At 43.9% G+C, this 230,686-nt stretch carries 214 protein-coding genes and 4 tRNA genes (2 of these 218 only partly in view); 145 read left to right on the top strand and 73 right to left on the bottom strand.

Annotated features, from left to right (window positions below; translation table 11 throughout):
• From QEP08_RS20580 to ygiD, 3 genes are all read left to right on the top strand, one after another.
• On the top strand, nt 1–274 hold the 3' end of the coding sequence (locus QEP08_RS20580; protein WP_285060643.1) for a hypothetical protein. The gene continues 533 nt to the left of window position 1, outside the view; 274 of the gene's 807 nt are visible here — the last part of the coding sequence; its start codon lies off the left edge, out of view; it ends in the stop codon at nt 272–274.
• An 80-nt stretch (nt 275–354) separates the two neighbouring features.
• Nucleotides 355–924 (top strand): YceI family protein, encoded by a 570-nt coding sequence (locus QEP08_RS20575; RefSeq protein ID WP_285060642.1) that lies wholly within the window; start codon nt 355–357, stop codon nt 922–924.
• A gap of 60 nt (nt 925–984) precedes the next feature.
• A complete protein-coding gene (gene ygiD, locus QEP08_RS20570) occupies nt 985–1,812 on the top strand; it encodes a 4,5-DOPA-extradiol-dioxygenase (protein WP_285060641.1) in 828 nt (275 codons plus the stop codon).
• Here the strand turns inward: ygiD and QEP08_RS20565 are convergent, their stop codons facing one another.
• On the bottom strand, nt 1,813–3,213 hold the full coding sequence (locus tag QEP08_RS20565) for an aldehyde dehydrogenase family protein (protein ID WP_285060639.1): 1,401 nt from the start codon (nt 3,211–3,213) through the stop codon (nt 1,813–1,815).
• Nucleotides 3,214–3,328: 115 nt separating this feature from the next.
• Between QEP08_RS20565 and QEP08_RS20560 the strand changes: the two genes are divergently transcribed.
• The 4 genes from QEP08_RS20560 to QEP08_RS20545 all read left to right on the top strand — a co-directional run bounded on the left by QEP08_RS20560 (nt 3,329) and on the right by QEP08_RS20545 (nt 5,863).
• Nucleotides 3,329–4,510 (top strand): FAD-dependent oxidoreductase, encoded by a 1,182-nt coding sequence (locus QEP08_RS20560; RefSeq protein WP_285060638.1) that lies wholly within the window; start codon nt 3,329–3,331, stop codon nt 4,508–4,510.
• Nucleotides 4,511–4,660: 150 nt separating this feature from the next.
• Nucleotides 4,661–5,293, top strand: a complete 633-nt coding sequence (locus QEP08_RS20555; protein WP_285060637.1) for a peroxiredoxin — start codon at nt 4,661–4,663, stop codon at nt 5,291–5,293.
• Between the two features lie 13 nt (nt 5,294–5,306).
• Nucleotides 5,307–5,618 carry a thioredoxin family protein gene (locus QEP08_RS20550; protein WP_285060636.1) on the top strand — a complete coding sequence of 104 codons (312 nt, stop codon included), beginning with the start codon at nt 5,307–5,309 and terminating at the stop codon, nt 5,616–5,618.
• Complete coding sequence (locus QEP08_RS20545) at nt 5,615–5,863, top strand: DUF6952 family protein (protein ID WP_285060635.1); 249 nt, start codon at nt 5,615–5,617, stop codon at nt 5,861–5,863. The genes QEP08_RS20550 and QEP08_RS20545 overlap by 4 nt, the downstream gene beginning before the upstream one ends.
• Before the next feature lie 92 nt (nt 5,864–5,955).
• Here QEP08_RS20545 and QEP08_RS20540 read toward each other — a convergent pair whose 3' ends face one another.
• From QEP08_RS20540 to QEP08_RS20520, 5 genes are all read right to left on the bottom strand, one after another.
• Nucleotides 5,956–8,544 (bottom strand): phosphoenolpyruvate carboxylase, encoded by a 2,589-nt coding sequence (locus tag QEP08_RS20540; protein ID WP_285060634.1) that lies wholly within the window; start codon nt 8,542–8,544, stop codon nt 5,956–5,958.
• A 242-nt stretch (nt 8,545–8,786) separates the two neighbouring features.
• On the bottom strand, nt 8,787–10,334 hold the full coding sequence (locus tag QEP08_RS20535) for a DHA2 family efflux MFS transporter permease subunit (RefSeq protein ID WP_285060632.1): 1,548 nt from the start codon (nt 10,332–10,334) through the stop codon (nt 8,787–8,789).
• 2 nt (nt 10,335–10,336) lie between these two features.
• Nucleotides 10,337–11,380 (bottom strand): HlyD family secretion protein, encoded by a 1,044-nt coding sequence (locus QEP08_RS20530; RefSeq protein ID WP_285060631.1) that lies wholly within the window; start codon nt 11,378–11,380, stop codon nt 10,337–10,339.
• Between the two features lie 22 nt (nt 11,381–11,402).
• Nucleotides 11,403–12,719, bottom strand: coding sequence for a TolC family protein (locus QEP08_RS20525; protein ID WP_285060629.1), 1,317 nt, complete (start codon nt 12,717–12,719; stop codon nt 11,403–11,405).
• Nucleotides 12,700–13,335, bottom strand: coding sequence for a TetR/AcrR family transcriptional regulator (locus QEP08_RS20520; RefSeq protein WP_285060626.1), 636 nt, complete (start codon nt 13,333–13,335; stop codon nt 12,700–12,702). Before QEP08_RS20520 ends, QEP08_RS20525 begins: the two co-directional genes overlap by 20 nt.
• Before the next feature lie 321 nt (nt 13,336–13,656).
• Here QEP08_RS20520 and QEP08_RS20515 point away from each other — a divergent pair, with 321 nt between their 5' ends.
• Nucleotides 13,657–13,980 carry a DMT family transporter gene (locus QEP08_RS20515; RefSeq protein WP_285060625.1) on the top strand — a complete coding sequence of 108 codons (324 nt, stop codon included), beginning with the start codon at nt 13,657–13,659 and terminating at the stop codon, nt 13,978–13,980.
• A gap of 79 nt (nt 13,981–14,059) precedes the next feature.
• Here the strand turns inward: QEP08_RS20515 and QEP08_RS20510 are convergent, their stop codons facing one another.
• From QEP08_RS20510 to QEP08_RS20500, 3 genes are all read right to left on the bottom strand, one after another.
• A complete protein-coding gene (locus QEP08_RS20510; RefSeq protein WP_285060623.1) occupies nt 14,060–14,614 on the bottom strand; it encodes a DUF2911 domain-containing protein in 555 nt (184 codons plus the stop codon).
• Between the two features lie 37 nt (nt 14,615–14,651).
• Nucleotides 14,652–14,834: a hypothetical protein gene (locus QEP08_RS20505; RefSeq protein ID WP_285060621.1), complete on the bottom strand. Its 183-nt coding sequence runs from the start codon at nt 14,832–14,834 to the stop codon at nt 14,652–14,654.
• Nucleotides 14,835–15,029: 195 nt separating this feature from the next.
• The gene (locus QEP08_RS20500) at nt 15,030–15,212 is read right to left on the bottom strand and encodes a hypothetical protein (protein WP_285060620.1); all 183 of its coding nucleotides are present in this window, start codon (nt 15,210–15,212) and stop codon (nt 15,030–15,032) included.
• A 71-nt stretch (nt 15,213–15,283) separates the two neighbouring features.
• On the opposite strand from QEP08_RS20500, the gene QEP08_RS20495 reads away from it, so the two are divergent.
• The 3 genes from QEP08_RS20495 (at nt 15,284) to QEP08_RS20485 (ending at nt 18,323) form a co-directional block, all read left to right on the top strand.
• Entirely contained in the window at nt 15,284–15,754 is a 471-nt protein-coding gene (locus QEP08_RS20495; RefSeq protein ID WP_285060619.1) for an NUDIX hydrolase, read from the top strand.
• 102 nt (nt 15,755–15,856) lie between these two features.
• A complete protein-coding gene (locus QEP08_RS20490; RefSeq protein ID WP_285060618.1) occupies nt 15,857–16,057 on the top strand; it encodes a hypothetical protein in 201 nt (66 codons plus the stop codon).
• A gap of 58 nt (nt 16,058–16,115) precedes the next feature.
• Nucleotides 16,116–18,323, top strand: coding sequence for a hypothetical protein (locus QEP08_RS20485; protein WP_285060616.1), 2,208 nt, complete (start codon nt 16,116–16,118; stop codon nt 18,321–18,323).
• A gap of 46 nt (nt 18,324–18,369) precedes the next feature.
• Here the strand turns inward: QEP08_RS20485 and QEP08_RS20480 are convergent, their stop codons facing one another.
• The gene (locus QEP08_RS20480; RefSeq protein ID WP_285060615.1) at nt 18,370–19,218 is read right to left on the bottom strand and encodes a prephenate dehydrogenase; all 849 of its coding nucleotides are present in this window, start codon (nt 19,216–19,218) and stop codon (nt 18,370–18,372) included.
• A 29-nt stretch (nt 19,219–19,247) separates the two neighbouring features.
• Entirely contained in the window at nt 19,248–20,411 is a 1,164-nt protein-coding gene (locus tag QEP08_RS20475) for a pyridoxal phosphate-dependent aminotransferase (protein WP_285060614.1), read from the bottom strand.
• A gap of 174 nt (nt 20,412–20,585) precedes the next feature.
• Here QEP08_RS20475 and QEP08_RS20470 point away from each other — a divergent pair, with 174 nt between their 5' ends.
• Nucleotides 20,586–23,114, top strand: coding sequence for a bifunctional glycoside hydrolase family 9 protein/polysaccharide deacetylase (locus tag QEP08_RS20470; protein WP_285060613.1), 2,529 nt, complete (start codon nt 20,586–20,588; stop codon nt 23,112–23,114).
• Here the strand turns inward: QEP08_RS20470 and QEP08_RS20465 are convergent.
• Together QEP08_RS20465 and QEP08_RS20460 are read right to left on the bottom strand one after the other, a co-directional pair.
• On the bottom strand, nt 23,109–23,612 hold the full coding sequence (locus QEP08_RS20465; protein WP_285060612.1) for a DinB family protein: 504 nt from the start codon (nt 23,610–23,612) through the stop codon (nt 23,109–23,111). The genes QEP08_RS20470 and QEP08_RS20465 overlap by 6 nt on opposite strands.
• On the bottom strand, nt 23,590–24,813 hold the full coding sequence (locus tag QEP08_RS20460; RefSeq protein WP_285060611.1) for a sensor histidine kinase: 1,224 nt from the start codon (nt 24,811–24,813) through the stop codon (nt 23,590–23,592). The genes QEP08_RS20465 and QEP08_RS20460 overlap by 23 nt, the downstream gene beginning before the upstream one ends.
• Before the next feature lie 46 nt (nt 24,814–24,859).
• Here QEP08_RS20460 and gltX point away from each other — a divergent pair, with 46 nt between their 5' ends.
• The 8 genes from gltX to QEP08_RS20420 all read left to right on the top strand — a co-directional run bounded on the left by gltX (nt 24,860) and on the right by QEP08_RS20420 (nt 34,224).
• Nucleotides 24,860–26,371, top strand: a complete 1,512-nt coding sequence (gltX, locus tag QEP08_RS20455) for a glutamate--tRNA ligase (RefSeq protein ID WP_285060610.1) — start codon at nt 24,860–24,862, stop codon at nt 26,369–26,371.
• Between the two features lie 109 nt (nt 26,372–26,480).
• On the top strand, nt 26,481–27,317 hold the full coding sequence (gene ypfJ, locus QEP08_RS20450) for a KPN_02809 family neutral zinc metallopeptidase (protein WP_285060609.1): 837 nt from the start codon (nt 26,481–26,483) through the stop codon (nt 27,315–27,317).
• A 49-nt stretch (nt 27,318–27,366) separates the two neighbouring features.
• Entirely contained in the window at nt 27,367–28,491 is a 1,125-nt protein-coding gene (locus QEP08_RS20445; protein ID WP_285060607.1) for a hybrid sensor histidine kinase/response regulator, read from the top strand.
• Between the two features lie 7 nt (nt 28,492–28,498).
• The gene (locus tag QEP08_RS20440; protein ID WP_285060606.1) at nt 28,499–32,083 is read left to right on the top strand and encodes a response regulator; all 3,585 of its coding nucleotides are present in this window, start codon (nt 28,499–28,501) and stop codon (nt 32,081–32,083) included.
• Between the two features lie 3 nt (nt 32,084–32,086).
• Nucleotides 32,087–32,452, top strand: coding sequence for a response regulator (locus QEP08_RS20435; RefSeq protein ID WP_285060604.1), 366 nt, complete (start codon nt 32,087–32,089; stop codon nt 32,450–32,452).
• Nucleotides 32,452–33,279 carry a CheR family methyltransferase gene (locus tag QEP08_RS20430; protein WP_285060602.1) on the top strand — a complete coding sequence of 276 codons (828 nt, stop codon included), beginning with the start codon at nt 32,452–32,454 and terminating at the stop codon, nt 33,277–33,279. The genes QEP08_RS20435 and QEP08_RS20430 overlap by 1 nt, the downstream gene beginning before the upstream one ends.
• On the top strand, nt 33,279–33,863 hold the full coding sequence (locus QEP08_RS20425; protein WP_285060600.1) for a chemotaxis protein CheB: 585 nt from the start codon (nt 33,279–33,281) through the stop codon (nt 33,861–33,863). The genes QEP08_RS20430 and QEP08_RS20425 overlap by 1 nt, the downstream gene beginning before the upstream one ends.
• On the top strand, nt 33,856–34,224 hold the full coding sequence (locus QEP08_RS20420) for a response regulator (RefSeq protein WP_285060598.1): 369 nt from the start codon (nt 33,856–33,858) through the stop codon (nt 34,222–34,224). The genes QEP08_RS20425 and QEP08_RS20420 overlap by 8 nt, the downstream gene beginning before the upstream one ends.
• 2 nt (nt 34,225–34,226) lie before the next feature.
• Here QEP08_RS20420 and QEP08_RS20415 read toward each other — a convergent pair whose 3' ends face one another.
• A complete protein-coding gene (locus QEP08_RS20415; RefSeq protein ID WP_285060597.1) occupies nt 34,227–35,903 on the bottom strand; it encodes a DUF8614 domain-containing protein in 1,677 nt (558 codons plus the stop codon).
• A 117-nt stretch (nt 35,904–36,020) separates the two neighbouring features.
• On the opposite strand from QEP08_RS20415, the gene QEP08_RS20410 reads away from it, so the two are divergent.
• On the top strand, nt 36,021–36,854 hold the full coding sequence (locus QEP08_RS20410; protein ID WP_285060596.1) for an N-acetylmuramoyl-L-alanine amidase: 834 nt from the start codon (nt 36,021–36,023) through the stop codon (nt 36,852–36,854).
• A 1-nt stretch (nt 36,855) separates the two neighbouring features.
• Here QEP08_RS20410 and QEP08_RS20405 read toward each other — a convergent pair whose 3' ends face one another.
• Complete coding sequence (locus QEP08_RS20405) at nt 36,856–38,517, bottom strand: glutamine--tRNA ligase/YqeY domain fusion protein (RefSeq protein ID WP_285060594.1); 1,662 nt, start codon at nt 38,515–38,517, stop codon at nt 36,856–36,858.
• A 78-nt stretch (nt 38,518–38,595) separates the two neighbouring features.
• On the opposite strand from QEP08_RS20405, the gene QEP08_RS20400 reads away from it, so the two are divergent.
• From QEP08_RS20400 to QEP08_RS20360, 9 genes are all read left to right on the top strand, one after another.
• Nucleotides 38,596–39,015 carry a cobalamin B12-binding domain-containing protein gene (locus QEP08_RS20400; RefSeq protein WP_285060593.1) on the top strand — a complete coding sequence of 140 codons (420 nt, stop codon included), beginning with the start codon at nt 38,596–38,598 and terminating at the stop codon, nt 39,013–39,015.
• A gap of 3 nt (nt 39,016–39,018) precedes the next feature.
• Entirely contained in the window at nt 39,019–39,801 is a 783-nt protein-coding gene (locus QEP08_RS20395) for an enoyl-CoA hydratase/isomerase family protein (protein ID WP_285060591.1), read from the top strand.
• Nucleotides 39,802–39,944: 143 nt separating this feature from the next.
• Nucleotides 39,945–41,345: a sigma-54-dependent transcriptional regulator gene (locus QEP08_RS20390; RefSeq protein WP_285060590.1), complete on the top strand. Its 1,401-nt coding sequence runs from the start codon at nt 39,945–39,947 to the stop codon at nt 41,343–41,345.
• Nucleotide 41,346: 1 nt separating this feature from the next.
• Nucleotides 41,347–42,978, top strand: coding sequence for a sensor histidine kinase (locus QEP08_RS20385; protein WP_285060588.1), 1,632 nt, complete (start codon nt 41,347–41,349; stop codon nt 42,976–42,978).
• 12 nt (nt 42,979–42,990) lie between these two features.
• On the top strand, nt 42,991–44,448 hold the full coding sequence (locus QEP08_RS20380) for a hybrid sensor histidine kinase/response regulator (protein WP_285060587.1): 1,458 nt from the start codon (nt 42,991–42,993) through the stop codon (nt 44,446–44,448).
• An 11-nt stretch (nt 44,449–44,459) separates the two neighbouring features.
• Entirely contained in the window at nt 44,460–45,512 is a 1,053-nt protein-coding gene (locus QEP08_RS20375) for an AI-2E family transporter (protein ID WP_285060585.1), read from the top strand.
• Between the two features lie 48 nt (nt 45,513–45,560).
• The gene (locus QEP08_RS20370) at nt 45,561–45,830 is read left to right on the top strand and encodes a YtxH domain-containing protein (RefSeq protein ID WP_285060584.1); all 270 of its coding nucleotides are present in this window, start codon (nt 45,561–45,563) and stop codon (nt 45,828–45,830) included.
• A 20-nt stretch (nt 45,831–45,850) separates the two neighbouring features.
• Nucleotides 45,851–46,228 carry a phage holin family protein gene (locus tag QEP08_RS20365; RefSeq protein WP_285060583.1) on the top strand — a complete coding sequence of 126 codons (378 nt, stop codon included), beginning with the start codon at nt 45,851–45,853 and terminating at the stop codon, nt 46,226–46,228.
• Nucleotides 46,206–46,658 carry a hypothetical protein gene (locus QEP08_RS20360; protein ID WP_285060581.1) on the top strand — a complete coding sequence of 151 codons (453 nt, stop codon included), beginning with the start codon at nt 46,206–46,208 and terminating at the stop codon, nt 46,656–46,658. The genes QEP08_RS20365 and QEP08_RS20360 overlap by 23 nt, the downstream gene beginning before the upstream one ends.
• A 51-nt stretch (nt 46,659–46,709) precedes the next feature.
• Here QEP08_RS20360 and aspS read toward each other — a convergent pair whose 3' ends face one another.
• Nucleotides 46,710–48,455: an aspartate--tRNA ligase gene (gene aspS, locus QEP08_RS20355; protein WP_285060580.1), complete on the bottom strand. Its 1,746-nt coding sequence runs from the start codon at nt 48,453–48,455 to the stop codon at nt 46,710–46,712.
• 143 nt (nt 48,456–48,598) lie between these two features.
• Between aspS and QEP08_RS20350 the strand changes: the two genes are divergently transcribed.
• The 7 genes from QEP08_RS20350 to QEP08_RS20320 all read left to right on the top strand — a co-directional run bounded on the left by QEP08_RS20350 (nt 48,599) and on the right by QEP08_RS20320 (nt 54,690).
• The gene (locus tag QEP08_RS20350; RefSeq protein ID WP_285060579.1) at nt 48,599–49,150 is read left to right on the top strand and encodes an RNA polymerase sigma factor; all 552 of its coding nucleotides are present in this window, start codon (nt 48,599–48,601) and stop codon (nt 49,148–49,150) included.
• On the top strand, nt 49,147–49,674 hold the full coding sequence (locus QEP08_RS20345; protein ID WP_285060578.1) for a hypothetical protein: 528 nt from the start codon (nt 49,147–49,149) through the stop codon (nt 49,672–49,674). The genes QEP08_RS20350 and QEP08_RS20345 overlap by 4 nt, the downstream gene beginning before the upstream one ends.
• A complete protein-coding gene (locus tag QEP08_RS20340; RefSeq protein ID WP_285060577.1) occupies nt 49,671–50,900 on the top strand; it encodes a hypothetical protein in 1,230 nt (409 codons plus the stop codon). Before QEP08_RS20345 ends, QEP08_RS20340 begins: the two co-directional genes overlap by 4 nt.
• Nucleotides 50,901–50,985: 85 nt before the next feature.
• A complete protein-coding gene (locus QEP08_RS20335; protein WP_285060575.1) occupies nt 50,986–51,774 on the top strand; it encodes a TerC family protein in 789 nt (262 codons plus the stop codon).
• Between the two features lie 5 nt (nt 51,775–51,779).
• The gene (locus tag QEP08_RS20330) at nt 51,780–52,835 is read left to right on the top strand and encodes a nucleoid-associated protein (RefSeq protein ID WP_285060573.1); all 1,056 of its coding nucleotides are present in this window, start codon (nt 51,780–51,782) and stop codon (nt 52,833–52,835) included.
• Nucleotides 52,836–52,910: 75 nt separating this feature from the next.
• The gene (locus QEP08_RS20325) at nt 52,911–54,440 is read left to right on the top strand and encodes an MFS transporter (RefSeq protein WP_285060572.1); all 1,530 of its coding nucleotides are present in this window, start codon (nt 52,911–52,913) and stop codon (nt 54,438–54,440) included.
• Nucleotides 54,441–54,450: 10 nt separating this feature from the next.
• Nucleotides 54,451–54,690: a DUF6814 family protein gene (locus tag QEP08_RS20320; RefSeq protein ID WP_285060571.1), complete on the top strand. Its 240-nt coding sequence runs from the start codon at nt 54,451–54,453 to the stop codon at nt 54,688–54,690.
• 59 nt (nt 54,691–54,749) lie between these two features.
• On the opposite strand, the gene QEP08_RS20315 is transcribed toward QEP08_RS20320, so the two are convergent.
• Nucleotides 54,750–55,934 (bottom strand): class I SAM-dependent rRNA methyltransferase, encoded by a 1,185-nt coding sequence (locus QEP08_RS20315; protein WP_285060570.1) that lies wholly within the window; start codon nt 55,932–55,934, stop codon nt 54,750–54,752.
• Nucleotides 55,935–56,257: 323 nt separating this feature from the next.
• Between QEP08_RS20315 and QEP08_RS20310 the strand changes: the two genes are divergently transcribed.
• The 3 genes from QEP08_RS20310 to QEP08_RS20300 all read left to right on the top strand — a co-directional run bounded on the left by QEP08_RS20310 (nt 56,258) and on the right by QEP08_RS20300 (nt 57,827).
• Complete coding sequence (locus QEP08_RS20310) at nt 56,258–56,593, top strand: tRNA-binding protein (protein ID WP_285060569.1); 336 nt, start codon at nt 56,258–56,260, stop codon at nt 56,591–56,593.
• A gap of 16 nt (nt 56,594–56,609) precedes the next feature.
• The gene (locus QEP08_RS20305) at nt 56,610–57,083 is read left to right on the top strand and encodes a nucleoside deaminase (protein ID WP_285060568.1); all 474 of its coding nucleotides are present in this window, start codon (nt 56,610–56,612) and stop codon (nt 57,081–57,083) included.
• A gap of 138 nt (nt 57,084–57,221) precedes the next feature.
• On the top strand, nt 57,222–57,827 hold the full coding sequence (locus QEP08_RS20300; RefSeq protein ID WP_285060567.1) for a superoxide dismutase: 606 nt from the start codon (nt 57,222–57,224) through the stop codon (nt 57,825–57,827).
• 71 nt (nt 57,828–57,898) lie between these two features.
• Here the strand turns inward: QEP08_RS20300 and QEP08_RS20295 are convergent, their stop codons facing one another.
• Nucleotides 57,899–58,618 (bottom strand): NIPSNAP family protein, encoded by a 720-nt coding sequence (locus tag QEP08_RS20295; protein ID WP_285060566.1) that lies wholly within the window; start codon nt 58,616–58,618, stop codon nt 57,899–57,901.
• A 199-nt stretch (nt 58,619–58,817) separates the two neighbouring features.
• Between QEP08_RS20295 and QEP08_RS20290 the strand changes: the two genes are divergently transcribed.
• A complete protein-coding gene (locus tag QEP08_RS20290; RefSeq protein WP_285060564.1) occupies nt 58,818–60,278 on the top strand; it encodes a gluconokinase in 1,461 nt (486 codons plus the stop codon).
• A gap of 297 nt (nt 60,279–60,575) precedes the next feature.
• Nucleotides 60,576–61,109, top strand: coding sequence for an OmpA family protein (locus QEP08_RS20285; protein WP_285060563.1), 534 nt, complete (start codon nt 60,576–60,578; stop codon nt 61,107–61,109).
• 209 nt (nt 61,110–61,318) lie between these two features.
• Here the strand turns inward: QEP08_RS20285 and QEP08_RS20280 are convergent, their stop codons facing one another.
• Nucleotides 61,319–62,251: a hydrogen peroxide-inducible genes activator gene (locus QEP08_RS20280; RefSeq protein ID WP_285060562.1), complete on the bottom strand. Its 933-nt coding sequence runs from the start codon at nt 62,249–62,251 to the stop codon at nt 61,319–61,321.
• 76 nt (nt 62,252–62,327) lie between these two features.
• A complete protein-coding gene (locus QEP08_RS20275) occupies nt 62,328–63,257 on the bottom strand; it encodes a GDP-L-fucose synthase family protein (protein ID WP_285060561.1) in 930 nt (309 codons plus the stop codon).
• A gap of 206 nt (nt 63,258–63,463) precedes the next feature.
• Between QEP08_RS20275 and trmB the strand changes: the two genes are divergently transcribed.
• The 3 genes from trmB to QEP08_RS20260 are packed head-to-tail and all read left to right on the top strand — an operon-like array spanning nt 63,464 to nt 65,024.
• Nucleotides 63,464–64,114: a tRNA (guanosine(46)-N7)-methyltransferase TrmB gene (gene trmB, locus QEP08_RS20270; protein ID WP_285060560.1), complete on the top strand. Its 651-nt coding sequence runs from the start codon at nt 63,464–63,466 to the stop codon at nt 64,112–64,114.
• A complete protein-coding gene (locus QEP08_RS20265) occupies nt 64,114–64,440 on the top strand; it encodes an MGMT family protein (RefSeq protein ID WP_285060559.1) in 327 nt (108 codons plus the stop codon). The genes trmB and QEP08_RS20265 overlap by 1 nt, the downstream gene beginning before the upstream one ends.
• 23 nt (nt 64,441–64,463) lie before the next feature.
• Nucleotides 64,464–65,024: a DNA-3-methyladenine glycosylase I gene (locus QEP08_RS20260; RefSeq protein ID WP_285060557.1), complete on the top strand. Its 561-nt coding sequence runs from the start codon at nt 64,464–64,466 to the stop codon at nt 65,022–65,024.
• 3 nt (nt 65,025–65,027) lie between these two features.
• On the opposite strand, the gene QEP08_RS20255 is transcribed toward QEP08_RS20260, so the two are convergent.
• Nucleotides 65,028–65,705, bottom strand: coding sequence for a hypothetical protein (locus QEP08_RS20255; protein ID WP_285060554.1), 678 nt, complete (start codon nt 65,703–65,705; stop codon nt 65,028–65,030).
• 146 nt (nt 65,706–65,851) lie between these two features.
• Here QEP08_RS20255 and polA point away from each other — a divergent pair, with 146 nt between their 5' ends.
• Nucleotides 65,852–68,662 carry a DNA polymerase I gene (polA, locus tag QEP08_RS20250; protein WP_285060552.1) on the top strand — a complete coding sequence of 937 codons (2,811 nt, stop codon included), beginning with the start codon at nt 65,852–65,854 and terminating at the stop codon, nt 68,660–68,662.
• A gap of 279 nt (nt 68,663–68,941) precedes the next feature.
• Here polA and QEP08_RS20245 read toward each other — a convergent pair whose 3' ends face one another.
• The 3 genes from QEP08_RS20245 to QEP08_RS20235 form a co-directional block, all read right to left on the bottom strand.
• On the bottom strand, nt 68,942–69,619 hold the full coding sequence (locus tag QEP08_RS20245; protein WP_285060550.1) for a metal-dependent hydrolase: 678 nt from the start codon (nt 69,617–69,619) through the stop codon (nt 68,942–68,944).
• 36 nt (nt 69,620–69,655) lie between these two features.
• Nucleotides 69,656–69,961: a YbaB/EbfC family nucleoid-associated protein gene (locus QEP08_RS20240; protein WP_285060548.1), complete on the bottom strand. Its 306-nt coding sequence runs from the start codon at nt 69,959–69,961 to the stop codon at nt 69,656–69,658.
• Nucleotides 69,962–70,155: 194 nt separating this feature from the next.
• Nucleotides 70,156–71,301, bottom strand: coding sequence for a M28 family metallopeptidase (locus QEP08_RS20235; RefSeq protein ID WP_285060546.1), 1,146 nt, complete (start codon nt 71,299–71,301; stop codon nt 70,156–70,158).
• A gap of 106 nt (nt 71,302–71,407) precedes the next feature.
• Here QEP08_RS20235 and QEP08_RS20230 point away from each other — a divergent pair, with 106 nt between their 5' ends.
• From QEP08_RS20230 to argH, 11 genes are all read left to right on the top strand, one after another.
• Complete coding sequence (locus QEP08_RS20230) at nt 71,408–72,610, top strand: NAD(P)/FAD-dependent oxidoreductase (protein ID WP_285060544.1); 1,203 nt, start codon at nt 71,408–71,410, stop codon at nt 72,608–72,610.
• 346 nt (nt 72,611–72,956) lie between these two features.
• Entirely contained in the window at nt 72,957–73,661 is a 705-nt protein-coding gene (locus tag QEP08_RS20225; RefSeq protein WP_285060543.1) for a GNAT family N-acetyltransferase, read from the top strand.
• An 11-nt stretch (nt 73,662–73,672) separates the two neighbouring features.
• Entirely contained in the window at nt 73,673–74,866 is a 1,194-nt protein-coding gene (gene argG, locus QEP08_RS20220; protein WP_285060540.1) for an argininosuccinate synthase, read from the top strand.
• Nucleotides 74,856–75,827, top strand: a complete 972-nt coding sequence (gene argC / locus QEP08_RS20215) for an N-acetyl-gamma-glutamyl-phosphate reductase (protein ID WP_285060537.1) — start codon at nt 74,856–74,858, stop codon at nt 75,825–75,827. Before argG ends, argC begins: the two co-directional genes overlap by 11 nt.
• A gap of 81 nt (nt 75,828–75,908) precedes the next feature.
• The gene (locus QEP08_RS20210) at nt 75,909–77,042 is read left to right on the top strand and encodes an aspartate aminotransferase family protein (RefSeq protein WP_285060535.1); all 1,134 of its coding nucleotides are present in this window, start codon (nt 75,909–75,911) and stop codon (nt 77,040–77,042) included.
• Nucleotides 77,039–78,004, top strand: coding sequence for a Rossmann-fold NAD(P)-binding domain-containing protein (locus tag QEP08_RS20205; protein ID WP_285060532.1), 966 nt, complete (start codon nt 77,039–77,041; stop codon nt 78,002–78,004). The genes QEP08_RS20210 and QEP08_RS20205 overlap by 4 nt, the downstream gene beginning before the upstream one ends.
• Nucleotides 78,005–78,117: 113 nt before the next feature.
• A complete protein-coding gene (gene argB, locus QEP08_RS20200) occupies nt 78,118–78,906 on the top strand; it encodes an acetylglutamate kinase (protein WP_285060531.1) in 789 nt (262 codons plus the stop codon).
• A gap of 2 nt (nt 78,907–78,908) precedes the next feature.
• A complete protein-coding gene (proC, locus tag QEP08_RS20195; RefSeq protein ID WP_285060530.1) occupies nt 78,909–79,727 on the top strand; it encodes a pyrroline-5-carboxylate reductase in 819 nt (272 codons plus the stop codon).
• A gap of 4 nt (nt 79,728–79,731) precedes the next feature.
• Nucleotides 79,732–80,796 carry a M20 family metallo-hydrolase gene (locus QEP08_RS20190; RefSeq protein ID WP_285060529.1) on the top strand — a complete coding sequence of 355 codons (1,065 nt, stop codon included), beginning with the start codon at nt 79,732–79,734 and terminating at the stop codon, nt 80,794–80,796.
• A 66-nt stretch (nt 80,797–80,862) separates the two neighbouring features.
• On the top strand, nt 80,863–82,266 hold the full coding sequence (locus tag QEP08_RS20185) for a hypothetical protein (protein WP_285060527.1): 1,404 nt from the start codon (nt 80,863–80,865) through the stop codon (nt 82,264–82,266).
• A gap of 41 nt (nt 82,267–82,307) precedes the next feature.
• On the top strand, nt 82,308–83,639 hold the full coding sequence (gene argH / locus QEP08_RS20180) for an argininosuccinate lyase (protein ID WP_285060525.1): 1,332 nt from the start codon (nt 82,308–82,310) through the stop codon (nt 83,637–83,639).
• Here the strand turns inward: argH and QEP08_RS20175 are convergent, their stop codons facing one another.
• Both QEP08_RS20175 and QEP08_RS20170 read right to left on the bottom strand, forming a co-directional pair.
• Nucleotides 83,640–85,220, bottom strand: coding sequence for a peptide chain release factor 3 (locus tag QEP08_RS20175; protein ID WP_285060524.1), 1,581 nt, complete (start codon nt 85,218–85,220; stop codon nt 83,640–83,642). It abuts the gene before it with no gap.
• Nucleotides 85,221–85,293: 73 nt separating this feature from the next.
• Entirely contained in the window at nt 85,294–86,589 is a 1,296-nt protein-coding gene (locus QEP08_RS20170; protein ID WP_285060523.1) for a DUF6600 domain-containing protein, read from the bottom strand.
• A gap of 295 nt (nt 86,590–86,884) precedes the next feature.
• Between QEP08_RS20170 and QEP08_RS20165 the strand changes: the two genes are divergently transcribed.
• The gene (locus QEP08_RS20165) at nt 86,885–87,598 is read left to right on the top strand and encodes an SAM-dependent methyltransferase (protein WP_285060522.1); all 714 of its coding nucleotides are present in this window, start codon (nt 86,885–86,887) and stop codon (nt 87,596–87,598) included.
• Here the strand turns inward: QEP08_RS20165 and nadD are convergent.
• From nadD to QEP08_RS20150, 3 genes are read right to left on the bottom strand one after another with little or no spacing between them, the layout of a single operon-like run.
• On the bottom strand, nt 87,595–88,167 hold the full coding sequence (gene nadD / locus QEP08_RS20160) for a nicotinate (nicotinamide) nucleotide adenylyltransferase (protein ID WP_285060520.1): 573 nt from the start codon (nt 88,165–88,167) through the stop codon (nt 87,595–87,597). The genes QEP08_RS20165 and nadD overlap by 4 nt on opposite strands.
• 12 nt (nt 88,168–88,179) lie before the next feature.
• Entirely contained in the window at nt 88,180–88,749 is a 570-nt protein-coding gene (gmk, locus tag QEP08_RS20155; protein WP_285060519.1) for a guanylate kinase, read from the bottom strand.
• Between the two features lie 29 nt (nt 88,750–88,778).
• Nucleotides 88,779–89,642 (bottom strand): YicC/YloC family endoribonuclease, encoded by an 864-nt coding sequence (locus tag QEP08_RS20150; protein WP_285060723.1) that lies wholly within the window; start codon nt 89,640–89,642, stop codon nt 88,779–88,781.
• 112 nt (nt 89,643–89,754) lie between these two features.
• Here QEP08_RS20150 and QEP08_RS20145 point away from each other — a divergent pair, with 112 nt between their 5' ends.
• Entirely contained in the window at nt 89,755–90,471 is a 717-nt protein-coding gene (locus QEP08_RS20145; protein ID WP_285060518.1) for a hypothetical protein, read from the top strand.
• A gap of 6 nt (nt 90,472–90,477) precedes the next feature.
• Here QEP08_RS20145 and rnc read toward each other — a convergent pair whose 3' ends face one another.
• From rnc to QEP08_RS20130, 3 genes are read right to left on the bottom strand one after another with little or no spacing between them, the layout of a single operon-like run.
• The gene (gene rnc / locus QEP08_RS20140) at nt 90,478–91,206 is read right to left on the bottom strand and encodes a ribonuclease III (protein ID WP_285060517.1); all 729 of its coding nucleotides are present in this window, start codon (nt 91,204–91,206) and stop codon (nt 90,478–90,480) included.
• Between the two features lie 8 nt (nt 91,207–91,214).
• Nucleotides 91,215–92,468 (bottom strand): beta-ketoacyl-ACP synthase II, encoded by a 1,254-nt coding sequence (gene fabF, locus QEP08_RS20135; protein ID WP_285060516.1) that lies wholly within the window; start codon nt 92,466–92,468, stop codon nt 91,215–91,217.
• Nucleotides 92,469–92,495: 27 nt separating this feature from the next.
• Nucleotides 92,496–92,732, bottom strand: coding sequence for an acyl carrier protein (locus tag QEP08_RS20130; protein WP_008508386.1), 237 nt, complete (start codon nt 92,730–92,732; stop codon nt 92,496–92,498).
• 157 nt (nt 92,733–92,889) lie between these two features.
• On the opposite strand from QEP08_RS20130, the gene QEP08_RS20125 reads away from it, so the two are divergent.
• The 9 genes from QEP08_RS20125 to QEP08_RS20085 all read left to right on the top strand — a co-directional run bounded on the left by QEP08_RS20125 (nt 92,890) and on the right by QEP08_RS20085 (nt 100,609).
• Nucleotides 92,890–93,309, top strand: coding sequence for an IPExxxVDY family protein (locus QEP08_RS20125; RefSeq protein ID WP_285060515.1), 420 nt, complete (start codon nt 92,890–92,892; stop codon nt 93,307–93,309).
• Nucleotides 93,310–93,445: 136 nt separating this feature from the next.
• Nucleotides 93,446–94,876 carry a pyruvate kinase gene (pyk, locus tag QEP08_RS20120; protein ID WP_285060514.1) on the top strand — a complete coding sequence of 477 codons (1,431 nt, stop codon included), beginning with the start codon at nt 93,446–93,448 and terminating at the stop codon, nt 94,874–94,876.
• A 48-nt stretch (nt 94,877–94,924) separates the two neighbouring features.
• Nucleotides 94,925–95,012, top strand: a tRNA-Ser gene (locus QEP08_RS20115).
• A 198-nt stretch (nt 95,013–95,210) separates the two neighbouring features.
• Complete coding sequence (locus QEP08_RS20110; RefSeq protein ID WP_285060513.1) at nt 95,211–96,119, top strand: class I SAM-dependent methyltransferase; 909 nt, start codon at nt 95,211–95,213, stop codon at nt 96,117–96,119.
• A gap of 90 nt (nt 96,120–96,209) precedes the next feature.
• Nucleotides 96,210–96,725 (top strand): anthrone oxygenase family protein, encoded by a 516-nt coding sequence (locus QEP08_RS20105; RefSeq protein ID WP_285060512.1) that lies wholly within the window; start codon nt 96,210–96,212, stop codon nt 96,723–96,725.
• A gap of 227 nt (nt 96,726–96,952) precedes the next feature.
• Nucleotides 96,953–97,567 carry a porin family protein gene (locus tag QEP08_RS20100; protein ID WP_285060510.1) on the top strand — a complete coding sequence of 205 codons (615 nt, stop codon included), beginning with the start codon at nt 96,953–96,955 and terminating at the stop codon, nt 97,565–97,567.
• A gap of 237 nt (nt 97,568–97,804) precedes the next feature.
• Entirely contained in the window at nt 97,805–98,449 is a 645-nt protein-coding gene (locus tag QEP08_RS20095; protein ID WP_285060509.1) for a porin family protein, read from the top strand.
• Nucleotides 98,450–98,578: 129 nt separating this feature from the next.
• The gene (locus tag QEP08_RS20090) at nt 98,579–98,755 is read left to right on the top strand and encodes a hypothetical protein (RefSeq protein WP_285060508.1); all 177 of its coding nucleotides are present in this window, start codon (nt 98,579–98,581) and stop codon (nt 98,753–98,755) included.
• A gap of 129 nt (nt 98,756–98,884) precedes the next feature.
• Nucleotides 98,885–100,609: a glycoside hydrolase family 3 protein gene (locus QEP08_RS20085; protein ID WP_285060507.1), complete on the top strand. Its 1,725-nt coding sequence runs from the start codon at nt 98,885–98,887 to the stop codon at nt 100,607–100,609.
• Here QEP08_RS20085 and QEP08_RS20080 read toward each other — a convergent pair.
• Complete coding sequence (locus QEP08_RS20080) at nt 100,596–101,144, bottom strand: thioredoxin family protein (protein WP_285060506.1); 549 nt, start codon at nt 101,142–101,144, stop codon at nt 100,596–100,598. The genes QEP08_RS20085 and QEP08_RS20080 overlap by 14 nt on opposite strands.
• Before the next feature lie 53 nt (nt 101,145–101,197).
• On the opposite strand from QEP08_RS20080, the gene QEP08_RS20075 reads away from it, so the two are divergent.
• The 4 genes from QEP08_RS20075 to QEP08_RS20060 all read left to right on the top strand — a co-directional run bounded on the left by QEP08_RS20075 (nt 101,198) and on the right by QEP08_RS20060 (nt 110,930).
• Entirely contained in the window at nt 101,198–104,428 is a 3,231-nt protein-coding gene (locus QEP08_RS20075) for a UvrD-helicase domain-containing protein (protein WP_285060505.1), read from the top strand.
• Complete coding sequence (locus QEP08_RS20070; RefSeq protein ID WP_285060504.1) at nt 104,425–107,283, top strand: PD-(D/E)XK nuclease family protein; 2,859 nt, start codon at nt 104,425–104,427, stop codon at nt 107,281–107,283. The genes QEP08_RS20075 and QEP08_RS20070 overlap by 4 nt, the downstream gene beginning before the upstream one ends.
• Nucleotides 107,284–107,495: 212 nt before the next feature.
• Nucleotides 107,496–108,482, top strand: coding sequence for a pyruvate dehydrogenase complex E1 component subunit beta (locus QEP08_RS20065; protein WP_285060503.1), 987 nt, complete (start codon nt 107,496–107,498; stop codon nt 108,480–108,482).
• A 105-nt stretch (nt 108,483–108,587) separates the two neighbouring features.
• Nucleotides 108,588–110,930 carry a Tex family protein gene (locus tag QEP08_RS20060; protein WP_285060502.1) on the top strand — a complete coding sequence of 781 codons (2,343 nt, stop codon included), beginning with the start codon at nt 108,588–108,590 and terminating at the stop codon, nt 110,928–110,930.
• Nucleotides 110,931–110,949: 19 nt separating this feature from the next.
• Here QEP08_RS20060 and QEP08_RS20055 read toward each other — a convergent pair whose 3' ends face one another.
• Nucleotides 110,950–111,423, bottom strand: a complete 474-nt coding sequence (locus QEP08_RS20055; RefSeq protein ID WP_285060501.1) for an Lrp/AsnC ligand binding domain-containing protein — start codon at nt 111,421–111,423, stop codon at nt 110,950–110,952.
• Between the two features lie 153 nt (nt 111,424–111,576).
• On the opposite strand from QEP08_RS20055, the gene QEP08_RS20050 reads away from it, so the two are divergent.
• A tRNA-Asp gene (locus QEP08_RS20050) sits at nt 111,577–111,683 on the top strand.
• A 58-nt stretch (nt 111,684–111,741) separates the two neighbouring features.
• Nucleotides 111,742–111,886 (top strand) — tRNA-Asp (locus QEP08_RS20045).
• Between the two features lie 252 nt (nt 111,887–112,138).
• Here the strand turns inward: QEP08_RS20045 and QEP08_RS20040 are convergent.
• The 4 genes from QEP08_RS20040 to QEP08_RS20025 all read right to left on the bottom strand — a co-directional run bounded on the left by QEP08_RS20040 (nt 112,139) and on the right by QEP08_RS20025 (nt 120,397).
• Nucleotides 112,139–115,339, bottom strand: coding sequence for a TonB-dependent receptor (locus QEP08_RS20040; protein WP_285060500.1), 3,201 nt, complete (start codon nt 115,337–115,339; stop codon nt 112,139–112,141).
• A 98-nt stretch (nt 115,340–115,437) separates the two neighbouring features.
• On the bottom strand, nt 115,438–116,739 hold the full coding sequence (locus QEP08_RS20035; protein ID WP_285060499.1) for an amidohydrolase family protein: 1,302 nt from the start codon (nt 116,737–116,739) through the stop codon (nt 115,438–115,440).
• On the bottom strand, nt 116,732–119,455 hold the full coding sequence (locus QEP08_RS20030; protein ID WP_285060497.1) for an amidohydrolase family protein: 2,724 nt from the start codon (nt 119,453–119,455) through the stop codon (nt 116,732–116,734). Before QEP08_RS20030 ends, QEP08_RS20035 begins: the two co-directional genes overlap by 8 nt.
• A 90-nt stretch (nt 119,456–119,545) precedes the next feature.
• The gene (locus QEP08_RS20025; RefSeq protein WP_285060496.1) at nt 119,546–120,397 is read right to left on the bottom strand and encodes a hypothetical protein; all 852 of its coding nucleotides are present in this window, start codon (nt 120,395–120,397) and stop codon (nt 119,546–119,548) included.
• A gap of 418 nt (nt 120,398–120,815) precedes the next feature.
• Here QEP08_RS20025 and QEP08_RS20020 point away from each other — a divergent pair, with 418 nt between their 5' ends.
• The gene (locus tag QEP08_RS20020; RefSeq protein ID WP_285060494.1) at nt 120,816–121,460 is read left to right on the top strand and encodes a 3-keto-alpha-glucoside-1,2-lyase-like domain-containing protein; all 645 of its coding nucleotides are present in this window, start codon (nt 120,816–120,818) and stop codon (nt 121,458–121,460) included.
• Between the two features lie 27 nt (nt 121,461–121,487).
• Here the strand turns inward: QEP08_RS20020 and QEP08_RS20015 are convergent, their stop codons facing one another.
• Complete coding sequence (locus QEP08_RS20015; RefSeq protein WP_285060493.1) at nt 121,488–123,956, bottom strand: glutaminase family protein; 2,469 nt, start codon at nt 123,954–123,956, stop codon at nt 121,488–121,490.
• Nucleotides 123,957–124,121: 165 nt separating this feature from the next.
• Here QEP08_RS20015 and QEP08_RS20010 point away from each other — a divergent pair, with 165 nt between their 5' ends.
• From QEP08_RS20010 to QEP08_RS19975, 8 genes are all read left to right on the top strand, one after another.
• Nucleotides 124,122–124,532 (top strand): Dabb family protein, encoded by a 411-nt coding sequence (locus QEP08_RS20010; RefSeq protein WP_285060492.1) that lies wholly within the window; start codon nt 124,122–124,124, stop codon nt 124,530–124,532.
• A 13-nt stretch (nt 124,533–124,545) separates the two neighbouring features.
• Nucleotides 124,546–124,989 carry a cytochrome B gene (locus QEP08_RS20005; RefSeq protein ID WP_285060490.1) on the top strand — a complete coding sequence of 148 codons (444 nt, stop codon included), beginning with the start codon at nt 124,546–124,548 and terminating at the stop codon, nt 124,987–124,989.
• A 207-nt stretch (nt 124,990–125,196) separates the two neighbouring features.
• Nucleotides 125,197–126,600 (top strand): anthranilate synthase component I family protein, encoded by a 1,404-nt coding sequence (locus QEP08_RS20000; protein WP_285060488.1) that lies wholly within the window; start codon nt 125,197–125,199, stop codon nt 126,598–126,600.
• 1 nt (nt 126,601) lies between these two features.
• Complete coding sequence (locus QEP08_RS19995) at nt 126,602–127,192, top strand: anthranilate synthase component II (RefSeq protein WP_285060486.1); 591 nt, start codon at nt 126,602–126,604, stop codon at nt 127,190–127,192.
• A 2-nt stretch (nt 127,193–127,194) separates the two neighbouring features.
• Nucleotides 127,195–127,986: an indole-3-glycerol phosphate synthase TrpC gene (trpC, locus tag QEP08_RS19990; protein WP_285060484.1), complete on the top strand. Its 792-nt coding sequence runs from the start codon at nt 127,195–127,197 to the stop codon at nt 127,984–127,986.
• 22 nt (nt 127,987–128,008) lie between these two features.
• On the top strand, nt 128,009–129,199 hold the full coding sequence (gene hflX / locus QEP08_RS19985; RefSeq protein WP_285060482.1) for a GTPase HflX: 1,191 nt from the start codon (nt 128,009–128,011) through the stop codon (nt 129,197–129,199).
• A 12-nt stretch (nt 129,200–129,211) separates the two neighbouring features.
• Nucleotides 129,212–129,604 carry a 30S ribosome-binding factor RbfA gene (gene rbfA, locus QEP08_RS19980; RefSeq protein ID WP_285060481.1) on the top strand — a complete coding sequence of 131 codons (393 nt, stop codon included), beginning with the start codon at nt 129,212–129,214 and terminating at the stop codon, nt 129,602–129,604.
• Between the two features lie 41 nt (nt 129,605–129,645).
• Nucleotides 129,646–130,296: an energy transducer TonB gene (locus tag QEP08_RS19975; RefSeq protein WP_285060480.1), complete on the top strand. Its 651-nt coding sequence runs from the start codon at nt 129,646–129,648 to the stop codon at nt 130,294–130,296.
• Here QEP08_RS19975 and QEP08_RS19970 read toward each other — a convergent pair.
• The gene (locus QEP08_RS19970) at nt 130,293–131,147 is read right to left on the bottom strand and encodes a diacylglycerol/lipid kinase family protein (RefSeq protein ID WP_285060479.1); all 855 of its coding nucleotides are present in this window, start codon (nt 131,145–131,147) and stop codon (nt 130,293–130,295) included. The genes QEP08_RS19975 and QEP08_RS19970 overlap by 4 nt on opposite strands.
• A gap of 65 nt (nt 131,148–131,212) precedes the next feature.
• Between QEP08_RS19970 and QEP08_RS19965 the strand changes: the two genes are divergently transcribed.
• Complete coding sequence (locus QEP08_RS19965; protein WP_285060478.1) at nt 131,213–132,193, top strand: App1 family protein phosphatidate phosphatase; 981 nt, start codon at nt 131,213–131,215, stop codon at nt 132,191–132,193.
• Between the two features lies 1 nt (nt 132,194).
• Here the strand turns inward: QEP08_RS19965 and QEP08_RS19960 are convergent, their stop codons facing one another.
• Complete coding sequence (locus QEP08_RS19960) at nt 132,195–132,563, bottom strand: YccF domain-containing protein (protein ID WP_285060477.1); 369 nt, start codon at nt 132,561–132,563, stop codon at nt 132,195–132,197.
• 69 nt (nt 132,564–132,632) lie between these two features.
• Here QEP08_RS19960 and aat point away from each other — a divergent pair, with 69 nt between their 5' ends.
• Entirely contained in the window at nt 132,633–133,265 is a 633-nt protein-coding gene (gene aat, locus QEP08_RS19955) for a leucyl/phenylalanyl-tRNA--protein transferase (RefSeq protein ID WP_285060475.1), read from the top strand.
• Here aat and QEP08_RS19950 read toward each other — a convergent pair.
• Nucleotides 133,262–136,156 carry a DEAD/DEAH box helicase gene (locus QEP08_RS19950; protein WP_285060473.1) on the bottom strand — a complete coding sequence of 965 codons (2,895 nt, stop codon included), beginning with the start codon at nt 136,154–136,156 and terminating at the stop codon, nt 133,262–133,264. The genes aat and QEP08_RS19950 overlap by 4 nt on opposite strands.
• Before the next feature lie 243 nt (nt 136,157–136,399).
• On the opposite strand from QEP08_RS19950, the gene QEP08_RS19945 reads away from it, so the two are divergent.
• Complete coding sequence (locus QEP08_RS19945) at nt 136,400–137,011, top strand: GIN domain-containing protein (protein WP_285060471.1); 612 nt, start codon at nt 136,400–136,402, stop codon at nt 137,009–137,011.
• 7 nt (nt 137,012–137,018) lie between these two features.
• Here QEP08_RS19945 and amaB read toward each other — a convergent pair whose 3' ends face one another.
• Nucleotides 137,019–138,557: an L-piperidine-6-carboxylate dehydrogenase gene (gene amaB, locus QEP08_RS19940; protein ID WP_285060469.1), complete on the bottom strand. Its 1,539-nt coding sequence runs from the start codon at nt 138,555–138,557 to the stop codon at nt 137,019–137,021.
• Between the two features lie 292 nt (nt 138,558–138,849).
• Between amaB and QEP08_RS19935 the strand changes: the two genes are divergently transcribed.
• The 7 genes from QEP08_RS19935 to QEP08_RS19905 all read left to right on the top strand — a co-directional run bounded on the left by QEP08_RS19935 (nt 138,850) and on the right by QEP08_RS19905 (nt 144,706).
• Entirely contained in the window at nt 138,850–140,253 is a 1,404-nt protein-coding gene (locus QEP08_RS19935; RefSeq protein ID WP_285060467.1) for a tetratricopeptide repeat protein, read from the top strand.
• Nucleotides 140,254–140,321: 68 nt separating this feature from the next.
• The gene (locus QEP08_RS19930; RefSeq protein WP_285060465.1) at nt 140,322–141,092 is read left to right on the top strand and encodes a phosphosulfolactate synthase; all 771 of its coding nucleotides are present in this window, start codon (nt 140,322–140,324) and stop codon (nt 141,090–141,092) included.
• A complete protein-coding gene (locus QEP08_RS19925; RefSeq protein ID WP_285060463.1) occupies nt 141,092–141,835 on the top strand; it encodes a shikimate dehydrogenase family protein in 744 nt (247 codons plus the stop codon). Before QEP08_RS19930 ends, QEP08_RS19925 begins: the two co-directional genes overlap by 1 nt.
• Complete coding sequence (gldD, locus tag QEP08_RS19920; protein WP_285060462.1) at nt 141,836–142,420, top strand: gliding motility lipoprotein GldD; 585 nt, start codon at nt 141,836–141,838, stop codon at nt 142,418–142,420.
• 12 nt (nt 142,421–142,432) lie between these two features.
• Nucleotides 142,433–143,071, top strand: a complete 639-nt coding sequence (locus QEP08_RS19915; RefSeq protein WP_285060461.1) for an MBL fold metallo-hydrolase — start codon at nt 142,433–142,435, stop codon at nt 143,069–143,071.
• Nucleotides 143,072–143,091: 20 nt separating this feature from the next.
• Nucleotides 143,092–144,324 (top strand): ABC transporter permease, encoded by a 1,233-nt coding sequence (locus tag QEP08_RS19910; protein WP_285060460.1) that lies wholly within the window; start codon nt 143,092–143,094, stop codon nt 144,322–144,324.
• A gap of 4 nt (nt 144,325–144,328) precedes the next feature.
• On the top strand, nt 144,329–144,706 hold the full coding sequence (locus QEP08_RS19905) for a hypothetical protein (RefSeq protein WP_285060459.1): 378 nt from the start codon (nt 144,329–144,331) through the stop codon (nt 144,704–144,706).
• Between the two features lie 8 nt (nt 144,707–144,714).
• Here QEP08_RS19905 and QEP08_RS19900 read toward each other — a convergent pair whose 3' ends face one another.
• On the bottom strand, nt 144,715–145,560 hold the full coding sequence (locus QEP08_RS19900) for a menaquinone biosynthesis family protein (RefSeq protein ID WP_285060457.1): 846 nt from the start codon (nt 145,558–145,560) through the stop codon (nt 144,715–144,717).
• 34 nt (nt 145,561–145,594) lie between these two features.
• On the bottom strand, nt 145,595–146,227 hold the full coding sequence (gene mqnB / locus QEP08_RS19895) for a futalosine hydrolase (RefSeq protein ID WP_285060455.1): 633 nt from the start codon (nt 146,225–146,227) through the stop codon (nt 145,595–145,597).
• Between the two features lie 92 nt (nt 146,228–146,319).
• Here mqnB and QEP08_RS19890 point away from each other — a divergent pair, with 92 nt between their 5' ends.
• From QEP08_RS19890 to QEP08_RS19875, 4 genes are read left to right on the top strand one after another with little or no spacing between them, the layout of a single operon-like run.
• On the top strand, nt 146,320–146,730 hold the full coding sequence (locus QEP08_RS19890) for a 6-pyruvoyl trahydropterin synthase family protein (protein WP_285060453.1): 411 nt from the start codon (nt 146,320–146,322) through the stop codon (nt 146,728–146,730).
• An 11-nt stretch (nt 146,731–146,741) separates the two neighbouring features.
• Nucleotides 146,742–147,371, top strand: coding sequence for a GTP cyclohydrolase I FolE (gene folE, locus QEP08_RS19885; protein WP_285060452.1), 630 nt, complete (start codon nt 146,742–146,744; stop codon nt 147,369–147,371).
• 32 nt (nt 147,372–147,403) lie between these two features.
• The gene (gene fabD, locus QEP08_RS19880; protein ID WP_285060450.1) at nt 147,404–148,285 is read left to right on the top strand and encodes an ACP S-malonyltransferase; all 882 of its coding nucleotides are present in this window, start codon (nt 147,404–147,406) and stop codon (nt 148,283–148,285) included.
• Between the two features lie 30 nt (nt 148,286–148,315).
• Nucleotides 148,316–152,035: an ATP-binding protein gene (locus QEP08_RS19875; RefSeq protein WP_285060448.1), complete on the top strand. Its 3,720-nt coding sequence runs from the start codon at nt 148,316–148,318 to the stop codon at nt 152,033–152,035.
• Here the strand turns inward: QEP08_RS19875 and QEP08_RS19870 are convergent.
• Nucleotides 152,027–152,935: a DUF8428 domain-containing protein gene (locus QEP08_RS19870; protein ID WP_285060446.1), complete on the bottom strand. Its 909-nt coding sequence runs from the start codon at nt 152,933–152,935 to the stop codon at nt 152,027–152,029. The two genes, QEP08_RS19875 and QEP08_RS19870, sit on opposite strands and share 9 nt — an antisense overlap.
• Before the next feature lie 187 nt (nt 152,936–153,122).
• Between QEP08_RS19870 and QEP08_RS19865 the strand changes: the two genes are divergently transcribed.
• Nucleotides 153,123–154,673: a glycoside hydrolase family 10-like protein gene (locus tag QEP08_RS19865; RefSeq protein WP_285060444.1), complete on the top strand. Its 1,551-nt coding sequence runs from the start codon at nt 153,123–153,125 to the stop codon at nt 154,671–154,673.
• On the opposite strand, the gene QEP08_RS19860 is transcribed toward QEP08_RS19865, so the two are convergent.
• Together QEP08_RS19860 and nagB are read right to left on the bottom strand one after the other, a co-directional pair.
• On the bottom strand, nt 154,670–155,824 hold the full coding sequence (locus QEP08_RS19860; RefSeq protein WP_285060443.1) for an acyltransferase family protein: 1,155 nt from the start codon (nt 155,822–155,824) through the stop codon (nt 154,670–154,672). The two genes, QEP08_RS19865 and QEP08_RS19860, sit on opposite strands and share 4 nt — an antisense overlap.
• Nucleotides 155,825–155,849: 25 nt before the next feature.
• Complete coding sequence (gene nagB, locus QEP08_RS19855) at nt 155,850–157,769, bottom strand: glucosamine-6-phosphate deaminase (protein ID WP_285060442.1); 1,920 nt, start codon at nt 157,767–157,769, stop codon at nt 155,850–155,852.
• Between the two features lie 241 nt (nt 157,770–158,010).
• On the opposite strand from nagB, the gene QEP08_RS19850 reads away from it, so the two are divergent.
• The 3 genes from QEP08_RS19850 (at nt 158,011) to QEP08_RS19840 (ending at nt 164,074) form a co-directional block, all read left to right on the top strand.
• Nucleotides 158,011–159,228, top strand: coding sequence for an anhydro-N-acetylmuramic acid kinase (locus QEP08_RS19850; protein WP_285060440.1), 1,218 nt, complete (start codon nt 158,011–158,013; stop codon nt 159,226–159,228).
• Between the two features lie 359 nt (nt 159,229–159,587).
• Entirely contained in the window at nt 159,588–162,758 is a 3,171-nt protein-coding gene (locus QEP08_RS19845) for a SusC/RagA family TonB-linked outer membrane protein (protein WP_285060439.1), read from the top strand.
• Between the two features lie 17 nt (nt 162,759–162,775).
• Nucleotides 162,776–164,074, top strand: coding sequence for a RagB/SusD family nutrient uptake outer membrane protein (locus QEP08_RS19840; protein WP_285060438.1), 1,299 nt, complete (start codon nt 162,776–162,778; stop codon nt 164,072–164,074).
• 74 nt (nt 164,075–164,148) lie between these two features.
• On the opposite strand, the gene QEP08_RS19835 is transcribed toward QEP08_RS19840, so the two are convergent.
• On the bottom strand, nt 164,149–164,895 hold the full coding sequence (locus QEP08_RS19835) for a DeoR/GlpR family DNA-binding transcription regulator (protein WP_285060437.1): 747 nt from the start codon (nt 164,893–164,895) through the stop codon (nt 164,149–164,151).
• Between the two features lie 236 nt (nt 164,896–165,131).
• Between QEP08_RS19835 and QEP08_RS19830 the strand changes: the two genes are divergently transcribed.
• The 6 genes from QEP08_RS19830 (at nt 165,132) to QEP08_RS19805 (ending at nt 175,133) form a co-directional block, all read left to right on the top strand.
• A complete protein-coding gene (locus tag QEP08_RS19830) occupies nt 165,132–168,218 on the top strand; it encodes a SusC/RagA family TonB-linked outer membrane protein (protein WP_285060436.1) in 3,087 nt (1,028 codons plus the stop codon).
• Between the two features lie 8 nt (nt 168,219–168,226).
• Nucleotides 168,227–169,777 carry a SusD/RagB family nutrient-binding outer membrane lipoprotein gene (locus tag QEP08_RS19825; RefSeq protein WP_285060434.1) on the top strand — a complete coding sequence of 517 codons (1,551 nt, stop codon included), beginning with the start codon at nt 168,227–168,229 and terminating at the stop codon, nt 169,775–169,777.
• Between the two features lie 20 nt (nt 169,778–169,797).
• A complete protein-coding gene (locus tag QEP08_RS19820) occupies nt 169,798–170,592 on the top strand; it encodes a DUF4397 domain-containing protein (protein WP_285060433.1) in 795 nt (264 codons plus the stop codon).
• A gap of 74 nt (nt 170,593–170,666) precedes the next feature.
• On the top strand, nt 170,667–173,066 hold the full coding sequence (locus QEP08_RS19815; protein ID WP_285060432.1) for a T9SS type B sorting domain-containing protein: 2,400 nt from the start codon (nt 170,667–170,669) through the stop codon (nt 173,064–173,066).
• Nucleotides 173,067–173,117: 51 nt separating this feature from the next.
• Nucleotides 173,118–173,333, top strand: coding sequence for a hypothetical protein (locus QEP08_RS19810; RefSeq protein ID WP_285060431.1), 216 nt, complete (start codon nt 173,118–173,120; stop codon nt 173,331–173,333).
• Nucleotides 173,334–173,429: 96 nt separating this feature from the next.
• Nucleotides 173,430–175,133: a S41 family peptidase gene (locus QEP08_RS19805; protein ID WP_285060430.1), complete on the top strand. Its 1,704-nt coding sequence runs from the start codon at nt 173,430–173,432 to the stop codon at nt 175,131–175,133.
• Between the two features lie 11 nt (nt 175,134–175,144).
• Here QEP08_RS19805 and QEP08_RS19800 read toward each other — a convergent pair whose 3' ends face one another.
• Complete coding sequence (locus QEP08_RS19800) at nt 175,145–175,474, bottom strand: 2Fe-2S iron-sulfur cluster-binding protein (protein WP_285060429.1); 330 nt, start codon at nt 175,472–175,474, stop codon at nt 175,145–175,147.
• A 2-nt stretch (nt 175,475–175,476) separates the two neighbouring features.
• A complete protein-coding gene (locus QEP08_RS19795; RefSeq protein WP_285060428.1) occupies nt 175,477–176,487 on the bottom strand; it encodes an NAD(P)/FAD-dependent oxidoreductase in 1,011 nt (336 codons plus the stop codon).
• A gap of 130 nt (nt 176,488–176,617) precedes the next feature.
• Here QEP08_RS19795 and QEP08_RS19790 point away from each other — a divergent pair, with 130 nt between their 5' ends.
• The 3 genes from QEP08_RS19790 (at nt 176,618) to QEP08_RS19780 (ending at nt 178,719) form a co-directional block, all read left to right on the top strand.
• Nucleotides 176,618–177,367 carry a UDP-2,3-diacylglucosamine diphosphatase gene (locus QEP08_RS19790; protein ID WP_285060427.1) on the top strand — a complete coding sequence of 250 codons (750 nt, stop codon included), beginning with the start codon at nt 176,618–176,620 and terminating at the stop codon, nt 177,365–177,367.
• Between the two features lie 118 nt (nt 177,368–177,485).
• Nucleotides 177,486–178,559, top strand: a complete 1,074-nt coding sequence (prfA, locus tag QEP08_RS19785; protein ID WP_285060426.1) for a peptide chain release factor 1 — start codon at nt 177,486–177,488, stop codon at nt 178,557–178,559.
• Nucleotides 178,560–178,645: 86 nt separating this feature from the next.
• Nucleotides 178,646–178,719: transfer RNA gene (locus QEP08_RS19780), tRNA-Asp, on the top strand.
• A 129-nt stretch (nt 178,720–178,848) separates the two neighbouring features.
• On the opposite strand, the gene QEP08_RS19775 is transcribed toward QEP08_RS19780, so the two are convergent.
• The 9 genes from QEP08_RS19775 to metK form a co-directional block, all read right to left on the bottom strand.
• Nucleotides 178,849–179,001 (bottom strand): hypothetical protein, encoded by a 153-nt coding sequence (locus QEP08_RS19775; protein WP_285060424.1) that lies wholly within the window; start codon nt 178,999–179,001, stop codon nt 178,849–178,851.
• A gap of 147 nt (nt 179,002–179,148) precedes the next feature.
• Complete coding sequence (locus tag QEP08_RS19770; protein ID WP_285060422.1) at nt 179,149–179,697, bottom strand: carboxymuconolactone decarboxylase family protein; 549 nt, start codon at nt 179,695–179,697, stop codon at nt 179,149–179,151.
• 314 nt (nt 179,698–180,011) lie between these two features.
• Nucleotides 180,012–180,875: a helix-turn-helix domain-containing protein gene (locus QEP08_RS19765; RefSeq protein WP_285060421.1), complete on the bottom strand. Its 864-nt coding sequence runs from the start codon at nt 180,873–180,875 to the stop codon at nt 180,012–180,014.
• Between the two features lie 460 nt (nt 180,876–181,335).
• The gene (locus QEP08_RS19755; protein ID WP_285060420.1) at nt 181,336–181,545 is read right to left on the bottom strand and encodes a helix-turn-helix domain-containing protein; all 210 of its coding nucleotides are present in this window, start codon (nt 181,543–181,545) and stop codon (nt 181,336–181,338) included.
• Nucleotides 181,546–181,547: 2 nt separating this feature from the next.
• Nucleotides 181,548–182,084 carry a DUF2975 domain-containing protein gene (locus QEP08_RS19750; protein ID WP_285060418.1) on the bottom strand — a complete coding sequence of 179 codons (537 nt, stop codon included), beginning with the start codon at nt 182,082–182,084 and terminating at the stop codon, nt 181,548–181,550.
• A 346-nt stretch (nt 182,085–182,430) separates the two neighbouring features.
• Nucleotides 182,431–183,387, bottom strand: a complete 957-nt coding sequence (locus QEP08_RS19745; RefSeq protein WP_285060417.1) for an SPFH domain-containing protein — start codon at nt 183,385–183,387, stop codon at nt 182,431–182,433.
• On the bottom strand, nt 183,384–183,833 hold the full coding sequence (locus tag QEP08_RS19740) for an NfeD family protein (protein ID WP_285060416.1): 450 nt from the start codon (nt 183,831–183,833) through the stop codon (nt 183,384–183,386). Before QEP08_RS19740 ends, QEP08_RS19745 begins: the two co-directional genes overlap by 4 nt.
• Nucleotides 183,834–183,935: 102 nt before the next feature.
• Nucleotides 183,936–184,283 carry a hypothetical protein gene (locus QEP08_RS19735; protein ID WP_285060415.1) on the bottom strand — a complete coding sequence of 116 codons (348 nt, stop codon included), beginning with the start codon at nt 184,281–184,283 and terminating at the stop codon, nt 183,936–183,938.
• Nucleotides 184,284–184,400: 117 nt separating this feature from the next.
• Nucleotides 184,401–185,651 (bottom strand): methionine adenosyltransferase, encoded by a 1,251-nt coding sequence (gene metK, locus QEP08_RS19730; protein ID WP_285060414.1) that lies wholly within the window; start codon nt 185,649–185,651, stop codon nt 184,401–184,403.
• Between the two features lie 232 nt (nt 185,652–185,883).
• Between metK and QEP08_RS19725 the strand changes: the two genes are divergently transcribed.
• The 30 genes from QEP08_RS19725 to QEP08_RS19580 all read left to right on the top strand — a co-directional run bounded on the left by QEP08_RS19725 (nt 185,884) and on the right by QEP08_RS19580 (nt 212,537).
• Nucleotides 185,884–186,768, top strand: a complete 885-nt coding sequence (locus QEP08_RS19725) for a diacylglycerol/lipid kinase family protein (RefSeq protein WP_285060413.1) — start codon at nt 185,884–185,886, stop codon at nt 186,766–186,768.
• Nucleotides 186,765–187,118: a translation initiation factor gene (locus QEP08_RS19720; RefSeq protein WP_285060412.1), complete on the top strand. Its 354-nt coding sequence runs from the start codon at nt 186,765–186,767 to the stop codon at nt 187,116–187,118. Before QEP08_RS19725 ends, QEP08_RS19720 begins: the two co-directional genes overlap by 4 nt.
• Before the next feature lie 134 nt (nt 187,119–187,252).
• Nucleotides 187,253–188,857, top strand: a complete 1,605-nt coding sequence (gene pckA / locus QEP08_RS19715) for a phosphoenolpyruvate carboxykinase (ATP) (RefSeq protein WP_285060411.1) — start codon at nt 187,253–187,255, stop codon at nt 188,855–188,857.
• Nucleotides 188,858–189,139: 282 nt separating this feature from the next.
• Entirely contained in the window at nt 189,140–189,982 is an 843-nt protein-coding gene (locus QEP08_RS19710) for a MotA/TolQ/ExbB proton channel family protein (RefSeq protein WP_285060410.1), read from the top strand.
• Nucleotides 189,983–190,065: 83 nt separating this feature from the next.
• Nucleotides 190,066–190,683, top strand: coding sequence for an ExbD/TolR family protein (locus QEP08_RS19705; RefSeq protein ID WP_285060409.1), 618 nt, complete (start codon nt 190,066–190,068; stop codon nt 190,681–190,683).
• 9 nt (nt 190,684–190,692) lie between these two features.
• Nucleotides 190,693–191,232 carry an ExbD/TolR family protein gene (locus QEP08_RS19700; RefSeq protein WP_285060408.1) on the top strand — a complete coding sequence of 180 codons (540 nt, stop codon included), beginning with the start codon at nt 190,693–190,695 and terminating at the stop codon, nt 191,230–191,232.
• A gap of 27 nt (nt 191,233–191,259) precedes the next feature.
• Nucleotides 191,260–192,081: an energy transducer TonB gene (locus tag QEP08_RS19695; RefSeq protein ID WP_285060407.1), complete on the top strand. Its 822-nt coding sequence runs from the start codon at nt 191,260–191,262 to the stop codon at nt 192,079–192,081.
• Between the two features lie 78 nt (nt 192,082–192,159).
• A complete protein-coding gene (locus QEP08_RS19690) occupies nt 192,160–192,315 on the top strand; it encodes a hypothetical protein (protein ID WP_285060405.1) in 156 nt (51 codons plus the stop codon).
• A gap of 1 nt (nt 192,316) precedes the next feature.
• On the top strand, nt 192,317–193,222 hold the full coding sequence (locus QEP08_RS19685) for a PstS family phosphate ABC transporter substrate-binding protein (RefSeq protein ID WP_285060404.1): 906 nt from the start codon (nt 192,317–192,319) through the stop codon (nt 193,220–193,222).
• Between the two features lie 133 nt (nt 193,223–193,355).
• Nucleotides 193,356–195,086: a tetratricopeptide repeat protein gene (locus tag QEP08_RS19680; protein WP_285060403.1), complete on the top strand. Its 1,731-nt coding sequence runs from the start codon at nt 193,356–193,358 to the stop codon at nt 195,084–195,086.
• A 77-nt stretch (nt 195,087–195,163) separates the two neighbouring features.
• The gene (locus tag QEP08_RS19675; RefSeq protein WP_285060402.1) at nt 195,164–195,535 is read left to right on the top strand and encodes an NADH-quinone oxidoreductase subunit A; all 372 of its coding nucleotides are present in this window, start codon (nt 195,164–195,166) and stop codon (nt 195,533–195,535) included.
• A gap of 107 nt (nt 195,536–195,642) precedes the next feature.
• Entirely contained in the window at nt 195,643–196,185 is a 543-nt protein-coding gene (locus QEP08_RS19670; RefSeq protein WP_285060721.1) for an NADH-quinone oxidoreductase subunit B, read from the top strand.
• On the top strand, nt 196,185–196,688 hold the full coding sequence (locus QEP08_RS19665; protein ID WP_285060401.1) for an NADH-quinone oxidoreductase subunit C: 504 nt from the start codon (nt 196,185–196,187) through the stop codon (nt 196,686–196,688). The genes QEP08_RS19670 and QEP08_RS19665 overlap by 1 nt, the downstream gene beginning before the upstream one ends.
• A gap of 6 nt (nt 196,689–196,694) precedes the next feature.
• Nucleotides 196,695–197,909, top strand: a complete 1,215-nt coding sequence (locus QEP08_RS19660) for an NADH-quinone oxidoreductase subunit D (protein WP_285060400.1) — start codon at nt 196,695–196,697, stop codon at nt 197,907–197,909.
• Nucleotides 197,902–198,414: an NADH-quinone oxidoreductase subunit NuoE family protein gene (locus QEP08_RS19655; protein ID WP_285060399.1), complete on the top strand. Its 513-nt coding sequence runs from the start codon at nt 197,902–197,904 to the stop codon at nt 198,412–198,414. Before QEP08_RS19660 ends, QEP08_RS19655 begins: the two co-directional genes overlap by 8 nt.
• Nucleotides 198,414–199,781 (top strand): NADH-quinone oxidoreductase subunit NuoF, encoded by a 1,368-nt coding sequence (gene nuoF, locus QEP08_RS19650; RefSeq protein WP_285060397.1) that lies wholly within the window; start codon nt 198,414–198,416, stop codon nt 199,779–199,781. Before QEP08_RS19655 ends, nuoF begins: the two co-directional genes overlap by 1 nt.
• A gap of 5 nt (nt 199,782–199,786) precedes the next feature.
• The gene (locus QEP08_RS19645; RefSeq protein WP_285060396.1) at nt 199,787–200,791 is read left to right on the top strand and encodes an NADH-quinone oxidoreductase subunit G; all 1,005 of its coding nucleotides are present in this window, start codon (nt 199,787–199,789) and stop codon (nt 200,789–200,791) included.
• On the top strand, nt 200,791–201,828 hold the full coding sequence (nuoH, locus tag QEP08_RS19640; protein ID WP_285060395.1) for an NADH-quinone oxidoreductase subunit NuoH: 1,038 nt from the start codon (nt 200,791–200,793) through the stop codon (nt 201,826–201,828). The genes QEP08_RS19645 and nuoH overlap by 1 nt, the downstream gene beginning before the upstream one ends.
• A 32-nt stretch (nt 201,829–201,860) precedes the next feature.
• The gene (locus QEP08_RS19635; RefSeq protein ID WP_285060394.1) at nt 201,861–202,364 is read left to right on the top strand and encodes a NuoI/complex I 23 kDa subunit family protein; all 504 of its coding nucleotides are present in this window, start codon (nt 201,861–201,863) and stop codon (nt 202,362–202,364) included.
• Between the two features lie 116 nt (nt 202,365–202,480).
• Nucleotides 202,481–202,978 (top strand): NADH-quinone oxidoreductase subunit J family protein, encoded by a 498-nt coding sequence (locus QEP08_RS19630; RefSeq protein WP_285060393.1) that lies wholly within the window; start codon nt 202,481–202,483, stop codon nt 202,976–202,978.
• Nucleotides 202,979–202,986: 8 nt separating this feature from the next.
• On the top strand, nt 202,987–203,307 hold the full coding sequence (nuoK, locus tag QEP08_RS19625; protein ID WP_431844621.1) for an NADH-quinone oxidoreductase subunit NuoK: 321 nt from the start codon (nt 202,987–202,989) through the stop codon (nt 203,305–203,307).
• A 21-nt stretch (nt 203,308–203,328) separates the two neighbouring features.
• Nucleotides 203,329–205,221, top strand: coding sequence for an NADH-quinone oxidoreductase subunit L (gene nuoL / locus QEP08_RS19620; protein ID WP_285060720.1), 1,893 nt, complete (start codon nt 203,329–203,331; stop codon nt 205,219–205,221).
• A gap of 20 nt (nt 205,222–205,241) precedes the next feature.
• On the top strand, nt 205,242–206,708 hold the full coding sequence (locus QEP08_RS19615; protein WP_285060391.1) for a complex I subunit 4 family protein: 1,467 nt from the start codon (nt 205,242–205,244) through the stop codon (nt 206,706–206,708).
• 4 nt (nt 206,709–206,712) lie between these two features.
• Nucleotides 206,713–208,086, top strand: a complete 1,374-nt coding sequence (locus QEP08_RS19610; protein WP_285060390.1) for an NADH-quinone oxidoreductase subunit N — start codon at nt 206,713–206,715, stop codon at nt 208,084–208,086.
• A 45-nt stretch (nt 208,087–208,131) separates the two neighbouring features.
• Nucleotides 208,132–208,794, top strand: coding sequence for a DedA family protein (locus tag QEP08_RS19605; RefSeq protein WP_285060389.1), 663 nt, complete (start codon nt 208,132–208,134; stop codon nt 208,792–208,794).
• Between the two features lie 2 nt (nt 208,795–208,796).
• Nucleotides 208,797–209,351 carry an inorganic diphosphatase gene (locus QEP08_RS19600; protein WP_285060388.1) on the top strand — a complete coding sequence of 185 codons (555 nt, stop codon included), beginning with the start codon at nt 208,797–208,799 and terminating at the stop codon, nt 209,349–209,351.
• Complete coding sequence (locus tag QEP08_RS19595) at nt 209,351–210,667, top strand: hemolysin family protein (RefSeq protein WP_285060387.1); 1,317 nt, start codon at nt 209,351–209,353, stop codon at nt 210,665–210,667. Before QEP08_RS19600 ends, QEP08_RS19595 begins: the two co-directional genes overlap by 1 nt.
• Before the next feature lie 12 nt (nt 210,668–210,679).
• Complete coding sequence (locus tag QEP08_RS19590) at nt 210,680–211,384, top strand: 16S rRNA (uracil(1498)-N(3))-methyltransferase (protein ID WP_285060386.1); 705 nt, start codon at nt 210,680–210,682, stop codon at nt 211,382–211,384.
• On the top strand, nt 211,381–212,037 hold the full coding sequence (locus QEP08_RS19585; RefSeq protein WP_285060385.1) for a DUF4159 domain-containing protein: 657 nt from the start codon (nt 211,381–211,383) through the stop codon (nt 212,035–212,037). Before QEP08_RS19590 ends, QEP08_RS19585 begins: the two co-directional genes overlap by 4 nt.
• 2 nt (nt 212,038–212,039) lie before the next feature.
• On the top strand, nt 212,040–212,537 hold the full coding sequence (locus QEP08_RS19580; RefSeq protein WP_285060383.1) for an acetyl-CoA carboxylase biotin carboxyl carrier protein subunit: 498 nt from the start codon (nt 212,040–212,042) through the stop codon (nt 212,535–212,537).
• A 12-nt stretch (nt 212,538–212,549) separates the two neighbouring features.
• Here QEP08_RS19580 and QEP08_RS19575 read toward each other — a convergent pair whose 3' ends face one another.
• Nucleotides 212,550–214,148 (bottom strand): SUMF1/EgtB/PvdO family nonheme iron enzyme, encoded by a 1,599-nt coding sequence (locus QEP08_RS19575; RefSeq protein ID WP_285060382.1) that lies wholly within the window; start codon nt 214,146–214,148, stop codon nt 212,550–212,552.
• 202 nt (nt 214,149–214,350) lie between these two features.
• Here QEP08_RS19575 and porV point away from each other — a divergent pair, with 202 nt between their 5' ends.
• Entirely contained in the window at nt 214,351–215,529 is a 1,179-nt protein-coding gene (gene porV / locus QEP08_RS19570; RefSeq protein WP_285060381.1) for a type IX secretion system outer membrane channel protein PorV, read from the top strand.
• A 23-nt stretch (nt 215,530–215,552) separates the two neighbouring features.
• Nucleotides 215,553–216,032: a 2-C-methyl-D-erythritol 2,4-cyclodiphosphate synthase gene (gene ispF / locus QEP08_RS19565; RefSeq protein WP_285060380.1), complete on the top strand. Its 480-nt coding sequence runs from the start codon at nt 215,553–215,555 to the stop codon at nt 216,030–216,032.
• Between the two features lie 441 nt (nt 216,033–216,473).
• Here the strand turns inward: ispF and QEP08_RS19560 are convergent, their stop codons facing one another.
• The 9 genes from QEP08_RS19560 to QEP08_RS19520 all read right to left on the bottom strand — a co-directional run bounded on the left by QEP08_RS19560 (nt 216,474) and on the right by QEP08_RS19520 (nt 223,730).
• A complete protein-coding gene (locus tag QEP08_RS19560; protein WP_285060378.1) occupies nt 216,474–217,349 on the bottom strand; it encodes a pirin family protein in 876 nt (291 codons plus the stop codon).
• Between the two features lie 44 nt (nt 217,350–217,393).
• On the bottom strand, nt 217,394–217,927 hold the full coding sequence (locus QEP08_RS19555) for a YceI family protein (protein WP_285060377.1): 534 nt from the start codon (nt 217,925–217,927) through the stop codon (nt 217,394–217,396).
• Between the two features lie 99 nt (nt 217,928–218,026).
• On the bottom strand, nt 218,027–218,617 hold the full coding sequence (locus QEP08_RS19550; RefSeq protein WP_285060376.1) for a Crp/Fnr family transcriptional regulator: 591 nt from the start codon (nt 218,615–218,617) through the stop codon (nt 218,027–218,029).
• A gap of 11 nt (nt 218,618–218,628) precedes the next feature.
• Nucleotides 218,629–218,787: a FeoB-associated Cys-rich membrane protein gene (locus tag QEP08_RS19545; protein WP_285060375.1), complete on the bottom strand. Its 159-nt coding sequence runs from the start codon at nt 218,785–218,787 to the stop codon at nt 218,629–218,631.
• Between the two features lie 51 nt (nt 218,788–218,838).
• Complete coding sequence (locus tag QEP08_RS19540) at nt 218,839–220,029, bottom strand: hypothetical protein (protein ID WP_285060373.1); 1,191 nt, start codon at nt 220,027–220,029, stop codon at nt 218,839–218,841.
• Nucleotide 220,030: 1 nt separating this feature from the next.
• Nucleotides 220,031–220,864, bottom strand: a complete 834-nt coding sequence (locus QEP08_RS19535) for a type 1 glutamine amidotransferase (protein WP_285060372.1) — start codon at nt 220,862–220,864, stop codon at nt 220,031–220,033.
• The gene (locus QEP08_RS19530) at nt 220,864–221,964 is read right to left on the bottom strand and encodes a carboxylate-amine ligase (protein ID WP_285060371.1); all 1,101 of its coding nucleotides are present in this window, start codon (nt 221,962–221,964) and stop codon (nt 220,864–220,866) included. The genes QEP08_RS19535 and QEP08_RS19530 overlap by 1 nt, the downstream gene beginning before the upstream one ends.
• A gap of 9 nt (nt 221,965–221,973) precedes the next feature.
• Complete coding sequence (locus QEP08_RS19525; protein ID WP_285060370.1) at nt 221,974–222,930, bottom strand: ATP-grasp domain-containing protein; 957 nt, start codon at nt 222,928–222,930, stop codon at nt 221,974–221,976.
• Nucleotides 222,931–223,025: 95 nt separating this feature from the next.
• A complete protein-coding gene (locus QEP08_RS19520) occupies nt 223,026–223,730 on the bottom strand; it encodes an esterase family protein (protein ID WP_285060369.1) in 705 nt (234 codons plus the stop codon).
• 118 nt (nt 223,731–223,848) lie between these two features.
• On the opposite strand from QEP08_RS19520, the gene QEP08_RS19515 reads away from it, so the two are divergent.
• Both QEP08_RS19515 and typA read left to right on the top strand, forming a co-directional pair.
• Nucleotides 223,849–224,667, top strand: coding sequence for an alpha/beta hydrolase (locus QEP08_RS19515; RefSeq protein ID WP_285060367.1), 819 nt, complete (start codon nt 223,849–223,851; stop codon nt 224,665–224,667).
• Between the two features lie 379 nt (nt 224,668–225,046).
• Nucleotides 225,047–226,855 carry a translational GTPase TypA gene (typA, locus tag QEP08_RS19510; protein WP_285060366.1) on the top strand — a complete coding sequence of 603 codons (1,809 nt, stop codon included), beginning with the start codon at nt 225,047–225,049 and terminating at the stop codon, nt 226,853–226,855.
• A 108-nt stretch (nt 226,856–226,963) separates the two neighbouring features.
• On the opposite strand, the gene QEP08_RS19505 is transcribed toward typA, so the two are convergent.
• The 3 genes from QEP08_RS19505 to QEP08_RS19495 form a co-directional block, all read right to left on the bottom strand.
• Nucleotides 226,964–227,527, bottom strand: coding sequence for a type 1 glutamine amidotransferase domain-containing protein (locus QEP08_RS19505; RefSeq protein WP_285060365.1), 564 nt, complete (start codon nt 227,525–227,527; stop codon nt 226,964–226,966).
• A 110-nt stretch (nt 227,528–227,637) separates the two neighbouring features.
• A complete protein-coding gene (locus QEP08_RS19500; protein ID WP_285060364.1) occupies nt 227,638–228,387 on the bottom strand; it encodes a glycosyltransferase family 2 protein in 750 nt (249 codons plus the stop codon).
• A 32-nt stretch (nt 228,388–228,419) separates the two neighbouring features.
• Nucleotides 228,420–229,700, bottom strand: coding sequence for a glycosyltransferase (locus tag QEP08_RS19495; protein ID WP_285060363.1), 1,281 nt, complete (start codon nt 229,698–229,700; stop codon nt 228,420–228,422).
• A 220-nt stretch (nt 229,701–229,920) separates the two neighbouring features.
• On the opposite strand from QEP08_RS19495, the gene QEP08_RS19490 reads away from it, so the two are divergent.
• Nucleotides 229,921–230,686 carry the 5' portion of a S41 family peptidase gene (locus QEP08_RS19490; RefSeq protein ID WP_285060362.1) on the top strand. 2,471 nt of this gene lie beyond the right edge of the window, so only the first 766 of its 3,237 coding nucleotides appear in the window; its start codon is at nt 229,921–229,923; its stop codon lies beyond the right edge, outside the window.

Below are 230,686 nucleotides of genomic sequence, written 5' to 3'. Positions count from 1 at the left end.
TAGCCTGTCGTCAGGGTATCTGCTGTTTCCCGTAATTTATAAAGATTACAACCAGCCCAATTTAAACCTATACGTTGAACTGCTCGGCAAAACCAATCCGTCAAACGGCAGGTCCTATCTTGACCTTGCTCCCGCAGTTCAGGTGGTTTTAAACAGCCGGACCAGGATTGACCTTGGTTACAGGTTTCAGGCAGTCGGAAATATCGGGAACCGCTATACTAAAAACATGTACCTGGCAAGAGTGGAATTCAATTTTTTTAATGTATTTAATTGAGCCGGCACAATTTCTTATCATACATCAACAACGGCTAATCAATAAAGGTCATATCTTTATAAATCATTAACTTAAAAAATATGAAAAAGGTTTTATTATTACTGGTTGCCCTAACAATCAGCGCTGCGTCATTCGCACAAACAAAATGGACAGTAGATCCCATGCACTCCTTCGTCACATTCTCTGTGAAGCACATGGGTATTTCATTTGTCGATGGGTCTTTTAAAAAATTTGACGGCACAGTGGTTGCTTCCAATGCAGACCTTACCGATGCCAGTATCAATTTTACAGTGGATGTTGCCAGCATCTCTACCGACGTAGAGCAGCGTAATAACCATTTAAAGAGCGATGATTTTTTTAACGCGGAAAAATATCCTAAAATGACTTTTGAAAGCACAGGGTTCAAAAAAGTGAGCGGAAGCAATTACGAGCTGAGCGGCAAATTAACCATCCGCGACGTAACTAAAGACGTTAAGTTTGATGTGGTATATGGCGGCACAGCCCAGCAGCAAGGTAAAACTAAAGCGGGTTTCTCGGCAACAACTACAATCAACAGGCTGGATTATAACATAAAGTTTGATCCTAGCGGAGCTGGAGTAGCTAAAGATGTCAAGATCAATCTTAACCTCGAGTTTTTCAAGGCTCAGTAAAACAATAAAAATTATCAGGCTTGCGATGACCATTCGCAAGCCTGTAAAAACAGCTATAATATGTCCTCCCTGTCCCAGTTCAAAACATTTACAGGCAGTCTTCCTTTACTGGAAAACATTATGCCCGTGCTTTTTATTGGTCACGGATCTCCGATGAACGGGATTGAGGACAATGAATTTAGTTTGAAATGGGCCGAACTGGCCCGAGACATCCCCAGTCCCACAGCCGTATTGGTAGTGTCTGCACACTGGTTTACCAGGGGGACACACATTACCGCTATGGATTTTCCGCAGACCATTTATGATTTTGGAGGATTTCCACAGGCACTGTTTGATGTTATTTATCCCGCGCCAGGGCTTCCGGCGCTCGCTATAGAAACCGCAGGACTGATCAAGACCACAAGTGTTGGCCTGGATCACGACTGGGGTCTGGACCATGGTGCGTGGACAGTGGTCAGAAGAATGTATCCTGAAGCCAATATACCTGTATTACAACTCAGTATCGATTATACAAAAGATGCCAGCTATCATTATGAGCTGGCGAAAGAACTTTCCTTCCTTCGCAGAAAAGGTGTTTTAATATTGGGAAGCGGAAATATGGTCCATAACCTGAGGATGATGAGCTGGGAAATGATCAATGGCGGTGGTTACGACTGGGCACTGCAGATCAGTGATAAATTCAAAAACCTGATTTTGAATAACGACCATTTGCCGCTGCAGGCTTACCACAACCTGGGCAAAGAAGCTTTACTGGCCATTCCCACACCGGAGCATTACCTCCCGCTGATGTACACTCTCGGATTAAAAACGGAACAGGATGCAGTTTCCCTTTTCAATGACAAGGCAATTGGCGGCTCGCTGACCATGACCTCGGTTCGTATCGGCTGATCAGAATAGCTTCTTCAGCAATTTCAGCACCCATTGTTTAGTACGGTATGGTGGATAAATCAGGCGCGTCAGGTTTGGTCCGGACTGAAACACAACTGATCGTTCATGTGAAAAAGCCTTGAAACCATAGTGCCCATGACAACTGCCCATTCCGCTTGTACCAACTCCTCCAAAAGGAAGTTTTGGATTGGAAATGTGTACCAGCACGTCATTGACACAAATGCCGCCTGAACTGGTATCACGAATAATTTGCTTGGTCACAGCGGCATCTTTACTAAAAATATAGAGCGCAAGCGGCTTGCTTTTCGCATTGATGAGGGCAACAGCTTCGGTAAGATTTTTATAGGGGACTACAGGAAGGAGCGGGCCGAATATTTCTTCCTGCATCAGCGCTGAATCCAAAGAGGGGTTTAATAAAATTGCAGGACTGATCGTCAAAGTTTCTGCCTGTGCGAGCCCGCCGTAGACAAGCTCTGCACCTTTAGCTGTTGCGTCTGTGATCAGTTCGCATAGGCGCTTAAAATGCCTTTCATTTATAATTTTCGCATAGACATCCAGGTCGGGTGCGGCGGAGCCGGAACAAAATAAAGCCTCTGCAGCCGAAATGTAATGCCCGGCGAATATTTCCATCATATGTTCCGGAATGAGTACATAATCCGGCGCAATGCAAGTCTGTCCCGCGTTGATGAGCTTTCCCCATGCAATTTTTTCCGCGGTCTTTTTGAGGTCTGCAGAGGTGTGGATCACAACAGGCGATTTTCCACCCAGCTCCAGTGTTACGGAAGCCAGGCTTTTCGCTGCAGCTTCCATGACGATTTTTCCAATTGCAGTACTGCCGGTAAAAAAGATATGATCGAAGGGCAGCTGCAGCAATTCGGAGGCGACTTCCGCACCCCCTTCGAAACAGCAGACTTCTTGCTGGTCAAAACAATCTTCAATCAGACTTGCCATGACAGTACTTGTAGCAGGGCTTAATTCAGAGGGTTTGAGTATGACACAGTTGCCCGCAGCAATGGCCGAAACCAGCGGGCTCATGAGCAGTTGAAAGGGATAGTTCCAGGGTGAAATGATCAGACATACCCCCTTAGGCTGATAATAAATCCTGTTTTTCGCAAAAATATTGGTTATTGCCTTTCCTGCCCTTCGGGGTTTCATCCATCCTGTTAAATGGCGGATTGCATGATTAATCTCCCCATAAATGAAAATCACTTCACTTACAGCGGCCTCAAATTCATTTTTGCGCAGGTCTTTCTTTAGAGCTTCATACAACCGCTGTTCATAGCTTTCAATAGTCGACCTTAACCGCCGGAGCTTTGCTATCCTTTCTCTAGCAGTACTGGTAGAAAGAAGAAATTTGTGGCCTTGCTGGGCGGTAAAAACAAAAGCAGAGTTATTGGGCATAATGATTTGTTAACACCTGAAATGTTAAAATAGGTTAAATTAAATACCCTTTACTACATTTATATCGTAAATCAATTCAATTGAAGGATATTGCATGTAAAATTAAATATACAAAATGAAAAGGGTATTTTTTGTTGTTTTTTCTGCAATGGTCTTTGTCTGCAGTTCAATTGCACAGACTACCAAAACAGGGGTGCTGGTGATTGGAAATGGAAATAACGTCATAGGAGCGGGGATTCAGGCTGCGGTATCGGGTGTTAAAACGGTAATCTTATTGCCCGGACCGGGATTTGAATTGTCGCCTGTCGGAAAAGACCAGAATTCAGGTATTGCAGCAGAATTTTTAAAGCGTCTAAAAGCAGATAATTTTGATGACAATACAGCAAATGTCGTTTTGAAAGTTTGGACGGACAGTCTCAAAAATCTCACTGTGATGAGAAATGCAACCTGGTTAAAGATCAAAAGATCAGGGAGCGGATGGGTTATGGAGCTCAAAGACGGGAAAAAAATAAAGGCCGGAGTTTTGGTCAATGCTGACAAATCAGAGAAAGCTGGCCGGGAGTTGGGGATACCCGACGAAAAAGCCGCGGTATTGTGGCAACCGTTCAATTATGAAAACAACACCTACCGAACCAGTATTGCTGCAGGTTATTTTACCAATAACAACACTGCAAATGTCCTGTCGCTTTATCGGTTTTTAAACCCGCTTCAGGAGAATCTGGTCACCCTTGATCCGGCACAGGAAAGTTTCGCCGCCGGACAGGCTGCCGGAGCTACAGCAGCTTACGCTTCTTTTTATAAACGAAAAACTTCAGAATCCAATTTAAAGATCATTCAGGGGGAACTGATCAACTATAAGCAAAGTCTCGTTCCTTTCAAAGATATAGACCCGGCTGACAGCAACTGGAAGGCCATACAGTTTATTGGGGTCACAGGTGTGCTGAAGGCAGGTATTTCCGGAGCCGATGCCTACTTCCGGCCAGATCAGACGGTCACAACGGAAGAGATCAGGCCAGTTATCAAAGAATACTATTACAAAGCTCAGATCTGGTTTGATGACCACAAAGAACAACAAATGAGTATAGCCAGCGTACTGGACCTGGTGTCTGTTGTTGGCAATAAATCGTTAAAGAACACGACCGAAGAAGTGAAGAAAAAATGGAAGACAACGTACCACTTCAAGACGGAGTTTGATCCCGGGAGGATCGTTACGCGCCGGGAATTTGCTGTTCTGGTCAGCGAATACCTAAAGCCCTTTGATGTCAATATTGACAAGAACGGGAGGGTGGTCCGTTAACATAGCTAAAATTAATAAATCAGATAATGATTATAGGATTTGTCTATAAGAGTATCAATATTAAGTATGCCGGATTAGTCCGGCTTCTTTGTTTTTGAAGTTCAGTTGGCGTACCTTTGCGCCAGAAAAAACATCAAAATAAGTATAATTATGGCAATAGTAGGTAAAAAATTCCCAAGTGTAAGCATCGATGCAATGTCCGAAATGGGCGATGATTTGAAAATTAATGTATTTGAAGAAGCTGTCAGTAAACAAAGCAAAGTTTTATTATTCTGGTATCCAAAAGATTTCACTTTTGTGTGCCCGACAGAACTGCACGCTTTCCAGGCCGCGCTGCCTGATTTTGAAAAAAGAAATACCATTGTAATCGGTGCTTCATGCGATACCAACGAAGTTCACTTTGCATGGTTGAACACGCCCAAAGATAATGGCGGTATCGAAGGTGTAACTTACCCTATTCTGGCAGATACACACAGACAACTGTCTAACATCTTAGGCATTGTTGAACAGGAAGTTGAATATGATGAAGAAGGCAATGAGATCTTTTCTGGTTCAAACGTTACTTTCAGAGCGACTTATCTGATCGATGAAACCGGTAAAGTTTTCCATGAAAGTGTTAACGATATGCCTCTGGGCAGAAATGTAAAAGAATATTTAAGATTAATCGATGCTTACGCGCACGTTCAGAAACATGGTGAAGTTTGCCCGGCAAACTGGGAAGAAGGTAAAGAAGCGATGAGCGCCAGCAGAACGGGCGTTGCTGAATATTTGAGCGCTAACTAATCAATCGAAAATTATGTTTTTAGAATTAACAGAAGATAATCTTCAACAATATGTTGCTGAAAACAACAAAGTAATGGTCCAGTATGCCGCGTCCTGGTGCGGAAACTGCAGAATCATGAAACCAAAATTCAAAAAGCTGGCGGCAGAAAACGAAGATGTCACCTTCCTGATCGTGGATGCAGAAAAACTTCCGGGCTCACGCAAATTAGCGAATGTGGACAACTTGCCAACTTTTGCAGCCTTTGAAGGGGGTGCTTTGGTACATCAGGTCCAAACCAACAAGGCTGAATTGTTAAATGAATTATTTGATAGAATAAAATCATGAAGATACCGGTTATAAGACAGTTGTTCCAAAATAATACTCCGGAGGATCTCCAGGCCACTCTAAATGTTTTAGAGGCCTTTTGTGAATTCAGAGGGGTCAGTGAAGAGGAAATAGACGTTGCGGGAGAGATGATCACGAATATCTGCGGAGCGCTTGAAGTGCACGAAAGCGTAAAGTCAGGGGTAGCCGAAAGGGATGCCTTAAACGCATTTGGCCAAAAAGTAATGGGGTCAATTGACAGGTAATCCCGTCGCTTTCCTGTCATACCGGGGCGGCTAAGCAAAAAAGAGGGCATCCATAAAGGTGCCCTCTTTTTTTTGCCGGTCAGCAGGGATACCTACGCCAGGTTTCTTCCCGCATTAACAATACCATATACCGTCCTGATCGCCAGCTTTTCATAGGACTGTTGCTGTTCTTCAGGAAGCTCACCCTGAAGTTTTTCCAGGGCATAGTGCTGGATCAATACCAACGGCAGAACAATTTTCTCTCTGACGGCGATAGAGCGCTTCTCAGCCGGATAATTCTCCATTAAGGCTGCTTGTCCGGAAAGCTTCAAAAGCATCTCCTTAGAAAGCTCAAATTCTTCATGCAGGACTTTCCAGAACTCACCATATTGTTTGTCATTTGCAAAATGCGCCGTAATTGCAAAGTCGGATTTGCTCATCGACATCATGCAGTTCTCCACAATCGTTTTAAAGTAACCGGACTCGTTATAAGTTTCTACTACTTTATCCCAGTTGCCTTGCTTTTCCTGATTCTTTAATGCCGTCCCAACGCCATAAAAACCCGGGATATTTTGTTTAAGCTGGCTCCAGGCAGTCACAAAACTAATGGCCCTCAGGTCTTCCAGTTTCAGAGCCCCGCCGGAATTTCTTTTTACCGGCCGGCTGCTGATCGTGATCTTCGATAATAAGGTCAGCGGAGAGAATTTCTCCAGGTAACTCAGGAACAGCGGATGTTTACGCAAAGCAACGAAAGCCTCAAAACTATCTTCCGCCATCTCATCCAGCAGATGTTTGTTTACCGGGTCCAGCAGAATGTTGTGTTTTTCTCTGATCCCTGCGGATATCCCAGCATTGATCAGCTGTTCAATGTTAAATTCGGCGCTGTCTATAGAGCCATACTGTGAGCTGATGGTCTGTCCCTGTACGGTCAGCTGTATGTTTTTATTCGCGATTTCCTTGCCCATCGAAGCATAAAAACGGTGGGTCTTGCCCCCGCCTCTTGACGGAGGACCACCCCGGCCGTCAAAAAATGCAAGCTGAATGTTGTGTTTATTTGCAGTAGCAGTCAGCGATACTTTGGCATTAAAGATCGACCAGTTGGCCATCAGGTATCCGCCGTCTTTTGTTGAGTCGCTAAAGCCCAGCATGATGTCCTGTTTATTGCCCCTGTTTTTCAGGTGGCTTTTATAAAAAGGATGTGAGTACAAGGTCTCCATGATCTCCGCTGCGCCGGCAAGGTCATGAACGGTTTCAAACAAAGGAACAAAATCTATTGACAAGTTGTCTTCTCTCCAGCCATTCCACAGGAACAGCTCTATCAGCTGCAAAATATCGCTTGCCTGCTGGCAATTGCTGATGATGAAGCGGTGGCAGGCGAGTTCACCGTTACTTTCCTGGATCTGTCTGATCTCTGCAATGGTCTGCAACGTGTCTTCTGTTAATGCATCTCCTTTTTCATTGTAGATCACCCTGGCGCTTTTGAAAGACAGGGTCTTGATCTTTTCTGCTTCAGGCAGATCATTATAATTGTCAGGGAACAATGATATGATTGGCTTGCTCTGCCTGCAGTAAGTATGAACATCTCTGAGCACCCTGCTGTCCTGCCTGATGTCCAGGGAGGCGAAGTGGCAGCCGTAGAGCTCCACTTTGCGGATCAGATCAGATACCAGATCGGCAAATAGACCGTCATGATCCTGGTTAAGGGTGTTTTTAATATCATTCAGGTGCGTGATCACATCTGAACAAATGTTTTTCAGTTCTATGTTCGGATCAAAGGCATTTTGATAAAGAATATCATGCACAATGGCGATAGAATCCTCGACTCCTCTGAAGGTAATACGCCTTTTCAGGTTCCTGAAATCCCGGTAATAGCAGCGGAAAAGAATCTGGCGCAGCATTTTAGACACCTGTATGGTAGAATCAGTATGCACATTAGGATTTCCATCACGGTCTCCTCCCGGCCAAAAACCAAGTTCAACGATCTTCTTAGGCTCCAGGCTATACTCATTTAAGGTTTTGTCAATGCCCGACTGGATATTGGCCGCGGCGAAATAGAATACATTTTCCAGGTACCAGGCAAGACTCAGGGCCTCATCAACCGGTGTTGGAGACTTTTTATTGAAGAAAGGCGTTTTTCCCAATTGCTGCAACAGCAGATGTATGTTAGAGATCTCATTGGTCTTGATTGCAGTTGTGAGGTCGGTAATGATGGACAAAACACTGCCTGGATAGAACTGAGTGGGGTGTGCCGTTAAGACGAGACGTAATGAAAAGTCCTCGATCAGTTTTTCGATCTTATCGCTTAGCGGGTTGTTGTCCACCCCTTTCTTCAGGTAAGACAACAGCGCATTTTCTTCATCATCCGCATTCAGCTTGTTGAAAGAAGCGTCCTCAACCGCATCAAACAGGACCACCTGTCTTTCTATGTACTGGATGAAACGGAAAAGGAGGTCTATGACGTCCCTGGTAGCGGTAGTCTGGGTATATTTTTTAAAGAAAGAATCTATAATTTCTGCGGGTGTCTTATGGTCATTTATACCATCTTCGCAGTACTTAATAAACAGGGGCAGCAAGGTACCGGTATCTTTGATCTTGTAAAACGGAAGGGTAAGGAAAAGGCTGTTATAGAGTTCAAATCTGGATACTACTTCATTGTTAAATACGGATTCTCGCTGTCCTTTTGCACGTTGTTTCTGCATCATATTTAAAGGATATTTTTCGGGGCTTAAGCTACCAAAAATCCCCTAAAAAAACGACCCCGGCATGGCCATTATTTTAATTTTGATATTTTTTCAAAAATCTGTAACTTAGCGTCATAGGGATTAAACAAATTATTTTAAACTTATGTGCTGATTCTGTAGCGGAGACGCAATAAATGAGGCAGTAATTGTTAATTTTTTTTGAGTAGAACAGCCGTTAAGAGAATCTTAACGGCTGTTCTGTTTTAATGCAGATCGGCCGGAACCGCAACATTCTTTTTAAATTTCTGAAGATAAAGCAGTGGAATTGAGCACAAAAGTATCAGTCCGGCTACCCAATAAGCATCGCTATAGGTCAGCAGCAAAGACTGCTTTGTCAGTGTTCCTTCGATGGCTTTGGCAGCCAATGTTTTAGCGTCCAGATAAGTATACCCTTTAGCCATAAAATTTTTAATGAAACCATTGAAACGATCTGTAAAGGCCGGGTTGTATTCATTGATGTTGACCAGCAAGCTGCTGCGGTGGAATCCCTGGCGAACATGGATCAGGGTGGTCAAAGCGGCAATACCAAATGATCCTCCCAATTGCCTCATCATATTGTTCAATCCTGAGCCCTGTCCGATCTCCGCACCTTTAAGATCCTGTATAGCCAGCGTAGTCAACGGTACAAACAACAGCGCCATCCCTACTCCGCGGATCATCAGCGGCAGAAAGAAATCACCGGTACCCGATTGCAGTGTTGAGTTGCTGAGCATCGAACAAAAAACAAAGAAGAGGAACATTCCTATGGTCGCCATAAATTGGGCCGGTATATTTTTCTTCAGCATAATACCCACAAAGGGCATCATCACGATGGTACACAGTCCTCCCGGAAACAACAGCTCACCGGTTTGCAGAGGCGAAAAGCCCAATAAGTTCTGACAAAATACAGGAAACACAAAGACGGATCCGTACAGACCAAAACCAAGGATAAAGGAAGTGAACATACCTACGGAGAAACTTCTGTGACGCATGATCTTAAAGTTGACAATGGGATGGTCAGTACTCATTTCCCGCCAGATGAACAGCAGCAAGCCCAGGACAGAGGCAACGGCAAGCGCAGTAATGTACGGAGTAGCAAACCAGTCTTCGCTTTCCCCTTTTTCCAGAACAGTTTGCAGGCTTCCGACAGCAATGGCCAGCAAAGCAATGCCCCACCAATCTACCGGCTGTCCCTGTCCGTCTTTAGGGGTCTCCCTCACAAACATATAGGTACAATATGCCGCGAGAATCCCGACGGGAATATTTACATAGAATATCAAAGGCCATGAACTGATCTCGAGGAGGTAACCGCCGATAGTCGGACCTACAGTAGGGCCTACAACTGCACCCAGCCCAAACAAGGCCGTGGCAATACCAACATCTTCACGCGGCCAGGTCTCTATTAAAATGGCCTGGGCAGTAGAGATCAATCCTCCGCCGGCAAGTCCCTGCAAGATGCGGAATGCGATCAGCTCCTCCAGGTTGGTTGCGTTTCCGCACAGGAAAGAAGCGACGGTAAACAGAATGATGGAAAAAAGAAAATAATTCTTTCTGCCAAACCTGCTGCCCAGCCAGCCGGACATAGGCAGTACAATTACATTGGCTACAGCATAGCCCGTGGATAGCCAGGCCACATCCTCCAGCGTGGCACCCAGATTGCCCTGAATCTGTGGTATCGCTACATTGACAATGGTGGTATCGATCAGCTCCAGTAAGGAAGCTGTGATGACTGTAAAAGTGATGACCCACTTTTTTAAACCTTTTTCGGCCATTGTTAATCTTTTATAGAAACAGAGACTTTAACACTCATACCCGGACGCAGCCTGGACATGATTTCTTTAGGAGCATTGGAGATCTTAATTTTTACAGGCACACGCTGTACGACTTTCACAAAATTACCAGTGGCATTGTCCGGGGGCAATAAAGATCCTTTAGCGCCTGTAACCGGTGCAAAGTTGTACACCACTCCGGAAACATCTGCGTCAGGAAAAGCATCCACTTCAATCTTTACTTTCGATCCCGGTTTGATGTCTTCCAGTTGCGTTTCCTTGAAGTTTGCTGTGATATAAATACTGCTGTCATTAACAATAGAGAACAATGACTGCCCCGCCTGTACCAGCTGGCCTTTTTGTACATTCTTTTTAGACACGATCCCGCTCGAAGGCGCTTTGATCTCGGTATAAGTCAGCTGCAATTTCGCAAAATCAACATCCGCCTGATGCTGCGTTACGCCCGAATTGCTTACTGCCAGCTGGGACTGCGTGGTACCAACTTGTTTTACGGCAGCGACATACTGGTCTTTCGCGGCAGTAAAAGCAGCCTGTGCCGATTCCTTTTCAGCCTTGGCCTGATCAAATGCCTGCTGGGTAATAGAGCCATCCTTTACCAGGTTGGCATAGCGGTCATAATCCTTTTGTGCAAGCAGCAATTTTACCCTTGCAGCTTCAATATTTGCTTTGGCGGTACTTGTATTTGCGGCAGTGGCTGCAATCTGTGACTGAGAAACTCCCACACCTGCACTTGCCCCTTTTTGTCCCGCTTCAGCCTGTTCCAGCTTTACTTTAAAGTCACTGTCGTCGAGTTTAACCAGTACATCACCTTCGTTTACACGGGTGTTTTCTTCAAACTTTATTTCCTGAACATAGCCGCCTACGCGTGCGACTACCGGACTGATGTCGCCATCGATCTGCGCATCATCAGTATCTACATGTTTGCTGTAGTAGATATATTCCCTGGTGCCAAAAATGGCGCCCAGAACGAGGAGCACTCCTAATATGACCGGGATTACCTTGTTTTTCTTTTTCTTTTCAGTTGTCATTGCTGTAATTTGTTATGGTATTTTATTGGGCGATTTTTCCAGTTGATTTTAATAAAGTATAATAAGCCAGTCCGGCATCCGCTTTCGCAATTTCCAGGTTGATCTTTGCCTGGTAGAGCAAAGTTTCCGCGTCTATCCTGTCAATGGCAGAAGCCACATTGTTCTTGTATTTGGAAGCCAGTAACTTGTCATTTTCGGTAGCCTGAGCGATAGAAGTTTCTAACACTTTGATCTTGTTGGTCGCTAGCTGATAGTCCTGATAATTCTTGTTGATCTCTTTTTTGACCTCATCTGCGACCATGTCTTTTTGAAGCGTCACATTCTTTTGCTGAACCCGGGCTTCGCTCACTTTGTTTTTATTGGTCCAGAGGCTGCCAATGTTCCACGAAATGTTGGCCCCCACTGTTACCGGCATAATGAACTGATCCGTTGGCGGAATAAATTTGCCGCTGGGATTGATGTAATACAAGTTCGCACCCACACCTATAGTTGGCCGTGTATTGGCTTTTATAGATTTGATGTTGACGTCAGCCACGCGGTTTTGCAGGTCCAGCTGTCTCAGTTCCTGACGGTTGCTGAAAGCCATATCCAGGTAAGCACTCAGTCCATCGGCAGGTTTAAACACATTCTCAGGTTCTGAGATCTCTATCTCCGTGTTTTCATCCAGCCCAAGTAATATATCGAGATTATAATTGATCACCTTCCGGTTATTTTCAATTTCCATTTCGGTGAGCGAGACATTGGCCTGCTGCAATTGAAACCGCAGCACATCGTTTTTGGTAACAATTCCCTGTTCAAAAAAGCGCTGTGCCTGTTTCAGCTGACTGGCAATGGATTCGAGGTTTTGGGCCACTACCTTCTTGCTTTGCAGGACTTTAAACAAGGAATAATAAGTATTGATCACTGCATAGCTGATTTCCTCTTTATCTTTGTCGGCATCCAGCTTAGCAACCTCAGTGAGCAAACGGGTTGACTCCTCCGCGTACTTCAGCTTTCCGCCGCTGTAGATCAGTTCTTCTACCGCCGCCGTCCCCACAAAAGCATCTGCACGTTTCGGTAAATGAATGGGGTCAGCACCGCCGATACTCAATGTATTCGTAGGTATTTCGGCATGGTTATATAAGAAAGAAGCATTTGCAGAAGGCAAAGCGTTGTCTTTAACCGTTGCCAGCTTAGCCACAGCCTCTTCTACTTTATTTTGCGAGAGCTTCAGGTTTTTGCTATTGCTGACACCCAGAGCTATTGCTTCTGGCAGGTCAAGTTTTTTTACCTGCTGCGCGTAAAGCATTCCCGGAAACAGCAAAGCAGATAAGATTAGTTTATTGGTATTGCGTATCATTTTGCGGAGTTAAGTATATCGTAATGAGGTCTTTCAAGTGCGCGATCAGCCTATCGGTAATCACTTTGCGGTCTTTATGGTTGTTGATGTCCAGCCCCGTTCCTGAAGTGATCTTTGCGGGGGATATGGCTACTTTACTGATGGTACCCATCAGGGTCAGAATGAGCATACGTACGTCTATTTGCCTGAAACTGCCATTAGCGATTCCATCATTGACAATAGTTTCTATGACCAGCTGGTTTTCAGCCATGGCGTTTTCTATGTTGCTAAACATTTCAGGTCTTTGCGGCAATGAAAGCTCACGGTGCATCATTTTATGAAAAGTGTGGTTGCGAAGAATGCGTTTGGCATATTCTTCAACAACCTTCAGCAGCTTTTCCATGCAGGTGCCGTCGCTGTGACTGATGTTGTTCAAATGTTCCTTAAAATCTGCTATTCTTTTGCTCATGATTTCCATAAACACCCCTTCCTTTGATCCGAAGTAGTAATTGATCATGGCCATGTTTGCACCAGACTCTTTTGCGATCTGCCGGGTTGAAGTCCCTTCATATCCCAGTTCAGAAAACAGCTTTTCTGCTGCTTCAATAATCCGGGTTCTCTTGTCTATTCTTTCCATGTCGTCATTTGACGACGCAAAATTAATCAATCGATTGATTAATTTGCAATAATTGTAACGAGGTGCCGTTTATTGACTAACTATTGACAAAAGTCAGTTGTGAAACATTGCAGAGGTAACTCAATTGAATTCCTTTTATGATATGGGCTGCATTAATTACGTCATTGCGAGGCACGGAGCAATCCCCTGTTTATGAGATTGTTCTGTACGGTGTTATGAAGCTATGACTACATCAAAAATCATCAGGTTATGGCCATAATTGAAAAATATACAATAATCTCCTGTTCATTGTTCTACTTTTACAGTTTAAAACAACTTTCTATGAGCTGGATCATCTTGATAATTGCCGGATTATTTGAAGTAGGATTTACTACTTGTTTGAAACTGTCCAATAACTTTACGAACCTCAAATGGTCAATTGCTTTCGCATTGTGCATTAGTCTGAGCTTCTATTTTTTAAACAAAGCAACCCAAACCCTGCCTATGGGCACGGCCTATGCAGTTTGGACGGGTATTGGTGCAGTAGGAACAGTACTTGTGGGCATCATCTATTTTCAGGAACCTGCCAATTTCTGGCGAATATTTTTCATCGTCACCCTGATCGGATCTATACTCGGTTTAAAGTTCTTTGCCGGAAGTCATTAATTGTCATAAGAACACTGGCCTGCCCTGCATATCCGCGTCATACCAGATATATGCAGCTTAAGCCAACTGAGCTTAAGTCTTATTTAATTGTAATTGGCAGCTCAACCGTAGAATGGTCCCAGCCGATCACCATGTTTGTTCCGGTAGCCTGAGTGGTAAAGGTAATTGACAAGACCTCCAGGGGTGTTTCCAAGGATTTCACATTCACATCCGTCCTCACCACATCTTTGGTCTGGTCATACGTAAATGCACCCCATTTGTCCACCTGTTTATTGATGATCATGGTCCACTTGTCTTTATTGGGGATTGCAAATAAGCTGTAGGTTCCCGGTTTTATTTTTTTTCCGCCAATAGTTGCAGGTTTGTAGAAACGGATTTCTGTAGATTCATTTGCTCCGACACGCCAAACCTTTCCAAATTGCTCCAGGACACCAAAAATCTCGCGGCCTTTTTTTGAAGGTCTGGAATACAAGACTTTGATCAGAGGAGTAGAACCGTCTTTTGCCTTGACGACGTTTAAAGGATAATACACGATATCTGCCGGACTGGTATCCAGGCCAGGAAACTTTACGTCCTGTGAACGGGCACTAATGGCCAAAACAGCGAAGAGCGAGAAAAATACAAGTTTCTTCATGCGGATAGATGTTTTCTGTTAAAAACAGGATGAAGTCTTAATGTACACGGCCTTTAACGATGCCATTTAAGAAGACAGCAGCGAAAATAAAGCCCAAAATACCACCCAAAAGAGCCCAAAAGAAATTAGTGGTGATTGCCAGGGTAGTTACAATACCGCAAACCAGCCCTAATACATAATAAACCCAGTCAAAACTGTTGTTGTTTCCTTGTTCAGTCATTATAAAATATTCTTGTCCGGCAAAGATATTGATTTATTTTTTCCAAGTATAATTTATCTGGAATTGACAGGATAAAGTCTGCGGCTGCAACGCGCTTCCAGTGTAATTTCTCCATAACTTCTGCGCTTAACAGGTAATTTAATCGCAGGACTACCACAGCAGTGCCGCAGAAAATGCGCAGTAGTGCAGAACCAACTAGATCCGGACAGTAATGATTCTTCCGGTCACGAGGTTAAACTCGAAGATCTTGTACAGCGGATCTTCCTTGATATTGATGGATTCCACCAGGCCTGTTTTGCTGAAAGTATCTGTTACCAGATCTCCGGTCTTCACTTCATTTAATATATCTGCAGGGGTATCCTGATTTAATCTGATCATGGCATAAAGATAAGAAAGGATTCATTGCCCATGCAAAAACATATTCCTTTATTCCGCTGTTAGCTAATGAAATGAAAAAAAGTTTTGGAATACTGATGTACAGGACCAGGGCGGGACAGCCGGAGTTTTTGCTGGTACATCCCGGCGGACCGTTTTTTAGGAACAAGGATACCGGAGTTTGGTCCATTCCTAAAGGGGAAGGAGATACTGAAGAAGAACCTTTGTTAACTGCCATACGGGAATTTGAGGAGGAAACCGGTTTTCGTCCGGAAGGCAATTTCGTAGAAATGGACCCTGTAATACAAAAAGGCGGCAAGCAAGTTCACTGTTGGGCTGTGGAGGGCGATTTTGATGTTCAAACCTTAGCCAGTAATACTTTCCCGCTGGAATGGCCCCCGAAGTCCGGCAAGATGATCGATGTTCCTGAAGTAGACCGCGCTGGTTGGTTTGCACTGGAGGAGGCGAAAATGAAAATCAATGAACGGCAGGTGTCTTTGCTGGAACAGCTCGCCGGGTTCATCCGCAAATTCTCCGGCTTGTGATCGGTTACGGGGCCTGAAACTGCATGTACGTTCTCTATCACATTTTGAAAACAATACGCAAGGCCACCTGTTGCTTTTAAAGCTAACATAAAGAAAACGCTTATGAAAACAATAGCATTAAATCGTATAAAAGACACCAGGAATAAAAATCCAAAGCAAGCGGTTGCCCATTCTTCTGTTGATTTTCAGGATATGAAACGCAGCCTGATTGACAAGGCTAAGGCCCGGGGAAGTGATTTTTTTCAGGAACTTAAAGAACTGATCAGTTCCGGGGACGATTCCGTGTGGCGGATATGGCGCTGAATTTTGTACGCGGGAGAGAGTTGATGATTAGACAATTAGATTTTAAATTAAGCTTGTTATGAATGCGTTATCGCCATGGGCAATTTCCGCCAGCGCTGAACTGGCTGGTGATATCCCGGCTGTCTTTGAACATACTGCGGGTCAATTTCACTTTAAGGTAACCGCGACCTCCGATTCCATATGGATACAAACAGAATTGCCTGGTGGCGGACACGTAGCTTTTCGCGCAGCGTATAGCCCCGGATCTGATCTGGAGATTACAAAAATCAATAACAATAAACAACAAGAGGTTGACCTGGACTTGTCATCAGCTATTGGCAGCCAGAAAGTTCGCATTACCGTAGATGAAACCCAGCAATCACCGGTACTGCGCTATACCAACAGCCTGACCCCAGTAAAAGATATGTTGATCTCCGGCTGGCCAAAGGACATTTTGTTTAATGGAAAGAATAACAACCCCGAGCAAACAGCAGGGAAAATCCATGCCGGTCAGTTTGGTATCAGGACTGGATTCATGTACCTGACCCAAACCAGGCCAAAGTCGGCCACTTTGCTTTACCTGCAAAATTTGACCGCATTGTCGGATTACTGTGAGCAGACTGAAACTTCCCTGGGGGATACCGTAGCAGGAGAATGGCCGGAGCTCGGTTTTTCCCTCCCTGCCTCTAAAAAGCCATTAAAGGCGGACAAAGCAGTTATCCTGAATGATGCTTTTATTGCTTTCGATCAGGAAATACCAAATGATGAGCCGGCAGTGATGCGTTTATACCTGGATCTGCTGGCCAGGATTTACTTGTTGCTACCCCTGCCGGCTACCAAATATCAGCAGTGGCCTGACATTTTGAAAAAAGGCCTTAAGGATCTTATAAGTAGCCCTGGCTGCTGGTCTCAGGTGAACGGACATCACTATTTTAATGCCTACGTATGTGATTACAAAACGCCGCCTGAGATCATGGTGCAACTGGCCGTACTCCTTCCCTTGCTCGATTATGTGGAATGGAGCGGCGAAGACATGGAAGTAATGAAAGTAATCAAGAATGGACTCTCCTCATTTTACAACAAAGAAATCGGTTCAATTGTACGCTGGTTGCCCGCCGCTGAACACGAGCTGGAAGGCGAAGAGGAACAGAAGCTGCCTATGGTCATGGACTCATGGTATCTGCATCATCCGTTATTGAACTTATCCCGTTTGGCACTGAAAGGTGACAAGACTGCCCGGCAGCTATTCTTGGATTCTTTGGAATTTACCATTAAAGTTGCCCATCATTTTAAATATAAATGGCCGGTATTTTATAAAATGGATACGCTCGAAGTGATTAAGGCTGAAACCGCGCCGGGTAAAGGTGGAGAAAAGGACGTAGCCGGCATTTATGCCCACGTAATGCTCCAGGCCTGGGAACTGACCAAAGAAAAACGCTACCTGAACGAAGCAGAAAAGGCGGCAAAAACACTGAGTGGCTTCGGATTTGACGTTTTTTACCAGGCCAACAATACTGCATTTTCATCCGGAGCGCTGCTTCGGCTTTACAAAATCACCAATAATAAATTATATCTGGACTTGAGTTACATGTGCCTAGCGGCAATTTTCAGGAACGCGCAGCTATGGGACTGCAATTATGGTTACGGCAAGTATTTCCAGACTTTTTTCAGTGTATTTCCTTTAAACGATGCGCCTTATACTGCTGTATATGAAGAACAGGAGGTATTTTGTGCTTTCCATGACTATTTAAAGCATGCGGAGGACATAGATTTACTGCCTTCGGCAAGGCTACTAATGGCAGAATATATCAGATGTCTTATCGCCAGGGCAGCATATTACTATCCAACAATGCTTCCGAAAGAAATGCTGGAAGAACAGCCAAAAGTTGGAGAACTGGACCCAAATCTATGGATTGCACTCGAGGATCTGCACGATGGCTGGGAAAAATCTGGCGCTGTAGGCCAGGAAGTGTATGGTGCAGGAAATGCTTTCGGGATACTTCCGCGGCATTACATCCGGGTGGCGGCAAAAGACCTTCTTGTCTATTTAGATTATCCGACGAAACTGATCTCAGGCCGTAAAGACAAATCTCTAAGCTTTAAAATTCTGGGTGATGGCAGGCTTAACTGTGAAATGAGAATCGGTAAAACTACCGGTGACAAATTACCTCATGTTTTGGTCAGGGCAAAAGGCGTTAAAAATCCAATCGAAGGAAAGCTGACAGATAATGGCCAGCTGAAATATATTTTATCAGGGGATCAGCAAATTTCCATTTCGTGGGACTGACCTTATTTAGCAGATGAAATTTCGCAAAATACTCTGCAGGGCATGACTATTCCTCCCGGTCAAGGACATCTTTGATCCTGTTCGCATTTTCCATCAGCTCAGTAAGATACGCCCAGTTCTCTTTTTCAATACAGGACTTGAATTTCCTGAGCTGGGTAATGTGTTCATTTAATACATCGAGCACGTTTTCCTTATTCTGCTTAAATATGGGCATCCACATGGCAGGGCTGCTTTTGGCCAGTCTCACTGTACTTTCAAAACCGGCACTCGCCAGTTCAAATATGGCGTTTTCTTCCCGCTCTTTTTCCAGTACTGTGTTGGCCAGGGCAAATGAGGTAATGTGGGAAATGTGGCTGACATAGGCCACGTGTACATCGTGGTCTTTTCCTTTCATATATACATTGTACATACCCAGCAAAGTATACAATTGCTCTACTGTTGCCAGCGCATCTTTATCGCTTTCCGCTGCGTCGCAGATCACATTGGCCCGGCCATTGAAGGCGTCTGTCGTCGCGGCTTCAGGTCCGCTGAATTCGGTACCCCACATTGGGTGTGTGGCAACGTACCTGCCCCTGTTCTCATGTCCATTTACTGCATCCAGCAGGGAGGTTTTGGTAGAGCCCGTGTCCAGTACGATCTGGTGCTTTACCTGGCCCAGCACCAGGGGTAGTAATGTGGTGCAGACACTTACCGGGGCACTTAATATGATCAGATCACTGCTGGCTATTGCGTTGTTAAGGTCAGTTACTTCATCTACAATCCCCAGCTCCAGTGCCTTTTGCGCGTGAGCTTCCTGGTTGTCCACGCCATATACTTTTGAGGCAAACCCTTTTTGCTTCAAGACTAGAGCCATGGAACCACCGATAAGTCCGAGGCCGACTACTGCTATCTTCATTGTGCAAAGTTAATCTTTATACGCTTTATTTATAATTTACTGATCCGGGTCATCGCTTGTTCAAACCTGGAAAGGTCGCCGCAAAGACTGATCCGGATATACCTGTTGCCCTGACTGCCGAATATGCCGCCCGGGGTCAGGAATACGTTCGCACCGTAAAGGATTTCATCGCTAAGGGCGTAGGCATCTTCACATCGTTCAGGGATTTTTGCCCAGACAAATAAGCCAACCTGGCCAGGAGAGTAGTTGCAGCCAAGGATATCGAGAATGCGGTATACTTTATCCCTTCTTTCCGCATAGATGCTATTGATATGCTCGTACCAGTCGGGCCCGAGGCTTAAAGCTTTTGCTGCGGCCAGCTGCAGAGGCATGAACATACCGCTGTCCATATTGCTTTTAAACCTCAACACCTCTTCAATCCGTTCTTTGGATCCGCAAAGCATACCGATCCGCCAGCCCGCCATGTTGTGAGATTTGCTTAAAGAGTTGAGTTCCAGTACGACCTCTCTGGCACCAGGCACTTCCAAAAGACTCACAGGATGGTCATTCAGAATGAAGCTGTATGGATTGTCATGCACCAGCAGGATCTGATGTGCTTTTGCAAAGCTGACCAGGTTTTCAAACAAACCGGGGACCACAGGCTGACCCGTAGGCATATGGGGATAATTGACAAACATCAGCTTCACTTTGCTGAGGTCTGTTGCCGCCAGGGCTTCGAGGTCGGGATACCAGTTTTGGTCTTCTTTTAAGAGGTAGCTCACCGGGTTGCCGCCAGCGAGTTTAACAGCACTGCCATAAGTAGGATAACCGGGATCCGGGATCAATGCTTCGTCTCCTTCATTCAGATAAGTCATGCAAATGTGCATGATGCCTTCTTTTGAACCGAGCAGGGGCAATACTTCTGTATCAGGGTTGAGGGTTACCCGGTACCAGCGCTGATACCAGTCTGCAAAAGCTTGTCGTAATGCGGGTATGCCTTTATAACCCTGGTAGCCATGTACTCCCGGCTTTTCTGCCTCTTCCTGCAATGTCCTGATCACGTCAGGATGTGGCGGAAGATCGGGGCTGCCAATACCGAGGTTGATGATGTTTTTGCCTTCTTTATTCAGGGAATCAATTTCCCTCAGTTTTTGGGAGAAGTAATATTCACTAATACCCTCCAATCTTTTTGATGTTGCAATTTTGGTTACCATATGCTTTGCGTAAATATATGCTCATTTCTTTTATCTAAAAAATTTAGATAAGGATTAGCTCAGCGCACCTTGTCAAATCCGAAGGCAACCGCCACACAATGCGGTCGATCCTGAGGGGACTATTCGGTGATAAGCTGGAGTTTTGCTATTTTTAGAATTACAAATGATTACAACATGAGAAATCCCTATTTGATGAAGTTTAGCGCCCTATTTTTGTTACTGGCAGTAGTTTCTTTTAAAGCGGATGCGCAAAATACCCTGGAGAATGCCTGGATCAGGGTTAATCTTCTGGGTTATCCAAATGATGCACTTAAGGTGGCCGTATGGGCAAGCAAGGAGGAGATCCGGCCCAAAAAATTCGATTTGATCGATTCCCTGAGCGGCAAGGTGGTGTTTTCTTCAAAAAAAATACAGCACTTTGGGGCGTATGGGCCTTTTAAATCTACCTCAAGGCTTAATTTCTCTGAGTTTAAACGGAGCGGCACCTATTATCTTCGTATCGGCCGGGTGAGGTCGCCAAAAGTGCGGATCAATCCTGAGGTGTATAAAAATACGGCAGATTTTGCCTTAAGGTACATGCGGCAGCAGCGGAGTGGTTTTAACCCTTACCTGAAAGACAGCTGTCATACGCACGATGGATTTGTGCTGTATGGAAAGGAAGCCGGAATTGCCGACAGCACCTTCTTTAATGCGAGCGGTGGCTGGCATGATGCCTCAGACTATCTCCAATATTCTACCACTTCTGCAAATGCCACCTATCATTTGCTGGCCGCCTACAGGGATTTCCCTGATTCTTTTTCTGACGCTCACCAGGCCAATGGTTTGGACGGAGGCAATGGTGTAGCAGATGTACTGGATGAAGCCAGGTGGGGTCTGGACTGGCTGCTGAAAATGCATCCCAGGCCAAACGTAATGTTCAATCAGATTGCTGATGACCGGGACCACATCAGCATGCGCATCCCCAAACAGGACAGTCAATACGGCCGCGGTTTTCAAAGGCCATTGTACTTTATTGATGGAAAGCCACAGCAAAGGGGTAAGTTTTTGAACAATACAACAGGAACAAGCTCCACGGCGGCAAAATTTAGCAGTGCTTTTAGCCTGGCCTGGCAGATCTACCAGAACAGGCAACCCGGGTATTCGGCATTAATGAAGGAAAAAGCGATATCGGCCTATGCTTACGCCGGCAGGATTCCCGGGGTGACACAGACCGTTTCTGTCAAGTCGCCATATATCTACGCGGAAGACAATTGGGTAGACGATATGGAGCTGGCCTCCGCTACTTTATCGCCTGTTCTGAAAGACAGGAAACTGTTGGATAAAGCCTTTGGTTATGCCAGGCAAGAGCCTGTAACACCCTGGATGGGGAAAGACACGGCTGCACATTACCAGTTCTATCCTTTTCACAATTTTGGACATTGGGAACTGGCGCGGCAGGATAAAGGAGAAGCAGGCAAAACGGCCATTCAGTTTTATAAGGACGGGATGGACCAGGTATGGCAAAAAGCCAGAACAAATGGGTTTTACAGGGGGGTGCCGTTTATCTGGTGCTCTAACAACCTGACCGCCTCATTTGCCATACAAGCTTTTTTGTATAAACAATTGAGCAAAGACGGACAATATGATGAATTGGCGCAGGCCAATTTTGACTGGCTGTTTGGCTGTAATATCTGGGGTACCAGTATGGTGTACGGCCTTCCTTCGTGGGGCGATACGCCCGGGGATCCGCATTCTGCATTTACCAGGATTGGAAAGTTTCCAATAGACGGAGGATTAGTGGACGGACCAGTGTATGGCAATATCTATAAGAACCTGATCGGGATACAACTGACCAGGCCTGATGCTTATGCCGCATTTCAATCAGACCTTGTGGTCTATCATGATGATTACGGAGACTATAGCACCAATGAGCCTACGATGGACGGGACGGCCTCCCTGATTTATCTTCTCGCAGCTTATGAAAATGGGGGACAGCAAGCAGAAATGAATATAAGCAGTGCTGCCTTCCGGACAGAACAGGGAGCTGTCATACGAGGCGATACGGCAGAAAAAAAATTGTCCCTTGTTTTTACCGGAGATGAATTTGCTGACGGAGGAGAGGAAATCCGGTCTGTGCTAAAGAAGAACAAGGTCAAAGCCTCCTTTTTTTTAACGGGCAGATTTTACCGCAATGCCCGGTTTAAAAGTCTTGTGCAAAAGTTAAAAGATGACAGACACTACCTCGGCGCACATTCCAATGCGCACCTGTTGTATTGTGACTGGAAAAAACGGGACAGCCTGCTGGTCAGCAGAGCGGAGTTTAGCAGTGATCTGAAAGCAAATTACTCGGCAATGGCAGGTTTCGGGATCAAAAAGGAAAATGCCAGGTTCTTTTTGCCTCCTTATGAATGGTACAATCAGACGATTGCGGACTGGACGAAGGAAAGCGGGCTCAGACTCGTGAATTACACGCCGGGTACGCGGTCAAATGCCGATTATACTTATCCCGAAATGGGCAAGACTTATCGTTCTTCTGATGAGATCTATCGCTCCATATTGGATTATGAAAAGAGATCGGGCTTAAACGGCTTTATGCTTTTAATGCATGTCGGCACGGATGAACGGCGAACGGATAAGTTTTACGACAAGCTCGATGAACTGATCGTTCACCTGAAACGGCGGGGCTATCAGCTGATGAGGGTTGATGAGCTTCTGAAGCTATAAATAACGCTCTTTAATGATGCTTGTATGGTGCATGATGTGGCCTGCTGTAACAAACAAAATGGCCCTCACGGTGATCTCCTTGCCTGATGCGGTCCCTTTGCGGTTCAACTCTTCCTCTGTCAGTGATTTGAACAGGTAAAGATTTGCTTTTCTGAGCAGTGCAAATTCATGGGACAGGCTGAGGAGGCTGCGGTCTGAAAAATGTGCATTGGCTACATAGTCATTTTCTTCAAAACCCGGCAGCGGTTGTTGTTCGCCTCTTGCGAAACAAGTCATCCGGTAGGCAAACACCCGCTCAGCGTCTATGATATGGCCGACGATCTCTTTAATGGTCCATTTGCCGGCGGCATATGCATAGTCTGCTTTTTCAACAAGGCTGTTGATGAAATCTGTAAATTCAGTAACTTGTCTTTCCAGTATTTCAATGACATCTCCATCAACTAATTTGATGTAGGTTTCGCCCCATGCGGGGTACTCATGTGTTTGTGGTCGGTTCATAGGTGATGCTGCTTTTTAAAACAATACGAAATGTGGTACCTTTGCCCAGTTCGGAATCTTTGACAAAGATCTGTCCGCTATGATAGTTTTCGATGATCCTTTTGGTAAGGGAAAGCCCAAGGCCCCAGCCTCTTTTCCGGGTGGTGTATCCGGGTTGAAAAACGGCGTCAAACTTTGATCTTGCTATGCCGGTTCCGGTGTCGGTGACGTCGATAAAGACTTCTTCTTTAGTCAGGTTCTCGATGATATTAATGGTGATCTTTCCTTCATTGTCGATGGCATTTACCGCATTTTTGAGCAGGTTCTCGATCACCCAGTCAAACAAGGGAACATTGAGCATGGCGCGTACCTGGTCATCGCCCGTAATGCTGAACCTGGTCTTGTCTGAGGTGCGGAGTTTAAAGTATTCAACAAAATTGTAGATGACGGTGTAGACAACATGGTCTTCTACTACAGGCTTTGATCCTATTTTTGAAAAGCGGTCGGTAATGACTTCCAGCCGTTTGATGTCGTTTTCCATTTCTGCGATCAGCGGATCGTCTTCGGCATCAAAACGCGACTTGATGAGTTCCACCCAGGCCATGAGCGAGGAAATCGGGGTGCCCAGCTGATGGGCTGTTTCCTTGGCCATACCTACCCATACCTGATCCTGCTCGGCTTTGCGGGCTGAGCTGAAAGCGACATAAGCGGTGAGCAGGAACAAAGCGATAACTGCAAGCTGGATATAGGGAAAATACCTTAGCTGGGTGAGTGTAGGCGAATCTTTGTAGTAAATTAACCACCGGGAACCATCGGCGCCTAAGCCGGTGATCGGTGTTGGCGGGTGCTGTTTTTTCATTTTGCGGAGCTCCCGCCGGAAATAGGCAGGATCGTAAGTTACACCCTCTTTCTTTTCGATATTATAATTGGTTTTTGTAGAATCGAGTCCCTGAGTACCGATGATCTCTCCTTTTGAATCGGTCATGATCACCGGGAGTTTGGTCTTTGTCCTGATGAGTTCTATTAAGGGAGTGTAGATATCATTGTCGTACATAATCAGCGATTGTTCCGTCACCCGTACATATAGCTGGAACTGTAACTGCTCCTCACGCTCCATTTTTTTTACAAAGAAGTCACTGTAAAAAACCGATGCTGTGCCTATGACAATGGCAAAGACCAAGAGAAAGAACTTCCAGCGCCGCTTTTTTTCGTAAGGATTCATAGATTATGAAGGCAAATTACAAAAATATATCTTTGCGGGTAGTTATATGGAAAAGAAAGTTAGAGTAAGATTTGCCCCCAGCCCCACCGGAGGGCTGCACCTTGGCGGGGTTCGTACCGCTTTGTTCAATTATTTGTTTGCGAGGCAGCATAATGGAACATTTATTTTACGCGTTGAAGATACGGATCAGACACGTTTTGTAGCAGGTGCTGAAGAATATATCGTGTCCTGCCTGGAATGGTGCGGGATGATGCCTGACGAAAGTCCGCAGAACGGCGGCTCTTTTGGGCCCTACCGCCAGAGCGAGCGGAAGGCAACTTACAAACAATATGCAGATCAGCTGATTGCTGACGGCTATGCTTACTATGCCTTTGACACCCCGGAGGAACTGGAAGCGAAGCGCAAGGAGGTGCCCAATTTTACTTATGGGCAGGCAACAAGAGCGGGGATGCGCAATTCGCTGACTTTGCCTGAGTCTGAAGTGGCGGCGCTTCTGGCAAGCCAGACTCCTTATGCGGTCCGGATAAAAATGCCGGCAGACGAACTGGTTTCGTTTACCGACCTGATCAGGGGGCATGTTAGTTTTGATACGAACCTCGTGGACGATAAAGTGTTACTGAAGGCTGACGGAATGCCGACTTATCACCTGGCTGTAGTGGCCGATGACCGTGCGATGGAGATCAGCCATATTTTCAGAGGTGAGGAGTGGCTGCCGTCTGCGCCGATCCATATTCTGCTGTGGCGGTACCTGGGCTGGGCAGATGAAATGCCACAATGGATACACTTGCCATTGATCCTTAAACCGGACGGCAACGGAAAATTGAGCAAAAGAGATGGCGACAGGCTTGGTTTTCCTGTTTATGCGCAAAACTGGACTGACCCTAAAACCGGCGACTTGACTCAGGGATTCAAGGAGCTCGGCTTTATGCCTGAGGCATTTGTAAACTTGCTGGCTATGCTGGGCTGGAATGACGGCACGGATCAGGAGCTGTTTACCATGACTGAGCTGATCAATAAATTTTCGGTGGAACGGATCAGCAAGGCGGGGGCTAAGTTTGATTTTGAAAAGGCGAAATGGTACAACCATGAATGGATTAAAGGTGCTGATGCAGGAACGCTGCTGCCTGCGGTGAAAGCAGTGTTTGCCAGACAGGGCATCACAACTGGTGATGATGCCGGATTGGAAAAAGTAATAGACCTGATCAAGGACAGATGCAGTTTGCTGACGGATTTTGTACAGCAAGGGGGCTACTTTTTTAATGTTCCCGCTGCATACGACCTGGATGCTGTAAAGCCAAAATGGACGGCAGAGAAAGCGACATTTTTTAAAGCTTACAGTGAACTGATCAGCGACGCCGCATCTCCGGCAGAACTGGAAGAAAAGTTTAAAGACCTGGCGGCTTCACATGGTTTTAAACCCGGAGAACTGATGCTGCCCTTCAGGATTATGCTGGTGGGTGGTAAATTTGGTCCGGGGGTATTTGAGATTGCGATAGCCCTGGGTGCTCTGGAAAGTATACAGCGGATAGATAAAGCAATGGTTGCTTTTGGTGAATAGTTCTTTTTCACCTGGCTGATGCACGGTCTCTGCATTAATACACTTTTTAAGTTAATTTGGTATAACAATTGCCGCAAGGTTTTGGTTAAACCAAATTAAACTAATTTCTATGCAATGGTTCGGTAAGGGAAGTGGTAATGTAGACGACAGAAGAGGGATGAGTGGTGGTGCAATTGGCGGTGGTGTCGGCATTATCATTGTTATTATAGGTCTGCTTTTTGGACGGGACCTCACTGGTTTGGTGAGTCAGCTTCCTGTACAGGATGTTGTTCAAACGGAGGGTAAAACAGGGGATCCGCAGGATGCCGAAGGCAAATTTGTCGATGGGGTGCTGGAGTCTACCAACCAGGTCTGGGCGCAGCAGTTCGAAGCTATGGGTAAGGCTTATGAGGAACCGAGACTGGTTTTGTTTACAGGTGCGGTCCAGTCTGCCTGCGGAAATGCAAGTGCCGCTGTAGGACCGTTTTATTGCCCCGGAGATCACAAAGTATATATAGATTTATCATTTTACCAGGACCTGAAAGACCGCTTTGGTGCTTCGGGGGATTTTGCGCAGGCTTACGTTATCGCGCATGAGGTGGGGCATCATATACAAAACCTGCTGGGGATTTCTGAAAAAATGGAACGGGCAAGGGGCCAGCTGAGTGAAAAGGAATACAATAAGTTATCCGTAAAATTGGAACTTCAGGCCGATTTTTTTGCGGGAATATGGGCGCATCATGCGCAGAATTTAAAAGATTTCAGATTGGACGAGGGGGATCTGGAAGAAGCGCTGAATGCTGCAAACGCCATTGGGGACGATAAGCTGCAGAAGCAGTCACAGGGAGAAGTAGTTCCGGATGCGTTTACGCATGGGACTTCCGCGCAGCGGATGTTCTGGTTTAAAAAGGGATTTGAAAGTGGAGATATTAATGAGGGAGATACATTTAATACAAAACAACTGTAATACATTATGAATATACACCTACTAACACGCAGCTTATTTATCCTGAATAATGATACTAATTGTAGATGATACTCCGGAGAACCTGATTTCACTGAAAAGGGTCCTGGAAAGACACAATTTTGAGGTAGATACAGCATCGTCGGGGGAAGAGGCACTAAAAAAGGTTCTAAAAAATGAGTATGTCCTGATTATTCTTGATGTGCAGATGCCGGGCATGGATGGTTTTGAGGTAGCCGAGGCCATCTCGGGCTACAGCAGGGCAAAGGAAACAGCAATTATTTTTCTTTCCGCTGTGAATAAAGAACTTAAGTTTATTACCCGGGGATATTCATCCGGTGGACTGGATTACATTACCAAGCCTGTTGATATGGACATCTTGCTGCTCAAGGTAAAGACATTTTACAGAATCAATGAACAGAGCAGGAAATTAATCGAGATTCAAAAAGCTTTATTGGATGAAATCGAATTCAGGAAGCGGGCAGAGCGAAAAAAGGATGAGTTTATCAGCATTGCAAGCCATGAATTGAAGACCCCGCTGACCAGTGTGAAGGGGTATATGCAGCTGCTGGGAAGAAGTATAGATAAAGGGGACATTGAAAAGGTAAAGGACCATCTGACAAAGGCACAGGTCCAGCTGGAAAAACTGAACGAGCTGATCGCTGATCTGCTGGATATTTCCAAGATCGAGAGCGGAAAACTCAAATTTAATAAGAAACATTTTGTGATGGATGTCCTGCTGGATAATGTGACTGACATTATCCGTCAGTCTAATCCTGAGTTTAACATCGTAAGAAAGGGTAAGGCTGAACAGGAAATCTATGCGGACGAAATGCGTATTGAGCAAGTTATCATCAATTTTCTGACCAATGCCATCAAATATTCCCCTGGGACGCATGAAATCCAGATCAACGTGAACATTAAAGATGATAAGATCTATCTTGGTGTGCGTGATTTTGGAATAGGAATAGGTCCTGAACAGCAAAAGCATGTTTTTGATAAATTCTATCGTGTCGAGGAAACCTCAATTCATTTTCAGGGACTGGGCATCGGCCTGTACATTTCTGCGGAAATCGTGAGAAGGCATGGCGGACAGATTGGTGTCAGGAGTATTGCAGGTGAAGGATCAGAATTTTATTTTATCATACCGGTAAACTCCGGAGAAGAAGCAGATTAAACGGCTTATGGAAAAAGCATCATTAAAAAACAACCTTCGTATTGGACTGGGATTGTCATTGTTGATTTTGTTCGTCTCGTCCCTAGCGTCTTTCACGAGCATCAGAAACTTGATAAAGAGTGCTGAGCTGGTTTCGCACAGCAATGAGGTCATGACGAATCTGGATGCTGTAGTTTCTGCGCTTAAAGATGCAGAAACGGGTCAGAGGGGCTACCTGCTGACTGGTGACCGTGAGTTCCTCGAACCTTTCAACGGCGCAAAGGAAGCGGCTCTTGATCTGTTGACCAGAATTGGTGTGTCTACAAGCAATGATGCGTTTCAACAGCAAAATGTGAAACGGCTAAGAGAAGTTATTGTAAGCAGGCTTTCCATTATAGAACGGACTATTGAGGCAAAGGATAAAGGTGAAACAATTACTGTTTTGGAACTTATCAACGGCAAGAAATACATGGATGCCGCCCGTTCATTAATAAGAACCATGCAGGAGGAAGAGAAAAGATTGCTGGACAGCAGGACAGGTGAACTGAATAAACTGGCCGGATATACTCCAATATTAATCCTCGTGGCCGCCGTCCTTGCGGTGCTCATTACCTTGTTCTTCTATATAAGGGTTTCCAAAGATTTTAGTGAAAGAATGAAGCTTCAGGAGGAGCTGAAGGTCAAGAATGAAGAAATTGACAACCGGATTGAGGCGATACAGGGCATAGCCGCCCAAATTTCCAGCGGAAATTATCAGCTGAGGATGGATGAGGACATTAAAGACGGGTTGGGCAGTCTGGCACTTTCTCTTAATGCTATGGCTGAATCACTCCAGCATTCTTTTTCTCTTCTGGCCGATAAGGAATGGCTGCAAACAGGTATAGCAAGCCTTAATGATAAGATGGTAGGTGAAAAAAGCGTAGAATCCCTTGCTAATGATATTCTGGAAAATATTGTAGAACGTACACAAAGTGTGGTCGCGGCTTTTTATATCCTCGGAGAGGATAAGATGATGCACCTGGAAGGCAGTTACGCTCTGGATCCGGGCCAGAAGAAAAAGGCGATTAAACCCGGTGAAGGAATAGCAGGTGAAGTCATTAAATCCAGAAAACAAATCCTGATTAACGACATACCGGAAGGTGAAATGACCGTAAGCTATGCAATGGGCAACACCCGGCCACGCAATATAGTGGTGGTACCGATAATGAGGCACACCCAGATCATTGGAATAATGGAATTCGGCTCGTTAAACAGCTATACTCCGCTGCAGCTGGAGCTCCTGAATAGTATATCACACAACATCGGGATTGCAATACATGTAGCGCAAAATCGTAAAAGGTTGCAGGAGCTTCTTGAAGAGACTCAGGCGCAGGCGGAAGAGCTGCAGGCGCAGCACAGTGAACTTGAAGGTTTGAATGCTGAGCTTGAAGTACAGACCCAGAGAATCCAGACATCAGAGGAGGAATTAAGGGTGCAGCAGGAGGAACTGTTGCAGAGTAACCAGGAACTGGAAGAGCGGACAAGTTTGCTGGAGGAAAAAAATCAGTTGATACAGGAAAGAAACCTGGATATTCAGCAGAAAGCAGAGCAGCTGGAACAGAGTACAAAATATAAATCGGAGTTTTTGGCGAATATGTCACATGAGCTCCGAACTCCGCTGAATTCTATTTTGTTATTGTCCAGGCTGATGTCGGAGAACAAGGAACTGGATCCCGAGTATATAGAATATGCTGAGGTGATCCAGAGTTCCGGTCAGGGTCTTTTGGGGCTGATTGATGAGATCCTTGACCTTTCCAAAATAGAAGCCGGAAAAATGAAGCTGGAGTTTGCAGCTGTGAATATCACAGAGATCACAACTGATATGCGCTCGCTGTTTAACCCTTTGGCCAAAAATAAAGATTTGGAACTGATCATTGACGTTGAGGAAGGAATTGAGAACATCAATACGGATAAAATGCGTCTGGAACAGATCCTGAAAAACTTGCTTTCAAATGCAATTAAATTTACAGAGAAGGGAAAAGTGTCGCTGACAGTGAAGAAGTTAAATCCTGATCTGATCTCTTTTAAAGTTACTGATACGGGCATAGGGATTTCTGAAGATAAGCAAGGGCTGATATTTGAGGCCTTTCAGCAGGCGGACGGATCTACCCGGCGTAAGTTTGGTGGAACAGGGCTGGGCTTATCGATTAGCAGAGAGCTCGCCAAACTGCTGGGTGGAGAAATCGAGCTGACCAGCAGAGAGCATGTGGGTAGCGAATTTACGCTATTGATGCGGGTTGACGGTGAAGCCGTTTCGGACAATACCGCTGATCAGCCTGCCGAAGCTGCTGAACCAGTGTTTGAGAAACCGGAAGAGCCGGATGCTGAGCGGTTCACGGTGGAACATATACCGCAGGAGATCGAAGACGACCGCAGCCTCATTAAGGCTGGCGACAAGTGTATCCTGATCGTCGAAGACGATACGGCTTTTGCAAAGATCTTGCTGGATTTCACCAGAAAGCGGGGCTATAAAGGAATTGTGGCGGTAAGAGGTGATGTTGGTCTGGAACTGGCCAATAAATATAAGCCTTTGGCCGTTCTGCTGGACATACAGCTGCCAGTAAAGGATGGATGGCAGGTCATGGATGAATTAAAATCAAATCCGGAAACCAGGCCCATTCCTGTCCATATTATGTCTTCTCTGGAAGTTAAGAAGGAAAGCCTTTTGAAGGGGGCGGTGGATTTTATCAATAAGCCGGTTGCACTGGAACAAATGCAGGAGATCTTTCAGAAGCTGGAGCATGCACTGAGCAGGCATCCTAAGAAGGTCCTGATCGTAGAGGAAAATAAACAGCACGCACAGGCTTTAAGCTATTTTTTAAGTAACCACCGCATTACTACTGAGGTTGTAAATAATGTAAATCAGAGCATTGGTGCATTGCATAAGAAAGAAGTGGATTGTGTAATTCTGGATATGGGTATCCCCGATAAAAATGCATATGATACGCTGGAGGCGATTAAAAAAGCGGACGGACTGGAAAATCTTCCAATAATTATCTTCACCGGAAAGAATCTTTCAAAAGGAGAGGAGGGCAGGATCAAACAGTACGCAGATTCTATCGTGGTAAAAACCGCCCACTCGTACCAGAGAATATTGGACGAAGCAGGGCTCTTTCTGCATCTGGTAGAAGAAAAAGCAGACAATGGTCATAAAAGGCCTGCTTTGGAGAAATTGGGCGGGCTATATGAAGTGCTGAAAAATAAAACAGTATTGATCGCCGATGATGATGTAAGGAATATATTTTCACTGACCAAGGCGCTGGAACAGCATAAAATGAAAGTTTTGGCGGCTACCGATGGTAAAGAGGCACTTCAGGTCTTAAAAGAAAATCCTCTTGTGGACATTGTGCTGATGGACATGATGATGCCGGAAATGGACGGTTATGAAAGTACAAAAGAGATCAGGAAAATTCCAGCATACAAACAATTGCCGATTTTGGCTGTTACTGCCAAAGCTATGATGGGAGACAGAGATAAATGTATTGCTGCAGGAGCGTCTGATTACATCTCTAAACCAGTAGATATTGATCAGCTGATCTCATTATTGCGTGTTTGGCTTTACGATAAAGTTTAAAATATGGCAAGCAAGGTTTTAATAATAGACGACGACAATAGAAATATATTTGCGTTAAAGGCTGTGCTGAAGGCAAAAGGGTACCAGTGTCTGTCTGCTGCCGGAGCTGAAGAAGGAATTGACCTGCTCAGCGAAGATAAGAACATCGCTGTGGTATTGATGGATATGATGATGCCGGGAATGGATGGTTATCAGGCCATTGCAAAAATGAGTGAAAACCCTGAACTGAAGGACATCCCGGTTATTGCTGTTACTGCTCAGGCGATGCTGGGTGATAAGGAGCGCTGTATCAGTGCGGGTGCGGTCGGATATGTTTCAAAGCCGATAAATGTAGACGAACTGACGAGATTACTAACGGAATATATCTGATGCTTTTGGAAACTTTTTTGATAAGCGATGAACAGGTTGAGGTTTTACTTTCAGATCTTTTGGAACAATACGGGTATGATTTTACAGGATATTCAAGGGCTTCTCTCAAGCGCAGGATCACACGGTTGTACACTATGGACAAGGCGGTTAGTTTTGGTGAGTTCAGGTATAAGGTAAACAATGACAACGCTTATTTTAAAAGGTTTGTAGAGCAGATAACGGTAAACGTAACGGAGATGTTCAGAGACCCGGCTTTCTTCAAAAGGCTTAGAGAGGAGGTTCTTCCTATGCTGGGAACCTATCCATTCATCAGAATATGGCTCGCCGGATGTTCTACAGGAGAAGAAGCTTATTCGATTTCCATCATATTGAAGGAACTGAACCTATTACACAAATCATTGATTTACGCAACGGACCTCAACCCTGCTGTGTTGGAAAGGGCTGCTCAAAGTATGTTTGGATTAAGTAATATGAAGCAGTATTCTGAAAATTATATTTTATCTGGAGGAACTAATGATTTTTCAAGTTATTATTCTGCAAATTACTCGCTGGCAAAATTCAACGAGGAGCTAAAAAGTAAGATCATTTTTTCCGCTCATAATCTGGTTTCTGATCATTCTTTTAATGAATTTCAACTGATTTTGTGTAGAAACGTATTGATTTACTTTGACCGGGATCTCCAGCATAAGGTATTAACCCTTTTTGATGACAGTCTGGAAGAACTGGGGTATTTGGCGTTGGGTACCAAAGAAACAATCAATTTTTCTCAGGTGGCTAAAAAATACAAACGGCTGGATGCGGAGAAGATCTGGCGAAAAATGGGATAATGGAAAGATGCGAGGCATTTATAATCGGAGGCTCTGCCGGAAGCCTGGAGGTACTTTTAAAGGTATTGCCCGTTATTGATGCTGCAATAAAGTTTCCAATTGTTATTGTTATTCACCGCAAGCACGGGACAGATTCGTTGCTCCCGGATCTCTTGTCAGGCCGTACCGGCCTTCAGGTCAAAGAGACAGATGAAAAAGAAGAATTGAAAGCGGGCTTTATCTATATTGCTCCTTCAGACTATCACTTGCTTATCGAGCGGGATCATACATTTTCTTTGGATTATTCTGAAAAGATCAATTATTCCAGACCTTCGATTGATGTTACTTTTCAGACAGCAGCCGAAGTTTATAAAGACAAATTGGCCTGCCTGTTATTGTCAGGATCAAATTCTGATGGGGTAAAAGGATTGAAAAATGTTAAAGAATGGGGTGGAATGGCGGTAATTCAAGACCCGAGAACAGCACAGGTAGCCTATATGCCCGCTCAGGCGCAACTGAATGTTCAAATTGATAGGGTGCTTAAGCCGGAAGATATGGGAGAATTTATAAATTTGCTGTCTAACCGCAAACCGCAAAATGAATAGGAACAAAAAAGTCTTTGTTTTTGATGACAATGCCGATATTTTAGATTTATGCACCATAATTCTTGAAGATGCAGGGTATGACATTAAGACTTCATCTACTTCCAACAACATTGTAGATCAGGTGATGGCCTATACTCCAGACATTATTTTTATGGATAACTGGTTGCCGGACGTGGGTGGAATTGATGCTACGAGAGCACTCAAAAGACACGGCACGTTAAAAAATATACCTGTTATTTATTTTTCGGCAAACAATGATGTGGAGTCTTTAGCACAGCAGGCAGGCGCAGACGGCTTTTTATCTAAGCCCTTTGATATCCAGGAACTGGAAAATATCATCAGCAAGCACCTGCGGACATAACCTTATTTTACACCTAAAACATCAGCGCCCTGTTCGAATACGATATCAACAGGAATTCCCTTTTTTGTAAGTCTGTCCAGATCGCCCTGAAGTTCAGTGGGAATAACAGCTTTTTCTTTTTGGATCTTTTCAACGGCGGCTTTATCGCCGTTGCCCTGTAAAGTGATAATCAGGCTGCTCAGTTTATTCATTGACTCTTCAAATTTAACGAAGTCTACTTTATAGGTGCCATTTGCACTTCTAATGAAAGCGCCGTTTTCTTTGAAGAAGTTAAAGCACTGCATGTTTGCCTTGCCATGTGCGCTGGATGCGCCAAAACGGACGGAACGCAGGATGCCTGCCATGTAAGTGGCATAGTATTGTTTAATGTCTCCTTCAAGTTCGCCCTTTTTTAGCAATCCGGTGACCATATAAAGGCCCAGTACATCGGCTTTTCCTTCTTCTAGCCAGGAATACTGTTCCTGTAAAGCTTCTTTGACAAAGCCTTTGCCTGTGACAGTTTTTTTAATACCAAGTCCATGAGCAACTTCATGAAACATCACATTAGCAAAAAAAGCATCAAAACTGATGTATTGCTGCTGCTCCCTGTCGATGAGTTCTTTTGCAATTGGAATCAGGATTTTGTCGAATTTGGCTTTCATTGCATTTTTCAGTTGCGAACGCCGTGTTCCTTTCTTTTGCTGAATGACTTCGTCATTTGGCAGGTTTACGGCGATAGTTTTTGATCCGGCATTGCAGTCGCCCGCATAATAGACGACATCATATGCGTTCAGTTCAGAATCTGTACCCGGCGTTTCTTTTTTATACTTTGCCGCTACCGGCAGGCCTTGCTGTAAAGCGGGAAGCATTTTAACATACTTTGCAAGGCGTTTGCTCCAGATTTTATCTTTTACCAGGACGTAGGCTTCAAATGACGCCCTTGCATTAAACAATTTGTCTTCGTAGTTCTCTATGGGGCCTATAATAATGTCCAGGCCGTTGGTTTTCATGTCCAGCCAGGCATAATCGCTGGCAGTATAGTTGTCCGTTGTGAGCGCATCGGCACGAAGGTTCAGGTACTTTTTAAAGCCTTCATCTTCTGCGAGCAGCGCTGCTTGTTTTAATAGAGATGATGCCTTTTGCAATTCCGTTGCATATAGTGCTGAATAAGGGACAGAGGTCAGCCGGCCCTTACCGTCACTCATAATCACGGAATACTGGCCATACTTATCTTTTACTTTTGATTTGTCAAGTGCGGATTTGGTCATGTTTACCGGATAAAATGTGCCCGCATCTGGTTTAGGCCCAATGCCGGCAACAAAAGGCTTATCTCCATTGAGCCTGTCCCAGGGGCCATAATTGATCCAGATAAAAGATTTTGTTTTCTCATCTTTTATTGTGGACAGCAGGCTGTCGCGCTGCGGATAAGCCTGCTTCCAAAAAAGCTCATCCATAATTTGCGCAGCCTGGATAAGCAGGGGCAGTATTTTGCGCTCGCTGACCGTAAGACTGTTCAGGTCGGTTGTAAGCTTAACTTTTTCATAAATGGCCAGTCTGCTGTCGACGTATTTTTGGAGACTATCGGATGCGGCGGCTTTATGCGCTGTATTGTTTTCTTTCGTGGCATTGTTGCAGGAGATAATTCCTGCGGCGATCGAAAGTCCTGCAAGGAAAACAGCAGCCTTGTTTATGTATTTCATGTGGAAGCTAGTTTTGTAAGTCAATAAATGGTTATTACAACGGCTTGTTGATACAAGCTCAATTCAATTGCGGCTAAAATAGTAAAAAATAGTAATTTCACATCTTAAACACATATTATGAAATCTCAAAATAAAACAAAGGGGACGGAACTGTTAATGATTTTAGCAATTTTATTGGCCTCGTGTTCAACAAATAAGTATGCAGCAAGCGAAAAGGTGTATAAAAAGCAGGCAAAAGGATTCGCAAATATCATTAAGACGACTCCGCCGCTAAATCAGGAAATAACAACTGTTGACCTTAAGGAACAAGCATGGGTAGGATCTGTAAATTTTGGCATACGCAAACCAAATTTTGTGATTCTGCACCATACTGCACAAAATTCTTCCGATCAGACCCTAAAGACTTTCACCATTACCAGAACACAGGTTAGCGCTCATTATGTGATTGGCCGGGATGGTAAAATATTCCAGATGGTCAACGATTATCTTAGGGCACAGCATGCGGGAGTTGGGAAATGGGGTAATGATACAGACCTGAATTCCTCATCAATAGGAATAGAAATTGACAATAATGGAGATGAGCCCTATCCAGAGGCGCAGATTAAAAGCTTGCTGGAAGTACTGGCCGCTGTTAAGAAAAGATACAATATTCCTGTTGCTAACTTTATCGGACACGCAGATATTGCGCCGACCAGAAAGCCGGATCCGAATAAGTTTCCCTGGAAGGTATTGGCAAAAAAGGGTTTTGGATTTTGGTATGATGACGTGCTTTTAATGCCTCCTGCAGATTTTGATACTACGGCTGCATTAAGAATTATTGGGTATGACGTTAAGAATCTGTCCGCGGCGATTACGGCATTTAAACGTCATTTTGTTCAAACAGATATCAGCCCAATGCTAACTCCGGCAGATAAACTGATCTTGTTTAACTTGTATAAAAAGTATATGTAAGTTACTTATTTGTTTTTGCCCAGGCGTCTTTTAAGGAAACAGTACGGTTAAATATCAGATGTTCCGGTGAGGAATCTTTATCAAGACAATAGTAACCTTTTCGTATGAACTGATATTTCGAATCCCTGTTGGCATCGGTCAGATAAGGTTCAATATAGGCTTGTTTTATTACGGTGATACTGTCCGGGTTAAGGTAGTCCTTGAAGTCCCCGTCTTCGCTGTCAGGGGACTCTGCTGTAAACAGCCGGTCATACATTCTGACCTCCGCATGTTTAGCGTGTTTGCTGCTTACCCAATGAATAGTTCCTTTGACATTGATGCCGCTTGTGTCTTCTCCACTTTTTGATTCAGGAACATAGCTGCATCTCAATTCGGTAATATTACCTTCTGCGTCTTTAACGAAAGAGTCGCATTTTACGATGTAGGCGTGCTTTAACCTGACCAGAGCACCCGGGGCCAGTCTAAACCATTTCTTTGCAGGCTCTTCCATAAAGTCTTCGCGTTCTATCCAAAGTTCATTGCTGAATGGAATTTCCCTTGATCCGCCTTTATCTTCTGCTTCAGGATTGTTTTCTCCAATAAGTATTTCCTCTTTTCCCTCAGGGTAGTTGGTTATGATTAGTTTTATCGGATCTAATACGGCCATTACTCTGGTTGCAGTTTTGTTGAGATGCTCGCGGACACAAAATTCCAGGAGGCTCAGCTCGATCAGGTTTTCCCTTTTGGCAATTCCTATCCTTTCGCAAAACTCACGAATGCTTTCGGGGGTATAGCCTCTTCGTCTTAGTCCGCTAATGGTAGGCATTCGGGGATCATCCCATCCGCTTACAACCCCTTCGTTGACGAGTTGAAGGAGCTTACGCTTGCTCATTACTGTATAGGATACATTTAAACGGGCAAATTCATATTGTTTGGACGGAAAGATCTCTAATTTCTCGATTAACCAATCGTAAAGTTCACGGTGGGGTACATATTCGAGCGTACAGATAGAATGTGTGATGGTCTCAATGCTGTCGCTTTGACCATGGGCGAAGTCATACATCGGGTATATGCACCATTTGTCCCCGGTCCGGTGATGGGCTGCATGCTTGATCCGGTAGATGACAGGGTCACGCATGATCATGTTAGGGCTCGCCATATCTATCAGGGCGCGCAAAGTGCATGCGCCGTCGGGGAACTCTCCAGCTTTCATACGACCGAACAGATCTAAATTTTCTTCTATGCTGCGACTTCTGTAAGGACTGTTCTTGCCGGCCTCTGTTGGTGTGCCTTTCAACTCTGCAATCTCTTCGGCTGTACTATGGTCAACATAGGCCAGGCCTTTTTTTATTAAGGTAACGGCGTAATCGTAAAGGGTATCGAAGTAATCAGAGGTATAAAGTTCATTTTTCCACTGGAATCCAAGCCATTTGATGTCGTGTTGCTGACTGTCTACATATTCTGTTTTCTCTGTCACCGGATTGGTATCGTCGAATCGCAGGTTGGTGTAGCCTCCGTATTTCTGAGTAAGTCCGAAATTGAGACATATGGCTTTTGCGTGGCCTATATGCAAATATCCGTTGGGTTCCGGTGGAAAACGCGTGATCAGGGTTTCGTATTTTCCGCTGCTTAAATCGTTTTCAATGATCTCTTCTATAAAGTTCAATGATCTTTCCTCACTCATAAAAACTGTAATTTTAGGGTCAAAGTTAACATAAAACGGCTAATTTCATTACATTTACCCAGCACTATCGTATAAATTATGAGCAGTACATTAGACAGGCCGATACGGGTTTTGGTGGCGAAAGTAGGATTAGACGGGCACGATAGGGGAGCCAAGGTGATCGCCACATCGTTAAGAGATGCGGGCATGGAGGTAATCTATACCGGGCTCCGGCAAACACCGGAAATGGTGGTTAATACCGCATTGCAGGAGGACGTGGATGCCATAGGCATATCGATTCTGTCAGGCGCGCACATGACAGTTTTTCCCAGGATCATCGAAGTAATGAAAGAAAAGAATCTGGGTAATGTCCTGCTAACTGGTGGAGGTATCATTCCTGAAGGGGATATCGTTAAACTAAAGGCAATGGGTGTTGGCGAATTGTTTGCGCCAGGAACTACCATGGTAGCTATTGTAAGTTATATAAAGGGCTGGGTAGCCGAGAACAGAAAATTTTAGCGAATGGAATACGCACATATTTTATCCCGCATACAGGATCAGATCCTCTACGTGACCATTAACAGGGAGCATAAACTAAATGCTTTAAATAAAGAAACTCTGGCGGAACTTGCTGATGTAATTGTCCTTGCTTCAAAAAGTGACCAGATAAGAGGGGTGCTTTTGACCGGGGCGGGAGATAAGGCATTTGTTGCGGGAGCAGATATTTCTGAATTTTCGGACTACGATTCCGTGGAAGGGGAAGCCCTGGCAAGAAATGGCCAGAAGATGGTATTTGATGCAATCGAAAATTGCAGTAAACCGGTCATTGCAGCCATAAATGGATTTGCGCTTGGCGGTGGTTTGGAACTGGCACTAGCCTGTCACATACGCATTGCTTCGGAGCATGCAAAAATGGGCTTACCCGAAGTGACGCTCGGTCTTATCCCCGGTTACGGAGGTACCCAAAGGCTAACTAAAATTGTTGGAAAAGGAAAAGCAATAGAGATGATCACCACCGGTGACATGATAACGGCTTTTCAGGCTGAGAAAATCGGACTGGTAAATTATGTGGTCGCAGCCGCTGAACTGATCCAAAAAGCTGAGGAGATCCTTGATAAGATCAGGCAGAGGGCACCCCTTGCTATAGCTGGAGCCATAAAGGCGGTCAATTCTTCCTTGTCGAGTGATGTGAACGGTTTTGAGGTGGAAATCGAAGAGTTTGGTAAATGCTTTAGCACGAGCGACTTTAAAGAAGGGGTGGCGGCATTCCTTGAAAAAAGAAAGCCCTCTTTTTCGGGTAAGTAATTTTTAATTAGCCGGGAGTATTTCCTTACAGACATAAATAAAGCGGGGCATTTTTGAGAAAAGTGTAGAAAATATTGCCCACCATAAAAAAACTAATTATATTTATTTCGTAATACGCTCTAACCCGCTCTAACCCTTGCAATATGAGAAAAATATTAATTGTCGACGATGAAGTTAACATCGGTCTGCTACTGTCAAAATTTTTAGTAAGAAATGCTTTTAGTGTTTCAACTGCAACAAGCGGCGTGGCAGCTATGGATTATTTGGCAAAAGAATCCTATGACCTTGTTTTGTGTGATTATCGCCTGGAAGATACCGATGGAAGGGAGATGCTGATCAAGATAAAAGAGAACTACCCAAGCACTGGTGTAATTATAATAACCGGTTATTCTGATATAAAACTAGCAGTAGAACTGATCAAGCTGGGCGCATATGATTACATTACAAAGCCTCTTTATCCTGATGAGATATTAAATACCATCAATAAGGCAATAGAGACTCAGATCGCCCTTAATACAGACCATTCGGAACAACTGCAGGATACACCGAAACAAAAAACAACAAAACTTACCTATAATCCGGCAGAAAACTTTGTCGTAGGCCAAAGTCAGGCATCTAAAGAGCTTTTAAAGCAGATTCAGCTGGTGGCGCCTACCTCATACAGTGTGATCTTAATGGGGGAAAGTGGTACCGGGAAAGAATCTGTAGCAAAGGCAATCCATTTAAACAGTCCAAGAAAGAACAATCCTTTTGTGGCCATGGACTGCGGCTCTTTGACCAAAGAGCTTGCGGGTAGTGAATTCTTCGGGCACGAAAAGGGCTCATTTACCGGGGCATTATATACCAAGATCGGCCATTTTGAGATGGCAAATGGCGGAACGTTGTTTTTGGATGAGGTGGGGAACCTTTCCTATGAGATTCAGGCAGCATTACTGAGGACCGTTCAGGAACGAAAAATAAAACGGATCGGCAGCACCAAGGAAATTGAGCTGGATGTCCGGATTATTGTTGCAACAAACGAGAACCTGGCAAATGCCATCCAAAAAGGAAGATTCAGAGAAGATCTTTACCATAGGTTTAATGAGTTCTCCATCGATCTGCCTCCTTTAAGTCAGAGAGGGAAGGATATTATGATATTTGCCAATACATTTCTTGACGGCGCCAATCAGGAACTCAACCGGAATGTTCAGGGTTTCTCTGATGAGGTGGAACAATGTTTTTTAACGTATAACTGGCCGGGGAATGTCCGGGAACTTAAGAATGTGGTAAGAAGAGCTACTTTACTTACGGAAACCGAGCTGATACAACTTAAGGCACTCCCGCTTGAAATCTCAACTTACGCAAAAGCATCTGCTATAGAAAACTCAATTGCCAGGGCAGAAAAACCCAGAGACCTAAAAAATGCTGCACTTGAAGCTGAATATGAAACCATCCTGAAAGTTTTAAGGGAGGTTAACTTCAATAAAACAAAGGCCGCGAAGATCCTGAATATCGACCGCAAGACTTTATACAATAAAATGAAGGCGATTAATTTGGATACTTAAAGTGTTAACAGCAACTATTGTCCTCGCCCTGCTTTTTTTAGTAGTGACGTATTGCCTGGCAAGAAATATGGCGGCAGTGCGAAGGATGAAGAATGAAGTGGCCGGGCTGCGGAAACAAAATGAAACACTCTCTGCCAGGGCAGAATTGCTTGGGCTCGCGGAAAGAATTTCTAATTTGGGTACCTGGGAGCTCTTTCCCGGCAGCAAGACGGTAAGGTGGTCGGAAGAACTATATAATATCTACGGTTTTAAAGATAAGTGCATTGAGCTCAGTGCGGAATTGAATGAGCAGGTAATTGCTCCTGAATACCGGGATAAAGTTGCAAAGGAATTGCGGTCTGCCATTTCAAATCAAACCACATTTGCTGTAGAGTATCAGATCATACAGCCGGACGGGACAAGAAGATATGTGCTTGGCCAGGGTTTTTACATCGAAAAGGACGACAAGCTTGTAGGAACAATACAGGATATCACCCAGCAAAAGGATGCTATATTTAAGTTAAAAATAAATGAAACCTTATTACGGGAAGCAGAAATGGTTTCTCATAGCGGTAGCTGGGAATGGGTGGACGGCAAAGAATTTGTACTCTGGTCTGACGAAATGTATAATATCCACGGGTTTCTGCCGCATTCTGTATTTGTTAATTTTGCATTCTATCAGGGGTTAGTCCATGAAGAGGATCTGCATGAATTTTTGAAGAACTTTTTCAAAGCGCGTGAGAATAAAGCCCCATTTAAGATCAATTATAGAATAGTAAGGCCCTCCGGAGAGGTCAGACATGTACTTTCCACCGCTGAGTATAAGAAAATAGGACTGAACAACTTTGCCTATATAGGGAACACGCAGGATGTCACAGAATTAAGAAAGGCACAGGTACAGCTTGAAGAAAAAGTAACAGAACTTAACCGCTCAAACCAGGATCTGGAACAATTTGCCTATGTTGCCTCTCATGACCTGCAGGAACCCTTGAGAAAGATACAGGCCTTTGGGGATAAGCTAAAAGATAAGTATTTGGCGCATTTGCCCCCTGAAGCGCTGGATTATTTAGAGCGGATGCGCAATGCGGCCGAAAGAATGCGCGCCCTGATCAACGATCTTCTTACTTTTTCAAGAGCTACCCGGGATCATAAAAACTTCATCGCCACCGATCTTGCAGAACTGATAAACGGTACGATTAGAGAGCTTGATTTTAGCATTGGCATCAGTCGGGCGGCGATCAGGGTAACCGTTGATCTTGATGCCGATGCCATACCATCTCAATTACAGCAGTTGTTTCAAAACCTGATCGCCAATGCTTTAAAATTTACTGATGCTGAAATACCGCCGGAAATTGAAATAACGGGATATGCTAAATATGGGCATGAACTTTCAATTGCTGAAGCCAGGCCAAATCAGTTATATTCGGTTATAGAAATAAAGGACAATGGAATAGGATTTGAAGAAGAAGAGGCTAAAAAAATATTTGATATTTTTCACCGGCTTCATTCACGTAATGAATATAGTGGAACAGGTATCGGATTGGCGATCTGTAAGAAAATAGTAGAAAACCATTCCGGCTTTATTCTTGCAAACAGTGAACCCGGCAATGGCGCTGTGTTTACTGTTATACTGCCTAAGAGACAGATCAAATGAAATCTAAATAAAATGAAACAGGTTCGGGTCTTATTAATTGATGATGACGAGGATGATTATATTCTCACGAAAGCGGTGTTTGACCGTCTTTCAGACAGGTACTCGCTTTCCTGGGTCAATAGTTATGAAAAGGGGATTAATGCGATTTTAAAACGCCAGCATGATGTTTATCTTGTGGATTACAGGCTTGGGAAAGGGACTGGTATTGATCTTCTTAAAGAGGCGTTGAATTCTGGTTGTGTAAAGCCGATTATTATGCTTACCGGAAAAGGTGACCGGACAATAGACGAACAAGCGATGAATATCGGGGCTGCTGATTATATGGTAAAGGATGAGATTGAGCCAGTCATCATCGAGAGAAGCATTCGCTATTCTATTAAACATGCCGATGGATTAAGGGCATTGCAGGATAGCGAAAGAAAATACAGGGCAATTTTTGAACAGGCAAATGATCCCATTCTTATTTCTGAATATTCAGGAAGGATCCATGACATGAACAGTTGCGGCTTAAGTTTCTTCGGCTATCGTCTTGATGAGTTACAAAAACTTCCTGATGATGTGATTTTTAAAAACCGTACAGACATAGAGAAATTTCGTGATCTGCTCGAGAAAAGCGGATCACTGACAGATTTTGAATGTGAACTGGTATCTAAGGACGGAATTGTATACCATTGCAGCTTATCATCTTTCATACAAACAGACATGATAAGCGTTTCTGAAGTTTACCATACGATAATCAGGGACCTGAGCTATAGAAAACATATTGAAGAAAAATCTGTTAATCTCGGTAAGATGTCCATATCAGAACATATCGCAAAAGGATTGGGAGATGAGATCAGAGATCCGCTGTCAGCAATAAACCTGGCGGTCGACGAGCTGGCGTCCGACCAGGTGCTTGCATACAGCGAGTCCGTCCAGTCTTACCTGGAAATCATTAAAACCAATTGCGACAGGGTAACCAGACTGATGCAAAACTTTATATCCAGCACTGAAACGAAAACACTTAACCTTCAAAGGCACAGCATTAATGAAGTTATTGAAGAGACAATAGCAGAAATGGAAGATCTCATTACCGGTCACAATATTAAGCTGACGAAGCAATTACTGGAATCTGAACATAGGGTACTTCTGGATAAAACCAAGGTGAAATCAGCACTTATAAGCGTAATAAAAAATGCAGTTGAAGCTATGCAGACCTATCCTAAGATCATTCATATTACCAGTACTTCGGATAAAGATATGTTTGAAATAGGGATTGAAGATAATGGTACCGGGGTTATTCAGGAAAATCAGGACAAGATCTTCGAGCCATTTTTCACCACAAAAAAACGGGCGAGTGGTTTGGGCCTGACCCATGCGCAGCGTGTACTGACTACTCACAATGGTAGCATTAAGCTTAAATCCCAGGCAAATGGAAGTTTGTTTCTGATCAGGATACCAATTTACAATGAAGGCGCCCTCTGGCATTAAACCCTGATCATATGTCAATATTTACTTATAAACAGCGGAATCAGATCAATCTGTTAATCATCATTGCCCTGGGCTGCGTCATTGCCTATTCGCTTCAGGGGATTTTTGGATCAATACTTAGTACACTTGTATTGTATACTATACTTAGGCCGGCTTTGATTTACCTGGTCGAGGTAAAATCCTGGAACAAGAGCGTTGCTGCTGTCCTGCTTTTGTTTATTTCAGTAATTGTCATTATTCTTCCTTTTTATGGGCTGAGCAGTATGGCCATTGAAAAAATTGCCGAACTGCAGAACGATCCGGGCTATCTGAAAGACACGCTGTTTAAATTAAAACATTTGCTCCCTGTCAGTGGGGATTTGCAGAATCTGGTAGAAGACGGCATGAGAAAAGCTGGAACATGGGCTACCGGGTTATTTCCTTCATTGATTTCCGGCGCCTTTAATATCGTATTGGGCTTGCTGTTAATGTATTTCCTTTTGTATTTTATGCTGGTGGAACGCGAAAAGTTTGAATCAGCACTTTTAAAGTATGCGCCTTTCAGGGCTCAAAATGCACAGCGGTTTGCGGAGGAAATGAGGAATACAACTTATGCCAATGTTTTAGGTCAGGGTTTTATCGCCTTGGTACAGGGCTCTTTAGTCGGGTTTTGCTTTTACTTTTTGGGATATAAGGACCCGGCATTTTGGGGGCTTATCACAACTTTCATTTCTTTTGTCCCGGTGCTTGGGCCACCTCTTGTTTTTGTACCGGCTGCTTTAATGCAGATTGCCAATGGCAATAATTTTGCGGGTTGGGCAATGTTGATATTTGGATTTGTCGTCATTATTAACATAGACAACGTGCTCAGGTTTATGATCGCCAAGAGAGTTGGCAATATTCACCCGATCATAACAGTAATTGGCGTGGTTATTGGAATACCATTATTTGGAATTTTAGGACTTGTATTTGGCCCGTTATTATTGTCTTATTTCGTATTATTGATTAGAATATATGAAACGAGTGCACTGGCCTCTGAAAGACTGGAAAGAATTAAAACAATTTCAGAGCATGATGAGTTATAATATTAAGTTCCCGAAAATTAAAATTGTTATATATAAAATCAAAGTATCATGAATGATAATTCAAAAGTTTTAGTTGCTTTATTAGCCGGTTTAGCTGCAGGAGCGGCGTTGGGTCTTTTATTTGCCCCTGAAAAAGGAAGCGAAACAAGAGACAAGCTAAGTCAGTCACTAAAGGACCTTGGAGATTCTATTAAGGACAGGGCTGCCGATGAGATCAATAACCTGAGTAATTTGAAAGACAAGGTTGTAAATTCAGTTAAGACTAAACTGCGTCAGACTGAAAACGAATTTGCTGACGATGTGGAAGAACACGCCTAACCTTGCCAAAGCCAGAAACTATGGAGGATAAAGAAAAAGGAATAGAAGACCTCTACGAAGACGCAAAAAATTATCTGGATACCAGGGTCGAATATACCCGGCTATACCTGGTAGAAAAGATCTCAAAGATATTTGCCGATGTGGTAACTAATGCGGCTGTAATCATTTGCTTTATACTGGCCTTTTTATTTGGAACATTTACCCTAGCACTTTACCTTTCTGATCTGTTGGGAAGCTTCACCAGAGGTTTTGGGTGCGTTTCTCTTCTCTATATATTTTTGGCCTTGCTGGTTTACTTCATGAAAGAGAAGTACATAGAGAAGGCAATAATTAACTTTACCATCAGGAATTATTTTAACAAACTGGCCGATAAAGATGAAGAAGAGGAGAAAGTATAACATCAATAATCTGGAAGAACTGCATGCTATGGTTTGCAGTTTAAAAGACGAGCATACCTTGCAGGGAGAGGCTTTGGTTAACGATACCAAAATTTATTTGAAACAATTTACCCTGGGCGGCCTGATCAGGAAATATGCTACTCCTTCCGCATTTCTTAAAGTGGACGAGAAGTTCAATATCAGCAGCACTTTAATGTCATGGGTCTTACCCTTATTCATGAACAGTACTTTGTTTAAAGGCTCAGGAATCCTTACAAAGGCTTTAGTGGGGCTTGCTTCAGGAAAGGTTGGAAAATCGCTTGATGCAGAACATTTATCGGCAATCTTCAATTCTGTTAAGTCATGGTTCGGAGGTTCTAAAAAGAAAAAGGAAGAAAAGGCGGAGGAATATTTTGATTATGGCATTCCGCCGGATAGTGAAACTTATTAATGAAAAAGGGCAGTACAATTGTACTGCCCTTTTTATTTTTCGAAATTAATCTTAAAGTGCTGTTTTTATCTTAAGCTCTGTGAGCTGCTTGTCGTCAATTGTTGAAGGGCTGTCAATCATCACATCTCTGCCGGAGTTGTTTTTAGGGAACGCAATGACATCCCTGATGCTATCTAATCCTGCAAAAATAGAGCATAAACGGTCAAAACCGAAGGCAATACCACCGTGCGGCGGTGCTCCAAATTCAAAGGCATCCATTAAAAATCCAAATTGTTTTTGTGCTTCTTCCGCTGAAAAACCCAGATGTCTGAACATCAGCGCCTGCAGTGTTCTGTCGTGTATACGGATTGAACCACCGCCGATCTCAGTTCCATTTACCACCATATCATAAGCGTTGGCCCTGACTTCTCCGGGTTTGGTATCCAATAAGGCAATATCCTCTGGCTTAGGGGAGGTAAAAGGGTGGTGCATGGCATGATAGCGCTGAGTTTCTTCGTCCCATTCCAGCAACGGAAAATCAAGCACCCAAAGTGCACTAAAAGTATCCTTATCCCGCAACCCAAGCCGTGTACCCATTTCCAGGCGCAGTTCGCTCAATTGCTTACGGACCTTATCTGTCAGGCCGGCCATGATGAGGACAAGGTCTCCCGGTTCAGTATTTAAGGCAGCAGACCATTTTTTCAGTTCGGTTTCGTCATAAAATTTGTCAACAGATGACTTTAAAGAACCGTCCTCTCCATGTCTTAAGTAAATCAGGCCGGTAGCCCCTATCTGCGGACGTTTGATAAAGTCAGTAAGCTCATCTAACTGCTTGCGGGTATATCCGGCGCAGCCTTTGGCATTGATTCCTATAACGAGTTCTGCATTGTCAAATACAGGAAAGTTTTTGCCTTTGACCAGTTCTGTCAGTTCAACGAACTGCATTTCAAAGCGTGTGTCAGGTTTATCTGAGCCATACAGGCGCATGGCGTCAGCATATTGCATCCTCGGCACTTCAGGCAGATCGATTCCTCTGATGTCTTTAAATAAGGTACGTATAAGTCCTTCGAAAGTATTTAATATATCTTCCTGTTCGATAAATGACATCTCGCAGTCGATCTGTGTAAACTCAGGCTGTCTGTCAGCGCGCAGGTCTTCATCCCTAAAGCATTTAACAATTTGGAAATACCTGTCAAAACCCGAAACCATCAGCAACTGCTTAAAAGTTTGAGGGGACTGTGGCAAGGCATAAAATTCACCGGGGTTCATTCTGCTTGGCACTACAAAATCTCTTGCTCCTTCCGGGGTAGACTTGATCAGTACCGGCGTTTCGACCTCAATGAAGTCTAGGCCATCCAGATAGCGTCTGACTGCCTGCGCCATTTTATGTCTCAATATCATGTTGTTACGCACCGGATTTCTCCTCAGATCAAGATAACGGTATTTCATTCTCAGATCATCACCGCCATCGGTTTCGTCATCGATCAGGAAAGGCGGCAGTTTCGCCGCATTCAAAACCTCCAGGGCGTTTATTTTAATTTCAATCTCACCGGTAGGTATTTTTAAATTTTTATTTGAACGCTCAACCACCAGTCCGCTCGCTTTGATGACAAACTCTCTTCCTAAACTACGGGCGGCCTGGCACAGATCGCGATTGTCGTCCATGTTAAAAACCAATTGAGTGATTCCATATCTGTCCCGGATGTCAATAAAAGTCATCCCTCCTAAATCTCTTGATTTCTGTACCCAGCCGCAAAGGATCACATGCTCTCCTAAGTTCTTAATGGTTAAAGCACCGCAAGTAGTTGTTCTTAGCATTATTAATAATATTTGCGGCAAAAATATTGATTTTGAACCATATATTTCAGATCGATGAAATTTTACTTCTTATATTCAAAATATTTTCAATTCAGATGCAACGTTTTGATTCATTGATTGTCCCTTAAAAAGAACAGAAAACATTGGAAGCCGTATATATAGATAAACACCTCGATCTGGTAAATCAATGCAGGGAGGGAAGCCGCACTGCACAATTTGAATTGTACAAATTGTATGTAAAAGCTATGTATAATGTTGCGCTTAGAATTGTTAACCATATCGCAGAGGCGGAGGATGTTTTGCAGGAATCTTTCCTGGATGCCTTCACCAGGATAGAAAATTTTAGGGGAGAAACCACATTTGGATTATGGCTCAAGCAGATTGTGATCAACAAGTCCATCAACCAGCTGAGAAAGCGCAGGGCTGAATTTGTAAATATAGATGATGTGGATATTGCGGAAGAAGAAAAAGATGACACAGCCTGGCAGGACATGAGGGTAAACGAAATAAAGGAAGCCATGGGAGAGCTTCCCGACGGATATAGGGTGGTGCTGACATTGTATTTATTTGAGGGCTATGACCATGAGGAGATCTCACATATCCTTAAAATCTCTGAGAATACTTCGAGGACACAATACATGAGGGCAAAAAAGAAATTGAATGGCTTATTAGAAAAGAAAGGAGCATTGAGATGAGCAAAAAGATCGAAGAGTATGTCAGAGAGCATAGAAAAGCTTTTGATATGGAATCTCCGTCAGATCAGCTGTGGAGTAGAATTGAGAATGAATTAAACAGAGAAAAACTAAAAAAGCCATGGAGGGTGCCGTTCTGGTTAGGTATAGCTGCATCCCTGATCGTGGTAGTGACAGTTACTTTTATATTTACCTATCGTAACCATCGTGGGGGGACAGATATTGCCGAACTGAACCCTTCCTTTGCAAAAAAGGAAATGAAGTTTGCGAGCCTTATTGAAGAAAAAAAAGACAGCCTGCAGGTTTATGCCAAAGAGAATCCGGCGCTGTATGAGGAGTTCAGTGCGGATTTGGAACAATTGGGTGCTGATTACGAGCGCTTAAAAAAAGAGTTGGAGAACAGCCCCAATCAACGGGTTATTGTTAATGCGATGGTCAAGAATTTAAAACTGCAACTGCAGGTGATCAACCAGCAGCTCTATATAATTAATGAAGTGAATCAATGTAAAAAAGAGAATAGCATATGAGGTACATGAAAATAACAGCCATAGGACTGATGCTCCTTGTAAATATTGTACAAGCCAGCCCGGTTTTAAATCCGGCAGGCATTTCAAGAATCATCAATGAAGGAGACGATGATCCAATGCGGTCCAGGACCTTCACTAAAACATTTACAGCTGATAACTCTGATAAAGTTGTGCTGGGCAATCAATATGGATCAATTGTTATCAAGATCTGGGACAGAAAAGAAGTAAAAGCGGATATTGACATCAAAGCTTACAGTAACGATGAGGCGGGAGCTCAAAAATTGCTGGACGGAGTAACGATTGAAGCCGGGAAATCAGGTGACCAGATCATATTTAAAACAAAACTGGAAGAACAGGGCAATTGGGGGAGAGGAAGCCGTCTTGGCAGAAAGTGGCGCAGGGAGGTTAAAATAAATTATGTGGTGTACATGCCGGCATCAAATGCGCTGACTATGTCGCAGAATTATGGCAATATTGCAATGGGTGATCTGACGGGCCCTTTGTATGCAAAGGTCCAATACGGAAACTTCGTTGCGCAAAACCTTGCGAATTCCAATAATTACATTTCTGTCCAGTACGGCAATACCAATATACAAAGCGTGAATAAAGCCGTTGTTAAACAACAATACGGTTCGGGTCTGACAATCGGCACAGCCGGGGCGCTGGACATCAACGCGCAATATGCTGCGGTAAATGTAAGTACCATCAAGGGCGATGCGGTAGTCAAACAGCAATACGGCTCTGGCCTTACTATAGGCACAGTTCAGGATCTTGACCTCAATGTTCAGTATTGTAATGTAAACATCAATTCCATAAAGGGAGATGCTAAAATTGATCAGCAATATAACAATCTGACGATAGGTTCGGTAGGCAAGCTGGACTTGAAAACTCAGTATACAAGCACCTCTGTAGGGACTTTAAGAGGCGATGGAAGGTTTAATATGCAATATAACAAACTAAATATTGATGAAGTAACAACCGGATGTAAAGCGCTGTCTGTCGATGGGGATTACCTCAATATCTTTGCTGGATTCAATTCAGACTATAGTGCTGACCTTGAAGTTCAGACCAGTTACGCGGCTTTCAAATATGGAGACCGTGTGTCTGCAAACCAGATCGGCAATAAAGATGATTCCAATAGTAAACATTATACGGGCAAAATAGGCAAAGGCGCCGGAGCCATTGTGAAGATTAAATCAGACTATGGTTCTGTAACGATAAAATAGTTTTTATAAACCAAACACATCCAAAGCTTGTTGATATGAAATCAGCAAGCTTTTTTTATATCTTAGCCCCATTATAATTGACTACATGGAATTTTTAAGCAGCCCGGAGGCTTGGATCTCACTTTTGACCCTGACAGTTTTGGAGATTGTCCTGGGAATAGACAACATCATCTTTATTTCCATTTTATCGGGTAAGCTGCCTGCTCATCAGCAGAAAAAAGGAAGGCAGCTGGGCCTGGCCCTGGCTATGATTACCCGCGTACTGCTGTTGCTGTCACTGACCTGGGTAATGACACTGACCAGCCCCTTGTTCAGCATCGGCTCCTTGATGAATGTGACTAATCCAGAGTGGATACATAAACTTGAGATTTCCGGACGTGACCTCATTTTGATTGTGGGCGGCTTATTCCTGATCTATAAAAGTACCCATGAGATCCACGATAAGCTGGAAAGCGTGGACGAGCAGGGGACAAATACTAAGGTTCATTCCTTTACCGGTGTGATCATACAGATCCTGCTGCTGGACATTGTATTTTCCCTTGATTCCGTAATTACAGCCGTAGGCATGGCGGATCATGTTGAGATCATGATCGCAGCGGTAGTTATCGCCGTAGTGATTATGATGTTCTCTGCCAGCGGTATCAGCAATTTTGTAAACAAGCACCCGACCGTAAAAATGCTTGCCTTATCCTTTCTTTTGCTCATCGGTGTTTCTCTGCTTGCAGAAGGATTCGAGCAGCACATCCCGAAAGGATATATCTATTTTGCCATGGCGTTTTCAATACTGGTTGAAATGCTCAACCTGAAAATGAGCAAAAATGCAAAAAAACCGGTATCACTTAGAAATTCGCCCCGCGAAGAACAAAACAAATAAGCTAAATGATTTCTTTTTACGAAGCTTCCCTGTCCGAACTTTCCATCCACAGGATTGGAAACAAATCGGAGGATGAATTTTATGTGCTTTCAGCGCAATCTGTGAGCATTCAGGACCAAACCCTTAGCAGTTTACTGCAGCGGTATTTTTTAGGATCTTTTGAAAAGGTTAATGAGATATACCGGTTTTTCCATCCCAACGCAGACTTAAATCTCAATGAAGTTTACCACTTTGCGGCCGCTATTTTTGAAGACGGCACCCAGTTTCATGAAAATAGTAAAGAGCTGGCAAAATACCTGTATGAAGTATCCGGACATCCTAAAATAAAGCCGGGAGAACTTTACCTGGCCTATTTTGAGAATGTACAGATTGAAGGAGAACTGCATGACGCCATTGGCATCTTTAAATCTGAAACCAAAGAATCTTTTTTAAAGGTGAGCCCGGAGAACGATGGTTTTGGCTTAAGTTATGAACAAGAGGCCATCAACATCAGCAAACTCGATAAAGGTTGCCTGATCTTCAATACCGACAAGGAAGAAGGGTTCAGGGTGGCCGTAATAGATCAAACCAACCGCAGTGCAGAAGCTGTTTACTGGAAAGATGAATTTCTGAAACTGAAGATCAGGAACGACAATTTTAACCAGACCAATAATGTCCTGGGTGTTTATAAAAATTTTGTAACAGAAAAGCTGGATCAGGACTTTGAGATCTCCAAAGCAGATAAGATCGATCTGCTAAATAAGTCAATGAAGTATTTTAAAGAAAAAGAAAGCTTTGACCTCGATGAATTTTCAAACGAAGTGATTGGAAACGCGGAAGGCATAGCGTCTTTTAAGAGCTATAAGAAGAGTTATGAAGAAGAGTTCGACGCCCCAATTCCAGATAGCTTTGACATTTCCGGTGCTGCGGTAAAGAAGCAGGCCCGGGTCTATAAAAGTGTGCTCAAACTAGATAAGAATTTTCATATCTATATCCATGGAGACAAGGAACTCATAGAGAAGGGCTTTGATGATGATAAGTCGATGAGCTATTATAAGGTCTATTTTAGAGAAGAAGAGTAATTTTTGTGTGGTGGCTTACGCTTAATTCGGAATAAATTGTAGCTTTATTTTTAAAGCCAAATATTTTAACCTTACATGAGTCCGGAACCACAAAAGAACAGTATTTTCAAAGTTATCGGTGCCTCTTCGCTAGGCACACTTATAGAGTGGTATGATTTTTATATTTTTGGAAGTCTTGCTACAATCATCGGAGCACAGTTATTTCCTGCTGATGCCGGAGCTTCTGCCCTCATCAACACGCTGGCCATATTTGCCGCAGGCTTTATTGTAAGGCCCTTTGGCGCACTCGTCTTCGGCAGACTGGGCGATTTGATCGGAAGGAAATATACCTTCCTGCTGACACTTGTACTCATGGGCGGCTCAACTTTCCTGATCGGACTGATTCCCTCTTATTCAAGTATCGGTTATGCAGCACCGATTCTGGTGCTGATTTTAAGATTGATCCAGGGACTCGCTTTGGGCGGTGAATATGGAGGTGCGGCAACCTACGTGGCCGAACACGCTCCGGCAAACAGGAGAGGGTTTTTTACCAGCTGGATCCAGACTACTGCCACAGGCGGGCTTTTTCTTTCACTTGGAATCATCGTCGTTACCAAAAACCTTTTAGGCGCTGAGGTATTTGCAGACTGGGGATGGAGGGTACCATTCCTGCTCTCGATATTGCTGGTCGGTGTATCCATCTATATCCGGATGAAGATGCACGAATCCCCGATGTTTACTAAACTTAAAACGGAAGGTAAAGTTTCTAAGAACCCCTTAAAAGAGAGCTTCAGTCATAAAGTAAACTTTAAAATGGTGCTGCTGGCTTTGTTTGGTGCGACCATGGGACAAGGGGTAATCTGGTACACCGGGCAGTTCTATGCACAGTCATTCCTGGAAAACACTTGTAAGTTGGATTTCAATGACTCCCGTTATATCCTGCTCTGGGGGATTGTATTTGCGACCCCCTTCTTTGTGATCTTCGGTTCCTGGAGTGATAAGGTAGGTCGTAAGTGGATCATGCTCACAGGGATGCTGCTGGGTATCATATTTTACCGGCCAATTTACCAGGTGTTTCTGGATGATACTGACGTGAGCAAGGTAACTCAGCAAGATATTCTAAAAACGGATAAGCCGGAGATCAAACAAAATCCGGTAGACGGGACAATGGATCTGCTCTATACCACTTCAACACGGATTACACTAACGAATGGCATGTCCTATACTGAAGTTCAGGCAGCGACGAAATATGAAAGCGGTGCCCCGGATACGCTGGTGAAAACCTATAAAGATAAAAAACTGCCAGCTCCGGTATTCTGGAAGTTTGTGGCACTGATATTCTTTCAGATTTTGCTGGTGACTATGGTTTACGGACCCATTGCCGCGTTCCTTGTGGAGTTGTTTCCAACAAAGATCAGGTATACCTCCATGTCGCTGCCTTATCATGTTGGCAATGGGGTTTTCGGGGGCCTGGTGCCTTTTATTGCCACGCTCATCGCAAGCTTCCCTGGTTCTACGCCGCTTTCAGGGCTATGGTACCCAATAGGAATTGCAGCATTGAGCTTTTTAATAGGAGCCATTTATTTGTCTAATAAGAAACCTGATCATGGCGAAGCCAGTCACTAAGAAAATATTTATGAACGGATTAAAAAAGGCACTGGGATTACTTTGGATCATATTAGGTCCCGCCTCCATTATATTTATGTTTATGCAGGCTGTTGATAAAATTGGTTTGGCGCCAGACGGTGTTGCCAAAACCAATACCGCTCTGCAATGGGGTATTATCTTATTCATCTTCATTCCCATTAGCGCCGGACTTGTAATTTTTGGCTGGTATGCGTTAAAAGGAGAATACGATAAGCTTCCCGAAGACTAGCGTACTTGTCATAACGATGATGGAAGAAATCCCACCTGTTGTCGAGCTGGCGTAATGTGTTACAACACTCTCAACAACAATCCCTTTAAATATTCTCCCTCAGCAAAAGAAAGTCTTACGGGATGGTCTTCCGGCTGGCTGAACTGCTTAATGATCTGTACCTCCCGGCCTGCGTCCAGTGCTGCCCAGGCTATGATCTGCTTAAATGTTTCCAGGTCAACGGCCCCCGAACAAGAAAACGTCGCCAGGATACCGCCCGGTTCCAGCAGGAGCATTCCAAGCCTGTTCAGGTCTTTGTAGGCTCTCGCTGCTCTGTCTAATGCCGAACGTGAAGGTGCATATTTTGGAGGATCGAGTACAATTACATCAAACTTTTGTCCGCTGTCTTTAAATAATCTCAGTTGCTTATTGACATCTGACTGTATACTGGTTTGCCTCTTGATTTCGAAACCATTTAAAGAGACATTGTGCTGCAGGGTTTCTATAGCCAGTGCCGAGCTGTCAACGCTGGTTACGTGGGCAGCAGCATTTTTCAGGCTGTTTAAAGTAAAGCCTCCACTGTAGCAAAAGCAGTCGAGCACCGTCTTGTCTTTGGTATATTCGGCCAGGATCATTCTGTTTTCCCGCTGATCACAATAGAAGCCCGATTTCTGCCCGTCTGTAATGTTGATGTGGTATCTGATCCCGTTTTCCTTCACTTCGATAAACTCAGGTGGTGTTTCCCCCCAAAGCAACCCTTGTGCCGGCTCCAGGTTCTCATGTTTTCGTGCACCTGCATCACTCTTGTCAAATATTCCCTTAGGGTTCAGTTCTTGTCTTAAAATGTTAATAATGTCTTCCTGTACAGCTTCGATCCCGGCATTCAGAATTTGCAGGGAAAGAAAGTCAGCATATTTGTCAACGATTAAGCCCGGTAAAAAATCTGCTTCACTAAATACCAGCCTGCAGGTATTGGTGTATTCACTGAGTACATGCGAGCGTGACCGGATCGCACTTTTGAGCTTTTGTGTATACCAGGTTTTATCAACCGGGGTACTTTCATCCCACTCCAGCAAACGGAGGGCTACCCGCGACTGGTCATTGTAATAGGCATAAGCAAGAAATTCCTTGTCGGAGGATCTTACGGCTACCACTTCTCCGTTTTCCGGATTGCCTTTTACTTTGTCCAGTGCGCCTGAAAAGATCCATGGATGACGGAGTATGGCTGCTTTTTCTTTGCCTTTTTTTAGAATTACATCGATCATTTTGCAAAAGTACAGGAAAAATTTAGTATTCTCTTCGAAGACTGGACCTAGCGCGCTGAAGAAGCGCACAGAGTCCTATGTCTTCTCTGAGAACACTAAATTTTTGGGAAAAGCATGGAGGAAAATCAGTATTCTCTTCGAAGACTGGACCTAGCGCGCTGACCATTGCGAAGCAATAGCTACATCACCAATGAAAACATCAAAGAACTGATGTAAACAGCGCACAGAGCCCTATGTCTTAGAACATTAATTTTTGGGAAAAGCAGGGAGGAACCCCGGATTGTATATCATACTATCTCGCTGACAAATTGTAATTTTATCGCATGGAAGAAATAAACTGGAATGATTTCGAAAAGGTAGAATTGCGTGCGGGCACCATACTGGAGGTATTGGACTATCCTGAGGCCAGAAAGCCTGCGTATAAAGTGAAAGTTGACTTTGGAGAACTTGGAATAAAAATGAGCAGTGCGCAGATCACCGCGCTTTATACGAAAGAGGAACTGATAGGCCGCCAGATTGTAGGAGTCGTCAACTTCCCCAAAAAACAGATCGGAAAGTTTATGTCCGAGTTCCTCATTACCGGTTTTGCTGATGAAAACGGAGATATTGTTTTGACAACGCTAAACGGCAAAGTGCCAAATGGCAGTAAAATGATATAAATACTATCTTTGCCGGATGAGTTTTTATAATTTTTCAGAAGAAACAAACCCTGCTGCCGAAGATGAACACTATATGCGCCTGGCTTTACATGAAGCCCAAAAGGCTTATGCTGCACAGGAGATTCCGATAGGCGCCGTTGTGGTCTGCAAAGGCAGAGTCGTGGGTCGTGGCCATAACCTTACTGAACAACTCAATGATGTAACAGCGCACGCGGAAATGCAGGCTTTTACTTCAGCTTCACAAACTCTCGGGGGTAAGTATTTAAAGGAATGCACTTTATATGTAACCGTGGAGCCTTGTGTGATGTGTGCAGGAGCAAGTTATTGGACACAGATCGGCAGACTGGTATATGGTGCATCTGAACCTAAAAGAGGGTTCTTATCCAAAAGCAATCACCTCCTGCATCCCCGGACTATTTTGAAGGGCGGAGTGCTTTCTGAGGAGTGTTCAGACCTGATGAAGCGTTTTTTCATCAACAAAAGAGGCTAAACTTGACAAACTGTTGAACAAAACTTAATGGCCGAATGTTATATTTGCTAAGTAAGTTTAGCATATTCCGGAAACGGGATCTGATTTCCTTAAATTTACCAGATAATATTTTACAATTTTAACCTTAAATACTTTAATATGGCTTTTGAATTACCTGCGTTACCATACGCAACAGATGCACTAGAACCGCATATCGATAAACAAACTATGGAGATCCACCATGGGAAACACCACCAGGCTTATGTGACCAATTTAAACAAAGCATTGGAGGGAAAGCCTGAAGCGGGTCAAAGCATCGATGAAATCATTAAAAATATCTCCAAATTCCCGCCAGCAGTCAGAAATAATGGCGGTGGACATTTTAACCACTCTTTATTCTGGGAAGTAATCGGTCCAAATAAAGGGGGTGAACCCAAAGGCGAACTTGCCGACGCGATCAACGCTGCTTTCGGATCATTCGCTGATTTTAAAACTAAATTTGCGGAAGCTGGCGCAACCCGTTTTGGTTCAGGATGGGCATGGTTAAGTGTTGGTTCCGACAAAAAATTAGTAGTTTCTTCTACACCTAACCAGGACAATCCTTTAATGGATGTCGCGGAAGTAAAAGGGACTCCGATCCTGGGAATGGATGTATGGGAGCACGCCTATTATCTGAAATATCAAAACAGACGCCCTGATTACATCGCCGCTTTCTGGAATGTAGTAAACTGGGATGCAGTGGCTGAGCGCTTCAAAAACGCATAGACATAAATAGAAAATAAAAAGGGCCGGTAAGAAAGTTCTTGCCGGCCCTTTTTATTTTCTATTGCAATTTGCTAAATATCAGAGTAATCTACAGGAAACAAAAACCGGGTGTCATTTTTGGATACATTGTTCTTGTATTGCGGCATCGCCGAAAGTTTTTTCCAATATTCGTCACTGCTAAAAGCTTTCCAGTGCTCATCCCGATCAGCCTTGTTTTCAAAAGTCGTCAGGTACATTAGATTTGGCATTTTGCTGCCCGCTATTACTTCACCATAAAAGACCGCGTTGAAGTTCAGTCTTTTGAATAAGCCGATTTCATCACCTTTATTAAACATTTCCACTTTATTCCAGTAAAGCTTCTCGGTAGGGCTTTCATAGCTGCGCAACTCATAAACCCGGTCTTTCATCGGGCTGCTGAGCTTGGGTAAATTTATGCTGGTACTGCCGGTAAATGCATTCAATAAAATGGTCTCTATCCGGTCATACGGCGGGTTGGCAAGTGCAGCCGTTAGATAAATTTTACCGTCTTCCAGGTACTTTTGGTCTTTATCCAGTAACTTTTCCAGCGAACTGAACTCCTTGTATGAGGAAAACGGAATGAAAACATAGATTAGTTTTTCCGCAGGTTTGTCTGTCTCCGGGATCGGTTTAAAGACACCTACCTTTGCTATACCAGCCCTGTGTAATGCCGGCAGATAAGCCTGTTTCAAAAAGTCTTCAACAGTTTTCTCCTGCGCGTCATTTTTAAGGTGATAGACCTTTATCTGATAAAAGTCTTTGCCTGCTGCCATTTCCATAGCATTTAAACAGTTTACGGAGAGCAACAGAGTTAAAAAAAATAGAATGGATTTTCTCATAATGCCTCCAAGATATTGTTTTCGATTTGAATTTGCTGTAATTGTATTTATAGTTTTACTTTTCAGGCAGAACATCCCTGCGATGATAAAGATTGGGCGGTAAAAATCATAAATTGCGGAGTAAACTTAGCATATGAAATATATTCTCGGTATTGATATCGGCACTGGCAGTACCAAGGCTGTTGCACTCGACTTCCGCTATCAGCCGGTTGGATCCTGCCAGCAGCATTATTCAACGTTCAGCCTTTTACCTGGTTACAGCGAGCAGGATCCTGAGGCCATATGGATGGCTTTTGTGGAGTGTATCAACGAGATGGTCAATAAAATGGGTGCCGCTCCTCAGGTCATTGGTCTGAGCAGCGCCATGCACAGTGTAATTGCTGTAGATGCTGCGGGAGCGGCATTGGCGCCTATGATGACCTGGGCGGATGCACGGAGTGCGGATATCGCCGAACAAATGCGGGCTACGGATGCAGGCATGAAGATTTATGAAGCTACGGGAACGCCTATACATGCAATGTCGCCACTCTGCAAACTCATCTGGCTAAGAGAGAACCAGCAGAAACTCTTTGACGCTGCATATAAATTCATTTCCATAAAGGAATACATCTGGTATCGTTTATTTGACGAATACCGGATCGACCATTCTGTCGCCTCTTGTATGGGTTTGTTTGACCTGGAAAGCCTTGGTTGGAATGCCGATGCCCTGCAGGCGGTAAAGATTGATCCTGCCCGCTTATCTGAACTTGTAGGCACTGATTACACAATGAGAGGCTTGTCTTACGACGCTGCTATGCTTTTTGGTGTCCGTGACGTGCCTTTTGTGATAGGGGCGAGTGACGGCTGTTTGGCCAATCTTGGAAGTCATGCTACTGAACTGGGTGTAGCTGCAATTACCATAGGCACCAGCGGGGCGGTCAGGGTTGCAAGCCGGAAACCGACATCTAATCCGTCCATGACCTTTAGTTATGTACTTGATGAGCAAACTTATATTTGCGGTGGGCCGGTCAACAATGGTGGAATAGTCTTGCAGTGGTTGCTCAAGAACGTTTTTGGAAAGGAGACGTCTGGTCCCGAAGATTACGATAACCTTTTTAAATTGATAAAGTCTATTCCTGCGGGCAGTGAAGGCCTCATCTGCCTGCCTTATCTGAACGGTGAGCGGGCACCGGTATGGGATGCTTCTGCAAGCGGGAGTTTTTTCGGCCTCAGGCTGCAGCATGGTCAGGGGCATCTGGCCAGGGCTGTGCTCGAAGGAGTCTGCTATGCATTGAACCAGGTGCTGGTCACGCTGGAGCAGTATGCGGGGCATATACACCAAATCAATGTCAGCGGCGGCTTTGTTCATTCTGAAGTATGGATGCAGCTTCTGGCAGATGTTACCGGAAAGCCCCTCCTATTGATGCATACTGAAGATGCCTCAGCTATCGGGGCTGCTTACCTTGCAGTAAAAGCAGCGGATCTAACACCTGAATACCCACGACCAGTACTTCCGGAAAAGACCATTGTCCCCGACGGACAAACGCATAATGTCTACAAGAAAGGTTTCGCAACATATAGCCAGCTTTATCCGGCACTGAAGGATTTAACCTGAGCCTGCTCTTACCCTGGCTTTTACATAAGTAATATTCACGCTTTTACTGAGTACGCACCCGGTGCTGCCTGGATGCGCAATGAGTACGCCTTTTTTCTGAAAAAAGGCGTACTCAGTAAAAGCATAGGTGCAACGCGGGAAGGACGCTGGATGGAGTGAAGAAGCATGACAAACGCACTAATTAAAGTAATGTTTCGTTTTAGCAGTGACACCCGATAGAAATATAGTCACATTATTATTAATGATTGGCGGTTCAAACGGATATTTTGTAGGTTTATAGAAACATAGAAAACACAAATGAAAATTTTAAAGAACCCATTATTACTGGTCCTTATCGGACTACTCAGCGTTTCGCTGCAAGCGTGTAAAACCAAGAAGGCGGTAGCTAAACCCACGCCTCCTGTAGAAACCAAAGCTGAACCGGTAGAAGAAAAACAACCGGCACCTGCGCCGGAACCGGAAAAACCGGCACCGCCTGCACCTGTTGAAAAACCGAATTTTGAATTTAGAAATGTTCAGTTTGAATTTGACTCCGGTGTCTTGAAGACCGCTTCTTTTGAAATTCTGGACCAGGTAGCCAGGGAAATGAAAAAAGACCCGACCGTGAAGTTCATCCTCAACGGACACTCCTCTATCGAAGGTTCCGCCGAACACAATATGTCGCTGTCGGTAGACCGGGCGAACTCTGTAAAGTCTTATTTAGTCAACGCAGGCATCAATGCTTCCAATCTGACCATCAAAGGATTCGGGGCCACGCAACCTAAAACCTCTAACAGCACTGAGGAAGGACGTGCTGTAAACCGGAGAGTAGAATTTGAAATGGTCAAGTAAAGTGATACCTGTATAAATAAAAAAGACCCCGGACATATCGGGGTCTTTTTTATGCGTCTTTCAATTGTTTATCGGTTTTAATTAGTTTGTATTCCATTTCAGTCATGATCAACAACGATCACTGATACAAACTTAGGGGCAATAATGGAACGGGTGTTGTGTAAATCAGACAAAAACAGAGGGTGAATGCGACAAGCCCTGGAAAGGCATCAGATCCCCACAATGTCTTTCTTCTTTTTCTGTTTCATGTTTTTGGGGATGACATTCAGGATTTCTTCCTTCAGGGCATTCAGCATTCTTTTTTTGATGAAATTTTTGTGGGTGACCAGGCTGATCTCCCTTACGGGCTCAGGGGATTTGAAATAACGGACCTTGCTCATCTGCTTGTGGCTCAGCTCTTCCAGAGCGAGTTCCGGCAATAGGGTCGCGCCATTGTTCATGTCTACCATACGGATCAGTGTTTCGACACTCCCCGTGTTGTAGGTTAGCCCTTGCAGGCGGTTCTGCTTTGTTGAACGGCAGATGTTGAGGACCTGGGATCTCATACAGTGCCCTTCGTTCAGCAGCCAGATGTTCTCATCTTCCAGATCGTCGGCATCAATGGCTTTTTTCTTATATAGCTTGCTGTTCTTACTGATATAAGTAACAAAGTTTTCATAATAAAGTGGCAGCTCTTCAATGGCATTGTCTGCCAGAGGGGTAGCCAGTATTCCGCAATCCAGCACGCCGGTCTTAAGGTGATGGATGATGTCTTCGGTGGTATATTCCCAGATCAGAAGTTTCAGGTCTGGGTATTTCTCCATCATAGCTGCAATCACTCTCGGCAAAAGATAAGGGGCGACCGTAGGAATAATGCCAACCCTGAGCTCGCCCGTTACATCCTGCTGCTGATCGCTGATGAGCTCCCTGATCTTCTGGCTTTCCTGCAAAACCAACCTTGCCTGCTGGATGATCTGGGCGCCTATTTCAGTTGGCACAATGGGCTGTTTACTGCGGTCAAACAGCTTCACATTTAGCATTTCTTCCAGTTTCTGTACCTGCATGCTCAATGTAGGCTGGGTAACGAAACACTTTTCCGCAGCGCCTACAAAACTCCTGTAAGTATCTACAGCTACAATGTATTCCAGTTGGACTAAGGTCATATAGTTAAAGCTTATTTTCTTTAACAAAGATATCAATTATAACTATGACGGGGAAAAATTGATAGCACAAACTGAATTAAATGTGTTTGGCTAAAAAATCCCGGTAAGCCAGTTCAATTCCTTCTTCGAGTTCCACTGTATGTTGCCACCCCAGTGAATGAAGTTTTGAAACATCCATTAGTTTGCGCGGGGTGCCATCAGGTTTACTGCTGTCAAAGGCTAATGTACCTTCAAATCCGATTACTTTTTTGATCAGCAATGCAAGGTCCTTGATGGTCAGGTCTTTTCCGGTGCCGATGTTTACAAAGCCGGGCTCATTGTATTCCTGCATTAAAAAGTAGCATGCGCCGGCCAGGTCATCGGCAAACAGGAATTCACGCATCGGAGATCCTGAACCCCAAATGGTAACTTCCGCTGTGCCATTAACTTTTGCCTCATGAAATTTGCGGATCAGGGCAGGCAACACATGAGAATTTTGCGGATGATAATTGTCATTATAACCGTACAAATTGGTCGGCATTACCGATATAAAATTGCAGCCATACTGATCGCGGTAAGCATCGGCCATTTTTATGCCGGCAATTTTGGCGATGGCATATGGTTCATTGGTTTCTTCCAGCAGGCCGGTAAGCAGGTATTCCTCCTTTAAAGGCTGCGGGGCAAGTTTGGGGTAGATACAGCTTGAACCAAGGAACATCAGTTTTTTAACGCCTGTAAGATAGGCCTGATGAATGACATTGTTTTGAATACAAAGATTTTCATACAGAAAATCTGCTCTGTAGGTGTTGTTGGCAACAATGCCCCCTACTTTGGCGGCTGCCAGAAAAACATATTCCGGATTTTCTGCGGCAAAAAAATTGGCGGTGGCTTGCTGGTCGCGGAGGTCCAGTTCGGTTGATGTTTTAGTAACCAGGTTCGTATAGCCCTCTTTTACCAATTTGCGGTAAATGGCAGAGCCCACCATCCCGCGGTGACCAGCTACATATATTTTTGCGTTCTTTTCCAATTGTTTATTGATATGGTGCAGTGCAAAAATACGAAATCTCTTTCGTCATCCTGACATATGCTCAACGTCCTCCTCATTTTTTCATCTGTACTTATTGTTTTGATCTTCAGAAGGGCCCCGTCGTATATTGCTTTGAAGCTTCTTGGGGTCAGGATGACGTAGCGTAAGAAGTTTTCTATAAATTTGTATTTCAATATCATAAAGCAGTGGGCAAAGATAAATTAAGAAAGTTTGCGGAAATAGATACGTTTCCTAATGTGTATCAGCTTGAAGAAGGCAGGGAGCTGAGCGGGAAGTGGGCAGCACAACATTTTAAGAACAGCAATCCTGTAGTGCTGGAACTGGCATGCGGAAAGGGAGAGTATTCAGTCGGACTGGCCAAAATGTTTCCGGGCAAGAATTTTATTGGGGTCGATCTGAAAGGAAACAGAATCTGGAGAGGGGCACGCACAGGGATGGATGAAGGCATTCAGAACCTGGCTTTTCTGAGGATCCAGATTGAGGATATTGTGGATTATTTTGGAGCAAATGAAGTTGATGAGATCTGGATCACATTTCCGGACCCTCAGCCGCAGGACAGCCGGGAGAAAAAAAGACTGACCTACCCGGGCTTTCTGAATAAATACAAATCGTTTTTAAAACCGGGCGGTAAAATCAATCTGAAGACGGACAATGACGGGCTCTATCAGTACACCGTGGAGACAGTAAACGCACTGAAAATGGTATGCCATAAAAACACAAACCAGCTGTACAAATCTGAATTTGCAGATGAGGTGCTTTGCATAAAGACCCATTATGAAAGGATTTACCTAAAACACGATAAAAATATAAATTACATCCAATTCTCATTTGAATAATGGAACAGTCATTCTATGATCAGGTTTTTGAATTGGTACGGCTCATTCCAAAGGGGCGGGTCACTTCTTACGGAGCCATTGCCAAAAGTTTGGGCTCCGGAGGCTCTGCCAGAATGGTGGGCTATGCAATGGCCAATGCTCCTCAGGCACATCCGCCGATACCGGCCCACCGGGTGGTCAATAGCAGTGGTTTGCTTACCGGCAAGTTCCATTTTGCCACCCCTGACCTGATGCAGGAATTGCTGGAAGCTGAGGGTGTAAGGATAAAGAATGACAAGGTCCAGAATTTTAAAGTACTTTTCTGGGATCCGCTGATTGAGTTATAAAATAAAAATCAAAAAATTAAGCAATGACAGATGTGATCAGATGTGACTGGTGCGGGAATGACCCGCTGTATATCAAATACCATGATGAAGAATGGGGCAAGCCTGTTTATGACGATAAAGTCCTTTTTGAATTTCTCATTCTTGAGGGTGCACAGGCTGGACTGAGCTGGATCATCATTCTCCGGCGAAGAGAAGGTTACAGAAAGGCTTTCGCTGATTTTGATGTACAAAAGGTAGCGGCATTTGCTGAAAAGGATGTGGAGCGGCTGATGAACGATGCGGGCATCATCCGGAACAGGCTAAAGGTGAACGCCGCGATCAGCAATGCAAAACTGTTTATCGGTATCCAGGAGGAGTTCGGGTCCTTTGCCGATTACATTTGGGGATTTCTGCCGGGTAAAAAACCATTGATCAATGATGTCAAAACCATGAGAGATGTTCCCGCAAGAACGGAAATCTCTGATGCGATCAGCAAGGACATGAAGAAAAGGGGTTTCAAGTTTTTTGGCACCACAATTTGTTACGCGCATATGCAGGCAACGGGCATGGTCAATGACCACAAGGTTGGCTGTATCAGCAGGTAAGAACTATTTTTTTATTGAATTGTAATCCACGACCAGGGTCTTAACCTGGCTGGCATCAAACGTTTCTGTTGCGTTTATGCGCTTGATCATGTCCTCACTGCCAGTTAATTTTTGCAGCAATATGTTTTTAATGTGCTGAGCCTTACCTTCAGAATTTGCCCCCTCCACCGGTATTTCCATTAAGGGGCCGGTACCGAGCCGTTCAATAAAATAAGTTGTTGGCATGACTCTCTTTGGCTGATCGGCCTCGCTCCGCCTGCCACCACCGATAGAGATGCCTATACCACCGCCCAGACCACCTGTGCCACCGCCAACAGCGACTGATGGCCTGACTTTTGCGCGCTTCTGAGGAGGTTCTGCAGCCATTGTGTTGCCGCCTATCGAATATAAGTTGACTGTGCCCTGTTCAAGAAGCCTGAAAAAACGGAACTCCATGCGCTTATTGATCAATATGGGTTTGCTCACATAGGTTTCGCCGTTCCAGACAAATTCTTTGATGTCTTTAGCCTCATACTGCACCATGCTTTCCTCGTCGTTCCTGAAGACAACTGAGGAGAAATTTGTAGCTTTGATGGTTCCCCTTATAAAGTTACCTTCTTTGATCACAATGATGTCCTGCGCTTTGGAATATAGGGATGACAGGACAAGAAAGAATAGTGCCAGATATTTTATAGATCTCATAATCGTCAAATAACGGAAATTATTAGAGTATTATTACCTTTATCAATTAACATTAATCTTATATGAAACCATCATGATTTTCAAAGCATATTTTTGTATAAATAAATCATGATAGCTTCATCATAAATAAAACAATAAATAAACAGATGAAAAAACTCTTCCTTCTTGATGGCATGGCGCTGATCTACCGCGCGCATTTCGCACTGAGCAAAGCTCCCAGGTTTACTTCTACAGGAATCAACACCTCTGCAGTGATGGGATTTGCAAATACCCTGCTGGAAGTGTTGAAAAAGGAAAAGCCAAGTCACATCGCTGTTGTATTTGACACGGATGCCCCTACAGAAAGACATACGGATTTTGTAGGTTATAAAGCACATCGGGAAGCGATGCCAGAAGACCTGGCTACTGCACTTCCTTATGTGTGTAAGATGATCGAGGGCTTTAATATTCCTGTAATTACTAAAGATGGTTATGAGGCCGATGACATCATCGGTACTTTGGCAAAAGAGGCTGAACGCCAGGGTTTCCAGGTATATTGTATGACTCCCGACAAGGATTTTGCGCAATTGGTTTCTGATAATATTTTTATTTATAAGCCTGCCCGGATGGGCAATGAGATGGAAGTACTAGGTGTCAAAGAGATTTTGGCGAAGTGGGAGATCGAACGTGTAGAGCAGGTGATTGACATACTTGGGTTGTGGGGTGATGCAGTCGATAACATTCCCGGCATTCCCGGTATAGGGGAAAAAACGGCTAAACTGCTCATCAGGCAATACGGCTCTGTTGAAAATATCATTGCCAATTCGCACGAACTGAAAGGCAAGCAGCGTGAGAATGTAGAGATGTATGCCGAGCAGGGGATGATCTCCAAAAAACTGGCTACGATCTTATTGAATGTTCCGGTTGAATTTGATGAAAAAGCTTTGGAACTGGAAGAGCCAAGCAGGGAACTGCTCGAGCCCTTGTTCGCTGAACTCGAATTCAGAACTATAGGAAAGCGTGTCTTCGGGGAAGGATTTAGTGTCAATGAGGCTAAAGGAAGTGCTGGCCAGCAGACTGATCTCTTTGGACAGGCCACTGAAATGCCGCAGCGTGACACGAAGGTATTTGTAGCCCCGCCAGCTATGTTTGAACAGGCAGAGGCGAAAACCATTGAAAATACACCACATGATTATAAACTGGTCAGTACACCTGAGCAGCGCAGGGACCTGATCGCATTATTATTGCAGCAGGAAAGCATTTCCTTTGATACCGAGACTACAGGTACGGATGCCAATCTTGCTGACCTTGTAGGTTTGTCATTCTGCATAAAACCGGGAGAGGGGTATTACATTCCCGTTTCTGAAAACAGGGCAGAGGCTCAGGTTATTGTGGACGAGTTTAAAACAGTTTGGGAAAATGAAAGTATCGCCAAGATCGGACAGAACATCAAATATGACATGCTGGTACTTAAATGGTACGGTGTTGCCATAAAGGGTGTGTTATTTGACACCATGCTGGCGCATTACCTGATTGATCCGGATACACGTCATGGTATGGACGTCCTGTCGGAAAATTATCTCAATTATTCTCCCATTTCCATTACCACCCTGATCGGTGCAAAAGGTAAGGCACAGGGAACGATGCGGGATGTGCCTGTAGAGAAGGTGGTTGATTATGCTTCGGAGGATGCTGACGTGACCTTACAGCTGGCCAATAAGTTCAGACCGATGCTGAAAGAACTCAATGCGGAAAAGCTAGCTGTTGAAGTGGAAAATCCATTGATCTATGTGCTTGCGGACATCGAAAAGGAGGGCGTGCGTATCGATATGGATACGCTGATCAATTACTCTAAGGAGCTGGAGATTGACATCAGGAAATTTGAGCAGAGTGTATATGATAAGTGTGGGGTTAAGTTCAACCTGGCTTCACCGAAGCAGCTGGGTGAGGTGCTGTTTGACAAGCTTTGCCTGGACCCTAAGGCTAAAAAAACAAAGACCGGACAATATCAGACTGGTGAGGATGTGTTATTGGCCCTGGCAAGTAAAAGTGACATTGTAAAAGATATCCTGGATTTCCGTCAGTTGCAAAAACTGAAATCTACTTATGTGGATGCGTTGCCTTTGTTGGTTAATCCGAAAACAGGCCGGGTGCATACGAGTTACAACCAGGCGGTTGCAGCGACTGGAAGGTTAAGTTCTAACAATCCTAATCTGCAGAATATTCCGATTCGAACAGAACGGGGACGTGAGGTACGCAAGGCGTTTATTCCGAGGGATGAAAACCACATTTTGCTGTCAGCGGATTATTCGCAGATCGAGCTGAGAATTATTGCCGATATTAGTAAGGAAGAAAATATGCTGGATGCGTTTAATAAAGGGATTGATATCCATACGGCAACCGCGGCAAAGGTGTATGGCATTTCTATTGAAGATGTGGATTCCACCCAGCGCCGTAATGCCAAGGCAGTGAATTTTGGGATCATCTACGGGCAATCTGCTTTTGGGCTGTCGCAAAACCTGGGTATTCCGCGTAAGGAAGCTGCAGAGATCATTGAACAATATTTTACGCAGTACCCTGGGATTAAGAAATACATGTCGGATACCATGAACTTTGCCCGTGAGAATGGTTTTGTGGAGACGATCCTGGGCAGAAGAAGGTATTTACGTGACATCAATTCTGCCAACCAGACCGTAAGGGGCTTTGCGGAACGAAATGCGATCAATGCGCCTATCCAGGGTTCGGCGGCAGACATGATCAAGGTTGCTATGATCAATATCCATAAAGACATCCAGGATCAGAAGCTCCAGTCGAAAATGACGATGCAGGTACATGATGAGTTGGTGTTTGACGTGCTGAAAACGGAGGTGGATGCGATGAAAGCCATCATATCACACCGGATGAAGACGGCGATTAAAACTACGGTGCCAATTGAAGTAGAGATCGGGCAGGGAGAAAACTGGCTGGCTGCGCATTAATATTGCTTGCTGGGAGCTTAAGATAAAAAAAAGAAAGCATTACTCGTCGAAGACTGGACCTTGCGCGCTGAAGAAGCGCACAAATCCTATGTCTTCTCTGAGAACGCTTTCTTTTTTTTTGCAACACACCTAAAGAAAGTCCAGCGTTCTATGAAAAGGCATGTAAAGCCTTTGCGCGCTTTTTCAGCGCGCCTAAGGGTTTTGAGCCTTTGAATAGTAATGCTGACTTTCTTTAGTTTAAATCCTTTTGCAATAATCTAAGTTGCGGGATAGGAATAATTAAAGCTCAATGGTTTCACCAATACCCGGCAAAAGCAAAGTCTTATGCTCTCTTTTGAATTTGGCAACAGCTTCGTCAGTGTCAATTTGAATTGGCGGGAAGGTATTGTAATGCACGCCGATCACTTTATCACATTCCAGGTATTTTGTAGCGATTAAAGCATCGTCCACATCCATGGTGTAGTGACCACCGATCGGAAGAATGGAATAGTCCAGGCTGTACAGATCCGCAAGAATCTTCATTTCCCAGGTAAGCGCAGTGTCCCCGGCAAAGTAAAAAGTCTTTCCTTCGAGCTCCAGTACAAATCCGGCAGGGTTGCCGCCGTAGCTGTCGTCGGGATTGGCACTGGTGTGGACCGCCCAGACGGTTCTTAATGTTCCGAAATCAAATTTTGCTTTTCCGAAGTTGACATCAGTTACATTTTTTACCCCCTGATTCCTGATCCAGGCAGCGACTTCTACTATAGCAATCACATGGGCGTTGGTATTGTTTGCTATTTCAACAAGGTCTGCTATATGATCGGCATGACCGTGACTTACAAGAATGTAATCGGCCTCAATTGTTTTTATATCAATATGTTTTGCCAGCGGATTGTGGGTGATAAAGGGATCGAAAAGGAATTTCCTGCCATCGGCCTCGATGCAGAAACACGACTGGCCATAATAAGTGAACTTCATAATGGTAGTTTCAATGTAATTTAAGACTCAAATAAATTATTGGCCAAACATACCGCCAAGGCCGCCAAGCATATCCTTGGTCATATTTTGCATTTCAGCAGCGCTTACCTGCTCTGCCTGTGTCAGCGCTTTATTTACTGCGGTAAGCAAAAGCTCTTCGAGTTCTTCCTTGTCGGACTGCTTATGAAAATCTTCGTCAATCTCTACTGAGGTAATGACTTTGTTGGCTGTTGCCGTGATGCGGATCTTTCCGCCTTCCACTTCACCATAAACAGAGATGGTGTCCAGTCTTTTCTTTATTTCATCAGCTTTTTGCTGAGCTGCCATTAATTTGTCAAACATAAATATGGATTTTAATATAAAACGAAATTAAAGGAAATTGGTTTAAACTATCGCCTTAAATAAAAAAAAGCGGCTTACTTATGAAGTAAGCCGCGATATCCTATTGACATTTAGTTTTTCAGAGGTACATATAAGCATGTACGTGAAAAGACTGATTTTGGTTTGCAGCCAGCCTATTTATTTTTGTCAGCCAGTTATTTTACCAGTGCCTTATTGAATGCGATAAAAAGCTTGAAAAGGTCGTAGTATTCGGTGAATGGAAGTGTTGGTGCCAGATCAAAGACATCATGATAGGCACTTATTCCGCCCAGGGTATAAATGAAAAATGCGGGAACCCCCTTTTCCGTAAAAAAATAATGATCGCTATTGGCGGCTTTGCCTCTTGGATTTATTTTAGTAAGGTATTTATTGTCATTGTTGATCTTATTGAGCAGCGCAAATTCTTTAGTATGGAGCGTGGCATTCACTACAGTGATTCCACCTTCACCGGTGCCGACCATGTCTACATTGATCAAAAAGCGGATCTGTTCGAGAGGGATCAGCGGATGCTCTGTGAAATATTTAGAACCGACCAGCCCGGCTTCTTCTGCGGCAAAGCAAATAAAAACAATGCTGTAGGGTTGTGGATGGGCCGCATAATATTTGGCTAGGCCCAGGAGAAAGGCGATGCCGCTGGCATTGTCGTTAGCCCCCGGGAAGTAAATGTCACTCCCCATTCCACCAAGGTGATCGTAATGCGCGGAGATGACGATAATGGAGTCCGGTTTTTTGGTGCCTTTTACCATTGCACAAATGTTGGCGGCGCTGAATTGTTCTACAAAATCGTTTTCTATGTTCAGTTCTATATTTTCCGGAGCAGTTTTTACAGTTTTCCTGTCGATTTGAATTCCTGTGTAATCTTCCTGCTGCCGGGCTACAGACCAGGTGAGTTTATCTTTAAGCTGAACCATCAACCGCTGACCGGGATTGACAAAGGTGATGCTGTCCGCTTGCTGCAGATTTCCTTCTGTTTTTTTACCGGTACTTTCAGGCATCACGATAAAGTCCTTACCGGGAATGAGTTTCCTGCCGTTCAGGCTGACTTCCATTTTTCCTGGGAAAGTATTGACGGGGAATGAAAAGACTTGTTTAAAATCTTTTCCTGCTATGGGTTTTAAGCCATAGGACTTGAACTGATTGATGATAAATTCGGCGGCTTTGGCCATTCCCTGGTTGGTATAGCCCCTGCCCCACATGGACTTTGAGGTCAGCTGCCCGACGATGTTTTTGGCTGCAGGCAGATCCTGGGCATGCAGGCAACTACCTGCAAAAAGAAGGAGCAAGATGAGCAAATGTTTCATTGCGTTCAATTCAAATGTGTGATGAGATAAACTTACATAAATTTTAAATGTTCCGCATGAAAACAGAATGTCCGGTTTGTTGTTGTAGAAAGATTACTGTAAAATTATGGATATACGCTCGAATGAGCCCTTCTGGCTGGTAAGAAATGGACTCATGCATTCTTATCCTTCTCTGAGAAACAACCTGGAATGCGATGTGGTTATCGTTGGCAGCGGCATTACCGGCGCGCTGATGGCGCATGCCTGCAAAGAAAAGGGCTATGATACTGTATTGATCGATAAACGGGAAATTGCTCACGGCAGTACATCCGCCACGACGTCAATGCTTCAGTATGAGGTCGATGTCCCGTTATATCAGCTAAAAGAGATGATTGGCCAGCAGGGTGCTATAGCTAGTTACAAAGCATGCCGGGACGCAATATACAAACTGGAAAAACTGGTAGAAGAAATCGGGTCAACTTGTGATTTTGAGAAAAAAGAGTCCGTTTATTTTGCAGGAAATCCCAAAGACCTGAAATGGCTCAGGAAGGAGTTCGAGGCCCGTTTCGAAGCTGGATTTGATGTAAAGTGGCTGGACAGGCCGGCCCTCAGATCGACTTATGGTATTGTTGCGGAGGGCGCCATCGCATCTGCCGATGGTGCGAGCATCGATGCTTTTCGTCTGGCTCATGACCTCCTGCATTTTAACAGCAGCAGAGGGCTGCAGGTATTTGACAAAACTGAATTGCAAAAAGTCAGATATGAAACCGGTTATGTATTGCTTGAATTAGATACTGGTGCCAGTATTAAAGCAAAAAACATCATCTATTGCACAGGGTACGAGGCGCAGCAAATGCTGCCCGATAAAATAGTCAGCTTGAAAAGTACCTATGCCATGATCAGTGAGAAAGGCGGGCAGGATGCGGATGTCTGGAAGGATACCTTATTCTGGAACACAGATCTGCCTTATTTATACCTGCGCAGTACTGAAGACGGAAGAATGCTGGTAGGAGGTGAGGACGAAAATTTCAGAAATGCCACCAGAAGAGATTTACTGATCGGGAGGAAAAGAGACAAACTGCTGAAGACCCTGAAAAGGTATCTGCCGGAGGTTAATTTTATTGAGGATTTTTGCTGGGCGGGGACTTTTGGTGAAACTAAAGACGGATTGCCTTACATCGGCAGCCATCCAAAATTTCCCAACAGCTATTTTGTGCTGGGCTTCGGGGGCAATGGAATTACTTTTTCAGTTACAGGAATGGATATGATCATGGGCATGATGGACGGATCGCCGGATTTGCTGTCTCATTATTTCCGGTTTGGAAGGTAAATCACCTGAATTTCTTTTTACTGAAAAATGTAAAAAAATCAAAAACGTATTGCACAACTCGATATTTATTTAAACCTTTGCGCCTCAAGTCATTTAAAGAATAACTGTAAATAGAAAATGAACACGTACGCACCACATAAACTTTCTATTGTAGAGGCAAAGAATATTGCTTCTAAAAGTTTGTTTATTGAGCGTTTGCGACCCATATTTTCTGTTACTACCAACCGGCAAACCTATACGCCGCGCATTTGAGTAAATCGCTGATCAACCAGTGAATTTTTCCACAGAGGATTGCCTCTCAAAAAACAATTAATCAGAACATGTATATTTTTTCGTTATCGTATTAATGAATATAAACGATTTTATAGTGCTGGTAGCGCTTCCTGAACATCGTGTCTTCGCAGAAGAGATCTGTGAGGAAATGTCAGAGTCTGCAAAAGCACGCGGCACCGGTATCGCCAAACGTTCCCCGGAATATGTGGCCGGTAAAATGGTGGATGGAAAAGCGGTCATTGCTTTTCATAAGGATGGCTCATGGGCCGGATTTTGTTATATCGAAACCTGGAGCCACGGACAGTTTGTGGCCAATTCAGGACTGATCGTAAGTCCGAAATACCGCAAGGCGGGTCTCGCAAACGCCATTAAGCATAAAATATTTGAATTGTCCAGACAAAAATATCCGAAGGCAAAGATTTTTGGACTGACCACTGGTCTGGCGGTGATGAAGATCAATTCAGACCTTGGATATGAGCCTGTCACCTATTCGGAACTCACCCAGGATGAAGAATTCTGGAAGGGCTGTCAAAGCTGTGTGAACTTTGAGATCCTGAAGATGAAGGAGCGTAAGAACTGTATGTGCACAGCTATGTTGTATGATCCGGTGGAACAAAAGCACGAGGCAGCAAAGAAATTTGCGGAAGAACTGCATAAGAACCCAACGCTTTATGAACGATTCATGAGCATTAAGCAGAAGCTGGTACTCAAATCAAAACCACAAAATAAGGGCTTGAAGTCCCTGTTGTTATTGTTTACGTTTTTATTTAATAAATAGCTGTTTTTAATATGAAGAAGAAAGTTGTTTTAGCTTTTAGCGGAGGTCTCGATACCTCATTTTGCTGTATTTACCTGGCCCAGGACCGTGATTTGGAAGTGCATTCTGTAATTGTGAACACCGGGGGTTTTTCTGATGAAGAACTGCAGGAAATAGAAAAACGTGCTTACGCTTTGGGTGTTGCTTCTCATGCTGTGGTTGACGAAACTACAAATTATTATGACAGCTGTATCAAATACCTGATCTATGGCAACGTATTGAAAAATGCAACTTACCCGCTGTCCGTTAGCGCGGAACGTGTAAGTCAGGCAACAGCCATTGCCAATTATGTAAAAAAAATAGGCGCAGATTATGTAGCGCACGGAAGTACCGGAGCAGGAAACGACCAGGTGCGTTTCGATATGATTTTCAACATCATTATTCCCGGGGTAGAGATCATTACTCCGATCAGGGACTTAAAATTATCCCGCGAAGCGGAAATAGAATACCTGGCTGAGCGCGGTGTTGTATATAGTGCTGAAAAGGCAAGGTATTCGATCAATAAAGGGTTATGGGGAACATCGGTTGGGGGTAAAGAAACCTTGACTTCCAACGAAACCTTGCCTGAAGAGGCCTGGCCAACGCAGGTTACAGAGACGGAGCCACGCAAACTGGAACTGATTTTTGAAAAAGGGGAGCTGGTGGCGATTGACGGCGAAACATTTGCCCCGGTCAGGGCGATCCAGAAATTGCAGGCCATTGCCCAGCCGTATGGCCTGGGCAGAGACATTCATGTTGGCGATACAATTATAGGAATTAAAGGCCGTGTGGGCTTTGAAGCTGCGGCTCCGATGGTGATCATCAAGGCACATCATACACTTGAAAAACATACACTGACCAAATGGCAATTGTCCTGGAAGGAGCAGCTGTCTTCTTTCTATGGCAACTGGCTGCATGAGGGACAGTTCCATGACCCGGTCATGCGCAACATTGAAGCGTTTTTAACCGATACGCAGAAAGTGGTGAGCGGAAAAGTATTTGTAGAACTTCTGCCATACCGCTTCAACATTATCGGCATTGAGTCAGATCATGACCTGATGAGCAATAAATTCGGCAGTTACGGCGAAATGAACAATGCATGGAGCGGAGAAGATGTAAAAGGTTTCTCTAAAATTTTTGGCAACCAGGTCATGATCTGGCATAAAGTGAACAGCCATGAAGATTAAAGCGGGAATAATAGGAGGAGCGGGATACACCGGCGGGGAAATGCTCCGTTTGCTGATCAATCACCCTTCCGTTGAAATTGCCTTTGTACACAGCAGCAGTAATGCCGGCAATAAGATATCTGATGTGCATACCGATCTTTTTGGAGATACCGATCTTCGTTTTACCGGGGAGCTGTCCCAGGACATCGATGTCATGTTCCTTTGCGTGGGCCATGGTGACGCTAAGAAATTCCTGGATGCCAATCCGGTAGCTGCCGATGTAAAGATCATTGATCTGAGCCAGGACTTCAGGCTGAAGGTCAATGCAGGGAGCAAATGGGTTTATGGCCTGCCCGAGCTAAACAGAGAAAAGATAAAAGAAGCCAGTTATATAGCCAATCCGGGTTGTTTTGCTACTACGATTCAGCTGGGGCTGCTGCCGCTGGCGGCCAAAGGGCTGCTGACAGGCGAAGTGCACATCAATGCCACTACAGGATCAACAGGAGCAGGACAGAGCTTGTCAGGTACGTCGCACTTTAGCTGGCGCAGCAATAACCTGTCGGTCTACAAAGCTTTTGAACACCAGCACCTGAACGAAATCGGAGAGAGCCTGAAACAACTGGACAGAGGTTTTGACCAGACGATCAACTTTATCCCTCAGCGCGGTGCTTTTACCAGGGGCATTCTGGCGGCGATTTATGTAGAAAGCGATCTGACAACCGAAGAGGCACAGCGTATATTTGAAGATTACTATGCAGCGCATGTTTTTACACACGTGAGCAGGAAAAATATCGATCTGAAACAGGTTGTCAATACCAATAAAGTATTGGTACACGTAGAGAAGCATGGCAATAAATTATTTATTGTCAGTATCGCAGATAATTTGCTGAAAGGAGCAAGCGGACAGGCCGTGCAAAACATGAACCTGATGTTTGGACTTGAAGAAAGTGCAGGATTGCGGCTTAAAGCGGCGGCGTTTTAATTAAACCCGCTGCGCCGATTTTACCCAGTCATAGCGCCTCAGCACAATTATTCAAGTTATTAAAACATAAAGAACTACGCCATGAACTTATTCGACGTATATCCGTTAAACGACATAGAAATCACCAAGGCATCCTTCAGTACTGTATGGGATGCCAATGGACAAGAATACCTGGACCTTTATGGCGGTCATGCCGTCATCTCGATCGGGCATACCCATCCGCATTATGTAACCCGTGTTACAGACCAGCTCCATAAAGTAGGCTTTTATTCCAATTCTGTTAAAATTCCGTTGCAGACTCAGCTGGCAGAAAAGCTGGGCAAGGTCTCCGGCAAGACAGATTACCAGCTGTTTTTGTGCAATTCAGGAGCCGAGGCCAATGAGAACGCGCTGAAACTTGCTTCCTTTTACAACAACAGGAAGAAAGTGATCGCCTTTAAGGGCGCCTTTCACGGCAGGACATCGCTGGCAGTAGCAGCTACGGACAATCCAAAGATCGTAGCGCCGGTAAATGAAACTGATAATGTTATTTTCCTTCCGCACAACGATGAAGCCGCATTGGCACAGGCCTTTGCCGCATATGGAAATGAGATCTCCGCAGTGATCATAGAGGGCATACAAGGCGTAGGCGGAATTAAAGAAGCATCAGGAAGCTTCCTGCAAAAGATCCGTTCACTCTGTGACGAGTACAATGCGGTCTATATCGCCGACAGTGTACAATGCGGTTACGGAAGAACGGGATTGTTTTATTCCCACGACTACGCAGGTGTGAATGCCGATGTGTATACCATGGCGAAAGGCATGGGCAACGGCTTTCCGGTTGCCGGAATTTCGATCGCACCTAAATTTAAACCGTGGCATGGTATGCTGGGTACTACCTTTGGCGGCAATCACCTGGCCTGCGCGGCAGCACTGGCAGTTCTCGAAATCATAGAACAGGACAACCTGATGAAAAACGCAGAAGTAGTCGGCAGCTACCTGATCGAAGAACTTAAGAAGATCGAAGCGGTAAAAGAAGTGCGTGGCAGAGGCCTGATGATCGGTATAGAACTGCCTGAAAACCTGGCTGATGTAAAGAAGAACCTGTTGTTTAAGCATAAGATCTTCACCGGAGAGGCCAAACCAAATGTAATCAGACTATTGCCTGCTTTAAACTTAACCAAAGGCCAGGCGGATCATTTCTTGAACGAATTTAAAATTGCTTTAAAAGGATGAATCAATTCACTTCAGTACACGATGTACAAGACATCCGCCAGCTCTTAAAAGATGCGCTGGCCCTAAAGGAAAATCCATATTCACAACAGCATTTGGGAAAGAACAAGACTTTGGGCCTTGTTTTTCTAAACCCAAGTCTGCGTACGCGCCTGAGTACACAGAAGGCAGCGCTTAACCTGGGCATGAATGTGATGGTGATGAACATGGACAAAGAAGGCTGGGCACTAGAAACTCAGGATGGAGTAGTGATGAATGGAGCTACAGTAGAGCACATTCGTGAAGCTGCAGCAGTGATGGGCCAGTATTGTGATATATTGGGACTCCGTTCTTTTCCTAAGCTGGTAAACCGGGATGAAGATTACAACGAAGATTTCTTTAATAAATTCATCAAATATTGCAATGTCCCGGTACTGAGTCTGGAAAGTGCAACACGTCATCCTTTGCAAAGCCTTGCGGACCTGGTGACCATCAAGGAAACATGGAAAGGTAAAGATAAACCCAAAGTCGTTTTGGCCTGGGCGCCCCACATCAAGGCTTTGCCGCAGGCAGTGCCCAACTCTTTTGCGGAGTGGATGTGTAAAGCACAGGAAGACGGTATGATTGACTTTACAATTGCACAGCCAAGAGGCTATGAGCTGAATGAGGATTTTACTCCGGGCGCGCACATTACCCATAGTTTGGATGATGCGCTTAAAGCCGCGGATTATATTTATGTGAAAAACTGGTCCAGCTATAAGGAATATGGAAAGGTCCTGACCTATCCGGAAGGCTGGATGCTGAACAATGAAAAATTGAAAGGCACAAATGATGCAAAAGTGATGCATTGCCTGCCGGTTCGCCGTGATCTGGAGCTGTCTTCAGAAATATTGGACGGGCCAAATTCGCTGGTGATCCATGAAGCGGGAAACCGGTTGTGGGCAGCGCAGGCGGTATTGAAGCAAATGTTGGAAGGGTTGATATAAAGCGATCGTCGTGCTGAATTTATTTCAGCATCCGGAAAGAGAAAGGTAGATTAGCATGGGCGGGGTGCTGAAATAAATTCAGCATGACGACCGACTAGAGAGCCAATAAACAAATGGAAAAACTCAACGTAATTAAAATAGGCGGAAATGTAATTGACAACTCCGAAAAGCTGCACCAGTTTTTACTGGATTTTACAGCATTACCCGGAAAGAAGATCCTGGTACATGGGGGTGGTAAGATCGCGACCGAACTGGGTGATTCATTGGGTGTGGAGGCAAAGATGGTGGAAGGCAGACGGATTACTGACATCGAAACATTAAGGATCGTGACGATGGTCTATGCCGGTCTGATCAATAAAAATATGGTGGCACAATTGCAGGCCAAAGGCAGCAATGCAATAGGTCTGACCGGTGCTGACGGCAACATCATCAAGGCGGTCAAACGTCCTGTAAAGGAGATTGATTATGGTTTTGTAGGTGACCTGGACGCTGCATCGGTATCATCAGAAACACTTCGCAACTTACTGGAAGCAGGTCTTGTACCGGTGCTTTGCGCCATTACCCACGACGGGGATTCACAGCTCCTGAATACCAATGCCGACACCATTGCTTCTGCAGTAGCTGTGGCAATGTCAGGTCTTTATGAGACTTCGCTGATCTACTGCTTTGAAAAAAGAGGGGTGATGAAGAATATTGATGACGACAGCTCCCTGGTGTCACAGATCAGGAGCGGTGAATTTGAAGGATTAAAACAGGAGGGCATTGTTTCAGGCGGGATGATCCCCAAGCTGCACAATGCCTTTGAGGCAATAAAAAATGGTGTGAGTGCGGTGTATATCGGCAAAGCAGACGAGCTCTCATACTTAGATCAACAGAATTTCGGAACACGATTAATCGGATAGCTATGAACCAGTTTAAAGGCAGTATTGCCATATTAGGAAGCGGAAACATTGGCATTTCACTAGCCAAAGGGCTTGTTAAAGCAAGCTATGCAGAACCCGGACAGATCAGTCTGACCAGGCGGAACATTGCAAACCTAAGCATGCTGGCCGACCGGGGTTTCATCACCAGCACAGACAACGCGTCGGTTGCTGCAAGTGCAGACCTGATTGTTTTGGCGGTATTGCCGCAGCAGCTGAACCAATTGCTGGACCAGATTAAACCGGTTGTGAATGCGGAGAAACAGGTCTTTATTTCTGTGGCTTCGGGAGTAAGCTGCGCAGACATCAGGAGCAAACTCGGAGAGCAGGTACAGGTAATCAGGGCGATGCCAAATACGGCTATTGCCATTGGCCAGTCCATGACCTGCGTAGCAACCGATAATGCTTCCAAAGAAAATGTAGACGAAGTGATCCGGATGTTTGAAACTGTAGGTTCGGCATCAAAGATCAACGAAGACCTGATGACATCGGCTACTGCCTTGTGCGCATGTGGCATCGCCTTCTTTTTAAGGGCGATCAGAGCGGCCTCACAGGGCGGGGTAGAGATCGGTTTTCATGCCGATGAAGCATTAAAGATGGCTGTGCAGACTGCCAAAGGCGCAGCAGATCTTTTATTACAGATGCAATCACATCCTGAACAGGAAATAGATAAAGTAACTTCACCTAAGGGTTGTACCATTGCCGGACTCAACGAGATGGAACATAATGGATTCAGCTCGTCACTAATTAAAGGCATCAAGCTGTCGGCGGTTAAGGCCGGGGCTTTATATACAAAAGAATAACCACATGATAGAACAACTGCAAAAAGATAGCCTGGATTTGTTGAAGCAATTGATCAGTATCCAGTCATTCAGTAAGGAAGAGGACAAGACTGCTGATGCAATTGAACAGTTTTTGCAGCAACGTGATATAAAAACTTTTAGAAAGCTTAATAATATCTGGGCTTACAACAAACATTTTGACCCCTCAAAGCCAACACTGCTGCTGAATTCACATCACGATACAGTGAAGCCTAATTCGGGCTATACGCGCGATCCCTACGATGCAGCAGTAGAAGATGGTAGATTATATGGTCTTGGCAGTAATGATGCCGGAGGATGCCTGGTGTCGCTGATAGCGACCTTCCTATACTTCTATGGTCAGGAAAAATTAACTTACAACGTCTGCCTGGCTGCCACGGCGGAAGAGGAGATTTCCGGGAATAACGGGCTGGAGCTTGTACTGCCGGACCTTGGCGAACTGGAGTTTGCCATTGTAGGTGAGCCTACGCAGATGAACCTGGCCATTGCAGAGCGGGGCCTCCTGGTGCTGGATTGTACGGCTACCGGAAAGGCAGGTCATGCTGCGCGTGAAGAAGGCGACAATGCGATATATAAGGCCTTGAAAGACATAGAGTGGTTCCGCAATTACCGCTTTTCTAAAATTTCGGAAGTATTCGGACCATTGAAGATGACGGTGACGATTATCAATGCGGGATCACAGCACAATGTGGTTCCGGCAACCTGTACGTTTACGGTTGATGTGAGGGTTACTGATGCTTATACCAATGAAGAGGTTTTGAAGATTATCCGTACCAATGTGGACTGCGATGTGAAGCCCCGGTCTATCCGGCTGAAACCTTCGTCAATTGATAAGGAACATCCTCTGGTGCAAGCAGGTATTGCTTTGGGCAGGTCTACTTACGGCTCGCCAACCACATCAGACCAGGCACTGCTGAGCATCCCTTCAGTAAAGGTAGGGCCCGGTGATTCAGCCAGGTCGCATATGGCTGATGAATTTGTTTATGTGGATGAGATCGCCGAGGGGATTGAACTATATATCAAGATGCTGGAACCAGTGATCAAAGGGTAGTGGTGCCGGGACGTGAAAATTTGCAAAAGAAATGCTCATTTTTAACGTTAGTATCTAAATCATTGTATGAAACCTCAGATCAAATTTTTTACAATTCTTTGCAGCGGAATGCTGGCGGTAATTGCACTTAACGCCGCGAAACCTTTGTATCATCATACAGAGATCGCAGTTCCTCGGAATCAATCAATAACTCCACACAGTGAACCCGTGACACCCCGGAAAGCGACCGATTTTTTAAACAGCATAGGTGTCAATTCTGCGGTTTCAACCCGCGGAGAGTCATTGAAAAAAACAATTGAGATCGCTAAATATTTAGGTATCCGCTGGATTCGTTCCGGGTATGAAGGAAATGTGCCTGTTGCTGACCTGATTGAAGTATATAAGCAGGCTGGTGTACGCTTTAGCTATGGGTTATTGAGTGGTGGAACGGACATAAACCATTTGCTGGAAGGAGGGCGTCAACTGGCTGAAGCGGGTGCGCTGCTGGCTTTTGAGGGACTGAATGAACCCAACAACTGGGACATTACTTACAACGGCGAAAAAGGTGGGAAGGAGCAGTCCTGGGTGGCCGTGGCTAAAGTGCAACGAGACTTATATGTCGCTGTTAAGAAGGATACGGTATTAAGGAAATACCCGGTATGGAGTCTGAGTGAAAACGGGGCACAGACTGACAACACTGGTCTGCAGTTTCTGGAAATACCTAAGGGTGCAGGCGCGGCGATGCCCGACGGCACCAAATATGCAGACTATGCCAACTGCCACAATTATTTTATGCATCCCTCACACCCCGGCCTATATGACAACCAAACCTGGAATGCCGCAGATCCTGGTTTGCTTTGTAAAGTGGATGGTCTTTATGGAAATTACGGAAGTACCTGGAGAGCTAAGTTTAAAGGATACGAAGGAGATGCACTGCAAGACCTGCCAAGAGTAACTACTGAGACCGGAGCGACAATAAACGGGGACCTTACTGAAGAAAAGCAGGCCCGTATGTTTTTGAACCTCTATCTGGCGCAGTTTGCCAGAGGCTGGAGCTATACGGCGCTTTACCTGCTGCGGGACAGGTCTGATGAGGCGGGAAACCAGGCTTTTGGTTTCTATAAACCTGACTATACACCGAGAAAATCGGCACTCTACATGCATAACCTGACCAGTATTTTGGCTGAACCGGCGGCTACCGGGACAGAAAATGTAGCTGAGGTTTCAAAACCGGGCAAATTGAATTATTCGATAGCTAAGCTCCCGGAAACCACGCATCACCTGCTGCTGCAAAAGGGAAATGGTAAATTCGCTCTTATTGTGTGGGCTGAAAAGGTGAGGAGGGTGGATGAGGTCAAGATCACTTTTGAGAACGCGGTCTCCGGAAAGGTGTATGATCCGACACTGGGTGCGCTACCGGTCAGTTCGGTAGAAAACTCGAACGCGGTGACACTCACCCTGAGCGATCATCCGATGATCATAGAGATTTAACATCGCTCTGGTACTCTAAGTAATTATTGTATTTTTGCAACATGAAGATCTGGCAAAAAAACGTAAACGTAAATAAAGATATTGAAACCTTTACTGTTGGTAAAGACAGGGAACTGGACCTGCAGATGGCAGCTTTTGATGTGCTGGGGTCATTGGCCCATGTCGAAATGCTGGAAAGCATTGGCCTGCTGGAGTCTGCTGAGCTGGCTGCAGTTCAAAAGGAACTTAAGAACATTTATGCGGAAATAGAGGCCGGGGATTTTGTAATAGAGGATACCGTGGAGGATGTACACTCTCAGGTGGAGTGGCTGCTGACCCAGCGTATTGGTGATGCCGGAAAGAAAATCCATAGCGGACGCTCGCGCAATGACCAGGTGCTGGTTGATTTGAAACTGTTTTTCAGGAGTTGTATCGAGGAAATGGTGGGCAATACTTCTGTGCTGTTTGAACAGCTGATTTCCCTAAGCAATATTCATAAAGATAAATTGCTGCCTGGATACACACACTTGCAGATCGCCATGCCCTCTTCTTTTGGATTATGGTTCGGGGCCTATGCAGAAAGCCTTGTTGATGATATGGAACTGATGCTAGCTGCATGGAAGGTTTGCAACAAGAATCCGCTCGGTTCTGCTGCTGGCTATGGTTCTTCTTTTCCTTTAAATCGCACCATGACCACCGAGCTGCTTGGTTTTGAAAGGCTGAATTATAATGTGGTCTATGCTCAAATGGGCAGAGGCAAAACAGAACGCATACTTGGGCAGGCCATGTCATCTGTAGCGGCTACCCTGGCCAAGATGGCGATGGATGTGTGCCTATTCATCAACCAGAATTTTGGCTTTATCAGTTTCCCTGATGAGCTGACGACCGGCTCCAGCATTATGCCGCACAAGAAGAATCCTGATGTGTTTGAACTGATCCGCTCGCGCTGCAACAAGATTCAGGCATTGCCAAATGAGATCGCCATGATGATCACCAATCTGCCGTCGGGCTATCACCGTGACCTGCAATTGCTTAAGGAAAACCTTTTCCCTGCCATTACTTCACTGAACGAGTGTCTGGAGATGACGACCTTTATGCTGCAGAATATCACCGTGAAGGATGGTATTCTGAACGATAAAAAATATGCCTATTTATTTAGTGTTGAGGTAGTAAATGATCTTGCGTTAAAAGGAATACCTTTTAGAGAGGCTTATAAGGTCGTTGGCGAAAGCATTGATAATGGTACTTTTGAGCCAGGCATCGCCGTGCACCATACCCACGAAGGCAGTATCGGCAACCTTTGTAATGCGGAGATCGAAGGGATGATGACAGAGGTGCTTTCCCAGTTTAAGTTTCAAAAAACGCATACGGCCATACAGAAGCTGTTGGCTTAGCTACTTAAATTCGGATGTTTTGTGGAATTCGATATCGGGGTAATCCCGCATAGTCATATTGATCATGAACTCGTTATCTGCTAAATAAACGGGATTGCCATCCTTATCTTCACCAATGTGCTGTTGTTTTCTTTTGAGGAACTCTGCCAGCTTGGTTTTGTCTTTGGACGTTACCCAGTTTGAACGGGTATAGCTCAGCATCCTGAATGCTGCCTTTGCTCCATACTCATGCTCTAACCGGAAGGTAATTACTTCAAATTGAAGTTCTCCTACTGCGCCGACCACTTTCCTGTTGCCGGGCTGCATCACAAATAACTGCGCCACTCCTTCTTCGGTAAGTTGTTGTATGCCCTTTTCCAGTTGTTTCGTCTTTAATGGGTCTCTGTTCTCCAGCTCTTTAAATATTTCCGGAGAGAAGCTCGGAATGCCTTTAAACTGGAGTTTCTCGCCTTCAGTCAGTGTATCACCGATCTTAAAGTTCCCACTGTCGTACAAACCGACAACATCTCCTGGCCAGGCCTCTTCTACGATGCTCTTTTCATTGGCCATAAAGTCCATCGGATTGGAAAACTTCAGTTTCTTGTCCTGACGGGTATGGTAGTAAAATTTATTGCGTTCAAACTTACCTGAGCAGATCCTTAAAAAGGCAATTCTGTCGCGGTGCTTAGGGTCGAGGTTGGCATGGATCTTAAACACGAAGCCGGAAAAGTTCTTTTCTTCTGCGGCAACCTCACGTTGCTCTGCTTCACGCCCTTTCGGGCTTGGAGCAATGTTAATAAAGGTGTCGAGGAGTTCTTTGATCCCGAAATTGTTGATGGCACTGCCAAAGAATACAGGGGCAAGTAAACCTTCTCTGTACATGTTCTTATCCAGATCACCATATACGCCATGCACCAGTTCCAGATCGCCTTTCAGACCCTCCAGCTCCTTTGATTTCAGGAAGCTGGTCAGATTGGCGTCGTTCAGGTCGCTTACTTCAATGACCGGTTCACTGATCTTGGATTTGTCCGGTTCAAAGAGGTTCAGGTGTTTGTTATAAATACTATATACGCCTTTGAAGGTATGTCCCTGACCGATGGGCCAGGATAGCGGGCAAAGGCTGATGTTCAGTTTATTTTCTATTTCATCGAGCAGGTCAAATGCATCTTTACCTTCGCGGTCCATTTTGTTGATAAAAATGATTACCGGGGTATTTCGCATCCGGCATACCGACATGAGCTTTTCTGTCTGTTCCTCTACGCCTTTTACACAGTCTACGACCAGGATTACGCTGTCGACCGCAGAAAGGGTACGATAGGTGTCTTCAGCAAAGTCTTTATGGCCCGGAGTGTCAAGGATGTTGATGCGTTTGCCGCTGTATTCGAAACCCATTACCGAAGTCGCGACAGAGATTCCCCGTTGTTTCTCAATCTCCATAAAATCTGAAGTATTGCTTTGGTTGGCCTTGTTGCGCTTTACAGCTCCGGCTGTATTGATGGCGCCCCCAAAGAGCAGGAATTTTTCTGTTAATGTGGTTTTACCGGCATCGGGGTGACTGATAATGGCAAATGTTTTTCTTTTTTCTATTTCAGGGTGCATCATAAAGGCTGCAAATATAATGAAAAAACCGGCCTAATTATTAGACCGGTTTTTTGTATGGTGTTGAAGGTGGATTTTAACCCCTGCCGCCTCTGGATGATCTTCCCGAGCTTTCTCTTCCGCCGCCTTGTGTGCCACGGTTATTAGCGCCACCTGATCTTGGTTGCTCAACCCTTTGGGGAGGCGCTTGCTGAACTCTCTCCTGGCGTTGCGGAGGTGCCGCCTGGCGTTGCACAGGTTGAGGTCGCTCTACTCTTTGAGGTTGCTCCACCCTTGCTGGCTGCTCTGTCCTTGAAGGGCGTCCTGTTCTTTCCGGAGCAGTTGCCCGTTCAGGAGCCGCTGTTCTTTCCGGTCTGTCGGCAAATGACCGGTTCTCATCACGGTTATTGTTTTGCTGCTGGATTTCCCTGCTGCGGTCCCTGCCAGCCCTTTCACTGCTCGAACGGTCCGGTCTGTAGCTTTCTGTTCTTGTGCCTTCATTTCCCCGAATGCCGGTGTCATTATCTCTTCCAGTTACATTTCTCTGATTTTCACGGGACGGAAGGTTATAGCTTCCTCTGCCGCCAGTGCTGCTGCGGTCAGGTCTTGCGGTTGCGTATCCTTCGCCTTTAATCGCGGTCCTTGGTGCTGCATTGGCATTGGATGAGCCTCTGGTTGGACGCGGGCTATAAATTTCCACCCTGCTTCCGCTGATGCCGGTTCTGCCAGGTCTGCTGGTTCTGTTTACACTATACACATTTACATCACGGCCGGTGTAGCGTCTGATCTCGTCCGCTCTTGGCCCGGTATAATAGGCATTTCGGTTCCTGACATAAGTGTTATTGATGATCGTGGTGTTGTTGATGATCGTGATGTTCCTTCTCGAGTAATAGCGTGGGAAACTATCATAATAGATGTTTCTTTGTGGAACAAATACCCACCACAGTGAGGGAATGTTAATGTTGACATTGATGTGCATGCCCGGCCCCATGGGCGCCCAGCCATAATATCCGCCACCGCTTCTCCAGCTTACCCAGGCTGGTCCCCATACAGTATCCGGCAGCCAGATCCATTGGTTGTAACGGTTATAGACCCACCTTCCGTAGTGGAAAGGAGCCCATCCCCAATCGTAATTGGATACCCAGGTATTTCCGTATTCAGTCATCACCCAGCGGCCATTGGTATAATATGGTCTGAATTCGCCCTGATCGACATCAGGTCTCCATACGTAGCCGTATTCCGGATCCTGTATCCAGGTTCCGTAAGGAGACAACTCGTCATAAAAGGACTGAAGGGAGATGTCTTCGTCTTGCGCCATCACCCGCTGTGTGGTTCCGGTTAAGAGGAGCAGGAGCCCCAGTACAATAGCCGGTAATTTGATTAATTTTTTCATTTGTGTGTGTTTTAAATTTACCTAACAATCTTTGTATATCAATTTGAGTTCCAATTCCACTCAAAAGTTTAATCTGTTTTTAAAATATTACATTAACATTATCTCTTTCCGCATAATTTAATTAGCCTAAGTGTATGTGTTACACATATATTATTTTATAGGGCTAATTGCCTTGCAGGACGATTAGCTAACCTTTTGGCTAATGATGCGATAAAGCGTAAGATTCCATAATTATTTATAAATGAAAAGCCGATCTCCAGAAATAAATTTCTTCTTTTGTAAATAAATCAAAAATATGCAAACAGGTACTCTATTTCTCATCCCCGTTCCTCTGACTGAAAATGCAGCCAATAAATCTTTTACTGCTTATTTGGGCAATACGGTAAACGCGATCGGTACATATATAGTAGAGAACGAAAAAACAGCGAGAAAATTTTTGAAAGAAGCCGGAATAAGAATTCCTCAGTCTGAACTTGTTATCCGGGACTTCGGTAAGCACAAACGCGGTAATTCCCTGGTGCCCTTTTTTAAAGAACTGATGACAGGCAAGGATGTGGGCTTAATGAGTGAAGCCGGCTGTCCGGGCGTAGCTGATCCAGGGGCCGAAATTGTTGCTGAGGCCCATAAAAGGGGCATCAAGGTAGTTCCTCTGGTAGGTCCAAGTTCTATTTTACTGGCGTTAATGGCTTCGGGATTTAATGGACAAAGTTTTGTTTTTCACGGGTATCTTCCTATCGATAAAGCAGAACGCAGCAAAAAGATCAGGGAACTGGAGCAGGCGGCTCTAAAGAACAGACAAACACAGCTATTTATAGAAACGCCTTTCAGGAATAATCATTTGTTTGAGGATATTTTAAAGAATACCCAGCTTCACACTTTATTGTGTGTAGCCTGCAATATTACCGGAGAGGATGAATACATCAGAACAATGAGCATCGGACAATGGCGGAAAGAAAGAATTGACCTGCACAAGAAACCAACGATATTCTTACTATACAGAGAGGCTTAACGGTACATGTTTTTGCTTTCTATAAAGTCAAGAACCTTGTCCGGAACAAAATACCGGACATTTTTTCCCTCCTTGATGGCCTTTCTGATAAAGGTAGCTGAAATGTCCATTTGAGGGGTTTCTGTGATGGTTATGGAAGGCTCCGCCTCCCACTCGCTTACATCAGCACCCGGACGCGGATAAACATAGATCTCATAATTTTTCAGGAGCACCTCGTAATTCTTCCATTTTTTGAAGGAAGAGAGATTGTCTGCGCCCATAATCAGCACAAATTCCTTTTCCGGGTATTTCTCCTTTAAATAAGCAAGTGTATCAACCGTGTATGATGGCTGGGGCAATCCAAATTCTATATCACTGACCTTAATGTGATCTGTATCTTCTGTTGCAAGTTTAGCCATTTCAAGGCGATCATACATATTAGAAAGGTTTGTTCTGTTCTTTAGCGGATTTTGTGGCGATACGACCAGCCAAACATCTTTTAAACCAGTGAAACCGGCCATGTAATTGGCAATGACCAGGTGTCCGGTATGTATGGGATTAAATGATCCGAAAAATAATCCTGTTTTCATAGTGTCAGGTCGCTATTTACCTATAAATTCTCCTACCAGCTTTTCTGCCTCAGCACAGGCTGTATGGAGGTCAAAATTTTTGAGGATCACATCAAACTTATCCGCATAATTGAGTTCTTTTTCTGCTTTTATAAAGCGTTCCCGTAGCTTTTCCGCGCTGTCTGTTCCCCGGCCACTGAGTCTTTCTTTCAGCACTTCCAGCGATGGGGGTTGAACAAATATGGCCAGTGCGTCCTCTTCATATTTACGTTTAAGGCGTAACCCGCCTTCCACATCAATGTCGAAGATCACATGTTTCCCGGCATTCCAGATGCGTTCTATTTCTGATCTCAGCGTGCCGTAAAAGGTGCCGTTATAAACTTCTTCAAATTCAACAAACTCCTGTCGCGCCACACGGTGAAGGAAATCTTCTTTTGAAATGAAATAATAGTCCTTTTCATGTTGTTCGTCACCGCGTGCCTCACGTGTTGTCGCTGAGATAGAGAAGCTGAGTGCAGGAAATTTTGTGAGCAGGTGCTTTACGATGGTGGTTTTACCCGCCCCGGAAGGTGCTGAAAATATAATGAGTTTGCCTTGTTTCATTTGTACGATATTGTCTTGTGTCCCCGGGGCTACAAAACATTTAATAATTGTTCCTTGATCTTTTCCAATTCCTCTTTCATTCCTACCACCAATTGCTGGATCTGTGCATCATTTGCTTTTGCACCCATAGTATTGATCTCCCTGCCTATTTCCTGCGAGATAAAGCCTAGCTTTTTGCCGTTCGCATCCTTGCTTTTCAGTGTTTCGGTAAAATAGTCACAGTGACTTTTCAGGCGTATCTTTTCCTCAGTAATGTCCAGTTTGTCAATATAATAGATCAGCTCCTGCTCCAGTCTGTTCTGGTCTACATTCACCTTTCCTATATTTTCTTCCAGAAACTGATTCAGTCTGGTTCTGATCTGCGGAATCCTGAGGGGTTCCAGAACTTCAACTTCCGTGAAGAACTGAAGAATATTTTTAATCCTCAACTCTAGGTCTGTTTTTAATACAGCGCCTTCTGAAAGCCGGAATTCATTGAAATTCTTTAAAGCTTTAGCAAATGTGGCATTTAAGATCTCCCAATCTTCCTCGTTTACTTCTTCATCAGAGTAGCTGATCACTTCGGGAAAATTGAGCGCGGCTTGTAAAAGATTACTGGAGTTTGCGCCCAGGTCGAGGTTGATCTCTTCCAGTTGTTTGTAATATTTGCTCAGCAGTGCAGCGTTGATCGTCGCTCCCTTCAGGTTCTCTTCACCACGCTCAACATTGATAGATACGCTTACTTTGCCACGCTCTATTTCTTTGCTGCAGACATTTCGCAGAAACAGTTCTTTGTCAGAGAAAGCCCTTGGCAATTTTAAGTTCAGCTCCAGGAACTTGCTGTTTAAAGATTTTAGCTCTACTGCAAATTTAATGTTGTTATGATCAGTAGACGCCAGGCCGTAGCCTGTCATTGATTTTATCATGTGCAAAGATATAATTTATTGCATTGTCCGGCCTATTTAACTTTTTTTAACTTAGATGATTGGCAAACAATGGTTAAGTTTACAAAATATTTTACTGCCAATGAAACCCTATTGTCTAAATATCATCGCATGTATGATCCTTTTTCTGGGATCAGCAGTGACTGGTTTTGCCCAGCAAGGGTTTATACTGCGTGGTGTGATCAAGGATAAAGAAAGTAATAATCGTATTGTGGAAGCTCAGATTGTGAATCAAAGGACAGGACTTTCGGTATCCAGCAGCAACCTGGGCCTTTTTCAGATCAGCGCAACACTTGGAGATACCCTACTGGTGATGAAAGGCGGATTTTCCGATTTCACAGCCGCAGTCAACACTTCAAAAGAAGACATGATCATTTTAATGGACCGTGACCGTACGCTTAAACAGGTTGACATCTTCGGACAATCCAAGAAAAGTGAGCTGAACGACATCAAACGGGACTTTAAGAATAAAGGTTCATTTCATCAGGGAAAACCACCATTTCTTTCCTTCCTGTTTACCCCATTAACCGCAGTATATGAGCTGTTTGGGCGGACACCAAAAAACGCCCGCAGGTTTGGCCGTTATTATGAAACCGAGATGGAGCAAACGCTGATAGACGGCCTGTTCAATGAATCGCTGATTCAAAGCAATACTAACCTGAAAGGTGCAGAGCTGGAAAAATTTATGCTGGATTACCGGCCTGAGTATGAAAAGGCTAAGAACTGGACGCAATACGATGCCATTAAGTACATCAAGGATTCCAATAAGAAGTACACAGATACATTGGGTAAGAAGTAATCCTTATCAGATAGAAAGAATTTCACAGGCTTTTTCGGCAGCCAGTTTTTCCGCATTTTTCTTGTTGTAGTCTCTGCCTATGCCGCAGCTTTCTCCGTCTACAAGCGCCTGTATGGTAAATAGTTTAGTGCTTTCACCTTCTCCGTTCACCATCAAATCAAAAGAAATGTCCTTACCATGGCGCTGGCACCATTCGATCAGTTTACTTTTAAAATTGGTCTCGGTCAGTTCCAGGGTATGGATGTCGATGTAAGGTTTAACGATCCTTTTCAGCAGGAAGTCTTTGGTAAAGTTGTAACCCTTATCAAGATATATCGCCCCGATTAATGCTTCAAAAGCATCACCAAGCATAGAATGGTGCTTGGTCTGAACATTTACTGTTTTCTGATCAAAGACGATGAGCTGATCAAAGCCCATTTTTCTGGCGAGCTGATTCAGATTGGCTCTGTTAACGATCTTTGACCGCATTTCAGTAAGAAAGCCTTCTTCCTTGTAAGGATAGCTTTTAAACAGAAGTTCTGCGATTACTGAGCCAAGAATGGCATCTCCAAGAAACTCCAGACGCTCATTGCTGCTGCGGCTTCCGTTTTTCAGGATCTTTGCTACTGATCTGTGCCTGAACGCCATCTTGTACAACACAGTATTCCCAGGTACAAAACCTAAAATATTGTTCAACTTTTTAATGAAATCCTTATCGGATGAAAGATAAAGTTTGTATAGGTCAAATAATGGCATTCATTGATTTATTCTTCGTACTTTTTGAATATCACAGACGCATTGTGACCACCAAAACCAAAAGTATTGCTCTGTGCTGCACGGATGGTTCTTTTTTGTGCTTTGTTGAATGTGAAATTCAATTTCGGATCACAATCAGGATCATCAGTAAAGTGATTAATAGTCGGAGGGACGATGTCATTTTTTACGGCAAGGATGGATGCAATGGCTTCGATCGCACCTGCAGCACCCAACAAATGTCCGGTCATAGATTTCGTAGAACTGATGTTCAGTTTATAGGCATCTTCCCCAAACAGGTCTACTATAGCCCTGCTCTCGGATATGTCTCCAAGTGGCGTAGAAGTGCCATGAACGTTGATGTAGTCGATGTCTGAAGTTTTCATTCCGGCATCATTTAACGCATTAGTCATTACCATTCTCGCACCCAGTCCCTGAGGATGTGGTGCTGTAATGTGGTTGGCATCGGCACTCATTCCACCGCCGACCAATTCGGCATAGATCTTCGCACCTCTTTTTTTAGCATGTTCCAATTCCTCAAGAATGATTGTGCCTGCGCCTTCGCCGGCAACAAAACCATCACGGTCCTTGTCAAATGGTCTGGATGCTGTTTTCGGGTCATCGTTTCTGGTAGAAAGGGCGTGCATGGCATTAAAACCACCAATGCCGGCCTCATTAATAATGGCTTCTGAACCGCCGCTAATGATGATGTCACACATATTCAGACGAATATAATTGTAGGCGTCAATCATCGCATTAGTAGAAGAAGCACAAGCAGAAACGGTGGCAAAATTTGGTCCCCGCAATCCATATTTTATAGAAATATGGCCCGGAACAATGTCAATTATTACTTTGGGAATAAAGAAGGGATTGATGCGCGGTGTACCGTCACCTAAGAAAAATGCCTTCATTTCATCCTGAAAAGTTTTAAAACCGCCGATGCCTGAGCCCCAGATCACGCCTATACGGTTGGTATCTAATTGACTAAAATCAAAGTTACCATCCTTTACGGCCTCTTCCGTAGATACTAAAGCATATTGAACAAATGGATCTAATTTGCGTGCTTCCTTTTTATCCAGATAGTCCTCCGGATTAAAGTTTTTAAGCTCACATGCAAATTTGGTCTTGAACTTTGAAGTGTCAAAACCTGTAATAGGGCCGGCGCCGCTCACACCGTTCAGCAAACCTTCCCAGAACTCCGGGATGGTGTTACCAATCGGAGTGAGCGCACCCAACCCTGTAACTACTACTCTTTTTAATTCCATTTATACGGATTATACGGAGACCGTATTTTACTTAACGTTTTTCTCTAAGTAAGCAATTGCTTGACCAACTGTACCAATGGTCTCAGCCTGATCATCAGGGATTGCTACATTGAATTCCTTTTCAAACTCCATAATAAGTTCTACTGTATCCAAAGAATCAGCACCCAAGTCGTTCGTGAAAGAAGCTTCCGGGGTAACTTCGCTTTCATCCACACCTAATTTTTCAACGATAATAGCCTTAACTCTTGAAGCAATATCAGACATAATGTTATAATTTAATGGTTAAATAATTCAGTGCAAAGAAAAATAAATTCTAACACTTTTCAAATGTTTTTATTTGTCTACCAATTTTAATGTTTTTATTTCGAACATTAAAGTAAAATTAGTTTTATAATTTCGTATTCCCGTTAATACCTGCGTTTTGAACAAAACTTATTTAAAGCTATCACTCGATCTTGATTTTGTGTTAATCGCCATTACGGCATCAATGAAGGATTACATGTTGTGCCATAAGATCAATACCAGTCTGAACTTCAACTTTGAAAAAGTTGAGGATCATGAGGTTTACTTTAATATAGACGAAGAGCCGCTGACTTTTTCAAAGTACTTTTTTTTTGTTGAACAGGGCGAAATCGAATATTATATCCTTAACAATCGGAATGCCGAAGGGTTTTTAATCCCGGAAATGAACAAGGTTGATTTTTTTATGATCATCCATCAGTATATCGACAATGAGGACCTAAATTTTATTCTTACGGGATTAAATAAACTGTCTGATATTCAGGTGGCTGCACAGATAAATCCAGCCAAGCTCAAGTCCAATCAAAATTTGATAATGTAATTTTTATATTGAAGGTGTATTAAATACACTATATTTGAATTTACTTTATCAGACAAATAATAATAATAATCAGGTTGACACCGGCTTTTTGGATAAAAATCAGAGGTGTTGACCAATAATAACTTTAAGTAACCAAATGAAACCATTTCATTCCAGAACAAAAATTGTAGCCACGTTAGGTCCTGCATCAGCCAAGCCAGAAGTATTGTACAGTATGTTTAACGCCGGACTGGACGTTTGCCGTTTAAATTTTTCTCACGGTTCCCAGGCAGATCATCAGGCAGTATTGGATACTATTCGTGACATCAATCAAAAATATAATTATAATGTGGGTATCCTTGCCGATTTGCAAGGACCTAAGATCAGGATTGGTATGGTTAAAGATGGTGGCATTCACCTGGTCAACGGTGCAAAAACCATCATTACTACTCAAAAATGTGTAGGCGATGAAGAGCGGATCTACATCACTTACGAAGCTTTTCCAAAAGATGTAAAGCCTAATGAAATCATCCTTTTAGATGATGGTAAACTGCAAATGCGCGTTATCGAAACTAACCTTAAGGATGAAGTGCTGTGCGAAGTGGTGCATGGCGGTATTCTTACCTCAAGGAAAGGTGTGAACCTTCCAAACACAAAAGTTTCTATTCCTTCACTTACGCTGGAAGACCGTGATAACCTGGAGTTTGTTCTCGCAAACGATGTAGAATGGATCGGCCTTTCATTTGTACGTAATGCAGAAGACATTATCGAATTAAAAGACATCATCAAGGCAAGGGGCAAAACAGCAAGGGTCATCGCTAAAATTGAAAAACCTGAAGCGATTGCCAATATCGACGAGATCATTGCCGTATCAGACGGTATCATGGTGGCCCGTGGCGATCTTGGAGTTGAAATGCCAATGGAAGAGGTACCATTGCTGCAAAAAATGATCGTTCAGAAATGCAGGGCGGCTTCTAAGCCAGTAATTGTTGCCACTCAGATGCTGGAAAGCATGATCACTACACCAAGACCGACACGTGCTGAGGTAAACGATGTAGCCAATTCTGTGCTGGACGGAGCTGATGCAGTAATGCTTAGCGGTGAGACTTCAGTAGGTGAGTTTCCGCTGATAGTAATCGAGACCATGCAAAAGATCATTCAAAATATTGAACACAATAATTACCCGTTCCATCCGGAGAAATTCCTGAAATCAAAAGCAGAACGTTTCCTGAGCGATGCGGTTTGTGATTCTGCTTGTACGCTATCTAAACAAACAGGGGCTGTTGGTATTGTTTCCATGACTGTCAGCGGCTATACTGCGTTTGAGATCTCAAGTCACAGGCCTAAGGCACTGACTTATATTTTTACCAGCAATAAGTCATTGCTAAATGCATTGAGCCTGATCTGGGGCGTTCAGGGCTTTTACTACGATAAGTTTGAAAGTACCGATGAGACCATTCAGGATGTAAATGACCTGCTGAAAGCAGAAAAACTGGTAAAAAAAGGTGACGTGATCATCAATACTGCTGCTGTTCCTATGGAGGCAAAAGGTAAGACCAATATGCTAAAAGTTACTGTTATCGATTAATTTTCTGCAGGATTCAAAAATTTTTCTACTTTTGCAATCCGCAAAAAAGGAGAGGTGTCCGAGTGGTTGAAGGAGCACGCCTGGAAAGTGTGTATACCTCAAAAGGGTATCGAGGGTTCGAATCCCTCTCTCTCCGCATAAAGAGAATGATTTCTCAAACTCATAAGGTTGCCCGATTTCGGGCAACCTTATTTTGTTTAATACAACTGACAATATATTCATCTCCCTATTTCGTTAACCCTACTGTGCCTTTCGTTAAGTCACGCTTCTAAAAGATCTGTTGTATCATCACTTTTGGATCATAATTTCATTCCTAATTTTTAAAACAACGATTATGATAACTTTTGAAAGCCAGTTAGTGCAACCGATCGAATTTCTCCAAAAAATAGTGAGCAAAGGAGGCCCGGAGCCAGAGGAATATGGACAGCTTATGAATATGGCAGATTACCTCGAAAAGGAATATAAATCAGGTAATATTTCTGAACTGGACTTGCAGCTCATGCGAAACAGTTTTGGAGAAGACTGTCTTAAAACCACACTTCATGGTCATTCCATTGCAAGACCTTATGGTTATGCCGGAGACTTTATGATTATCGACAAGTTTTACAGAAGACATGTGACAGCGGACAAGCGTTTCGAAAAATGGGATAAATTCTGGCAAAGTTGTGCAGCTACCCAGGCAGTACGCAACAGGAAGACCTATTTTATCAATACACTCACAAATCTCCTTAAGGAGAAACCGCAACTCGATTTACTAAATGTAGCCAGTGGCCCTGCGAGAGACCTGGCGGATTTATATTCCGGATTAAATAAAGGGCAGCTGAACACTTTATGTATAGAAGCAGATCATCGGGCTATTGCCTATGCAAAGGAATTAAACAAAGCGTATAACGACGAGATCAGCTTCATAGAGAAGAATATATTCCGCTATGAAACGGATAAAAAATTTGATGTGGTGTGGAGTGCAGGGCTATTCGATTATTTTAATGATAGTGTTTTCGTAAAGATTATCAGAAGATTTGTCAACTGGACTAAATCAGGTGGCGAGATTATAATTGGCAATTTTAGTGAGTGCAACTCTTCGCAGGCATTTATGGAGCTTTTCGGCGATTGGTATTTGCATCACCGCTCGGAAGAACAACTTACTAAACTTGCGGTGCAGGCCGGTATGGAAGAAAAAAATATTAAGGTTGAAAGAGAGCCGGAAGGCATTAATTTATTTCTGCGCATACTTGTGTCATAGCTCTGTTATCCAATCTGTCAAATCCCTATCTTTGATTGTATAACTTCCCTGGTTTGACCATAAATGAAAAGAAACCTTAATCCTTCAGCTATGTTAATTTCCAATCTCGTACTCCTGATAACGGCTTTATCAGTTGCATTGATAACCGGACTTTGGTATGCCTATTCCTGTTCCGTCAACTTGGGACTGGGGAAATTGCCGGACAGGGAATACCTGATTGGAATGCAGTCTATTAACCGGGAAATTCTCAATCCAGTGTTCTTTGCCACATTTATGGGGAGCCTGCTGCTGCTGCCGGTTTGCGCCTGGTTAAATTACGGGCACCCCAGGTTTATCTTCCTTTTAACCGCATCTGCAATTTATGCCATTGGGGTTTTCGGAGTGACAGTTGGAGGCAATGTTCCTTTAAATAATGCGCTTGATGCATTTAATATTCACTCCTCCACCGCCCAGGAGATTGTCCATCAGCGGTTAAATTTTGAACAGCCCTGGAATAAACTGCACCACATCAGGGCCATTGCTTCGCTGATCTCTTTGGTATTGGTACTTATTGCTTGTATCTATAATTCGCCGGCAACAGGTAGTATTGAGCCGCCTTTAAAATAGTTGGAAGGCCGGGGGGTCATGCAACCCCCTAGAAGAGGTTATCAAGAGGTTGAGAAAAGGTCATGAAGATGTAGTGGCAAAAAGACCGGGATAAGCGTCTTAAAATGACTACGCTTAACAAAGACCCGAAGGTTGTTTTGAGGTGCTCAGGGATATTTTTATCCAAGATTTTTAATCTTGGCACATTTCTTTCTTAAGTACTCCGGGAAAACAAAAACATCTAACACATGAAAAAATTAATTATTTTGGCCATGGGCCTATTTTTAGCCGGTGCCGTGCAGGCACAGAGTCCAATCAGATTGGGCGTAAAGGCTGGTTTAAATTTACCGGACATCATCAAAGGAGACGGTAACAACGATTTTGATACAAAATTAAATCCCGGATTCAATGCCGGTATCACTCTGGATATTAACCTGATTAAAGGCCTGGCGTTTACTCCGGAGCTGTTATATGCCACGAAAGGGTATAAGGCAACGGCTCCGTTTGGAGAATTTACTCAGACTACACACTTTATTGACCTGCCTCTTTTGGCCAGTCTCAACCTTGGCGGCAGTAAATTAAATCTCGTAGTTGGACCGCAGGTATCATTTTTGCTGTCAACTAAAAATAAATACGAGAGCGGATTTGGAACTGTTGAGCAGGAGATCATTGAAGACAAATCAGACAGATTCAAAAAGAGCCTGGTTGGTGGTTTGATCGGCTTCAGGTATGACGTTACAGACAAAGTGGATATTCACGGACGCTATGCTTTGGATTTTCAGAAAAACAATGAAGATGGATCCAAAGAAACACCTGAATACAGAAATCAAGTATTTTCTGTAGGTCTGGGGATTAAGTTTTAACAAACCCTAAATTTTAATAATTAAGCCGCCTGATCAGCGGCTTTTTTTATGCCCTGTCTTGGATTTGATACACCCTGTCAAGCCCACTCAAACAGTCGCTGTCACGGCTTGCCGCGTTGTTATAATAATCTGATTTATAGAAATTTGTGCTTAAAATCTCTGTGAATTTCAGCGTGTAATGGGCCTCCTTTGGCATGGTTATTACAAGACCTCTATTGAATTTTTAAACAAAAGATTATGAAAAAATTATTCATTATAGGATTAGGACTTGCACTAAGCAGTGCAGCTTTTCACGTAGCAGCGCAGACGACGCAGTCTGCTGCAAATGACAAAATGCGCTTTGGCATTAAGGCCGGGGCAAACCTGATGAAGATGGGCAAATTACAATTTGCCGGACAGGACCATGCTACCGATTATAAAGTCGGTTTCCAGGCCGGTGTTTATGGAGACCTGCCTATGGGTGGCAATTTTGCTTTTCTTCCGGAAATTACCTTTACCCAAAAAGGCGGAAAGCTTAAAGAAACCGTAGCTGGTAATACCGGCGAGTTTGACAGCAAGGTTTCTTATATAGATGCCCCAATGCTGATCGGTTACAAAGCAACACCGGAACTTACTGTTTTTGCTGGTCCGCAGGTATCTTTTCTGATTGACCAGACCACGACCTTTAAAGTGAATGGCGAAGAAACGGGTTCTAACTCCGACAAAGATAACTGGAGTAAATCCATCGCTGGAGGAGCGGTTGGCCTGAACTATAGCATTACCCCAAATATCAATATCAATGGGAGGTACAATATGGACTTCCAGAAGGCCCTCAAAGACAAGGCGGAGCAGGACAAGATTAAAAACAGTGGTTTTGCCCTGTCCCTGGGTTATACTTTTTAAACACAGGAACACTTAGTTTTAAAGCCCGCGCTTATTCGGTGGGCTTTTCTTAAAACAAATCCAAACCGCCGTCGTTATATAATTGAAGATTAATGTGCCAGCTTAAATTATTTACCTAAATTTAGAATCATGAAGAACAGACAGGATGCAAGGCATACCAGTTCAGAACAGGGAAAGCCTACTTCAGACCGCATGTATCACAGTGCCAAAGACGATAAAAAGCAACAGGGGATTACCAATGGCGGAGGCCAGCGGTCTGACCAGACTTCAAATAAAGACAATCAGCGTAAACGCGAAAACCATTAAAGAACCTTATTGTGTGAGGATAATATTCCTATTACCTGAAATGAGGGCATTCTAATCAGAATGCCCTTTTTGGTGTCTGGGTTTTTCACAGGTTTTAGTTAACTTTGGAAATAAACACAGTTATCCGTAATGAACGTCAGACACATTTTAACCACCGTATTTCTCCTCATCGTTCTATCGTCAGCCTCTGCCCAAAAAATTTCTTACCTGCAATCCCTGGAGACACCAAATCAATGGGTGGATTCCGTATTCAATAAACTGAGCAAACGGCAAAAGATTGCGCAGATGTTCTTTGTCAGGGCTCACACCAATCTGGGCAAGGCGTATGAAGATTCTGTAGGTCTGGTGATAAAAAAAGAACATTTGGGCGGTGTAGTGTTCTTTCAGGGTGGACCGGGCAGACAGGCAATACTGACCAATGAATACCAGTCACATTCGAAAGTACCTTTGCTCATTACTTCCGATGGGGAGTGGGGTTTGGGTATGCGCCTGGACAGTACCATCTCCTATCCTTATCAAATGGCGTTAGGAGCGGTTCAGGATAAGAACCTGATCTATAAAATGGGGCTGGAAGTTGCGAAGGATTACAAGCGACTGGGTATGCATATGAACCTGGCGCCCGATGTAGACGTAAACAACAACCCGAAAAATCCTGTGATCAACTTTCGCTCTTTTGGGGAAAATAAATATAATGTAGCCAATAAGGCATCTGCCTACCTGAAAGGGATGCAGGATGGTGGACTGCTGGTGAGCATCAAGCATTTTCCCGGACATGGTGATACAGATGTAGATTCACATTATGACCTTCCGCAGTTAAAGTTTTCAAAAGAAAGGCTTGACAGCCTGGAAATCTATCCATTCAGGGAACTGATCAGGGAAGGGGCAGCAGGCGTAATGATCGCGCACATGAATATTCCGGCGCTGGACGCTACACCAAATATGCCTTCAACCCTATCCAAACCTATAGTAACCGGGCTATTAAAAGGTGAACTCGGGTTCAAAGGATTGATCATTTCTGATGCGATGGGCATGAAAGGGGTAGTAAAGTACTTTAAGGACGGTGAAGCGGATGTCATGGGGGTGATTGCAGGCAACGATATCCTGGAGCTTTCTGAGAATAGCGGCAGAGCAATAAAACTGGTGCGTAAAGCGATCAGGCAGGACAGGATCAGTATGGAAAGGATTGACGAAAGCGTAAAAAAAATCCTTACCGCAAAGTATTGGGCAGGCCTGAACCTTAAAGATACTATCAATGAACATAATGTACTGGCGGATGTGACCAGACCCGAGAGTTTTCAGTTGAGGCAAAAACTGGCAGATGCTTCAATGACCATGCTGAGAGGAAAAGATTACATCAAAACCTTATCTCCTGAAAACAGGACGGTGATCATTAGTCTCGGTACGCCCAATGTGACATCCTTTCAGCAGGATCTGGGTGGCTATTATAAAAACTCCATTTTTTACACCCTGGATAAAAATGCAAATGCAAATGCTATCGCAAAGGTAATGAAAGACATTAACCTGTTCGATCAGGTAATTATAGGTATCCATGATACGCGGACCAGGCCTGGCAATGGGATGATATTGAGCGAAGACCTCAGGATGTTTATTAAAGACATGGCTGGTAAAAATGCAGTGTTCGCGCTTTTTGCCAATCCGTACAATCTTTCTGCCTTACCGGGATTGGAAAACAGCAAAGGTCTGGTGGTTGCCTATCAGAAAGAGGATTTTATGCAGCAATCGGCAGCAGCTGTGTTCAAGAACCAGCTGATCACCACAGGGAGGTTACCGGTTACGGTAAATACCTTCTTTAAATATGGCGACGGAGAGAAGCCCGAGATTATTTTGCCTTAGTTTGTTTATAAGAAGCCGGATCAAGGGCTTTCACGGTCCAGCCTTTTAGAAAATCGCTGACCACTTTAACATCATGACCGGTTTTCTTTTTACCGGTCTTTGGATCCAGATCATCGGTCTCAAGGTATGCTGAGTTTTGGGTATGCAGGAGTTTACCGTTGCCGTTCAGGATCAGGAACACCGGGAATCCGAAACGCTGAGGGTAGTTGAGGCTTGCCAGGACTGCTTCATTCTTGTTTTCCGGACTATAGTTTACCAGAACGACTTCATAATTGTCATTCAGCAGGGCTTTAAGCTCAGGGCTGTGATCCACCATGTTGTGAAATGCAATGCACCAGCCGCACCAGTTGCCGCCAACCTGTATAAACACATGCTTGCCTTCTTTTTTTGCTTTTGCAATAGCAGCATCAATATCTGCACGGGCATTGGCCTGCGGATTGTAAATTTTTATGGCTTCTTTTTTGACAGTTGCTGTGCTTTGGGCAAATACCGGCGCGGTGAAGGCCAGTAAAGCAATCATGATCAGTTTTTTCATGGCATTTTGTTTTACACTACAAAGTAAAGGTATTATTTTAATAACTTCACCTCATGCCCCAACAGCCTCTTAAAATATTACAAGCATCTGCAGGTTCAGGTAAAACATTCAGCCTGACAGCGCATTACCTTACTTTATTGCTGGGCGGCGAAAACAGATACCGTGAGATCCTGGCGGTAACCTTTACCAATAAAGCCACTGAGGAGATGAAGACCCGGATCATGGAGGTGCTGAAGGGTTTTGCTGAAGGGGATCCGAAGTACGACAGTTACCGTGAAATCGTTCTAAAAGGCAACCCCACATTAGATGCAGGCTCGCTGCAACAGAGGTCGGATCAGATCTACAGAAGGATCTTACACGATTACAGCCGGTTTTCCGTGAGCACCATCGATGGTTTTGTGCAAAAGGTGATCAGGGGATTTGCATTTGAGCTTGGCCTTGACGCAGGTTACAGCCTGGAAATGAACTACGATAAGGTGAAGGAAGAACTTGTAGAGAAGCTGGACGCGGCACTTGACCACAATAAGACCTTACTGCAATGGATCATCGACCTGGCTCTGGAGCGGATCAGCGACAACAAAAGCTGGAATTATAAGACGGAACTTTATAACCTCATCGGTGAAGTTTTCAAGGAGCGGTTCCAGACCTTTGAGGAAGCCATTGCCTCATTTCCGCCTGAGGACATAGACACCTTATTTAAACGGTATATACAGATCAATAAGGAAGCAATAAAGAATTTTGAAGAGGAACTGACCGACCTTGCCATCAGGGCGCAGGATGTCTTTAACCGCTTTGGTGTGGAAAAGGACCAGCTGAACCGCAAATCGCAAAACCCGCTGGCCAAGATCCCGCTAATCATCGGCGGAGATTTTTCAAAGATTGAGGGGCTGTTCAAGTTTATCGATGATCCGGATGCCTGGTTTCAAAAGAACGTTAGCCTGGATGACTTTTACCGGGAGCTGAACCCCATATTGCAGGACATCAGAAAATATTATGAACAGCACCTGCCACATTATACGCTGGCTATTGCGTTCAATAAAAACCTATATTACCTGCGGCTGATGCAGGAGATTGCGGACCTGCTGAAGGTTTACCGTGAAGAAAACGATAACCTGTTGATCAGTGATGCACAAAAACTGATCTCTGGTATTACAGATGACGCTGGCGACAATCCTTCTTTTATCTGGGAAAAGGTCGGTACCAGGTACCGCAATTTTTTATTCGATGAATTTCAGGATACTTCTACCAGTCAATGGAACAGTTTCCGTTCGCTGCTCACCAATGCGATGGCGACACCTTCTGAAAGCTATACAGACCACCTCATTGTGGGCGATACGAAGCAGTCGATCTACCGGTGGAGGAACGGCGACTGGAATATATTGCACAGACAGGTTAAGGCAGACACTGGTGCAGACCGCATCCTTGAGGAGAGCCTGGCAGAGAATTACCGGAGCACAGAGAACATCATATCTTTTAATAATTTTATTTTCACTTCTGTTCCGCTGGTTTTACAAAATGAACTGAATCAAGCGCTGGAGGCCAGGTCAGGGGCTTTGTTTACCTGGTGGCGGGAAAATAGTTTTGACCAGATCATTACAGATATTTACGGGACGGCAACACAGCAGTTTGCTTCAAAGACCCCCGTGGGCGGGACAATAAAAATAAGAAAGATCGGCAGGGACGATGTCCCCGATGAGCAGCGTTTCTCCGAAACCGCATTCAGAGATATTTCTCTGGAGGAGGTGATCGACGAGATCCACGACCTGACAGCCAAACGGGGATACCTGGCAAAGGATATCGCCATCCTGGTCAGGTCCAACAGTGAAGCTGTGCTGACAGTCAAAAAGCTGATGGCCCAGGGGATTGCTGTGATATCGGGCGAAGCCCTGATGATCTCAGGTAATATGGCCGTCCAGCTGATCGTTGATACACTCAGGGCGCTGATCGGTCTGGATTCGCAGACCGCGCTCTACAAGGCAAATTGTATCGCACTTTACAATACCCTGCATGAAATAATCCCTGATGCATCCCATTACATGGGACTGAACAATACCTCGCTCAGCAGTCTGGGGACAGTATTGCCCAAATCACTTTGCGAAAACTGGGAGAGCTGGATGCAGCTGCCGCTGCCTGAGCTGGTAGAGATACTGATCGAAAGTTATGAGCTGAGTGCTAATGAGGCCCATTTGCCTTACCTGCTTGCCTTCAGGGACCTGACGGCCAATGCGACCCGGCTGGGAGAAAAGGGAGTTGTTGCATTTTTGACCTGGTGGGATGAAGAGGGCATTAACAAATCACTTCCGTCGCCGGAGCGTGCAGATGCGATACAGGTCATTACTATACACAAATCAAAAGGTCTGGCCTTCAGGGCGGTATTTATCCCCTTTTGTAACTGGGAAATAAAAGGCAAACCTAACGGGATTTTCTGGGTGTCTTCAGAAGAAACTGCCTATAAAGAGTTAAAAAGCATTCCGCTGAAGTACAATGAATCCCTGAGTAGCTCAGCCATTGCAAAGGCCTATTACGAGGAGTTGCTGTATAATCACATGGATGCCCTCAATATGTTGTATGTAGCCACCACCCGGGCAAAAGATTACCTCTACATTGCTACTATGGCTAAAAAAGACACATCTAAACTGACCACGATCGGAGATGTGGTCAACCATATTCTTGAACCGGAATTTGAGGACGGCAACAGCTACACGATAATTGATTACCCGGACAGAAGGGAAGAGGCTCCAAACAGCCCGAACAGGATCAAACTGGACCATTATCCGACAACGGGGCGCATGGCTGAATTGTATGTGCCCACGCAGGACAAACACCTCAGACACGTACTGAATATTGAAAAATCCGGACGGCGGGGCTCCCTGCTCCATGACATTCTGGCCAATGCATCAACGGTTGCTGAAATAGAACGCTATTCAGAAGCGCTGATGCTGGAGGGCACTATACAGGGAGAGGAGCGCAGCACATTGATGACAGCGGCAGCTGAGGTTTTGAACAATCCGGACCTGAAGGCGATATTCAGCCAGGCTACAGAGAGCATTACCGAAAAAACTATTGTAGACGCCGACGGCAGGAGCCACAGGCCGGACAGGGTTTTGCTAAACGGAGACCATGTCATCATTCTGGATTACAAGTTTACCCTCACACAATCTGCAGAGCATGAGGAGCAGGTATTGAGTTATAAAACCCTGTTTCATGACATGGGTTATCAGCGGGTGAGCGCTTATTTGTTTTATGCCCTTAGCGGGCAATTGAAATCCGTCCGGAACACATGATCAAATCATTTTTACAGGAAGTCGCAGAAGATTTACTAGACCGGTTCGGAACCGGCCTGCAGGACTGCGCAATTATATTCAACAACAAACGTCCTGCAGCTTATTTGCAGAAACACCTGGCCAATGTAATCGGGAAGCCTTTTTTTAGTCCTTCTTTTTTCACTGTACAGGAGTTTTTTGCAAAAACGGACAACTACAGGGTTGCAGATTTTTATGTGCAGTTCTTTACACTTCACCGCATCTACAACCAGTTGCTGCATGAAGAGGGACTGGACCGCATTGGCGGAAGTAAATTCTTCCCCATTGCGAAAATCATACTTGCAGACTTCTCGCAGATAGACATTGACCTTGTTGATGCCGGCAAATTATACCGTGACCTGGAAGATATTTCTGTGATCAATAAGGACTTTGATTACCTGAGCACTGAGCAATACGAGTTTCTATCCCAGTTCTGGACATCTTATTCTGAAGGCAAGCATAAAAAGCAACAGGAACTGTTTATCAAAATGTGGCGCAGGATGCCTGCGCTTTACCAAAAGTTTCATGTGGCACTTGCCTCGCAGGGATACGTGACCAACGGGCAGGTATACAGAAAGCTCGCTGAAGGAAATGCTGCGGAAAATGATTTTGTGAAAAATTTTAAAGGAAAACTGATTTTTGCCGGCTTCAATGCACTTAGCGGCGCCGAAGCAAAGATCTTTAGGGATCTGCAGGCTGCGGACAAAGCTTTGTTTTATTTCGATGCAGACCGCTATTACCTGGACGATCCCCTTCAGGAGGCGGGGCTTTTTTTGAGGAAGAACATGAACAACCTGAAATTGAATAACGTTTTTCATGACCGGGGCAGCTGCATTCTGGACGAGAAACATACGGTGAGCGTCTACCAGGTTCAGGGTCAGGCGGCCCAGGCAAAAATCCTGAATACCATCCTGGAAGAGGATTATATGGATTCAGATGAAATGGGTTCAGTGGCCGTGGTGCTTGCAGATGAATCTCTGCTCATACCGGCTTTACAAACCATTCCTGCCAGCTATTGTGGAAAGCCTGTTGACCTGAATGTAACAATGGGACTGGCGCTGGGGGCGTCCAGCGTATACGGGCTGGCAGATCTCTGGCTGGGCTGTCAGGCCGGGATTCATAAAACGGGGAAGGTCGCCTTCAAAAACGTAGAAGCATTTTTAACCCACCCGCTGACAGGGCTGAGCCAAATCATGCGCGATAAGATCAATTCCGCATTGCTGATTGAAAAAGAAGTGGAAATTGACCAGAACAGGCTGGTCAGGCAAAAAGGCTTGTTTGAACTCTTCTTTAGAAAAACAACGCAGGCAAATGAATTGGTCGGGCAGCTGCTTGAAGTCATGAACTTTGTACTGATCAGGCTCTCGAATACCAGAAGGCTTAAAAAGATTGATGCTGAGCTTTTTATAAAGACGATACAGGAACTCAACAGGCTCCACGATACCTTTGGAGGGCACGTCGATGGTGAAGAGATTTCCTTTGTGATTTCACTGATCCAGCGGGCGCTGCAGGGCATCGCTGTGCCGTTATCTGGTGACCCTTTAAAGGGTATACAGCTAATGGGCTTGCTGGAAACACGGAACCTTAATTTTGAAAAGGTGGTCTTTCTTGGGTTCAACGAAGGCGTTGTTCCAAAATCATCTGCGGGAAATAGCTTTATCCCGGACAGCATCAGGCGGGTATACGGGCTGCCGGTGTTGGAAAACCAGGACGCCATTTCAGCGTATATGGTCTACCGGCTGGTACAGAGGGCCTCAAAAATACATTTTGCCTACAATAGTTTAACTGACGATTCCGCCTCCGGTGAGCCGAGCAGGATACTGAAGCAGCTCGCTTATGAAAGCGGCTTTGAGTTTCATTACCATATGCTGGACCTTAGTGTCCGGAGCGAAGTACCGAAAGAAGTCATGATCGAAAAGCGTGACAATAAGGATGTACAGGCTGCCCTGGACAGGTATCTGAACAAACAAAAAACCTTATCTCCGTCCTCACTGACCCAGTATATTCTGAACCCTATAGATTTTTTCTTCAATTATATCGCCGGCATAAAAGAACCCAAAGCCGTTTCAGCCGTGGTGGAAGCAAATGAGATCGGCTCCATACTGCACAAGGTGATGGAGTATTTCTATAAGGATGTTGTCGGGCAGGAGGTCACAAAGGATTTGTTCGCTGAAAAAAAGAAGCTGATTCCCGGACTGACAAAAAAAGCCTTCGCAGCAGTTTTATACAATGATGCTGCACGGCCGGTAGCTTTCAGGGGCATGCAGAAAGTGATCCTTGCCATTGTTGAAGCTTACGTCAATATTATTGTTACACAGGATGAATCACAAGCCCCCTTTCAGGTCATCAGCCTGGAACAGTGGGTCGAAGCAGATATCGGCTTTCCATTGTTCGGAAAAGAAGCAAGTATCAGAATAGGTGGGATCATAGACAGGGTAGACCTGAAAGATGGTATTACCAGGATCATAGATTATAAAACAGGCAGTGATAAACTGAATTACAAAGATATTGGGGAATTGTTCAATACTGACGGAAAACACATCAACAAAGCCCTGATCCAAACCTTGCTCTATACTTATGCCTATGAGCGGTCTTCAGGCAAAACAGCTGTGGAGCCGAACCTGTATATTGTGAAAACGATGAACCAGGAAGGCGTTTGGTTCAAGTCCGGAAAGCAAAACTTACGGGGCAGTTACCTGGAAGAGGTCAAAACCGAATTCCTGGAGGCATTAAAGGAAAAACTGACAGAACTGTTTGAAACGCCTTATTTCAAGGCGAGCCTGGCAGAGGACAATTTTAAATACTCCATCTATAAAACTTTATTTGGTAAACGGTAATTTGGGTGCGCCGAAAGGCCCGCGTTTACGCGTCTTACAGAACTTATGTTCTGAGTACTGACAATTTGCTTTCAGGCGCCCTGTTTAAGACTTCTAAAATGAGGCCCTTGAGCCCCTGAATGCCGATTACAAGACGGAGGATCAATAGACGAATAATTGCATTTAAAAACAATTTTATCTAAGTTTGCCGCTAGTTAATATTTGAATATACAATGAGAGAGATTCAATTTAGAGAAGCTTTACGTGAAGCCCTTAGTGAAGAAATGCGTAAGAATGAAAACGTTTTTTTGATGGGCGAAGAAGTTGCACAATATAATGGTGCATATAAAGTAAGCCAGGGCATGCTGGATGAGTTTGGCGAAAAGCGTATCATAGATACTCCTATTGCAGAACTTGGCTTTACCGGAATCGGTATCGGTGCAGCAATGAACGGATTGGTCCCTATTGTAGAATTTATGACCTTCAACTTCTCGCTGGTTGCTATAGATCAGATCATTAACGGTGCCGCAAAAATCCTTTCCATGAGTGGCGGACAGTTCACCGTACCCATTGTATTTCGCGGACCAACAGGTAATGCCGGTCAGCTCGGTGCCCAGCACTCTCAGAACTTTGAGAACTGGTTTGCAAACTGTCCGGGATTAAAGGTGGTAGTTCCTTCTACTCCTTACGAAGCTAAAGGTTTATTGAAACAATCAATCCTTGATCCTGATCCTGTTATTTTCATGGAATCTGAGGTGATGTACGGCGACAAGGGTGAAGTGCCTGAAGATGAATATTATATTCCGTTAGGCAAAGCCAAAATTGTAAAAGAAGGAACAGACGTAACCATCGTTACTTTTGGTAAAATGCTGACCCGTGTGGTAAATCCTGCTGTTGAAGAATTGACTAAAGAAGGGGTAAATGTTGAAGTAATCGATCTTCGTACCGTACGTCCTATCGATTATGCGACGATTATCGAGTCTGTTAAGAAAACCAACCGCCTGGTGATCGTTGAAGAGGCATGGCCATTGGCTTCTATCTCTTCTGAGATTGCATTTAACGTTCAAAAGAATGCTTTTGACTACTTAGATGCCCCAGTATTGCGTATTACTTGTGCAGATGTACCGCTTCCATATGCTCCAACCCTTATTGCAGCAAGTTTACCTAATGCTGAAAGAGTGGTTAAAGCTGTAAAAGAAGTCATGTACGTAGCAAAATAACACCTGATTATTTAAGAAAAATATAATCCCGCCGGTTCATACCCTGCGGGATTTTTTATTTATTTTTGGCGCTATTGTCTTTTAAAAGATCAAATACAGATTAAAATGAGTAATCACTCAATCATTATTGCCGGGGAACTGGCAGTTGCAGAAAAACAGGTTATTGCTACCATTGAATTGCTGGATGACGGAGCAACTGTTCCATTTATCTCCCGTTACCGCAAGGAAATGACAGGAAGCCTGGATGAAGTACAGGTAGCTGCCATCCGGGACAGGTTTCAGCAGCTCAGAGAATTGGATAAGCGCCGGGAGGCCATACTAAAGGCATTGACGGCCCTCGATAAACTTACCCCTGAACTGGAATCCAAGATCAATGCAGCCACGAATATTGCTGCAATTGAAGACATTTACCTGCCTTATAAGCCTAAACGTAAGACCAGGGCTTCGGAAGCACGCAAAAAAGGCCTGGAGTCCCTTGCATTTTCTATCCTGGTACAGGACCAGCAAGATCCTAAGGAAACAGCTGAACGGTTTTTGAACGAAGAGCTGGGTGTGAACTCTATAGATGAAGCGCTGGCGGGTGCACGTGATATCATTGCTGAGCTGGTCAACGAGAACGTTGACGCGCGTACTTCCATGAGGAGATACTTTCAGCAGCATGCTGTGGTTAAATCTACTGTGATCAAAGGCAGGGAAGAGGCAGGCATCAAGTACAAAGATTATTTTGACTGGACTGAGCCGCTTAAGGCAGCGCCTTCACACCGGGTGCTGGCAATGAGAAGAGGAGAAAATGAGGAGATCCTGAAACTGGAGACTGCACCTGCTGAAGACGGCGCTATTGAAATCCTCGAAAAGCAATTTGTAAAAGGAAATAATGCCGCTTCTGCACAGGTAAAACTGGCGATACTGGACGGTTATAAAAGATTGCTTGGCCCTGCTATGGAAACGGAAGTCCGGGGGCTTTCAAAGGAAACTGCGGACGAAGAGGCGATCAGGGTATTCGCTGAAAATGCCAGGCAATTGCTGCTTGCCGCGCCACTGGGAGAAAAGAATGTAGTTGCAATAGATCCAGGTTTCCGTACCGGCTGTAAGGTGGTGTGTTTAAACAAACAAGGTAAACTGCTGGAGAATACCACAATTTATCCGCATAACGGAAACAGAGGTGTCCTGGAGGCCGCTGAAACCTTAAAAAGGCTCTGCAGTGAACATGAGGTGGATGCCATTGCCATTGGTAACGGAACTGCAGGCAGGGAAACCGAGGTTTTCGTCCGGGGGCTTGGTCTTGAAGGAACGCTTGTTGTTATGGTAAATGAAAACGGGGCTTCTATTTATTCAGCTTCTGAAGTAGCCAGGGAGGAATTTCCAAACCACGACATTACAGTTCGGGGTGCAGTCTCTATAGGCAGGAGGCTGATGGACCCATTGGCTGAACTGGTAAAGATCGATCCTAAATCTATTGGGGTAGGCCAGTACCAGCATGATGTAGATCAGAATAAATTGCAGGCATCACTTGATGATACGGTAATGAGCTGTGTAAATGCGGTTGGTGTGGAGCTCAATACCGCTTCCAAGCAAGTGCTTGCTTATGTATCGGGCCTCGGACCCCAGCTGGCGCAAAACATCGTAAATTACCGCAATGAGCATGGTGCATTTAAAAACAGGGAAAGCCTGAGGAAAGTGCCCAGATTAGGAGATAAAGCTTTTGAGCAGGCGGCAGGTTTCCTGAGGATCCGGAATGCGGAGCATGCGCTGGATTCGAGTGCCGTTCACCCAGAGCGGTATGCTTTGGTAGGCAAGATGGCAAGAGACCTCAATTGCAGTGTGGCTCAGCTCATGAAAGATCCCGAATTGAGGAAACAGATCAAACTGCAGCAATATGTAAACGATGAGATTGGCTTGCCTACGCTGAATGACATTATGGCCGAGCTGGCTAAACCAGGCAGGGATCCGCGGGAGCAATTTGAGGTGTTTAGTTTTACTGACGGGGTTAATGATATCTCGGATTTAAAGGTAGGCATGAAATTACCGGGCATTGTGACCAATATCACCAATTTTGGAGCCTTTGTAGATATCGGCGTGCATCAGGACGGCCTGGTACATACCAGCCAGATCTCAGATAAGTTTGTGTCCAATGCGGCAGATGTCGTAAAGGTGCATCAGAAAGTAGAAGTGCGGGTAGTTGAGGTAGACGCGGCGAGAAAGCGGATTTCATTGTCAATGAAGATGGAAGCAGCACCTAAACCAAAGCAGGACCATAAGAAGCAAGACAAGTCCAGGAAGTTTGTGAAGCCGGGAGCAGCGGTTCAGCAGCAGAGTTCCGGCGGTCAGCATCAGCATAAAAAACCGGTAAAGCCGCAATCAGGGCATAAGGGTGGGCACAAGGAAAAACCATTGCCAGATGGGGATCTGCAGCTGAAGCTGGAGGCATTGAAGAATTTGTTCAAATAGCAAAGAACGCTATTGAGCCCTACAGCTCAATCTGCCTTCTTATGCTTTCCTCCAGGGAGATCAGGGTTTCTGTACGCTGTATGCCAGGTACAGCCTGTATCTCTTCATTTAAGACGTGCCTGAGGTGGCCGGTATCCCTGCAGATGATCTTGGCGAACATGCTGTATGCACCGGTAGTATAATGGAGCTCGACCACTTCCTTGATCTTGCTCAGCTGCGCAACCGCATCTTTATACTGTATTCCCTTTTCCAGGTAGATCCCCAAAAAAGCAGTAACATCGTAGCCTGCCTTTTGCGGATCGATGATTAAATGAGATCCCTTGATGATCCCCATTTCGTGTAATTTTTTCATACGGACATGGATAGTTCCACCAGAAACGATCAAATCTTTAGCGATCTCTGTATAAGGCTTGGTGGCATCCTGCATCAGCTGCTTAAGGATGTCAATATCCAGGTTATCAATTTCTAAATTTTGGCTTTCTTTTTTAAGCATCGTTTTTATATTTGGTAACAATATCCTAAATTAATTAAAAATATAACAAAAATAAAATTAATTGTTTAAAATATTTGCAACGTATTGCGGTTGTTGTTACATTTGTATCAAGCAAGTAAGAAAAAAATTGTTCTTTGATACTTGTTTATACTCTGTAGGGTGGTGAAATTGGCAGACGCACCTCCTTGTCTCGGTGGTGGAGAATTGGGAAACCCGTAAGGGCTAACTACTCCTTGAAGGTTCGACTCCTTCCCCTACAGCTATAATGTAGCATATTAACTACCTAAATATACTACTTATAATACGTACTTTATATCATGTTGGGTGGTGAAATTGGCAGACACGCCTTCTTGTCTCGGTGGTGGGGATTAATGGATAAACGCAGTTTATGGGTTGACCACAAATTAATTTTTGAACTGTAGCTAACTACCCCTTGAAGGTTCGACTCCTTCCCCAACAGCCAGTTTTTTTATGAATAATAAGTTAGTTAAAAACGAGTAATCTTGGATGAGATTACTCTTTTTTTTTCTCTTATTTTTCAGGAAGAACAGATCTCATTTCATTAAAGCGGCTCAGGAAACAATTGTAAAAAGGCAGTAAAAACGTCATTGCGAGGTACGAAGCAATCTAATGTTGAGATTGCTTCGTACCTCGCAATGACGGTAATTCCTTAAAATAGCGAATACCAAGGGGAATTCAACTATTTAAATCATTTCTAGAATCCGTAGCGTGCCCCGATCTGGAACTGGTATGGGTTGCCTGAAGGATTGACCACCCCGGAGTTGTTTACCCGATAATTAAATACTTTATTAGTGGTATCAAAATTTGGAACAGCAGCAGTCGTCCCGCTTTTTGGGATACCAAGCGCATATAAGGCCTGGTTCCCCAGACTTTCATTTACGCCCCAGGTTTTCTTGATCAGGTTAGCTACGTTGAATACATCCGCCGAAATCTCCACGCTATGTGTCCCTCTGAATTTGATCTTTTTGGCAATACGGAGGTCTACCACGCCAAAGAAGCGATTCACACCACCGTTGCGCTCAGCAATCTGACCTTCATATTTAAGAATATAATCTTTAATGCTCTGACTGGCGATCGGGTTATCCAGCAGGGCCTGTAAACCAGTACGCACATTGACCGGTACACTTGCATTATTTCGGTCAAAGATAAAGGCAAGGTCGTTTGTAGTAACGAAGTCACCGTTGTTGTTGCCGCCTGAAGTCAGGCTGTAACGTGTGCCGCCGATGCCTGAGTACCGAACCCCTGCCGTAACACCCCAGAAGGTAGGAAGTGTACCATAGATGACCACTTTATGGCGAAAATGATTGTCCGAATAGCTCATCTTGCTGAGGTCTCTCGGGTCATCTTTGACCAGCAGGGACAGTGTAGCAGAGTTGGCTACGTTGCCATTGAATGAGGTATTGTCCTTCGTGTCGTTTAAAGTATAGCTGGCACTGATCTGTCCATCCTTAAAGTACTGCCAGGTCGCGTCAACGACTACAGCAAACTGGTTCACCTTACCCTTGCTGTTTAATTCCAGCACCCTGCCAAACTGATTGGTCAGTCTTCCCGTTTTCCAGTCGGCTGCACCATTGCCCGGAATGGAAGGAACAAATACACCCCGGTTACCTTCATTGGCTAAAGTAAAAAAAGGATTTGCCGCCATGTTTCTATCCACATACATATAGTTGTGGCGACCCAGAGTAGCATAACCCGTTATCCCCACTTTCAGCTTCTCATTGATCAGTTTGGAATAAGAAAGATTGGCTTTATAGACTACAGGAATCTGCGCATCCTCTGCATAGGTATTGATGGTCGGTACCTGAAAATTACTCAGTTGTGGAGTAGCTACCGTTCCGTTTCTGTAACCCGGAAAATCAGGTTTCGGCACATCGGCACCAAAAACGTCAACGGTAGCCAGGTGTTTACCGTCAAAGGTCAGGTTATTGATGGTCACGTAGTTGTTCACATCAGAGCCAAATATACCGGCACCCAGACGTATGAAGTCTGTATGTTTTTCTTCTATATCCCAGTTGAACTGAACACGTGGCTGGATCAGGAACTGCGAAAGTTCATGATCTGTCCTTACGCCAATGGCATTGAATAACGTTTCGTTGAATGGAGAAGTCGGATACTTGCTGTAGTCTAAACGCAGGCCGCCCGTAAAATCAAGGCCAAAAGCCAGTTTAGTCTGCATTTGTCCGTATATCGCAGCATTCCATATACCAGCTTTTACAGTTGGATCTGAGACCAGTGGCACCTCACGGTAAAAGCGGTTAGGGATCAGGTTTTCAAAGTTTTGAAGCGAAGTTTGTGCAGTAGCGTCTGCTCCGCTGTTGGTGTATTCAAAACGTCCGTTCACCTCACTGCCGTACAATGAAGTAGCGTCCGTATACATGAGGTCGGCACCAAAAGTATATTTGGCCTTATCCGTGTTGTAATAAAAATTATCAATCACCTGGAAAACATTGTTGGTAAAGCCTTCCTGTGCAAAACGGTGGCCACCGATCTGAATAGCTGTAGACTTAGTAGTCCCGTCAGTCAGGACAGAAGTTACGTTGCCAACTACCGCTCTTGGGATTGCGAAATCCAATTGATCATTTTGGGTGCTCGCCTGGAAAGTATACAAATGCTGAACCTTCAGTTCATTAGTGATCTTACTGCTGATGGTACTCCGTAAAGTTGCCAGTAAACTATTGTCGACGTTTTTATCATTGCCATAGCTTTCATAGAAATTGATGGCTGTGTTATCGGCCAGGCCCAGAGGGTTCCTGTCATTGGTATAGTTATCACGGATGGTCAGCAAATTTTTCTCGTCAATCTGCCAGTCTATACGTGCAAACGCAGCGTCAGAACCACGTTTCTTGTCAAAAGAACCGAACTGTTCTGACCGGGCAACACCATATTTATTTTGGGCGATGCTCTGGAAGGTGTTCAGTGTGCTGTTGGTAATGTTAAAACGCGCTTCATCTTCCGCGTTGTTAATGTCCGCGATGATCAGCGGGCGGGCATCACGCTGGTGGTCCCAGCCTATAAAATAATGAAGTTTGTCTTTAATGATCGGACCGCCTAAAGTAAATCCATACTGATAAGTAGAGAAATCGTTATTGCGTTTGTTTCCCCGGATGTCGTAAGGACTGGCCAGCCAGTCGGCGCGGCCATAACTGAATGCGCTTCCACTGATCTTGTTGGTGCCCGATTTGGTTACCGCACTAATGGTACCACCACCTGCACGTCCAAAAGTAACATCATACTGATTGGTCACCACCTTAAATTCTCTAACCGCTTCGATAGAAATGGAGTAAGGGGCGCCGCTTCTGCTGGTCGTACTTCCGGCGGAGGTCGGGTTTTTGGCATTCATACCATCAATGGTGTAATTGGTTGAAGAACCCAGCTGTCCGGAAATACCGCCACCCCGGCTCAATGGTGACAAGTCCATCAGCGAGGAGAAGTTACGTCCGTTAACCGGAAGCTGGTTCATGGTTTTTGCAGAGATCTCTGTCGATGCACCAAACTGCTGGACCTTATTTCTTAGTCCGTTACCATTGATCTCGACCGCCTGGAGGGTCTGCGCTGCAGTCTGCATCTTTACGTTGGCTTTGACCAGGTCACCCTGGTTCAGTATATAGCCCGACAAAATTTGTTCTCCCAATCCGGTATAGGTTGCTTTTACTGTATAAGGGCCACCTAAAGGCAGCTCTTTAAAGGTATATTCTCCCTGGTTATTGGTGTTCGTCCTGGTTGTAAAACCAGTTGATTCGTTTTTAACAGAAACCGAAACTCCCGGAACAGGTTTGTTCTGTTCGTCCAGGATGATCCCGGAAATGGATGCCTGGGTTGTCTGTGCCAGCAGGTCATTTTTAGCAAGAGAACATAAAATCAGCATTAAAGCTGTACATAGTAATCGTTTCATCATTGATTAAAGTTATTTTGATTAAATCAACGACGAAGGTATAACTGCTATGTTAGCGGAAAAACACGGTTATATTAAGAAATACTGCCAGTTCTGTCCGGTTACTGCGAGCTGTATTTTGCACTGAATTTCTTGTCCAGCTGCTTGTGCAGGTTGTCCAGGTTAATGTCCCGGCCCTGTATAAAAGCCTGTTCTACCCTGTTTGTTTTCATGTCGAGCGCATCACCTGTGGAAATGAACAAAGTCGCATCTTTTCCTGTTTCCAGACTTCCGGCAGTTTTCTCAATACCCAGAGCCTTCGCAGTGTTGAGTGTAATGATCTGCAATGCTTTTTCTTTGTCAAGGCCCCATGCCGATACCGTTCCTGCCATAAAAGGCAGATTTCTCAGCTGCCAGTAGCTGTGCATGCTCATCACCACATCGACGCCTGCATTGGCAAGTATTCCCGCATTCTTATACGGCATATTCACATCATCATCGGTAGAATTTGGCAGGGAGTGTGGTTCTTTGACCACCACCGTAATGTTGTTTTCTTTTAAGAAGGGAATGACCAAATGGGCTTCGTCCCCTCCCACCAAGATGGGGGTTATTCCATATTTCTTCGCAAATTTTACAGCTGCGATAATATCCCTTTCGCTGTCAGCGGAAATGAACAACTTTTGTGTTCCGTCAAACAGGTGTTTCATCGCCGCCAGACGGGTATTGATCACTTCCGGCTTTTCGGTTTCTGCATAGGCTTTAGCCTCCGCGAAAAATTGGTCCAGGATATCTACCTGTTTTTGTGTCCGCTCTTTCAATGTGGCTTGGGTAGGGGCTGTCCTGCCGCTTCCGCTTCTGAATACCGGGGTAACCGGCCAGTTCATGTGCTGGGCATCGTCTTTCAGGATCGCCGCATCTTCCCAGTTCCAGGCATCGAGCTGTACCACAGAGGAACTGCCGGACAGCATGCCGCCTTCAGGGGTGATCTGGGCCATCAATACCCCGTTACTTCTCAGTGTTGCCGGTACTTTGGAATCTGTATTGTAAGCAATCAAAGCCCTGACGTTGGGATTTAAGTCGCCAATCTCGGTATGGTCCAGTGTTGCTTTTACTGAGCTGTATTCGATTAAACCCAGATTTGTAATTGGCGCAATAAAACCGGGATACACATGTTTGCCGTTGGCATTGATCATGGTAGCATCGGTCAGGTTCAGTTTTGCCAGGGTCGCATCACCAACACCGGTGATCTTCCCCTTGTCAAAGATGAGATAGCCATTGTCGATGACCTGCCCGTTGCCAATGTGCAATTTAGCGCCCATGATGATCACTCTTTTGTCCTGCTTCCTCGCGGGAGAAATATTGGCCTGTGCAAAAGCGCTCAGCCCTATAAAAGAGATGAGCAGGGTTGATATGGATCTATTCATGAGCGTGGCTCCTTTCCAGTTCGTTAAGTTCAAGAGAATAATCTTCTAAAGTTTCGCAGTCGTATAATTTTGGTGCGTCGTTTTGCGGACGCTGGGTTTTGCCGCCTTTGGCTTTGCTGTCCTTCATCTTTTGGATCAGACGGGCACGTTCGGCCTTCTGTTCAGTGCGGATCTGTGCATCACGCTCCATATCCCAGTAGGCAATCCCATCTACAAATGTCTTTTCCGCCCTGGCGTAAATAGAAAGCGGGTTGTCTGACCAGATTACGACATCAGCATCTTTGCCAGCCTTCAGACTGCCCACCTTGTTGTCTATGTGCAGCATCTTGGCAGGGTTAAGCGTCACAAATTTAAATGCTTCTTCTTCCGGAACGCCACCGTACAGCACCGCTTTTCCGGCCTCCTGGTTTAGCCGTCGCGCCATTTCCGCATCATCTGAGTTAAAGGCTGTCGTAATGCCTACATTGTGCATAATCTTTCCGTTGTAAGGAATGGCTTCTGCGACTTCCATTTTGTAGGCCCACCAGTCCGAAAACGTGGAGGCGGCAATGCCATGTGCCTTCATTTTGTCGGCCACTTTGTATCCTTCCAAAATATGGGTAAAAGTATTGATCTTAAAGCCCAGGCTGTCTGCCACTTTGATCAGCATATTGATCTCGGACTGCACATAAGAGTGGCAGGTGATGAAGCGTTTATTGTCAAGGATTTCGACTATGGCATCCAGTTCCAGATCACGGCGCACTGTATTTCCCTTTTTGGCCATTGCTGCTTTGTATTCTTTGGCCCTGGTAAAATTATCGACAAAAGTCTGCTCTACGCCCATCCTGGTTACCGGAAAACGGGCTCCTGTACCGAAATTACTCTGCTTGACGTTCTCGCCAAGGGCAAATTTGATAAAGCCATCAGCGCCTTCGAATTTTAGCTCTTCAGGAAGCCTGCCCCAGCGCAGTTTGATCAGCTGGGACTGCCCGCCGACCGGATTTGCAGAGCCATGGAGGATCTGGGAAGTGGTGACCCCGCCCGCCAGCTGACGATAAATGTTGACATCCTCAGAATTGATCACATCGCCGATCCGTACCTCGGCTGAAGAGGCTTGTGCACCTTCATTGATGCCGCCTGTTCCGGCAATGTGCGAATGCTCGTCAATGATGCCGGGCGTAATGTGCTTACCTGTAGCGTCGATCACTTTTGCCCCTGCTGAAGAAAGATTTTTGCCCACTGCCCTGATCTTGCCGTTTTCCAGCAATACATCTGCATTTTGGAGGATTCCTTCTTTCTCATTGGTCCATACTGTGGCATTTTTCAGCAGTACTGTTTCCTGTTTTAGCGGGGTACTGTTTCCGAAAGCCGTAAAAGGGAAGATCAGTGCGCCAAGCTGTTTTCCAGGCTCTGTACGGCTGCTTAGCTTATTGAGACTATCCTTTTTCTCTTTGTCGTCCTTTTTAAACAAGATATGGCGTTTGCCCTGTACCCAGTTTTCCTCAATGACATTTGTTTTCTTAAAAAGGCTGTCGGAAGTGATAATAAAATTGGCCAGTTTGCCTTTTTCCAGTGTTCCTGCTTTGTCAGTGATGCCGATCATGGCCGCAGGAATTTCTGTGAGTGAGCGCAGCGCTTGTTCCTGGCTCAATCCGTTGTCGATGGCCAGAACAAGGCTGGCCCAAAAATCTTTAACATTTTCCAGCCCATGGGTGGTCAAAGCAAACCTGATCCCCGCTTTTTCCAATGCAGCAGGATTAGCCGGGGCCATTTCCCAGGCTTTCATCTGGGCCAGTGTAATGCTCCGGCTCTCGGTGCTGTCCTCGGCGTCATAGGCTTTGATGAAGGTCAGCGGCACAATAAGACTGGCACCTGTAGCTTTTACAGCGTCTATTCGCTGATACTCATCGCCACCGGATTTGATGATGTACTGTTTGCCAAATTCTTTGGCGATCTTATCTGCGCGCAGGACATTTTGCCAGCCATCGGCCTCAAAGATCTGCGGAATGTTCTGCTGCTTGTTAAATTCCTCAAGAGAGATATTGTACTCTTCCTTTTGCTTGCCATACCATTGTGAATCGTAATAAGTCTGGCGGAGCAGGGCAATGGAACCCATTAAGGAAGTAGGATAATCGTTTTGTGAAGTTCCCTTATTGAAAGAATAATTGGCCGCCGATTCCGCCTTTAGTATGGTGTTGTTTTCTTTATCGTCACTGAGCGTTACTGCGGTTGAAGTCCCGCGTGCAATGCCATCGCGGTTGACCGCATTTACACTGCCAAACCCTGCTTTGCGCAGCTCATCTGCTTTCTTACTGTCAGCGGCAAATATCGCATTGGCATGAGTTTCCGGCCTTATGGCTTCATTCCATCCGTAAGCACCTTTTTTGGTAGAAGTAAAAATCGACTGACGGGCACCGCCTATGGTTCTGGCGACTTCCGGCAGGCCATAATCTGTAAAAGCATCTATCAGCGAGGGATAGATGAATTTACCTTTCAGGTCTACGATCACATAGCCTTTTGGAATCCTGAGGCCCGTGCCCACGGCCTGTATGACCTGGCCTTTGATCAATAATGTTCCATTGGGAATGGTCTGGGCTGCATTAACCACAATCGTCGCATTGGTAAACGCATAAGTTCCCTGTCTGATGTCATAAGAACCGTTGACCGGATAGGTTTGCTGTGCGAATAAATACGTTGTGGAAAAAATCAAAGCCAGGCTAATCAGCACTTTCTTCATAAAGGTGGGGTTAATGCCCTAAATTTATTATAAAAAACTGATTAGACTGGATTATAACTTGTTTTTTACGCGAAATTCCTGATAAATCAATTATGGTGCCGGCGCGACTGGAGAAGTCAGCATTAATACGGGCCAATAACCAGGCGCCGGGCCTATGCTTACGCCTTTATTGACACCCCTTGCATTGTCCTGGTTGAAATAATAAAGCGGCCAGCCTTTGTAGGTCATTTGCGTTTTACCAAATACAGTAATGCTGCTGAAATCAGCTTTGGCCATCACAGAAGGAACATTTTTTAGTGTTTCTTCATAGATCGGCCACACGGCATTGTTGCTAAGGTCGGGCTTGGTAAAGGTGTTGACCTTGTCCTTGTCCGGAGAGAATGCATACAAGGTTCTGCCTTTGGAATCCGTGAAATACCTGGTGTTGCCTGCGCCTTCAACATAAGCACTGGTATATAGTTTGGTATCTGCACCCACCAGCTGTGCATTGGCGAGCATCAGTGAATAGTCAGGTTTACCTACAAACCAGATTCCGGCTACCCCGTCGCCGTTGATCTGTCCGGCAGCAAGATCGTCTTTATAGTAGTATAATGGATAACCCTTGTAAGTGCTTTGTTTCCTTCCATCCGCACGGATTACGACACCCACTTCCGCGGCATTCAGGTTAAGATCGGTACTCATACTGGAAGAATAGTAGAGCGGCCAGATGGTTTCGCATCCGCCGGAGCATAACGGTGTGCCGGCCACGTCGGTTGCAAACATATACAGGGTACGGCCTGCGCTATCAGTCAGGACCGTTCCAAACTTAGCATCAGTGGCAAGCTGGATTCCTTTTTTCTGTACTGGTTCTTCTTCTTTTGGCTTATCCTTTTTACAGGAAACAGCACACATGAGGCCCAGGCATAGCAGGGCCAGCAAGTTTTTTTTTACATAAATTGACATAGTTTTTGTCTTTAAGTTTTTAGATAACAGGGATTAATAGTTTGCGCAACTAATTACTAGTACGAAGGATCAGGGAAAAAGGTTGCCTGATGGTCTGCGCCTGGAAGCGGCTTCCTGCGAACTTCCTGCGGTTACCGGGCATAGCTTCTGCGGTTAGAGGTACTTTTAACCGCAGAAGGTGCGCGAGAGACCCGGAAGAATGTGGAGGACGGTATTGCGTAACTATGCTGGTGCGTCAAGGGAGTTGAAGGACTGGAATATCCCGAGTTGTGGTGTTTGGTGTCCGGTTTTGTTCCGCACTGTTCGGGTTCGGACGTTTTCGTTCATTTCGTTTTGCGTAATGGTTGTAATTTAAGCTTTAGAGGATATTTTTATGTAGCGGCATCATTTTGGCTGGCTCGCTAAAAAATGTACAGACATGAAATTTAGAGTAATTATTTTGCTGATGGCGCTTATGGTCAGCAACACACTACAGGCGCAAAAGGCCATTAAGGTGAACGTAGAAAAGATATCGCGAATCTTTAACCGGAATGTGACCCTGCCCGAAGACGGGACGACGTTAACGGTAAATGAAGGTCCTGGTGCCGGGGGTGCATGGTTAAGATTGAAGCCGGCGGCGAATGCGGAAATTGAGGTGGAACTGAAGGGCAGGGATATGCACCAGCGCAGTTTCCTGGGCATCGCGTTTCATGGCCAGAACGATAGTACTTACGAAGCCGTTTATTTCCGGCCATTTAATTTCCGGGCTGCGGACCCGGATCGGGTCAGGCATGCGGTGCAGTACATTAGCCTGCCGGACCATGACTGGCCTAAACTGAGGGAGCAATATCCGCTGAAATATGAGCAGCCGTTGAATGTTTCGCTGAATCCGGATGATTGGTTTAAGGTCAGGCTGGCATTTGCAGATGGTAATGTCACTGTGTATGTGAATGGTGAAGACAAACCCTGCCTCCAGGTGAAATCCTTAAGCAGCCACAAGTCCGGAAAGATCGGGTTTTGGACAGGCAGCAACTCTCCGGGCGAGTTTAGAAATATGACGATAAGGAGATTAGGAAAAGATTAAGAAATCCCAGTCTCCTTATCGTCAGGTTTATTTTGCTTTCAGCTTATCGGCAAACATTCTCATATAGAAACCGCCAACGACGCTTCTGGCTTTGAAATTGTCACGTATGCCGGTATTTGAATCGTAAAAGTCGTTCAGTGGCACCCTCGATTCAGTTTCAATGGCATGTTTATATACAGGATGGACCAAAGCTTCGAATTGTTCCTGAGTTGGCGCAAAGGTTGCGGTCCACAGGATCCAGTCATTTTTGGTATACGCCTTTCTGCTGTCCAGCGGGATGCCGTATTTGTTCTGCTTGGTCAGGTAGTACTTGGTCTCTGTATCGTAGATTTTTTGCGGGAACAGGTTCAGGCCTAAGACTTTATCCCAAACCAGATTATATTTTTGACTCCAGGTGTTTTTATCGTCAAAAGTTAACGCATAGTGATCGCCTGCATCAGCCATTTCGATCCATTTTGGAACCATACTTTCTGCTATGGCCCGATATTTTTTTGCGGTTTCAGTGTCGCCAAGGGTTTCTGCCATTTGTGCGTAGCAGGCGATCCCTACAATTGCCTTTACTGATAAGTTCGCATTTCTGGCCAAATGGCCTGCAAAATCGTCTGTACACAATTGTGTTTTTGGATCTAAGCCTTCCCTGGTTAAATAATCAACCCAGGTGGTCAGTGTTTTCCAGTGCAGCTTTGCATAATTTGCATTTCCCTGGGCTTTTGTAATGGCAGCAGTTAAAATGATCATGTTGCCAGACTCCTCAACAGGCATTGGCTCGCCGTAGGTCTGCCCGTTGGCCAGCGGATAGGTCCCCAAATCGTGCGCAGCCCATGGATGCGGGTATTTTCCGCTTTCACTGAAATAGAAAATTCCGTTCAGCATGCCCTGTAACAGTGACGGGTTGTAAATCAAATATAAGGGAGCGGATGGATAGGTGACATCAACGGTATTGATGAAACCACCGCTATTGTTCTCTTTTGATAGCCAGAGGATTTCGCCTTTAGGGCTTTTCACCAGGGTGTGCGCCGCAATGCTTTGACGGTAGCCGAGGATACACAGGTGCGCGTATTCCTTGCCACCAGACTGCAGGGCATCTTCATATACGGTTTGGTTGAAATTCCTGCATTTTTGCATCACCTCTTTGTACGCATTGGCTGCGTCGGTCAGCTGACCTTCAATAGTTTCCTTGCCGGAGGTGTTCCACCATGGTCTCAGGTCCTTTTTGAAGTATTGAATCGAATAGATTTCGTCGTAACCCAGCTCAATAAACCGCTCCACTGCTGTTTTGCCAACAGTGCCAAAAGGAACTACTGTGTTCAGGGCCAGCGATTTGCCGGTACTGACCGTAGAAGCTGAAGTGCCCCTTCTGAAAGCATCGGCGGCAGTGTTGCCGCTGCTGATGAATTGTACTGCGTCGCTTGATTTAGGAGCCGCTACGTAAAAGTAACCCCAGTCGATGCGCATGTCATCGGCACCTTTTTGCAATATGGGCTGTTCTGTTGTACCTGCTTTTAGGATCGACAATTTAGCGGTTGAATACTTTTTAGCAGTTACCTGTTGTGCAGGCCTGTACACTGCAATGTTGGATGAAGCACTCAAAAATACCTTTACGGCGTGGGTCTTGCCATCATTGGCTTTTACATTGTAGCTGATGTAAGACACCGGGCGGGCAAGTAAGCCCAAATCATTCATAAGCAGAGGCGATGTAAAGGTCAGTTTAAGATCGATCTTACCGCAGGTAAAATCATAGATGGTCTGCGTAGCATTGATCTCCACATTTTTCTGTTTGGCCAGCTGGATCTTAGCTGCGTTGTCCTTTAGCTTATCTGCCAGGCCAAAGTCCAGGTACCTGCCACCGGCCGAGTTGGCCAGGTGGATGGCGATCACATTCTGACCGGCCTTCAGGTCGTTTTTATGAAGCGGAAAGTACTGGAAAGTATTGGTCCAGCCCACTTTTTCATAGACCTTTTTGCCGTTAAGATATACCTCGATGTTGTCATCGTGGTTCATTTTTAACAACAGCTCATTGATGCTGGCCGGATTGGCGATGTTGAATGCTCTTCTTACCCAGATTTCCTTAGATTTCCAAAGGGTTTTCACCTGTTTGGCGTCATCACCTATAGGCGCCTGACCAGATTTCCAGTTGCCTGTGGCATAGTCAGCTGCTTTCCAGTCGCCGTCAGGAGCTGTTTCTGTATATTTTACGGTATACGGCATTTCGTCTGAAGCCGCGAGTACGGTTTTGTAGCTCACCTCTTCTTTGCCAAGGAAACGATAAATGTTGCCGTCTACATTGATCAGGCCCAGGAGTGAGTGATCTGCGCCGGTCCAGTGTGTTGTAGTAGATGCATTGAGTTCATCTGTACCTGACCAGATACTGAAATTGGGATTGTGGGTGATCAGCGGATAAGCCGGTGCTTTCCGGTCTTGTGCCTTGACTGAGCCTAAAGCAAAAATGCCGGCCAGGATGCCAAAAAATTTTAATGTGTTGATGCTGTTGATCATTAGTGTGGTTTAATAGAGCTTTGGTTAGAAGCAGGTAAAACAGGGTAAAAATCAATAATTAAAATTTAGCAAATGACCCTGACTGTATCAAATTTTCGCCATTTCATCTCAATTATGAATAAATTCGGAATATCTTTATTACTTTCATGCTCTTTATATTTTATTATGAGTTCATCAAGCAGAAGAAAATTTATCGGTACAGTTGCTGCGGTTGCGGCGGGTACCGCCGCAACCGCAGCAATGCCCCTTACAAGTATGGAAAATAAATACCCTATTACGCACCATGTGCTTTTTTGGCTGAAGAATCCGGATTCTAAAGAAGACCGTGATAAATTGATAGCTGGTTTAAAGAAATTAACAAAAATTGAAACTGTGCGTGAACTGAAAGTAGGTGTGCCTGCGAGTACTGAAAAACGTGAAGTGGTGGACAACAGCTGGAGTGTCTCTGAGCTTATGTTCTTTAGCGATCTGGCAGGTCAGGCAACTTATCAGGACCATCCGCTGCACCTCGAATTTATCAGGAACTGCAGTCCGCTGTGGTCTAAAGTGCTTGTTTACGATGCTGTTGAAGCTTAATTAATCCTAAAATATGTATAAGATCTTACAGAGCGCCCATTCAGGCTGGCGCTACATTGTTCTCATTTTATTGCTGGCGGCCTTTGTACAGGCGCTTGCTGGCTGGTTTGGTAAAAAGCCCTATACGGAAGGCAACAGAAAATTAAATGTGTTTGCATTGATCTCTGCTCATATTCAGCTGGTATTTGGTCTTTTGCTTTATTTTCTGGGAGATTGGTTTAAGGCCGACAGTTCGGTGGCCCTGACACGATACTGGAAAATGGAACACATCGGAATGATGGTTTTTGCGATCATTTTGATCACGGTAGGCAATGCAAGATCAAAACGTACTGAGGAGGGTTCCGCAAAGCACCGGACTATAGCGCTTTACTTTGGACTGGCACTGCTGGTGATTGTTGTTGCAATCATACAGATGACCAAGGCTGATCCAACGCGTTCATTCTTTGGTGTTTCATAAATTTTACAATTTAATTTTGCTTTGTAGTATTTATTTATATTTTTGTGACGCATGATTAACAATATACATACCTGGCAATGGCATAGTACTTCTGAAAAGAGTCTAGTCGTATCCTTGTGTACTTTATAGTTTATCAACCTAAACCAACCACATTGAAAACCCGACGTAGACCACACGCCGGGTTTTTGCTTTTAATAATAATTTAGAATGAACAATTACATCATTAACACCACTTATAAAAAGAGACTTGCCGATACGACTACTCCGGTGAGTATCTATCTGCGCCTGAGGGATGTATTCCCAAATACTCTGCTGCTGGAAAGTTCCGACTACCATAGCCGGGAGAATTCAGTAAGTTATGTATGTGCTGAGCCTGTGGCTGGTATTGTACTCCAAAACGGTGTACTTTCTGCCTATTTTCCGGATGGGAAGAAAGAAGAGAAAAAGGATTTTGTACTTACCGCGGAGATTGAAGCTTTTAAAGCACACTTTACGCCGGATAATCTCGAAGATAAGCGATACATCAGCAGTGGTTTATTCGGATATTTTACCTGGAATGCGGTGCAGCATTTTGAAGACATTACTTTTTCTTCTGCTTCACCAAAAGCTGAAGAGATTCCTTTGATGCAATATCATATTTACAGGTACATTATCGCTATCGATCACTTTAGAAATGAAGTGACCTTATTTAAAAATATCTTTAACGGGGATGATACCACTGATCTGGAAAAAATGGAGTACATCATTCAAAACAAGAATTTCCCGGAGTATAGCTTTAAACCCAATGGTGAAGAAAAATCTAACCTGACCAATGAGGATTTTATGGAGATGGTGGAGAAAATGAAAAAGCACATCCTTCGGGGCGACGTTTTCCAGATCGTTCCGTCAAGGGCTTTTAAGCAGGGTTTTCTTGGTGATGAGTTTAATGTTTACCGCTGCCTGCGGTCTATAAACCCTTCGCCGTACCTTTTTTATTTTGATTATGGCAGCTTTAAGCTGTTTGGCTCATCGCCTGAAGCCCAAATTACGATCAGGAACAACATTGCCAATATATTTCCTATTGCAGGGACCTTTAAGCGTACGGGGAATGACGAAGAGGATGCAGAACAGGCCAGAAAACTGGAACAGGATCCTAAGGAAAGTGCCGAGCATGTCATGCTGGTAGACCTGGCCCGCAATGACCTGAGCAGACACTGCAGTGGGGTGCAGGTAAAATCATTTAAAGAGGTTCAGTATTATTCGCACCTGATCCACCTGGTGTCTAAGGTGAGCGGTAAACTGCAGGAAAATGTGCCGGCTTTTAAAGTGGTGGCAGATACTTATCCCGCCGGTACACTGAGCGGGGCGCCTAAATACAGGGCAATGCAGCTGATCGATGAATATGAGGGCCTGGGCCGGAATTTTTACGCGGGGGCATTGGGGTATATGGGTTTCAATGATGAGTTTAACCACTGCATCATGATCCGGACCTTTATGAGCAAGAACAATGAGCTCCACTACCGGGCCGGCGCTGGTATTGTCGCCGACAGTATACCAGTTAATGAGCTGAATGAAGTAAATAACAAGATTGCCGCATTGCGCAAAGCAATTGAAATGGCTACAGAGATATAAAATGAAAAGCAATAATAATACGCAGAAAAAAGTTTTAGTGATAGACAATTACGATTCGTTTACTTATAACCTGGTGCATTTAGTGAATGAACTGGACCGGGACGTGGAGGTGTGGAGGAACGATAAGTTTGCGCTGGAAGATGTGGATCAGTTCGATAAGATATTATTATCGCCCGGTCCGGGCATACCCGAAGAGGCCGGATTACTGCTGGACGTCATCAGAACCTATGCGTCCGCCAAGAGTATTTTTGGGGTATGCCTTGGGCAGCAGGCGATAGCGGAGGCATTTGGCGGTAGTTTATTGAACCTGGGCAGGCCGATGCATGGTATTGCGACGCCCATTGATGTGCTGGACCAGGATGAGCTGATCTTTAAAGATTGTCCGGCGGTGATCAAAGTGGGCCGCTATCATTCCTGGGTAGTGAATTCAGCGGGATTGCCGGATTGCTTTACAGTGACCGCTACAGACAACACCAATGAGATCATGGCGTTGAGACACAATAAGTTTGATGTAAGGGGAGTGCAGTTTCACCCGGAAAGCGTACTGACAGAGTACGGTAAGCAAATGATGAAGAACTGGTTAGAAAGCTAGAGATGAATATTTTAGATAAGATTGTACTTCGGAAGAAAGTAGAGGTAGCCCAGGCGAAGCAGCAGGTAACTGTAAAAGAGCTGGAAAGTGCGGCGAATTTTGATCGTGTGCCGCACTCATTTAAAGACTTTTTGCTGGACAAGCAGCGTACCGGGATCATTGCGGAATTCAAGCGCAGATCGCCTTCAAAAGGGGTGATCAACGATCAGGTAAGTGTAGCTGATGTAACGGCGGCTTATGCTGCTGCCGGCGCGTCTGCATTGTCTGTTTTAACGGATACAGATTTTTTTGGCGGACACCCCCGGGACCTTTTAGAAGCAAGGGCGCACAACGATATTCCGGTATTGAGAAAGGATTTTATGATCGACGAGTACCAGGTCCTTGAAGCTAAGGCCTGGGGTGCGGACATCATTCTGCTGATCGCAGCGATACTTACACCCCGGGAGATCGTAAATTTGTCAGGCCTGGCGAAAAGTCTTGGATTGAATGTATTGCTGGAGGTGCATAACAAGGAAGAACTGGAAAGGAGCATTTGCGGGGACCTTGATGCAATAGGCGTCAACAACAGGAACCTGGCTGATTTTACTGTGAACATTCAGACTTCTTTCGACCTGGTCAACCAGATCCCCGATGACTTTTTGAAGATCTCGGAGAGTGCGATCAGCGAAACCCCGACGATAAACCAGCTGAGGACGGCCGGTTTCAACGGTTTTCTGATCGGGGAAAATTTTATGAAAACACAAGATCCGGGAGCAGCCATCCGCTCATTTGTCAGGGAGCTGATCTCGGTATAACTTTTGTATCTTTGTATTTTACATGGGAAAACAGAAATTTTATGATACTGCATTAAAGCAGGAGCGGGCAGTCCTTGTCGGAGTGGTCAGGCCGGGAGAAAAGCCGGAAGAAACCCGGGAGTACCTCGATGAGCTTGCTTTTTTGGTAGATACTGCAGGTGGACTGGTAGAGCATGAGTTTACCCAGAAAATGCTCAAGCCCGACCGTGCAACTTTTGTGGGTACGGGAAAACTGGAGGAGATACAGGCTTACGTGAAGTCTGAGGAAATAGATATGGTGGTTTTTGATGATGAGCTTTCACCATCACAGCTGAGAAATATAGAGCGTGAACTGCAGGTAAAAATTCTGGACAGGAGCAACCTGATTCTGGATATTTTCGCAGGAAGGGCACAGACCGCTCAGGCAAAAACACAGGTGGAGCTGGCACAGCTACAATACCTGCTACCCAGACTGACCCGATTGTGGACTCACCTGGAGCGTCAAAAGGGGGGGATCGGAATGCGTGGTCCGGGTGAAACGCAGATAGAGAGTGACAGAAGGATGATCCTTGAAAAAATTTCTTTGCTGAAATCGAGGTTGAAGCAGATAGACCGTCAGAATGAAACACAGCGCAAGAACCGCGCGCAGTTGATCCGCGTAGCACTGGTAGGTTATACCAACGTGGGTAAATCCACCATTATGAACATGCTGTCTAAATCTGAAGTATTTGCAGAGAATAAGCTTTTTGCTACGCTGGATACAACGGTGAGGAAGGTTGTGATTGACAACCTGCCTTTTCTTTTGTCTGATACCGTTGGTTTTATCAGAAAACTTCCGCATCATTTGGTAGAGTGCTTTAAATCTACACTTGACGAGGTTCGTGAAGCTGATGTGCTGATCCATGTCGTGGATGTATCACACCCTAATTTTGAAGATCAGATCCATGTTGTAAACGAAACCCTGAAGGATCTTGGAGCGAGGGACAAGGACACCATCATGGTATTCAATAAAATTGATGCCTACGTAAGTCCGGAGCCTGATCATGAGGATGAGGAGCGGGTCATGCTGACACTTGAGGATTTTAAAAAGAGTTGGATGGGCTCGGAAAATGCCCCTGCTCTATTTATTTCAGCGCTGCATAAGGAGAATTTAGAAGAGTTTAAGCAATTATTATACGATAAAGTTGTCGCCCTGCATACCGAGCGCTATCCTTATGATAAGCTGTTATATTAAGAAAGAAGAATTATGGAAAGTAAACGTCAACAGAAGTTTGCCGGTCTGCTACAAGAGGAACTGGCTGCTATATTTCAGCGTGAAGGTGCTGCTTATCTGCCCAATACATTAGTGACGATCACCAGGGTACGGGTATCTCCGGATCTTGCGGTGGCAAAGGTTTATCTGAGCTTTTTAAATACCAGTAACACCACTTTATCTGTCGCGGAAGTCAACTCTCATGCCGGGGAGATCAGGTATAAGCTCGGTGGGCGCATCCGTCACCAGGCAAGGGTCGTGCCTACACTGACCTTCTTCGTAGACGACACCAATGAATACGTGGAACACATGGATAAAATCTTCGACAAGATCTCCAGGGAGAGAAAAGAGCCGGAGCAAGAAGCAGACGGAGACACTGGCATTTAATAATTTCAGGAGGCTTTGTCTTAATTTTTGTAAATTAGAACATGGCAAAGATTTTTTTAGCATTATTTCTGTTAACTGGTTTTGGTCTCAAAGCTCAGCCGGTGCTAAAAGGTGGGTTGGAAAACTTTGTGGCCAATAACAAAGTATACCCCTTATATTCTCTGCAAAACTGTATTCAGGGTGGAGTGACCATTGGCTTTAAGCTAAACAAAAATGGTGAGGTCTATTATTCGGAAATCCGCAGGGGGGTAGGTACTGATCTGGATGATGAGGCGTTAAGACTTATCAGGATGAGCAGCGGAAGGTGGACTGTGCCAAAGGACCACGATTCGACCGTCGTAATTATTGCCCCTATTAATTTTAAGCTTTCAGGCTACGATTGTGCGAACAAAAGTAAAGAAGAGATCCAGGAAGCGATAAGGGACTATAAAACCAATCAGGGGTTGACAGAGGCGGTACTGAATTTTTATAAGAAGAAAGCCGGTGGCAATTTCACAAAAGATGAGGAAAGCAAAATCCTAGCGCTTAAAAAAAGCCTGGGCTATGATGACGAATATCTGTACAGCCGCATCAGTGATGGCAAGAAGAAGCTAAAGCAAAAAGATAAGCAGGGTGCCTGTGAGGATTTTCTTTTTGTAAAGTACATGGGGTCCGATCTCGCAGATGAGCTGCTGGCAAAATACTGTAATTAGACGATGATGCTGATTGCATCAGGAATAATCCTGGCATCAAGACTGTTTACTTTCCCTAAGTACTCCCCGTCAACCTGGAAATGCGCTTTGTATTTCGTTTTAATGTGGAGGCTGCTGACCTGAAAAAGCTCTATATTGTCAGGATTGAGTGCTATATTGGTGAACTTCAGTTTTAAGATCTCCATTACGGAATATTTCTTGACCAGAACTACTTCAAAAACATCATCATCGAGCTTACCGTCAGGATTGATCTTCACGCCGGTTCCATACATGGTAGCGTTGGCAACCACCACCATCGCTGCCTCAGACCTGATGGTTTGATCCTTGATCTTAATCTCAACCGTCATTTTATTGTGGTTCCATAATGCTTTCCAGGCGGCCTTGGTGTAGCCCCACATGCCCCGATGAAGCAGGGCGTCAAATTTCTTAACCAGGTAGGCATTAAACCCAATGTCGGCCAGATGGATGCAGAGTTCATTGTTGACCATCACCGCATGGATCTTTTTTGGCGTACCGTTTACAGCAGTATCTAAAGCTTCATTTAATGTAAGCGGGATCTTCAGTTCTTTAGCCATACCGTTGGCGGAGCCAGCCGGAATGATCCCTATTGGGGTACCGCTTTGCAGCAAACATTCAGAGACCAGTTTCAATGTGCCATCGCCGCCCACGGCGATCACCCTGTCTGCCCTTGAACCGGCGATAGTTATTTTTAGTTGTTTTAATGTGCAATCCTGAGGTAATTTGTAGATCTCGGCTTCGTGTTCAGAAGATTCAAAGTATTCAGTGATCAGCTCACTGAAGTTTAACCCCTCACTCCCGGCACCTGGATTGACAATAAAGAGAATCTTCACGTTGTATTTCTTTATGATTTGTTAATATCACAAACAACTGCATGCTTACTCTGTTTTAATTATTAATGAATAAATCTGTAACGGTTAAAGTTTATCATGGCTATGGGCATACACACAATTTGGTAGTGTATGGTCATGTTTTCAAATACAAGGCCAAAACCAAACAGACCTTCAGTAATAACTTGTTTGTCAATATTGTACATCTGCTGAAATTATTCCTGCTAAAGCCTTATCCCTTTGTGAAAGTCAGGCTGATCTTTGGTGAGCAGGAAGTTTATCAGAAAACCGAATACGATGGATTCTTTAAGTTTGAATGGGCCGCTTATAAAAATGTGGAAGCCGGCTGGCATGGCGTGAAAGTAGAGGCACTGGATAATGATGGGACAGTGATGGCTGTAGGGCAAGGCCAAATTTTCGTCCCGCACATCACCCAATATGCTTTTATATCTGATATAGACGACACCATAATGGTATCTCATTCCGCGACTATCAGACGTAGGCTGAGGGAGTTATTCATTAAAAACCCCAGGACCAGGAAGACTTTTAAAGATGCTTATACGCATTATAATTTACTCGCCTTTTCACATACTGAGACTGACCAGCCAAATCCTTTTTTTTATGTTTCCAGCAGCGAATGGAACCTTTACGACTACCTGGTCGAAACTTTCAGGTACAATAAGCTGCCCGAAGGCGCATTTTTACTCAATCAGATCAAGCGCTGGAAAGATCTGGTCAAAACAGGAAAGACCGGGCATGAAGGAAAGCTGATGCGGGTGATGCGGATCCTGGACGCTTTTCCTAATCAGAGATTTGTGTTCTTCGGCGACAATTCCCAACGGGATCCGGCCATTTATACGACCATAGCAGAGAAATATCCTAAGAACATTGAGGCAGTTTACATCAGGAATGTCAGGGAAGAAATGAAGACTTCAGCGCTTGGATATCTGGAGCGGATATCAGCCAGGGGCATTAAAACCTGCTTATTTGCCAGCAGTGCTGAAGCGATTGCCCACTCCAGGAAAACAGGTTTGATCACTCCGTTATAGTTCAGCTGATGGATTTTCCGAAAGGAGAAAAGGCCAGATTCATCAATTTGAAATGCTGCCTGCCAAAAGGGATTCCGATAATGGTAATGCAAAATAGCAATCCGAAAAGCAGGTGGGTCAATGCAATCCAGAGCCCCCCGAATATCAGCCAGATGATGTTCATGACTGTCGAAAGGCAGCCTGTGTTTGAAGAGGTATCAGTAATTTTTACCCCAAACGGCGCCAGACCCACAATTGCAAATTTGAAGCACTGGATGCCGAAGGGAATGCCAACAATGGTAAGACATAATATCAAACCTCCGATGATGTATTCAAAAAAGATAAACAAGCCACCAAATATGATCCAGATAATATTGCCTATAAAATTCATTTTGTTGTTTTTATTGAGATGAAAGGTTAAAGTATTAGTTACATAAAGCTATGTTTTTTATTATTGTAAATGGTTTTTAGATTACCTGATGATGAACTTGTTTTTCCCAATCCGGAACTTGCTGATCCTGACGGTTTGCTGGCAGTTGGAGGCGACCTGAGTATAGCACGTTTGCTGTTGGCTTATGAAAACGGGATTTTTCCATGGTTTAGTGATGACGATCCGATCTGTTGGTACGCGCCGCACGAACGTTGCGTGATCTTTCCGGAAAAAGTGAAGCTGAGTAAAAGTATGGCAAAAGTAATGAGCAATGGCATTTTCAGCATCACCTGGAATACGGTGTTTGATCAGGTGATTGCTCATTGTGCTGGGGCGAAAAGAAAAGACCAGCCGGGCACCTGGATTACAGCGCAGATGCAGGAAGCCTATATCGCTTTGAACAGGGCCGGCTATGCGGCAAGCGTAGAGGTCTGGAAGGACGGGATACTGGTTGGCGGCCTGTATGGCGTATTGATGGGGGGTGTTTTTTGTGGGGAAAGTATGTTTAGCCTGCTGAGCAATGCATCCAAAGCAGCGCTGATCTGGCTTTGCAGAACGAGCCGGTTCAAACTCATCGATTGCCAGTTGCCCAATGACCACCTGATGAGCCTTGGGGCAGAGATGATCCCGGGCAGGGTATATCAGGGCCTCCTGAGATCTTAGTTCAGGATTTCCCTGATGTCTTCTTTACTCAGCGATTTGAAAAAGCTTTCCTCGGTGGTGATCAGCGAACTGGCCAGCCTTTTTTTTCGGTTTTGCAAAGCAAGGATCTTCTCCTCTACTGTATCTTTGGCAATGAACTTGTAAATGAAGACTTTCTTGTCCTGACCGATCCGGTGAGAGCGGTCTATCGCCTGCTGTTCCACAGCAGGGTTCCACCATGGATCAAGAATAAATACATAGTCTGCCTGGGTCAGGTTCAGTCCCACACCGCCCGCTTTAATGGAGATCAGGAAAACTTTAAGATCTGTGTTCTGCTGAAATTCTGCGACGATCTCGCCCCTGTTCTTTGTTGCACCATCGAGATAGGCAAAGGAGATGTCCTCCTGCTCAAAATAATTTTTAAAGATATTGAGGTGCTTTACGAATTGTGAAAATATGAGCACTTTATGGCCGCCTTTGAGGACATTGTCAAGGGTATGGACAACGTTTTCAAATTTTCCGGAATCTGATTCATAGGTCTCGTCTATCATCACCGGATGGTTGGCAAGTTGTCTGAGCATCGTGAGTCCCTGCAGCAGCTGTACCTGTTTTTGCGCATAGGTGCCATCATCCATGCTACTCAGGAGGTCATTTCGGTAAGCTGATTTCGTCTTCTCGTAATAGGATGCCTGGTCCTCGCTCATGTTGCAATAGAAGATCTGTTCTGTTTTGGAAGGAAGCTCTGCTGCCACCTGTTCCTTGGTGCGGCGCAACACAAACGGTTTGATGATGGCCTGAAGCTTCCGGGCTTTTTCCTCATCCTTTCGTTTCTCTATAGCCTGCACATATTCTTCATTGAAAAAAGCCTGGGTACCAAGCAGACCGGGGTTTAAAAAGGTAAGCTGAGTCCAGAGGTCGCTCACCGAATTCTCTACAGGCGTTCCGCTCAGGATGAGTTTATATTTTGATTTTAAAGCCTTTACTGCTTTGAAAGACTTTGAAGACGGATTTTTAATGTTCTGGCTCTCATCCAGGATGATATAGCTGAAGTAGAAGTCCTTGAGCAGGTCAATGTCGACCCTGGTGATCCCGTAGGTAGTGATCACGATGTCATAATCCGAAAAGAGACTCACATCCTTGTCTCTGGACGACCCGGTATGTGCGTGGATCTTCAGTTTTGGGGTGAACTTCTTTGCTTCATTGAGCCAGTTGTAGATCAGTGAAGTCGGCATGACAATCAGAGAGGGGCTATGTGTGCCTGTCAGATCACTTTCTTCCTTAAGTTTTTGAAGCATGGCCAGGGTCTGAATGGTTTTGCCCAAACCCATGTCATCAGCAAGACAGCCGCCAAAATGATACTCCCTCAAAAAGCTGAACCAGTTGTACCCGGCTTTTTGGTAGCTTCGCAGATCACCTTTAAAGTTTGCCGGCATTTGTACATCGGCAATATTCTCAAAATCGTTTAATCTTTGCAGTTTACGACTGAGCGTTATACTGCTAATGCCGTCTTCTGCAAGTTCATTGATCAGTCCGATGTGGTGTTTTTTCAATTTTAACGATTTGCCGCCGTCCGACAGGCTGAATATACTGCCATATTTACTAAACCATTTTTCCGGAATGATGGCAATGGTTCCGTCAGGTAAGGTGAACTCCCTTTTTTTATGGAGAATATGTTGTTTTAATGAGAGGAACGGGACAGCATGTGTACCAAAGTAAACAATAGCATTGATGTCAAACCAGTCGTTGTCTTCTTTGATTTCAAAGTCGATCTTATTGATTGCAAGCAGGAACTTTTTAGCACCTGTATGCTGCTCAATTTCAAATCCCGCGTTTTCCAGAATGCTGATGTGTTCATTTACCCAGTTAATGATGGCGTAGGACTGGTCTTCATCTCTGTCTGTGGGTACTTCAAGGTTATGAAACAGCGCGCTTGTTTTTTTCAGTCCCATGTCGAGCAATAAACTGAATTTTTGTTTCTCAAATGCGGTGTCTCTTTTGATGCGGGTAAAGATGTAATTGTCAGCCTCCTTTAGCAGGCGTACTGTTACTTTCTTTTCATTGCCCATGGCAAATGCATACGATCCGTATTTAAAATAGAGTTGCAGTTGTGAGATACCCCCATCTACATATATGATCTTAATCGTAGGAAGGGGTTCATGCTTTTCGGTCTTGATTTCAAAGCCCTCTGCGTAGACATGGTATTTTTCAATCAGGGGGCTAACGAATTTTTCAAAATAGGTGTCTTCTGTTGATTTGGGTATAGTGATGAAACGTTTGTTGAGAAATGGAAGGAGCTTTTTGCCTTCGATGGCCTGTTCAAAAAAATAGATCATATCATTCAGGAGCAGCCACGCCGGCTGATTGCTAACAATCTGTGCCTCTTTGAACATAAAATCTATGCGGAGTCCCTGGTATTTTATAGTAGGGAAATAGCGCGTTTCTGTCTCGCTTCGTCTAAAGTGAAACAACACACTGGAGGGCTCGGTCGCGAAATCAATTCTTCGTTCTGCCGGCCAGCCATCATTGTCCATCAGGTACAGCGCTCCTTCCGCTTTGAGCATCTCGAGCACTTCGGACAGTTTTTTTTCAATTTTCGGACGGACATTTTCATAAAATTTGTCATTGAAGAACTTGCTGAAAAATTCCGCCGGCCTGATCGTCTTTTTATGGTATTTTTTGATGATGAAATCCTGCTCTGTCTGATCAAGGATGCTGATGAGCTTAAAGTCCCTTTCAGACAGGTGTTTTGCAAACTCGCTGGCCGTATGAGAGAAGAGGCGCTGATAAGTCAGTGAAAAATCGCCCTGCGGATTCAGCTGAACCATATGGGGCTCAATCAGATACCCAAAATACGCGTGTTTGCATAGGGAATATACAATTTTGCAAGGTTTTGAGCTGTCTACGCGTAACATTGGCTAAAGATTAAAACGATAGGAGTGTAAGCATTTAAAAATCTTTAAACATACATCAAATTGCGGTGCTTTCAAATAAAAAGGGTCATTTGCGATTAATTTTTTAGCCGTTCGTCGAAAGAATCAGGCCGTTTGTCTAATTATACGGTGCCCTGGTATAAAAGGTTAACAATTGCTGCAACGTTTTTTTATCCGGGGCGTCTTATCAACCAAGACAATCAATGGAACCTTAAAAAATTAAATATGAAAACTTTAGCAAAAGCACTATGCGCCTCAGCACTGACAGCGCTTTTTTTAAACTCGGCTGTAATGGGCACTTTTGCCTCAGTGAAACACCCTGTTCAGGTAAAACCGGGCCCTCCATTTACATTCCACAGGATAACCATTACGGGAAATGTGACCGTTATTCTGTCTCAGGGATCAAAGGAAACAGTAACTGCGGACGGTGATTTTAACAGGATGAATATGTCCGTAATGCGAAAAGGTTATACATTGATGATCAACTCAACCGACGCTGAAAGAGTAACTATTTACGTTTCGGTAAAGGAACTGCAAAGAATCGATGCCGGTAATGACGTAATTGTTAAAACTACCGGTAAAATAAATGCTCAGCACCTTCAGGTATTTCTGAAAGACCAGGCATCTGCTGAGGTAAATGCAAATACGGAAAGTTTATACAGCTATATAAGAGGCAATGCCAATTTAAGACTCAGCGGTTCGACTCAGAACCATATCGTCTTGAAAGACGGGATTTCAAAACTCACCCTTGAGGATTTTGTAGCATTAAAATCAACGGTAGAATCTACTGATGACCAACTGCTGGCAGCATCAAAAACCAAAAAGTTGCGGGAGTAGGAGGTGCTTACAAGTCAAACTTAATTCCCTGCGCAAGCGGTAAGGTGTTGGAATAATTAATGGTATTCGTTTGTCTGCGCATATAGGCTTTCCATGCATCAGACCCACTTTCACGTCCTCCTCCAGTCTCTTTTTCCCCGCCAAAAGCACCGCCAATTTCTGCCCCTGATGTGCCGATGTTGACGTTGGCAATACCGCAGTCCGAGCCTGCCGCAGATAGAAATTGTTCTGCTTCTCTTAAGTTTAGCGTCATAATGGCCGAGGACAGTCCCTGCGGAACATTGTTCTGTAAGGCAATTGCTTCGGCCAGCGTCTTATATTTTATTAAATACAGAATTGGGGCGAAGGTTTCATGCTGTACAATTTTATAATCGTTTTCTACCTCCGCAATGCAAGGTTTTACATAACACCCGCTGGTATAACCGGGCCCCTCGAGGACTGCGCCTTCAACAATAAATCTGCCACCCTCAGCTTTGCATTTTTCAATGGCATCCAAATAACCGGCAACTGCGGCCCTGTCTATCAGCGGGCCAACATGATTGTGTTCGTCAAGCGGGTTTCCAATGTGCAGCTGCGCGTAAGCTTTGACCAGCTTGGCGGTAAAAACATCATAAACATTTTCATGAATGATCAGCCTGCGGGTAGAAGTACAACGTTGCCCGGCAGTACCTACTGCTCCAAAGACAGCACCGATCAGGCTCATGTCCAGATCTGCATGTTCTGAGATAATGATTGCATTGTTGCCGCCCAGCTCTAACAGGCTTTTTCCCAGGCGGGCAGCAACCGCTACGCCGACTTCTTTGCCCATTCGGGTGGAACCGGTTGCAGAGATCAGTGCCACACGGCTGTCACCGGTCATCAGTTCGCCGGTAATTTTATCGCCAATGATCAGATTTGAAACGCCTTCCGGAATGCCGTTTGCCTTAAATACATCTGCAATGATGTGCTGGCATGCAATGGCGGTGACCGGAGTTTTTTCGGATGGCTTCCACACACATACATTTCCGCAAACCCAGGCCAGAGCCGTATTCCAGCTCCATACGGCTACCGGAAAGTTGAAGGCGGAGATGATACCGACAACTCCCAGCGGATGCCATTGCTCGTACATACGGTGTCCGGGTCTTTCTGAGTGCATGGTCAATCCGTACAGCTGCCTGGACAAACCAACCGCGAAATCACAGATGTCTATCATTTCCTGTACTTCCCCCAGGCCCTCCTGAAGGCTCTTGCCCATTTCATAGGAGACCAGTGTACCCAGGTCCGTTTTATATTTGCGCAGCGCATCGCCAAACTGCCGGACAATTTCTCCCCGTTTTGGAGCCGGCATACTGCGCCAGAATAAGAAAGCATCCGCAGCTTTTGTTATGACTTTTTCATAGTCTGCCGCACTGACTACCTGTACCGAAGCTATTTTTTCGCCATCAACAGGAGAATAGCTGTCAATGGCATTTGAGCCTGAAGAAGATCCCCATACAGCACCCGTGCTGTAGGCAGGATTTAATTCCAGGATGTTTAAGTTTCTTAAAACCTGACTGATAGTTTGCATAATTGGAAGCTAGTTTATACAAATCAACAAAAAAATAACGGAAGGACAACTAAGAATTCCAGGATCAGCCAGAATGGCACGATACTTTCTTGACTTCAATATTACCAGTTTTAAAAGATTGTTCCGTTCCTTTGCATATAGGTTTGTCATTACAGCTATAGGGTATTATTATCAGTTGTTTACATTGTTTAATGTGTGTATGTTGAAAATTATTTGGTGCCTTGTACTGTTTATTGTTGTAAACTTATAGTGTATATTTAACACAGGGATCTGTTCTTTAATTGTTCGATAAATGGAAGAGGAATTTAATTTTGATTTTAGTGATGATGCGCAGCGTTCGGTAGAGCGTTACGAAGAGATGATACGCAATCAGGATCAATACTTTTTTGATGCCCAGGCCTTTGAAAACATTATTGATTATTATATTGACAAGAACGATCCTGTAAAAGCCCTTCAGGTAATAGAATATGCACTCAATCAGCACCCTTACGCCGCGGTATTCCTGGTCAAACAGGCACAGTTGTTCTATGTAACTGACCAGACTGAGCGTGCGTTTCTTGCCTTGCAAAAAGCCGAAATGCTGGAAGCTTCAGAATCTGAGATCTACGTGTTAAGGGGAAACATCTATAATAGCCTGGAACGCTATTCGGAAGCACTGGACAATTTTCAAAAAGCACTTGAGTTTGCGGAAACAACTGATGAGATTTTGCTTCAGATTGCCTATGTGTATCAGAATATGCTGGATTATGAAAGCGCCATTGTATACATCAAACAAAGTCTGGAACAGAATATGGAAAACAAGGATGGCCTGTATGAGCTCGCCTTCTGTTATGACATTCTCGACAAACAGGAAGAAAGCATCCAGTTCTACCAGGAGTATATAGACAATGATCCTTATTCTTATGCGGCATGGTATAACCTCGCCAATTCTTATCATAAACTTGACCTGTTTGAAAAAGCGATAGATGCATACGATTACGCGATTCTGATCAAAGATAATTTTGCCTCTGCGTACTATAATAAGGGGAATGCCCTCGTTCAACTGGACCGTTTTGCGGAAGCTATTGATGTCTACAAACAAACTTTTGAATACGAAAAACCCAATGCTGATACCTATTGTGCGATCGGCGAATGCTATGAGAAACTAGAGCGCATGGACGAGGCCCGTTCTTATTACAAAAAATCAGTCAAGATGGATGCTAAGATGGCTGATGCATGGTTTGGAATAGGTGTAACACTTAATTTTGAGGAACGTTTTTTTGAATCGCTCCATTTTTATAAAAAGGCGATTGATCTAGATGGCGAAAACCCGGATTTCTGGTTTGCGATGGCCGATGCCTATTATAAACTCGGGCAGATAGAGCAATCCGTAGAGGCTTATTATAAGGTTTTGGAATATAATCCTGTAGACGTTGAAGCCTGGCTGGATTTCTCTACTGTACTTTATGAACAGGGTAAACTGGTGGAAGCCTCTGAAACCATAGCAGATGCCATCAAAAATAATCCCGATGCTGCGGAGCTTTACTACCGTATGGTGGCCTATTTATTTGCAATGGGAGAAAAGAATGATGCGCTGCTGTATCTGGAAACCGCTCTGGCCACCGATCCTGATAAACATTACATCCTGTTTGAATACTTACCCCAGCTACAGGAAAACGGTTCGATCCTTGAAGTGATCAACCGCTATATTAAATAAAAAATGAACAGTTTTTATTAGAGATTGCTGATAAAAACTGTTCATTTTTTTTCACCTTTGTGACCAATATGAATTACCCATTGAATAATTTACCTGAAAGACCTGTAAAACCACGCAATAAAGGGATTACTATGGTCATGGATAAAGGGCTTAGTTTAAGGCAGACAGAAGATTTCATTGATGTTGCCGGTATACATACTGATATTGTAAAACTGGGATGGTCGACATCTTTCGTTACACCTAACTTAAAGGAAAAACTCGCGATTTACAGGTCGGCAGGTATTCCAACTTATTTTGGCGGAACCCTGTTTGAAGCATTCATCATCCGTAACCAGTTTGAGGATTATCGCCGTGTGCTTGATCAGTTTGAAATGGAATATGTTGAAGTATCCGACGGATCGATCACTATAGAGCATGATCTGAAATGCGAATACATCCGGAAACTTGCCGGGCAGGTTACTGTAATCTCTGAAGTAGGCTCTAAAGATGCGGCTAAAATATTTGCTCCTTATAAATGGATCAAACTGATGCAGGCGGAAATTGATGCAGGTTCATGGAAAGTTATAGCTGAAGCCAGAGAGGGCGGAAATGTGGGAATATACAGAGGATCAGGAGAGGTAAGAGAGGGCTTGGTGGATGAGATACTCACACAAATCCCCGAAGAGACTATAATTTGGGAAGCTCCTCAAAAAGAACAGCAGGTATGGTTTATCAAACTTTTAGGCTCTAATGTAAACCTGGGAAACATTGCGCCTGCTGAGGTTATTCCTCTCGAAACCATCCGCCTCGGTTTAAGAGGCGATACATTTGACCATTTCCTGAATATGGAAAAATTGTAATGAGAAGATTCGGTTTAATCGGATTCCCGCTGTCACATTCCTTTTCTAAAAAGTTCTTTACACAGAAATTTACAGCGGAAAACATACCAGGGTGTGCGTATGAGCTTTTCCCAATAGAAAATATTGAACTTTTTCCGCAGCTGATTGCTCAGGATCAGGAACTGGAAGGGATTAATGTAACAATCCCATACAAACTTGCAGTAATCCCCTATCTGGATGAGATCGATGAAGCTGCAGCGCAAATCGGGGCAGTAAACTGTGTTGCCGTGAAACGTGGCAACGGCAGGCTGTTTCTAAAAGGATACAATACCGACGCCTACGGTTTTGAGGAATCACTGGCGCCTATGCTGGAACCTCATCATTCCAAAGCACTTGTTTTTGGCGATGGAGGCGCAGCCAAAGCAGTCAAATACGTGCTGAGTAAACTTGGTATCCCGTTTCTGGTGGTGACCAGAAAGCCCGGCAGCGATTCCGTCTTATATAACCGGATTACTGCTGACGTGCTGAAGGAACATACCATACTGATCAATACTACACCCCTTGGAATGTCTCCCGATTACGATAGCTGTCCTGAGATTCCCTATGAATCGTTATCCGACAGGCATCTGGCCTATGATTTGGTTTATAATCCTGAAGAAACTGTATTTCTTAGAAAATCAAGGGAAAGAGGAGCTAAAATAAAAAATGGAATAGAAATGCTGCATCTGCAGGCAGAGCGCTCATGGTATATCTGGAATATTTAAATGAAAGGAACGCTAATTCTTTATTTTCTTGGGCTGGCACTGACATTTGCTGCATGTTCAGGAAATAACTACAGCCCCAAGCCAAGAGGATATTACCATATTGATCTGCCCAAAAAAGCATATAAGCATTTTGATAATGGCTGCAGTTACAGCTTTGATTATCCTGTTTATGCAGCCATGCAGCCCGATAGCAGCAGCGGAACAAAACCATGCTGGTACAATCTTTCCTTTGCCCGGTTTAATGGCCGTCTTCACCTTACTTATTATGACGTTTCTTCTAAAGCGGAATATGAAGGATTAGTTGAAGATGCCAGGACTTTTGCTTTTAAACATACTGTGAAGGCCAATTCGATAGACCAAAAGCTGATCAACTATCCGGATAAAAAGGTATATGGCATATATTATGCTATAGAAGGTAATACCGCATCATCAGTTCAGTTTTTTTTAACAGACAGTACAAAACATTACTTCAGGGGCGCATTATATTTTAATGAACGGCCTCAATATGATTCTATACGACCTGTAGTAACTTTCATCAAGAAAGACATTGACAGGATGATAGAGACTTTTAAATGGAAAAATTAGTAATTTATCAGGATGATCAGTTTACAAGGATTTACTTTTAACCCGGTTAGGGAAAACACTTATGTGTTGTATGATGAAACCCTGGACTGCGTGATCATAGATCCGGGAATGTATGAAGCAGAAGAGCAGAATCTGCTGGTCAGGTTCATTAAAGAGAAAGGTCTTAGTCCGGTGCTCTTATTGAATACACATTGTCATTATGACCATGTTTTTGGCAATAAATTCGTATATGACAACTGGGGACTGAAGCCGCAGTTTCACCAGGGAGAATTGAGGGTTTTGCAGGCGATACCGGGCTATTTGCCCGCTATGGGATTACAGTATGAACTTTCTCCGGAGCCGGAGGTCTTTCTCCCGGAAACGGGCAAAGTTGTCTTTGGTACAAGTGAACTGGAGCTTATTTTTGCTCCCGGTCATTCACCGGCACACTTGTGTTTTTATGCAAGGGAGGATAATTTCCTGATTGGCGGTGATGTATTGTTTTACAACAGCATAGGCCGGACAGACCTGCCGGGTGGAAACCATAGCCAGCTGATCAGCAGCATCAAAAATAACTTGTTTATATTGCCTGACAATTGCGAAGTATATCCCGGACACGGACAGCCGACATCCATAGGTTTTGAAAGATTGCATAATCCTTTTTTACAATAACAATTGTTAAACAGAAACTATTGAATACACCTTTTTACATAGCACGCAGGTATCTATTCGCCAAGAAATCCACGAATGCCATAAACATCATTTCAGGGATATCTATGGTAGGGGTTTTTGTGGGAAGCGCTGCGCTGATCATTATCCTGTCTGTGTTCAATGGCTTCGAAGAGGTCGTGCTGAAAATGTTCAATACCATCAGCCCGCAGATTGTCATCTCACCGCGTCAGGGCAAGACCTTTGACCCTGACACCAAGTACTTCAAAGCCTTAAAGAATAATCCCGGCGTCTACTCCTTTACACAGGTATTGTCTGAAAATGCTTTGTTAAGGTACAATGAGAAGCAAAGTGTGGGCCTGATCAAGGGCGTAAGCACAGAATATCTTAAAAATAAGAGCCTTGACAGCATCACGATTGAAGGAAAATTTGTACTGAATAACAGTGCCGGCAGCAACGCGGTAATTGGCTCAGCCATCCAGGCCTATCTAATGGTCAATATTACAGACCCTTTTAACCAGTTGCAGGTCTTTTCTCCCAAAAAAGGCAGCAAGCCAAATTCTCTTAATCCGGCAGATGATTTTAATGTTTTGTCTATTCCTGTCTCCGGTGTATTCGAGGTTCAGCAGGATTTTGACAATGTGGCAATAGTTCCGCTGTCATTTGCACGGTCATTACTGGATGAACCGGAGAGGATCTCGGCTATTGAGATCAACCTGCAGCCTGGAGTTGATGCCGGCAAATTTAAGCATAACATAGAACAGCGCATCGGAGGCCATTATGAAATTAAAGACAGGATCCAGCAAAACAGAGTGTTGTACAACATCCTGGGTACAGAGAAGTGGGCCGTGTATATTATCCTTACTTTTATACTTATTATTGCTATATTTAATATAATAGGCTCACTAACCATGCTGGTCATCGATAAACTAAAGGACATAGCAGTGCTGAGCAGTTTGGGTGCCGGGAAAAAGCTGATAAAGCGAATATTTTTATTTGAAGGAATGATGATCACAATGACCGGATGTATATTTGGTCTCCTGATTGGATTCATATTCTGTTTGGTACAGCAAAAATATGGGGTTTTTAAAATGTCAGAGGAAAATCTGGTCATTGCAAATGCTTATCCGGTAGCTTTTAAATGGAAGGACTTTATGCTCGTATTTTTAACTGTAAGTGTTTTCTCTTTTGTGGCATCAGCTTTGTCATCTAATTTGAGCGTGAAAAAGATAAACCATTTAAATCAAGATCTTTAATAGTATGCATTTGTTTAAAAAGTCAATTTTATTGTTTTTCCTGTTTGTCGCGGTGACTTCTGCCTGCAATCAAAAGTCTGAGGGAGAGAAAAAAAGCAATACTAAATTGATAAAGGGCCTGTATAGTTTTGGTCCGGAAATAAAATCATTCACTGATTGTGAGGAAGGAAGAGAGTATTGGGTAGCTGACAGTGCCAAAACACTGGAGCTTGCTTACAGCAATTTCAATTTTGAGAAGCCATACGAACCGGTATACATTGAAGTAGAGTGCCATTTTATTAAGTCCGACAGCCTGATCGTTTCCGCGGATTTCGATTCTACAATGGTGGTTACCAAATTATTGAAGATTACGAAGGAGATTCCGGATGGCCCCTGCCGTTAAGTTTATGGTTAAGGCCTGAAGTAGATATTTTGTGTTAAAGCCTTAATTACACCCCTTTCCTGCGCCATTTTAAACAAAACATCTATTGCCATTCGCCCTTCAGTACCAAGATCAATTGAGTATTTGTTTACATAGAGTTCAATGTGCTTGTACATCACCTCTTCACTCATTTCCTGTGCATGTGCTTTGATAAAATCCAATCCCGATTTGGGATGCGCGAACGCAAACTCGACAGATTTTCGCAACAACCTGTTCACTTTCTCCTGAACGGAATAGTCGAGATTGCGATTGATCACAATACCACCTAAAGGGATGGCACAACCCGTTAACTGCTCCCAGTAACTGCCCAGATCAATGATCTTATACAGGCCTTTTTCTGAATAGGTAAACCTGTTTTCGTGAATAATGAGTCCGAGATCTATCTTTTCATGGATCAGCGCATCCTCGATCTCAGAGAAAATCATTTCCTGTTTGTCCGCTAAATGGGGAAAAGCGATGCCCAATAAAAAATTTGCTGTGGTAAACTTACCGGGGATTCCCACTTTTAGTTTAGGATCTAAATTTTCTGCCTCAGCCAGCAAGGCTTCTTTTTTGCAGATCAGCAACGGACCTACACCAAATCCGAGCGCGCTGCCGGCATCCAGCAAGGCATACTGCCCACAAACATGGGCGAAAGCATGAAAACTAAGTTTGGTAATGTCCAGCTCTCCCCTGAAAGCTTTTTGATTTAAGGTTTCCACATCATCGAAAAACACTTCAAAATCTAAACCTTCAGTGTCAATTTTGTGATGGATCAGCGCATCAAAAATAAAGGTATCATTAGGACAAGGTGAAAACCCAAGGGTAAGTTTCATAAGGCAAAGGTAGTGACAATGAAAAGTGCATTGGTTAAGTATTTGTCAAAAAGCGAATCGCCCAGTCATTCAGATTTTTGACGGCAAGACCTATTTTCCAGCCCTCTTTGTTGCGCGGTTCTACATAATTTGAAATGCTCCGTACCTGCAGGCAGGGAGTCCCGGTCTGTTCACAGCAATAAAATACCGCGGCACCTTCCATGCTTTCGGTTACAGGATTTAGTCGCTTTACGACATCAGCTATGCTGCTTTCATTGCCATGCACGCAGTTGACCGTGATGCCACTGACTTTCTTTAGCGCGGTAAGCTGGTCATTTAGCAGATGGTGGTGGGCGCTGAACCTGCTTTTTCCAAAGCCAAGCGCCTCGATTCCTATAAAACCATTTTTGTCTTCTGCGCCCAGCTCTGCCAGTTCATCACTGGAGATGTTCAATACGGTGCCAAGTGGCAGCGTTCTGTCAAAACTTCCTGCAATCCCCAAATTCAAAACCAGATTATATTTTGAGGAGAGCCGCTGGCCCAGTGCAAATGCGGTGGCAGTCATTCCAACCCCGGTAATGAGCACGTCAAATTCAGTAGTTTGCAAAAAGTCCTTTTGCGGTAAATTATAATGCTCATATAGCGGTGCGATTTCTGGCCTTGTTGCTGCTACTATCAGGATTTTCATTGCTGTCTGCAGATTTATGGTAAATCTAAGTTAACCATTAAACCTTTCTACTTAAACCTTTCTGCGTATATTTGTCAATAACATAACCGGAAATGATATATATAACGAGAAAAGCATCATTTAACGCAGCACACAAATTGTCCAGGCCCGACTGGACCGAAGATAAAAATACAGAAGTTTATGGTAAATGTGCCAACCCGAACTGGCATGGACATAACTATCAGTTGTATGTAACAGTCAAAGGTGAGGTCAACCCGGAAACCGGATTTTTAGTTGACTTAAAGTGGTTGAAAGATATTACCAATACACATGTTGTTGACAAGATTGACCACAAAAACCTAAATCTTGATGTAGATTTTATGAAAGGGAAACTAGCCTCTACGGAAAACCTGGCAATAGAGATCTGGAAGGTATTGTTGCCATTGATCTCTGAATCCGGAGCTCAGCTGCATTGCATAAAAATTTACGAAACCGAAAATAACTTTGTTGAATACTTCGGTTAATTAGCACAATTATGAATCATACAGACCACCTTGATGATGAAGAGAACGGCTACATAAAAATAGACCGTTACAATGCAGGTAAGATAAACGCGGTAGCTGACCACTACAAAGATATTTTAGGCCAGCTTGGCGAGGATCCCGAAAGGGAAGGATTATTGAAAACGCCTGAGCGTGTGGCTAAGGCATTGCAGTACCTCACCCATGGTTATGACCTCAATCCTTCAGAGATACTGCGGGGAGCGATGTTTAAAGAAGATTATAGTCAAATGGTTGTTGTAAAGGACATAGAAGTTTTTTCTATGTGTGAGCACCACATGCTCCCTTTTTTCGGTAAAGCCCACGTTGCCTACATTCCTAATGGCCATATAGTAGGTCTAAGTAAGATACCTCGTATCGTTGATGCATTTGCAAGGCGTCTGCAGGTTCAGGAGCGTCTGACAAATGAGATCAGGGATTGCATCCAGGAAACACTGCAGCCGGCCGGCGTTGCTGTAGTTATTGAATGTAAACACCTGTGCATGGCTATGCGCGGTATACAAAAACAAAATTCCGTAACAACAACATCCGCCTTTACCGGCGAATTCGCAAAAGATAAAACAAGGGCAGAGTTTTTAAGACTCATCACCGCCAACTTACATTAAGAACACCTTGAATTTTAACCTAACAATAAAGAATGAAAGCATATATATTCCCAGGACAAGGCGCTCAGTTTTCAGGTATGGGCAAAGAACTTTACGAAAATGAAGAAGCCAAAGCCATGTTTGAAAAAGCCAACGAAATCATAGGTTTCCGCATCAGTGACATTATGTTCTCAGGTACGGATGAAGAACTTAAGGAGACAAAAGTAACGCAGCCCGCAATTTTTCTTCATTCAGTGATCCAGGCTAAAGCCCTTGGCGCTGACTTTAAGCCTGATATGGTAGCGGGACACTCCTTAGGAGAATTCTCTGCTCTTGTTGCCGCATCTGCCTTATCTTTTGAAGATGGGTTGAAGCTGGTGATTGCCAGGGCCAATGCCATGCAGAAGGCCTGCGAATTACAGCCATCCACTATGGCGGCCATTCTGGGGCTGGCGGATGATGTGGTAGAACGTATCTGCGGCGAGATTGATGAGGTAGTGGTTGCTGCAAACTACAATTGTCCCGGGCAGATCGTTATTTCGGGAAGCATCGCAGGTGTAGATCTGGCCTGTCAGAAACTAACAGAGGCGGGAGCAAAGCGTGCTTTAAAGTTAAATGTAGGTGGCGCATTTCATTCACCGCTGATGGAACCTGCGAGAGCAGAGCTACAGGATGCCATCGAAAAAGTAGACATTGCGGCCCCAATCTGTCCAATATATCAGAATGTGGACCCAAGACCTAATACTGACCCTAAAAAAATAAAAGAAAACTTAATCACCCAGCTAACGGGTGCGGTAAAGTGGACGCAAACAATTGAGCGTATGATCGCAGACGGGGCCATGGAATTTGTGGAAGTTGGCCCGGGAAATGTATTACAGGGTTTGGTCAGGAAGGTGAGCAGGGAAGTACAAACCAGTTCGGCTACGTCCGTATGATGAAATGACACGCTTAATCCAATAGCAAAAGTGAGTATAGCAGGCAAAATCCGGTTTCTTTTAGTAATACTAGGTGCTTGTTGTATCGTTACCGCGTTGTCGCTAAAGCATTCGATCACAAAAAAGGAACAGTTAAAACATGAAGCCGCCAAGCTTCAGGAAAGTCTTGCTGTAAAAGAGCGTATTGCTTATAACTTTCTCGCGGATGCCAGGCAGATCGAAAGTGCCAAGCAATATCATGTGAATGAAGACTATGGCCTGAATTTTATGAATACCTATGGAGATAAAGGCCTCAATATTCTGACTTATCAGGATGGCCAGCTTAGGTTTTGGAGTTCTGTTAAAGCTATACCTTCTGATCCGGAATTTATCAGGGAGGGCTCTTCATTTGTCCAATATTCAAATGGCTGGTACGAGGTTATAAAAAAAACATCAGGCTCTTACATTATCCTTTTTTTAATAGAGATCAAAAGCCAGTACTCGATCCAGAACCAATATCTTGACAATGAGATCTCCCCATTGCTTTCCAATACAAATTCACTTACACTGGCCACTTTTACAGATCCCGAGGTTAAGGGCATTAATAAGCTTGACGGGAGTCTGCTGTTTGAAGTAAAGCTAAAACCGGGATACACCAAAAGTATTTATGCGGCCATGGAAATCTGGCTGTGGATAGTCGGCCTCTTCAGTTTCTGTTTGTTTTTCAATTCTTTCTGTTCCCGACTGGTAAAGCGGGGACACTTGATACTGGCCACGGTACTTTTAACACTTTTCTTTCTGGCAATAAGGATTACCGATCTGGAATACGGCTGGTTCAACCGTCAGTTTGATCTGGAGATCTTTAGTCCTAATATATACGCAGAAAGCTTCCTGATGCCGTCCCTTGGCGATTTTCTGCTCAATGTCATCGCTCTTACCTGGGTTGTGCTCTTCATTTATACCTACAGTGACAAATACAAGCTGCCCAAATGGCTGATCAGCAATAAGGCTTCCGGGCTTGCATTTCATTTCATCTTTTTGCTGATCTTCGGGACGATCGCTTTTTTATTTGACGCCGTTTTCTTTGGCCTGATCATCAACTCAAAGATCAACTTTGACATTACCAATATCATCAACCTGGGCTGGATCAGCTGGGTAAGTATTATCATATTGTGTCTGGTGTGGTTCAACATTTACATCATCGCCATTATTTTAATGCAGCAGACATTGCAATTAAAAGTATCCAACAGAGAACGGCTGATCTTGTTCCTGGGTGCATTTACCATATACCTCCTGTATCGGCTGCTGACTGGTTTCAGTATGTTTTTCATTGCCTACGGACTGTTTATCTTCATTATGGCATGGAATTTTTATAAACGCGGGAACAAGTTCTCCATAGGAATATTTGCTTCACTCTTTTTTTGTCTTGCTTTTATTTCCTCGGTAAAATACCTCAGGTTTATCAGGGAAAAAGAATGGAACAGCAGGGAAGCCATTGCCCAAAGACTGGTCACAACAGAAGATTTTAAAGTAATCAGTGCAATTGAAAACCTGGAAAAGGGCATTTTGGCCAACCGGTTTGTACAGCATTATTTTAAGCAGCCGGCCCTGAACAGTGAGGTGGAACTGCAAAAGCACATTGACAAACAATACCTGGAAAACTTTCTGCCCAAGTTTGAATACAACATTCATGAATACAACAGTATAGATTCTTCAACTACCGGGCACAGGGGCGTCGAACTGGCCTATTTCAAAGGGCTGGTTCAATCGGGATCTGTCAAAATGCAGGAATCCGATTTTTTTTACAGACTGAATGACACTTTTGGCTATCAAAACTATTTTGGCATCATACCGATCATTGAAGACAGCCGGTTGCTGGGGACACTGGTCATTGAACTCAAGTCCCAGGCCTATAATTATAAAGGGCAGCTGCCGGAAATACTGCTGGACCATACCATTAAAAATGACGACGACTACAGCAATTATTCCATTGCTTTTTACAAGGACGGAAGATTGGAAAGCCAGACCGGAAAATACACTTACCGGCTTTCCAGTGACCAATACAGGAAACGATCTGTAAAAAGGGAGTTTTTTACAGACAGCTTAAACTTTACCCACCTTGTGTATTCACCGGTATCATCGAAAGTACTGGTCATCAGCAAAGAGAACGTTTCTTATGTGGTCCGGCTTGCAACACTTTCCTTTTTCTTTTTGGTGTTCATCCTGTTCTCATTGACCCTTTATATCCTGATCTGGCTGATGAAGAACATTGACGAAAGCTGGACGGGCTGGTTCAATATCAACCGTTCCCTGATGATCAATGCAAACAAGATCCTTTACAAGACGAGGATTCAGTTTTCTATCGTGTTATCGGTAGTCGCGACCCTGCTTATAGTAGGCTGGACCACCTATTTTTACATCCGGAAGGAATACCGGGAACAGCAGCTGGATTTCATAAAAGAGAAAGTGCGCAAGGTTCAGCAATCTTATGAGAAACAGGTTTTGAGTGCCGGGATTCCTTATCAAACTGATAAAGCCATTGCCGATTTTAACCAGTTTGCTGACATCAATGCCGCTTACTTAAATCTTTTTGACATCAACGGCGGCCTTTTATTTACCTCATTGCCCGGAATGTTCGATCAGGGAATACTGAGCAAGCGCATGAGTCCAAATGCCTTCATCAACCTCGGGCAGCTTCAGCGGTCAGAATTTATTGATCCTGCCGAGAAAGTAGGGAAATTCGTATTCGCATCGGCTTACGCCCCCATTAGAAATGCCCAAAACCAGACAGTGGCCTATATCAATGTTCCTTACTATTCAAATGAAGCAGACTATCAGAGCAAGATCGGGGTATTTATCAATACGCTCATTAACATTTACGCACTTGTATTTGTTGCCATAGGTATACTTGCAGTATTTTTGGCCAACCAAATCACCAGTCCGCTTACCTTCATACAAGACAGCATCAAAAAAACGAAACTGGGACAGAAGAACCAGCCCATCGTATGGTCGCGTCATGACGAGATCGGATCATTGATCAAGGAGTATAACAAGATGATCTCAGCACTGGATGACAGCGCCAATAAGCTGGCCAGATCAGAGCGGGAAAGCGCCTGGCGGGAGATGGCCAAGCAGGTGGCCCACGAGATCAAAAACCCATTGACACCATTGAAGCTCGGTGTGCAGTTGCTCGAAAAATCATGGAAGGAAAAAGATGCCAACTTTGAAAAAAAGTTTGAGCGCTTCAGCAAATCCTTCATTGAGCAGATCGACAGTTTATCCACCATTGCCTCCGAATTTTCCAATTTCGCCAAGATGCCTGATACCAAGCTGGAAAAACTGCAGCTGCTGCCAATAATCGGTCAGGCAAGAGATGTTTTTACCAATACACAAAACGCAGAGATCTATATTGTGGACCAGACTACACGCGAAGTGATCATACTCGGCGATAAAGACCAGCTGCTCCGAACTTTTAACAACCTGTTTAAAAATGCCATAGAAGCCGCTGCTGCGGTAACAAAGTGTCTCATCAAGGTAACGATTACCAATGACCATGAAAAGGTCTCTATCGCAGTTGAAGACAACGGGAAGGGTATAGATGTTGCCCTGCAGGACAAAATATTCGTTCCTAACTTTACGACTAAATCTTCCGGAACCGGACTCGGGCTCGCATTTGTAAAACAGGCAGTAGAAAATGCAGGAGGTCACATTGAATTTAAGTCCACGGCAGAAGTCGGAACGACTTTTTATCTCAGCTTTCCCTTATCTTAGCGCGATTTCAGAGCGCCCCATGGTATAGCCGTCGGCATATAGAATGACAGCGTATGTTCCCTTCATAAACTGGTTGGGATTGATCCAGTCCATAGTATAAGAAGTATTGTCGTCATTATAAGATATTGAAGTAGAGGAGCTATACTGCATCTCTTGCCCCTCGGCTTCAAACATATTGTTTTCATTGGCAATCAGGTTACCCGCAGGATCAAACACACGCAGGTAGATCTTATGATAGTCCTTCTGGGCCAGAGGGTTGGGCACAAGGTCAAAAGAAACACTAAGCTTTTTTGCGGAACCTGCTTTGGTAACTTCAATATTCTTTCCGCTGCTTTTTACCCGGTATGCAACCACCGTTACATTAGCGGCCTTCAATGCCGAGCTGGTTTTTACCCGGGCATTCAGTTCTGAGTTTTGCTGTTCAAGTTCTGCCGCATGCATTGCCGCGGAATTTGCGGAAGCTCTCAGGCTGTCCATCCTCGATTTCAGGCGTAAATTTTCCTTTTCCAGCTTGATAATGGTTTCATTATAAGTCCTCACAAATTCCCTCAGCTCTTTCACCTGTTCCTGTGCCTTAATGAGGTCTTCCTGTGTCAGCTGGCCCTGCTGCAGCGCGAGTTTAAGCTGTGCGATCTTTTCGCGGGCCAACCCCTGTTCTTTAATCAGCTGATCACTTAGCGTCACATTCAATGCATTTACCTTGTCCAGCTCCACCTCGATCTTCTCCACTTCGAGTTTAAGCCGGTCCTTTTCGGTGCTTACATTTGCGTAGCGTTCAGTCTGGTGTTTATCTTTGAAAAAAAGATATGCATTTGTACCCAGAAGTGCGGCAATTACGACCACAAGAAAATAAATCTTGTTGCGATCGGCCTTGTTCACTATATCATTCTGATCTGACATCGTTATAAATTCTTATCTATCTTTGGGATTGCAAACGAACATAATTAAAATATAATAAATGGTAAAAAAAACTTCAAATTGTATGAGACTTTCAAAAAATTCGTTTACTTGCTAGATCAGGGACTGAATTGTCTGCTGCACACAACAAATGAAACTATTTTATACCACTGGAAAAACACATAAAAGGATGCTCAGAGCCACTATTTATGCACTATTATTAACTTTATCAATTCCGCTACCCGCATTTTCGCAAACCACATCAAAAATTGCTCCAAAAAGAGAATTCAGGGGTGTCTGGGTAGCCACAGTGACGAACATAGACTGGCCATCCAAACCAGGTCTGAGCGCAGACCGCCAAAAACAAGAGTTTATCGGTATCCTTGAGCAGCACAAAGCCAATGGAATGAATGCCATTATGCTGCAGGTAAGACCAGCAGCCGATGCGTTTTATGCCAAGTCAAGAGAACCCTGGAGCCAATGGCTGATGGGCAAACAAGGCGTAGCGCCGGCACCGGGATACGATCCACTGGAATTTGCCATAAAGGAGGCGCACCAGCGCGGTATGGAACTGCACGCCTGGTTCAACCCCTACCGGGCTACAATGAGCCCTTACGCTGTTGTACACGAAAGCCACATGACAAAAAAGCGGCCTGAGCTTTTCTTTACCTATGCCGGGAAAAAGCAGTTTGATCCGGGCATACCAGAGGTAAGGGAATATATCGTGCAGGTGATCCTGGATGTGGTGAAGGGGTATGACATAGACGGCATTCATTTTGACGATTATTTCTATCCTTACAAAGTGGAAGGTCAAAGAATAAATGACAGTGCAACTTTTCAAAAATATCCCAATGACTTTACCAACATCAATGACTGGCGGCGCAACAATGTAAATCTGCTGATCAAAGCGCTCAGGGACAGCATCCATTTTTATAAAAACTATGTGAAGTTTGGCGTTAGCCCGTTTGGGATCTGGAGAAATATTTCTGAAGATTCACTGGGCTCGGCTACCAATGGCATGTCCAATTATGCCGAGCTCTTTGCCGATTCCAGGAAATGGGTGCAGGAAGGCTGGGTAGATTACATCAATCCGCAGATCTATTTTAGTTTCACACGCCGGGTCGCGCCTTTTGCAACGCTCGTAGACTGGTGGAGCAACAATACCTTTGGCCGTCACCTTTACATCGGGCAGGCAGCCTATCTCATGAACCAGAAAATGGAGGCCGCATGGCGTCTGCCAAACCAGATCCCCGACCAGGTACGCTACATCAGGGGCAACAACAGGGTACAGGGGAGCGTATACTTTAGCTCAAAATCATTTTCCAATGTAGCCCGTGCAACAGGCGATTCACTCAGGAATGACCTGTACAAGTATCCTGCATTGCCGCCTCAAATGCCATGGCTGGATGAAATCGTACCCAATCAGCCCCAGCAGCTCAGCGCGGAAGCATTAACTGACGGCGTGCACCTGAAGTGGCAAAAACCGTTAAAGGCATCAGATGGGGAGACCGCGTCGGGATACGTGGTCTATCGTTTCGAGGAAGGGGAGAAAATTGATGTGCTCAACGCGAAAAATATAATCAGGATCAGTTTTGAAGATTTTACCTCCTTTATCGACACCAGTGTAGACAGCGGGAAAAGGTACAACTACATGGTCACTGCCCTGGACAGACTTAAAAATGAAAGTGACCCAAGCGGGCCGGTAGGAGTTCAGGCAAAAGTCATCAACGCTTCCAATTAGACTTTTATAATAATTTTTTTGTTGTACATCACCCAAAGAATAACCAGCCAGAACAGCACAAAAGTGACCGCCCAGGCCAGAGAAGCATTGACTGGCGAGAAGTATGGCGTAAAAAAGCTTTCATAAAGCCACTTCTGCGCGCCAGTTTCAGAGCCGTCAGGTCTGCTTACTTTTGTCATATTCAATATCCTCGGTATCAAACCGGATAAGAAAAATACGGTGATCGCGTTGACTCCATATACTACAAAAGGTTTTGTGAAACGGTTATAATTATTGACGTCAATGATCCAATAGCTCATGGAGAGCACCACGGTGGCCAGGCCTCCGGTAAACAAAACAAAAGAACTGGTCCAGAGTGATTTATTGATGGGGAACTGTAAACCCCAGACCCAGCCCAGCGCTATGGCAGCAAAGCCCGCTGAAAACAGCCAGGCCATTTTAGTGGCGGCATCAATGTCTTTGCGCTTCAGATATACCCCGACCAGTATTCCAAACAAACCGGTGGCTACGGCCGGTATGGTCCCGAGTATTCCCTCAGGGTCCCAGGTTTTGGCAGATTTCCATAAATGGGCCTCGCCAAGTACCGCCCGGTCGATCCAGGCACCCAGGTTAGTTTCCTTTTCCAGGTTGGCATACCCTATACCCGGAACAGGTACCATAGTCATCAAAACCCAGTAGACCGCAAGCAAAGCGATAAACAACCGGAAAATGTTCTTTTCAGAAGTCTTTAAAAAGATCACCGAGGAAATAAAGAATACCACCGCAATTCGCTGGAGTACTCCGGGTATACGCACATGCTGAAAAGCCTCTGCAGGCTCCGTAAATACCTTAGGGAACAGCGAGAGGAACAAGCCCAGCCCAAACAGGATCAGCGCCCTTTTCAGCGCTTTGACAATTGTTTTGTTGTGCGAGGCGGGATCCGGTTTCCTGCTGCCCATAGCATAAGCAATAGAAACCCCAACGATAAACAGGAAGAAAGGGAAAACCAGGTCGGTAGGCGTACAGCCATTCCATTCGGCATGCTCCAGTGGCGCATAAATATGCGCCCAGCTTCCCGGGTTGTTCACCAGTATCATCGCCGCCACTGTAGCCCCTCTGAAAAAATCCAGGGAAAGCAGGCGCGCCGGTTTGTCGTTTATCGCTGAGGCCATTATTTAATTATTAAAGATCCTGAGGTCAGAATATATAACGGACAAAGGCTTCCATCGCTTCATAATCCGCCAGGCCAAGGTTGTCATAGGCCTGTGCAGTTTCTCTGTTCCTGTCCTCCGCTCTCTTCCAAAACTCCCTTGCATCATCACCAGGGAAAACTGCCCTGTCTTTTTGTGACTGATGCTTGAAGATAGCGAATTTTTTCCTTTCTACTTCCTGAGGACTAAGCGGTACCGCCATTTCAATTTCATGGGTCTCAAATTCCTGCCATGCCCCGCGGTACATCCACAGCCAGCAGTCTTTTACCCAATCCTCTGTTTTTGCCAAACGCTGCAGCGCTTTCAGAATGATATTGAAACAAACAATATGTGTTCCGTGGGGATCTTCAAAATCTCCGGCAGCAAATACCTGCTGAGGTTTAACCTTTTGCAGCAATTCCATCGTCAGTATCACATCCTCATCTGTAACCGGATTCTTTTGGTTCTTGCCGCTCTCATAAAAAGGAAGCGCCATAAAATGGATGTGGTCATCCTCCAGTCCGCAATAACGGGCTCCCGCAATGGCCTCGCCTTTTCTGATCAGCCCTTTTACCGTTTGGATCTCATGTGTATCCACCTGGTTGGGCTGTTTTTTCTCCATGAAATCGCGCATATTGTTGTACAATGCTTTAAGATCAGGCTGATCATGGCCCATTTTTTCGGCAAAATCGATGTTAAACTCTACAAAACGGAGCACATCGTCATCCCATACGGCGGTATTGCCCGAAGTCTGGTAAGCCACATGAACATCATGCTGCTGGTCTACCAGGCGGATAAAAGTACCGCCCATGGAGATCACGTCATCATCAGGATGCGGGGAAAATATAATGGAACGTTTTTTTGCAGGTTCAGCCCTTTCCGGTCTTTGCGAATCATCCGCATTTGGTTTTCCGCCCGGCCAGCCGGTAATGGTATGCTGCAACTTGTTAAAAATATCAATATTGATGTTGTAAACCGGGCCGCGGTCAACCGCCAGCTGGGCCATCCCATTATTATTATAGTCGTCTTCAGTAAGCTTTAAGACAGGTTTTCCTAAAGTGTTCGCCAGCCAGATTACTGCTTTTCTGGTGATTTTTTCATCCCACACGCAATCTTTTACCAGCCATGGGGTATCAAATCGGGTCAGCAGTGAAGCCGCATCCTGATCTAAAATGAACTCCACATTATCAGAAAGCTGCAGGTAGGTAGCAGGGACATCACTGGAGATTTCGCCTTCTACGGCCTTTTTAATAATGGAAGCTTTTTTACGGTTCCAGGCCATAAGGATGATCTCCCTGGCTTTGAAAATGGTACCGATACCCATGGTAATGGCTTTGGTCGGCACAAAAGATTTACCCCCGAAATCCCTTGCCGCATCACGGCGTGTCAGGTCATCCAGTGTCACCAGGCGGGTACCAGAGTTTGGCGCAGATCCCGGCTCATTGAAACCGATGTGACCGGTACGTCCGATACCCAGGATCTGGATATCCAGACCACCTGCATCGGTGATCTTTTTTTCATACGCCAGGCAAAAAGCAGGGATGTCTTCCAGCTTTAAAGTCCCATCGGGAATGTTTACATTTTTCTTGTCGATGTCGATGTGGTCAAACAAGTTTTCATTCATGAAGGAAACATAGCTCTGTGCAGCATCAGGCTGCATCGGGTAGTATTCATCCAGGTTAAACGTGATCACGTTCTTGAAACTTAAGCCTTCTTCCTGATGCATTCTGACCAGTTCTGCATAAACGGCTATCGGAGTAGCTCCGGTAGCCAGGCCCAAAACCGCATAAGTGTTATTTTGCTGCTTTTCTTTAATCAGGTCCCCGATACGTTTGGCCACACTGATTGAAGCGGCCTTAGGGTTTTCAAAGACAGAAACGGGCAATTTTTCAAAGCGCGTTTCCTCCAGAAGATTTAATCTTGCCATTTAGGTTGTTCTTAAAGTTTGTACGGAGCAGTAAATATAGGTCACCTGAATGGCTTTATCAAACTTTTGAAGGCATAGTTTGCGTTAAAAATTTCTTTGTATGGCATTGAAAGTTAGTGATTTGGACTTCGCAAACGGTTGAAATGCAAAGCAAAGGCGGTTTTTTAGCGGATGCTGCTGCCGGGTAAATGCCGGAGTAAAAATGAAACCTTTATATTGCAGTACATATACACTTCAAAAAATGAACAGGAATTGGCAAAAAGTCTTTGAACTCATCAGCAAACCGGAACGGCTGATCATTGGATTGATGTCTGGCACCTCGCTCGACGGGCTTGATATAGCGCTGTGCGCGATAAACGGTTCAGGAGCAGAAACAAAGGTCCGGCTATTGGAATTTAAGACCGTGGGTTATTCTGATGAATTTAAGACCGAAGTGAAATCTATTTTTTCAAGAAGGGACGCAGACCTGCAAATGGTGTGCCTGATGAATGATAAAATAGGTCTGATCCATGGGGATATGATCCTGGAGGCACTAGATGAATGGGGCTTAAAGCCTGAAGACATAGATATAATCGCAAGTCATGGACAGACGATCTTTCATGCACCGGCATCTTTACACGGATTGCCCGGATACCCGAATGCAACACTTCAGATCGGTGATGGCGATCATATCGCGGTAAAAACGGGCATCATTACCATCAGTGATTTCAGGCAAAAACACATCGCCGCAGGTGGAGAAGGAGCCCCGCTGGCTGTTTATGGTGATTATCTGTACTTTTCAAAAAAAGGCGAGGACAGGGTGATGCTGAACATCGGCGGGATTGCAAACTTCACGTATCTGCCCGCTGATAACGACGCGGCCAAAGTTTTTTCGACAGATGTTGGCCCCGGAAATACGATGATGGATCAATTCGTCCAGGCGAACTATGCTGGGATGCATTATGATAAGGATGCCATGCTCGCGAGGGCGGGTAATGTGAACGAGGCACTGCTTAACGGATTGAAGGCCGCTCCGTTTTTAAATGCGGGTTTTCCTAAAACAACAGGCCCCGAACTGTTTAATCTGCATTATCTGAAGGAGGCACAGCAGGGTTCCGGTACATTGGGAAATCAGGGAAGTATTGTGTTGAGTAACGAAGATATATTGGCTACTCTTTCAGCATTTTCAGCAGATGTGATCATTGAGGCGGTTAAAAGATGTTTTGGAGATCAGGCTGCACCCGTAATCTACCTGAGTGGCGGGGGAATGCACAATCCTTTGCTGACAGAACGGCTGAAAAGGGGGCTGCCAGAGGCAAGGTTTCTTTCAACAGATGATCTGGGGATTAATCCGGATGCGAAGGAAGCTGTGCTTTTTGCGTTGCTGGCCAATGAGACCCTGGTGGGGGGGGATATAGATTTTGGCGGGCGTGAGGGTGTTCCTTCTATTACAATGGGCAAGATTTCATTGCCGTTCTGATATTTAATGAAGATAATCTGAGCATCTGCCAATTGCAGTGGGCAGACTGCTATGGATTGCTGGCAGTTGGGCTTTGGATCAACAATATTCTTACAGGGTAGTAACAGGGTCTTAACAGGGTGATAACAGGGTCGTTGATATAATTAGTATATAATTACGATATAATTTTAACATACTCCAGATGTGTCAACGTTGCAATCCTTGTACAGGAAATGTAAAGGAGAGGAGCAGGAAGCTTTGCATTAAATAACGAAAGAATAGCAGAATAAGTTTCTTTAAATACTGTAGTCGAGTCTCGCAATAGCCCTTTTGATTATATCTCGCAAAAAAGTATATTTAAGTAATCAAAACCTTAACATATGAAAATACTTTACGCCAAGTGGCACCCGGTAAACAGGTTTGTTTTATGGGTGCCCATTTTATTTCTGCTGTTTGCGGGCTCCGCAAGCGCACAAACTAAACAATACATTTTAAGCGGGCGTGTGACAGAGGGGGCTGCGGATATTGGTATACCGGGAGTTGTGGTTAAAGTGCAGAACACAAATTTCGCGGTAGCGACAAATGGAGACGGGAAATTTAACCTGCCTGCTAATCTAAACCCAGGATCTTATCAGGTGGTATTTTCTTCCATTGGTTTTAAGACACAAGCTAAAACGATTCAATTGGGGTCAAGCATGCAGGTGACTGTAAATGGTGAACTTACAACAGACAATATTGGTCTGGACGAGGTGATCATTACCGGTACTTCACAGGGGACTACACGCAAGCAAATGGGTAGCTATGTGAGTTCAGTAAAGGGTGATGACCTGTTGAAGGCACCAAGTGGAAATGTGCTGTCTTCGTTGCAGGGTAAAACACCTGGAGCCCAGATCAGTCAGAATTCCGGTGATCCGGCTGGCGGGATGTCTGTAAGATTGAGAGGGGTGAGTTCGATAAATTCGTCTTCGGAGCCATTATATATTATTGATGGGGTGATTGTAAATAATTCAACTACAAGGGTAACCAATACATCGGCCAACTACGACGGGGGTAACAATTCGGGCAGTGCGGTTGGCCAGAATGGAAATTTTGTTGGCAGTATTGGGCAAAACAGAATGGTTGACATCAATCCAAATGATATCGAACGGATTGAGGTCTTAAATGGTGCCGCCGCGGCGGCCATATATGGCTCAAGAGCCAATTCAGGGGTCGTGCAGATTTTTACCAAGAGGGGCTCGAGTGGAAAGCCTGTTGTGAGTTTTTCTACTAGTCTGACACAAAGCAAGTTGCGGAAGCAGGTGGAGGTGAACCAGAGTCCCGTCAAGTTTGGGGGGTCAGTTGATTCCTTTACACAGGACGTGATACAGACTTCAGGTACCCCGGCAGCATTACTAACCAATACTACGCCGGTAAGCAGATATAACTATCAGGATTATATTTTTCAATCTGCAACTGGTACAGACAATAGCATCTCGGTATCGGGCGGCAGCGAAAACACGAAGTTTTATACCTCTGCCGGTTATTTTTCTAATGAAGGTATCATTAAGAATACCAGTTTTAAACGCTATAACTTTAGGGCTAATGTCGATCAGAAGATCAATGACTGGGCTAAGTTAACCGCAGGATTTAATTACGTACATAGCGATGCCAACGAGAAACCTGATGGCAACTCGTTCTTCTCACCCATGAATTCCGTTACCATTATCGGCAATTTTCACGATATCTTTACCAGAGATGCCCTGGGGAACTTAAAATCTGTAGGGGAACGCGGCCGGGTAAACCCTGTTTCGGTGATTGAAGACATCAAGCAAAGACAATTTACCAACCGCATTATCGCGAATACAAAATTGGTGCTCAACCCTGTAAAAAATCTTACGGTAGATTACACGATGGGTGTTGACAATAGCATTCAAAATGGTACGACGCTTATACCGCCCTTTGCTTATAACGTCAGTACGGGATTTTATGGTGGCGGACCAACATTGGATGCCGCATTGAATGGATATGCGAGTGCAGCAAATGCGACCACAACTTTATTTAACAATGAGGCGAATGTTACTTATGACACCAAACTGGCTGAAGGCTTGCTGTCTACTACTCAGCTCGGAGGGTCATTCCAATACCAAAAGGATTTGTATTCTTTGCTGAATGGCCGTGGCCTGGCGCCGTTTATTGAAACAGTGAATGCTGCGAGTACGGTTCTTCCTAATGCGGACAGAAGATCAGAGTTCACCATCAGCGGTGCATATCTGCAGCAAAATTTTAAATACAGGGATCATTTGTTTGTTACCGCTGCGGTGAGGGTAGACCAGTCTTCTGTGTTTAGTGAAAAGCACCGCACCCAGGAGTATTTGAAAGGGAATATCAGTTATGTATTGTCTTCCGCCGATTACTGGAATGATTGGGGGGCATCGGGCTGGTGGAATGCGTTTAAGGTACGTGCTGCCTATGGAGAATCAGGAAACCTTACGGGTATAGGTGCTTATGACCGCTTTAATGAATATGCGTCTAATCCGCTTCTGCAAAAAGTAGCTTTTACTTCCAGTATTACCCTGGCCAATGAAAATGTAAAACCAGAGCGTCAGCGTGAGCTTGAAGTGGGTACGGACATGGCATTTTTCAGCAACAGACTGGGTCTTACTTTTAACTGGTACAGCAAGAAAGTAAAAGATCTTTTGCTGCCTGTGGTCATTGCGCCAACTACCGGTTATTCTAATTTTCTGAACAATAACGGATCATTAGAAAATAAAGGAATAGAGTTGATGCTGACCGGGGCTCCTGTTGCATCAGAAAATTTCAAATGGAATACTTCGTTTATTTTTAACAGGAACAGGAATAAGGCTATTGGTGTGGGTGGACTGAGGCTGATCTCTACCAATGCCGGCGCTCCTGTGGCCATCATCGATGGCCAGCCTATTGGTGTTTTCTACGGGACGTTTTTTGCACGTAATCCTGACGGCAGTCTGCTGACCAACGCGGCAGGAATCCCGCAGCTGGAACGGGGGATACAAAACTCGGCTACATCTTACACGCCTCAAAGGGATGCAAACGGGCTGCCTACCGGCACCACACTGCGCAAAGTTGTGGGTAATCCAAACCCTGACTACAACCTTTCATTTGTTAACGATTTTGCTTATAAAAGGCTGGGTCTTCACATTCAGCTGGATGCTGTTCAGGGAGGTGATGTCTGGAATGCCGACTGGCGCACAAGGCAGGGAGTCGGAAATGGCAAGGTTGCCGAACAGGAGCAAATGGGCCAGCTGCCGCGCGGGTATGTTGCAGGGGTCTATGCGACTGAGGAGTGGCGGATTGATGATGGCTCTTTTGTGAAGCTTAGGGAAGTCTCGATCAGTTATAATGTCGGTAAGGTAAAATACCTCAGTGATCTGACCATCAACCTGAGCGGGAGAAATCTAGTTTCCTGGGATAACTACAAAGGTTATGACCCTGAATTGAACTCTGGCGGACAATCGACGGTTCTGCGCAATATTGACTTTGGTTCGGTGCCGATTCCGCGCAGCTTTAGTTTAGGTGTTCAGGTTAAGTTTTAATTTCAAAAAGATCAGATATGAAAAATTATATAGAAAAGTCTTACGTGCTTGCGATCATGGTATCAGTCTTACTGATCCTGACTGTTTCATCGTGCAAAAAGGAATATAAGGACCCTAATGGCGCATTGTCTGAAGACGTGCTAAATTCGTCCAGAGGACTGACGGGTGTTGCTGTTGGTTTGCAGCGGATCTACTCTGCCGGCAGAACGGGGGTGTATTTTAATTCCATTTCCGCGACTGGTTTTGTAACGAATGAGATCCGTTTACTGAACTCGGGAAATATCCCGGAGCTGCAGCTGACCACCGGGGGTAATAGTGTGGACGGTACAAATACGATACTGGGAAATTTATGGTCTTATTCCAATAAGATCATTTTTGATGCAGATAATGTGATCAACAACGCGGCGAATTTGCCGGACAAAGGTTATGCAGCGGGTTTGATTGCCTATTCCAGTATTTTTAAAGCCATGGCATTGGGCAATATGTCCCAGTACTGGGAGAAGATCCCAGCCGGGATCGGGCAGAATGTAGGCTTTATCACAAGAGCTGAGGGATTTACTAAAGCAATCGCTGTCATAGATAATGCTTTGGCAGTAATCACAGCTAGTCCAATTAGCACAGGTTTTAATCCGAATATCCCTGCAGGAATTGATATAGCCAATACGCTCTATGCTTTAAAGGCAAGATATGCACTTTTTGTAGGGAACTATGCGCTGGCATTGACAGCAGCCAATAACGTAGATTTGAGTAAAAAATCGACTTTCAATTTTGACGTACAAACGTTGAACCCAATATTTGAGATTGCTACCTCCACCAATAACGTATTCCAGCCAACAAATGCAGATCTGGGATTAACGGGTACTTATATTCCTGATGCAAATGACCAGCGCATTCCATTTTATACCACTGGGACGGGAGCAACGTTAAAAGGTTTTGGCGCTGCTGCCAACGCTTCAATACCGGTTTATTTGCCTGGTGAAATTACTTTAATCAAGGCCGAGGTTTATGCCCGGCAGACAGTGCCGGATCCGGTGAATGCGTTGATTGAGCTGAACAAGGTGGTTACCAAGCAGCCTGCGGCAGACCCGTTTGGTGTTGGAGCAGGCTTGCCGCCGGTAGTTGGTGCATTAACTCCCGCGCAGATATTGCCGTTGATCTATAAGCACCGTAGCATTGAGTTGTATCTGTCGGGGTTAAAGCTGGAAGATATGAGAAGGTTTGGCTTGCCAAATGGAGACCGGAAGCGGAATTTCTTTCCGTATCCGTTTACCGAAAGGGACAACAATGTCAATACTCCGGCTGATCCGGCATTTTAATGGACTGACTGAACTTAAGATATAAGTGTTGATTGTAATTTAAAAAGGGTAGACCATTGGCTACCCTTTTTAAATTACAATATCTGTAAGTTTTTGATTTTATAGGTAGCTAATGCAGGGTCATCTGCCGGGAGTTCGGTAACCAGGTAGTGAATGTTCTCCAGCGTAGCTACTTTAAGCCGCAAGGAGATGTCCAGCTTTTCTGAAATGCAAAGTATAGCGGTTCTTTTAGATGCGTTGAGCATCGTTTTTTTGAGCTGGTTGATCTCCCAGTCGGTATCGGTAAGTCCGTCGGCAGGGTGAAGCGCGCTCGTTCCCAGCAGGCAAAGGTCCGGGCTGATCTCTGAAAGCTGGTTGATCACATGGCCGCCATAGGTGACCTGGGAGTTTTTAGAGAAAAGGCCACCAATGAGGATCACTTCTATTTTAGCGTATTTGGCCAGTTCAATGGCCACAAAAGGACTGATGGTGAAAAAAGTGGCGTGCAGATTTTCTGGTAGCTGCTTGGCCAGTTCTATAATGGTGGTTCCGCCGCCGGTCAGGACCACCATGCCGTCTTTGATAAGCGATATGGCTTTTTTGGCGATGCTGATCTTGGCATCCTTGGCATAAACCTCGCTGTCATCGAAGGAAGATTGATAAGATTTGGAGAGCGCCCCGCCGTGAACCTTGATCAATTGGTTGCTGTCTGAAAGTTCCTGCAGGTCACGCCTGATGGTGTCTTCCGAGACGTTTAGCAATTGAACAAGATCAGAAGTAAGCACCCGGTTGTGCAAATTGATCTGGCGCATCACAAAATCATGGCGTTCCTTTTTAAGCATCGTTTAATTTTTGGCTAAAGTAAATAAAAAACTATTTAAAAAAATGTAATGCGTGTTTTTGCAGGTTTGTGCAAGTTTGCTTGAGTAATATTATAAAAATAGTCTATTTATTTGCAAATAAATGGAAAACATTTATGATATTTACTAAAGCTTTGATTTTTATGCGTGTAAGTGCAGGATTTTTAAATCAAGGGGACTATAAACAAACTTAAATTCTTAAACCAAAACAAGCTTTTATGAAAAGAAAACTACTCATGCTGTTTTTGGGCACGTTTCTGTTGACTATCCAAGCGATGGCTCAGCAAATGACGGTAACTGGTAAAATCACTTCTGCAGAAGATGGACTGCCCATTCCAGGTGCTTCTGTAAAAATTAAAGGAACTAACACCGCTGCGCAAACAAACGCTGAGGGGGTTTACATGATCAAAGCAAATGCTGGAGATGTGCTTCAGTTCATTTACTTAGGTATGGCTGCCAAAGAACAAACAGTTAGTGCATCTGGTACAATCAACATTGTCTTAAATCCAGATCCTAAAGCTTTGAACGAGGTTATTGTTACCGCACAGGGTATCGAAAGGACCAAGAGGGCTTTGGGTTATGATGCCCAAACTATAAAGGGTGCAGAAATTGCAGGCAGCCAGCGCGAAAACTTTATCAATGCATTACAGGGTCGCGTTGCTGGTGTAACGATAACGCCAACAAATGGTACGCCTGGTGCATCTTCTTCAATTATTATTAGGGGCGCAGTTTCCCTTGATGGAGATAACCAGCCTTTATTTGTAATTGATGGTTTGCCGATTTCTAACAATACTTTTAGTGAGTATAATTTGGTTGGTCAGGGAACTTATAATCGCCAAAATGATTACGGCAACAGAGGGATGGACATCAATCCGGCAGACATTGAATCAGTTACCATTTTAAAAGGTCCGGAAGCTGCAGCTTTGTATGGCACTCAAGGTGCTTCTGGCGCTGTAGTTATTACCACAAAAAAAGCTAAAGCTGGTAAGGCTACTGTTGCTTATAATAACGTGTTTAAATTTGATAATGCTTATCGTTTTCCGGATGTTCAAACTGTATACGGCGGTGGCGCCGGTGGTATTTTTGATGAAGAAGTTCGCACAAGGACCTATTTTGGCGCAAAATACCCGGACAGATTTAAACGTTACGACAACTTAGGCGCATTTTACCAAACCGGCTTTACACAAAGACATAATGCTTCCGTTTCTGGTGGTACCGACGCGCTTTCTGTTAGAAGCAGTGTAAGCTACACTAATCAAAAGGGTGTAATAGAAGGAACAGATTTCAATAGCATCAATGCCAGGTTAACCGGGGTTTCTAAAATTAGCCCTAAATTTAGCATGAATGGTTCATTCAATCTGGTTTCTTCTTCTACCAATAAAACTTTTAAAGGTGCATCAAGTCCTATGCTTAGTGTCTTATCGTGGCCAGTGATTGATGACATTACAAATAGATATACCGCTACCGGAGCTAGAAGGACAATTGGTACGACTTTGGGCGGAGAATTAGATAACCCATTATGGGCTATGGAGAACAATCCTAACTTTGATAAAGTTTCCCGTGTCATTGGTAACTATGGTGTTGATTATAAGCCACTTGATTGGTTGAATATTAGCTTAAAGGCTGGTGTTGATATTTATACAATGCAGGGCTTAAGTGGGTATCATCCTGAAGCTTATGGTGCTAATCTATCTGGTACGACATATAGTGGTGGTGGTATGAATACTTTTTCAGAAAATAAAGTGTTGTATAATGGAACATTTGTCGTTAACGCTAAAAAAACTTTTGGAAAATTTACACCCAGGCTAACTGTCGGTTATGATATCAATGACGATAGGGATCAGGTAACCTCACAATTTGGTACAAGATTTTATCAAGCTGGATTTTTCAGCATGAACAATACAGATCCGACTACACAAAGAGTGCAATACACAGATATCTATAAAAGAAAAATGGGCGTGTTTGCTCAGACTGAGCTTGGTTATGCAGAGATGTTGTATTTGACATTAACCGGCCGTCAGGATTTTTCTTCAACTTTAAACCCTGGAGATGTAGGGTTCTTTTATCCTGCAACCTCTCTGAGTTTTGTATTTACAGAGTTGCCGCTTTTCAAAAAAATGACTTGGTTGTCTGAAGGTAAATTCAGAGCTTCATGGGGTCAGGGCGGTAAGGATGCAAGAACTGCTTATATCAAAAAAACAAAGTTGATTGCTCAAACAACTACAGGTGGCGGTTTTGCAACAGACGTAACTTTGGGTAATCCTAATTTGGGGGCTGAGTTTACCACTACCACAGACTTAGGCATGGATTTGTCATTCTTGAAAAATAGATTGTCGATGAACTTCTCCTACTATTTTACTAAAAGTGATGGACAAATTACTGCTCCCCGTTTAAGCTATGCAACGGGCGCAATTTTAGCTTATATCAATAGCGGAGTAATTAAAAACAGAGGTTTTGAGTTAACAGTTAGTGGTAAGCCTATATTGAAAGAGGATTTTTCGTGGGGTATTACTGCTAATGTGACCAGACAACGTGGTGAGATTATATCTTTGCCGGGTGGTCAAACAACATTTTATGTGTCTGATAGCTGGCTGGCGGATAACGTTAGAAAGCAATACTTCGTAGGCAATTCAGTTTCCGCGCTTGCGGGGACAGATTATTTAAGGAACAAAAATGGCGAGACTTTAATTAATCCGGTAAATGGTATGCCAATTAAGGATACTAACTTTACCCCTCTGGGGGATGCCGCTCCGGATTTTGGTCTTGGTGTCAGCAATAGTCTCACTTATAAAAACTTCAATTTAAATTTCTTGTTAGATATTCGTAAAGGCGGAGATATTTACAATGCGACAGAGGCTTATTTATATGCTCGCGGCTTGTCTAAGTTATCTTTAGATCGCGAACAGCCCAGAATCATTAAAGGCGTAATGAGAGATGGTTTGGAGAATACTGATAATCCAACACCAAACAATATTGTTGTAATTCCTTATATCACCACATCGTATTATTCAACATTTTATAATGTGAAAGATTTTATTGAAAAGGACATCAACTGGTTGAGATTAAAAGAGGTTACCTTAAGTTATAGCCTGCCTAAAACCCTGTTTGCTTCCAGTAAAGTGTTTAAATCAGCAAGTATATTCGCTACGGGAACAGATTTGTTGTTAATTTCTAATTATAAGGGAGTTGATCCATCGGTTAATGGTTTAAGTGCTGCTTCTGGTGGTACTGGAGGTAGTGGTATTGATTTTGGGTCATTTGGATTGCCAAGAACATACTCTTTTGGTATTAATGTTGGATTTTAATTTTGAAAATGATGAAAAAGATATATATAGTTTTAATTGCATTCGCAATTACATTTTCTGGATGTAAGAAGTATTTCGATGTAAATACAGACCCGGCAACCCCACAAGATCCACAAAGCAAAACTTTAACACCACCTTTGTTTGCTCAAATGGAGCGCGGTGTTCAATTTGATTCCAGATACCTGGGTGGATTAGTCCAGTATTTTGGTGGAAACGTAAATGTTGGTGAAACACATGGCTGGCTGGTAGGCAGCGATGCAATGGGAGAGATTTGGAGAACCAATTATTATGGATTGGGAGCAAATCTGAACTTGATCATTAGCGATAGTGAATCAAAACAAGAGTGGAATTATGTTGGTATGGCTCAGGCATTAAAAGCCTGGGGTTGGCAAATTACAACTGACTATCATGGCGATATTATTTTAAAGCAGGCTTACGAGCCAAATCGTTTTACTTTTGACTACGATTCGCAATCAGATGTTTATGAAGAAGTCGTAAGGCTGACAAACGAGTCTATCAAGAATTTCGGTAGAACGGATGGTTCTGGTACTCCAGCAAAGATGGTGGGTTTCGATTTGGCCTATAACGGTGATGCTGCAAAATGGATTAAATTTAATTATGGCCTTTTAGCCAGGAATGCTAATAATCTGATTAATAAATCAACCTATGACCCCGCAAAAGTAATAGAATATGTAGATAAGTCTCTGGCAAGTAATGCCGATAATTTTATCGTTCCTAATGCTGGTACCACAGCCGTAAACGGAAACTTTTTTGGGCCACTAAGATCAAATTTGGCCGCTTATCGTCAAACCAGGTTAATTGTTGGATTGCTTGATGGTACATATTTTACCGGCACTCCGGGTACAGTAATCGATCCGCGACGAAATAATATGATTACTGTTTCTGCAGATGGTGTATTTAGAGGAACTAACCCTGGTAGCGGTGATCCTGGTACTGTGGCAGCAAAAAATCAAATTCCCAATGTTTGGGGGATATTGGGTGGTGCAAATCCTGGACCAGGTCAAGGTAAATATTTGTTTAAAGACGATGCAGGTTTCCCAATCATGACTTATGCTGAAATGCAATTTATTAAAGCAGAAGCGGCCTTCAGGTCAGGTAATCCTACTTTAGCTTTTACAGCTTACCAAAATGGTATCTCTGCAAGTATTGATTTTGTAAGTGCATTGGGCACTGTAATTACCACAGCAGATAAGACTGCTTATATGACGAGTGCTTCTGTTAGACAAACGCCGGAAACATTGACACTGAGAGATATTATGCTTCAAAAATATTTGGCTCTGTATGGTTATGGTTTTGTAGAAACCTGGTGCGATCTACGTAAATACAATTACAATGTTGGCGACGCTAAGGGGAACAATCCTTATTTGAATGCTTATTTTTTCCCGCCATCTTTTTTCTCCGATAATGGAGGCAAGCCTGCTCAGCGTTATCGCCCGAGATACAATTCCGAGTACTTGTGGAACACTGAGGCACTGAAGAAAATTGGAGCAGATAAGATTGATTATCATACTGTTAAAATGTGGTTTACTGAGCCTTAATCATACTTAATTAAAAGAAAATGAAAAGAATATTATATATCATAGCGGCTTGTGCAAGTTTATTGACGGCCTGTGAAAAAGGTACGTTGGTAGAGACAACTGAATATGAAAAGATTGAACTTGGTGATCCCAAATATTCATACCTGAAAATCTTAAATTTAACACCGGGTAGTCCCGTTGTGAACTATTATCTCGACGGAACCAAGTTTAGCTCTGGTCTGTCTTCAACCGGAGTTGAAAACGCAGGTTTTGGTTATAATGGTTTATATCCTGATCTGGGATATGCAGTGACTTCTCCAGGCACGCATGCGCTGACTGGAAAGATCATTCCTTCTGCGGCGGCTGATCCCAATCTGGGTGTCCTTGATCAGCAGATCGCTCCAGAAGCTGGTAAATATTATACCATATTTACCACAGGTGTGTATACTTTGCCTGATAAGAAAATCCCGTCTTTATTTATGCTTGAAGATACCAAGCCTGCCCTGGACACTTCAAAAGTGTTTCTGAGATTGGTAAACCTGTATAACGGCAGTCCAAATCTGGATCTTGTTAAAGATGCAGCGACGGGCACTAAAATCATATCAGATGTTGGCTACAGTCAGGCTTCTGGTTGGACGGAGATTCCTAATATTGGGCCAGGTGTTGCAGTTAGTGTGAAACTTTATGTAAATGATGCTGCTACCGGATCGACGCTGGTGGCCGCAGGTTTTACAGGGACTGTGACTAAAGGCAGGGCGTATACCATATATCTGCGTGGCGTTCTAGGAAACACAACTTACCCGCTTTCAATTGGTTCTTATACGACCTTCTATTAGAAAAGTGAAATATAAATGAAAAAAACCAAGTCAGGCTTTGACTTGGTTTTTTTATGTAAGATGTTTGTACTACAATGAGAAACCTATTACTGCTTTTCTGGCTAACCTTTGGGGTTCATGAAGTGGATGCTGCCATTTTTACTGTAACGTCAAACGGTAATGCCGGGCCGGGCTCATTGCGGGAGGCAATTGTGCTTGCAAATACTAATGGGACAGCGACTACAGATTACATTCACTTTGATTTGCCCGGCAATGCAGTATTAGATGTGACGATTCAGTTATCTGAGGAACTACCCATTCTGACATCAAATGTTGTAGTAGACGGAACAACACAACCTTTTGCTGTTTTGGGAAATTCAAGTGTAAAAATTGGTTTAATCAGGGTGGTTCCAGGTTATTTTAATGGCCTCCGATTGGATAATGCCAATCATATTGAAATTTATGGCATTTCATTTAGTAATTTTAAATCAGATCCCTTAGGTTCCATAGACGACAAGAAAGCAGGAATATTTTTGTATAACTGCGCCAATATTATTATCGGGACCCCTGGTAAGCAAAATTGTTTTACGGGAAATTATGCCGGTATTTTGTCTCCTTTTGTCGTTCCAAGGCGGTATGTAGAGCGGATTAAGATTTCTTCTAATATTTTTGGCTTGGCTGAAGATGGAATAAGCCCTATTCCTAATGAAACAGGTATAGATATCAGTTTTATAAAGAATGGCATTATAGGTGGGGACACACGGGCTGAAGGGAATTTGATAACTGCAAATACTAAGAGCGGAATAGCACTTGGGGGAGCGGAAGAGGCAGTGAAGGTAGCGAATAACGTAATAGGACTTGATAAGACATTAATCAAAAACATTTCAACCCTTGCCGCAACCGGCGTTTACATCAACGGTGCTACATCCATTCCTGTGGTTTCTGATAACATCATAGTTAGCCAGAACAAAGCTCTGTTGCTGGATTATGTAAATGGAGGGTTTTTAATTGCAGGAAACAGAATTGGTGCCGGCCTGAACGGTACTGAAAGTTTTGGCAATAATATTGGAATTCATATTAACTTTTCCCTCGATGGGATTATTGGTGGCTTAAATACCAATGCCCAAAACGTAATTGCTTACAATAAAACGGCCATTGTTATAGAGATATCTTATCCGATTTCCATTTTAAGGAATAGTATCTATTGTAATACGGAAAGTTCTATAAAATTTACTAACCTGCCTCAGGGTAAGTCCGTCACACCATCCACCATTTCTTCAATTACTTCAACAAGCGCAAGCGGAGTATATTTACCCAATTCTTTTATCGAGCTTTTTTATGATGACGAATGCCCGGATTGTCAGGGTAAAACATGGATTGCGACTATCCCTACAAGTGCTAATGGCAGCTGGGTTTATAATGGTACGCTTACGGGCGGGATTACTTCTACGGGGACTAATGCAGATGGAGCGACTTCGTCTTTTTCGAAACCATTGCTTTTTGATCAGGGCAAGACAATAACAACGACTTTTTGTGGTAGCAGTAAGGGTAGTATTAAAGGCATCAGCATCAGTAATGCCAGTTTCTACAAATGGTACACAGAGGCCGGGCAACCAGTGCGAGATGACCAGGATCTGGTGGATGTTGAAGCTGGAAATTATTATCTGGAAGGAGGACAGCCAGGGAGTTGTATTGTCAGGTCTCCTATATATACAATTCCAAACAAGGATATCGTTTATAAAGCGAAAAATTTTGTTATTGTGCCGGCCAATTGCGATACTGATAACGGATCAATAACCATAATGGGTTATGAATCAGAAGAACCTGAATTTTTTGAATGGAAGGATGAGAAGGGGACTGTGGTTGATAATCGTCCTGCACTAACTGGTATGCCTGCAGGCAAATATTTCCTGAGTGTCTCTGGCCATGAGGACTGCAGTAATCTGGTCGGAGAATTTGTTGTGCCCGAAGCGGCTGTCCCGTCGATAGACCTCTCAGGACTAATAAAGAACTCTACCTGTGATGGCAGGTTGGTTAGTGGAGCGGGGATACAGGTCAAGGGTAGCACAGGGCCTTACAACTATGCATGGATGAATGAACAGGGAGGTATTGTCGGAAATGGACTGGAATTGAAAGGCGTGGCCCCTGGAAAATACTTTTTTAAGGTCACGGATCAATATAGTTGCGTACAGACCTCGCCATTGATCGATTTTACGGATATTGGCAAGAAGGCTTTGGTTGTTCCCAATTCGATCTCTCCGAACGGAGACGGGATAAATGATACTTGGAAGATCCAGGGGGCGGAAAGCTATGCCGGCGCTGATTTTTCGGTGTTTAACCGGTATGGTGAGCGTGTTTTTTACTCCAGAGGCTACACCCAGGAGTTTGACGGAACTATGAAGGGCAAGCACTTGCCCGCAGGTGTCTATTACTATATAATCGATTTAAAAGGGGATTGCCCGAATTTGACCGGAAGCCTTACAATAATCAAATAAATTGCGCCTCCTTACTGCTAAATTTCTACATTTGCCCCAAAGTAAATTATCATGGCAAGTTTTACACTTACTCCTGAAACCTGGACAAAGGTTAAAATCAAGTTTCTTAGAAAATACCGTGACCTTGCACAGGCAGAGATCAACTTTACGCCCGGCCAGGAAGATTCATTGGTAACACAGCTCATGGATTTGGTAAAAAGGGACCGCGAATACGTTGAGTTTACCATAAAAAAAGCACTTGCGGATCCTGAGGGCAACAGGTTGTAATTTTCTCTTTTTTGTAGCCGACTAAATTGGTTTTAAAGGCATTAAGTGTTAAATTGCATTCAGACATCTAAGTTTGGGTTATCAACAGATTAGTGCATGATGAAAAAATACAAACTGGCCACAGCCTTAATTCTTATTGCTTTCGCTTCGCTTACCTGGTCTTTCAAAGAAGACTTGTTCCTGGTTTCCAAAAACCTGGATATTTTTGCCGCGCTCTATAAGGAGATCAATATCAACTATGTAGAGGAAACGAACCCTTCAGATCTGATGCACAATGGTATTGACGCGATGCTGGGTAATCTGGACCCTTATACGGAGTATATTCCGGAATCGGAAATAGAGGACTATAAGTTGAAATATGTGAGCACTCAATATGGCGGTATCGGTGCGACTACATTGTTTATCGAAGGTAAACTCTTCGTCAATGAGGTGATGGAGGGTTATCCGGCTGATAAGCAGGACCTGAAGCCAGGTGATCAATTGGTTAAAATCGACAATAATGAGGTAAAAGGCAAGGACCGTGCCCAGGTAAGTCAGCTGCTTCGCGGCCCTAAGGGTTCGCCGGTGGATCTGCTGATCATCAGGGACGGAGCCGTAATGACCAAAAAATTGGTTAGAGATGAAATTAAACAGCCAAATGTAAGTTATTCGGGAATGACAGAAGACCATATCGGATACATCAGGCTCGACAAATTTTTGGAGAATTCTGCGCAGGAGGTAAAAGATGCGGCGGTTGCGCTGAACAAAGAACAACCAAAGGGAATGATCCTGGATCTGAGGTATAATGGCGGTGGTATATTGCAGGAGGCTGTGAAGATCGTGAATCTGTTTGTAAACAAGGATGTTATGGTGGTCACTCAAAAAGGGAGGAATCCGCAGAAGACCGTTACTTATAAGACTATGAATGATCCTTTGTTTCCGCAGACTCCCCTGGTGGTGCTGGTGGGTGCAAATTCAGCATCTGCTTCAGAGATCGTTGCGGGTGCGCTGCAGGACCTCGACAGAGCTATTATAGTGGGGCAGCGCAGTTATGGCAAGGGACTGGTCCAGCAGACCTTTACTTTGCCTTACAATAGCCTGGTAAAGGTTACTGTTGCTAAATATTTTACGCCTTCGGGAAGGTGCATCCAGGCATTGGATTATGCGCATAAGGATGCCAGCGGCAAGACGTTGAAATTTGCCGATTCGCTAATGACTAAATTCAGTACCAAAACGGGAAGAAGTGTATATGATGGGAATGGCATCTATCCGGACGTGGTGGTAGACCTGATAAAGTTTAGTCCGGTGACGACGTCTATATTGAGCAAAAACCTGTTTTTTGATTATGCGAATGATTTTAAGAAACGGAACAAGACCATTACGCCGGCAGCTGGTTTTCAATTGAGTGATGCAGATTACAGCCAGTTTGTGGCGTCTATGGCAAGCAGAGACTATTCTTATACTTCAAGGACGGAAAGGCTGTTGTCTGATTTGCGGGAGGAGGCCGAAAAGGAGAATAAACTGAGTGTCGTGAAGACCGATCTGGATGATCTGAAGGAAAAGATGCTTGGTGCAAAGAAAACAGACCTGATCACTCATAAAGCGGAGATAAAAAAGATACTGGAAACACAGATCGTGAGCAGGTATTATTATGAACGCGGCAAGGTAGTACAAGCTTTTCAGTACGATAAGGAGTTGGCTGCGGCCAAATCATTGCTGGGCAATTCTACAAAAATGCTTGCGATATTGAAAGGCGAAGGCGAATACAAGACCATAGGCAGTCCGGTAAAGACCATGACCGCAGCTGCAGATAATAACTAATTTTTCCGGGTTTATTCTGCGTGGTGCAGTTTTATGACCAGGCCGTTCATTGCGTGGTTAAGCTGTAGCTGACAGGCTAACCTTGAATTTGGCAGCAGGTCGGGCAGGGTATCGAGCATGGCATATTCGTCATCCGTCATTTCGTTGAGCTTCTCTTCACCTTCAAGTACGTCGACGCAACAGGTCGCGCACAATGCCATTCCACCGCAGGTGGCAAGGATGTCATATTCACATGCTTTCAGGTATTCCATTAGGCTGAGGCCCATATCTACTGGTGCTTCTAGCTCAGTACGGCTGCCGTCCGGGTTTTGAACGTGTATGGTAATGTTGTTTTCTTCCATGTTTAGAATTCGGATACTCCGTTAACTGTGGTGTATTTCATGGTATATTTTATTCCGGGGTTCATGTATTGATAAGCGCTGTGGCTCATCAGTGCTGCCTCATGGAAACCACAAAGGATCAGCTTCAGCTTGTTGGTATAGGTGTTGATGTCACCGATGGCATAAATTCCCGGGATATTGGTAGAATAGTCATCTGTATTTACTTCTATGGCACTTTTGCTGATGTTGAGGTTCCATTGTTCAATCGGACCTAATTTAGGGCTCAGGCCAAACAGAGGGATCAAATGATCTGCGGCTACGTTGGTCGGCTCTAAAGTTTTGTTGTGGACGATCTCTACGTTTTCTAGTTTACCATGTCCTGAGACAGAATTCAGGTTGCTGTTTAAGATCAAGTTGATCTTTCCGCTTTCTGCCAGTGCCATCACTTTATTCACAGAGTCAGGTGCGCCACGGAAGCTTTCGCTGCGGTGTACAAGGGTGAGTTCTTCAACGATGTCTGCAAGGAAAATGGTCCAGTCAAGTGCCGAGTCACCGCCGCCTGCGATTACCATCCTTTGACCGCGGTATTGTTCGGGATCAAGGATCATATAATTGACACCTCTTCCGTTTTCAAACTGTTCAAGGCCTGCTACTGCTGGTTTGCGCGGCTCAAAGCAGCCTAAGCCGCCTGCGATCACCACTACTTTGGATTCTATGATGGTACCCATGTTGGTCGTCAATACAAAATCACCTTCGCCGCGTTTCTCCAGTCCTTCGATACGTTCACCTAAGGTAAAGCCCGGATGGAAAGGTTTGCCTTGCTCCATCAGGTTATCTATAAGTTCCTGTGCCAGAACTGTTGGATAGCCAGGGATGTCGTATATTGGTTTTTTAGGATATATTTCAGATAACTGCCCGCCTACTTGTGGTAAGTAGTCAATCAGGTGGCAACGCATTTTTAATAAACCTGCTTCGAAAATTGCAAATAAACCTACGGGGCCTGCGCCAATGATGGCTATATCAGTAGAAATCATGTCGTTTAAAATTTGTGCGAATTTACGAACTTTTGTTTTAATAATGGAGCTATTTATAAATATTCTACATAACCCGTAGAACTTATGAAAAAAAACGGAGCTGATATTTTGTTTATCTTTGTTTTTATTGATGAATAAGAATATATATTTCGCCTCTGATTTTCATTTGGGTTCGCCAGGTTTTGCGGAAAGCCGCAAACGTGAAGACCGCATTGTGCGTTGGCTCAATGCTATTCAGCCCGACTGCGCAGAATTGTTTTTGATGGGTGACGTGTTTGATTTTTGGTTTGAATACCGCACAGTAGTCCCAAAAGGCTTTATTCGGCTCCAGGGAAAGCTTGCAGCAATGGCTGATGCCGGAATTAAGATCTGGTTTTTTAAGGGCAATCACGACATGTGGGTAAATGATTATTTCAGCAGGGAGATGGGCATGGAGATCGTCAGCGATGAGCTGGTTATTGAACGCAGCGGGAAGAAATTCTTTTTACATCATGGTGACGGATTGGGCCCCGGCGACAGAAAATATAAGATACTCAGAAAGATCTTCAGAAATCCGCTGTGTCAGTGGCTGTTTTCTATGGTTCCGCCAGTGATTGGTATGGGTATTGCAAACAGGTGGTCTAAGAGCAGTAAGGCTGCCTCGAGGGCAGAGGAGGTTTTTGGAGGGATTGAGAAAGAATGGTTGGCTGTTTATGCGAAGGAGCGGTTGAAGTCTGCGCATTACGATTATTTTATTTTTGGCCACCGGCATTTGCCGCTGGAAATAGACCTGGGTAGTGGAAGTAAATACGTCAACACGGGAGAGTGGCTCAAATACAATTCTTATGCGGTGTTTGACGGGACTAACCTAAGGCTGGAGTATTTTGAAAAAGGACAATAGTTTCTGCCTGCAGATGATCGCTGTAAATTTTTAAGAACCTTAACTGAAAAAGCCGTAATTTTGTTGCCCGAATAAAAAATCTGCCGTTGAGGCAAAGAATGTTTTCTGAAAAAAAGATATGTTAGAGAAATTAGAAGCAATTAAACTGCGTTGGGAAGATGTGGAGGAGCAGTTGAGTAATCCTGATACGATGCAGGATATGAAGCGTTTTGCGGCTTTAAATAAAGAGTACAAAGATCTGGGCAAGATCATGGAAGAGTATAAGGTCTACAAGAATGTAATGAGCAATATCGAAGCGAATAAGGAGATCCTGAGTACAGAAAAGGATGCTGAAATGCGTGAGATGGCCAAGGAAGAACTGGACCTGCTGCTGGTTCAGCAGGAAGAGCTGGAGGAAAAAGTACGACTGATGTTAATTCCGGTTGATCCGGAGGACGCTAAGAATGCTGTTTTTGAGATCAGAGGTGGTACGGGTGGCGATGAAGCGGCTTTGTTTGCAGGCGATTTGTACCGCATGTACAGCAGGTATTTTGAGCAGAAAGGCTGGAAGGTGGAGACTGTTGACGTAACTGAGGGGACTGCCGGGGGTTATAAGGAGGTGATTTTGAAAGTGAGCGGTGAGGATGTTTATGGACAGCTGAAATACGAGTCAGGAGTTCACCGTGTACAGCGTGTGCCGGATACGGAAACCCAGGGACGTGTTCATACTTCGGCGGCATCTGTGGCTGTCCTGCCTGAGGCAGAAGAGATAGATCTGTACATCAATCCAGCTGATATTGATCTGCAGACTTCCCGTTCCGGTGGTGCCGGCGGGCAGAATGTAAATAAGGTAGAAACAAAGGTGCAGCTGACGCACAGACCATCGGGCATTGTGGTGGTTTGTCAGCAGGAACGCTCGCAGCTTGGCAACAGGGTCATTGCCATGGAGATGCTGAGAAGCAAGCTCTATGATATAGAATTACAAAAGAAAAATGGAGACATAGCGGCAAGACGTAAGACAATGGTTTCTACCGGAGACCGCTCGGCTAAGATCCGTACTTATAATTATCCTCAGGGCAGGGTGACGGACCATCGCATTGGATTGACACTTTATAACCTGAACGGAGTGATGGATGGGGGTGTTCAGGAACTGATAGATGCATTGCAGTTTGCTGAAAATGCCGAGAAGCTAAAAGAAGGCTCTGTAATTTAAGGGTTTATGATTATTTTAAAATATATATTGCAAAGTTAAATAAACGCACTATATTTGCAATCCCGAAACGAAAGAGACGGGAAAACGGACCGGTAGTTCAGCTGGTTAGAATGCCGCCCTGTCACGGCGGAGGTCGCGGGTTCGAGTCCCGTCCGGTCCGCTAAATTTAATATCAAAACTTACAAAAGCCTGCAAATCATACGATAGCAGGCTTTTTTCTTTTTAGATATACCCCGAAATATTCATGGATTAAGCGGAATTGGGATCAAGCGGAATTGTTGGGGGAGTTCTATCTGCTCTTGTATCTCCAGGGTTTCCGGGACTGCTTTTGCCGATCCTGCAATGCTTTGGCTGTTTGTACGCTTGCAATCACGTGAAAATCACGTTTGCAATACTTTGACTGCTGAAAGTCTGCCAGTTCACTCGCCAGTGTTTCCGCCATTAGTGGTAAAGCGAAAAGTTAATACACCGTTTTCGACACGGCTCATATGCTGAGGTGTTGCTAGTTTCCATGATAGTATATACTTAAATTGATGATGAAGAAAAGGAATAAAGAAGGGAGATGAGTAACACCTCCCTTTGCATAGTATTAAGCAGTAGCTGTTTCTAATTCAGGAGCTAAAGGCCAGTCAACAGGAATGTCGGTTAAGGCGTGCAAATAATTAGTGATGATTTTATCACCGATGATGATCACTACGTCTATTAAGTTTGCTTCTGTATAGCCGGCGGCGTAGAAGTTTTCTAAAGCTTCTGCATCGGCATGGCCGCGGTTCTCCGTAGTGCTTTTTACCAGTTTAGCCAAGGCTTTCAGTTTAGGATCGAAATCTACACTGCCTCTGCGGATGTCCAGGATCTGTTCCTCAGAAAAGCCGTTCATTTTAGCAAATTGCGTATGTGCGCTCAGGCAATAAGAACAGTTGTTTACCTGGCTAACCACCAAGTTTATCACTTCACGTTCTTTAGCACGAATAGAAGATTTTCTGTTTTGAAGAGCCAGGTAATCGCTCAATGCGGTATCAGAGTGGCCAAATATGGCATACAAATTAGGTACGAAACCTACCATGCCGTTCAGGTTATCAAAAATAGCTTGGTTAGTTGGTGAAACTTGTTCTTTGGTTGGAATTGTGAAATTTTTCATGATTTGATTTATTTAAATTCTTTGTTGTTGTCTTTTGACATTACAAAGGTGCAGCTAAGTGCCGGGCTGATGAATAGAGAGAATTCCCGACGACATGTAAAATATGCCTTATAAAAAGGTCTCCCTCATCGAAGGAGACCCTTATAAATTTAATTACTATTATTAATTATGCGTTCTCAAACCGCCGTCAAGCAGTAATTCCCCACCTGCCATAATTTAGATTTTTCATGACCTTTTATATGTCCTATTGGACAATACGAAGGTGCAACTGATGGGGAGGCTAAAGAATAGAGAGATTTCCCGATAGCATATAACTATTGGCCGGAAAGCAAGGAAGACTTAGCATTCCGGAAATCGGACGGCGCATAGCCGGTATGCTTTTTGAAAAGATTGCTGAAGTAAGCCGCGTCATCATACCCCAGCTCATAGCCGATTTCCTTTGCCGACTTATCTGTATACATCAGAAGCCTTTTTGCTTCCAGTATTATCCTTTCCTGAATTACAGCCAGGGGTGACTTGTGATTGTATAAAGCAAAGTAATTAGCCAGGGTTTTGGGCGATTTATTTAATTGGTCGGCATAGAATTGTACCGTGTGTTGCTTGCGGTAATTATTCTCTACCAGGAGGTTATACTTACGTAAAACATCCAGTTTGTCATCGGTTAATGTCTGCTCATTCAGATACTGCTTTTTTGCCAGCCGGGTTATAATGATGATCAGCCGTTTGAGCATCATCTGCAGCATATCGCGTTGTATGGTGTCCTTATCTTCAAATTCATCAATAAAGACTTGTAGCAGCAGATTAAACTTTTTTTGCTGTTGTTCATCCAGTTGAATAAACATGATTTCTGCGGACCCATAAAACAAAAAACCTACACAGCTCACTTCCTTATCATGATCCACAATACAATAGAAGTTACGATTATACTGCCATGCGATGATCTGTTCAGGCTTTTCAAACGTAAAGGTCTGATTGACCATCAGTGGTAAGATGGTTTGAGCAGGATATGCGTACTGAATGCCATCTATCATTACCATTTGGGCAGGCCCGTTATTCCAGGCAATAGTTAAAAACTTATCTTTACGGTCCCGCTGAAAGAATAATCTATCAAAGGTTGCTTCTTGTTGTGTCAGGTGCAATTCGCCAGCAGAAATAGGGTCAATATAGTGTTGCTTCATGTTAGTCGTGAGAGGAAGTGGACGCAAATATAGCGACTGAGCAGTGTATATGCTTGTATTTCTGAAATATCGTCACGGTTGCTTTTCCAGAATGGCCATTAATGGGCAATATAGAAACTACGATTTGAGCCATATAACAATCTTTTCATCAGAATTTTTACTCGGTAAGGAATCATATGGAAATTTCCATGACACCAGATAATCATTGATATCAGTATAGAGGCTTAGCCTTTTATCCTGCACCAATTTCAAAACACCAACATCATTCAGTGACTTGCTGATTGAACCTGCTAAAAATAACGTACGTGTCTTCTTTTCATTAATGTCACGTCAATAATTCCTTGTTCAAGCTGTGTGAACGAGTTTTCTATAGGCCAACATATGACACCGAAAGAATTGATCATTTCTTTTTTACCTATAGAAATGCTTTGGTCATTTTGATTTTCATATTGAATTAGTTTTAGGTTTCATCTGCATATTCCAGAATATCAGCAGGCTGACAATTGAGGGCCTTGCATATAGCTTCTAAAGTGCTAAAACGTATGGCTTTTGCCTTTCCAGTTTTTAAAATGGATAGGTTAGAAAGAGTCAGCTCAACTTTTTCTGATAGCTCATTAAGCGACATCTTTCGCTTTGCCATCATCACATCTAAGTTTACAATGATTGGCATTGTTATACAGTTAAATCGTTTTCGTTTTGAATATCTACCCCTTTTTTAAAAATAGTAGCAATAATATAGATTACAGCTCCCATTAAAATAAATGCCTGACTGTCTGCCCAAAATTGGTTTAAGTTGTCGGTAGCAAAACCGTAGTGCATTAAATCTTTAGCTAACTCCCTGGCAATGTAGCTTAATAGTCCAATTGAAAGGGTGTAGTAACTAATTTGTGAAATTTGTCTCGTAACGAAAGTGTTGAACGGTTTTGTTAAATCCATTTTGTGCATTAGTCTGATAACTATGTAAAACAAGTAAGCTTTTAAAATTGAAGTGATTAGAATGAGGCTATAGATGCCGAAAAAGGCTAATTTACTGTCTTTATACATTTTAGTTAGGTCCAACGTTTGATAAAGATTTTGGACAAATTCAGGTTTATACAGGCTGAAAAAAAAATTTACTATTAAGCCTCCTGCTTCAATCGACAAGCCGACAAAAATGACCCAAGCCACAATATATAAGCCCCAAAATACGAAGTTGTTTGTTTTTGACATAATTCTAAAGTTTAATTGCTTCGGCAAACATAATAAATATTAATTGATAAACAATAAAAATATTTTGATAAAAAATAAACATGCTTTCTATTCATTGTCTTATTCCGGAGCTTATAGTCCTTGATGGTCACTACGGATGAGGCGAAAATCAATAAAGAAGGTATTAAAACCGAAAAAGCCTGCAAATCAAACGATAGCAGGCTTTTTGTTTTCCGGTGGTTCCCAAATTGTTCCTGTTTTCTCCTTAAAAAGGAAAGTCTAATGAGTCGCCAGGTAGGAAATACTACTCATTGAATCTGAACTATCAGCATCAACGTAAGGGCTGATAACTACTATTTATACATAGTTATGCCTTTTTAATTGCAGTACCAGATAGAATGCCGGTTGAATTGGCTGTATTCAGCACTGAAGTCACGCTGGAAATGACACCTGCTATGTCGGACAGGTCAGCTGGTACAATCATTGTATTATTTACCTTAGCCAACTTTCCGAATTCGGTAAGGTATTGCTCGGCAATGCGAAGATTCACGGCATTCATACCACCGTCCTGATTGATTGATTTTGCGATCTCCAAAATCCCCTTTGCTGTTGCTATCGCCACCATCTCAATTTCTGAGGCGGTGCCACTGGCTTCATTGATTTTACGCATCTTTTCACCTTCTGACCTGGCAATCATTTCCTGCTTGTCACCCTCAGCACGGTTAATCTTAGCTTGTTTATCACCTTCTGATTCAGCGATCAAAGCCCTTTTTTCACGCTCTGCCCGCATCTGCTTTTCCATGGCATCCCGAATGCTTTGCGGAGGCGAAATGTTTTTCACTTCATATCTGGAGACCTTAATGCCCCATGGTTCGCTGGCTTTATCGACTGCCTCTACAATGGTGGCGTTTACTGTTTCACGCTCTTCGAATGTCTTATCCAGTTCCATTCTTCCAATTACACTACGCATCGTCGTCTGAGAAATCTGGATCACCGCAAAACGGTAATTGTCAATACCGTATGATGCCTTCTGCGGGTCCATTACCTGGAGGTATAAAATGCCGTCAACTTCTACAGCAATGTTGTCCTTGGTAATGCAGATCTGCGAGGCGACATCGATCGCTTGTTCTTTCAGGTTCTGTTTATATGCTACCTTATCTATGAAAGGGATCAATATATGAAAGCCTGCTTCAAGTGACCGGCTGTATTTACCCAGGCGTTCGACAATAAACACAGATCGCTGCGGCACTATTTTAAACGTTGAAAAGAATGCGATCAGAATAAATACAACTAAAATAATCAGGATGTAGGTTGATGGAGTCATATGTTTTTGATGGATTTAACAATTAATATAATGCTTCTGGTTTCAGTAATGATTACATTTTCGCCGGCTGCAATATCATCGTCCGAACTGGCTTCCCAACTGGCGCCTTTGAATTCTACTTTCCCGCTCTTTCCCGGGCTTATTGAGGTTTCAGCCTTTGCAACTTTGCCGATATACTCATCTTCCAGATGTTTGGAATTTACTCCCGAATTGCCAAATTTTCGCCTTAACCAGTTTCTAAAAAGTAATACGGTAACTAACGAGCTCGAGATGAATAAAATAATTTGTGTGTTAATTGAAATGTCCGTGAAAAAGCAGACAATTGCTACTATCCATGCACCTATTCCGAAGAAGAAAAGGATGAAGCCCGGGATAGCGAATTCCAGGGCAAAAAATATAAATCCTATGCAGAACCAAATAAGCGCGCTATTTAAAATCTCATTCATACACTTGGCTAATAGTCAGGTTTTGGGAGCAAGTTCCCCTGACATTAAATGTAATGATTTTAACCGGTAATCCTAATTATAAAAACGCCGGGCGATTCTGGTTTAGGAAAATAACTCCTGCAAATCTCTGTCGGCGGTAGGTATTTTCTTTAAGAAATCATCAAATCCTGCGCCTTCCTGTGAACTATACATGCCATAGGCGTCCAGAATATAACCAATTTGCCCGTCCTTATCTTCCAGAATATATAAAACGGAATTGTCTGCGGGATCAGAATCTCCTTCAAAACGATATGTTTTTATGATGGTAAGATCTTCGGGGTTATATATTTTGTTAAGACCTACCCCCTGCATTTTGCCATGATCAGTCATCTTTATTTCATTATCTAAACCTTTAAGTCTCAACTTTTCCAAGATTTGACTAAGAGTATTCATTTCAACTGGACGTTCCATAATAGATTTGTTTTTCAGATACAACAAGCGGAACGGGGAAAAGTTTTCTGATGGGCACAAAAAAAAGGCTTCTCTGTGGAAAGAAAGCCTTTTTTGATAATTTGACTGAAATCTGCCTTACAAAGAAAAGGCTGTTTTTACCTGGTCTACAAAGTCTAATTTTTCCCATGTAAACAGTTCAACGGTTACCGTTTTCTCTTCACCTCCCGGGCTTTTGAAAGTCTTGGTAACTGTCTCGGATTTGCGGCCCATATGGCCATAAGCTGCTGTTTCGCTATAAATTGGATTCCTCAGTTTCAAGCGCTGTTCGATAAAGTAAGGACGCATATCAAAGATGTTTTCCACAATTTTCGCTATCTCGCCATCTGTTTTGCTTACTTTCCCTGTTCCATAGGTATTGATATAGATACCCATTGGTTTTGCAACGCCAATGGCATAGCTGACTTGCACCAATATTTCATCAGCTACTCCGGCTGCCACAAGGTTTTTGGCAATGTGACGTGTTGCATAAGCAGCGCTCCTGTCGACTTTACTTGGATCTTTTCCGGAAAAAGCACCACCGCCATGAGCGCCCTTGCCTCCGTAGGTATCCACAATGATCTTACGTCCTGTAAGACCGGTATCGCCATGTGGGCCGCCGATCACGAATTTCCCGGTGGGATTGATGTGGTATTCTATTTTGTCGTTAAACAGGTGTGCGTATTGCGGATACTTTGCAATAATTCTTGGAATCAGGATGTCAACAAGGTCTTTTTTAATCTTGGCAAGCATTGTGGACTCTTCATCAAAGTCGTCATGCTGAGTAGAAATAACGATAGCGTCGATCCGTACAGGTTTGTTGTTGTCATCATATTCTAAAGTTACTTGTGATTTTGCATCGGGGCGCAAATAGGCAATTTCTTTATTTTCCCTTCTTAGCGCTGCAAGTTCCTGTAATAATTTGTGGGCAAGATCCAGGGCCAAAGGCATGTAATCCTGTGTTTCATTGGTGGCGTAGCCAAACATCATCCCCTGATCGCCTGCGCCCTGCTCTTCTTTACTGCTCCTGTCTACACCCTGGTTAATGTCCTGCGACTGCTCATGAATGGCTGAAAGAATTCCGCATGAGTTTGCCTCAAACATATACTCGCTTTTGGTGTATCCGATTTTTTTAATGACATCGCGGGCAATCTGCTGAACATCCAGATAAGTTTGAGACTTTACCTCGCCTGCTAGTATAACCTGGCCAGTGGTGACCAAAGTCTCGCATGCAACTTTCGACTCGGGATCAAATGCTAAAAAATTATCAATAAGTGCATCGGAGATTTGATCAGCTATTTTGTCTGGATGGCCTTCAGAAACTGATTCGGATGTAAATAAATATGACATTCTAAATAATTAAATTTTAAGTTTAAAATTGTTAATTAGAAGGAGCCAATCCTGTGAAACAGGCTGTAAAAGGAAGTGTAGATAGGTTAGCACTTTTTTTTACGTGGTTGCAATCCCGCTATTTTTAGATAGCATCGCAAATCAGTCCACTTTTTAACGCTGCAAAATTAGTATATATATTCAAATAGTCAAAAAATATCAATTATTTTGTGTCGTTATAAATCAAAAGCACTTGTCGAAGTCTAATATATTATTTATCATCAATCCCATTTCGGGAGGGAAAGACAAAATGAAGATCCCCGGATTGATTGATGCTACCCTTGACCGCTCAAAATTTAATGCAAATTTTAGCTTTACTGAATATATCGGTCATGCGTCAGAAATTGCGGAAGAGGCTTCGGGCAAAAATTTTGACATCATTGTTGCTGTGGGGGGTGACGGGACAATTAATGAAATCGCTGCTAAAGTAATGCAACAGAATAAGATATTGGGAATTATTCCTTTTGGTTCAGGAAATGGACTGGCAAGGTTTTTAAAGATCCCAATGAATACAGTTAAAGCGGTTGAGGTTATAAACGATCAGCATACTTTATTAATTGATACCGGAAAATTCAATGATAGGCATTTCTTTAACATGGCAGGCATGGGCTTTGATGCACATATCAGTTCGGTATTTGCAGGCAATAAATCACGAGGTCTGACCGGATATTTAAGGCTGGGACTGAAAGAAGTATTAGGCTATAAAGCTCAGATCTATAATCTCAATATTGATGGTGTTGATTATGTTAAAAAAGCCTTTGTAATTAGCCTGGCAAATTCTTCTCAATATGGTAATAATGCTCATATATCTCCGGCCGCTTCAATAATTGATGGTTTACTGGATGTGTGTATAGTTAAGGAATTCCCTATGTACAAGCTTCCGGTTCTTGGTTATGAAATGATCAGAGGAACAACTAACAGATCTGATTTGGTCGAGATAATCAGGGGAAAACAGATAAAGATCATCAGAGAAAATGATGATGCTATCCACATCGACGGAGAACCTTTTTTTATGGGGAAAGAAATAACCGCAAGTATCGTCCCGTTATCATTAAAGATTATTACCCCTTTGATATGAAATCTAAAAAGAAAACTTTAAGCGACTTGGGTGGAATTATGTATTCAACAGACCCGGGTTTTAACTATGAGGAGATGGAAGAAGCCCAGGAAGTAGTGATTCCGAATAACCAGCAGGATCTGAGAGTAATGCTGGATAAAAAAAACAGAAATGGAAAGGCAGTAACATTAATTACCGGTTTTTTGGGAAATGATGCCGAACTGGATAAGTTAGCTAAAGTACTCAAGACAAAATGTGGAGTAGGTGGGGCTGCTAAAGATGGAGAGATTTTGATACAGGGAGATTTTAGGGATAAAGTGTTGGCCATCCTGCAAAAAGAAGGTTATAAAGTAAAAAAATCAGGAGGCTGATTTTGAGTGTAATAGATTGATTGTAAGTTGATTAGTTTATAGTGTATTCGCTACAATAAGTAAAAATTTTCTTGGAAAAGAGTGTTTTTTAGCTTTTTATCTGCATAACTTTGCTGCACTAACTTATTATTCTTATGAGCAAAGCATTTATGCTGAAGCCTGATCTAAGCTATTTGAATCTTAATTCAGAACTTGCTTTATATCAGCTTAATGTTGCACAATTGGTTGAAGAAGCCCTGATGAACGGGGAAGGTTCTCTTGCCGATAATGGCGCACTGGCTGTGGATACAGGAAAATTTACCGGCCGTTCCCCCAAAGACAGGTTTATAGTTTGTGACGACACAACCAGAGATGTTGTCTGGTGGGGAGATGTCAATATCAAATTTGACGAATGCAAATTTGACACTTTGTTTGAAAAGCTGACGAAGCATCTCAGTGAGGGAAAATATTACGTACGGGATGCGTCTGCCTGTGCGGAGGCTAATTATAAAACAAGTGTCAGGGTCATTACAGAAACGGCATATCAAAATCTTTTTGCCCACAATTTATTTTTAAGACCGGATGAAAGCAGTTTAGGCGATACACCTGACTGGACAATTATCGCATCCCCTTCTTTTTTAGCGGATCCGGTAACGGACGGAACAAGGCAGGCAAACTTTTCCATTTTAAATTTTAAAAGGAAAATTATTTTAATTGGTGGCACCGGGTATACCGGAGAGATTAAAAAAGGAATATTTTCAGTGCTAAATTTACTGCTGCCGTGTGAACAGGATACTTTATCGATGCATTGTTCGGCAAATGTTGGGAAAAATGGAGATACGGCAATTTTCTTTGGGCTTTCGGGGACGGGAAAGACAACACTGTCCGCAGATCCGGAACGGGGATTGATCGGTGATGATGAGCACGGCTGGGGAGATGAAACTGTTTTTAATTTCGAGGGAGGCTGTTATGCAAAATGTATCGACCTGACCCAGGAGAAAGAACCGCAAATATTTAATGCGATAAAGTTTGGTGCCTTACTTGAAAACACCAATTATTTTCCGGAGACGAGGCGGGTGGATTTTTCAGATATTAAGAAAACTGAAAATACAAGGGTGGCCTATCCTATAACATTTATTGATAATGCAATTATACCATCAATCGCAAGGGCGCCCAGGAATATCTTTTTTCTGACAGCTGATGCTTTTGGGATTTTACCGCCTATATCTAAATTGGACGCGGGGCAGGCGATGTTTCATTTCATTTCAGGCTATACAGCTAAGGTGGCCGGAACAGAAGCCGGGGTAACGGAACCTCAGTTAACTTTTTCAGCTTGTTTTGGTAAGGCATTCTTGCCATTGCATCCAACAAAGTACGCAGAGCTTTTGGGAAGAAAAATGAAGGGGAATGATGTAAGTGTCTGGCTGGTTAATACAGGATGGAGCGGAGGTGCTTATGGAGTTGGTGAAAGGATCAAACTTGATTATACAAGATCAATGATATCGGCAGCGTTAAGCGGACTGCTTGAAGAGGAAAACTTTATAACTGATCCGGTCTTCGGATTGAGGATACCGGTATCCTGTCCGGGCGTTCCTTCGGAAATTTTGAACCCAAAAAATATGTGGCCGGATAAGCAAAAATATGATGCCAGAGCTAGTGAACTATCGATTGCCTTCGTAAATAACTTTAGACAATTTGAAGCCTTTGCGAACGATGAAATGTTAGCTGCACTCCCTAAAGTTGTTGAAAACACGATTTAAAAGTATTTTTTTATCTAAAAATTTGCATTTCAGTTTTTTTTTAGTTTTAATTGTGAAAGATTGTCTCCGCAACGAGACAATCTTTTTTAATTATACAGTAATGCGAGTAGGGAGAATTAGCGCAGCGAAGCGAATTTACAATCTAATGATTATTTAATTTGGAATTTAAATCAAAGTTATAAATTTGTTATTGCAACAATTGTTTGTAATCGTCGTTGTGTGTATTACGGAATAATAATCTTAATTTTAAAACAAAGTACTAAAACTAAAAAACTAAAAAAAATGGCAAACGCACCAAAACCAACAACAGTTAAAAAAGAAGGTTCATCTTCAGCTTCAAATTTATTCGCGACGTTAACTATTCCAATTTGTATTATTATCGGAATTTGTGTTTACAAATTTATTTTTGGAGACAGGGGAAATTTCATCGGCGGAGCTGACCCTGATTTGCATGAAACTCTTCCATTGCCGGGTAACTATATGGGAATGGCTTATAAAGGAGGGGTTATCGTACCTGTTCTATTGGGTATGTTCCTGATGGTTATTGTGTTCTCTATAGAGCGCTCTATTGTAATCAGTAAAGCAACTGGTAAAAGCAGTCTTGATTCTTTTGTGAAAAAGATCCAGGGTCTTCTGAATTCAAACAATATCGAATCTGCTCTTGCGGAGTGTGATAAACAACAAGGTTCTGTTGCGAATGTAATTAAATCTGGATTGAGGAAATATCGTGAGATGGAATCAGAACAAAATATGGATACTGATCAAAAATGCCTGGCTATCCAGAAAGATATTGAAGAAGCAACTACATTGGAAATGCCAATGCTGGAGCAAAACTTAACCGTAATCGCTACTTTGGTTTCAGTAGGAACACTAACAGGACTATTGGGTACAGTAACGGGTATGATCAAGGCCTTCGGTGGTTTGGCTAACTCTGGTGCTCCGGATCAGGCGGCTTTGGCAACTGGTATTTCTGAGGCCCTTATCAATACAGCTACGGGTATCGGTACATCTACTTTTGCAATTATCATGTATAACATCCTTACTTCGAGAATTGATAAGTTAACTTACGCAATCGACGAAGCAGGTTTTAGCATCATCCAGACTTACGCCAGCACGCATAAATAAAAAATATTATTTTTTTTACCGGCTTTTATGGAAAACCGGGTGAATTAACATCATTAGTAAAAAAATAAGTAATTTTTAAAGTTATGCCAAGAGCAAAGGTCCAGAGAAAGAGCACTTCGATTGATATGACCGCCATGTGCGATGTGTCATTCCTGCTGCTGACTTTCTTTATATTAACAGCAACCGCGCGCCAGCCCGATCCTTTGGATATCATTATCCCAAGTTCGACTTATAAGATTAAAGTGCCTGATAAGGATATAGGAATATTATCAATAGGAGGAAAAGGAAAAGTTTTCTACGAGATAGTAGGTCAGGATGTAAAAGTTGCTACCCTCGACAGAATAGGTAAGGAATATAACATTTCATTTACCCCTGAGGAGAGAAAACGCTTTGGAGTTCTGGGTTCATTCGGTGTTCCAATTGAAAGCTTGAAGCAATTCATCGCAATGGATGCTGAACAGAGAACAAAATTTGCTGAACAAAGCGCTGGTATTCCGTCAGATTCTACCAATAACCAACTTGCACAATGGATCATGCAAAACCGTCATGCAGTTGCTGAGCTTCATAATGAACCTCTGAGAATCAGTATAAAAGGGGATGCCGAGGAAGAATATCCTACTGTTAAGAAAGTAATAGATATTCTTCAAAAGCAAAAAATTAACAAATTTAGTTTAATTACTTCAGCCGAAGGCGGAAAATAAAAACATATTATGGCAGAATTAGATACCTCCAGCGGGGGAGGGAAAAAAGGCGGCGGTAAAGTAAGAACCAAGAAAGCAAATACTAAAGTGGATTTAACCGCTATGGTTGACCTTGCATTCTTATTGATTACTTTCTTTATGCTAACCACCTCCCTGTCAAAGCCGATTGCGATGGACATTGCAAAACCGGACCAAGAGGACAATGAAGTAAGGAATGAACTTCGTGCATCACAAACTATGACCATTCTCCTTGGAGAGAAAAACAAAGTGGCCTGGTATATGGGCGAGGCAAAGGATGCAAAACCTGTTATTGAAAGCTTCGCCGAAGTGAGGAGGTCCTTACTCAAGAATAAAGAGGAAGTGAAAAATAAAACAGGCAGGCAAATCGTTGTCGTTGTAAAACCAACAGATGGAGCTACGTATAAGAATTTTGTTGATATAATGGATGAGCTGAACATTGCCGCCATTAAAACAGCCCCTGCAATTGATGATGTAAATATTCTCGATAATGAGAAGCAATTCATGAGAGAAGGTGGGATATTAAAATAGATATAAACAAAAGTAAAATATTAAGCTATGTTTGGTTCAAAAATAGATTTATTTAAAAGGGATTGGCTTGATGTTGTATTTGCTAACAAAAACAAAAGCTACGGTGCCTATGAGCTTCGTCAGCGTAGTGACGCAAACACAACTAAATCATTACTAATAGCGTCATCGTTATTTGTATTGGTGTTCTTGTCCCCTAAAATTGCGGAGTTGGTGACACCACCGCCTCCGGAAGATGAGATTGTTAAACAGGTAGAGGTTGTTGTGCAGCCTCCCCCTCCGGTAAATCCGGAGACTCCGCCTCCACCACCGCCACAGCCACCTCCACCAAAGCAGGATCAGATTAAGTTCCCTCCTCCGATTGTGAAGCCGGATGAGCTGGTTCGTGACGAGGAACCTGTGGAGATTGAAGATTTAAAAAAGGCTGATCCAGGTCAGAAAACTGTAGCCGGAGATCCTGATGCTGATATCGTTATTGCAACAGCGGCTGGAGATGGTCCTAAGCAAGCAGCAGTGGTAGAAGATACAAAGGTTTACGATTTCGTAAGTCTTGAGACTCAGCCAACTTTCCCGGGTGGTATGGATAAATTTTATGCTTATGTTCAAAAAGCTGTAAGATACCCTGCTCAGGCTCAGGAAAATAACATTCAAGGTAAAGTATTCTTATCTTTTGTTGTAGAGAAAGACGGTAGCTTAACTGACATCAAGGTCGAAAGAAAACTTGGGGGTGGTACGGATGAAGAAGCAATGAGGGTGCTAAAGGCTAGTCCAAGATGGATTCCTGGTGTTCAGAATGGTAAAAAAGTTCGTGTTAAGTATAACATTCCAATCAGTTTTACCTTATCTCAATAAGAAGAAAAAATGTTTAGTTTAAAAGCATTTAAACAGAAATCGCCTCAACAGCGATTTCTGTTTATTTTAGGGCTAGTCATGTTCGCTTTCTACCTGGTGCTGGGTTTCACACTGATTTTGTGGACGGATATGCCGGTAGATATTGAAAGAAAATACAGGATACTGCTTGGATGCGTATTGATTGTATATGGTGTGATCAGGTTTACCCGAGTGATTAAACAAGACAATAATTAGAATGAAGAATCTTATATTAGCTTTTTTGTCGTTATCAATTGTTGCTTGCTCAGATTCTTCCAAAAAAAATACTGTTGTTCAAACCAGGACGTCCGGTACAGTAAAGATACTTGTTGATGAATCATTTTCTTCAATTATTGCTGATCAGGTTGAAGTGTTTAACAGCGATTATAAAGATGCGGAGTTTAACATTTCAGAAGACAATGAAAATAAAATTGTTCCAGCTTTTTTGAACGACAGCATGGGGGTGATTATCTTGTCCAGAAGACTAAGACCGGATGAAGAAAAAATATACCGGAACAGAGGTATTATTCCTAAGACATCGCGATTTGCGATTGACGGTATTGCTTTGATCACTGGAAAGGATAACATTGATAGTAATATTACCGTTGAACAAGTAATAAGTATATTAAAAGGAGCGGATACCAAAGGAAAAAATCTGGTATTTGACAACGCTTATTCAAGCACGGTAAGGTATTTTAAAGAGCTGGCACAAATTAAGGAACTTCCAAAAACGGGTGTATATACTTTAGAGGATGATAATGACGTTATAAAATACGTAGGGGAAAATAAGAACTTTATTGGTGTTGTTGGTGTTAATTGGTTAATAGCCAATAATTCCAATATGTCTCCTTATATTGGGAAGGTGAAAATGATGGGCGTGAAAAATATAAAGGGAAAAAAAGGAGATGATGCCTTCTATACACCTAAACAAGTTAATCTGATCAATGGTATTTATCCATTTTTAAGAAACGTTTATATTATAGATTGTGAAGGTAGGGATGGTTTGGGTACTGGATTTGCAAATTGGTTGATGAGTCCTCGTGGACAGCTAATTGTACTCAAATCCGGACTAGGCCCGCATAAGATCGTCCCCCGGGAATTTAACTTGAAGAATAAGAACTAAATTTTATATTTGAGGAACAGAGTTTGGATGCTATAATGAAATTTATAAATTTTTAACTATTAATAATTAAAATAACGAACCGTGAAGTCTGCTAATCAAGCTTCATAACAAATTAAATACTAATATACGAACCATGAAAATGACAAAGAAAGCAATAACCTTAGGTTTAGGTTTAGTAGTGATAGGTTCTGCCTCTTTTGCTCAGAGCTTAGATGATGCGAAGAAGGCGATAGATGCCGAACAATACCAAAAAGCCACTTCAATGCTGAAGACTTTAGTGAAATCTAAAGCCAGTGATGGCGAAAATTACTTTTATTTAGGTAACGTCTATTTAAAAAGAGATTATTTAGATTCTGCGAGAGCAGCATTTACTCAGGGAGTAGCTGCAGAAGCAAAAAACCCGTTAAATTATGTGGGTTTAGGTCAGGCTGATTTGATGTCTAATAATGCGACGTCTGCCAAAACAAACTTTGATAAGGCAATAGATGTTGCATCGAAAAAGGATTATATACCTTATTTGTATATAGGTAAAGCGCATATCGCGATAGAAAAACCTGATTTTGCTGCTGCACTGCCTAATTTGCAAAAAGCTGACGAATTAGATGAGAAAGACAAAGATCCTGAAACGTTTGTTGCTTTAGGAGATTTTTATGCGCTTCAACGGAAGAACTCGGAAGCTCTGCAAAATTATATGCGCGCGCTGAGCATCAATCCTGCTTTATACAGATCTACAGTTCAAATCGGAAGAATGTATAAAGAGTCAAGGGCTTTTATTGAAGGAGAAACTGAATTGAAGAATGTGATTGCTGCCGATGCTAATTATGGCCCAGCTTATCGTGAGCTTGCAGAATTGTACAGACAGTGGGCTGATTTTGAGCCGGCAAGTGCTGCTACAAAGAATGCGGATGCGATTACAAATTATAAAAAGTATCTTGATCTGACTGATAAGTCTTATGAGTCAAGGATTAGGTACGCGCAAATCTTGTTCTATGCTAAGGACTATAAGACATTGGAACAAGAGACTACTGAACTGGCAGCGATGAATCCTAATGATCCTAAGAACTTAATTGTTTTAAGGCTTCGTGGATATTCATCTTTTGAGAATAAGAATTACCCTCAGAGTTTGCAGTTCATGAACGATTTCTTTGCAAAGGTTAAGGATACCACACGTATAATTTCAGAGGATTATCTGTACTTAGGACAAGCCCAGTTACAAAATCAACAAGATAGTTTAGGAATAATAAACATAACAAAGGCGTTGGTTAGGGATTCTTCGAAGTCAGTAATCCTGGCGGACCTGGCGAAAACCTATTTTGATGCCAAAGATTACGAAAAAGCCATGAATACTTACGCGGTTGCCAATAGATTCAATCCGAACGGAAAGGGTTCTGCCTATAATTTTTACTATCATGGCGTAGCCGCTTATTACTTCTATGCTAAAGGTCTAAATGCTAAAACGAATCCTTCTAAGGACATTTTAGTTAAGGCAGATTCATCTTTCTCTACCTTGGCTAAACTATCTCCAAGTACTATCGATGCATATTTATGGCGTGCCAGAGCCAATTATTTGCTGGACAGTGACACAGATCCGAAGGGGCTGCAAATTCCATTCTATCAGCAATATCTAGATTCAGCCGAAGCTCATGTAGAGAAGCAAACTCCATTGATGAAAAAGTATATGGTAGAAGCTTATAATAACATCGCCGGTTATGCGCTTTATAAAGAAGATAAAGAAAAAGCAAAGTTATATTGGGATAAGGCACTAGTTCTTGATCCTGCAAATGCAACTGCAACTGAAGGAATTAAATCTCTGACAGCACCAGCACCAAAAGCTACAACTAAAGCAGTGCCTAAGAAAAAATAATAAATTTTGGATAAAAGAAAAAGGCGGGGTTGCTATCCCGCCTTTTTCTTTTATTTTTGCAGCATAATAACATACAAATGGAAACTCAAAGTGTGCCGGTAGATTTTTTGCCCATTATATTTCAAGTCATTGTTGCCTTAGGATTTGTTGTCGTTACATTAATTACAACTCATTTCCTGGGGCCTAAAAGAAGGACTGAAGATAAACTGTCTACATTTGAAGCCGGTATTAAAGTAGTAGGTAATGCACGTCAACCCTTTTCTATTAAATATTTTTTGGTAGCGATCTTATTTGTGCTGTTTGATGTCGAAGTCATTTTTATGTATCCTTGGGCTGTCAATTTCAGAAACCTCGGAATGTCAGGGATGATTGAAATGTTCATCTTTATGGGAACATTACTTCTGGGCTTCATTTATGTCATAAAGAAGAAGGCTCTGGATTGGAATTAAGCTATTTAGATCGTTTCTAAATGACGCCTCTTTAATCCTTTTGCTTTTAAAAAATTGTAGATTTGTGGTTCATTCTTTACCGGAATGAGCCTTTTTTGTTTTATATCATGAGTGACATCAATATTGTAGAAGCGCCTCCGGGCATAGAAGGGTCCGGCTTTTTTGCCACTTCCTTAGATAAGGTTATCGGCCTTGCCCGTTCTCATTCATTATGGCCTTTACCTTTTGCCACGTCCTGCTGCGGAATTGAATTTATGGCGACGATGGGTTCGCATTATGATTTTGGTCGTTTTGGTTCTGAGAGATTAAGTTTCTCGCCGCGTCAGGCAGATCTTCTGATGGTTATGGGTACTATAGCAAAAAAAATGAGTCCCGTTTTAAAGCAAGTTTATTTGCAAATGGCAGAACCCCGGTGGGTAATGGCTGTTGGGGCTTGTGCTTCAAGCGGCGGCATTTTTGACACTTATTCTGTATTACAGGGTATTGATGAAATTATTCCGGTAGATGTATACGTTCCGGGTTGCCCTCCAAGGCCAGAAGCTATTCTGGATGGATTTGGCAAGATACAGGAACTGGTAAAAAATGAATCTTCGAGAAGAAGGAATTCTGATCAATATAGAGATATGTTAGCTTCATACGGGATACAATAATGGCAGACATTACAAACCAAGAATTAACAGCCTTACTGACTGAAAGATTTGGAGATAAGATCTCCGGGGTTAATGAGCCTTATGGACTCCTTACGTTTGAGACAACTAAGGATGTAGTGATTACTGTTTTGGAATTCTTAAAGCAAAACAGCCTTGCTAATTTTAATTTCCTTACAGATATAACTGCGGTGCATTATCCGGGTAGAAAGCACGGGATCGCTGTGGTTTATCATTTGCACAGCATGGTTAAACGCATTAGGGTCAGGGTAAAGGTATTTATTGATGAACACCATCCTGAGATTCCTACGGCCACTACCTTGTGGAACAGTGCAAACTGGATGGAAAGAGAGACTTACGATCTTTTTGGAGTTAAGTTTGAAGGGCATCCGGATCTGAGAAGAATATTGAATATGGACGAGCTTGGTGTTCATCCGATGCTCAAACAGTATCCCCTGGAAGATCCAAATAGGGTAGATAAAAAAGACGAATACTTTGGTAGATAAGAACATATGAATCACAATCAGCCAGTAGAGACAGACAATGATCCGCAAAATGAATTGGTAACCCTGAACCTTGGGCCAACTCACCCGGCTACACATGGTGTTTTCCAAAATGTTATTCAGTTGGATGGTGAACGTATTGTTAGCGGGATTTCCACTATTGGATACATTCACAGGGCATTTGAGAAGATTGCCGAGCATCGCCCTTTCTATCAGATCACTCCATTAACTGACCGGTTAAATTACTGTTCATCGCCGATTAATAATATGGGATGGCATATGACAGTCGAGAAACTGTTAAATATCCAAACGCCTAAACGCGTTGACTATTTAAGGGTGATCATCATGGAACTGGCGCGAATATCTGACCACATCATCTGCAATACAATTATCGCACAGGATACCGGGGCAACAACAACATTCCTTTACCTTTTTCAGTTCAGGGAACATATATATGAGATCTATGAGGAGATTTGCGGTGCCCGATTAACAACAAATATTGGTCGTATCGGTGGCTTTGAGCGCGATTTCAATGAGATTGCTTTTGCAAAGATCAATAAATTCTTAAAGGAGTTTCCGGTAGCATTACAGGAATTTGAAAGCTTACTTAACCGCAACAGGATCTTTATTGACCGTACCGCTAAGGTGGCGGAAGTTTCTGCGGAGAAGGCTTTGGATTATGGCTGGACAGGCCCTTTATTGCGCTCAGCTGGTGTAGATTATGATGTAAGAGTGAGTGATCCTTATTCTTCCTACGAAGATTTTGATTTCGAGGTTCCCGTTGGGACAAGCGGCGACATATATGACCGTTATCTGGTTCGCAATGAGGAGATGTGGCAAAGCATCAGACTGATTGAACAGGCTTTGGAAAAGATAAAACATGAGCCTGCGGGAATATTTCATGCCGATGTGCCCGAGTTTTACCTGCCGGCCAAGGAAGAGGTTTATAACAATATGGAAGCCTTGATCTACCACTTCAAAATTGTGATGGGAGAAATAGATGCACCTAAAGCGGAAGTTTATCATTCCGTAGAAGGCGGAAACGGGGAGCTTGGTTTTTACCTGATCAATGATGGGGGAAGAACTCCTTATCGCTTGCACTTCAGAAGGCCTAGTTTTATTAATTATCAAATGTTTGCTCCCATGAGTAAAGGCATGCTGCTTTCAGATGCCATTATCAACATGAGTAGCATGAATATTATTGCAGGAGAATTAGATGCTTAAAGTAGAACAACAACAACCTGTAGAATTTTCATCAGCCTTAATAGCTAAGTTTGATGAGATTGTTAAAAGATATCCGGAGGGAAAGCAGAAATCGGCTTTGCTTCCTATACTTCATGAGGTTCAGGCAGAGCTGGGATGGTTGAGCAATACTGCTATGGACAAGGTAGCTGATTATCTTAACATTTTACCCATTGAAGTTTACGAAGTCGCTTCCTTTTATTCTATGTATTTCTTAAAACCCCAGGGAAAATACATGCTTGAAGTATGCAGGACAGGGCCTTGTTGTTTAGTCGGTGCTGAAAAGCTGATGAACCATATTGAGCATCGTCTCGGTGTTAAGGAAGGGGAGGTCACCGGGGATGGTTTATTCAGCTGGAGGGGAGTGGAATGTTTGGCTGCATGCGGCTATGCTCCCGTATTGCAGATTGGCCCCGAATATACATTTTACGAAAACCTGAATGAACAGAAGGTTGACGAATTGATAGAAGACTTACGCAAAAGATAATGGCTCGTAAACTATTATTAGAACATATAAACGTACCGGGCATCAATACACTTGATGTTTACCGCCAGAAAGGTGGTTACCGTGCCGTTGAAAAAGCTTTAAAAACGCTAACACCTGATGAAGTCGTTGAAGAAGTCAAAAAATCAGGTCTGCGCGGTCGGGGAGGAGCAGGATTTCCAACTGGAATGAAGTGGAGCTTTCTGGCGAAACCTGAAGGTGTTGCACGTTATTTGGTTTGCAATGCGGATGAATCAGAGCCAGGAACCTTTAAGGATCGTTATTTAATGACATATATTCCTCATGCATTGATAGAGGGGATGATCGTTTCCAGTTTTGCATTAGGAGCTAATACGTCTTATATTTATGTAAGGGGCGAAATGATGCCTCAAATCCGCATCCTGGAAAAAGCAATTGCTGAAGCAAAAAATGCAGGACTGCTGGGCAAAAATATTTTAGGATCAGGTTATGACCTTGAATTGTATGTCCAGCCGGGCGGTGGTGCATATATCTGCGGTGAAGAAACTGCACTGCTGGAGTCATTGGAGGGTAAACGTGGCAATCCAAGGATCAAACCTCCGTTTCCTGCAATTGCCGGATTATATGGTTGCCCAACTGTGGTAAACAATGTGGAATCTATCGCGGCTGTAGTCCCTATCATCAACGACGGTGGTGATGAATATGCCAAGATCGGAATTGGTCGCAGTACGGGTACGAAACTGATCTCTGCTTCAGGCAATTTAGTGAAGCCGGGTGTGTATGAAATAGAGCTTGGCCTTCCAGTTGAAGAATTTATCTATTCTGATGAATATTGCGGCGGGATAGCAAATGGAAAAAGGTTGAAGGCTACGGTAGCCGGAGGATCTTCAGTGCCTATTTTACCTGCGAATCTGACGTTGAAACTCGCTAATGGGGAACCAAGGTTAATGAGTTATGAATCGCTTTCCGAAGGTGGTTTTGCAACAGGTACTATGCTTGGTTCGGGCGGCTTTATCGCTTTTGATGAAGATCAGTGTATTGTAAGAAATACATGGAACTTCTCCCGGTTCTATCATCATGAAAGTTGCGGTCAGTGTTCCCCTTGCCGGGAAGGTACCGGCTGGATGGAAAAAGTGCTGCACAGATTAGAATATGGACATGGTAAGATGAGTGATATTGATCTTTTGGTAGATGTATCAAAAAAGATTGAAGGAAATACGATCTGTCCACTAGGTGACGCGGCAGCCTGGCCGGTTGCAAGTGCCATAAGACATTTTAGGGATGAGTTTGAGTGGCACGTGAAAGAGCCGGTTAAAAGTCTAGATACTAATTATGGTTTGGCAAATTATGCTGAGCCAATTGCGAAAGCAGAAGTTACGACAGGAGATTAACGATCATGAGTGATAAAGTTAAGGTAACCATAGACGGGATAACAGTAGAAGTTGCACCCGGTACAAGTATTCTAAATGCTGCGAGACAGATAGGCGGAGATATCGTGCCTCCGGCAATGTGCTATTATTCTAAGCTAGAAGGGAGTGGGGGAAAATGCCGTACCTGCATTGTGAAGGTCAGTAAAGGATCTGAAAAAGACCCGCGTCCGATGCCAAAACTTGTAGCGTCATGCCGTACAACAGTTATGGACGGGATGGAAGTACAGAATATTACTTCTCCGGAGGTCATTGAAGCACGCAGTGGGGTTGTGGAAATGTTGCTGATCAACCATCCTCTGGACTGCCCGGTTTGCGATCAGGCAGGTGAGTGTGACCTTCAGAATCTTGGGTATGAACATGGTTTGCAAAAAACCAGGTATGAATTTGAACGCAGAACTTTTGAGCGTATAGATATTGGAGATAAGATACAGCTGCACATGAACAGGTGCATATTGTGTTATCGCTGTGTTTTCACTGCCGACCAGATCACAAATAAACGTGTCCATGGTATTTTGAACCGCGGTGACCACTCCGAGATATCTACCTATATCCAAACGGCGGTAGACAATGACTTTTCCGGAAACGTCATTGACGTATGTCCGGTTGGAGCCCTTACGGATAAAACCTTCCGGTTTAAAAACCGGGTTTGGTTTACTAAGCCTATCGATGCACACAGAGATTGCCCGACATGCAGCGGAAAAGTGACCTTATGGTATAAAGGGGAAGATGTTCTTAGGGTTACCGCCCGTAAAGATATCTATGGAGAGGTCGAGGAGTTCATTTGTAACACCTGCAGATTTGACAAAAAGAAAACAGCCGATTGGACCATCGAACACCCAACCCACATTAGTGATGCTTCGGTTATAGCTTCCAATCATTACGAAACATTAAAACCACTTCCAGTGATTCAGGACAATGCTAAATTGCAACTGGCTAACAAAGTTGAACTAGAAAAAACCACTAAATTCTAATGGATATAGCTTTTGTAATAGAAAAATTTATACTGGTTACGATCATATTTGCCATTAGTTTACTAATCGCTATGTATTCGACATATGCAGAGCGTAAAGTAGCCGCTTTTTTGCAGGACAGGCTTGGTCCCGACAGAGCCGGACCTTTTGGGATCCTTCAGCCGCTTGCTGATGGGGTGAAAATGTTCATGAAGGAGGAAATCATTCCCTCCAATGCCAGCAAATGGTTGTTTATGGTTGGGCCTGGCCTGGCCATGCTTACTGCTTGCATTGGAACAGCGGTCATACCCTGGGGCAGTGCAATCACTATTGGCGATAGGATTATTCCGTTGCAGGTCACAGATATAAATGTTGGGATTCTTTACATTTTTGGAGTAGTTTCATTAGGTGTTTACGGAGTGATGATTGGCGGCTGGGCATCAAATAATAAATATTCCTTATTGAGTGCCATACGTGCTGCTTCTCAAAACATCAGTTATGAAATTGCGATGGGACTCTCTATCATTGCTTTGCTGCTGGTAACCGGCACGATGAGTCTTAAGGAAATTGTTGAGCAGCAACATGGGTGGCATTGGAATATATTGTATCAGCCATTGGGTTTCCTGATCTTTATGGTCTGTGCCTTTGCTGAGACTAACAGAGCACCTTTTGATTTGCCGGAATGTGAAACTGAGCTTATTGGCGGGTATCATACGGAATATTCTTCTATGAAACTTGGGTTCTACCTGTTTGCAGAATACATCAATATGTTTGTATCCTCAGCGGTAATGGCGACATTATATTTTGGCGGGTACAATTACCCGGGCATGGATTGGGTACTACTGCATACCGGACCTATAATAGGCCCGTTGATTGGAACCTTAGTGTTCTTTATTAAAATATTTACATTTATATTTTTCTTCATGTGGGTGCGCTGGACAATTCCACGCTTCCGTTATGATCAGCTGATGCATCTGGGCTGGAAGGGGTTAATTCCCCTTGCTATTGCCAACATCATCATTACAGGCATTGTAATTGCAATAATTGAAAAGTTTTAACCCGCATTTGCGGATAATAATAAGGAGGTTTAATGGAACCATTAACCAGTAAAAAGAAAGTACTAGCACAAAAACCACTGTCATTTGCAGAGCGTATGTATCTGCCTGCGATACTAAAGGGTTTGACTGTTACCATAAGCCATCTTTTTAAGAAAGAAGCAACGATAAGATATCCTGAACAGGAACGGGAATTCTCGACCAATTTCAGGGGAATGCATTCCTTGAAAAGAGATGAAAGCGGGAGGGAACGCTGTACCGCCTGCGGTCTTTGCGCATTGTCATGTCCTGCAGAAGCCATCACCATGATTGCCGCTGAACGTAAACCTGAAGAGAAAGATCTGTACAGGGAAGAGAAGTACGCTTCAGTATACGAGATCAACATGTTGCGCTGTATATTCTGCGGATTATGTGAAGAGGCCTGTCCGAAAGAAGCAATTTACCTTGATGGTCCGATAGTACCCGCCGATTACCTGCGCAAAGATTTTATTTATGGCAAAGACAAACTGGTCGAACAGCCATTGAATAATAAATTATAGTAATAAAATAAAATGTCATTGCAAGGAACGAAGCAATCCTAAGCAACAGACTTAAAGATGAGATTGCTTCGTGCCTCCTAATGAGGTGGTGAAAAATAAACTAAACAAGAAAATTAATGGGTACATCAGTATTCTATTTTGTAGCAACATTAAGCGTGATTTTTTCACTGCTGGTGATCTTTTCAAAGAACCCGGTGCACAGCGTGCTTTACCTGATCCTCACATTCTTCACCTTTACCGTTCATTATGTGTTGCTAAACGCACAATTTCTGGCAGTTGTGAACTTCATTGTTTATATGGGAGCTATTATGGTACTTTTTCTTTTTGTGCTTATGCTCCTGAACCTCAATAAAGACAATGAACCGTTGAAGTCAAATATGGTGAAGATCGTTGGCGTAATAGCCGGATGCTGTTTGCTTGTAACACTTATCGGTTCTTTAAAAGCAACCGCTGTTTCGGACCCGGTACTTTTGCGAAACCCCGACCTTGGATTGTTAAAGAATTTAGGAAAGGAGCTTTTCGGTCCGTTTATGCTGCCATTTGAATTGTCGTCCATATTGCTGCTCTCGGCAATGGTAGGTGCTGTATTGTTAACTAAAAAAGAGAAAGTATAGTGGAAAACATGACTCATCAATTACAGGGAGTACCGCTCAACCATTACATATGGCTAAGTGCAATTATTTTCACCATTGGGGTTATTGGCGTACTGACACGCAGAAACGCAATCGTGATCTTTATGTCGGTTGAGCTGATGCTGAATGCAGTAAACCTGTTGCTTACAGCTTTTTCTGTACATAGCAATGATCCGTCAGGACAAGTATTTGTATTTTTCATCATGGCACTGGCCGCCGCAGAAGTTGCAGTCGGGCTAAGTATTATCGTCATGGTCTACCGAAATACACAATCCACAGATATTAATGTATTAAACCGCCTTAAGTGGTAAATAAGAATAAGTTATAAGATGATAATAGATTTAGTTTGGCTGGTTCCTTTAATTCCCCTTATTGGTTTTATACTTAATGGGCTGGGCAGAAACACCTTTTCAAAAGGACTAACAGGTTTCATCGGAAGTGGAGTGATATTCATTTCTTTTGCAATAAGTGTCGGTATTTTTTTAGCACTGGGATCTGACCCTGTTAAATCTCATGAAATATTCCTTTTCGACTGGATAAGTGCGGGCAGCCTGCATATTCCGCTTTCTTTCCTGGTAGATCCGCTAAGTTCTATCATGTTGCTGATCATTACAGGAGTAGGCTTTCTGATCCATATTTATTCTATCGGATATATGCATGGCGACGAAGGATTCGGTAAATTCTTCAGTTACCTGAACCTGTTTATCTTTTTCATGCTGCTGCTGGTCTTAGGATCTAACTATATCGTAATGTTTATTGGCTGGGAGGGGGTGGGCTTATGCTCTTACCTGCTTATCGGATTTTGGTATACCAACAGCAATTACGCATCAGCAGCAAAAAAAGCCTTTGTGATGAACCGGATCGGTGACCTGGGATTTTTGCTGGGTGTATTCTTTATCTTCACGACCTTCGGAAGTGTAGAATTCTCAAAAATATTTCCCCAGGCTGCAAACATGCTGCCGGGTAACTCCACGATTGCGCTTATCGCGCTGTTATTATTTATAGGTGCCTGCGGTAAATCAGCACAATTGCCGCTGTTTACCTGGTTACCTGATGCAATGGCTGGCCCAACGCCGGTATCTGCGCTGATACACGCTGCAACCATGGTAACTGCCGGTATTTACATGATTGCAAGATCAAATATTTTATTTGACCTTGCCCCGATGATCCAGCACATCATAGCGATTGTTGGTTTGGCGACTGCAATTGTAGCGGCCATTATAGCATTGACGCAAACCGATATTAAAAAAGTTCTGGCGTACTCCACAGTATCCCAGCTTGGGTATATGTTCTTAGGCCTCGGAGTTGGGGCATATGACGGCGCTTTCTTTCACGTGATCACCCACGCATTTTTCAAAGCATTGCTATTTTTGTGCGCAGGGTCAGTTATCCACGCATTACACCATGAGCAGGACATGAGACATATGGGCGGGCTTCGTAAGAAACTGCCGGTTACTTTCATCACGATGCTTATCGGAACGATTGCCATAGCAGGTCTGCCACCGTTTTCCGGCTTCTTTTCTAAAGATGAAATCCTGGCGCATGTTTATACGCACGACAAATTGATGTGGGGAATCGCCGTCTTTGGGGCCTTCCTGACAGCATTTTATATGTTCAGGATGTTGTTCCTTACATTCTATGGAAAATACCGCGGCACACACCATGCAGAAGAGAAAATTCATGAATCACCGGGCTCTATGACCATTCCGCTAATTGTACTGGCAGTATTGTCTGCTGCAGGAGGGATAATTGGTATACCAGAAGTTTTAGGCGGAAGCCACTGGTTGTCACACTGGCTTGCCCCGGTAATACATCATACTGCTGAATCACCCGATCATGCCACAGAATATGCATTAATGGCTGTTTCAGTAATAGGTGTTTTGATTTCAATTGGAGTAGCTTATTCCAGGTATATAGGGAAAAATCACATCCCCGCACCTGATGAAGCCAAACGGTCCTTGCTTGCAAATTTGTCCTATAACAAATTTTATTTTGACGAGATCTATGATGCGCTGATTAGAAAACCACTGGACATCCTCTCCGGATTTTTCTACAGGATCTTTGACAATAAGATTGTAGACGGCATTGTAAACGGACTAGGCTGGGGGACATCTGAAGCCAGCAAAGGATTGCGATTGGTACAATCAGGAAATGTTGGCTTTTATATCTTTATGATGGTGGTAGGAATCATCTCATTGTTATTGTATACTTATTTATCGCTATAAAGAACGTTCAAGAAAAGATAATGGAACAACTTTTACTACTTCTTATATTTTTACCATTGGTTGGTGCCCTGGCTGCAGCCCTTTCCGGCAATGCCGCAAAACACGTTGCCCTGGCATCTTCTATTGTTTCCCTGGCACTTGCACTGATCACAATATGCAATTTTACACCAGATGCCAGCACACAATTTATGGTAGATCAACCCTGGATCCGGGAACTCGGCATAAATTTCCACGTTGGGATTGATGGAATAAGCATAATTACCGTGTTGCTAACCAATGTTTTGGTGCCCCTGATCATTCTGGCAGGCTATCAGCACAATTATAAAAGTCCAAATGCATTTTTCGCACTTATTCTGTTTATGCAAAGTGGCTTGCTGCTGGTATTTACAGCATTGGATGCATTTTTATTCTACATCGGCTGGGAGGCCGCGTTAATACCAATATATTTCATCTGTGCCGTTTGGGGCGGCAAAGACCGAATCAAGGTAAACATGAAGTTTTTCGTATATACCATTGCAGGCTCTTTATTCATGCTGCTGGGTATCATTTATTTATACCTTCAGAATCCTGCAAAGAATTTTGACATACAAGCTTTTTATAACCTCAATCTTGATTTTACTCAGCAAGCCTGGATATTTTGGGCCTTTTTTGTTGCCTTTGCGATTAAAATGCCCATATTTCCTTTTCATACCTGGCAACCGAACACCTATACCGAAGCTCCTGCGGTTGGTACCATGCTCTTATCAGGCATCATGTTAAAAATGGGTATTTACGGAGTGATCAGGTGGTTACTTCCGATAGTCCCGTTAGGCGTGCAGGAATGGGGGCATACAGCCATTATTCTTTCTGTCATTGGCATTGTTTACGCATCATTAATCGCTTTCACTCAGAAGAATGCAAAAAAGCTGGTGGCCTATTCTTCAATAGCCCACGTTGGCCTGATCAGTGCCGGTATCTTTGCCCTGAACCAACAGGGGATGCAGGGGGCAATAGTCCAGATGTTGAGTCACGGAATCAATGTGGTAGGCTTGTTTTTTGTGCTGGATATCATTTCCAGTCGTCTAAAAACAAATAAGATAAGCGAACTTGGAGGAATTGCAAAACAGGCCCCTCAGCTTGCTATAGTAGCGCTTATTATAGTTTTGGGAACAGTAGCGCTACCAGGAACAAATGGATTTATCGGAGAATTTCTTTTATTGGTAGGCGTATATCAATACAACGTATGGATCGCTGTATTTGCCGGCCTTACGATCATTTTTGGTGCTGTATACATGCTGAGGATGTACCAAAATATCATGCTGGGTAAAACGAATGACCTTACCGTAAGCTTTACAGATATCAAGGGATCTGAAAAAGTAGTTTTATATACAGTTTGTGCACTGGTCATCTTACTCGGCGTATATCCTAAACCCGTCCTTCAATTATCAGAAGCGTCGGTGCAACATTTAATAGAACAAGTAACACAAAAATTAACATTGGTAAATTAAGCAAATGAATATCATTATAACAATTACTGTTACAGCTTTAGTAGTGCTTTATGCAGGTTTGTTTAAAGCCAAAAAGGCGCTATTAACCATTACGCTGATTGGTTTGCTTACCGCACTTGCCTTTGTTGTGACTTCCTGGAATACCAGTCAGACCTATTATGGAATGATGCAAATGGATAATTTTGCATTGGCATTTTCCGGTATTACCATACTTGGCACATTGTTTATATTTCTGCTTACTCAAAATTACTTTGCAGCCGACAGCGAAAATACTGCCGAATATTTTACACTGATCCTTTTTGCATTGGCCGGGATCATCATTATGCTCTCCTATCAGAACATGTCTATGCTGTTCATTGGAGTCGAGATCATGTCTGTGAGTTTATATATCCTTGCGGGGATCAGGAAGAGTAATTTCGCTTCAAATGAAGCTTCTCTAAAATATTTTCTGATGGGTGCTTTCTCCACCGGATTTCTGCTGTTCGGCATTACATTGATCTATGGTGCTACAGGGTCATTTGACCTAACAGTCATCAATCAGTATCTTGTGAGCAACTACAAGACAATCTCACCGATGTTTTATCCCGGAGTGATCCTTTTAATCATTGGCCTGAGTTTTAAGATCGGTGCGGCCCCATTCCATTTCTGGGTTCCGGACGTTTACGAAGGATCTCCCACACTGATCACAACATTCATGTCGACTATAGTCAAAACCGCTGGGTTCGCTGCCTTCATTCGTTTGTTTGCAGACGCTTTTGCGCCGCTTCACGATTTCTGGCTGCCGCCGCTTCTTGTTATTGTGTGTCTGACATTGTTCATTGGCAATGTGACTGCATTATTCCAGAAAAACTTTAAAAGGATGCTTGCCTATTCCAGCATTTCTCATGCAGGCTACCTCTTGTTTTCGTTAGTAGCCCTGACTTCAAGTTCATCCAATAATGCACTCGTCTATGCAGCAGCCTATACCTTCGCCAGCATTATCGCTTTTGCAGTACTGATCCTGGTTAAACAAAAGACAGGTAACGATCATTTTGACAGCTTCAATGGCCTGGCAAAGCGGAATCCATTGACAGCGCTGGTCTTAACGGTAGCCATGCTTTCCCTTGCAGGTATTCCTTTAACAGCCGGTTTTATTGGGAAATACCTGATGTTCTTAAACGTAATGAATGAATACCAGACTTACCTGGTAGCATTTGCGATATTGAATGCCCTTGTTGGATTTTATTATTATTTCAAGGTGATTGTGGCCATGTACTTCAAAGAAGGAGCGGAACTTCAACTGGAAACACCAATCCAATACAAGGTAGTATTGGTGCTTTCTCTTGCAATTACACTTTTCCTCGGAGTTTATCCTGCCGTAATTTTAAATTTAATATAAAGGTTTCTGTTGATAATTATTTGTAGTTTTACGAGTAATTGAACTATGCAAGATTTCTGGACCTCGTTACAGCAATTTATTGACCCCGAAAAATTACTCAGAGAAGGTGGGTTTTATGTTGTAATGTTCGTGATTTTTGCAGAAACCGGTCTTTTCTTTGGATTCTTTCTGCCGGGAGATTACCTGTTGTTCCTGGCAGGCATGTTTGTAGCTACCGGCAAACTTGATGTCAATATTTACTTAATGATCTTAGGACTTTCTATATCGGCCGTTTTGGGCAATTTCACAGGCTACTGGTTTGGACGTAAAACAGGACCTGTACTGTACCATAGAAAGGACTCCTTTTTTTTTAAAAAACGGTACTTGAAAGCAGCTGAAGAATATTACCATAAACAAGGCGCGTTTGCGCTCATAATGGGCCGCTTTGTTCCAATTGTCAGAACTTTTGCACCGATTTTTGCGGGGGTGGTCAAACTGGACTTTAGAAAATTTGCATTATATAACGTTGCAGGTGCTTTATTATGGATAGCTTCATTAACTTTGCTGGGATATTTTCTTGGCAAAAGGTTTGAAAAGGAAATTACGGACTATTTATTATATATAATTATCGGATTTATTGCGATTACCACAATTCCTTTAGTCTTTACTTTTATAAAGAACAGAGTGGTTAAAAGCAGTGATGAAGAAAAAACAAACATTGAACAATAAAAATGAGTAAATACGATAATCACCCCTGGCACAGTGTATCTCCTGGTGATAACCTACCTGAAACAGTAAACGCAATTATAGAGATTCCTAAGGGATCAAAAGCCAAATACGAAATTGATAAGGATTCCAATCTGATAAAACTCGACAGGGTGCTTTTTTCATCAGTAATGTATCCGGCTAATTATGGCTTTATTCCGCAAACCTATTGTGATGATAATGACCCTCTGGACATATTGGTACTATGCTCTGTAGACGTTTATCCTTTATCATTGATTGAAGCAAAGGTAATTGGGGTAATGCACATGGTGGACAATGGCGAACAGGACGACAAGATCATAGCAGTAGCAAAAAATGACATGTCCGTAAACTATATCAATGATCTGGCAGACCTGCCCCCGCATACCATGAAGGAAATAGTAAAGTTTTTTCAGGATTATAAAGCCCTTGAAGAAAAGAAAGTAACTATTGAGCATCTGCTTGGCGTACGTTACGCACATAAAGTAATACAGGAAAGTATTCAGCTTTATGACGAAAAATTTAGAAACAATAATTCTTAATGGAAGGCTTTAAGATATTTTTAACATTTTTCCTGGTAGCGCTGAACGGATTTTTCGTTGCAGCAGAATTTGCGATTGTAAAGGTTAGGGCGTCCCAAATTGAAATAAAAGCAAAATCAGGAAGCAGAGTTGCGAATATCGCAAAATACATTACCCAGCACCTGGATGGCTACCTGGCCGCCACACAACTGGGTATTACACTGGCATCATTGGGTCTGGGCTGGGTCGGCGAGTCCGTAATGCACAGCATCGTTCACGACCTGCTGATCAACTTTAACCTCTCCGAAGTATACATTACCTCAATTTCTACGTTTATTGCCTTTCTGTTTATTACAGTTATGCACATAGTGTTTGGCGAACTGGCCCCCAAATCCATCGCCATTCAGAGACCCGTAGCCACTACATTATTTGTGGCCTTTCCGCTGCAGGGCTTTTACGTTGTTTTTCGTCCTTTTATCTGGGTGTTAAACGGCTTTGCCAATATCATACTCAAGATCTTTGGAATTTCGAGTGTCGGAGGTCATGAGTCTGTACACAGTACAGAAGAGCTATACTACCTGCTGGATCAGGGTAAAGAAAGCGGCGCATTGGATACCAATGAGCACGAGCTGATCAAAAATGTATTTGATTTTAATGAGCGGGTGGTTAAGAACATCATGGTTCCCCGAACCAAGATCTCGGGCATAGAGCTGTCAAGTCCAAAAAAAGAAGTGGTAGACATTATCATTGCCGAAGGATATTCCAGGATGCCGGTATATGACGACATCATTGATAAGATCATTGGAATTGTGCACGCAAAGGACATTTTGCCTCTATTGGCAGGCAATAAAGAATGGACGTTGAGTGACATCATCAGGAAACCCTACTTTGTTCCGGAAACTAAAAAGATCAATGACCTGCTGAGTGAACTCCAGCAAAAACGCATACAGATCGCTATAGTCATCGATGAATTCGGCGGTACCGCAGGAATGGTTACCCTGGAAGACATCGTTGAAGAGATCGTAGGAGAAATACAGGATGAGTACGACGAAGAGAAGCCAACCGTAGAAAAAATATCAGACACAGAATTCATCATCAACGCCTACGCGACGGTTTACGATGTAAACGAGCATCTCCCCCATGACCTTCCCGAAGATGAAGATTTTGATACCGTAGGAGGTTTGGTTTCACATGCTTTTGGTAAGATTCCCGAAGTGGGGGACAGTGAAGAATGCTACGGCTACCTTTTTACCATTCTGAAGAAGACCGAACAAAACATTGAGACCATAAAACTTGAACTTGTTATCGATAAAAGGGATATGGTTGACAATCATTAAGCAAATTTAATAATGCATGTTTTTTATACACCGGACATCAGTTCAGATGATTATGTCTTAAATGAAGAAGAAAGCAGGCATTGCATAAAAGTATTGAGACTGGGCATTGGGGCCCGGGTTAGTCTGATAGATGGAAGAGGCGGGCTGTACGAGGCAGAGATCATCGCTGAAACCAAAAGAAATGTACAGCTGAGGATCATCCGGATCACAAAAGAATATCACAGACGCCCGCATTCCCTTCACATTGCTGTTGCGCCCACCAAAAATATCGACCGCATCGAATGGTTTCTTGAAAAGGCCACCGAGATCGGCATCGAAGAGATCACGCCACTTATCTGTGACAGGTCAGAACGAAAGACCGTAAAAGAAGACAGGCTCAACAAGATTATCACAGCTGCCGTTAAACAATCATTACAGGCCTACCACCCGGTATTAAATCCACAGATTGATTTTGAAGATTTTCTGAAACTGGAAAATGATTCCCTGAAGATGATCGCCCATTGTCTTGAAGATGAGCCAAGACAGACTATCAGCCAGATAGCCCTGCCTAAACAAAAATACACTATACTTATTGGTCCGGAAGGTGACTTTAGCCCAAGGGAAATAGAAATGTCATTGAACAAGGGCTATAAGCCAGTGACTCTGGGAGATACCAGGCTCCGTACAGAAACAGCTGCACTGGCGGCCTGCTTTGAAATAAATTATTTAAACAGATGAGATTTACGCCAGGCCTTTTCATCGGAATCATCCTGCTGCTTTGCGGTTTTCAGCCCCCTACGTATAAACTGGCAAAACTAAAATACAATGGAGGCGGAGACTGGTATGCCAACCGAACTGCCCTTCCAAATCTCATTAACTTTTGCAACACCACATTAAAGACAAATTTTAATCCCCAGGAAGCCATTGTAGAGGTCGGCAGTCCGGAACTGTTCAACTATCCTTTTGCTTATCTCACGGGCCACGGAAATGTGGTGTTCAGCAACGCGGAAGCAGCTAACCTGCGTAAGTATTTAACAGGCGGAGGTTTCCTCCACATCGATGACAATTACGGACTCGACAAATTCATCCGCAAAGAAATGAAGAAAGTATTTCCTGAACTTACTTTTGAGGAACTTCCCGCCAGTCACAGCCTGTACAATCAGAAATTTAAATTTCCAAACGGACTTCCGAAGATCCACGAACACGATGGAAAGCGCCCCCAGGGTCTTGCCCTCATCTGGCAGGGCAGGATGGTATGTTATTATACGTATGAATGCGATCTGGGCAATGGATGGGAGGATGCCGGCACATATCCCGATGATAGCCCGGAAAAGCGCCAGAGCGCACTTAAAATGGGCGCTAATTTAATCCAATATGTCTTAACACAATAAGGATGAAAGTAAAAGTCAATGAACAGTACAATTTCGACGTAGAATTGAACAAAAACAGCATCCTGGTAAACGGAGCCGAGGTACAGATAGATTCCCGCCGGATAGCTGAAAAACACTCCCATGTTATTTATAACCACAGATCATATAATATAGAGGTCGTAGAGGAAAACAGGCAGGATAAAACATGTACAGTAAAAGTAAACGGCAATGTTTACGAAATCAAGGTAGAAGACAGCTACGACCAGTTATTAAAGCAACTGGGAATGGACACTGCCCGGGCTGGTAAAATAAAATCGGTTAAAGCTCCAATGCCCGGATTGGTTTTGAATATAATGGTAAAAGAGGGTGCAGCAGTAACTAAAGGAGACAGCTTACTCATACTTGAAGCCATGAAAATGGAGAATATGATCAAATCACCCGCAGACGGAACCATCAAAAAGATCAACATTACTAAAGGAGGCAAGGTCGAGAAAAACGACATACTGGTCGAATTCAACTAACCCGAATCTATTTTATCTTGACTTGAATGCCCTTTGCTGCTTAGGTCTAAACTGAGGTTTGCCGGTCGACCTGATCTCAGAAGCCCCCAGCATGGTCATCGCACACCTGAACCCTAAGTCGGCAGTCGCTTCATCCTGCTGCATGAACCTGCGCGTAGCAGGATTAAGCCAGATTGCCTGATCATCCCATGAACCACCCTTATAAACCCTTGATTTATCATTGATAAGTGTAGTTTCTCCATACAATTCATTTGCCGGGTCACGATAACCCCGCTGATCAGCATAAGTATTGGTCGTTTTACCTAAAGAGTCTACTGTTACAACAGCAGCGGCAGCAGTCTGTTTTTCAGCCCATGTTTGTTTCCTTGCAGTTACCGCCGGTGTCATTACAGGCAGGTTGTGCTTGTCTTTTTCTATTCTTCCGGTTGCGGCATCTGCCATTTTTTTATCCTGATAGAAGTTTCCCCTGTAAGGATTAAAAGCATCAGCAGCTTCGAAAGTTTTGGATCTGTATACATCAGCAACCCACTCATTAACATTTCCAGCCATATTGTACAGACCAAAGTCATTTGGCATATACGACCTTACAGGAACAGTCAGTCCGCCTTTATCATTCAGCGACCCGCCAACACCCATATAGTCACCCTTTGACCGTTTAAAGTTGGCCAGGATCAGGCCTCTGGTCCTTTTCTTTGCAGAGCTCAGGCCGAGCCCGTTCCATGGATATATTTTATTCTCACGGATATTTTCATATTCCGTATTGCCAATCAGGCCCAGTGCGGCATATTCCCATTCCGCTTCTGTAGGCAGGCGGTACGGTTGTTTCAAAATGCCGTCCTCCAGTCTTACATTTCTGGTTGCACCTCCCTTTCCAGCACCGGCATTAGCCGTATTGGCGGGGTTCAGGTCCTTCATCGCCCTTTTCCCCTTATCGTCATATTGACCATTCAGATAAATGTCAGTATTGAACGGCTCTGTAGGCCTGGCTGTTGTGGCAGCAGCGGTTGCACCTGTTTTATTTGTGCCGTTGATGTCTTTAAAAGCAGTCATATAGCCCTTATCTCTCAGCAAAAGCTCGTTGACACGGTCAGTTCTCCACGTGCAGTACCTGTCGGCCTGCTCCCAGGTCACACCTACAACAGGATAGTCCTGATAAGCCGGGTGCCTTAAATAATTATCTACATAAGGTTCATTATAAGAAAGTGGCCGGCGCCAGACCAGTGTGTCCGGCAATTCATTGTAATAATATTCATAATCTGTCGGATAATTGGTCCTGATCCAGTTCAGATATTCCAGCCAGTTGGTATTAGAAACCTCTGTCTCATCCATATAGAAAGAGGAAACAGTAGTTTCCCGTTTGTGGTTATAGTCGCTAAGTTCCTGTCCGGGGACATTAATCGCACTGCCGCTCATTACAAAAACACCACCTTCAATTTCTACCAGACCGGGACCCGGTCCGCGTTTGAATTTATTATTTACCTGAAAACCACCATACTCTTTCTTATTGTAGGCCAGCCCGGTCTTATCTGACTTTGCCGACTTGGTTTTGCAGGAGATCAGGGATGCCACAACCAATAGGGAAGCAAGTGAATATATGTATGTTTTTTTCATTAGTTCATGCAAATAGTTACTCTACCTGTTAAAACTACGCAAAAAAAGGTGTATGATCCAAAAAAAGTTTTTATTGCACCATCACTTTACACAGCGCCCGGACTGTAATATTGCCGATCTTCGCTCGTAAATTTCAGATTTCTTTGAAATTACTCCACACAATACTAACTTGCACCCAGCTATACACCTACAAATACAGTAAATGAGCACAAGGTTGACAAAGATTGTTTTAAGCATCCTTTCCTTAACAGCAGTCTCTGCTGAACTCAGTGCTCAGGTGGTTCAGCCAGGGACACAAACCAATGGCAGCCAGTCCAATAACATCGTTACCGCAGTTCCTTTTCTTTTGATTACTCCCGACGCCCGGGCTGGAAGCATGGGTGAAGCAGGAGTTGCGGTACAGCCGGATGCGAATTCCATGAATATAAATCCTTCGAAGCTTGCCTTTTTAGACCGCCAATACGGATTTTCAGTGTCGTATAGCCCTTGGTTAAAGAGCCTCGTCCCCGACATTAATCTCGCATATTTAAGTGGCTTTTATAAGGTTGACGACAGGAGTGTCATTGGAGGATCTTTGAGATTCTTTACCCTTGGTGAGATCCAATATGTAGATGCCAATCAGCAGGATCTGGGCATTTATAGCCCCAATGAGTTTGCTTTTGACTTTACTTATGCCAAGCGTTTCGGGGAGTCTTTTTCCCTGGGGACTGCATTGCGTTATATCCGTTCCAACCTCTCTTCCGGTCAGTTCACGGCAGGACAGGATACACGAGCCGGTTCCGGGCTGGCAGTTGATATTTCTGCTTATTATAAAAAGCCGACAGTGCTATTGGGTACAGATGCCATTGTTTCCGGAGGTATAAATATTTCGAATATCGGCACAAAGATCAGCTATATCAGCGGTGGGGGCGGAAAAAACTTTTTGCCCGCAAACCTTAAAATAGGTGGCGCATCCACTTTTTTGATAGACGATTACAACCAGTTTACCTTCGCACTGGACCTCAACAAATTGCTGGTCCCTACACAGCCAGTTTATGATAATAATGGCAAGATCATAGCCGGTAAAGATCCTGACCGCTCCGTTCCCTCCGGGATTTTTGGCTCATTTAGTGATGCGCCTGGTGGTTTCAGTGAAGAATTAAGAGAAGTAAATGTCGCAGCCGGAATTGAATACTGGTACAATCAACAATTTGCATTCAGAGCAGGTTATTTTTATGAAAGTCCTTCCAAAGGGGACAGGAGGTACTTCACCGCAGGAGCCGGGCTGAAATACAATGTTTTCAATATAGATTTTTCCTACCTTATGGCCAATGCGCAAAAAAGTCCCCTCGCCAATACCCTAAGATTTACGCTGTTGTTTAACTTTGGGGATGCAAAATAGCAGGAAATTCAAACACAAACCCTATGAAAATTAAAGTCGGCTTCGGTTTCGATGTTCACCAATTGAAAGACAACCACCCATTTGTAGTAGGAGGGGTTACACTCGAACATCACAAAGGAGCCTTTGGTCATTCCGATGCCGATGTGTTGCTCCATGCCATATGTGATGCTTTGCTGGGCGCCGCAAATCTAAGGGACATCGGTTTTCATTTTAAAAATACAGACCCGAAATGGAAAGGCATCAGCAGCATCGTCCTGCTCAAAGAAACCGTTAAGCTGCTCAAAGACAAAGGCTATGAAATAGGGAACATCGACGCCATGCTATGCCTTGAAGCGCCGAAGATCAATCCGCATATTCCCGCCATGCAGCAAAATATAGCAGACGCGATCAATATCTCTACCGAAGACATCTCCATCAAAGCCACTACCAACGAACAAATGGGCTTCATCGGCCGTGAAGAAGGAGTGGTAGCGTATGCGGTTTGTTTGATTCAAAAGTCTTAATTCCCTTTAGATTTCAGAAAAATAACCGTTCTCTTCGAAGACTGGACCTAGCGCGCTGACCATTGCGAAGCAATAGCTACATCTCCAATGAAAAACATCAATGAACTGATGTAAACAGCGCACAGAGTCCTATGTCTTCTCTGAGAAGGTGATTTTTCTGAAAGCATGATGCAAAAAAAAGACATTTGAATCAAAATAACCCGATACGCTATAGGAGGGTATAAGGTAAAAGGCAGGGTGTCTAAACACCCTGCCTTTTACCTAACTTGGATTACATCTAGAATCTGAAACTTTCCATTAACTACTATACTCCCTGCTTTCTGCTCCAGAAAAATTACCTTCTCAGAGAAGACATCAGCGCTCTTTGACCCGATTCTTCATCGGGGCCTAAGAGATGCAGGCTTCGAAGAGAATGGTAATTTTTCAAAGGAGCAGAAAGAACTACTCCTCAAGATACCCAAACTTACCCTGATTATAATCACTGATCGCCTGCTGGATCTCCTCAGAAGTATTCATTAGAAAAGGCCCGTACTGTGCTACCGGCTCATCAATCGGTTCCCCGCTCAGCACCAGCACCACACTATTTTCCAATGCTTCCAGCCCAATCAAAGCCCCGTCATTGTTAAAATGAACAAACTGATCAGTCTCCGCAACCTCAGCACCGTTGATCTTTACATTACCCTCAACAACCAAAAACCCGGTATTGTAGCTAAACGGAAAATCAAACACCACCTTGCCGCCCTTATTCAACTTCGCATTGAACACATGAAGTGGAGAAAAAGTGCTCGCAGAACCCTTTAAACCATTATACTCACCAGCGATGACCTCAACGAGCCCACTTTCATCAGGCAGTACAAACTTCGCCATGTCCTGATTCTTCACATCCTGATATTTCGGCGGGCTCATCTTGTATTTCGCAGGCAGATTTATCCAAAGCTGTACCATCTGAAACGGCCCGCCTTTTTTGCTAAACCCCTGTTCATGATACTCTTTGTGCAGGATTCCGCTTGCCGCAGTCATCCACTGCACATCGCCAGGATAAATAACCCCGCTGTTTCCCGCGCTGTCATGATGGGCAACCGCACCATGATAGGCGATCGTTACCGTCTCAAAGCCCCTGTGCGGATGCACGCCCACACCCCGGGGCTCATTGCGCGCAGAAAATTCGATCTTCGCGTTATAATCGAGCATAAAGAAAGGGCTCATTTTAATTCTGTACCCGCTGGGGAAGAAATTATGCACCCTGAATCCATCACCGACCATATGAGGTGCCGGCGCGTTTAATACGGCCGACACCGTTCTAACTTTTGCTTCCATTTTGTCTCCTTTCTTAATTGCAATGGATGCTGATGTATTATATTTTAGGCTTGCTTTACAAACTGTAACTCACCCGCTATTTTCACTTCCTCACTTACCATTACACCACCAGTTTCCAGGGCAGCATTCCAGCTCAAACCGAAATCAGTCCTGTTGATCTTTCCGCTCAACGTAAAACCCGCTTTGGTATTTCCCCAGGGATCAGTAGCAATACCGCCAAATTCGGCTTTCAATGATACCGGTTTGGTCACACCTTTTACAGTCAGGTCACCTTTGATCACATAATCATCGTCATCTTCTTTAGTAAATGAAGAAGATTTAAAAGAAATTGCAGGAAACTGATCCGCATCAAAGAAATCAGCACTTTTCAGGTGGTTGTCCCTATCCGTATTTCCAGTATCGATAGAAGCCGTTTCCGCTTCAAAAGAAATCTCGCCATTTTCAAAATCATCACCATCAGAAGTAACCGATGCACTAAAAATCTTTAAGCTGCCGGTTACAGTAGTGATCATCAAGTGCTTTACTTTAAACTGCAGTTCACTGTGGTTTGGGTCCAGTACCCATTTAGTAGTTGCCATAATATTGTTTTTAAATTGTTTTCTTTTAATTAACAACACAAAATTACGGCAGTGCCTTCACCCCGGCATTGACCTATGATAAGAAAGCAATGAAAATAATTAAGGCTTAAAATGCTTGTGCGCCAAATCTTTGCGGACGCGGCTCAGAGACTCAGGCGTAATGCCCAGGTAAGAAGCAATCATCCATTGCGGCACCCTGAGCGTCAGGTTTGGATAAAGCTTTATAAAATTCAGGTAGCGCTCCTCAGCCGTAGCACTGAGCAGCATATTGATCCTTTTTTGCATAAAACGGATCGCGTTGTTAAGCATGGACGCATTCAGCTCATACATACAAGGGACTATTTTAGCAGACTCCGTAATGAAATCTTTCGGCAGCACTACTGCCTTGGTATTCTCTATTGCGTCCAGGAAGAACTCAGACTCTTCATTGAACAGGATGCCGTTGCGTTCCGAAAGCCACCATTGCTCAGGAGCAAACTGAATAATGTGTGTCTTTCCCTTGCTGTCTATCGAATAACTACGCAGCAACCCATCCAGCACAAAATAAACATGAGATGAAACCTCACCCTTCATCAGGATCATCTCGCCCTTTTCAAAAGTCTTTATTTTTAATTTGTCCGAGATCAGGTTAAACTGTTCATCAGTAATGGCTACTTTCTTTTGCAAATAGTCTTTAAAAATGCTGAGCATATAGATTAAATCTATTTTTTATCGGGATTGATATTTGAAAAATCTACACCGCACTTACAGCTGGATCCGCAGCCATTGCCCTTAGAAGATACCGAACGGTACACCATCCGCCCGATGTAAAAAAGGGCCGCTATAAAAATTAGGATTACCAATAGCGTTTGAATGTCCATATGCACAAAAATAATAAGCCGCCGTTAAATTGCGGTCTGTTAAATGTAATTTTAACTTTCCATCAGGCCGACGGTGCCGCCCACCCAGTCAAAATCTTTGTTGTACCGTACCCCGATCATCTTTCCCCTGCTCAGCCTCGCCAGGTTGATGCACAATTGCGGCTCCTCACCGTCCGGCCATAAATACATCAGCCGGATCTCCGCCTTCACGCCCCCTTCAGGAGAATGAACCGCAGGCGCGTATTCCACTTTGCGCTGTAAGATCCAGTTTTCAGGATCTTTTACCGCCCTAATGTCAGCAGGCGTCACATCTATGATCACCCCCATTCCCGCAAAAGAAAATAAGGGTTTCAATACATAATGCTGTAAATCCGGAGGTATGGATTTCAATTGGCCCAGAAAATGTGTTTCCGGCACAAAACTGCTCTTCAAAAAAGGCATGGTATATTTGCTGATCCGGTAAAACCAGTTCGGATGTGTGATCCACTCCACATCCACAGGCTCCCTGGGGTCAAAGCCCTGTTCAAAAGACCCGGCAGTGCCGGCCAGCTCATCAAAGATCAGCCGGTTATAAATCCTTTTCAACCGTATCCTTTCCCCATTTTCACCCTGGTAATACAAAGCCGGCCCCACTTTAAAAATATCAGCCAGGCTCAGCACCTTTATCCCCAGGTATTTCCGGGTGATCAGGAAATCAATTAATGTTTTTTGATTTGGTGCATCAATATCCATGAGCGCCACCTCATGCGGCGCATGGTCACCAACAATCACCTTTCTGAGCAATGCGATATAAGAAGCCTCATCAAAGTCTCCGAAATAGGGGCTTAAATGATCCGAAAGACCGTAAGCCTTTTTATATTCAGCTCCCATATGAGCCTGAAAACCATACAGGGAAGGAAAACCCTGCATTTCTATCAATCTGGGCGTCAGCTCACCCTGCATGTCCCTGCATATCCCAAAATCAAAAGTCAGAAAATGCGGATGGTCGTTTTCATTCGGCACGTTCCATTCCGCCGGAATAGCGCCCCTGGTCAGCTCCTTAAAATCCGGCTGCCTGATCAGTTTAATGAGCTCATCACCCGCCTCAATGAGTTTCTTCTGCAGTCCTGCCGGAATGAACACCGGCGTTTCCGCTACCCTAAAAGGAATTTCAACGAAACCATCAGCCAGGGCCTTCTTAAAACCATTATACCGGTCTTCGGAAAATGCCTGGTTAAACGCTTCGCGGAATTTCCTGATCATATTAAGCCTCCTGAAAGGCATCCAATGCCTGATTTAAAAAATTGGGCAATACCATATCTTGTGTCCGCTGCAATTTATCCGGATCGTCCAGGCTGCGCAGCATATCCAGATACTTTTGTTCCCCATGGTTGTCCACGATAACCTTCTTCTTATCTTCCCGGAGCAGGTAAATCTTCATTCCCGACGGATCCGCCTCCGGGTGAAACTGCGTACCCACAATTTCTCTCGTAAACCTTACCGCCATTACACAGCGCTCCAGATCGACATGCGGACGCTCTTTTTCCAGGGCAAGCACACTGGCCTGCTCATTGGAGAACAATACATCCTGTGGGTTCACCACCTGCCATTCGCGGCTATCTACCGTAAAAAAAGGATTAGGCAGGCCGTTAAAGATCACATCGTCCACGCCCTCAGCCGTAAGTGACACCGGGAAAATACCAAAAGCAGGCGACCGGCGTCTGATCACCTGACCAACATTAAACCTTCTGCAGGCCATCTGAAAAGAATGGCAGATCAAAAAAACATGTTTCTTCACTTCGCTCCTCAGATTGTGCTCCGCCAAATTACCCAGCAGACTGAAAAAATCCCGCTCCCATTGTTCCCCTTCACCATCATACGGACTACCAGGGCCACCGCTCGAAATGTAAACGTCATAATCCAGCCCCGGACAATCACCAGTAACCCTGATGTCGAAAATGTCGTATGAAAATTCAATGCCCGTATTCTTCCGGTAACGCAATAAGATTTCCTCTATCCCACGCATCCCCTGGTTGGCCGCACCCTTGTTCATGTCAATGACCGCCACCCTGATCTTATTTCTATCTGCTACTCCCACTACTTAGCTCCTGTTAAAGTTTGGGTAGTAATATAATCTACCACCGCCTCAAAGTTACCACTTTGTTCGTAAACAGCCAATTGCCTGTCTGCACCCGTACCATGCTCCATGATCTTCATCACATAATTGATCTCATTCCGGCAGCCAAGATCATCTGCCACATCATCAATAAAGTCCAGCAGTTCCAGGATCAGGTTCCTGCAGTTTACTTCCATCTCCTTTCCAAAATCAATCAGGTTGCCATCAATACCATACCTGGCGGCACGCCATTTATTTTCATTGATCAGTGCCCTAGAATAACTGATAAAATTCAGGTTTTGCAGGCGAAGCTTGTACAGCTTGGCACACAAACACTGAAACAAGGCCACAAAAGCCATGGTCTCATCGATCAGCATCGGGCAGTCGCAGATCCTGAACTCGATCGTTTCAAAGAAAGGATGCACCCTGATGTCCCACCAGATCTTCTTGGCATTGTCAATGCTGTTGGTTTTGATCAGCAGCTTCACATAATTGTCGTAATCCTCAATGCTGTTAAAAATATCGGGGATACCCGTCCTCGGGAACTTGTCAAACACCTTGGTCCGGAACGATTTATAGCCCGTATTCCGGCCCTCCCAAAAAGGAGAATTGGTAGAAAGGGCAAACACATGCGGCAAAAAGTAGCGCACCTGGTTGGCAATGTGTATTGCAAGCTCGCGTGACTGGAAACCCACATGTACATGCAAACCGAAGATCAGATTTGACCTTGCCGCCTCCTGCAGCTCATTCACGATCTCGCTGTACCGCGGATGCTCTGTGATCAGCTGCTTCTCCCAATGAGAAAAGGGATGTGTACCCGCAGCACCGATCCGCAGACCAAGTTCGCCGGCCAGCTGCGATACCGTATAGCGCAGCTGCGAGATCTCGGCTCTTGCCTGGTCTGTATTCTTGCAGATCCCCGTACCTACTTCCACCACAGCCTGATGCATCTCGGCCTTGACCTGGTCCTTATGGATTTTTTGGGCCGCCTCCACGATCTTTTGATCGTGCGATGTCAGTTCACGGGTTACAGGGTCTATCACCATGTACTCCTCTTCTATACCCAGTGTAAATTCGTTCATGAGCTTCATTTATTTCTTAGCCGGTACATTTACTGCCTCCCTGACGTATTCGCCCCAGGTCAGATTGTCCCTGCCGTCAACCTGTTCCTTTGCCCGCTCAATCGCATACTTTGCCGATGTCTCCACAACCCAGTCAAAATTCTCCTGACCCACACTGCTCACCTCCGCATCCGGCGCAGGATTACAAAAATCAATGGCATAAGGCACACCATCCCGCACGGCAAACTCTACCGTATTAAAATCATAACCCAGGTACTGGTTCAGTTTCAATACATAATCATGGATTGTGGCCAGCAGGGCTTCGCTCGAAGGCGGAGTCTCCACCTGGTAGCGCAGGTGAAAAGGATTGCGCGGCTCATACTGCATAATGCGCACATACTTGCCACCGATGCAATAACACCTGAAATATTCATCAAAGACGATTTCTTCCTGCAGCATCATCACAGATTGTCCCGTCTGGCTGTGTTTGTCAAAAAAATCCTCCCTGTCGTGCAGCTTGTATACCTCTTTCCAGCCGCCGCCATCAAAAGGCTTCATGTATGCCGGAAAACCGGTATAATTGAAAATTCCCTCCCAGTCCATTGGAAAAACCAAGTTGCTGAACGACTCATCCGATGTATCCGTGGGTTGCTCATAAGAAGGGATCAATGTTGTTTTAGGTACCGGGATCCCCAGTTTTACCGCCAGCGCATTATTAAAGAACTTTTCATCAGCGCTCCACCAAAAAGGATTATTGATCACCGCTGTACCTGTTGCCGCAGCATTTTTCATCGCCGCACGATAAAAAGGAACATCCTGTGAAATGCGGTCAATGATCACGGCGTAGCCAGGGGGTTCCGCCTGGAATATCTTATCTATGCTTACAAATTCGGCCCTGATGTCATCGCCTGCCAGCTCATTCACCCGCTTTACAAAAGCCTCTGGGAAAGATCTTTCCCGGCCAAACAAAATTCCAATTTTCTTCATTTTTATCAATGGTTATATTAGGTTGTAAAACATCGGCAACAGGCTTAATGTTCTGATTATTATCTTCATCCCCATCCTGGTAAATCCGGTTCTTTTTAAAGCTCCGACAGGTACTGCGGCAGCATCTCCCGCCATATGGGCCAGTCGTGGTCCGCATTGTGCCTCATGTCCAGCCAGTGGCCCATTCCTTTTTGCGCAAGTATATCAGACAGGCGCTCATTATCGGCCCGGCAAATGTCCCTGTCAGACGTGCCCAGTATGATCCTCATGTTCCACAATTCCGGATTGTTGTCATTGGGGATATAATCTACCGGGTTGTTAAAATACACATCATCGTTATAAAAACCATCCAGCTGGGCCCTCATGTCAAACGCACCGCTCATGCTGAACACATGACTGACCAGCCAGGGATGCCTGAACGCGAAATTTACGGCATGATAGCCGCCAAAACTGCAGCCTGCAGCAATCACTTTGCGGTGTCCGGTCTCCTGCCTTGCCATCCCGCAAACCTCCTCCAGAATCAGCTTATCGTACCAGATGTGGTTTTTGATCTTTTCTTCCGGATGTATGCTTTTGTTGTACCAGCTCAGGGCATCAATACTGTCCACACAATAGACCTTTATCCGGCCTTCATCAATGAACCACCGGATAGATTCGATCATCTTGAAATCCTTGCCCTCATAATACCGGCCCATGCTGGTCGGAAAAAGAATTAACGGATAACCGTCATGTCCGAATACAAGCATTTCAAAATCACGGTTTAAATTGTGGCTATACCATTTTTTATACGCTTCATTCATGGCATTAATTTAGAAGCTTTAATATAAGAAATTAAAAAATACATCACGCATGCCCTGATATTTTTATTGGGAATGGTAACTTTGCCACACATTTGTGAAAAAGGGGAATCGCTGAATTATGTACATCACCATGTCGTTGCCGGAAATCATCAGAACTAGACACAGCCTGAAGTCTGACCATCTGAAAAGGGAAGTAGAGTTTGAAATCTTTATTCCTGATAACCTGATGGGTAATGAGCAGCTGAATTTGCTGCTGCTCAATGACGGACAGGATGCGGATGCACTGGGACTTCAGCAGATGCTCACCGGTCTGTATGGTCAGCGCAGGATTTCCGCTGTAGCTGCTGTAGCCATTAAAGCATCAGCTGCCCGGCTGGAGGAATACGGCGTAGCAGGAGTACCTGATTTTGGCGGAAGGGGCGGCAAAGCACATGCCTATACCAATTTTATCACCAAAGAACTGATTCCTTGCCTAAAGGAAACCGTAGCCACCCCGATAAATGGCAAACGGGTGTTTGCCGGCTTTTCACTCGGTGGCCTGAGCGCATTCGACATCGCCTGGAACAATGACAACTATTTTGATGCCGCAGGCGTATTTTCGGGCTCCTTCTGGTGGAGAAAAAAAGATCTTAAAGACGGTTATACTGACAACGACCGGATCATGCATGAGCGGATCAGGACTACCAGCAACAAGCCCGGGCTTAAGTTCTGGCTCATGACCGGGACGGAAGACGAACTTTCTGACAGAAACAGGAACCTCATTATCGATTCCATAGACGACACCATCGATGTGATCAAAGAACTGCTCAAAAAAGGATACCGTCGCCCTGATGATATTGTCTATTATGAAAAAGTAGGCGGTAAACACGACCTGTCTACCTGGGCTGAGGCCCTGCCGGCCTTTCTGGGCTGGGCCTTTGGCAGAAAAAACATTTAAAATCCTCTTAATTTCTTTGTGCCCGGCTTCTCTGTTTTACATGGGAGGTATATCTGTAGTACATGAGTTAATATTGAGTATGCGATATCTAAGCTATCGATCCGCTATGAGTACGCCTTTTTCCTAGAAAAAGGCGTACTCACCCCGTACTCAGGGCGTACTCACTGCGTACTCAGTATTAACTTATGTACTACACATATTAAAGACAGGGAGGAACGATTGGCAGGGGTTGATTTATTTTACTATGGGTCAACCGATAAGGCAGAAAGAACGCCCGTAACAATAATAAAATCAAAGTTAAGGAATTAATCCGTCATGGCTAATCGCTTGATTTATAAAAATTAAACCGTATCTTTGCGCCAAAATTTACACGCATTTTATGCAAAAAATAAGAAACATAGCTATTATAGCACACGTTGACCACGGCAAAACCACATTGGTTGACAAGATCTTACACGCTTGTTCCATCTTCAGGGATAATGAACAAACTGGTGAGTTGATATTGGATAACAATGACCTGGAACGTGAGCGCGGTATCACTATCGTTTCAAAAAACGTTTCCGTACAATATAAAGACGTAAAGATTAACATCATTGATACACCTGGTCACGCCGATTTTGGCGGTGAAGTAGAACGTGTACTGAAAATGGCTGATGGTGTGCTTTTGCTTTGCGATGCTTTTGAAGGCGCTATGCCCCAAACGCGTTTCGTTACTCAAAAAGCATTGGCACTGGGCCTGAAGCCAATTGTTGTTGTCAACAAAGTCGATAAAGAAAACTGTCGCCCTGAAGAGGTTTATGAGCAGATCTTTGAATTGTTCTTCAATCTGGAAGCAACAGAAGATCAGCTTGACTTTCCTGTAATCTACGGTTCGTCCAAACAAGGATGGATGAGTACAGACTGGAAAGTACCTACTACAGATATCTTTGCTTTATTAGATGCAGTAGTAGCAAACATTCCTCCTGCACCTACCAATGACGGTACACTGCAGATGCAGATCACTTCGCTGGATTATTCATCTTTCGTAGGCCGGATCGCGATCGGACGTGTACACCGCGGCAGCATCAAAGAAAACCAGCCGGTTACTTTGATCAAGCGTGACGGTAAAATTGTAAAATCAAGGGTGAAAGAACTCTATACCTTCGAAGGTTTGGGCAAGATCCGTACTACAGAGGTAAAATCAGGTGACATCTGCGCTGTTGTGGGTATCGATGGTTTTGACATTGGTGATACCATTGCTGATTTTGAGGCTCCGGAACAATTGCCGGTAATCAAAATTGATGAGCCTACGATGAACATGCTGTTCACGATCAACAATTCACCATTCTTTGGTAAAGAAGGTAAATTCGTTACTTCACAGCGTTTGAGAGAGCGTCTGTATAAGGAAATGGAGAAAAACCTGGCCCTTAAAGTAGTAGAAACAGAATCTCCTGATGCTTACCTGGTATACGGAAGGGGTATCCTCCATTTATCAGTGCTCATCGAGACCATGCGCCGTGAGGGCTATGAGATCCAGGTAGGTCAGCCACAGGTTATTGTCAAAGAAATTGACGGTAAAAAATGTGAGCCTATCGAGACCCTGATCGTTGATGTACCGGGAGAAGTTGCCGGTAAGGTAATTGAGCTGGTTACCCAGCGCAAAGGTGATCTGCTGGTGATGGAACCTAAAGGTGACCTTCAGCATTTGGAATTTGAAATCCCTGCACGTGGCATCATCGGTTTGAGGAACAACGTTTTGACTGCAACTGCAGGAGAAGCGATCATGGCCCACCGTTTTAAAGCTTACGAGCCATGGAAGGGTGCAATTCCGGGCAGGATGAACGGTGTTCTGGTATCTATGGATAAAGGCAACACCACTGCTTATTCAATTGATAAGCTGCAGGACAGGGGCCGTTTCTTTGTGGATCCGGGAGTGGATATCTATGAAGGCCAGATCCTGGGTGAGCACATCCGCGATAATGATTTAGTGATCAATATTGTAAAAGGTAAGGCTTTGACCAATATGCGTGCTTCGGGTACGGATGACAACACACGTATCGCACCGGCGATCAAATTCTCTTTGGAAGAGGCGATGGAGTACATCCAGGCCGATGAGTACATCGAGGTAACGCCACAGAGCATGCGTCTGCGTAAGATTTACTTAAATGAAAACGAGCGTAAGATCAACGCCAAGAAGTTCCAGAGCTAATTTCTTCATCTGAAGCGGGGTCGTACCTGTAAGGATTTAAGAAATTTCCTAATAAAAAACCCCTGTTGAGTTCAATCATCAGGGGTTTCTTTTTGAATAGAGGATGCATTATGCATGCTGGCCCTCGTGTACGCCTTCAGCAAATTCCTCTGTTATTTTGTCGTTGAAGGCAGGTAAGTCGGCAGGGCTGCGGCTGGTGACCAGGCCCTGGTCAACGACAACTTCTTCATCTACCCATTTGGCGCCTGCATTGATCAGGTCTATTTTGATGGTCCTGGTAGAGGTCATGGTCCTGCCTTCTGCTACTTCTGCACTAATGAGTACCTGCGGCCCGTGACAGATTGCCGCGACCGGCTTTCCTGCTTCAAAAAAAGCTTTTACAAAAGCCAGTGCGTCTTCATTTTTTCTTACGGAGTCCGGGCTCAGGACACCGCCGGGAATGAGCAGCCCATTGTACTCATCTGCGGTTGCTTCCATAAGGGTTTTGTCCACGTCTACATATTGTCCCCATTCATGGTCGCCTTTCATGGCCTGGATCTTTCCGGGTTTTGAAGAGATGATGTGTACGGTCGCTCCTTCTTCTTTTAACCGCTGTACCGGACTGGTCAGTTCGGATTCTTCAAAGCCACTTTCTGCTAAAACGGCTATTGTTCTATTGCTTAACTGTCCCATAATTCTGAAATTTTAGGATGAATAAAAAGATATCAGCGCAGGTTTTTAAACCCGCCTGATAACAGGACATTCTGAAAGAAGTATTGTTTTGATAATTTTAAAATAGCCGCTTAATCGTTAGTTCGCCTGTGGCGGACAAAATACATGGCCAGGTTTCCAGCGATGAATACATGGTTGATCAGGTTGGGGATCAGTCCGTAATACTTGCTGAAGATGCGGAAGCGTTCCCTGAGACTTGCAAAATGTTTTTTCTTGGATATTCCGCCAACCAGGTATTTTGCTACATACATGTGCGTATTGACAATGCTCGATGCATTTTTGGCCGCCCTGATGATCCAGTCTATATCTGAACTGTACTTGTACCTGAGGTCAAAGGGCTGTGCCAGGCTTCGTTTTACATATATAGCCTGATGACTTATGCTCATGCCGTAGCGGAAGCTTTTCCAGTTGAATATTTCGGGAGCGCAATGTCTTCGCTGTCCCAGGCTTTCCCACTGCTCATTGTACATTTCAGTTTCCCCATAGTAAATGTCGGCAGCCGCCGCGCTTTCAAACACTTCTGTTACCGTTTCCGGGGCATAGATCTCATCGCCGGAATTCATGAACAGCACATAGTCGCCGGTGGCCAGGGTGAGGCCCTTGTTCATGGCATCATAAATGCCATTGTCCGGCTCTGAGAGGAACCGGGCCAGTCTTGGCCGGTATTTACCGATCACCTCGACAGTGCCGTCTTTTGAACCGCCGTCAATGATAATGTACTCAATGTTGCGGTAGGTCTGGTTGAGTACGGACAGCATCGTGCGCTCAATATCCTTTACATTGTTATAAACGATAGTGATAACACTTAATTTTGGCTGCATGCGGATGAGATCTTATGTTTTTTTGTCTTTGCCTATTTGGGCTGAAGGTCCAAAAGGGTTTGATACAATAATAAGTGTTTTTCTGCAATAACAGTTTCAGAGAATTGTGATAATATGGTTTTTCTGGCTTCTTTCTGAATTTCGTGGCCCTGATCTTCATGGTAAAGCCATTCCATACCGGTTGCCAGGTCTTCTGAGGATTCGTATTCAGCAAGGTAGCCATTTTCCAGGTGTCTGACCATGTCTGGAATACCGCCGGTTTTGAACGCCACTACCGGTGTGGCGCATGCCAGGCTTTCCATCACGGTGTTTGGAAGGTTGTCCTCCAGTGATGGGGTAATGAAGGCATCTGCGGCAGAATAGCATTTGGCCAGGTGCTCATCATTGTGGACGGTTCCCAGAAAAGTTGTTTTAAAAGGGAATTGCGGCATTTCCGCATTGGGCTTATTGCCAAATATGATGAGTTCAATGTTTTCCTTAACAATGCCCGGCCGGGTGGAAAGGTCATTCAGTGCATCAATCAGGTAGGATGTTCCTTTGTGCTTGTCGTCTTTTGAAGGCATGAAGCCGCTCATCAGCACAAATTTATCCGGGCTGATCTTTAAGATCTTTTTGGCTTCAGCTTTGACGTAGGGCTTGAAAATACTGGTCTCAATGGTGTTTGGGATGACGGTGACTTCCCTGAAGCCCATCAGACTGCTTAGTTTTATGGATTTTGCCATCCAGTTGCTGGGTGCTACAATGTGGCAGTTCAGTTCGGAATAGGCTTTCTTTTTCCGCAGCCAGGTTTTGTGGGAAAGGTCATCCTTGCCGCTCATTTTTAGCAAAGGGCAAAAACCACACTCCTTATAATAATTTTCACAGGAATAGCGCACATGGCAGCCGCCGGTAAAAGCATTACTGTCGTGAAAGGTCCATACAATTGGTTTTTCCAGTTCATCCAGCTGGGCAAGGAATTTTGGAGACAGAAAGCCATGGTTGATCCAGTGCAGGTGGATGATGTCGGCCTCCTTTACTGCCGGATGGTTGATGACCGATGTGCCAAACCACTGGAGGGAGAAAGGGGTTTTCAGGCCTTTTTTAACTACTGACTTGGATAAATAACGCTCAGACAGGATGTTGAAGATCGCCCTGGCTTTCTGAAATTTGCTTTTGCTGAATGTGCCTGTTCTGCTGCTTTCTTTGAACTGAAAGTAGACCATGACGCTGGATTCTGCACCACTGGCATTTAATGCGTCATTGAGCCTGAGGCAGGCCCGCCCTGCGCCCCCATTGCCTTCGTATGTATTTAAGTGTACTACTTTCAAACTCACCAAACTTAATTAAAATTTACTGATCCATATGTCAAATTTCAAACAGAAACGTCCGGGGACCTGTTTTGCCGGCATTGACATACAGACGAAAAATCTTAGGGAAAATTACATGTATTTTAATCTTTATTAAAACTCTTGTGTATTTTAGCTGATACCATGGCCTTTAAAAAAGCAGTATGCTGATTTAAGGGCCTTAAACCAACCAAGCTTTTCAAATCCAATGAAGAAAACGTTTATATTTTCCCTGATTTCTGCGTCCATATTTTCCGTTTCAGCTGTTCTCGCGCAGTCAGAAACCAGGTTCACGGCTTACCCAGCCCTGACTCCTGATGCGAAAACAGTAATATTCAGTTATGAAGGAGACTTGTGGCGGGTTGCGGCCAATGGGGGTGAGGCAAGCCGGATTACAGCCATGCCTGGAAATGAGATCAATCCCCGGGTATCTCCCGATGGCAAACAGCTGGCCTTTTCTTCAGACCAGTTTGGAAACTACGATGTGTATGTGATGCCCATGGGCGGAGGGGAAGTCGAACAGCTGACCTTTAATGATGCGGCAGACGAGGCGGACAGCTGGAGCTGGGATAGCAAAACGATTTATTTTACGTCGGGGCGGTACAATATGTATTCTTCCTATAAGGTAAACGCAAACGGAGGTACGGCAACAAGGCTGTTTGAAAATTATTTCAATACGGTACACAATGTAGTGGAGGCACCAAATGGGGAACTGTTCTTTAATGATACCTGGGAGAGTAAAAACTTTGCCAACCGCAAACGTTATAAAGGCGCATACAATCCGGATATCCAGTCGTACAATCCGAAAACAAAGACCTATAAACAGTATACAGATTATAAGGGGAAAGATTTCTGGGCAACTTTAGATAAGAACGGAAATATCTACTTTGTATCTGATGAAAGTAACGATGAATACAACCTTTATACTTTTTCCGGTGGAAAGAAAACAAGATTAACCAGCTTTGATTCAGCAG

This window comes from Pedobacter ginsengisoli (assembly GCF_030244015.1).
In the GTDB taxonomy this organism is placed as follows: Bacteria; Bacteroidota; Bacteroidia; order Sphingobacteriales; family Sphingobacteriaceae; genus Pedobacter; species Pedobacter ginsengisoli.
The sequence above is the reverse complement of the archived record's forward strand: the minus strand, read 5'-3'. Positions and strand labels throughout refer to the sequence as shown.

What these genes read in the sequence shown, in the direction of transcription:
- QEP08_RS20575 (WP_285060642.1), top strand. Translation starts at nt 355, where the DNA reads ATGAAAAAGGTTTTATTATTACTGGTTGCCCTAACAATCAGCGCTGCG.
- ygiD (WP_285060641.1), top strand. Translation starts at nt 985, where the DNA reads ATGTCCTCCCTGTCCCAGTTCAAAACATTTACAGGCAGTCTTCCTTTA.
- QEP08_RS20565 (WP_285060639.1), bottom strand. Translation starts at nt 3,213, where the DNA reads ATGCCCAATAACTCTGCTTTTGTTTTTACCGCCCAGCAAGGCCACAAA.
- QEP08_RS20560 (WP_285060638.1), top strand. Translation starts at nt 3,329, where the DNA reads ATGAAAAGGGTATTTTTTGTTGTTTTTTCTGCAATGGTCTTTGTCTGC.
- QEP08_RS20555 (WP_285060637.1), top strand. Translation starts at nt 4,661, where the DNA reads ATGGCAATAGTAGGTAAAAAATTCCCAAGTGTAAGCATCGATGCAATG.
- QEP08_RS20550 (WP_285060636.1), top strand. Translation starts at nt 5,307, where the DNA reads ATGTTTTTAGAATTAACAGAAGATAATCTTCAACAATATGTTGCTGAA.
- QEP08_RS20545 (WP_285060635.1), top strand. Translation starts at nt 5,615, where the DNA reads ATGAAGATACCGGTTATAAGACAGTTGTTCCAAAATAATACTCCGGAG.
- QEP08_RS20540 (WP_285060634.1), bottom strand. Translation starts at nt 8,544, where the DNA reads ATGATGCAGAAACAACGTGCAAAAGGACAGCGAGAATCCGTATTTAAC.
- QEP08_RS20535 (WP_285060632.1), bottom strand. Translation starts at nt 10,334, where the DNA reads ATGGCCGAAAAAGGTTTAAAAAAGTGGGTCATCACTTTTACAGTCATC.
- QEP08_RS20530 (WP_285060631.1), bottom strand. Translation starts at nt 11,380, where the DNA reads ATGACAACTGAAAAGAAAAAGAAAAACAAGGTAATCCCGGTCATATTA.
- QEP08_RS20525 (WP_285060629.1), bottom strand. Translation starts at nt 12,719, where the DNA reads ATGATACGCAATACCAATAAACTAATCTTATCTGCTTTGCTGTTTCCG.
- QEP08_RS20520 (WP_285060626.1), bottom strand. Translation starts at nt 13,335, where the DNA reads ATGGAAAGAATAGACAAGAGAACCCGGATTATTGAAGCAGCAGAAAAG.
- QEP08_RS20515 (WP_285060625.1), top strand. Translation starts at nt 13,657, where the DNA reads ATGAGCTGGATCATCTTGATAATTGCCGGATTATTTGAAGTAGGATTT.
- QEP08_RS20510 (WP_285060623.1), bottom strand. Translation starts at nt 14,614, where the DNA reads ATGAAGAAACTTGTATTTTTCTCGCTCTTCGCTGTTTTGGCCATTAGT.
- QEP08_RS20505 (WP_285060621.1), bottom strand. Translation starts at nt 14,834, where the DNA reads ATGACTGAACAAGGAAACAACAACAGTTTTGACTGGGTTTATTATGTA.
- QEP08_RS20500 (WP_285060620.1), bottom strand. Translation starts at nt 15,212, where the DNA reads ATGATCAGATTAAATCAGGATACCCCTGCAGATATATTAAATGAAGTG.
- QEP08_RS20495 (WP_285060619.1), top strand. Translation starts at nt 15,284, where the DNA reads ATGAAAAAAAGTTTTGGAATACTGATGTACAGGACCAGGGCGGGACAG.
- QEP08_RS20490 (WP_285060618.1), top strand. Translation starts at nt 15,857, where the DNA reads ATGAAAACAATAGCATTAAATCGTATAAAAGACACCAGGAATAAAAAT.
- QEP08_RS20485 (WP_285060616.1), top strand. Translation starts at nt 16,116, where the DNA reads ATGAATGCGTTATCGCCATGGGCAATTTCCGCCAGCGCTGAACTGGCT.
- QEP08_RS20480 (WP_285060615.1), bottom strand. Translation starts at nt 19,218, where the DNA reads ATGAAGATAGCAGTAGTCGGCCTCGGACTTATCGGTGGTTCCATGGCT.
- QEP08_RS20475 (WP_285060614.1), bottom strand. Translation starts at nt 20,411, where the DNA reads ATGGTAACCAAAATTGCAACATCAAAAAGATTGGAGGGTATTAGTGAA.
- QEP08_RS20470 (WP_285060613.1), top strand. Translation starts at nt 20,586, where the DNA reads ATGAGAAATCCCTATTTGATGAAGTTTAGCGCCCTATTTTTGTTACTG.
- QEP08_RS20465 (WP_285060612.1), bottom strand. Translation starts at nt 23,612, where the DNA reads ATGAACCGACCACAAACACATGAGTACCCCGCATGGGGCGAAACCTAC.
- QEP08_RS20460 (WP_285060611.1), bottom strand. Translation starts at nt 24,813, where the DNA reads ATGAATCCTTACGAAAAAAAGCGGCGCTGGAAGTTCTTTCTCTTGGTC.
- gltX (WP_285060610.1), top strand. Translation starts at nt 24,860, where the DNA reads ATGGAAAAGAAAGTTAGAGTAAGATTTGCCCCCAGCCCCACCGGAGGG.
- ypfJ (WP_285060609.1), top strand. Translation starts at nt 26,481, where the DNA reads ATGCAATGGTTCGGTAAGGGAAGTGGTAATGTAGACGACAGAAGAGGG.
- QEP08_RS20445 (WP_285060607.1), top strand. Translation starts at nt 27,367, where the DNA reads ATGATACTAATTGTAGATGATACTCCGGAGAACCTGATTTCACTGAAA.
- QEP08_RS20440 (WP_285060606.1), top strand. Translation starts at nt 28,499, where the DNA reads ATGGAAAAAGCATCATTAAAAAACAACCTTCGTATTGGACTGGGATTG.
- QEP08_RS20435 (WP_285060604.1), top strand. Translation starts at nt 32,087, where the DNA reads ATGGCAAGCAAGGTTTTAATAATAGACGACGACAATAGAAATATATTT.
- QEP08_RS20430 (WP_285060602.1), top strand. Translation starts at nt 32,452, where the DNA reads ATGCTTTTGGAAACTTTTTTGATAAGCGATGAACAGGTTGAGGTTTTA.
- QEP08_RS20425 (WP_285060600.1), top strand. Translation starts at nt 33,279, where the DNA reads ATGGAAAGATGCGAGGCATTTATAATCGGAGGCTCTGCCGGAAGCCTG.
- QEP08_RS20420 (WP_285060598.1), top strand. Translation starts at nt 33,856, where the DNA reads ATGAATAGGAACAAAAAAGTCTTTGTTTTTGATGACAATGCCGATATT.
- QEP08_RS20415 (WP_285060597.1), bottom strand. Translation starts at nt 35,903, where the DNA reads ATGAAATACATAAACAAGGCTGCTGTTTTCCTTGCAGGACTTTCGATC.
- QEP08_RS20410 (WP_285060596.1), top strand. Translation starts at nt 36,021, where the DNA reads ATGAAATCTCAAAATAAAACAAAGGGGACGGAACTGTTAATGATTTTA.
- QEP08_RS20405 (WP_285060594.1), bottom strand. Translation starts at nt 38,517, where the DNA reads ATGAGTGAGGAAAGATCATTGAACTTTATAGAAGAGATCATTGAAAAC.
- QEP08_RS20400 (WP_285060593.1), top strand. Translation starts at nt 38,596, where the DNA reads ATGAGCAGTACATTAGACAGGCCGATACGGGTTTTGGTGGCGAAAGTA.
- QEP08_RS20395 (WP_285060591.1), top strand. Translation starts at nt 39,019, where the DNA reads ATGGAATACGCACATATTTTATCCCGCATACAGGATCAGATCCTCTAC.
- QEP08_RS20390 (WP_285060590.1), top strand. Translation starts at nt 39,945, where the DNA reads ATGAGAAAAATATTAATTGTCGACGATGAAGTTAACATCGGTCTGCTA.
- QEP08_RS20380 (WP_285060587.1), top strand. Translation starts at nt 42,991, where the DNA reads ATGAAACAGGTTCGGGTCTTATTAATTGATGATGACGAGGATGATTAT.
- QEP08_RS20375 (WP_285060585.1), top strand. Translation starts at nt 44,460, where the DNA reads ATGTCAATATTTACTTATAAACAGCGGAATCAGATCAATCTGTTAATC.
- QEP08_RS20370 (WP_285060584.1), top strand. Translation starts at nt 45,561, where the DNA reads ATGAATGATAATTCAAAAGTTTTAGTTGCTTTATTAGCCGGTTTAGCT.
- QEP08_RS20365 (WP_285060583.1), top strand. Translation starts at nt 45,851, where the DNA reads ATGGAGGATAAAGAAAAAGGAATAGAAGACCTCTACGAAGACGCAAAA.
- QEP08_RS20360 (WP_285060581.1), top strand. Translation starts at nt 46,206, where the DNA reads ATGAAGAAGAGGAGAAAGTATAACATCAATAATCTGGAAGAACTGCAT.
- aspS (WP_285060580.1), bottom strand. Translation starts at nt 48,455, where the DNA reads ATGCTAAGAACAACTACTTGCGGTGCTTTAACCATTAAGAACTTAGGA.
- QEP08_RS20345 (WP_285060578.1), top strand. Translation starts at nt 49,147, where the DNA reads ATGAGCAAAAAGATCGAAGAGTATGTCAGAGAGCATAGAAAAGCTTTT.
- QEP08_RS20340 (WP_285060577.1), top strand. Translation starts at nt 49,671, where the DNA reads ATGAGGTACATGAAAATAACAGCCATAGGACTGATGCTCCTTGTAAAT.
- QEP08_RS20335 (WP_285060575.1), top strand. Translation starts at nt 50,986, where the DNA reads ATGGAATTTTTAAGCAGCCCGGAGGCTTGGATCTCACTTTTGACCCTG.
- QEP08_RS20330 (WP_285060573.1), top strand. Translation starts at nt 51,780, where the DNA reads ATGATTTCTTTTTACGAAGCTTCCCTGTCCGAACTTTCCATCCACAGG.
- QEP08_RS20325 (WP_285060572.1), top strand. Translation starts at nt 52,911, where the DNA reads ATGAGTCCGGAACCACAAAAGAACAGTATTTTCAAAGTTATCGGTGCC.
- QEP08_RS20320 (WP_285060571.1), top strand. Translation starts at nt 54,451, where the DNA reads ATGAACGGATTAAAAAAGGCACTGGGATTACTTTGGATCATATTAGGT.
- QEP08_RS20315 (WP_285060570.1), bottom strand. Translation starts at nt 55,934, where the DNA reads ATGATCGATGTAATTCTAAAAAAAGGCAAAGAAAAAGCAGCCATACTC.
- QEP08_RS20310 (WP_285060569.1), top strand. Translation starts at nt 56,258, where the DNA reads ATGGAAGAAATAAACTGGAATGATTTCGAAAAGGTAGAATTGCGTGCG.
- QEP08_RS20305 (WP_285060568.1), top strand. Translation starts at nt 56,610, where the DNA reads ATGAGTTTTTATAATTTTTCAGAAGAAACAAACCCTGCTGCCGAAGAT.
- QEP08_RS20300 (WP_285060567.1), top strand. Translation starts at nt 57,222, where the DNA reads ATGGCTTTTGAATTACCTGCGTTACCATACGCAACAGATGCACTAGAA.
- QEP08_RS20295 (WP_285060566.1), bottom strand. Translation starts at nt 58,618, where the DNA reads ATGGCAGCAGGCAAAGACTTTTATCAGATAAAGGTCTATCACCTTAAA.
- QEP08_RS20290 (WP_285060564.1), top strand. Translation starts at nt 58,818, where the DNA reads ATGAAATATATTCTCGGTATTGATATCGGCACTGGCAGTACCAAGGCT.
- QEP08_RS20285 (WP_285060563.1), top strand. Translation starts at nt 60,576, where the DNA reads ATGAAAATTTTAAAGAACCCATTATTACTGGTCCTTATCGGACTACTC.
- QEP08_RS20280 (WP_285060562.1), bottom strand. Translation starts at nt 62,251, where the DNA reads ATGACCTTAGTCCAACTGGAATACATTGTAGCTGTAGATACTTACAGG.
- QEP08_RS20265 (WP_285060559.1), top strand. Translation starts at nt 64,114, where the DNA reads ATGGAACAGTCATTCTATGATCAGGTTTTTGAATTGGTACGGCTCATT.
- QEP08_RS20260 (WP_285060557.1), top strand. Translation starts at nt 64,464, where the DNA reads ATGACAGATGTGATCAGATGTGACTGGTGCGGGAATGACCCGCTGTAT.
- QEP08_RS20255 (WP_285060554.1), bottom strand. Translation starts at nt 65,705, where the DNA reads ATGAGATCTATAAAATATCTGGCACTATTCTTTCTTGTCCTGTCATCC.
- polA (WP_285060552.1), top strand. Translation starts at nt 65,852, where the DNA reads ATGAAAAAACTCTTCCTTCTTGATGGCATGGCGCTGATCTACCGCGCG.
- QEP08_RS20245 (WP_285060550.1), bottom strand. Translation starts at nt 69,619, where the DNA reads ATGAAGTTCACTTATTATGGCCAGTCGTGTTTCTGCATCGAGGCCGAT.
- QEP08_RS20240 (WP_285060548.1), bottom strand. Translation starts at nt 69,961, where the DNA reads ATGTTTGACAAATTAATGGCAGCTCAGCAAAAAGCTGATGAAATAAAG.
- QEP08_RS20235 (WP_285060546.1), bottom strand. Translation starts at nt 71,301, where the DNA reads ATGAAACATTTGCTCATCTTGCTCCTTCTTTTTGCAGGTAGTTGCCTG.
- QEP08_RS20230 (WP_285060544.1), top strand. Translation starts at nt 71,408, where the DNA reads ATGGATATACGCTCGAATGAGCCCTTCTGGCTGGTAAGAAATGGACTC.
- QEP08_RS20225 (WP_285060543.1), top strand. Translation starts at nt 72,957, where the DNA reads ATGAATATAAACGATTTTATAGTGCTGGTAGCGCTTCCTGAACATCGT.
- argG (WP_285060540.1), top strand. Translation starts at nt 73,673, where the DNA reads ATGAAGAAGAAAGTTGTTTTAGCTTTTAGCGGAGGTCTCGATACCTCA.
- argC (WP_285060537.1), top strand. Translation starts at nt 74,856, where the DNA reads ATGAAGATTAAAGCGGGAATAATAGGAGGAGCGGGATACACCGGCGGG.
- QEP08_RS20210 (WP_285060535.1), top strand. Translation starts at nt 75,909, where the DNA reads ATGAACTTATTCGACGTATATCCGTTAAACGACATAGAAATCACCAAG.
- QEP08_RS20205 (WP_285060532.1), top strand. Translation starts at nt 77,039, where the DNA reads ATGAATCAATTCACTTCAGTACACGATGTACAAGACATCCGCCAGCTC.
- argB (WP_285060531.1), top strand. Translation starts at nt 78,118, where the DNA reads ATGGAAAAACTCAACGTAATTAAAATAGGCGGAAATGTAATTGACAAC.
- proC (WP_285060530.1), top strand. Translation starts at nt 78,909, where the DNA reads ATGAACCAGTTTAAAGGCAGTATTGCCATATTAGGAAGCGGAAACATT.
- QEP08_RS20190 (WP_285060529.1), top strand. Translation starts at nt 79,732, where the DNA reads ATGATAGAACAACTGCAAAAAGATAGCCTGGATTTGTTGAAGCAATTG.
- QEP08_RS20185 (WP_285060527.1), top strand. Translation starts at nt 80,863, where the DNA reads ATGAAACCTCAGATCAAATTTTTTACAATTCTTTGCAGCGGAATGCTG.
- argH (WP_285060525.1), top strand. Translation starts at nt 82,308, where the DNA reads ATGAAGATCTGGCAAAAAAACGTAAACGTAAATAAAGATATTGAAACC.
- QEP08_RS20175 (WP_285060524.1), bottom strand. Translation starts at nt 85,220, where the DNA reads ATGATGCACCCTGAAATAGAAAAAAGAAAAACATTTGCCATTATCAGT.
- QEP08_RS20170 (WP_285060523.1), bottom strand. Translation starts at nt 86,589, where the DNA reads ATGAAAAAATTAATCAAATTACCGGCTATTGTACTGGGGCTCCTGCTC.
- QEP08_RS20165 (WP_285060522.1), top strand. Translation starts at nt 86,885, where the DNA reads ATGCAAACAGGTACTCTATTTCTCATCCCCGTTCCTCTGACTGAAAAT.
- nadD (WP_285060520.1), bottom strand. Translation starts at nt 88,167, where the DNA reads ATGAAAACAGGATTATTTTTCGGATCATTTAATCCCATACATACCGGA.
- gmk (WP_285060519.1), bottom strand. Translation starts at nt 88,749, where the DNA reads ATGAAACAAGGCAAACTCATTATATTTTCAGCACCTTCCGGGGCGGGT.
- QEP08_RS20150 (WP_285060723.1), bottom strand. Translation starts at nt 89,642, where the DNA reads ATGACAGGCTACGGCCTGGCGTCTACTGATCATAACAACATTAAATTT.
- QEP08_RS20145 (WP_285060518.1), top strand. Translation starts at nt 89,755, where the DNA reads ATGAAACCCTATTGTCTAAATATCATCGCATGTATGATCCTTTTTCTG.
- rnc (WP_285060517.1), bottom strand. Translation starts at nt 91,206, where the DNA reads ATGCCATTATTTGACCTATACAAACTTTATCTTTCATCCGATAAGGAT.
- fabF (WP_285060516.1), bottom strand. Translation starts at nt 92,468, where the DNA reads ATGGAATTAAAAAGAGTAGTAGTTACAGGGTTGGGTGCGCTCACTCCG.
- QEP08_RS20130 (WP_008508386.1), bottom strand. Translation starts at nt 92,732, where the DNA reads ATGTCTGATATTGCTTCAAGAGTTAAGGCTATTATCGTTGAAAAATTA.
- pyk (WP_285060514.1), top strand. Translation starts at nt 93,446, where the DNA reads ATGAAACCATTTCATTCCAGAACAAAAATTGTAGCCACGTTAGGTCCT.
- QEP08_RS20110 (WP_285060513.1), top strand. Translation starts at nt 95,211, where the DNA reads ATGATAACTTTTGAAAGCCAGTTAGTGCAACCGATCGAATTTCTCCAA.
- QEP08_RS20105 (WP_285060512.1), top strand. Translation starts at nt 96,210, where the DNA reads ATGTTAATTTCCAATCTCGTACTCCTGATAACGGCTTTATCAGTTGCA.
- QEP08_RS20100 (WP_285060510.1), top strand. Translation starts at nt 96,953, where the DNA reads ATGAAAAAATTAATTATTTTGGCCATGGGCCTATTTTTAGCCGGTGCC.
- QEP08_RS20095 (WP_285060509.1), top strand. Translation starts at nt 97,805, where the DNA reads ATGAAAAAATTATTCATTATAGGATTAGGACTTGCACTAAGCAGTGCA.
- QEP08_RS20090 (WP_285060508.1), top strand. Translation starts at nt 98,579, where the DNA reads ATGAAGAACAGACAGGATGCAAGGCATACCAGTTCAGAACAGGGAAAG.
- QEP08_RS20085 (WP_285060507.1), top strand. Translation starts at nt 98,885, where the DNA reads ATGAACGTCAGACACATTTTAACCACCGTATTTCTCCTCATCGTTCTA.
- QEP08_RS20080 (WP_285060506.1), bottom strand. Translation starts at nt 101,144, where the DNA reads ATGAAAAAACTGATCATGATTGCTTTACTGGCCTTCACCGCGCCGGTA.
- QEP08_RS20075 (WP_285060505.1), top strand. Translation starts at nt 101,198, where the DNA reads ATGCCCCAACAGCCTCTTAAAATATTACAAGCATCTGCAGGTTCAGGT.
- QEP08_RS20070 (WP_285060504.1), top strand. Translation starts at nt 104,425, where the DNA reads ATGATCAAATCATTTTTACAGGAAGTCGCAGAAGATTTACTAGACCGG.
- QEP08_RS20065 (WP_285060503.1), top strand. Translation starts at nt 107,496, where the DNA reads ATGAGAGAGATTCAATTTAGAGAAGCTTTACGTGAAGCCCTTAGTGAA.
- QEP08_RS20060 (WP_285060502.1), top strand. Translation starts at nt 108,588, where the DNA reads ATGAGTAATCACTCAATCATTATTGCCGGGGAACTGGCAGTTGCAGAA.
- QEP08_RS20055 (WP_285060501.1), bottom strand. Translation starts at nt 111,423, where the DNA reads ATGCTTAAAAAAGAAAGCCAAAATTTAGAAATTGATAACCTGGATATT.
- QEP08_RS20040 (WP_285060500.1), bottom strand. Translation starts at nt 115,339, where the DNA reads ATGATGAAACGATTACTATGTACAGCTTTAATGCTGATTTTATGTTCT.
- QEP08_RS20035 (WP_285060499.1), bottom strand. Translation starts at nt 116,739, where the DNA reads ATGAATAGATCCATATCAACCCTGCTCATCTCTTTTATAGGGCTGAGC.
- QEP08_RS20030 (WP_285060497.1), bottom strand. Translation starts at nt 119,455, where the DNA reads ATGAAGAAAGTGCTGATTAGCCTGGCTTTGATTTTTTCCACAACGTAT.
- QEP08_RS20025 (WP_285060496.1), bottom strand. Translation starts at nt 120,397, where the DNA reads ATGTCAATTTATGTAAAAAAAAACTTGCTGGCCCTGCTATGCCTGGGC.
- QEP08_RS20020 (WP_285060494.1), top strand. Translation starts at nt 120,816, where the DNA reads ATGAAATTTAGAGTAATTATTTTGCTGATGGCGCTTATGGTCAGCAAC.
- QEP08_RS20015 (WP_285060493.1), bottom strand. Translation starts at nt 123,956, where the DNA reads ATGATCAACAGCATCAACACATTAAAATTTTTTGGCATCCTGGCCGGC.
- QEP08_RS20010 (WP_285060492.1), top strand. Translation starts at nt 124,122, where the DNA reads ATGAGTTCATCAAGCAGAAGAAAATTTATCGGTACAGTTGCTGCGGTT.
- QEP08_RS20005 (WP_285060490.1), top strand. Translation starts at nt 124,546, where the DNA reads ATGTATAAGATCTTACAGAGCGCCCATTCAGGCTGGCGCTACATTGTT.
- QEP08_RS20000 (WP_285060488.1), top strand. Translation starts at nt 125,197, where the DNA reads ATGAACAATTACATCATTAACACCACTTATAAAAAGAGACTTGCCGAT.
- QEP08_RS19995 (WP_285060486.1), top strand. Translation starts at nt 126,602, where the DNA reads ATGAAAAGCAATAATAATACGCAGAAAAAAGTTTTAGTGATAGACAAT.
- trpC (WP_285060484.1), top strand. Translation starts at nt 127,195, where the DNA reads ATGAATATTTTAGATAAGATTGTACTTCGGAAGAAAGTAGAGGTAGCC.
- hflX (WP_285060482.1), top strand. Translation starts at nt 128,009, where the DNA reads ATGGGAAAACAGAAATTTTATGATACTGCATTAAAGCAGGAGCGGGCA.
- rbfA (WP_285060481.1), top strand. Translation starts at nt 129,212, where the DNA reads ATGGAAAGTAAACGTCAACAGAAGTTTGCCGGTCTGCTACAAGAGGAA.
- QEP08_RS19975 (WP_285060480.1), top strand. Translation starts at nt 129,646, where the DNA reads ATGGCAAAGATTTTTTTAGCATTATTTCTGTTAACTGGTTTTGGTCTC.
- QEP08_RS19965 (WP_285060478.1), top strand. Translation starts at nt 131,213, where the DNA reads ATGAATAAATCTGTAACGGTTAAAGTTTATCATGGCTATGGGCATACA.
- QEP08_RS19960 (WP_285060477.1), bottom strand. Translation starts at nt 132,563, where the DNA reads ATGAATTTTATAGGCAATATTATCTGGATCATATTTGGTGGCTTGTTT.
- aat (WP_285060475.1), top strand. Translation starts at nt 132,633, where the DNA reads ATGGTTTTTAGATTACCTGATGATGAACTTGTTTTTCCCAATCCGGAA.
- QEP08_RS19950 (WP_285060473.1), bottom strand. Translation starts at nt 136,156, where the DNA reads ATGTTACGCGTAGACAGCTCAAAACCTTGCAAAATTGTATATTCCCTA.
- QEP08_RS19945 (WP_285060471.1), top strand. Translation starts at nt 136,400, where the DNA reads ATGAAAACTTTAGCAAAAGCACTATGCGCCTCAGCACTGACAGCGCTT.
- amaB (WP_285060469.1), bottom strand. Translation starts at nt 138,557, where the DNA reads ATGCAAACTATCAGTCAGGTTTTAAGAAACTTAAACATCCTGGAATTA.
- QEP08_RS19935 (WP_285060467.1), top strand. Translation starts at nt 138,850, where the DNA reads ATGGAAGAGGAATTTAATTTTGATTTTAGTGATGATGCGCAGCGTTCG.
- QEP08_RS19930 (WP_285060465.1), top strand. Translation starts at nt 140,322, where the DNA reads ATGAATTACCCATTGAATAATTTACCTGAAAGACCTGTAAAACCACGC.
- QEP08_RS19925 (WP_285060463.1), top strand. Translation starts at nt 141,092, where the DNA reads ATGAGAAGATTCGGTTTAATCGGATTCCCGCTGTCACATTCCTTTTCT.
- gldD (WP_285060462.1), top strand. Translation starts at nt 141,836, where the DNA reads ATGAAAGGAACGCTAATTCTTTATTTTCTTGGGCTGGCACTGACATTT.
- QEP08_RS19915 (WP_285060461.1), top strand. Translation starts at nt 142,433, where the DNA reads ATGATCAGTTTACAAGGATTTACTTTTAACCCGGTTAGGGAAAACACT.
- QEP08_RS19905 (WP_285060459.1), top strand. Translation starts at nt 144,329, where the DNA reads ATGCATTTGTTTAAAAAGTCAATTTTATTGTTTTTCCTGTTTGTCGCG.
- QEP08_RS19900 (WP_285060457.1), bottom strand. Translation starts at nt 145,560, where the DNA reads ATGAAACTTACCCTTGGGTTTTCACCTTGTCCTAATGATACCTTTATT.
- mqnB (WP_285060455.1), bottom strand. Translation starts at nt 146,227, where the DNA reads ATGAAAATCCTGATAGTAGCAGCAACAAGGCCAGAAATCGCACCGCTA.
- QEP08_RS19890 (WP_285060453.1), top strand. Translation starts at nt 146,320, where the DNA reads ATGATATATATAACGAGAAAAGCATCATTTAACGCAGCACACAAATTG.
- folE (WP_285060452.1), top strand. Translation starts at nt 146,742, where the DNA reads ATGAATCATACAGACCACCTTGATGATGAAGAGAACGGCTACATAAAA.
- fabD (WP_285060450.1), top strand. Translation starts at nt 147,404, where the DNA reads ATGAAAGCATATATATTCCCAGGACAAGGCGCTCAGTTTTCAGGTATG.
- QEP08_RS19870 (WP_285060446.1), bottom strand. Translation starts at nt 152,935, where the DNA reads ATGTCAGATCAGAATGATATAGTGAACAAGGCCGATCGCAACAAGATT.
- QEP08_RS19865 (WP_285060444.1), top strand. Translation starts at nt 153,123, where the DNA reads ATGCTCAGAGCCACTATTTATGCACTATTATTAACTTTATCAATTCCG.
- QEP08_RS19860 (WP_285060443.1), bottom strand. Translation starts at nt 155,824, where the DNA reads ATGGCCTCAGCGATAAACGACAAACCGGCGCGCCTGCTTTCCCTGGAT.
- nagB (WP_285060442.1), bottom strand. Translation starts at nt 157,769, where the DNA reads ATGGCAAGATTAAATCTTCTGGAGGAAACGCGCTTTGAAAAATTGCCC.
- QEP08_RS19850 (WP_285060440.1), top strand. Translation starts at nt 158,011, where the DNA reads ATGAACAGGAATTGGCAAAAAGTCTTTGAACTCATCAGCAAACCGGAA.
- QEP08_RS19845 (WP_285060439.1), top strand. Translation starts at nt 159,588, where the DNA reads ATGAAAATACTTTACGCCAAGTGGCACCCGGTAAACAGGTTTGTTTTA.
- QEP08_RS19840 (WP_285060438.1), top strand. Translation starts at nt 162,776, where the DNA reads ATGAAAAATTATATAGAAAAGTCTTACGTGCTTGCGATCATGGTATCA.
- QEP08_RS19835 (WP_285060437.1), bottom strand. Translation starts at nt 164,895, where the DNA reads ATGCTTAAAAAGGAACGCCATGATTTTGTGATGCGCCAGATCAATTTG.
- QEP08_RS19830 (WP_285060436.1), top strand. Translation starts at nt 165,132, where the DNA reads ATGAAAAGAAAACTACTCATGCTGTTTTTGGGCACGTTTCTGTTGACT.
- QEP08_RS19825 (WP_285060434.1), top strand. Translation starts at nt 168,227, where the DNA reads ATGATGAAAAAGATATATATAGTTTTAATTGCATTCGCAATTACATTT.
- QEP08_RS19820 (WP_285060433.1), top strand. Translation starts at nt 169,798, where the DNA reads ATGAAAAGAATATTATATATCATAGCGGCTTGTGCAAGTTTATTGACG.
- QEP08_RS19815 (WP_285060432.1), top strand. Translation starts at nt 170,667, where the DNA reads ATGAGAAACCTATTACTGCTTTTCTGGCTAACCTTTGGGGTTCATGAA.
- QEP08_RS19810 (WP_285060431.1), top strand. Translation starts at nt 173,118, where the DNA reads ATGGCAAGTTTTACACTTACTCCTGAAACCTGGACAAAGGTTAAAATC.
- QEP08_RS19805 (WP_285060430.1), top strand. Translation starts at nt 173,430, where the DNA reads ATGATGAAAAAATACAAACTGGCCACAGCCTTAATTCTTATTGCTTTC.
- QEP08_RS19800 (WP_285060429.1), bottom strand. Translation starts at nt 175,474, where the DNA reads ATGGAAGAAAACAACATTACCATACACGTTCAAAACCCGGACGGCAGC.
- QEP08_RS19795 (WP_285060428.1), bottom strand. Translation starts at nt 176,487, where the DNA reads ATGATTTCTACTGATATAGCCATCATTGGCGCAGGCCCCGTAGGTTTA.
- QEP08_RS19790 (WP_285060427.1), top strand. Translation starts at nt 176,618, where the DNA reads ATGAATAAGAATATATATTTCGCCTCTGATTTTCATTTGGGTTCGCCA.
- prfA (WP_285060426.1), top strand. Translation starts at nt 177,486, where the DNA reads ATGTTAGAGAAATTAGAAGCAATTAAACTGCGTTGGGAAGATGTGGAG.
- QEP08_RS19775 (WP_285060424.1), bottom strand. Translation starts at nt 179,001, where the DNA reads ATGGCGGAAACACTGGCGAGTGAACTGGCAGACTTTCAGCAGTCAAAG.
- QEP08_RS19770 (WP_285060422.1), bottom strand. Translation starts at nt 179,697, where the DNA reads ATGAAAAATTTCACAATTCCAACCAAAGAACAAGTTTCACCAACTAAC.
- QEP08_RS19765 (WP_285060421.1), bottom strand. Translation starts at nt 180,875, where the DNA reads ATGAAGCAACACTATATTGACCCTATTTCTGCTGGCGAATTGCACCTG.
- QEP08_RS19755 (WP_285060420.1), bottom strand. Translation starts at nt 181,545, where the DNA reads ATGCCAATCATTGTAAACTTAGATGTGATGATGGCAAAGCGAAAGATG.
- QEP08_RS19750 (WP_285060418.1), bottom strand. Translation starts at nt 182,084, where the DNA reads ATGTCAAAAACAAACAACTTCGTATTTTGGGGCTTATATATTGTGGCT.
- QEP08_RS19745 (WP_285060417.1), bottom strand. Translation starts at nt 183,387, where the DNA reads ATGACTCCATCAACCTACATCCTGATTATTTTAGTTGTATTTATTCTG.
- QEP08_RS19740 (WP_285060416.1), bottom strand. Translation starts at nt 183,833, where the DNA reads ATGAATGAGATTTTAAATAGCGCGCTTATTTGGTTCTGCATAGGATTT.
- QEP08_RS19735 (WP_285060415.1), bottom strand. Translation starts at nt 184,283, where the DNA reads ATGGAACGTCCAGTTGAAATGAATACTCTTAGTCAAATCTTGGAAAAG.
- metK (WP_285060414.1), bottom strand. Translation starts at nt 185,651, where the DNA reads ATGTCATATTTATTTACATCCGAATCAGTTTCTGAAGGCCATCCAGAC.
- QEP08_RS19720 (WP_285060412.1), top strand. Translation starts at nt 186,765, where the DNA reads ATGAAATCTAAAAAGAAAACTTTAAGCGACTTGGGTGGAATTATGTAT.
- pckA (WP_285060411.1), top strand. Translation starts at nt 187,253, where the DNA reads ATGAGCAAAGCATTTATGCTGAAGCCTGATCTAAGCTATTTGAATCTT.
- QEP08_RS19710 (WP_285060410.1), top strand. Translation starts at nt 189,140, where the DNA reads ATGGCAAACGCACCAAAACCAACAACAGTTAAAAAAGAAGGTTCATCT.
- QEP08_RS19705 (WP_285060409.1), top strand. Translation starts at nt 190,066, where the DNA reads ATGCCAAGAGCAAAGGTCCAGAGAAAGAGCACTTCGATTGATATGACC.
- QEP08_RS19700 (WP_285060408.1), top strand. Translation starts at nt 190,693, where the DNA reads ATGGCAGAATTAGATACCTCCAGCGGGGGAGGGAAAAAAGGCGGCGGT.
- QEP08_RS19695 (WP_285060407.1), top strand. Translation starts at nt 191,260, where the DNA reads ATGTTTGGTTCAAAAATAGATTTATTTAAAAGGGATTGGCTTGATGTT.
- QEP08_RS19690 (WP_285060405.1), top strand. Translation starts at nt 192,160, where the DNA reads ATGTTCGCTTTCTACCTGGTGCTGGGTTTCACACTGATTTTGTGGACG.
- QEP08_RS19685 (WP_285060404.1), top strand. Translation starts at nt 192,317, where the DNA reads ATGAAGAATCTTATATTAGCTTTTTTGTCGTTATCAATTGTTGCTTGC.
- QEP08_RS19680 (WP_285060403.1), top strand. Translation starts at nt 193,356, where the DNA reads ATGAAAATGACAAAGAAAGCAATAACCTTAGGTTTAGGTTTAGTAGTG.
- QEP08_RS19675 (WP_285060402.1), top strand. Translation starts at nt 195,164, where the DNA reads ATGGAAACTCAAAGTGTGCCGGTAGATTTTTTGCCCATTATATTTCAA.
- QEP08_RS19670 (WP_285060721.1), top strand. Translation starts at nt 195,643, where the DNA reads ATGAGTGACATCAATATTGTAGAAGCGCCTCCGGGCATAGAAGGGTCC.
- QEP08_RS19665 (WP_285060401.1), top strand. Translation starts at nt 196,185, where the DNA reads ATGGCAGACATTACAAACCAAGAATTAACAGCCTTACTGACTGAAAGA.
- QEP08_RS19660 (WP_285060400.1), top strand. Translation starts at nt 196,695, where the DNA reads ATGAATCACAATCAGCCAGTAGAGACAGACAATGATCCGCAAAATGAA.
- QEP08_RS19655 (WP_285060399.1), top strand. Translation starts at nt 197,902, where the DNA reads ATGCTTAAAGTAGAACAACAACAACCTGTAGAATTTTCATCAGCCTTA.
- nuoF (WP_285060397.1), top strand. Translation starts at nt 198,414, where the DNA reads ATGGCTCGTAAACTATTATTAGAACATATAAACGTACCGGGCATCAAT.
- QEP08_RS19645 (WP_285060396.1), top strand. Translation starts at nt 199,787, where the DNA reads ATGAGTGATAAAGTTAAGGTAACCATAGACGGGATAACAGTAGAAGTT.
- nuoH (WP_285060395.1), top strand. Translation starts at nt 200,791, where the DNA reads ATGGATATAGCTTTTGTAATAGAAAAATTTATACTGGTTACGATCATA.
- QEP08_RS19635 (WP_285060394.1), top strand. Translation starts at nt 201,861, where the DNA reads ATGGAACCATTAACCAGTAAAAAGAAAGTACTAGCACAAAAACCACTG.
- QEP08_RS19630 (WP_285060393.1), top strand. Translation starts at nt 202,481, where the DNA reads ATGGGTACATCAGTATTCTATTTTGTAGCAACATTAAGCGTGATTTTT.
- nuoK (WP_431844621.1), top strand. Translation starts at nt 202,987, where the DNA reads ATGACTCATCAATTACAGGGAGTACCGCTCAACCATTACATATGGCTA.
- QEP08_RS19615 (WP_285060391.1), top strand. Translation starts at nt 205,242, where the DNA reads ATGGAACAACTTTTACTACTTCTTATATTTTTACCATTGGTTGGTGCC.
- QEP08_RS19610 (WP_285060390.1), top strand. Translation starts at nt 206,713, where the DNA reads ATGAATATCATTATAACAATTACTGTTACAGCTTTAGTAGTGCTTTAT.
- QEP08_RS19605 (WP_285060389.1), top strand. Translation starts at nt 208,132, where the DNA reads ATGCAAGATTTCTGGACCTCGTTACAGCAATTTATTGACCCCGAAAAA.
- QEP08_RS19600 (WP_285060388.1), top strand. Translation starts at nt 208,797, where the DNA reads ATGAGTAAATACGATAATCACCCCTGGCACAGTGTATCTCCTGGTGAT.
- QEP08_RS19595 (WP_285060387.1), top strand. Translation starts at nt 209,351, where the DNA reads ATGGAAGGCTTTAAGATATTTTTAACATTTTTCCTGGTAGCGCTGAAC.
- QEP08_RS19590 (WP_285060386.1), top strand. Translation starts at nt 210,680, where the DNA reads ATGCATGTTTTTTATACACCGGACATCAGTTCAGATGATTATGTCTTA.
- QEP08_RS19585 (WP_285060385.1), top strand. Translation starts at nt 211,381, where the DNA reads ATGAGATTTACGCCAGGCCTTTTCATCGGAATCATCCTGCTGCTTTGC.
- QEP08_RS19580 (WP_285060383.1), top strand. Translation starts at nt 212,040, where the DNA reads ATGAAAGTAAAAGTCAATGAACAGTACAATTTCGACGTAGAATTGAAC.
- QEP08_RS19575 (WP_285060382.1), bottom strand. Translation starts at nt 214,148, where the DNA reads ATGAAAAAAACATACATATATTCACTTGCTTCCCTATTGGTTGTGGCA.
- porV (WP_285060381.1), top strand. Translation starts at nt 214,351, where the DNA reads ATGAGCACAAGGTTGACAAAGATTGTTTTAAGCATCCTTTCCTTAACA.
- ispF (WP_285060380.1), top strand. Translation starts at nt 215,553, where the DNA reads ATGAAAATTAAAGTCGGCTTCGGTTTCGATGTTCACCAATTGAAAGAC.
- QEP08_RS19560 (WP_285060378.1), bottom strand. Translation starts at nt 217,349, where the DNA reads ATGGAAGCAAAAGTTAGAACGGTGTCGGCCGTATTAAACGCGCCGGCA.
- QEP08_RS19555 (WP_285060377.1), bottom strand. Translation starts at nt 217,927, where the DNA reads ATGGCAACTACTAAATGGGTACTGGACCCAAACCACAGTGAACTGCAG.
- QEP08_RS19550 (WP_285060376.1), bottom strand. Translation starts at nt 218,617, where the DNA reads ATGCTCAGCATTTTTAAAGACTATTTGCAAAAGAAAGTAGCCATTACT.
- QEP08_RS19545 (WP_285060375.1), bottom strand. Translation starts at nt 218,787, where the DNA reads ATGGACATTCAAACGCTATTGGTAATCCTAATTTTTATAGCGGCCCTT.
- QEP08_RS19540 (WP_285060373.1), bottom strand. Translation starts at nt 220,029, where the DNA reads ATGATCAGGAAATTCCGCGAAGCGTTTAACCAGGCATTTTCCGAAGAC.
- QEP08_RS19530 (WP_285060371.1), bottom strand. Translation starts at nt 221,964, where the DNA reads ATGAACGAATTTACACTGGGTATAGAAGAGGAGTACATGGTGATAGAC.
- QEP08_RS19525 (WP_285060370.1), bottom strand. Translation starts at nt 222,930, where the DNA reads ATGAAGAAAATTGGAATTTTGTTTGGCCGGGAAAGATCTTTCCCAGAG.
- QEP08_RS19520 (WP_285060369.1), bottom strand. Translation starts at nt 223,730, where the DNA reads ATGAATGAAGCGTATAAAAAATGGTATAGCCACAATTTAAACCGTGAT.
- QEP08_RS19515 (WP_285060367.1), top strand. Translation starts at nt 223,849, where the DNA reads ATGTACATCACCATGTCGTTGCCGGAAATCATCAGAACTAGACACAGC.
- typA (WP_285060366.1), top strand. Translation starts at nt 225,047, where the DNA reads ATGCAAAAAATAAGAAACATAGCTATTATAGCACACGTTGACCACGGC.
- QEP08_RS19505 (WP_285060365.1), bottom strand. Translation starts at nt 227,527, where the DNA reads ATGGGACAGTTAAGCAATAGAACAATAGCCGTTTTAGCAGAAAGTGGC.
- QEP08_RS19500 (WP_285060364.1), bottom strand. Translation starts at nt 228,387, where the DNA reads ATGCAGCCAAAATTAAGTGTTATCACTATCGTTTATAACAATGTAAAG.